The sequence below is a fragment of the Eudoraea algarum genome, assembly GCF_050589645.1.
Lineage (GTDB): Bacteria > Bacteroidota > Bacteroidia > Flavobacteriales > Flavobacteriaceae > JBNGOQ01.
Genome location: NZ_JBNGOQ010000005.1, coordinates 147,985 through 378,670, shown reverse-complemented (window position 1 = coordinate 378,670; position 230,686 = coordinate 147,985). Strand labels below are relative to the sequence as shown.

The following is a 230,686-nucleotide window of genomic DNA, read 5'->3' as shown; positions in this document are numbered from 1 at the left end:
CAGATTCCATCTTTTATGATACGGGCATCAATTTCCCTGACGACTTTGTGGGACTCCAGGGACCGGCAATAGCACTGGCCGTGCGTTTTGAGGCCGAATCCGATTTTACGCTTAACGCGGTCAGAAACGCCTATCGCACAGAAGCCCTTACGGAAGCCGTGATCCTCTTGGAGGTGTATCGAGGCGGTGCCACACCGGATCAGGGAGAACTGCTCCTAACACAGCCCATTACGCTATTGAGCACCGATGGGATTTTCTTGGAGGAAGAGCTCAATGCGCCACAAGATTTTAGTGCCGGCGAGTCCTTCTGGGTAGTACACAAATTCCCGGAAGGTATAGACTTCCCACAAGGGGTGGATGACAATGCAACAGCAAGGGCAGATACCTACTACTTCAGTAGTGACGGAGGTGCCAGCTATACGAATTTGACCGATTTTGTGTTCCTAACCAGGGCCTTAAGCGGTGAAGAACCTTATATTACCCTTGAACCTGCTGCCGGAACGGTGGCCCCGGGATCATCCGTGGATGTTCAGGTAACTTTTGACGGCGCTACCTTGCCCAATGGGACGTTCAATGCCGATATTCTTGTTAACAGCAACGATCCGGTTACACCTACCACAGCGGTAGCCACAACTTTTGAGGTTTCCGGACAAATTTCGGAAATCGCGGTTTCGGACGAATTGGTGCTCTTTAACAGCGTCTTCCTTGGCGCCCAAAGCCAACGCACCTTTACCATTACCAATAACGGTTTGGCACTGCTCAACATTTCCGATATCGCTTCGGATAATGGCGACTTTGTGGTAGAACCTACCTCTGGAGTGCTGGAAGCCGGCAAGTCGCTGGAAGTTAGCGTTACCTTTACCCCTTCTGCACTGGGCAGTATAAACGGTATCATTACCATTACCAGTGATGCGGACAATGCGGAGACCGTGGAGGTCATTGTTAACGGTGTGGGGACAGATCCTCCGGTTGCCGTTCTGGACCCACAGGAAGTATCGGCCACAACCGATGCGGGTACTACGGTAGAAGCGGAAATTACGCTCCGTAACGATGGCAACTCGCCACTCACCTTCTCTTTTCCAAATCTCGCCGTAGCTGCGGCCTTGGCGGATCCCAATGTAAAACTGAACAACACGGAGATCAAATCCTTTGAAGGCTTTAACAATCCCACCAAAGCGCTTAAAGATACCCGTATAGGATCGGTCGTAGAATACGGCCTGGGTACGGATAACGGATTTGGGTATTCTTGGATCGACAGTGACGAGCCTGGTGGTCCTGTAAACAATTTCTTTGATATCACTGCGATTGGTACCGATATTACTGCCGTCCTAGGTGCTGATGGTACGGCCAGTGGCCCCTTGGCCTTCCCATTTGAATACTATGGGGCCAGTTATGAGACCGTTTTCATTAACGCCAATGGTTTCTTGGCCATGCAGGCGCCTACCACCGCATTTACCTTTTTCAACGAGCAGATTCCTGTAGACGATGGGGTGAACAATGTGATTGCCGGTCTCTGGACCGATTTGGAGCCGCAAAACGGTGGTTCCGTGCATGTTGCAAGCTTCCTGGACGCCTTTGTGGTGCAGTGGACCAATGCTCCGGTATTCTCCTCAGCGGAAACCGGTACGGTCACCTTCCAGATCATCCTGTTCGATGACGGGACCATTGATGTGTACTATGCCGACGTAAGTTCGGCCTCCTTCTTGGACAGCGCTACCGTAGGTATTGAGAACGCCGATGGAAGTGACGGGGCACAGGTTGCCTTTAATACAGAATATGTGAAGGAAGGACTGGCGCTGCGCTTTATAAAACCTGCAGTGGCGCTAACGCCGTTCATTAGCAGTATAGACCCAGTATCGGGTGTTGTTGCGGCTGGAGGTTCCCGAACCTTATCGGTCACCTTGGATGCCACCAATTTAAATGATGGTACCTTCTTTGATGAACTTACGGTTTCAAGTAACGCTCCCGACAAGAGCACCAGCACAGCGCTGTTCGAGTTGACCGTAATCGGAACACCAGAAATACAAGCTACGCCGGATGCTCTTGATTTTGAACCTATTTTTGTAGGTCTTAGCAGTGAAGCTTCTTTCTCCTTGACCAACATAGGAACAAAAGCTTTGGAAATCAGTGGTATCTCTAATGGGAATGCCGACTTTACCGTAGATTTTGAAACACCGGTGACCTTGGAACCCGGGGAATCAACAGAGGCTTTTGTAGCCTTTGCGCCCTCTACCGTTGGCGCCATAGCGGATGCGATTACGATTACCAGCAACGACGGGGTTGGCAATGCATCCTTGGAGATTCCCTTGACAGGTGTAGGTGTTGACCCTCCAGTGATAGAAGTATCACCGGAGTCCATAGACCTTACCCTCACTAGGGGACAGTCTGCTACGGAGATCGTGACCCTTCAGAACACTGGAGGCTCTGCGCTAAATTATGCCGTTGCACCACCGTCCCTTGTACTTGAAGGAACTGCGACCCTATTGGCACAGCAGTACGAAAACGGGAGCTATGAAAGGATCAGGAGCAAACAGGCCGCCGATAACCGGGTAGGTCCCACTTTTGTCAACGCAAGTGGAGGCCCAGGTACCTTTGGGTACACCTGGAAAGACAACAACAGTGGAGGTCCTGCCTACGAGTTCATGGATATTAGTGCCACCGGACAGCAGGCCAATGTAGGGGCCGATGGCGACGAAACAGTTGCGCTACCCTTTGGGTTCAGCTTCTACGGGGAAGTTCAAAATACGGTGACCATCGCCGCAAACGGATTCCTCACCTTTGCACCATTGGTAGGTAATAACTTTACCAATCTGCCCATACCGAATGTAGCCAATCCCAATTTCTTTATTGCGCCCATGTGGTCCGATATTGAACCTCAGGATGGAACAGGGGTATTTTATCAGGGCACGGCAGATTACTTCATCGTGCAGTACGAAAATGTACCTGGCTTTGGATTCCCACCCTTTCTGCCCATCCCGGATCCGGTTACCTTCCAGGTAATCCTGTTCCCCGATGGTTCTTTTAAAATGCAGTACAAGAATGTGAATTCTACGCTTAGAACATCAAGTACCGTTGGTATTGAAGGGCCAGAAGGCCTATCCGGCCTACAGGTCATCTTTAACAATGAATATTTGACCGATGAACTGGCCGTTACCTTTACGCCGCCCATTAGCGGTACCTTGGAGCCGGGTGAATCGGTGGAAGTACCTATTGAGTTTGAAACGGACCAACTGGAAGCCGATGCTACCTATGTTGGGAATGTTTCCGTTAGCAGCAATGATCCAGTAAACCCTGTGACCAATATTCCAGTGACCCTGGAAGTGCTCAGGGGACCTGAAGTGGTTAGTCTAACCTTAATCAATCCTGATACGAACCAACCAATAGGACCTCTCAACGATGGTGATATCATAAATTTAGCGGATTTTGGAACGAACAAATTTAATGTCGTAGCCAACGTAGGTGAACTGCCGGTAGGCAGCGTCATATTCGATTATAACGGGACCGAAGGATTCCGCACGGAAAACGTCGCTCCCTTTGCCCTGGCTGGTGACAGCTCCGGTAATTTTAAAGGAATGGTATTCCCCGTTGGACCCAACACCGTTACGGCTACTCCGTTTAGCGGTAGGGGAGGCTCTGGAGAGTCCGGTTTGGGCATTACTGTGAACTTTGAAGTGGTCAACGAAGGTGGGGAGGAATTGATTTCCTTCTCCCTGGTCAATACCACGACCAACCAGGTTATCGGAAACCTTGCCGATGGTGACGTAATAGACCTAAATAACTATCCGGGAACGGGCTTAGGCATTGTTGCCGAAACAATTCTTGAAGGTATAAACAGTGTCGTTTTCGATTTTAACGGTAGCTCCCCTTTCCAAATCGAAAATACAGCTCCCTATGCCTTGTCCGGAGATTCTTCAGGAAATTTCAATGCAACGAATTTCGAAACGGGTATAAACACGGTGACGGCTTCTGCCTATACGTCCAAAAATGGGGGCGGTGTTAAAGCAGCATCCGTAACGATCAATTTTGAGGTAATTCCTGAGAATTTGGAGCTTGCCAATCGTTCTGGAAGAGTACATCCAAACCCTGTGGATGGAATTGCAAACTTTACACTGGAAGGGGCCGAACCGCAGGTACTTACCGCCACCTTGTACAATTTGTCAGGTCAGGTGGTATACCCATCGTTCGACTTTAACCTCAACGATCAAGGGAACGGATTTATGGATGTTACCGATCTTTCCCAAGGCATCTACGTCTTAAGGCTGACCGATAGTAACGGGAAAGTCATTTCACAAGTAAAAGTAGTCAAAAAGTAGTTTGGACTAATTTTAATTTGAGTAAGGCGAAAGGCGGCAAGTAAAACTTGCCGCCTTTTTTTCTACCTTTCGCCCACGAGGTCGGAAATTCTACCTTTTGCCCTTGACAACCGTAAAACCTCAGTTTTTTTGCAATAATCAGGCAATCCCCTTGATCAAATAGAACAAATGGAACACCGCTTATGAGCATATAGTGCCACTTATTACATTGGTTTTTTTATTCCATCCGTATTGGTTGAATTTTGTACCATAACAACCCCCAATAGTAATGGTCCATGGCGGATGACACTCCTCTTTTAAGACGGTCAAAGGAAGTATCCCCAAATCCTTCCCCTAAAGCTATACACCCAGCTATAGTATGTACAGACCCGGAAGGTCTGCAAAAAATGCTGGGCGAACTTAGCGCGCAGTACAAACAGGTAAACACGCTACGGACCCAGCTACCTGAAAGCATCGTCAGGGATTATCTGGCGGGGAACATCGCCTACTGGGAACAGCAATTATTGATTTCGATGGAAATCATAAATGGCATAAAGGAGGACCATCTAAGGTATATGGATGAACATGTACGCATTACGTATTATACCAATACAACTTTAAAACAACTTGAAACGGATGCCTGGACGTTGCTCGGCTATCTGGATATTGGAAATTCCCTTTCTGCCCTTCCCCTGCTCCTAAAAAAACCGTTCCTTCCCAAAAAAATAAGAAAAACGCTTTACCTGCGCCGGAAGCTAGTAGTCAATGATCAGCCCTGTACCTCTTCGGAAAACTTGCTGGCGGTCCTACAGGACCTGGCACTGAAACGGAAGTTCAGGAAATTATCGAAAATATGGGACCGCGAGTACAGTTTGGGCGATTCATATGCCCACCAATTCATTTTTGGTAGTTCTTATGCCCATAAATACACCTTCTTTAAAAACCTTCTTTTCAAGTTCATGGACCTGGTCACCCATATAGAAGCAGCCGAACAGCTCCGTGAGAAGATCCAGAAAATGGCCAATCTCCGGGTAAAGGCTTTCACAGAGGAGTGTTTTGTGGTGAGGACCAATAAAAAAATACCTGTACAAAAAATGCAGGACAGACAGCATCCCGATAGTACGGTCTATAACTTTTCAGATATCATGGACCATCTTGCCCATATCACAAGTGGGAAGACGGACTAGGCCGCTTCGTAGCGATGCAGTTTTTTAAAATTTCCAAGTGAAGCCCAACTTTAGTGGGACTCACAAGGGCGGAGCCGTTTTAAAAACCGGCCTATTCATGGTCATTGTTATACTATAAATGGAAACCTTCTTTATTGTACTGTTCATTTTGATCGGCATCAACGCCCTGTTATTGACCTTTAGCATCAATACAGGGAAAGTTGAAAGGACCGTGGAACATACGCCAGAAGTTGATTGTCCGAGCCAGGTTCAGGCCCCAAGAAATATCCGCACCGAACTATATAGGAGCAGCCACTCAAAGAAAAGCTGTAAAGAAACTGCGCTCGTGAGTTCGGAATGGTTTTACGCCCCAGGCCTGGACATACCATCAAAAAGCACTGTGAAATCTCCCATCTCCCATTTAGGAGATGATGGGGAATGAGCATAAGTTACATAGAAACGTTTTTTCCTTCAGGAATACTGCACTTCCAAAACCATTTTTTCTGGAAGTTTTGATCGGTATCCATGAAGAAAACCGATAAAATATATGTAGCCGGACATCACGGACGAGCTGGCTCTGCTATTCTCAAAGTGTTATGGGCCAAAGGGTACGTAAACATAGTAACCCGCTCCCACAGGGAATTGAATCTTAAGGACAGCCGTGCAACCGCGTCCTTTTTTAAAATGGAAAAACCCGATTACGTATTTCTGGCAGCAGAAAAGGTCGGTTCCAGACTCATGCATACAAAGCAAAGGGCCGATGTTCTTTACGAAAATCTAATGATTCAAAATAATGTAATTGGCCAAAGTCAGTACCATAAAGTAAAAAAGCTACTTTTTTTGGGCAGTCCCTGTGTCTATCCCAAAAGTGCGCCCTGGCCGGTAAAGGAGAAATCCCTGCTTACCGATGCGCTGGACTACACCCATGAACCCTATGCCTTGGCCAAGATAGCCGGTATAAAGATGTGTGAAGGCTATAACATCCAGTACGGTACCAATTTTATATCCGTTGTCCCTGCGCATTTTTATGGTCCCTCCGATGACTTCAATCTGGAAACGTCACATCCATTGCCAAAGCTAATTCGGAAGATATATTTGGGCAAAGCTTTGGAGAATGACGATTGGGAGGCCATTAGGACCGATTTGAACAAACGTCCCATAAAAGGAATTACTGGAAAGGCCAACAAGGGAGAGATTGCCCATATCATCGGAAGATTTGGTGTTCGCCGTATCGATAACAAAAAAGTGATGGTCGAGGTCGGGGGAAATGGCAAAACCCGGGGTGAATTTCTATGGAGTGGGGATATGGCGGATGCCTGTATCTTCTTAATGAAAAACGAGTACGTCAACGGAGCTATCAATGTTACCCCCAGCAGCGGTTCGCGATCCTATTTGGAAGCAGCTTCCAATAAAATGCGCAACACGCCGATCAATATCGGCACGGGAAAGGAAATCTCCATAGCGCAGCTTGCAAAGACCATAAAGGTCGTACTCCGTTTCAAAGGTATTCTTGCCTTTAATGACTGCCCATTGGACGGTGAGCTGCGCAGACTGGCTGATAATACCAAATTGAACAACCTGGGTTGGAAGCCCCGGGTAAGTCTAAAAGAGGGCATTGAACAGCTATACAGATGGTATATCCTAAAATCTTAATTCCGATGGCTTACCCAAAACCCCTACCCACAAAACAAAATGGAGCCTATGAAGATGGGGACACACTCCCTTTACGCCCTAGAAAAACCAACTAATTTGACCGGTATATGAAACAGGATAGATATAGGTACTACCTAAGAGATTTAAGGGACCTGATCAAGGAACGACAACAGGTATTGGAAAGCAGGACTGACCAGGATGTCTTCTCCAAAGGAATCGCCTGTGGGTATAACGAAGTTTTGCAGCTGTTTGAGAGTCAGGCACTGACCTATGAAATTGACCTGAAAGCCCTGGATTATGACGATTTTGGGTTTTCCCCGAAATAGAAGGGATAATTTGGGTTGGGCTTTATACCCTTAATAAACCCCTGTAGACAAACGATCAATACTTGAGTCTCCCTGACCTTACTAAAACGAACTGGCCAAGAGCACCTTGTACTGGTGTCAAAAACACCTTAAACCTTTGCTATGCCCTGGTATGTAATCTATACAAAGCCCAGAACCGAAATAAAAGTCGCAGAAGCCTTACGGATTTTGGGAATTGTAGTGTATTGTCCCCTGGTAACGGAAACACGACAATGGAGCGACAGAAAAAAGAAAGTGACCGTGCCCCTGTTCAAATCCTATGTATTTGTGCATTTGGAGCCTAAGGAACGTAAAAGGGTGTTTGAGGTTCCCGGGGTGCTCAACTACCTTTTTTGGTTGGGAGAACATGCCACGGTAAGTGATGAGGAAATAAAGGTAATCAAAGATTGGAACGAGAATAACGAAGTGGATCAAATAAGCGTGGAAGAATTTTCCCCCGGAGACAAAATCGTTATTTCCCATGGTGTATTCAAAAAACAACATGCACTTATTAGGCATGTCAACAAAAAACGCATGCGGCTGCTTTTACCTGGCTTGGGGTACGCCATTAGTATAAAGACCAGGGAAGTGATCAAGGAAAGGCGATAGCTGCTGGCCCCGGCCATATGGCTACAAAACGAATACGCGGTTAAACATGCAATAAGCATAAAACATGGTTCCAGAACTAAAGGCGTTTATTGTAGAAAAAGAGGGCATGGCCGGTGATGGCCTATCCCTGATGTTGAAAAAATACTTTCCGGAAATAGACCTATTGGGCCTTGCCAAAGATGCAAAGAAGGCCATGGCGCTTATATCTTCGCTAAAGCCCAATATCATCTTTTTGGACATTGAACTGAAAAATGGAAGCGGCTTTCAACTCATGGAAAAGCTCTGTAACAGCAGCTGTTACTTCATTGTAATGGCAGATGTGGAGAAGTACGCCCTAAAGGCGATATCCTATGGCGTAACGGATTACCTGTTAAAGCCCTTTAGTCTGGAAAATATGGTCCTTGCGCTGAACAAGGTAAAGGCCTTAATGCTGTCCGATGCAGAAGGCAGCAACAAAGATTCTGACGATAAGGAAGGTGATAGTGGTATCCTTGCACTACCCTCGGCGGACAGGGTAGATCTTGTGAAAAAGGAGGATATCGTTTATCTGAAGGCCGATGGTCGGTATACCCGGTTTTATTTGGTCTGTGGTACTACCAAAATAGCCTGCAGAAACCTCGGGGAATTCGAAAAGCATCTGGATCCCAAATTCTTCTTTAGGACCCACCATTCCTTTATCGTAAACATCGCCCACGTAAAGAACATCAACAAAACGGCGGGCAATTATTTGGAACTGAAGACCGGCAGCCCTATTCCCGTAGCCAAAAGAAAGCTCGATTCGCTGAACAAATTTTTGGGCATAAAATGAAACCGTCACAACACTGCTCGGAAACCCTCCCTAACACGACAGATGGCAGGAAGACCTTGCAATTTCCCGTCTATTGCCCCATACGCCCACTTATTACTTTGGTTTTTCTTTTTAATCCATTAATGATTAGCTTATCTACATTAAGAATACGCAAAGGTTGCGACCCTACGTAAAACGGTAGGGCTACAATCCTAAAACGGGTCGTGAAATGGTTCCCAAATAACAACTTAAAAATCAAAGCTCATGTTACTACAAAAAATGTACATCGTATTGTTAGTGGGGATATGGATAATATTGCCCATGAAGTGCAAGGCCTTGCCGGGTAAAGACCCAAAAAAACCTGGAGTTTCAGTTATGGTTAAAGAAGTACTTGACAAGGTGGGGGCACCGCTCCCTGCCGCTGAGGAATACATCTGCCACTAATGGGAACGAAGAGGTGCCTAAAACGGGCTACAAGCGCTATAAAAATCCCGATGGCCCACATATTAAATCATTTATATGCTATGGCTACCGAGTATTACATAGGTATTTGATTTCTTGATTTTTAGACTTTAATTAGGGGTTCTTAGCGCATAAGAGGTTGGATATGCCTGAGAACATTTACATTTGGGGTAAAGACCAGGTGGCTCTCACCTGGTCTTTTTTATGGCCATGACCACCTGTTACCCAGAAGGGCCACTTATTACCTGACTTTTGAGCTTTTCCGCTATACCACCTACTTTTAAAATCCCAGGCATAAAACACGGAAACAAGGCGTGCTTTGTCGGTTAGCTATACGTTATGGTCACCTTTATATTCATTTTTTCACTAGCCTACCTGATTGTGGTCATCCTTTTCCTCGGAGGCCACCTCCGATCTAAGGGAGGTACGGAAACATCCCGTTCTAAGAAAGAGGTATGAACACTAAAGACACGTCAGTGAAAACCAAGGACATTTTACTTTTTTTTGACCCCTTAAAAGCACATGGGACCTATGTAAAAAAGATGCTCGCCTCACAAGGTAGAGATCATAAGGCCATCCATACGATTCATGACATAGAGGACGTCTATAAACATATTCAATCGTTCAATGTCACCACCGTGGTATTGTTTATCTACAGCAGGGAAGGGCTTTATCGCTTATTGCCCTTCGTTAACATGGAGATCAATTGCATTCTTTGTACGGATGCCCGTGAAATAGGCTGGTTAAATTACTATCTGGAGGACATCAAAATAATAGATCTTGGACTGCCCAAACAAGAACTTTTTTCGCAAATAGAAACCGAAATATCGGGTTTTTAAGAGGTCGCGGAAAATGGCCATGACCATGTTCCAATATCCCTACATTAAAGATGTTGTCGCCCAGGAACAAATCATAACCTATGCGGCAGAACACCAAGCCTGGCAAGGGCTAAAAAGATACGCTATACGGTTTTAGTGGAAAGCGTCAAGCAAGTCAATACCTTAATAGAGGGTATGGCTGTCGACCAGTTATTACACCAAACGCCCATTTGTTACACCGCCTTTTCTTTCTAAGAAATTAATTCCGAGTTTTATCCACATCCCATTAAGCCGTAGCGGCTAATTTATTGGATTTATCAACTCTTCCTTCCCAAAAAAAAATTTATGCTCCCTCAATAAAAGAGTACGAATGCCCCCTCTTCCCTGGAATAATGGGTAGATGCAGACCTAAAACGTAAAGGATTTGTAGACAGGGCATAAAACCGGTTTAAAAATGAACATCCGCAAAGGTACAGTACCCGTATCGCCCGCGGAAGGAGTAAAATAAACTTTTTAACTAACTAAAAACTATGATTTATGACCACCACATTATGTAAAGGTTTTGTGCTGATGGGCGCTTTTTTTTGGGCCGCATTGATTCAGGCACAGCATATATCCGGGACCGTTTCCGATGAAACCGGGCCCTTGCCGGGAGCGAACGTACTGGTAAAAGGAACTACACAAGGTACTCAAACAGATTTTGACGGGAAGTATACCATCACTGCCGATTCCGATGCCATCCTGATCTTTAGCTATATAGGCTTCAGGACCCAGGAGGTTCCTGTGAATGGGCGTTCCACCATCAATATTATCATGGAGGAGGACGCCAACAAGCTCGATGAAGTAGTTGTTACGGGATATGGTACCCAATCCAAAAGGGATGTGACCGGGGCAGTAACCAGTGTAGACACAGAAGAGCTGTTGGCCATTCCGGCAACCACCTTTGCCCAGCAATTACAAGGCAGGGCCGCTGGTATCAGTATCGTAAACGATGCCAGGCCGGGCGGTGAGGCTACCGTACGAATCCGGGGTTTCGGTACGGTTGGAAATAACGACCCTTTATATATCATTGATGGGGTACCCTCCCAATCCCAGTCCAACCTCAATCCGAACGATATTGAATCGCTACAGATCCTAAAAGACGCCTCGGCCGCCTCAATATACGGATCTAGGGCCGCCAACGGCGTCATCATTATCACAACCAAAAAAGGAAAACTGGGTAAGCCCACTATTACGTATAACACTTTTTATGGTATACAATCGTCCGATAGGGATGTGGAAGCCCTCAACGCCAAAGAGTTGGGACAGTACCTGTATTTTGCCGATTTGTATGCGGGCAAGGTTCCCAGTCATGGACAATATACCTTTGGCCCCAACGGAGAGGTATCCATACCCGATTACGTCTTCCCAAGTGCGGGAATGGAAGGTGATCCCGGTGTGAATCCAAGCCTTTATGCCCTTGAAGAGGGCAACATCTATCCCATTACCCGCTCCGCAGATACGAACTGGTGGAAGGAAACTACCCGCTCCGCGCCCATTTTAAATCACAATATATCGGCATCCGGAGCTACACTACATGCCCGCTATGCATTTAGTCTGGGCTATTTTGCACAAGAGGCCATTACCCGATTTTATGGATACAATAGAATATCCATAAGGGCAAATACCGAATTCAAGGTTTTGAACGATCGACTCACTCTTGGGGAAAATTTTACGGTCTCTTTCGACAATCAAAAAGGTACCTTCAATAACGATCAGGAACAAAATACGGTTTCCGGGGCCTATAAGCACCATCCTCTATTGCCCGTTTACGACATTACAGGTCATTTTTCCGGAAGTAGAGGGTTAAACCTAGGAAATAACTTCAATCCCTACGCGGTCTTGAAACGAAACGAGGACGATAGAAGATACCGATTACGGGTTCTGGGCAATGTATTCACCTCCTATAAATTGTTGGATAATCTGGAAATCAAAAGCAGCTTTGGTGTCGATACCCGAGTACAGCGAGAACGCGATCTAGGCCGGCCACAGCCCGAATATGTGGAAGGAAATTTCATCAACAGTTCTACGGCACGTGAGGAATACGAATACCAATGGACCTGGACCAACACCCTGAACTTTTCAAAAACGTTCAACCAGGTACACAATTTTGATGCCTATGTTGGGGTAGAATCCATTCAGCAGTTTGAAGAGCGTTTTGGCGCCAGTAGACAACGATTTGCGCTTGAAACGGTCAATATATTGAGCTATCTTGATTTGGGGGACGCCACTACATCTACCAATTATGGTCGTGTAGAGCAGGATTATTCATTATGGTCACAGTTCGGTAAATTAAACTATGACTATGAGGGCAAGTATTTGGCACAGTTCATCCTCAGAAACGATGCCTCATCCCGATTTCAGCAGGCGTCCCGAAGTGCGATCTTTCCGGCATTTAGCCTTGGATGGCGTATCAGTGACGAGAAATTCATGGAACACCTTGGTTTTATCGACGATATGAAAATAAGGTATGGATGGGGACAAACGGGCAACCAACAAATTGGGGATTACAATGCCTTTACCACCTATAGATATGATATCCTTACCGGTGGTTATCCCATTGACGGTTCCACTTCGGCGCCTACCATCGGTTTCTCGCCCCAAGCCTTTGGGAATCCCAATGCGAAATGGGAGACGACTACCTCCAACAATATTGGTCTGGATGTGGCGCTGTTCGATAACCGGTTGACGCTTAACCTCGATGTATGGAACCGGGTAACCACAGATATGCTCTTTAGGGTACCGGTTACCTACACCGCCGGTCAGGCCAATGAGCCTTCTTTCAACGTAGGCGGGTTGACCAATAAGGGTTTTGACATTGGGCTGGGCTTTTCCGACCAAAAGGGGGATTTTAGTTACAGTATCAATGCTAACCTTTCTGCCTATACCAACCATGTGGACCAACTTGATGAGGATGAGAACACCCGTTTTTTTGGGCGTTCCACAAGAGTACCCGCCCTTACGGTGACCGAGGCCGGTTCCCCACTGTCCTCCTTTTATGGATTCAAAACCTTGGGTTTGTTCCAGACCCAGGCAGAAGCGGATGCCTGGCCAGAATACGGGGATTACAACGCTCCGGGTAAATTTAGGGTAGCGGACATTAACAACGACGGTGTGATCAATGATGATGACCGTACGATTATCGGAAACCCTCACCCTGATTTTACCTATGGTATAAATATTAACCTAAGCTACAAAGCTTTAAGTCTAAACGTCTTTGGCAATGGATCTCAGGGCAATGATATTTACAATTACGTACGCTACTTTGCTGATTTTAACACCTTCCAGGGCAACCGTTCCAAAAGGGCATTGTACGAGGCATGGCAGCCCACCAATCCCAGGGCGGACCCCAAAGATTGGGTAGCCGCTAATCCCAAGGCTACCGCCCCTATTATGGATGCCAATGATCAGGTGAGCAGCAGGCCCTCTTCCTATTTTATCGAGAATGGCAGTTATTTCAGGATAAAAAATGTACAGTTGACCTATGCTTTCCCGGAAAAACTGCTCGACCCCCTGGGCCTTTCTGCCGTGCAGGTCTATGTCCAAGGCCAGAACCTATACACTTTTACCAAATACACCGGCCTAAACCCGGAGATACAGACAGGAACCGAAAATGATGCTACCCTGGGATTTGACGGTGGCTTTATGCCGGTTTCCAGAACGTTTACATTAGGTCTTAACGTCACCTTAAATTGAATAAAAAACACCCGAATATCATGAAAAATACGATTTCTATATACATCACGACCATAATATGTGCATTCCATTTCATAGGTTGCAATGAGGAATTCCTGGACCGCCAACCGGAGGGTCAATTTAGCGAGAACGATGTGGCCACATCTGAAGGTGTAGAAGGCATACTGCTCGGTGCTTACAATTTGGTGAACGGCGGGGGGCTTACCGGTCAAACATGGCACAATGATGCCCAGAACTGGGTCTTTAACCTAGCCTCCGATGATGCCCTAAAAGGTACCGATGCCGGGGACCAGCCGGAGCAGTCCTTTATAGAGGCCTACGATTTTCAATCCTTTAACAGGCATATTAGGGATAAATGGAGAGGGCTCTACAAGGGGGTAGCGGCCACAAACAACGTTATAACTACCCTGGAAAGAGTAGAAGATATCAATGAAAACCGAAGGGCACAGATTGTGGCCGAAGCCCAGTTTTTAAGGGGATTCTTCCATTTTGAGGCGCGCAAAATGTGGCGAATGCCCACCTATATCAGTGATGCCGATTTTGAGCTAAATGACCTTCAAAGTACCAAGGTGCCCAATGATCGGGAAATCTGGCCTTTCATAGAAGCAGATTTCGAGGCCGCAGCCGCCGTACTGCCAGATACACAGAAGGAAGTAGGGCGCCCTACTAAATGGGCGGCCCTGGCCTTTTTAGCCAAGGCCAAAATGTATCAGGGATGGGATAGCAATGGTGCGGTAAATGTGGCCAAACTAACAGAGGCAAAAAAACTGTTGGACAATCTCGTAGGCTCGGGCATGTTCTCCCTGGTACCCAAATTTCAAGACAACTTCTTGGTGGCCACCCGTAATAATGCAGAATCCATATTTGAGGTTCAATATGCTATAAGCAGTGCCAGCGGCGATGCCTCCAATCGGGGAGTAGGCCTGGCACATCCCTATACCGATCCATGGGGCTGCTGCGGTTTTTACCAGGTTTCGCAAAATCTGGTCAATGCGTTTAAAACGGAAGCTGGCTTGCCCTTGTTGGATACCTATGACGAAGTGGATGTCACCGCCGAGGTGGATCCCAAAACCACTCATTCAACCTATATAGGACCCTTGGATCCAAGATTAGATCATTCCGTAGGCCGACCCGGGATACTTTACAAAGGGTTTAAGATCTACCAAACCGATTTTGTAAGGGACCTTTCCTATGCCGGACCCTTTTTTAGCATGAAACATGTGGCCGAACCCGAGGCATTTGGAGAAGGCGGCTGGGGCAACCTCTCCGCCAACAATTATAGAATCATGAGATACAGCATGATTTTACTTTGGCTAGCCGAGGTAGAGGTAGAAATCGGGAGTTTGGAAAGGGCCAGGGCACTGGTGAACATGATCCGCAAAAGGGCTGCCAATCCCGATGGTTTTGTTCCAAAGGCCGCACAGGGGGATGAAAGAAACGATTTCACCGTCGAGGAAGGCACACCGGCAGCAAATTATCGTATTTCCACCTATAATACACCATGGACCGATAAGGTTATGGCCAGGAAAGCGGTTCGCTTTGAGACCCGTTTGGAATTTAGCATGGAAGGGCATCGTTTTTTTGATCTTCAGCGCTGGCGTACCTCCGCTGAGGTCCTTAACGCGTATCTACAGAGTGAGTCCGTTCATCGCACTTACCTAAAGGGCAAGTCATTTGCCAAAGGCAAAAACGAATATTTCCCGATACCGGTAGAAGCTATTGACAGGTCAGCGGTCAATGGTCAACCCACGCTGACGCAAGATCCGGCGTATTGATCTAGAGCACATGCCCCTAAACATAGCGGGTAAAACCAAAAAGACCATGGCTTTGATACCCATGGTTTTTTTGTGTTTTTTTAGGCCGTTCTTTTTCGAATTTAAAATACCTTTAAGGTCATAAAAACAAATACCAAAATGCCATCCTTGGCGGTATGCCGTTGCATATAAACACGTTATTGACAATGAAAATCTTTTGCGCTTCCCTTTTAATTTGCATCCTTTTGACCTCCTGCACGGATAAGGAGGCTACCCTTTTCAAAAAACTGCCTTCAAGCCAGACCGGTATCACGTTCTCCAATACCATCGTGGAGACCGATAGCTTTAATATTTTGACCAACGAGTACATTTTCAATGGCGGAGGTGTGGCCATCGGCGATTTTAATAATGATACAAGACCCGATATTTTTTTTACCGGGAACCAAGTGCCCAACAAACTCTATCTGAACAAGGGCGATATGAGGTTTGAGGATGTTTCCATTCCTTCGGGAATCGGGGCTCCTGACAAATGGAGTACGGGAATGGCCGTGGTGGATATCAATGGGGATAGCTGGCTCGATATCTATGTATGTGCCGCCATGTTGCCCGGCAAGGCCCAAAGGGCCAATATGTTGTTCGTACATCAGGGTTTGGATGAAAAGGGAGTTCCAAAATTCAGGGAAATGGCCGACGAGTACGGTATAGCCGACACCAGAAACAGTATGGGGGCCACCTTTTTTGATTACGACAAGGACGGGTTCTTGGACTTGTATGTCCTGAACAACGAAATGCTACAGACCGTACCCACCAATTATCGTCCAAAGATCAATGATGGTACCGCTGTAAGCAACGATCGCTTGTACCATAACAATGGAGACGGCACTTTTACCGATGTTACCCTGGAAGCCGGAATCACCATGGAAGGTTATGGCCTGGGCATTGCAGTGGCCGATCTAAATTACGATGGGTGGCCTGATCTCCATATAAGCAACGATTATATTACCAATGATCTACTCTATATCAACAATCAGGACGGCACGTTTTCCAATAAGATCAAAAGCATGTTGAAACATCAAAGTAAGTTCTCCATGGGATCGGATATCTCTGATTATAACAACGATGGCTATTTGGACATTCTTACCTTGGACATGCTGGCCGAGACCAACTATCGGATGAAGACCACCATTGGCAATAATAACTACATCAATTATGTGTTCAATGAAAAGTGGGATTATGAATACCAACACGGCAGAAACATGCTCCACGTGGGCAATGGCCCAGGAGTGCCCTTTAGTGAAATAGGGCTCATGGCCGGAGTGGCCAGAACAGATTGGAGCTGGTCTCCCCTTTTTGTTGACATGGATAACGATGGCCTAAGGGACTTGCTCATTACCAACGGGTTTCCGCGCGATATTACCGATAAGGATTTCGGTGATTTCAGTTTAAGTGTCCACCGGTATTTAAGTCCGGAAAAGATCCTGGATTGCATCCCGGTCGTCAAAATTCCAAATTCGGCTTTTAAGAACAGGGGCAATGGGCTTTTTTCCGATACAAGCAAACACTGGGGGCTCAACATTCCCTCGTTCTCCAATGGAGCGGCATTTGCCGATTTGGACAATGATGGTGACCTGGATTATATAGTGAACAATATCAACGAAGAGGTCTTTGTTTTTGAAAGTACCCTGGCAGCTTCACAAAAGGATGAAGCCCGATTTCTACGCGTGCAATTGGAAGGACCGGAGTTCAACGCCATGGGGCTCGGTGCCAAATTGGTGGTGCGGTACGGGGAAGACCAGTTCCAATACCATGAGCACTACCTGACCCGGGGTTATATGTCCTCGGTCGGGACCTGGGTACATTTCGGTTTGGGAAGTCATGTGCAGGTAAGATCGTTGGAAGTCCTTTGGCCGGATGGGGCCTATCAAAAAATTACCGGTCTTAGCAGCAACGGAATGCTAAAGGTACACCATAAGGATGCGCAACAAGTGGATCGTTCGCTGCTGTCCTTTCCTCTGGTGACCAAAGCATTTAAACCCATTTTTGAGGAAGTGTCAAGGGAGTTGGGCATAGACTATGTACACAGCGAAAAGGATATCGTTGATTACAACGTACAGCGTATCCTGCCCCATAAACTTTCCCAAAACGGTCCGTGTATAGAAGTGGGCGATCTCAATGGGGATGGGTATGAAGACTTCCTTGTTGGAAGTTCTGCCTCGTATTCTCCCATGCTGTTTTTTCAACAGGCCAATGGTACCTTTGTTCAAAAACCTTTGTTTTCGGAAAAAGCGGATAAAGGATTTGAGGAAGAGGGCATAGCGCTTTTCGACCTGGAAAATGATGGTGACCTAGATCTGTATCTCCTTTCGGGCAGCAACGAATTTTCCTTGGACAGCGGTCTGTATACCGATCGGTTGCTGATCAATGATGGTGCGGGCAATTTTACTTCAAGCCCCGACAAGCTACCAAAGATCAGTGCCAGTGGTTCCGTGGTAAGAGCCCATGATTTTGACCAAGATGGTTTTACAGACCTTTTCGTGGGCGGTAGAACACCCATCGCGCAATATCCCATGGCAGAAAAAAGCTTCCTGCTTAAAAATAATAAGGGCATACTGGAAGATGTTACAGAACAAATGGCTCCTGATTTAAGGAGGGTGGGAATGGTAACCGATGCCCTCTGGGCCGACGTGGATGCCGATGGCAACTCCGATCTCGCCGTCGTTGGGGAATTCATGCCCATAACCTTTTTTAAAAACCAGGGAACCGCTTTCAAAAAACTACAGGAAACGGGTCTGGACAGTGTCCTGGGATGGTGGGAGAGCATCCGTGCTGCAGACTTTGATAAGGACGGAGATCTGGATTTTATAGCCGGAAATATGGGTGCCAACAATTTTTACCGGCCTTCCAAGGAAAGACCGGTTACCCTGTTGGCAAAAGACTTTGATGCCAATGGTAGTATAGACCCCGTGCTGTTTGCCTACTTTAAGAAAGACCGCGAAAATTACGAATCGTTTCCCGTGAGCTTCTGGGGCGACCTGTTTGGGCAAAGTCCGCTGTTTCGGTCAAAATTTAACTTCTACGACGAATATGCCAAGGTCACACAGCACGACCTTTTCACAAGGGAAGAACTCAAAGGGGTCAAAACCATGGTGGGTAACTACGATAGAAGCAGTTATATCGAGAATTTGGGAGATGGGAAATTCGGACCCACTGCCCTGCCCCTAGCCGCACAAATAGCCCCGATCAATGATCTATCGGTCACCGATTTTGATAACGATGGAAATCTGGATCTGCTGCTCATTGGCAATGATTATGGCAATGAGACCTTTATAGGCAGATATGATGCACTCAATGGGCTCGTGTTAAAGGGAAATGGTACCGGCGGATTTACCACGGTCGGGACAAGGGAAAGCGGTTTTATGGTTCCTGGAGATGCAAAGGCCATAACCGAAATTAAGAGTGCGCATGGCAGCTCTCTGTATCTTGTAACTCAAAATAGAGGTCGCATATTGGCCTTTAGAAAAGTGGAATAACGCAGCATATTTATTGATTTTCTACCACTTGTTATAGCTTAAGGCCCACTTATTACATCAGTCTTTTTTTCCTCCCCTTCAATTCCGAGCTTTGGCCCGGAAGAATATCTCCTAGTAGTGCTTTGCCCAACACAAGGGGAAAGCTGGGGAGAAACGAGACCTATGATCAGACCAATGCCCCGCATCGCAAAGACCAAAATTTTTACCTATACCACATTGCTTTGCGCAGCAGGCATACTGTTTTCCGAAATCGCATCTGCCCAAACAAAACTCAAAGCAACTTCCCTTTCGAAAAGGAGCCATGCCCAAGGTTTCTACATGGAGGTCCGGGGCGGCCTTTTGTTTTTTGACGATACCAAACTCCATGTGGATCGCCTGGAACAAGTCTTTGGCAAGGGAGCCCGTAGTGACTTCGATACCAAACCAGGCCGACTACTGGAAATGGCGGCAGGACATAGCCTTGGTCCCTGGTTTCGTTGGGAAATCAGTGGTGGCCACCTACGGAGTGCCCTGGAAGACTATAGGTTCCTGGTCGGTGGACGGGTCGTAAAACCCAAAGTGGATGGGACCATCGGAGGACTCTATGGGTTGGGCAATCTGTACTGCGATCTCTACCCTTCCCTGATCGGTATCAGGACGGACCAACTAGCATTCGTTCTCGGTGGTGGTATAGGTCTCATGGATACGGCCCTGGAAGCTCAACTGGACGGAGCCCGGGTAATCAAGGATTCTGATACCGTAGTTGCCTATCAGCTAACGGCTGGGGTGTCTTTTCGTACGGATCGGACCCTTGTCCTTTCTGCGATGTATCGGTGCCTCGCTGCCAGGAGCCCTAGCTTTAAAAGCGAAGATTCGCGTTTAGGAAGGGCACACGTGGCCTTTAAGAGCCACAACTTACTACTTGGAGTCAGGTTTACCTATTGAGCTGTTCTGGTATTCATCTTTTCATCCGACAGGCGACCGATTTTTTATTTGGTATACACTGCTCGTGTATAGGTCTATTCACTATTTTTATGCTCCTAGTGCATTCCATGGAACTTTTAAAAAAACACGCCGCCCTAGCCTTGCTATACTTTATGCTAATAGCGCTGTTTGGGTTACTGCTGCGCCTGTTTCAACTGGTGGATATCCCTGTGGTCTATAAATATATGGTGCATACCCATTCACATATTGCCTTGTTGGGCTGGGTATATACGGCCCTGACCACCCTGCTTTATAAATTGTATTTGGACCATGCCGGAATAGCGCGGAAGTATCGGAAACTCTTTTGGGGTACCCAGGTCACCATCATAGGTATGCTACTTAGTTTTCCGTTTACGGGATATGCGCTGTTTTCCATACTCTTTTCCACACTTTTTTTGATCGCGTCCTATGTCTTTGCCCGACTTTTTTTCAAGTACACCTCTATAGAACAGAAAGAGACACCTTCGTACCAATGTATTCGAATGGCCCTATGGTATATGGTATTGTCCAGCCTTGGTCCCTGGGCCTTGGGTGCCATAATGAATACCGCGGGTAGCAAATCTCCCCTATATCGAAATGCCATTTATTTTTACCTGCATTTTCAGTACAACGGCTGGTTTGTCATGGCCTTGTTGGGAATTTTCCTTAAGCTGATCGAGCAAAGGGGGATTGCCCCGCCCAAGAAATCCTTTGCCCAATTTTTCTGGCTTTTCAATGGTGGCATAGTGGCAACTTTTGGTATTTCCCTACTCTGGATGGAGCCCCATATGGGTATTTATCTTGTTTCGGCCTTAGGCGCATTGATGCAGTGCCTGGCTTTTGTAATCCTCATAAGAAGTATAGGTCCCTTCTGGAATAAATTATCCGGCATGGGCCCACCACTAGTTTTTTGGTCCTTAAAAATTTCGGCCTTGTTGTTTTTGGTCAAATTGGTTCTTCAATTTTTTGGTTCCCTACCCCCTATTGCGGCCCTGGTCATGTCCAATATCGATTTTGTCATCGGGTATTTACACTGGACTTTTTTAGGCGTGGTGAGCATAGCACTTTTTGGTTTTTTACGGTACTTTAGGTTGATTGGGCTTTCCAAAAAAGCACTGTTGTTCTACCTGATCGGCTTTGGTCTTACAGAAGGGCTTATTTTTTATAAAGGTATTGCCGTTTGGAAGCAATTGCCTTTGCTTACCGATTATTTCTGGTATCTGGCCCTTGCCAGCGGTGTGCTGTTGCTTGCCATTGGCATTATCCTGGGCCTTCAATTCAGTAAACGTGTTGGTTGACAAGTCTTCGGAGATTCAAAAATATATGGTTCCCGCTACCGACGGGAAAAACAGTAACTTTAAGGCCGCTTGACACGATATATTAACGGGACATCAAAAAACAGCCGCTACAGCGGATAAAACTTAAAACAAAAGATGAAAACAACCATCCCAAACTATATTTCCCTCTTCCTAGTGGTACTCCTAACAGCCTGGGGTACTAGGGCCCAGGAGGCTAACTTTAGCTGTCAAAATTTGGTATACGGACACCTTGGTCAACTACTTGGGGAATGGAGCGTACAGACCAAGGACAGAACCTCTCCTGGAAACTATGAAACCAACCAGGGCAAATCAAAAATAACGGACCTCATCAGTGGTTGTGGAATCAAAGAATCCTTTAGGGGAACATATAGGGGCAAAGATTATGCCCGGGAAGTACTAATCATTGGCAAGGACTCCACCGGTGTCCAAATGTCCATTTTGGACTCGGAGCACAATTCTTTTTCAATTTTGGATGGTGAGATCAGCGATGGTAAGGTAGTAGTTTACTGGTATCGCAATAAAGAGGTGAAAAGGCTGCAATCCAGATACCTACTAACCGTCCAGAGTGCCAAGCGATTCGAATTTTCGTCCTATTTGTCAACGGATTATGGGGAAAATTGGGCGCTTACCCACGAAAGAATTTATACCCGGATCGAATAAGTGTTGCTGGTAAGGTTGTGCTATATGGCAATCCTTTCCCTAGCTAAAACAACATGGTCTTCCTGTGGTATAAACTGGTCATATTTCTCTGCGCTAAACCCTTATGGATGGCATAGGTGCTTGGTAATCCATACCGCGCTTCTAGCTTTGATGCTTGATCCTTTCATACAATTTCACCAAGGACTGTAGCAGTTCCAAAGGGGTAGTCAAAATTTGGTAGTGGTTTTGCCCAAACATTTGCGGCAAATAATATTTGGCCTCGGCCTCTATGGCCAGGGCATACGAATTAATTTGCCGTTCGTTGAGCTCCCTTAAGGCCTGTTTTATGTCGTTGATGCCGTAGGCACCCTCATACCTGTCATAATCATTGGGCTTACCGTCCGAAATAAGGATGACCCATTTGTTCTTGGTATTTCTTGCGTCCAAGAGCGCACCGGAATGGCGCAATGCAGGACCAATACGGGTGTAACCGCTGGGTTCTACGGTTCCTATCTTAAACTTGGCCCTACTCCATTCCTCGTCAAAGCCTTTCATTGTGATATAGGTAGAATGGTTCCTGGTCTTGGAATAAAAGGCATTGATGGAAAAGTCTATATGGAACTCTTCCAATATTTCACCGAACAAAATGGAAACTTGTTTTTCGACATCTATGATTCGGTTGCCTGCGGCATAGGCATCACTGGAGAGACTAACATCCAACAGCAATAAAATGGAAAGGTCCTTTTCTTTCTTTCGTTTCGAAAGGTATATTTTTTCGAGAGGCGTATGGCCCGATTTAACGTCTACCAGCAGATCGGTAATGGCATCCAGATCAAACTCCTCCCCTTGTGTTTGTCTACGTTGTTGTCTGTATTTATTGTTCACTGTGGTGAGCATTTTGCGCAGGCCCAATAAGGTGGAGCGGTTTTTGGAAAGGGCCTTTTTGTAATAGTCCACATCTGTTTTTAAGATGGTTTTAGGGTAGACTTTGCAAAAATCTTCCCGGTACCTACGTTTCGCATAATCCCACTCATCATAGTACACAAAATAGCCGCTGTTATTCTTTTCCGCACTCTCGGCTATGGTAGTATTCTCCACAAAATCGGCCTGGTATACTGAATGTGCGGTATCATCCACTCTCACCGTATATTTCATGTTTAGATCTTCCAGGGCATTGGCATGGTCTTCCAATTCGTCTTCTCCGTCCATATTCCTAAAATTTCCCCCAAATTCATCCGCAGTTTCCACCTTTTCGAATTGATGTTGTAAAACCGCATCCTCGACCTGTTTTTCATCTACCTGAACCGAAATGATTTCTTCCACGGCATTGGCTTTTAATATGGTTTTGGGTTGATCCTTGTCAGCCTTTTTAACTTTTTCCGAAAAATCGTTTAAACGGCCCTTCTCGGGTACCTCGGCGGAATTGCACATCCATTTTCCGTATATAAATGAAAAATCGGAAAGTGCTCCGGTCTTGGTTTTTTCGGAATAGTGCCGAAGGAACTTTTGGTGGTATTTTTGCGTGATAGGAAATTCCTCGAACAAACGTTCCAATACCATTTGTGAACTGTCAAGAGCCCGTTCCCTGGATTCCTTGATGGGGTGTTCCAAGGCATCTTTCCAGTTCAGATCCAGATTCTTTTGAAGGGCTAGGTATAGGACGCGGAACAGGTAAAACGATACATTCTCTTCCAGAGTGGGGAAGGCAGAAAATTTTGTGGGCAGGAAAAAGTTGTCATTTTTATAACCTCCCTCCCTTTCAGCGGCATAGATAGTTATGGGCCTCCCCGTAATGGCGCGGGCCAAAATAGTTAAACGGGCGTTCATATCACTCAGTTTCGCTACATGCGCCAAATTCGCTTCCTTTCGTTTTTGGCGCCGTTTGAAATAGTGGGCAAACTTGGTAAAGATATACTCGTCCGGTTCAAATTCGAACATAACATTTCGTATTGCTAGATCATTAGGTCACACAGGTCATTAAGCGCGTTGATGACTTCCTCATCATCCGTAAGCGGTTCCACTACGGCTACATGTACGGCCAAACGCTTGGGCAGGCCGGTTCGGATCAATTTTGCGGCATCCACCAACAAACGGGTGGAAACGGTTTCTGCCAACCCCAATTCGGTCAGGTTCCTGATCTTATTGGCAATGTTTACCAATTTTTTCGCATCCGCGGAAAGTATTTCGGTTTCGTTTATGAGTATTTCCGTTTCGGCCTTGGCTTTCGGATAATTAAAGGTAACGGCTACAAAACGCTGTCTGGTGGAGGGTTTCAATTCTTTGAACCCGCGTTGATATCCGGGATTGAAGGAGGCCACCAACATAAAATCGCCATGCGCCTTTATGGTCTGTCCCAATTTATCGATAAATAGCTCGCGCCGGTGATCGGTAAGCGAATGAATGGCAACAATAATGTCCGGTCTTGCCTCGGCAATTTCATCCAGATACAAAATAGCACCGGTCTTGACTGCGATGGTGAGAGGACCGTCCAACCATACCGTTTCGGCTCCTTTGATGATATACCGCCCAATCAAGTCAGTGGATGATGTTTCCTCGTGACAGCTCACCGTAATCAGGGTTTTCCCCAATTTGTGGGCCATGAATTCAATAAACCTGGACTTTCCCGTACCGGTAGGTCCTTTTAACAAAAAGGGGATTTTATTTTGGTACGCATGTTCAAAAACGTCCATTTCCTTTCCGATAGGTCGGTAGTAGGGCTTTGGTTTTAAGGGTGGTATCGGTTCCCTTTCTTTTTTTTCTTCCAATGTCTTTAGCATTACATCCTATTTTTTAATTAGAACAAGTTTTAAAAAGCAATACCATAGGGTATGCCGGTTAGGCATGAGCAAGGCAGTTACCCTATGTATTGCGGTGTTCGCCTCCGCAATGTGTATTGCTTTCAAAACTTGTTTATCCGGTGTTATGGCCTACCAACCTCAAACTTGGTAAAATTCCATACCATAAATTTTGGTATAGGCCATTTGAATTTAAATGGTTCTGATTTCCATGGCCTCATCATTGGGGCGGCCATGTTTTATAAAGTCCGTTATATAGAGTAAGATGCCCAAGGTCAGTATGGTAGCACAAATAAGAAGTACTACGAAATGGATACTGATTTCATTTTGAACCTGCATAAATTCCATTTTGAATTTACGTTCCAGGTACACCTGGGCAACACCGGCGACACCAAAGGCCACCGTCATACCGATCATCCCGATATTGGAAAGCCAAAATGCCATTCGGCCACGCGTACTCTGATATAGTTTTCTACCCGTCATATTGGGCAGGCTATAGCTAATTATGGCCAGTACGATCATGGCATAAGCACCCCAAAACGCGAGGTGACCGTGCATGGCAGTGACCAAGGTACCATGGGTGTATAGATTGGTTTGGGGCAATGTATGGGCAAAACCCAGTAGCCCAGCTCCCAAAAAGGATACTATGGCAGCACCCAGGGTCCAGTACAAGGCCAGTTTGTTTGGGTGTCTTTTCTCCCCTTTACGGTACATGTTTACGGCGAACAACGCCATGGCCAAAAACGCCAAGGGTTCCAAAGCGGAGAAGATTCCTCCTACGATCAGCCAAATTTTATTTACGCCTATATAATAGTAATGGTGTCCGGTTCCCAAAACACCGGACAGGAACGTTAGGCCAACAATGACATACAGCCATTTTTCAATGACTTCCCGATCAACTCCGGTAAGTTTGATCAACAAGAAGGACAAAATACCCCCCATGATCAGTTCCCAGACGCCTTCTACCCATAAATGTACCACCCACCATCGAAAGAATGAGTCCATCACCTGACTGTCAAAGGGCAGCATACCGGGGAGGTACAATAATGCCGCGAACAACAGGCCCATGGACAACACCAAGGCGGTAGTGGTTCTTCGTTTTCCCTTGAACAAGGTGGCCAATATCAATCCTAAAAACAAGAGGACATTGACAACGACCAAATAGTCCAATTGCCGGGGTATTTCCAAAAACTTACGCCCCTCCCACCAGTTGAAGTGATATCCGATTACAGCGGCTACGCCTACCACCGCCAAAGAGATCAGCTGTACGTAGGCAAGTTTAACATTGACCAATTCCCGTTGGGCCTCTTCCGGGATAATGTAATATGCGGCGCCCATAAACCCGGTCAAAAGCCAAACAACCAATAAATTGGTATGTACCGCCCGTGCGGTGTTAAAAGGGATAAAGTCATGGAGCCCATCGAGTCCGATGCGGGCAAAACCCATGATGAAGCCATAGGTTAACTGTAAAACTAGTAGCAGCATGGCCAATGCAAAAAACCAGTACGCTACTTTTTGTGATTTGTATTTCATGGTGGTTTTATTTAGTTTCTTTTTTATCTTTTGCCAATGGGGATACTACGGTATCAAACCCGTTGAGATCTATATCATCTATCCAGTCAAAAAAGGCGATCAGGTCTGCGGCCTCTTCATCAGAGAAGCCATAGGCGACCATTTTTCTACCATTGGGCTCCCAGGGTACCGGAGTGGTTAAAACGGCTTTGATATAGCCCTTGCCCCGTCGGTCTATTACCTTCGTCAGTTCGGGCGCATAATAGGCACCTTCGCCCAATATGGTATGGCATCCCATACAGTTATTGGCTTCCCATAGATGTTTTCCCCGGACCACTTGTTCCGTAATGTTCTCGTAATTAGATTGATCTTGGCTCTTACTAAATGAAAAAATGGTAAGTCCGATAAAAATCAGAAAGGTCACCACCGTTCCCCCAAGAAAGAAAGCACGCGCTTGTTTTTTTGATAACATAATTTACGTTGGTTTAATTAAACATAAAAAGATCTTTTTATCCTTTAATTTGTAAAAATAAGTGCTTCCTTCCCTGGAAAAACATGACTTTTATCATGCCGCAGAAATTAAATCAATTTAAAAAACCTATGGTAGCCAAGGCCAATACCTAGAAGTTTTTGGGTGAAAGGTTCTTTGGGGAGAGAGAAAATGTATGCAAGGCAGCAACAGACCTGCATTTATAACGGATTGATGCTCAATTTACGGAAGGCACCATTTACCTTAAGGCCCCGTAAAACGTTCTGCGCGCGTGTCCATATATTTTTTAACAGGCTTCATTTGAAGGGTAGTGAATTGCTAGGACCTATCTTTTTCAAATGCCAAAGCCGTGTAGCACTGCCAAGTGCCGAGACCACTCGGGTTGGCCTCTGTATTATTAAAGGTCACCGGGCTTGTTGGACAATTGGTCTCATTGGGCAAGCCAGGCAGGCCCGAACAGGGGTGCACCGAGAAATGCAGGTGGGGAAGTCCTCCGGTATTCCCCGTATTCCCACTTAGGCCTATGAGGCTCCCCTGTTTTATGGAATCCCCTACCTGCACCAAAACACCATTATTTGTTAAATGGGAATACAATGCTACCGTGCCATCGCTATGTTGAATAGTAATCAGGTTGGTGCCATTGGGGTTTCCATCGGCAGTTCCATCATTGGCATGCACCACAACACCGGCTCTTGCCGCGAAAATCTCGGTCCCTATGTTCATCGTAAAGTCATATCCGTACTTCCAAAACCCACTATGTCCAAAGCCCGAATTGTTCCCTTGGTTGACAAAAAATGTTGACCCTATCGCATAGGGCAATACGTATTCCGAGCTAGACCATTCTGGAAAAGTGGTTCCGGTATCAAAAACCGGAACTTCCGTGGGTGGAGTACGTTCTATACAGCCTTGGACCACATTGCCATTGTTGTTATTGCCATTTTCCGTAGAATTCCCTCTAGAAGGTGGGATAACAATGCTGTTGGTCTCTGAAACGCTGGTACAGGCACACAACAGCACAAACGCAGTAAGAAGCAGGTATATGGATACGTCTTTTATGATCGGGACTTGTTTAAGCAATCTTGAAAATTTTTCACCTAATTCCATAGCTTATGTTGTATTCCCTGTCTTGCTGCCTGCTTTCACTTCTTTGCTTAGCCGACCAAGCATATGCCTCCAGGCTTTTGTTCTGTTTTCCATATCGGGCGGGGTAGTTTCAAATTCTTGTACCAAAGATAAGTTGGAAGTACTGGAATCAATTTCTTTAATGGTTATTTTCACCATGCTGTCCGGGGGAGGATTTTTGATTCCCTTGTATTTAAAACTGAAGCGCAACTTATATGGTCGCTCTATTTCCAGATAATCCCCCTCTATCAAGAAACATCCGCCATGGGACTTAAGCAGTTCTATTTGGTAACTTCCCCCTACCTTCACATTTGCGGTGACATGGCCTACTGATACGTGTTGTGGCCCAAACCATTTTGCCAGTAATTTGGGTTCGGTAATCCAGTTGAAGAGCTCGCGTACGCTACATTTAAAGACCCTATCTACATAGATATTGTTAACGGTAGTTCCCATACTAATTTTGATTTCCAATCTGTTCCTCCAATTTGTCAAAAGATTCGTTCCAAAAGTTGGAATAGTAGGAAATCCATTTAAGCGTTGGCCGCAACGCCTTCCTGTTCAAGGACAATATCCTGTACTTTCCCTTTTTTTCCTTAAGGACGATTTCCGCATTTTCAAGAATCCTTATGTGCTTACTTATGGCCTGAAAGGAAATAGGAAACTTCTCGGTGAGCTCCAACAAGGTAGAATCCTTTTCATATAAACATTCAATGATTTTTCTTCTATTACCATCGGCAAGGGCCGAAAATACTTTTTCCATAGGACCTGTTTAAGACAGCTTGAAGCCAGCGGCCACAAGATTTAATTGGGTGGCTAACGGTGCCGATAGCGGTTGACTTTCCCGCAAAGCGGTCCTGAATTCCTGGAACGCTTTTATATTATTTAATTCGGACATGGTTTCCGCATCCTTTGCCATATTGATATGGATAAAGGTATTTGGATTATCGTTATCCGTATAGGATGAATACTGCATTCCGTTGATGGGATGGGCCAACAAGGCGTCCATTACTTTTTGAATGTTTCTCTTATTTTCCTCAACATACTCGGGTCTAACGGTGTATTGCACTTTAACTGCTTTCATGATGCTTAACTTTTTGTTGATTTGAAACTTCCTTGTTTGTTTTCTATAAAGATATCATTTTTATTTACATTCAACTAAATGATTGAATGTTTTTGTATAGGTAAATGGAAAATGTGTAGCTTTGGAATTGATTTTCAATACCCCAGAATAATTGCTCTAAGGCCTTAAACAAACGTGAATAGAAAAAAAATGACATGAAAAATTCCCTATCCGTTTTATCGATTTTAGCTTTTTCGTTTTTCCTTACGGAATTAAGCGCACAACACTTTAATATTCACAACCCAATTGTCCTGCCCGATAAAAGTCAGCAATCGACCATTATCCAGCGCATTGGATATACGGATATCACCATAAGTTATCACAGTCCCGGGGCAAAGGGTAGGGAAATATGGGGGAAACTGGTCCCTTATGGTAAAGTGTGGCGTGCCGGAGCCAATGAGAATACCGTATTTACCATTACGGATGATGTACACATTGAGGGACAAAAACTGGAAGCGGGCAGTTATGGCCTCCATCTTCTGCCGGAGGAAAATCAGTGGACCTTTATTTTTTCCAAAAACCACACCTCATGGGGAAGCTATTTCTATTTAGAAAAAGAAGATGCTTTGCGCATTACGGTACCCGCGGTAAACACGGACGAGAAAAAGGAATGGATGAGTTTTGACTTTGACCATCGCGGACGGGACGGTGCTTCGGTTGTTCTTAGCTGGGGAAATAAGCGTGCCGAATTTAATCTAAGTCTTGATATTGATCAGATCGCTTTGGACAATATTCGAAAACAACTGCGCTCCGATGCGTATTGGGAGTGGTTCAGTTGGTGCCAGGCGGCCGACTATTGCGCGGAGTATAAAATCAATACCGAAGAAGCCCTGCAATGGATAGACCGGTCCATTGCACTCCGGGAGAATTTCTCCAATTGGGATGTAAAGGCAAAACTGTTAACTCAACAAGGCGACGAAAAAGGGGCCGAGGCGGCGATACAAAGAGCCGTAGAAGTAGGGGATGAAATTCATTTGGAACGCTATGGCCGTAGATTGCTCAAGCAGGAAGATTTTGATGGGGCAGAGTTCGTTTTTAGGCAGGCTTTAAAGAAAAACAACAGCTATTGGCGGGCACATTTTAACAGGGGCAATGCCCTCAAAGGCCTAGGGAAAAAGAAGGATGCCCTCAAAGCCTTTGAAACTGCAATCAAGTATGCCCCAGAAGACAGAAAGGCACAAATACAAAATAGCATAGCAACATTGTAGTTTGCTTGTTGATTTCAAAATTTACACCCACTTTGCCGATAATACTTTAGGGACATCGCAGATTTGTTATCTTAGAGGAACAACGGAAATGCGCTTTAGCCCTCCCTTGTGCTTTAAGCGCACAATTAATGGATACTAAGGAATGAATGAAAATAGCGAAACCACTGATCAATTGAAAATTGCTAAACTAGGCAAGAACGACCTGCAGAGGTTTATGGAACTGATCGGGCTGTTTGAGAAGGTATTTGAAATGAAGGACTTCTCCATGCCCAGTTCAAGTCATTTGCAGGAATTGCTGAATCGGTCAAACTTTTTGGTGTTTGTTGCCATATTCGATAACAAGGTTGTCGGCGGTTTAACGGCCTATGTTTTGGAACAGTATTATTTGGAAATGCCCCAGGCCTATATGTATGACCTGGCCGTGGCTACCAACATGCAGCGGCGCGGAATAGGTCGGAAATTGATTGCAGCCACAAATGCGTTTTGCAGGGAAAAAGGGTTTGAGGAAGTATTTGTTCAGGCAGATATGGCCGATGCGCATGCGCTGGATTTTTATCGTGCCATGAAACCGACCAAGGAACTACAAGCAGTACATTTTTCATATGTCCTTAACACTAAATAATCGTAAAACCAACCACTATGAATCCAATACTTAGAAATATCCTGGCCGTAATCCTGGGATGGCTGGGGGGCAGTGTAATCAATATGGGACTGGTAATGCTGGGTCATACCGTATTTCCCATAGAAGGTGTAGATCCCAATGATATGGACGCCTTGGCTACCGCGATGCCCAATTTAGCTTCACACCATTTTATATTTCCCTTTCTCGCCCATGCTTTGGGGACCCTGATCGGTGCCTTCCTGGCGGGTTGGATAGCGGTCAATCACAAAATGAAATTCGCGCTGGCCATTGGTGGTTTGTTCCTGCTGGGAGGCATATGGGTCAACTACATCTTGCCAGGACCCACCTGGTTCGCGGTACTAGACATCCTAGTTGCCTATATTCCGATGGCGTGGTTAGGTGGAAAAATAGCTGGGAAGCTATCAAAGAAGTAAATGAAGGGAATGAAGGGAAACAAAAAAAGCTGAACAAAAATTTGTCCAGCTTTTTTGGTCGGGGTGGCAGGATTCGAACCTGCGACCTCCTGCTCCCAAAGCAGGCGCGATAACCGGGCTACGCTACACCCCGAAATGGTGTAAATTTCAATTTGTCAATAACCAAATCCCGATCAAAGGACATGGCAGCGCCGTGGCGCGATAACCGTGCGGAGCTTGTTCGCCACAGCTTTTTCCAAAGCGAAGGAGAACTACAGCCCAAAATGGTGCAGATTTCAAGGAGAACTACACCTTAACTGATAAAAATTCGAAAAAAATAAAAAAAGAAAAAGCGGAGAGACCGGGACTCGAACCCGGGCGACACTTACGCGTCGACAGATTAGCAATCTGCTCCGTTACCACTCCGGCACCTCTCCTGTATTTTCAAAGACCTAACCCTATAACTATAGGTGAAAAAGCGGATGCAAATGTACTTCTTCATACATTAGAACGCAACTATTTTTATATTTTTTTACGTGAATTATGACCTGTTGCAAACCTTTTATTCCGGGTACTCCACACGCAAGTGATAGATATTGGTCAACTTTTGTTTCAGTATTTTTTTAATGATCTCAATTTCCTTAAAAGTAATGTTTGCGTTCAGAAATTGATTGGCCTGCATTTGCCCGGCAACAATCTTGTCCACAAACTCGCTGATCATCAAAAAGGTAGGGTTCTTAAGGCTTTTTGAGGCCGCTTCCACGGAATCGGCCATCATCAGGATTGCCGTCTCCTTGGAAAAGGGTACGGGCCCCGGATATCTAAAGTCGGCTTCGTCCACCCCTTCATGCCGCTCTTGCTGTCTTTTGTAAAAATAGAAGACCAGATTGGTCCCATGATGGGTGCGGATAAAATCGATCACCCGGTCTGGGAGTCTGTTTTTTCTAGCGATTTCAATACCCTCTATGACATGGTCTATGATGATTTTGGCGCTGTCCTTGGGCGATAGTTCATCATGGGGGTTTACACTGGTGACCTGATTTTCTGTAAAATAGGTGGGGCGGTTCATTTTACCAATGTCATGGTATAGTGCCCCCACCCTGACCAACATGGCGTTGGCTCCGATCTCGTTCGCCGCTGCTTCGGCAAGATTGGCCACCTGCAGGGAATGGTGAAAGGTTCCCGGCGCTTTATTGGAAAGCTCCTTTAACAACTTGGAATTTGTATCCGAGAGTTCCAAAAGCGAAACATCGGAGACCAAGCCAAATATCTTTTCATAGATGTATATCAGGGGCTGTGCAAACAAGGTGATCATTCCGTTCAAAAGGAAAAAGCCAAACACCAGCCACTGTATGTTCTCTAGATTGCCCTCGTGTATGATATGGAAAGCCAAATAGCCAATGATATATATCAGGGTAATCTGGCCCACCGAAATAAAGAGGTTGGCACGTTTGTAAAGTTCGGATATGGTGAGGATCGTCACAATTCCCGCGATGATCTGCAAAAAGATATATTCAAAGCTATTGGGTACCACAAAACCCAAAATCAAAACGGTAAGCACGTGGACAAAAAGCCCTAGTCGTGCGTCAAAAAATGTTTTGAGGATTAGGGGAAGAATACACAAGGGGACCACGAACACATAGCTTTCATTATATTTTACCACCAAGGTGGTCACAAAGACCATGAGGAGAATATTGAAAAATATAAAGGTGACCTTGGTGTTGTTCCGATAGATCTCCTTTCGGTATTTCTTAAGAAAGAGCAGGAGCATCATCAGTACCAGGGCTACGAGGATGGTGTAGCCGAACAAAATGAAATAGAAGTTGTTTGCGGCCCACAATTCCGACTCGTACTCTGCTTTAAGGGAGTTGAGTATTTTATGGTTCTCCGCTTCCACCACCTCTCCCTTGGCAATGATAAGTTGGCCCTCGTCTATATTCCCCCGGGTAAAGGAAATTTGGGAAAGCTCGTCCTCTTGTTCCTTCTGTGAGAGGTTCCTATCCAAGAACACATTGGGTCTTAGAATCTCCGCAAAAAGGTTCTCAAATGCGGACAATGAGCTCCCTTGACCTCGATTTCCCAATACATTCCGTATTATAGGGTTAATCTCTTCCAGGCTTAACAGCTCCGTTGAAGCTATTCGCCTGGCCTCGTTGTCCTGTAGGAGGTACACCCACTCCCTAGCCTGTTCCTTTTCATTCTTCCGCAACAGGCCTTTTTCATAAATTTCCTCTAAAATCTGCTTCCCTGCATTTTCCAATGATCGGCGCTGCCCCCGGCTGAACCTTTCCGTTGGAAAACGGTTCAAAAACTGCTGATCAAAGGCCTTGTACGCCTCCTCCACCACGGTATCGTTGTACACATAATAATCTGTTCTCTTATTTAAAATGGCTTGCCGTTCCTCCTCCAGCTCCGCAGCTGTTTTTTTTATGGAAAAGTCAAAGGGTGCGTTCAGATTATCGTACTGCCAGGGCTTCCCTTTCTGAAACTCATATTTAAACTGCCCGCCTCTTGGAAAGAAAAACACGATTAAGCAAATAGATACCAAATAGAGGAAGTATTTGTATATAAGGGATTGATTTTTATATAAGCCGTCCAAGAATTTGCGCATGCGGAAAGGTATCTATGCTCAAAAATAGAAAAATATAAATTCAAAAAGGGGCTTTTGCATGTATTCCCATCCGCATTGCACATTAATTTATTAATTTCGTAGCGCTAAATTTGAATGATATGAAGGATGTAGTAATTGTCTCCGTAGCGAGAACACCCATAGGAAGTTTTATGGGGACTTTATCAAGTATACCCGCACCCAAGTTAGGCGCCATAGCCATAAAGGGGGCCTTGGAAAAAATCAACCTAGGGCCAGAAATGGTAGAAGAGGTGCTTATGGGCAATGTGGTCCAGGCCGGAACGGGCCAGGCCCCGGCGCGTCAAGCGGCCATTTATGCAGGAATACCGGATTCGGTTCCTTGTACCACTATTAACAAGGTCTGTGCCTCCGGTATGAAATCGGTGATGCAGGCGGCACAATCCATAGCCTTGGGAGACACTTCCATCGTAGTTGCAGGGGGTATGGAGAACATGAGCCTAATTCCACATTACGTCCATATGCGAACAGGGCAAAAATTTGGCCCGGCCACTTTGATAGACGGCATGCAAAAAGATGGTTTGGTAGACGTTTACGATCAAAATGCCATGGGGGTATGTGCCGACGCCTGTGCTGTAGAGCACGATTTTAGTCGGGAAGACCAGGATGCTTTTGCGGTACAGTCCTATCAACGATCCGCCGATGCCTGGACCTCCGGGAAGTTTGCCCAAGAAGTAGTTCCCGTAGAGGTACCGCAACGACGGGGAGAGTCCCTTGTGGTTACCGAGGATGAGGAATTCAAAAATGTAAAACTTGAAAAAATCCCGGCACTACGCCCGGCCTTTACCAAAGAGGGTACGGTAACCGCTGCCAACGCCTCGACAATCAATGATGGTGCTGCGGCGCTGGTATTGATGAGTGCGGAAAAGGCCAAGGAATTGAACCTGGAACCCTTGGCCACCATTAAAAGTTATGCCGATGCAGCGCAAGAACCTAAATGGTTTACCACAGCGCCTGCAAAGGCCCTGCCCAAAGCCATAGCCAAAGCGGGGATTACGATCGGGGAGGTAGATTATTTTGAATTTAACGAAGCGTTTGCCGTTGTGGGTCTTGCCAATATGAAACTTTTGGGTCTTTCCGATACCAACGTGAATGTGAACGGTGGGGCTGTTTCACTTGGGCATCCTTTAGGGTGCTCTGGCGCAAGGATAATCATTACCTTACTGAGCGTCATGCAACAAAACAATGGAAAAACCGGAGCGGCGGCCATATGCAATGGTGGGGGCGGTGCATCTGCAATCGTTTTGGAAAGAAAACAATAAATACTCCGCAGTAAAGCAAACCTATGCAATACGGTATTTGCCACCTAAGTATTACTCCCGTAAGGGTAAGTGCCGATCATACAAGCGAAATGACCACCCAACTGTTGTACGGAGATCATTTTAAGGTGCTCGAACATCGGAAAGACTGGAGTAGAATACGCATTGCCTATGATCAGTACGAAGGGTGGGTAGATAACAAGCAATTTACCCTGGTGAGCGCTGAAGCCTATGGGGAGTTAGATATGGCAAGGCCTACAAAAATCGCTACAGATCTGGTTTCTTTCTGCAGTACGGGCAATAACGTGCTGATTCCTGTGGTATTGGGTTCTTCCCTGCAACACCTATCCTTGCTGGACCATACTTATGAGGGCAAAAGTGTAAGCGGTATCCAAGAAAAGGACAAGCTTATAGATACCGCACTGCTCTTTCTTAACGCGCCGTATTTATGGGGTGGTAAAACGCCCTTTGGCATAGATTGTTCCGGGCTTGCGCAGATGGTCTATAAAATCAATGGCCATACCTTGGCAAGAAATGCTGCCCAACAGGCCGGCCAGGGCGAAGCCTTGAGTTTCATTGAAGAAAGTGAGGCAGGGGATCTGGTCTTTTTTGACAATAGCGAGGGAATTATAGACCATGTGGGTCTTGTTATGAAGAACAACTATGTAATACACGCCCATGGAAAGGTGAGAATAGACCGCTTGGACCATACCGGAATTTTTAATACAGAGACCGGCAGGTACACACATAAGCTGCGGGTTATCAAAAAAATAATCTAAAAAAAAGGCCCTGAAATGAATTTCAGGGCCTTTTTAATGTGTTTAAAAGCTAATGTTATTCTCCCAAGAGCTTTTTAATTCGCATGAAATTATCGTTATCGCCCAGGGCACCGTAAATGTTTTTTAGTTGGGAAAGAATTCCCTGGTTGTCCGGGTTCAATTTTAGGGCGTCCTCCAATATTTGGGCTCCTTCAAGGAACAGATCGTCCTTTTTCTGCTTAAGCTCGTCGTATCGGGCAATATCGGCCCTTGAGTTTCCAAGGGTGTTCATTTCATCGATCAGGCCATTTCCTTCGTTCACATACGTGGTAGAAAGGTTCAATTGGGCGTTAATGTAGCCCGGATTGATTTCCAAGGCCTTTTTGTACGCTGCCCTAGCTTCTTCCAGATTTCCTTGCTCCATATTGATTACCCCAATATTATATTGTAGATCGGGATTGTCCGGTGCCATTTCTGTGGCCTTGGCCATAAGTTCCTTGAATTTTTCCTTATCACCCAGTTTGTAATGAAGATTGGCTTCGTTCAAAATTAGGTTTACATCATTGGGATCGTTGGCCCGTGCATCCACATAGGCTTCCAAAGCCTTGTCATCCTGGCCCAATTGGGTATATATCAAAGCCATGTTCTTCACAATTTCCGGGCTTTTGGATGGGGTTGTTTCATCTTTTGGGTCCTTGAGCGTACCTGCTTTGACCAAAAGGTCTCTCTGTGCCTTGTCCATTTCCTGAACCTCCCCGGTTTCTACGTTTACCCCGCTGTATCGTACGCCACTACCGTCGTACCCTATGTCCTTAAGTTCTTGATAATACGCCAGTGCTTCTTCGTAATGACCGCCGTTCACCGCACTACTTGCCGCATAGTATAGATAAAGGGTATCCTTGGGACTAAGTTTGTAGCCCAGGTACAATTTTTCCGCAGCTTCCTTGAATTTTTTCTCATTGTTATCGGCAACGGCTGCATTCACGAGATCAGCGGTCATTGCCGTAAGTTTCTGTTGGGCCTCAGCGGTATACTTTACCTTCCCTTTTTCTTCGATTGCAATGGTCTCCTTGTACGAAGATATAGCCACGTCAAAAGCTGTTAGATCACCGTTCTTGGCCAGGTCATAATAGGTGTTTCCCTTTACAAAATGGTACTGGGCCTTTAGTTTTGGATCGGCACTTTCAATCAACGAAGCGGCACCTTCCAGTGTGGTCTTGGCCGTAGCGACATCACCAGCCTTTAATGCCTTTTCCGCCGCTTTTATCTCTGTCTTTTGTGACATCCCTACCATGGAAAACGTCATGGCCGCAAGAATTAAAATTTTAGTTTTCATCTTAAATTTAAATTAGTGTATTAGTGTTTAATTATATTATTCCTTGGTTTCGCTAGCATCATTATCAATACCCGTGCCATCTTCTTCATTCACTTCCATATTAAGGATATCGGCTTCTTCCATGGCCTCATCATCCTTCATGACCTTGGCCACTGCCGCTATGGAGTCGTTTTCCTTGATATTAATGAGTTTTACGCCTTGAGTGGCCCTACCCATCACCCTAAGATCCTCTACACTCATTCGGATGGCAATACCGGATTTGTTAATGATCATTAGGTCATCGGAATCCGAGACATTCTTTATGGCTACCAGTCCTCCCGTTTTGTCGGTAATGGAAATGGTTTTCACGCCCTTACCTCCCCGGTTGGTAATTCTGTAATCCTCGATGCTGGATCGTTTTCCAAAACCGTTTTCCGAGACGACCAGGACTTCATCGTCAAAATTATGGACGGAAATCATACCGATTACCTCATCGGAATCACTGGCCAAGGTAATACCCCGCACACCGGAGGCATTTCTCCCCATGGGCCTGGTTTTGCTTTCTTCGAATCGTATCGCCTTTCCTGATTTGAGTCCCAGGAATATTTGACTGGTCCCTGTGGTAAGTTTGGCTTCGAGCAGCTCGTCCCCTTCGCGTATGCCGATGGCATTGATACCATTCTGTCTTGGCCTGGAATATTGTTCCAGGGAAGTCTTTTTCACCGTTCCCTTTTTCGTGGCCATGATCACATAGTGACTATTTACATAATCTTCGTCCTTTAGGTCCTGCGTACAGATAAAGGCCTTCACCTTATCGTCCTGTTCTATATTGATCAGGTTCTGAATGGCCCTGCCCTTGGAAGTTCTGCTTCCTTCGGGTATTTCATATACGCGCATCCAGAAACACTTCCCTTTTTGGGTAAAGAACAACATATACTGATGATTGGTGCCCACAAAAAGGTGCTCTAGGAAGTCCTCGGTCCTTGTGGAAGAGGCCTTTTGCCCTACACCTCCCCTATTCTGGGTTTTATACTCGGTCAACGGGGTACGTTTAATATATCCCGCATGCGAAATGGTGATGACCACTTGTTCATCGGGAATCATATCCTCAATGCTCAGGTCACCGCCGGCAAAATTGATTTCGGAACGTCTGGCATCCCCATATTTTTCCTTCACCTCCAAAAGCTCGTCCTTTATGATCTGCATTCTTCGGTCTTTCTTGTCCAATATGTCCTTTAAATCGGCAATGGTCTTAATAAGCTCATCGTACTCGGACCGTAATTTGTCCTGTTCCAGGCCAGTAAGCTGGCGTAGGCGCATTTCCACAATGGCCTTGGACTGTACTTCGGTGAGCTTAAAGCGTTCCATCAGGTTTTCCCTAGCCTCATCCGGACTGGAAGAAGCCCTGATAATGGCAATAACCTCATCAATGTTATCAGAGGCAATGATAAGGCCTTCCAAAATGTGCGCCCGGTCCTCGGCTTTCTTAAGTTCAAACTTCGTCCTCCGGACCACTACCTCGTGGCGGTGCTCAACAAAGTGATGGATCATTTCCTTGACGTTGAGCAATTGGGGCCTACCCTTGACCAGCGCAATATTGTTTACGCTGAACGAGGATTGTAGGGCCGTATACTTATATAAGGTGTTGAGAACAATATTCGGAATGGCATCGCGCTTTAGCATATACACGATCCGCATGCCCTTTCTATCCGATTCGTCCCGGATGGTGGAAATTCCATCGATCTTTTTGTCGTTGACCAGATCTGCGGTCTTCTTAATCATATCCGCCTTATTGACCTGATAGGGGATTTCGGTAACAATAATACATTCGCGGCCCTGCACCTCTTCAAAATTGGCCCTGGCACGCATCACCACACGTCCACGTCCGGTATGAAAGGCCTCCTTTACACCATCGTAGCCATAGATTACTCCTCCGGTCGGAAAGTCCGGCGCTTTTATATGGGTAATCAACTCATCGATCTCTATCTCACTATTATCTATATATGCTATGGTACCATCTACCACTTCCGACAAATTATGCGGGGGCATGTTGGTGGCCATACCAACGGCTATACCCGAAGCGCCGTTGACCAAAAGGTTGGGCACTCTGGTTGGTAGTACCGTGGGCTCCTCCAAGGAATCGTCAAAATTCAACTGATGGTCTACAGTGTCCTTATCGATATCCGACAACATTTCATCAGCGATTTTACGCATACGTGCTTCCGTATAACGCATCGCTGCAGGACTGTCCCCATCTATGGAACCAAAATTTCCCTGTCCGTCTACCAACATATAACGCAAACTCCATTCCTGGGCCATACGCACCATGGTGTCATACACCGAGGTATCCCCATGCGGGTGGTATTTTCCCAAAACTTCCCCAACAATACGGGCAGATTTCTTATGTGCACTGTTCGATCTAACCCCCAACTCGTGCATTCCATATAAAACTCTTCTGTGCACCGGCTTTAAGCCATCCCTGACATCGGGCAGGGCACGTGACACAATGACCGACATTGAATAGTCAATGTAGGCAGATTTCATCTCATCTTCAATGTTTATAGGAATCAATTTTTCTCCTTCCGCCATTCTAGAATCTTATAAATTTACTTGGTTAATAAAACATGCCAATATACGGAAAATCATAGCTTTCAAAGTAATATAAAAACACTTTATTAAAGAATTTATTAACACCTGTGGGGCCTATTCAGGTTGATAATTTGCTTGTTAATTTTTTTGTAAATAGGGGTTTTTTTCGTCATTTAGACCTAGTTTATCGAATATGGGTACGGTATTTGCCCTAGATTGGGATAGATTTACTAATTTTAAAGGCGAAAGGATATTTTATGGACGATAATTTTTCCCCCAGGGTAAAGGATGTAATAGCGTACAGCAAAGAGGAAGCGCTACGGTTGGGTCATGACTTTATTGGCACCGAACATCTAATGCTAGGATTATTGCGTGATGGAAACGGAAAGGCGATCAGTATCTTGGACGCGTTGGATGTGGATTTGGACCACCTGAGAAGAAAAGTGGAAATCCTGAGTCCGGCCAATCCCAACTCGGGCGTAACGCAGAAAGACAAGAAGAACTTGCATTTGACCCGCCAAGCGGAGCGTGCGCTGAAAACCACTTTTTTGGAAGCCAAATTATTTCAGAGTTCTTCGATAAATACCGCCCATCTGTTGTTGTGTATTTTGAGAAATGAAAACGACCCTACCACCAAATTACTGCACAAACTAAAGGTGGATTATGATGGGGTAAAGGAACAGTTCAAATCCATGATCACCAGTGATGATGACTATATAGATTCTCCAACCTCGGAATCTTTTCCGAGCGATTCCGACGAGCCTGCCGAAGGCAAGGAGGGTACTTTTGGTGCCACTTCGAGTCAGAAGGGGAGCAAAAAGTCGAAAACCCCTGTTTTGGACAATTTTGGCCGGGACCTTACCAAATTGTCAGAGGAAAATAAACTGGACCCTGTAGTGGGCCGGGAAAAGGAAATTGAGCGGGTCTCCCAAATTTTGAGTAGAAGAAAAAAGAACAACCCCTTGCTCATCGGCGAACCGGGCGTAGGTAAAAGTGCTATTGCCGAAGGGCTTGCGCTTAGAATTATTGACAAGAAAGTGTCGAGGATCCTGTATAACAAACGGGTGGTCACGCTCGATTTGGCCTCTCTGGTGGCCGGTACCAAATACCGCGGCCAGTTTGAGGAGCGTATGAAAGCGGTCATGAACGAACTGGAGAAGAATGACGACGTTATTCTTTTTATTGATGAGATCCACACCATTGTAGGCGCCGGTGGCGCCACAGGCAGCTTGGATGCCTCCAATATGTTCAAACCGGCCCTGGCCAGAGGTGAAATTCAATGTATCGGTGCCACTACCTTGGACGAATACAGACAATATATAGAAAAAGATGGTGCGCTTGAACGTCGTTTCCAAAAGGTGATGGTAGAACCCACCACCGTGGAGGAGACCATTGAAATCCTGATGAACATTAAGGGCAAGTACGAGGACCATCACAATGTGAACTACACGGACGAGGCCATCATTGCCTGCGTGAAGTTGACCAATAGATATATGACGGATCGTTTTCTTCCGGACAAGGCCATCGATGCGCTCGATGAGGCCGGTTCAAGGGTACATATCGTGAACATGGATGTTCCCAAGCAGATCTTAGAACTGGAAAAACAACTGGACGATGTGCGGGAGTTAAAGAATAACGTGGTAAAAAAACAACGTTATGAGGAAGCTGCCAAACTGCGGGACGATGAAAAAAGATTGGAGAAGGAACTGTCGGTAGCCCAGGAAAAATGGGAGGAAGACAGCAAACTACATAGGGAAACCGTTTCTGAGGACAATGTGGCAGATGTAGTTTCCATGATGAGCGGTATCCCGGTAAACCGAATTGCCCAGACCGAGAGCAACAAACTGGCCGAGTTGCCCGACCTAATCAAAGGAAACGTAATCGGGCAGGACGAGGCGGTCTACAAAGTGGCAAAAGCCATACAGCGAAATAGGGCCGGACTAAAAGATCCCAATAAACCTATTGGGTCCTTTATCTTTTTGGGCCAGACAGGTGTGGGTAAGACCCAACTTGCCAAGGTGTTGGCCAAAGAACTGTTCGACTCCGAAGATGCACTCATACGTATAGATATGAGCGAATACATGGAAAAATTTGCCATCTCGCGACTAGTGGGCGCACCTCCAGGATATGTAGGCTACGAAGAAGGGGGCCAGCTGACGGAAAAAGTTCGTAGAAAACCGTATTCTGTAATCTTGTTGGATGAGGTAGAAAAAGCGCATCCCGATGTCTTTAATATGCTCTTACAGGTTTTGGACGATGGGTTCCTTACCGACAGCCTGGGCAGAAAGATAGATTTCAGGAATACCATTATAATAATGACCTCCAATATCGGGGCACGGCAGCTCAAGGATTTTGGCCAAGGCGTTGGTTTTGGGACCGCCGCAAAGAAATCCCAGGCAGATACACATCAGAAGAGCGTTATAGAAAATGCCCTAAAAAAAGCGTTCGCGCCGGAATTCCTCAACAGGATAGATGATGTTATGGTCTTTAATCCACTGGAACGGGAGCATATACACAAGATTATCGATATAGAGCTCAACAAGCTGTTTGCCAGAATTAAGGATATAGGCTACGACCTTAACCTCTCTGAAAAGGCCAAAGACTATATTGCCGAAAAGGGTTTTGACAAACAATATGGTGCCCGACCGTTAAAACGAGCGATCCAAAAATATATAGAGGATGCCCTGGCCGAGGAGATCGTAAATTCCAAACTGGCGGAAGGCGATAGTATCTCCATGGACCTGGATGAAAAGAAAGACGAGCTAACGATCAAGATCAAGAAGGCAAAAAAGTCTTCAGAGGCCTAATTGCGTAAGAATTTGATGATAGGGGAGTCGATTTATTCGACTCCCTTTTTTTATGGCCTTGCCCCAAAGGGTAGGAAATAAAATACAGCCAAAACGGCCAATAAGCCGTATAAACGATATTTAGGCCTTTGGTCTAATATTTTTCACAATAGCTACGCATACGTCTACTTTCGTTGCAGACACTATAAATTACGGAAAATGAGAGTCGGACCGGCTAAGAAAACGATTATCGTTAGGGAATATCAATTGGAGATAGGTAAGGTTCAGGTATATGAGGACTACATGGTCTCTATCTTTGAGGAAGGTTCCACCCTAACTTTGGAAAGGGCGTATCAGATCATTGGAATATCCGAGATACATTTTCGGGACAGGGACTTTGGCTTTATCAGCCTACGCAAAAATTCACATGCAGTAGACCCTACGATCTACAGTTATTTAAGGGAACTGGAAAACCTTAAGGCCTTTGCCATCGTTTCCATCAAGGAAATGGATATGCACAACTTTAAGATCGAAAAATTGTTCTACAAAAAGCCTATGAAGTTCTTCATAGAGTATAACAATGCCCTGGTTTGGGTAAAAAGACGCGTCAAGGGAAAATAGCTTCCTTTAGGACGGTTCCTCATTTGGTTCCTCCACCGCTTCCGGCAGCTCAAAAAGATCTATATAGGCCTTGCCGATATGATGGCTTATGTCCGAGGCCGTAAGTGCCTGGTAACCCATTTGCTCTACAGCGATATCACCAGCCCTCCCATGCAGGTAGACACCAAAAATTGCCGCCCTGAGCGGGGGGTAACCCTGCGCTATCAAAGCCGTTATTATTCCAGTGAGCACGTCACCGCTGCCCGCAGTGGCCATCCCGGGATTTCCCGTAGTATTGATGTATCCCTTATCCCGATATACCGTAATGGTATGGCTCCCTTTGATTACCAAAATACAATCGTACTTGGCCGAAAACGCCTTTGCCTTTTTTAGTTTGTCAAAATCATCTTTCCATGTGCCCAGTAAGCGTTCCAATTCCTTGGGGTGTGGGGTAAGTACCGCTTGCTTACCTATTTTTTTCAGCAAATCGGGATATTTGGACAATAAGTTCAGCGCATCGGCATCCAAGACCAGCGGCTGCCTGTTCTGCTCCAAAAACCCCCGGAGGGCCTTTCCTGTATTTTTCGAGGTACCCCAGCCCATCCCCAGGCCTATGGCCGTAGGCGAAATGTCAAAATCCACTGAAGAAACCTCACGTTCTCCCGCCGCTGTAATGACCATGGCTTCGGGAAGGGCCGTTTGCAAGGGAATATAGCCGCAGGAAGGTACATGTGCGGTAACCAATCCGCTACCAGAAGTCAAACATGCTCTTGAAGCTAGGATGACCGCCCCAATTTTTCCATAACTGCCACCCATGATCAAGGCGTGCCCATACGTACCTTTATGGGAGAACTTTTCACGTGGAAGGTACCATGGCAATACCTGGTTCTTCCCCATAAGTTCGTATTCCGTTTCGGTCTCCATCAGATATTCGGGGTCCAGTCCAATATCCAACACTTCCCATTGATTACTGTAGCTCCCGGTTTGTGGCAGAAAGAAAATCAATTTTGGGGCTTGGAAACTCAGCACATAGTTGGATCGTACCGCCGCCTGCGGGTCTTTTGGCACCTTGTCCATGAATAGTCCCGAGGGTACATCGATCGAAAGAACAAAGGCCTGGGACTCATTTAAATGCTGCATTAAGTTAACTACCCAGGGGTCGGGAACCCTGTTGAGCCCGATGCCGAAAATGGCGTCCACAATAATGTCGTCCTTCCCAATTTCCGGGAACTCACAATCCGAATCCAAAAAGCTGGGCCAAATCTTTCGGTCTTTTAACCTGTCCAAATTGATCAGGAAATCCTTGGAACGCTTTTCGCTATAGTTCACCACGTTTACGGCAATATTGTAGCCGTGTTCCTGTAAATGTCTGGCAAGGGCAATGCCATCACCCCCATTGTTGCCAATTCCACAAAACAGGTGGATTTTTACCTGTGCGCCCTGCATTCTGTGGTGGATCCAGTTGAAAATCTGGACAGCGGCCCTTTCCATAAGGGCCTCACTCTCAATTTGCTGGTTCTCGATTGTGAATTTATCAGCTTCGTATATCTGTTTCGCAGAAAAAATCTTCATTCAATAAAAAAGTTTGGCAAATGTTGACGATTTAGTAAAAATTTGTAGAAACATTTGATTAGGGAACCAAAAATACTACTTTTGAATCTTTCTAAGAAGTATGCCTTATTTTAAGACGGACATAAAAAATTTCCTTTCTCCATCAAGCAATGGTCGTGCTACTACCGCTACCACCACTACCCCTTTGGGGTAAGCAACTATATATTCGTCCGTTCCACGCATTTTTCTATTTGAATCAACTAGTATCCTTTAATCAAACAACATGAAAGTTCTAAAATTTGGCGGTACCTCCGTGGCCAATGCAGAAAACATATCCCAGGTCAAAAACATTGTCTCCAATACAAAGGACGATAAAGTAATTGTAGTACTCTCTGCCTTGGGGGGAATTACCGATCTACTGCTCCAAGCAGCGGATTTGGCCTCCAAAGAGGACAATACCTATAAAAAAACCCTTGCCGAAATTGAAAACAGGCATCTTCTTACGATTAAGGAATTGATTCCCATTACCGCACAGAGCAAAGTACTGAGCAAGGTGAAAAGTGAGCTGAACGGCCTGGAAACCTTACTTGAAGGGGCATACTCCATTAGTGAGACCACTTTGAAGTTGTCGGATAAGATAGTGAGTTATGGGGAATTGTTGTCCTCCCATATCATAAGCGAATTTTTTATCGCGGAGAAAATGGACGCGGTCTATAAGGACAGTCGAGAGCTTATCAAAACCAACGAAACCTATGGTAGGGCCGTAGTGGATTTTGAGCTTACCCATGACCGTTGCAGGGATTTTATGGCAGAAGTATCCCAAAGAATAGTGGTAATGGCCGGGTTCATAGCTTCCTCCATTAAGGGAAACACCACTACCTTGGGCAGGGGTGGTTCGGACTACACCGCCGCCATCATGGCCGGGGTCCTCAATGCGGACCTACTCGAAATTTGGACCGATGTCAGTGGAATGTACACGGCCAATCCAAAAATAGTGAAGCAGGCCAAGGCCATTGAACACATTTCATACGAAGAAGCTATGGAACTTTCGCACTTTGGTGCCAAAGTGCTTTACCCACCTACAATACAACCCATATTGGCCAAGGGAATTTCCATAGTGATCAAGAACACCTTTAGGCCTCAGGATCCGGGTACCCTGATTACCAAAAATCAAAACAAGGAAGGAAAGACGGTTCGCGGTATAAGCCATGTGGAACATATTGTGCTTTTATCTTTGGAAGGTCCAGGGATGGTGGGGGTTCCGGGAATATCAAAACGGTTTTTTGAGGTGCTTTCCTTAGCGGATATCAGCGTGGTGCTGATTACACAAGCCTCTTCGGAGCACTCGATATGCGTGGGTATTTCGGCCGAGAACGCCAAAAAAGCGGCCTCCATAGTGAACGAAGCCTTTGAGTACGAGATTTCCCTTGGAAAAATAAAACCTGTCATCGTAGAAAAAGATTTGGCCATTATAGCCCTGGTGGGCGATAACATGAAAAGTCACCAAGGTCTTAGCGGAAAGATGTTCAGTACCTTGGGGAAAAACAATGTAAATATCAGGGCCATCGCGCAGGGCGCTTCCGAAAGGAACATTTCTGCCGTTATAACAAGGGAAGATGTAAAAAAGGCCCTGAACGCGCTTCACGAGGAGTTTTTTGAGGAAAATATAAAACAAATGAACCTCTTTGTAATGGGCGTGGGGAACGTGGGTTCCAAATTTCTGGCCCAAATACAAGGGCAGGAGAAATACCTAAGGGACCATCTAAAACTGAACATTAGGGTTATTGGAATATCAAATTCCCGTACCATGGTCTTTATGGAGAACGGTATCCCTTTACAGGATTGGGAAGAACTTCTCGGCGCAGGTGAAAAAGCGGATGCCTCAGCTTTCATAGAACGGGTAGGAAAACTGAATTTCAGAAACAGCATTTTTGTGGACAATACCGCCAGCGAGGTGGTTTCGGAGACCTATGCCACCTATCTTGAAAAGAGCATTTCGGTAGTTACCTGCAATAAGATTGCATGTGCCTCAGCATATAAAAATTACAGGCGGTTAAAGGACCTTGCCCGTGAATACAATGCCCCATTTTTATTCGAGACCAATGTAGGGGCCGGACTACCAATCATAGACACCCTGAAAAACCTGATTGCTTCCGGGGATAAGATATTGAACATACAGGCCGTGTTATCGGGGAGCCTAAATTTTGTGTTTAATAATTTCAATGATCAAACCAGCTTTCACGATATTGTGAAACAGGCGCAAGAGGAAGGCTATACCGAACCGGACCCCAAAATTGACCTCAGTGGAATAGACGTGATGCGGAAAATTTTGATTTTGGCGCGAGAGAGCGGATATCAACTCGATATTGACGACATTGAGAACAAGCCCTTTCTCCCGCAGGAAAGCTTGAACACCACTAACAATGATGCCTTTTTCGCCTCCTTGGAAAAACACGAGGCTTCCTTTCAAGACCTATACAAAAGGGCAGTGGAAGACGACGCCAAGCTTAAATATGTGGCCCAGTTCAAGGACGGAAAGGCCAGCGTTGGTTTGGAGCGTATTCCAAAAACGCATGACTTTTACAATTTGGAAGGCAGCGATAATATTGTGCTTTTCTATACGGAACGCTATCCCAACCAACCTATGATCATAAAAGGGGCCGGGGCGGGTGCAGAAGTCACTGCTTCCGGTATCTTTGCAGATATCATTAGAATCGGAAACTTTTGATCATGGAAGAAATACGAATTTTTAGTCCGGCTACCATCGCCAATATTTCATGTGGGTTCGATGTTCTGGGGCTTGCCTTGGACGGTGTTGGAGACGAAATGGTCGTTCGGAAAACATCCGAACCGGGCGTAAAGATCACCAAAATCACCGGGCAGGACCTACCCACGGACGCTCATTTAAACGTAGCGGGGGTAGCGGCCATGGCATTGCTCCAGGCCCATACATATCAGGGTGGTTTTGAAATGGAGATCCATAAGAAAATAAAGGCTGGAAGCGGTATTGGAAGCAGTGCGGCAAGTGCAGCAGGCGCCGTATGGGCCGTGAACAGACTATTGGGAATACCTTTTACAACCTTAGAGTTGGTGGCTTTCGCCATGGAAGGGGAACGTTTGGCAAGTGGTGTGGCCCATGCAGACAATGTAGCCCCCGCCCTTTTCGGGGGGTTTAGCCTAGTACGGAGTTACGACCCCTTGGATATTGTGAATATAAGTGCCCCGCCCGCCTTGGTGGCTACGGTTATCCATCCACAAATAGAGATAAAGACCTCGGATTCGAGAAAAATCCTGAAAACCAAAATATCCCTGGAAGACGGTATAAAGCAATGGGGCAATGTAGGCGGACTCGTTGCAGGTCTTTACACTCAGGATTATGGGCTTATTGGACGTTCCTTAGTGGACCATATTGTAGAACCCATTCGGTCCATACTCATCCCCGGTTTTGACGAGGTGAAATCCAAATCTCTGGACGCAGGTGCCCTTGGGTGTGGTATTTCGGGCTCGGGGCCTTCCATTTTTGGCCTCAGCAAGGGGATGGACACCGCCAAAGCAGTAGCGATATCCATGAAGGAAGTGTATCAAAAAATCGGAATTCCCTACGATATTCATATCTCCAAGATCAATTCCGATGGAATCAAGATATTGAACTAAATGAACTTTTACAGCTTAAACGGGCAAGCGCCCCAGGTTTCCTTTAAAGATGCGGTAATCAATGGTATAGCGCCCGATAGGGGCTTGTATTTTCCCGAAAAGATCGATCCGCTACCGGCTTCCTTCTTTGATGACATCGCCAGCCTTTCCAAACATGAAATAGCATTCCGGGCCATAAGGCAATTTGTAAGCTTGGATATCCCTGATGGGCCATTGCGGGAAATCATAAGCAAAGTGCTGGATTTTGATTTTCCCCTTGTGGAGCTTGGGGAAAATATGGCCACCTTGGAGCTTTTTCACGGCCCAACTATGGCCTTTAAAGACGTTGGCGCACGTTTTATGGCCCAATGTCTCGGTTATTTTTCCCAGGGAAAGAACAATGAGGTTACGGTACTGGTTGCCACCTCAGGGGATACAGGAGGAGCCGTTGCCAATGGCTTTTTGGGAGTCGAAGGGGTCCAAGTGGTCATTTTATATCCCAGCGGTAAGGTAAGCGATATCCAGGAGCGGCAGCTGACCACTTTGGGTAAAAACATTACGGCGATGGAGGTAACGGGTAGCTTTGATGATTGCCAGCATATGGTAAAAACTGCCTTTTTGGATAAGGACCTGCTTGCCCATATGCAATTGACCTCGGCCAACTCCATAAATGTGGCCCGCTGGCTGCCCCAGTTATTCTACTTCTTATTTGCTTACCGACAGGCACAAAAAAAGGAAATGGAAATCGTGTTTTCCGTTCCAAGCGGTAATTTTGGAAACATTTGTGCCGGTATGGTGGCAAAACGTCTGGGCATGCCCGCTAAACATTTTGTGGCCGCCACCAATCTGAATGATATTGTCCCCAATTACATGAAAAATGCACGTTACGAGCCAAAACCCTCCGTGGCTACTATATCGAACGCCATGGATGTGGGAGATCCCAGTAACTTTATTCGCATTAGGCACCTATATGGTAATCGTTTTGATGCACTTGCCCAGGATCTCTCCTCCTATTCCTTTACCGATACCGAGACCAAAGCGGCCATGAAGCATATTTACCGGGAATCCAAATACATTACAGACCCGCATGGGGCCGTAGGCTATTTAGGCCTTAAAAAATACCAGGCGGAGCACCCCAACACCTACGGGATATTTTTGGAAACGGCACATCCGGTAAAATTTTTGGACATCGTGGAGGACACCATTGATCAAAAGTTGCCCATCCCGCCACAAATCCAAAAGGTGATGGACGGAACAAAGAAGGCCCATGCCATAAGCTCCTACGACCAGCTAAAATCGTATTTGTTGAGTGGCTAGGTTCAATTTTAAACAGTAGTAGGCATACGTAAAAGATTTGAAAATCTTTGTTATGCTGTCGATAAATTAATCGATAAATTTGTCCATCAAATTAAAGAGGATGAAGAGCACTGCTTTGACAAAAACACACGAGGCTCTGGGAGCCAAAATGGTACCTTTTGCCGGATATCAAATGCCGGTTTCCTATGAGGGGGTTACGGTGGAACACGAAACGGTAAGACAGGGTGTGGGCGTTTTTGATGTATCCCATATGGGAGAGTTTCTGATAGAAGGCCCAAATGCCCTAGATCTGGTACAAAAGGTAAGCGCCAACGATGCCGCCAAGCTTACGGTAGGCAAGGCACAATACAGTTATTTGCCCAACGAAACAGGTGGTATTGTAGATGATCTAATTGTGTACCGGGTAAAAGAAGAGGTCTATCTTTTGGTGGTAAACGCTTCCAATATCGATAAGGATTGGCGCCACATTTCCAAGTATAACGAATCCATTGGGGCCACCATGCGAAACATTTCGGAGGACTATTCCCTGTTGGCCATTCAAGGCCCAAAAGCGGTGGAGGCCATGCAATCGCTTAGCTCGGTGGATTTGGCAACTATTAGTTTCTACAATTTTGTGGTGGCGGATTTTGCCGGAATTGCCCATGTCATTATTTCGGCAACGGGATATACCGGATCTGGCGGATTCGAGATTTATTGCAAAAACGGGGAGGTAAAGCAGGTTTGGGACAACGTACTGGAAGCAGGTGCAGACTACGGCATAAAACCCATTGGTTTAGCGGCTAGGGACACCTTACGATTGGAAATGGGCTATTGCCTTTATGGGAACGATATAGATGACCAAACCTCCCCATTTGAAGCGGGATTGGGGTGGACCACCAAATTTACCAAGGATTTTGTGAACAGCGAGGCATTGGCCAAAGCCAAGGAACATGGTGCAAAGCGAAAATTAATCGCCTTTGAACTGGATGAACGAGGTATCCCGAGACAAGGCTACGATATTGTGGACACCAACGGTGCCGTACTGGGAAGGGTCACTTCGGGTACGATGTCACCTTCACTGGGCAAAGGGATTGGACTGGGGTATGTTCCTTCCGTTTTTTCTTCGGTTGGAAGCAAGATCCACATTCAAATTAGAAAAAACGCGGTTCCGGCCACTGTGGTCAAACTCCCCTTTTACAAAGGTTAATGATCGACTTTCAGCGTATTTTGAATGAAATTTTGGGCGACCTTTCAACCGCAAAGGACAGGGGAACGGTTGCCTCCTATATTCCCGAGCTGGCCAAGATCGACATCAATAAATTTGGAATACACCTCATTGATGATGCAGGAAATGAATATAGTTCGGGTAACTCGGACGAAGCCTTTTCCATACAGAGTATCTCTAAGGTGCTTTCCTTGGGATACGCCTTTTCCATAGTAGGGGACGATCTATGGGAACGGGTAAATGTAGAACCTTCCGGAGATCCCTTTAACCATTTGTCCTTACTGGAAATGGAGAACGGCATTCCCAGAAACCCATTGATCAATGCCGGAGCCATAGTCATCGCTGATGTATTGGTCTCACGTTTAAAAAATCCCAAGGATGATTTTCTAACCTATATCAGGACCATCGCCAGTGACCCCAGCATAGCCTATGATCCCAGTGTGGCGCGATCAGAGAAGGAAACGGGCTTCCGCAACTACGCGGCGGCCAATCTTTTAAAGTCCTATGGAAATCTGGAGAACGATGTTGAACAGGTGCTCGATTTTTATTTTCATCAATGTGCCCTACACATGTCCTGCAGACAGCTGGCCAATGTATTTTACATGTTCATGAACCGCGGCAAATGCCTACATGACAACAAATATTTTAACCTCAACCATGTAAAAAGGATCAATGCCCTTATGCTTACCTGTGGTTTTTATGATGAAGCGGGAGAGTTTGCCTTTGAAGTGGGTCTTCCTGGTAAAAGCGGGGTCGGTGGAGGAATCGTGGCCGTATTGCCCAACGAATTTTCTGTGGCCACCTGGTCTCCAGGCCTTAACAAAAAGGGAAACTCCCAATTGGGTATGCTGGCTTTGGAACAGTTGACCACAAAAACCGGACGATCAATTTTTTAGCAATTGGAGAAAAGTAAAATCCTCATACTCGGTGCCAGTGGGTTTATTGGCAATGCCATCTACAGGGAGCTCTGTTCCTATTTTGACACCTTTGGTACTTACTGTTCCGCAGCTAACACCTACGATGGTAATCAACAGTTCTTTAGATATGACATGGAAGAGGACGATGTCTATCGCTTACTGGAAAAAGTACAGCCACATTTTATCATATCGGCCCTAAGAGGCAATTTTGGTGCTCAGATACAAGCGCATGGGCATATCCTGGAATACGTGTCCAAGCATGACTGTACCTTGTATTTTTTGTCCTCCGCCAATGTCTTCGATTCCTATAGCAAATTCCCTTCCTATGAATACGATAAAACGCTTTCGGAAAGTGTCTATGGCCGTTTAAAAATCAAAATAGAGAACATGCTTCTGCGTCTTCCCAAAAGAAAAACGGCTATTTTGAGAATACCAATGGTTTTTGGGAACACCTCGCCCAGGATAAAGGAAATTAAATCCTGTATCTGGAACAATGAGCCCGTGGAGGTATTTCCCAATCTAATTATGAATGTGACCAATGACGATAAACTTACCCAGCAAATCCACTACCTCATCAACCGCTCAAAAAGTGGTATCTACCATCTAGGAAGTCATGACCTGGTACACCACGAAGATTTTATCAAAGAAGTGGTGGACCGTATCGGGGATTTCAACCCTATCTATAAAAGGGTCTTTACCACCAATGACGAGCGCTACCTTGCCGTATTGCCCAAGGACAACAAACTGCCCAAAAACCTACAGACCGCTTATCAGGAGATCATTGATCACCATATCATGAGCTAGACCTAAAAAACAGTACTCCTGGCAAAGACATAATTTTATTACCTTTAATAAAATCAGATACGCTATGGAAAAATTATCACAAGCCGATATTGAAAAAAGATTGGAAAAACTGCAAGGCTGGCGGTATAACAATGGGGCTATTGAAAAGTCCTTTCGGTTCACCGACTTTAAAGAGGCCTTTGCCGTCATGACCCGTATTGCCTTTGAATGTGAGGCTCAAGGACACCATCCGGAGTGGAGTAACGTCTACAATTCCCTGTCCGTTCGTTTAAATACGCATGATGCGGGCGGAATCACCACTTACGATTTTGACCTGGCGCACACCATTGAAAAAATCGTGGGATAATGTGGGCCACATACCTTAGCTCCCCACTTGCGACCCTATCAAATTTTGCTAAATTTGTGGCAGTTTACCAATTTTAGATTAGATGGGAAGAGCTTTCGAATTCAGAAAAGCACGTAAAATGAAACGATGGGCGGCCATGTCCAAGGCCTTTACCCGTATTGGCAAGGACATTGTTATGGCGGTCAAGGAAGGTGGGGCGGATCCCGACGCAAACGCAAGACTACGGGCAGTCATCCAAAACGCCAAAGCGGTCAACATGCCCAAGGACAACATAGAAAGGGCCATAAAACGGGCCTCCGATAAGAGTCAGGGCGATTATAAGGAAGTGCTTTTTGAAGGGTATGCGCCGCACGGTATAGCCATACTGATCGAAACCGCAACCGACAACAACACCCGTACCGTGGCCAACATACGTAGCTATTTCAACAAATGCAACGGGAGCCTGGGTACCTCAGGTTCCGTGGAGTTCATGTTTGACCATACGTGCAATTTCCGCATCAATGCAGAGGGCATTGACCCCGAAGAACTGGAATTGGAGATGATCGATTACGGCGCCGAAGAGGTCTTTGTGGATGATGACGGTATCCTGATCTATGCCCCTTTCGAGAGTTTTGGATCATTACAAAAGGAACTGGAAGTCCGGGAAATTGAAATTTTATCCTCAGGTTTTGAACGTATTCCACAAGTAACCAAGGCCTTGAACGAAGAGCAAATCGCCGACGTGGAAAAACTGTTGGAAAAAATTGAGGAGGACGACGATGTACAGAACGTGTACCACACCATGCAGGAATGATTGCGCTAGATTGCGGCTGGGTCAAAATCCAGGTCCTTCCAGACATAGGGTTCCAGAATGGACAGGTTCTTCCTCTCTTTTTTACTACCAATAGTCGAAAAAATATGGTTTTTATCGGATTTGGAACGTCCTTTGTAGGGATTATGTTACAAATTTGTAACCCCTAGAATCCCCCGTTATGAAAAAGTTAATGCCCCTTTTTTCGTGTTTAGGGCTATTCCTACTCATCTCTTGTAGCTCTACTGATGGCGATGAAACACCCGTACCTGGCCCTGGTGAGCCTGGTGGTAATCCCATAGCGGATATTACCGGAAACTGGAGGGCTACCAGTGCTGTCTTTGATATTGCCTTTGCCGGAGGTCCAGAACAGATCGATGCCGTTGCGGAAGGTGGGGAAGTCCTTTTGAACATTCAGGCCAGTGGCGTTTTTACCTATACCGTGGTCATAGGGGAAAATCCTCCTGATATTATTACCGGAAGATTGGCCTTTGAAGGCACGACCGTACTCGTAACCTTTGATGCAAATCCAGGTGTTGAAGTGGTTTTCGACATCCAAAGCACTGCCACGACCTTATCTGTGGAAGGGCCCATTGTTTTTGATTTTGACGCGGATGGCACAGCGGAAAATGCGGATGCAGACCTAGACTTCGTAAAACTGTAACCCCTATCCTTTACCTTCCTTGTTACCTCCCATTACGGCATAAAAAAGAGACCCGGGGGAAAATAGGTCTCTTTGAATGTACCTTCAAGATATTGTTAACTACCTGGCAATGACCAATCTTTTCTCGAGGTTTGGTCCTTGGCCATTTACGGCAACCAGAAAATAGATTCCCGCTTTCAGCGTACTGACATTCAAGGCGTAATCTGCAGCGCGTTTGAAACTCTCCGCAGGGTATTTAGCAACCAGCATTCCATAGATGTCGTAGATCAAAAACTCCTGAATCCCGGCCTTTTCATCAATGGAAATCATGACTTCCACATTGGCAGGATTCGGATAGAGGGCCAGTGCGCTGGTCGAAATCTGATTTTGGTCCAGTACCACAAAGTTTAGGGCCAGGCTTGTTCCCTGAGTTCCTCCTAATCCACTTTCCGAATATGGCGTAGCTTCCAGACTATAATCGCCAGGTATAAAGGCCTGTCCTCCAAAGTCGCCCGAGCTATCCCCATAAAGTGCAAAGGGTGCTACGTTCTCTGTTCTCATAGCGGACATGGCACCGCCAAGTTCCAATTGGACGCTTCCCGTGCCTAAGGTGGCAAGAGCACGTATGTTAAGATTGGATGTGGGAAGAACTGAAAGGTCTACCTCAGCGCCATCGGTCAAGGTCATAATGTCTTGATCGGTATCCGCATCGACCAAGGCAAAACTTAGGATGGACAGATTTTCGTTGGTCAATTCAAAATTGACCGTTCGGGCGGTACCTATGTCGCCGCTTAGGCCCTTTCCAGAATAAGGTGTAGCTTTCAACATATAAGTACCTACTCCAAACTCCTGTCCTGAATAATTTCCGGATTTGTCACCAAATAGTGCGTAAGGAACTATGTTTTCCGTTCTTGCCGTACCCAGTGCACCTGTCAGCTCCAATCTTACGCTTTCCGTATCATTGGTCGCTTCCGCACGTATGCTCAAATTTGTCGTGGGCAGTGCGCCAATGTCAAATAGCCCTCCTTCGGTTATAAGTCCAATGTCCTCATTGGTATCCGCATTGATCAGGTAAAAGGCTGTCACGGTCAGTTCCACATCGCCGCTGAGATCCATTCCTACTATAATCGGGTCGTGGTCCGATGCACGATAGGGGTCCACGTTATACCAGGCCGCAATCTGTGCAGGGGATTGAAAATTGTCATTGTAGTCCAAGATTCTTGGTTCGTCGGCACTGATATGCCAACTGGTTGTTCCGGTGACCTGGGATTGCAAGCTGCCGTTCACAAAGGCATTGTCCAGGGAGCCCCACAGTCCTGAAAAAACAAAGCTATAGTCCTCCGGGCCTACAAGCTGGGTATAATCATCCTCGGTATCGGCGGTGTCATCCGGCCCCAATTTCATGGCAGTTATTGGGTCTTCCATTTGATATGCGTTAAAATCACCTAGCACAATAACATCGGTATCCGGGTTTCCGGTGGGGTTGGTAGCCAGCCAATCTACCAAGGCGAAGGCGGCACTGGTCCTAGTTTGGTTACAATTGCCCTGTCCATCGCCAATATCCGGATCCCCAAGGGCATCACAATCCGATCCCTTGGATTTTAAATGGGTCACGGCTACCGTAAGCCCTTCCCCGAAATCGGGATTGTCACTGTCCACAACCTCAAAGGTCTGGGCAAGTACAGGTCGGTTTTGTGTATCGATGAAACGGGCATCTACCGAACTATCAAGTATGGCAGGGGCACCCGATTCCTGCACTACGGCAGTTTTATAAATAATCCCTACTTTAATCTGGTCGGTACCGATAACACCGGCGTCCACAAACGCCCATGCATCGGCACCATCCACGGCATTTAAGCCATCAATAAGTGATTGTAAGGAGGCGGTAGCATTATTTTCCAATTCGATCAAACCTGTAATGTCCGCATCAATGGCCCGAATGGCTGCCAGTATTTTGTCTCGCTGTCTGTTGAACTCAAAGGCGGATTCGGCACCTCTTTCGTTTAAGGTGGTAAAAAAATTCAGCACATTGAAACTGGCTACTTTGATATTTCCTCCCACATCTTCAGGAACCTCCGTCCTTGGGTTGGTGCTAGAAAAATTGACCGTTCCAGTGGGTTGAATGCGGTACTGGTTAAACCCTTCTCCAAGTACTCCCGTAAGGCCGGGTTCCAAGGAATCGCCACCCCGAAGTGTGTTAAGGGCATCAAATCCAAGTGGAAATACCAAAGGCTCAGGGCCCGAACCGGTCTGGCCGTCATCCAATACAATCCGGTCCAAAAAGTTGGCGGCGGCTACGGCATTGGCATCGGTGCCCGGTGCCGCAATGGCTGTGGGCTGTGGTAGTCTGTCGTTTTGAGAGGTCAGGACTACTTCCCCAAAGCTCCCCAAATTAAAATGTTCGGTCACATAAAGTTTGTCCACAAAAGTCACGCGCATACCTTCATAGGCTTCAAGATCCGCTACTGCGTTTACAGGCAAATCAATCGTGGCCGCCGTAGGAAGGTCATTTCCACTACTAATTACCGATAGGGAACTCATGGCAATCTGGCTTTGGGCGCCAAAATCGGTAGGAGTTCCTGTAACCTGTACCTTGTCACCCACAGCAACATCTGGAAAAGCACCACAGTTATTGGACCCACAGAAAACAAAAATGCCCTCAGAGGTATTGGGGTCCCCATCGGCATCCACGTCCTCTTCCTGTACATAAAAGCCGTCTAACTGGCTGTCGTTTTGGAAATCGCCTACTACAATGGCTTCTATAATGACAGGTTCCGTAATGGCTACTGTGGTACCTGTTCCCTGCACTTGACTAATGAATACCGGCTCACCAATGATAAGCACTCCAGGCGATCCGATATCGTTCCCGCTATTGCCCCCCGCATTTTGAGCCGTATACGCGTCAAAAAGTGGTGTGGTGGCCCCATCCGTACTCAATGCCCAATTGGAGCCATCTGTATTGTCCGAAAATAAATCCGTTAAATATATGGATGCAAAGCCATCATCTGCGGGCCAAACGGTCCCATCATCGTCATAGGCAAGCTGTTCAACAACATTGTTTTGGGTTTGGTTGTCCCCGGTATAATCTTCGAAATTCTCCCAAATACCAATGGTATCACCACCATTGTTTAGGCCCATAGCGGACCAATTGCTTACGGCGATAAGGTTTACATTGCCCCAGGCCGACCCAAAATCGGCGGCGCCTACATCATCTGCATTGTACAGGATGGCTGAGGCCCCGGGGGCCAACGTGCCTCCTGCTATATTGGCACTGGGATGCGCCGTACCATTATTATCATCAATGACATAACCGGTAAGATCAATTTCCGAAGAACCGATATTGTAGATTTCCACCCATTCCCAATTGTCCTCGGCACTCGAGGGATTGTACATAACCTCGGTTATCACTAGGCCTTCCAAGGGTAGGCCGGGCGATCCGATATCGTTTCCACTGTTCCCACCCACCGCAGTAGCGGTATAGGCATCAAAAATTGGTGTCGTAGCGCCATCGGCACTCAATGCCCAATTTGTTCCAACTGTATTGTCAGCACTCAGATCCGATAGATAGATGGAACTCTGCCCATTATCGGAAGGCCATATCGTGCCGTCGTCATCATAGGCTACCTGCTCTATAACATTGAGCTGCGTTGCATGATCACCGCTATAACTGGAAAAATTATTCCAAATGCCTATAGTATCGCCACCATTGTTGAGGGCCATAGCTCCCCAGTTGGTAACAGGAATGAGGTTTACATTCCCCCAGGCTGCACGAAAATCCGAGGCACTGACATCGTCAGAATTGTATAGGATGGCCGAGGTGCCCGGTGGCAGTATTCCGCTAGCGATATTCGCGCTAGGGTGCGCAACACCATTGCCGTCATCTATGACATAACCGCTCAAATCAACAGGTTCTTCCCCGGCATTATAGATCTCTACCCATTCCCAATTGTCTTCCGCACTGGACGGATTGTACATAATCTCCGTAATGCGCAGTGTCACAATTACCGAGGACATCTCCTCTACCGTCACAATGGCCACGCAGGTAGCCATATTACCGCTGGTATCGGTTACGGTAAGGGTCACCTCGTTTTCACCAAGGTCGGCTATGGTAAAGGTATCGGTATCTATGGTCAAACTGGCGATTCCTACATTATCGGAAGACCCCCCATCCACATCGGCGGCGGTAATGGTAGCATTTCCCTCGCTGTCCAAGGATACGGTAATGTTCCTACAGACAGCGGTTGGCGGAACCATATCGTCCCCTCCTCCGCCATCGGTAGAGGGGTTTATTACGCCAAACGTATCGGTTCCCACCGTTGGGTCCGTATTAAAAATGGCAGGAGTAACATCGGTGCCGGAAGCATCGAACACCTGCCCATTGTCGGGATCGTTGATCACATAAAGCGGACCCACGCTGGCATCCCTGAAAATTAATCGGGGTTCATCACCACTAAAGGCCAGGTCGGTTCCCCCAAGGTCCGTTCCGTACAGGGTCGCTTCGTCGGCCACGGCATCCGGTACGCCAATAGCGTCCAAAACCGTTCCAAGGGATGAAAGGTCATCTGCCGTTCCATCATCATCACTGTCAATATCCGTCGTACCTGCCACACCGGTAAAGTTAGACACCAGGGCAACCGTAAATGAGGGGTTCTCCAAATCGGGAATGGAAACTACCAACAATCCGTTGCTATCAAAGGTGCCCGAAACCGAGGTGGCTCGGTCTACGAGGCCACTGGCACCATCGTTTTCAAAGCTCAATATCCACCCGGAAAACGAAGTCCCCGGCGTACCACTAAGTTCAAAATTCACGTTCGCCGGATCGGCACCGGTAGGGTTGGGTTCAAATTCACTGATCAAGGTCGACTGTGCCATCAGCGGACCGAAGCACATCAGAAAAAGGGAAATAACAAACAAGGGAGTAATTTTTTTCATATTGTGGGATGTTAAAGTGATATACGGTTTAAATTTTTAATTGTTAAAGTTTTTCTTACAAGATAATTAAAAAAGTGTTGCAAATCCATATGTATTGTAGGTCCGGGACCTACATTTAGGCTTAAGGCGATCCTGTCGTAATATTCATGGCCATATACCAGGGTGAAAGTACAGGAAAAGCTCCTTTTGTACCAGAGGTATCCGGTAATTTAATTATAGGTTAACCTTGAACTAATGTTTATCAAAGCGTACATGGTCGTATCCTCTCTTTTATGCCCAAACCATATGGTTTTTTATTTGTAAATTAAGGGGTCGCCAATCGACTAAACCTTAAACAGCTTATCATGCGCTATATCATTACCTCCTTTCTTTTCTTATTTTACATCGGAGTAGGCACTTCCCAGGAAATGCATCCGGAGAAGCTGAAAGAAATTATCACGGAAGTTTCGGATACACTTCAAACCAATGGAAACGCCATTCAATTTATGTACCAGGAGAGAATACTGATTTGTATCTATGATGAGAACGCCAATAGGATGCGGATCATCTCGCCTATCGTAGAACGTGAACAAGTGGAGGAAGAACAGCTGTTAAACGCTTTAGTGGCCAATTTCCATTCGGCCTTGGATGTAAAATATGCGCTGAGCGATGAAGTGATCTGGTCCGTATTTACCCACCCCTTGCGGGAGCTGTCGGAACATCAGTTAAGGGATGCCATACAGCAGGTCTTTGCAGCAGCGGCCACCTTTGGGACCACCTACTCCAGCACCAATTTGGTTTTCCCGGGAAATTCCAAGAAGAAAGAACCTGAGGAACCGGAAAAAATTATCAAAAAGACTTAAAAACTATAGTTGGGTACTTTCCCTTTGACCCCCTTGAAAAAGGTGTGGTATCCCTCAAAGTCGGCCTCCTGATCCTCCGTTGGGAAATGGGGTTCGGATATCTTGACCCGCTTGTTGCCGTAATCAAAGGCCACCATGACGATGGGTACCTCCGCGGCCTGGGCGATATAATAGAAACCTGTTTTCAAAGTACTCACTTTTTTACGAGTACCTTCGGGTGCCAAGGCCAAACGAAAGTATTTTCTTTCTTCAAAGATACGGGCAACGGCCTGTACGGTATCGCTACGCTTGCTACGGTCTATGGGAGCTCCGCCCATCCAGCGAAAATACCATCCGAAAGGGGGTTCGAACAGGCTTTTTTTTGCAATAAAATTGATTTCCAAATCGATTATCCGCCGTACTAGTACCCCTAATGGAAAGTCTACCCAACTGGTATGGGGCACCACAATAATGACACATTTGTCGAGCTTGGGAAAGGCCCCCACCAATTCCCATCCGAGAAGCTTATAAAAGATAAATTTGGCCAGAAATCGCATAGGGCGCAAGATAACCAACTTTTTTTACGGGAGGCTGTGCAAAATATAAAAATAGGTGACCTGGTATGGAAAGTCCTACACCTACCGGAATCAAATCTTTCTATAGATCGATTTCAACTTTTCGGGACCAATTTTGTCGCGCCAGCGTACCCCTAGGGCATTCTCCCACAAGGGTGCGAGGTCCAGTGCCACGGAGACCATAATATCCAGATCCGTTTCGGTTAGACCAGCACAGATACCCTTGGGAAGCTCAATGCCATGCTTTTCCCGCATGGTTTGAAAAAGGGCGACTCCTTTAGGGTAATACTCCTCCAAATGCTGAAAGACCAGGCAATTGCCAATACCATGCCTGACGCCCAAAAGGTAGGAAAGACCGTAACTCATGGCATGGGCCACGCCAACTTGCGAATAGGCAATACTCATTCCCCCATGCCAGGAGGCCATCATAAGTTTGTCCCTTGATTCTGCAGGACCCAAATCACCCAAATAGACTTCCTTGCAGAGCTCCAGAGCCTTTTCTCCATAACTTTGACTAAAGGCATTTAAATAAGTACCGTTCAGGGACTCGATGCAATGAATGAAGCAGTCCATTCCGGTATAGAACCACTGCTCCAGGGGTACGTCCTGAATGAGTTCTGGATCCAATACCACCTGATCAAAAGTGGTGTGATCTGAATTGATACCGAGTTTTTTTTCCGGGCCCAGTAAAACCGTGGTACGTGAAACCTCTGCACCTGTACCGCTTATAGTCGGGATTCCCACATGATACACGGCCGGAGTATCTACTAGATCCCATCCTTGGTAATCTGTGGCACTGCCCTCATTGGTCAGCAAAATGGAGACCGCTTTCGCCAAATCGAGCAGTGTTCCGCCTCCAATGCCTACTATACCTGAAGGGAGGTCCGAGAATTCTTCTTTGATCTTATTGACCAAAGCATCTACCTGATAGGTCTTGGGCTCCTCATTGGCCGAAACAAAAATAATCTGGTCATTGAAAATCAAGGGGATTCTTTCCGGGAGCCGTTTGCTCTCGAATACGTCATCGACCAGGAAAATAAAAGGGGCCTCGGAGTGCTTGCGTTTGGACATCAATATACCGCCCAGTTGATCGAAACTTCCGTTACCGAATACTACACGCGGAACCATCGGGAAGTTCATAAACTTCTTCAAACGCCTAGGAGGTACACTCTCTACTTTATAATACTGCCCTGTTTTCATTCTCGTAGTTCAAATACTTTAAAACTTCAGTGATCACACTCAAAGTGAGGTGATTATTGGTCTGTTCCACCACGGGGACCTCTTCATGCTGCCAAGTGGTGTGAAACGGAATATGGACCGCTTTCGCACCAATATTGATCAAGGGCAACACATCGGATTTTAAGGAGTTACCTATCATTAGAAATTCCTTGACATCGATTTCCAAATGATCCAAAAGGTGCTTATAATTTTCCTCCTTTTTATCACTTAATACCTCCACATGGTGAAAATACTTGGACAGACCCGATTTTTCCAACTTCCGTTCTTGATCCAAAAGGTCTCCCTTAGTTAAAACAATTAAACGGTAGCTATACCCTAATTTTTCCAAAACTTCCTCAACACCGTCCAAAAGTTCAACAGGGTGCGCTATCATTTTTTTACCAAGATTCAAGATATCCGTAATCGTTGCTTGGGAAACCTGATTATTTGAAATAGCTAGGGCAGATTCTACCATGGAAAGCATAAACCCTTTGATTCCATACCCGTAAAGTTCCAAGTTTTTCATTTCCATCTTGAAGAGTTCCTGATCGATCTGGTTCTTGGTTTCGTAGTTATCCAAAAGGTTGGCGAACTGCTCCTCTGCCTTTCTGAAATAGGTCTCATTGACCCAAAGCGTATCATCGGCATCGAACCCTATTACCTTAATATTACTAAAATCTACTTCCATACTTTTATGGCCCTTTCCAAATCTTCGGGCGTGTCTATTTCTATTCCGCTTACCTGTGTCTCTACCATTTTAATTTTCTTACCATACTCCAAATATCGAATGGCCTCGATTTTCTCTGTAGCCTCCAAATCCAACATGGGAAGACGCTGAAAATCCATCAGGGCGCGCTTTCTAAAGGCATAGATTCCCTTGTGCTTGTAGTATTTGGCCTGGGAGTCGGTAGCCCGGGGATATGGGATGGGGGAGCGCGAAAAATACAGGGCGAAATTTCTGTGGTCTACAATGACCTTTACGGTATTGGGGTTTTCTATTTCCTGTGGGTCCGTGATTCTTGTCATCAAAGAGGCGAGGTCAATTTCGGCTTCAGGATCCTGATGGAACACCTCCAGTACGCCGGCCAGGCTTTCCCTGTCCGTAAAGGGTTCATCCCCTTGAACGTTAACGATGATATCTACATCCATTTGGGTCACGGCCTCTGCTATCCGATCACTACCACACTCGTGTTCCTCTATGCTCATTATGGCTTTTCCTCCGGCAGCTTCAATGGTATCAAATATCAATTTGCTATCGGTCACTACATATACATTGTCAAACAGGCCTGTACCAACAGCTGCTTCATAGGTTCTGAGAATGACCGGTTTTCCGGCCAGATCCTGCAATAACTTCGCGGGAAACCTGGATGCGGCATAACGAGCAGGAATCATTGCTATAACCTTCATGGACTGCTAGGGATTATATTTATGTTTTTTTGGTCTAAGCTTCCGGTAAATTCTGAAAATAACGACTAAGATCACAATGACCAAGATGGCGGCAAGTGCAGGCGCAAAAATGGCCGCTGTGGATACCACCGCTGCTGTTCCCGTTTCCACGGTAGACACTAGAGGATTGGCCAATCCGCCAGTGGTGGCAGTGGATGCCACCCTCCCGGCAGCTCCGGCTCCTTTTATAGCCGTTGCCGTTCCGCCTCCCGCGATAATCGCCAAGGACCAGGTAACAAGGGGGTCCAAATTGGCTACGGTAGAGACCATGACCGCCGTACCGGCTATAGCGGCCAGGGGCACAGCAATACTGTCCAGAAGATTATCTACCCAAGGAATGAAATAGGCAAATATTTCCACCACAGTGGCTACGCCAAGTACGATCAAGGCTGCCAAGCTTCCTATCCATTCCCAGCTTTGGTTCAGCTCCCATACATCAAAATAAGCCGCTAGGCTCAGGGCGAATAAAGGTAGGAAAACCCTAAAACCAACAGAGGCTGCCAGCCCAATGCCCAAAAATATGCTTATCACGGTTTCAGACGTCATTACACTATCTTTAATACTAAATTAGGCTATTCCTGATCAAGAAAAAAATCGTTCTTAAACCCTATCAGGTAGAGTTGATTCTTGGCTCGTGTCACGGCAGTATACAGCCATCTTAAATATTCCTTGTCTACCCCGTTGGGCAAATACGGCTGCTCCACAAAGACAGTATGCCATTGCCCGCCCTGCGATTTATGGCAGGTAATCGCATAGGAGAATTTTACCTGAAGCGCATTGAAATAGGGGTTGTTCTTTACCGCCAGAAACTTCTTGTATTTGGATTTCTCCTGCTCATAATCCTTCATTACCTCCTGATATAATCGGTTTCCATCCTCATAGGACAAGGATGGTGTTTCTGCCTTTATGGTATCTAGCAGTAATACGGTCTCAAAGGGCCGTTGGTTGGGGTAATCCACCATTTTGACCTTTACCTTGGCGAATTTAAAGCTATAGAGTTCCTTGATAGCGAATATTTCAAGAACCTCAATAATGTCCCCATTGGCAATGAATCCAGCTTCCGAATTGGGTTTTAGCCAAAAATAGTTGTTCTTCACTACCATCATATAATCTCCTACAGACAACTCATTTTCCAGGTAAAGGATCCTACTTCTGATATTCTCATTATAGAGATTGGCCCTTTTGTTGGAACGTACAATGAAGGACGTCTCCTCCTTTCCATTCTGGCTGTAGGCTTGTTCAATAGCTTCCTGAATATCATGGCCGTCCACAAGCCGCACGATGTCGTGGTAAGGGCCTACCTGGAATTTGAATCCTTCAAAATACGCCCCCTGTATTTGTTCCCGGAGACTGGTGGCGTTAACGAGTATACCGGAATCCTCGGCCTGCCGCACTACTTCATCCAATTCCAGGCGTTCTACCTCCTTATTGTAGTTCAAGGCCAAGGTGCTCTCCTCAAGGGCCGGACTCAAATCCAATCGTACCGGGGGTAACTGCGCTGTATCGCCTATTAAGATCAGTTTACAATTATGGCCCGCATATACGTACATGAGCAGGTCGTCCAATAAGGAACCGTTCTCGAACAGTTTGGAATCTGCTGGGGTATCCGGTATCATCGAGGCCTCATCCACAATAAAAATGGTATTCCTGTGCTTGTTCGGTGCCAGTACAAAACGTACCCCTCCCCCGCGCTCCTTTTTGGGAAAATAAATCTTTCTGTGAATGGTAAAGGCCTGTGTACTGGAATAATTGGACATTACTTTGGCAGCCCTCCCCGTAGGGGCCATCAGGACCGCCTTCATCGTGGTCTTCCACAGGTTGGTTACCAGAGTACCGATAAGGGTTGTTTTTCCAGTTCCTGCAAATCCTTTTAGCAAAAATATTCCATCCTTTTTTTCCGAAAGCACAAAATCGGAAAGCTTTTGCAGCGCAACCTCTTGTTTCGCAGTAGGTTCATGTGGAAACTTGTCTTTCAAAATTTTATAAAAGGATGCGGCCGTCTGTAAGTCCATAGGAGCCCAAAGATAGTCATGATTTTTGGGTGGAAACCGTTTGGCGCAAAGAAACTTTCCAGGGACGTCCACGGCCTTTTTAGGTATGGAAATGAGCGCACTCAACTAGTAAAACAGGCTCAAACCCCCATTGCCACAGTAGTTTGCACAAAATGACGACAAAGATATCATCCACAAAATCCACGTATAAAATATTAGGCAGTTTCCAAAAAAATTGTAGATTTGTGATAACCACTAAATTTAATTAACACGTATAAAATGAAGACCATAATACAAATTGCACTTTGGATAGTATGTATTGGATTGGGATATCTAATCTACAAATCCGTGAACGCCCCTATTGAATTTAAAAAAATTAAACAAGAGCGGTATTCTAAGGTAATTGCAGTATTGAAGGACATTGGTAATTCCCAAGAGGCCTATAAGACCGTAAATGGAAAGTTTGCCAATGATTTTAAGAGTTTAGTAAGTTTTGTGGATACAGGTAGGTACACCATTACCCAGCAGCGGGATTCTTCTTTTATGGAGTTTGACGAAACGTATCAAATCGATTTATTGAAAGAGGTTACCCTCGTTGATACCTTGGGCTTTGTGTCTGTCAAGGATTCCCTATTCAAGAACGACGATCGTTACAAGAGCATGATGAACGTTCCCTATGCCCAAAATGGGGAAAAGTTTGAAATGAGTGCAGATATTATTGACAAGAGCGGTTACAAGGCCCCTGTTTTTGAAGCAAAGGTGAAGAAGAATATTGTTTTGTATGACCAACCTCAAGATCTCTTGGCAGCTGAAAATGCGCATGCAAGCGTGGAAGAAGTCAATGGAACTGAAATAAGGGTCGGTTCTTTGACCGATGTAAGTACCAATGGTAACTGGCCCCCTATATATGACAAAAAAGAAGACAGACAGTAGCTTAGAGGAGTCTACAAAAGATTATCATAAATTGTCCATTCAAGTCGGCTTGAATGGACTTTCTTTTTGTGTGCTCGATACCATAGGCAATACGATTTTGACCTCGGAAAATGTTGTATTTGGGGAGGAGCAAACACCTTACGACGTGCAAAAAAGTCTTACCGCACTTTTTGAAACACACGGGCTTGCCGAGATGTTCTTTTCAGAAGTCGTGGTCATACACAAGAACAATCTGTTCAGCTTGGTACCCAAAGCGCTTTTCGATGAAAAAGAATTGGCCAACTATCTAAAGTTCAATGCCAAAATCTTGGCAAACGACCATATCGCTTACGACGAGATTGAAAGCTATGACATGATGAACGTTTATGTGCCTTTCGTAAACATTAATAATTACATTTACGAGCTTTTTGGAGAATTTGAGTTCAGGCACAATGGCACTGTACTTGTGCAGGCCCTACTAAATTCCCACGGGAACAACAGTGAACAAGCGATCTGTTACGTGCATGTATCGGAACATCATATGGAAATTGTTGTTCTTTCCCAGAAAAGACTCCTTCTCTACAACAGTTTTGACTATAGCACCAAGGAAGATTTTATCTATTATCTGCTCTTTTCCCTAGAACAGTTAAAATTAGCTACAGAGACCGTAAAACTCCGACTCTTTGGTAATATTGACGAGGCGGACGAACGTTATTCCATTTGCGCCGAGTACATAAAAAACATTTCCATCTTTGTGCCCGCAACGACCTCCTATCACCGGGAAGAAACTGAGGAGGAACCCATAGACTTTGCGGTCCTAAATGCCCTCTAATGCGTATTATTTCAGGCAAATATAAAGGCAAGCGCATAAACGCCCCCAAAGGATTGCCCGTACGTCCCACAACAGACATGGCCAAAGAAGCCCTTTTTAATATTTTGAACAACGGCTATTACTTTGATGAAATTTCCGTTTTGGACCTCTTTTCAGGTACCGGCAACATCAGTTACGAATTTGCCTCGCGGGGAACCGAGGACATCGTTGCCGTGGATGCCAATGCGAAGTGCATCAAGTTTATTGAGCAAACATCGCAAGCCAACAGCTTCAATATAGCAACGGTTAAAAGTGATGTTTTTACCTATTTGCAGCGGGTACCGGTACAGGCCGACATCATTTTTGCGGATCCTCCATATGACATGTCCGTAGAAGATTTTGCAAAAATCCCGGAATTGATCTTCACAAACGGGCTGTTAAAGGAACATGGCGTTTTGATACTGGAACATTCCAAACACACAGCCCTATCCCAACTAAGGAACTTTTCGCACCAGCGAAAATATGGAGGAAGTATTTTTAGTTTCTTTACCGCTACCGATATATAAAAAGCAGGCCATAAGCCGGATTCTGTAAGGTCTGGGACCTCCTTATCATTTATCTGGGCCTTTGGTTGCCCAAAGGCTCTAACCGCCTACCCTTCAGCTTGGGCGTGCAACCCTTAAGCACTGATTTATTTGGCGTTGCACCGCATAGAGTTTACCTGATTTCACTACAGCATTACCTGTACTTGCTTTCTGTTGCACTGGTCCTTCCCCGTTTGCACGGGGAGACGGGAATTACCCGCTATGCTGCACTATGGTGTCCGGACTTTCCTCCCCAACGGTAACCGTTGGAGCGATAAGGTGACCTGCTACCACAAAGGTAATGCAATAGCCCCGGAATTGTTGATAAAAAAAGATTAAAACAGGTAGAATACGGGAGATAATATAGCTCGATTTCTATATTTGTATATTACAACGTTGGCATCATTAAACCCTTATAGTCATTGGAACCTTTTGTAGTATCGGCCCGGAAATACAGACCTCAGACCTTTAAGGATGTTGTGGGACAACAGGCCATTACCAATACCCTGCTCAATGCGATAGAAAATGACCATCTTGCCCAGGCATTGCTCTTTTGTGGGCCCCGTGGGGTAGGTAAGACCACATGCGCACGGATTTTGGCAAAAAAAATCAATGAGGAAGGTGGAGAATCCTCCAACGAAGATTTTGCATTCAACATCTTTGAACTCGATGCCGCTTCCAACAATTCTGTGGACGATATCCGTAGTCTTATCGATCAGGTGCGTATACCGCCACAGGTAGGCCGGTATAAGGTGTACATTATAGATGAGGTACATATGTTGTCCCAATCTGCCTTCAACGCCTTTCTGAAGACCCTGGAGGAACCTCCTAAACATGCCATTTTTATTCTGGCCACTACGGAAAAGCACAAAATTATCCCGACCATACTGTCTCGTTGCCAAATCTTTGATTTTAAAAGGATAACGGTGAAGGATACGGCCCAATATTTGAAATATATTGCCGAAAACCAGGGGGTTGAGGCTGATGACGATGCCCTTCATATCATTGCACAAAAGGCAGATGGTGCCATGAGGGACGCGCTTTCCATTTTTGACCGAGTGGTAAGCTTTTCGGGTAAAAAACTTAGTCGCAAGGCAGTAACGGAAAACCTGAACGTATTGGATTACGATACGTATTTTAAGGCTACTGATCTGATATTGGAGCACAATATCCCCTCCTTATTGCTCTTATTGAACCATACCTTGGCCCAAGGGTTCGACGGACATCACTTTATTTCGGGATTGGCGTCGCATTTCAGGGATCTTATGGTATGTCAACACCAGGATACCATTTCACTTTTGGAGGTAGGCGAAGAAGCCAAGAAAAACTATTTGGAACAGTCCAAGAAGGCATCTAATACCTTCTTGCTCAAAGCCATAGATATCGCAAATGACAGCGACCTAAAATATAAGACGAGCAAGAACCACAGGCTTTTGGTAGAACTTGCCTTGATGAAACTGGCATCCATCGATTTCGATGGGGAAAAAAAAAATCCTAAGCCGCTAACCACTTTTGATAAAGGCAAAGATGCCTTGGTTCCGGCTTCATTTTTTAAGACTGCCCCCCTTGTGAAAAACAAGGAAGTACCTATTGTGGATGCGGTTGCTCCACCTCAGGATGCCCCTCAAAAGCACATTGAACCCCTCCAGGAAACGGAGCCTCATGACCTCACAGTATCGCAAGACCAAGGGGAAACCCTTTCGGAAGCCATTACGGCCACACCGGTAAAACCCGTGGCAACCACACCACCTGTGGCGGAAAAAATTAAATTGGATATTCAGTCCAAAAGGGTCTCGGCACTTTCCATATCCAGTCTAAAGGCAAAGAAAAAACACGAACTCAGCAAAAAGGACGAGACCATAGACGAGGCCACCCTTCCAAAATCGTCCTTCACCGAAGCGGATATGCAGCGCCACTGGGCAGATTTTGTGCGTGAAATTGATCAAAAGGGGCAAAAAATATTAGCGTCCAACCTCAATACGGATGTCCCAAAACTGCAGAACGAGCATACGATTTGGATCGAATTGCCCAATGGCACGATGAAAAAGGAAATTGAAGGGGAACGTTATCACCTTTTAACCTATCTAAAACAGAAGCTCGACAATCATTTTATCAATTTAAAAATTACGGTGAACGAGGAAACCGCAAAGAAGTTTGCCTTTACCCCGGAAGAAAAGTATGAAAAGCTGAGGGAAAAGAATCCGGCCATAGACCTTCTTAGAAAGGAATTTGACCTAGACCTTTAATTTTCCCGCATACTTGATCCTAAGCGCGTAGAGTAGCATGACGCCCGAAACGATAAGCAATCCCAAAGCCTCTCTTCCACGCTCTATATTTACAATATCCCCTTGGCCAATGCGAACACCCTGGAAGTTTTCCGGCCATATGAAAAATGCCCCGAAAAGGTAGGCCACAACAAGGGAAGCGGCAATCCAATACCTTAATTTTCCCAGTAAAAACAGGACAGAGGCCAAAGCCGCCAATCCATATATGACATACCATAGCCATGCATCGGGATCATTATACTGTACGTAGGCGGCCCAAAGGAATACGCCGCTAAAAAAAATAGCTAGAATTTTAAAGAAAGTTTTCATCGGTTATTTGTTTAAAACATGATTTTCCAAAATAGTAAAAACCTCGGTAGCCTCTACCTTAGGCTGTGTTAGCAATGCTGGGTTATTGCTGATCAGTACGGGATAATCTTCCTCCCTTTCGGGCACTCGTCCATGAGATCCCCTGATAAGTGAGGCGTTGAGAGGGATGATGTCCATCACCGTTCTAAAACCCAATTTCTTTTTGGCCAACTTCAGCATCACTTTGGGCATCACCAGTTTGTCCTTGGGATCGGTGAACATTTCAACAGGATCATAGCCTGGCTTTTTATGGATATCCACCGTTCTTGCAAAATCAGGCGCTTTCTTATCCTCCAACCAGTAATAATAAGTAAACCAAGAGTTTGCATCTGCCACCACCAACAGGTCACCGCATCTGTCATGGCTTAGTTTGGCTTCGGCTATCCCCGCATCATCCAGAACCCGGTCCACTCCGGGAATCTTCTCCAATTGGGCCTTGAGCTGTGGTTTGATCGATTGGTCGTTCAGATAGATATGTGCTATTTGATGGTCGGCTACGGCAAATGCCTTGCTCGCGCCCATATCCAAGAGTTCCAATCCGCGTTCTTCCCGTATGGACAGGTATCCTTCAGATCTTAATATTCTATTGAGGTGTACAGGGTGGTCCACGTTCGTTATCCCATATTCGGAAAGCAGCACAATATGGGCCTGCTGTTGTTCGTAATGTGCTATTAATTGTTGCACCACCCCATCTATTTCCCTAAGGTCCTTGCCGATGCCATCAAAGGTATTGCCGTATCGCTGTAGATTGTAGTCCAAATGGGGAAGGTAGACCAGACTAAGGGTCGGATTGTGATACCTATCGGTCCGTATAGCCGCATCCGCAATCCACTTGCTGGACTTAATGGAGGTCTTTGGTCCCCAAAAATGGAACAAGGGAAAAGTACCCAATTCCTCTTGTAATTGATCCCTGAGCTGGGAAGGGTAGGAATAGACGTCCGGTATTTTTCTTCCATCGGCCAGGTAGTTGGGCCTGGGCGTTACGCTGTAGTCCACGGTAGAATACATATTGTACCACCAAAAAAGATTGGCACAGGTGAAATCCGCATCCTGTGCTTTTAGCTTGTCCCACAATTTATCGCTTTGGACCAATTTGTTGGACTGTCGCCAAAACTTTGTCTCGCATTCTTCCTTAAAATACCACCCATTTCCTACTATGCCGTGGGCAGAGGGCCATTTCCCTGTTAGGTAGGTAGCCTGTGCCGTGCAGGTAACAGCCGGCAGTACCGGGCTGATCGTGCATGCTTTTCCCTGGTTAAGAAAAGATGTTATGAACGGGGTATGTTCACCGATAAGTCGATGTGTAAGCCCCACCACATTAATCACCACGGTTTTCTTCATCTATACGCTAAAAGTGTATTTTTAAACCAATCCATTTCCCTGACTATGCTGTCCGAAAGATTGGTTTTCAAGGCTGCCGGGAGCACGTCCCAGGTATAGGTCTCAATTTCCAAGTGTTCCGAAACCTTATGGCTCTTTAGGTATTTCACCACTTTTATTATTTGATCTTGCGTAGCAAACAGCTTTTCGAATCGCTCTAGAAAAATAGGGACATGAAAATGTGCCCTCAATTCCGAAAAGTCCTTTTTATCCTTTAAAACCAGGGGCAGGTCGCCATAGGTCCTTACCGTATCCCCATTTTTTTCCGTTACCTGGTGCAGGTAGGTAGGTTCATTGAAAAGGGCCAATGCTTCCCATATTTGTTCGCTATCCGCTTCGTTAAAAATAATCTTTAATGCTGAACTCACCTGTATCTTCCCCACTTGGATGCCTGCATTCCCAAACTTCCGAAAACTGACCTCCGGTTCTTCATAGGCCAAGGAAAAATGGCAAATATCATAACATACATTGATATGGCGGTGTACAAGGTTCTCTACCACAGCTTCCCCGGCTTTCATGCTTTCCTTGGCTATGGGCAACAGATACTTTTCAAAAAAATGCACCACTTCATCACTATTTTCCAATAGACCGTCCGGTTCCGGTTCTATATCCAAATGCAGGTACCTTCCCGTATCCCTTTCTATTTGATGTAAGTGCGCAACAATTTTGGCCAGGTTGGCTGCCCCTTTTTTGAGAACTTCTTCCGTTTCGGTGGTATTTGCATGCCAATGTCTATAACTTATAGGAGAGGTAGAGATTCCCCCAGATAGCCCCTCAGGCACCAAAAGTGCCAGTTGGTCAAACAACCGCTGGGTGTATTGCACCCTTTCGTCCGTGGTCCAATCCGGTGCGTGAACCATATCCTTTACCGGTTCCTTGTGGAAATTACCATAGGGAAAGCCATTCATGGTGAAGACGTATAGCTGATTTTCCACCAACCAGGCCTTGAAATCCATCAAATTGTCGCCTTGTCCCAGTTCTTCGCTGGCCTTGTTGGACAAGCGCAGGCCGATGCCAAAAGGAGCACTGGGCGAAACTTTGCTTTTTACCTCTAAAACATATTGTTCTAAACTTTCAAAGGTCTGTCGCCAATCATCACCCGGGTGAATATTGGTACAATAGGTAAGGTGATACAAATTGTTTACTATCATTTTAGCCGTGCGCCCCAAGTTGGGCAAGATTGTTTTGCATATTCACCGCCTCCCTCATTTTGGGGAGGTCTATCTCATGGACATCGTGCTTTTCTCCAATGCCTGAAATCAGGGTAATGGTAAGTTGTCCGCCCAAGTGTTCCCTAAACTCCTCTATGCCCGCTAACAGCTTGTCTATTTCCTTAGTGCTCTTTAAAGGTAGTCTAAGGTCAAAGCCCACTTGCTCCAAGACCGTAATGGCCCGAAGCAGCACAGCTTTTTCAATTAACCCCATAAGGAACGCATAGGTCATGTCCAAGACCATACCTATGGCCACCGCTTCCCCATGTCGTATGCCGTAAGCGGTCATATCCTCTAACTTATGTGCCGCCCAATGTCCAAAATCAAGGGGCCTGGAAGATCCATTTTCAAAGGGGTCTCCCCCTTCTGCGATATGCTGCATATGAATTTGGGCACATCTATAAATCAGGTATTGCATACATTCCATATCCCTGTCCCGAAGCTTAGCGGCATTTTGTTCGATATAGTCAAAAAAGTTGCTGTCCTTTATCAGGGCAACCTTAACCGCTTCCGAGATACCGGCAATCCAATCCCGGCGTTCCAAGGTAGTCAAAAAACGAAGGTCGTTTATTATGGCATAAGGTGGGGCAAATGTCCCCAAAAAGTTTTTCTTTCCAAAGGTGTTAATTCCATTCTTTACCCCTACCGCCGCATCATTTTGCGATAGGACCGTTGTAGGAATACGGATCAGTTTTATGCCCCTATGTGCAATGGCAGCGGCATATCCGGCCATATCAATAACAGCACCACCCCCTATGACCACCACAAAGGAATGTCTGCAAATATGGTTATCATTTATAGCCTTCAGGACCCTATCTACATTCCCGTGATCGTTCTTGCTGGTCTCCCCTCCCGGAACAGTGAGCAGTGTTGTGAGTTCTAAGGTTTCACTATGTGTTTTGCAATAGCTACTTATATCGCCCAAAATACTTGGATGATGTTCCTCAACCCCATCATCCACAACAAAAACTACTTTTACCCTTGTCCCAGACCGGTATCCCATTACAATATCCTTGAACATGGCGTTCTTTACGGAAAACAAACTTTCAGTGAAATGTAGTTTATAGTTAAACGCTATTTTAAAGGACTGCTCTATAGGTGAAAATGGTTTCATGTCAAATGGGTTAGGTAACGGCAAACAGTTTAGAAAGTAACATGGACAACGGCAGCAACAAAACAATTAAACCGGCCAAAAGCAAATTGGAAAAACCTACCGCAATGGCCGCATCAAGTACTATTAAGGCCAGAACTCCCGATATTACCGCCTGTTTTATGTTTCCAGGAGAATTGTTTTGGTAAGCCCTCCATAACGGTCCATAGACCAAAATGGCAAAAAGGGTCAAAAAGGGAATAACTTCCAACATATTACTCGTATTCTGAAACGCTAACACCATAACTGCTAAAATCACGATGGCGTATAAAACACCGGCCAAAATAATGTGCCTCTTATTGTTTCCATGCACTTCTCCCCTACTTATAAGGGTTATTGCAGCAATGTAGACCAAGGGAATTCCAGCATATGACCAATGGATCAGGGTTCCAAAAATACCCATTCCCAGTAATAAGTTCAATCCCCTGCAGATGCCCATATTGATCGGCCCTAGAAGGGCGTACTTTTTAGAAAAAGAATCATAGAGCACTATGGCCAGTGCTAGTATAACGGCCAAAGTGCCACAAAGGACGTTTACCCAAAAGGCCAGCAATATCCCTGCTAAAAGTAGGGAAAGCCCATAAAAAGAGGCCGCTTTTACAGAAACAAGTCCACTGGGGATAGGCCTTTCAGGGCGTTCCTTTCGATCAATTTTCGCATCGAATACATCGTTCAACACGACCCCTGCAGCATATAGACAAACCGAAGAAGCTATCAAAAATACCAGTTTTAATGGAATGTCCGGGCCAATTGAAGAAAAATCGAAGCTTGAGCCATAGGCTCCTGCAATCGCCGAACCTGCCAAAATATCGGCCATTGCCGTTGGAAGATTGGCCGGACGGGCAAGTCTTAAATACCCCTTGAAAACCGCGTTCATTTACGTTATTTTATCGGGATCCACCACTTTGGGCTGCTGGCCTCTTAGTACACTATTATCGTTAAACAGTTTGGTCTGGTCTACCCCCTTGGGTTGCAACCAATCGGATTCCTTCATTTTGCCATTTTTGCCAAAAGCATCCAGGGCGTTTTGATAACATGTTTTTACCACATCGATCCTGGGAATGCCACTATTGATCATTAAATTGGCAGTTTTTGGAACGGCCAGGGGATCGCTCACTCCCCAATCTGCGGAACTGTCCACAATGATGTTATCGCTCCCGTATTTCTTGACCACGGCAACCATACGTTCATTGCCCATTTTGGTTTTTGGATATATCGTAAAGGCGGCTATAAAACCTCTATCGAGTACGTCTTTCACCGTTTCTTCATTGTTATGATCAATAATGACCATGGAAGGGTCCAGGCCGTGCTCCAAGCAGACTTCCATACTCCGAAGCGTTCCTGCTTTTTTATCCCTATGGGGGGTATGTACCTGGACTACCATATTGAGTTCCTTAGCCATTTCCAACTGAATCCTAAAGTATTTATCCTCTGCGGGGGTTTGATCGTCATAGCCAATTTCCCCAATGGCAACTACGTTTTCTTTATGCATATATAGGGGCAAGAGTTCAATGACCTGTTCCGCCAAGGCCTCATTATTGGCCTCTTTGGAATTTAGGCCAATGGTGCAATAATGCCGTATTCCGAACTGACTGGCCCTAAAGGGCTCCCAGCCTACCAGACTACTGTAATAATCCTGAAAAGAACCCACTTGGGTACGCGGTTGGCCCAACCAAAATGAAGGTTCAATAAGGGCAACTATTCCTGCTTGGGCCATGGCCTCATAATCATCCGTCGTTCGCGAGGTCATATGTACATGAGGGTCAATGAACATCATTTTGTTTTCCATACTCAATTCTTTAAAGTCTCCCAAGTTAGTTGTTTGTCCCGAATCCGTGTTACCAAATGGGGATATCTTTTGATCAATACTTTGGCTTCCGGTTTGTCCGAATCGCTACAGCAAAGTACTCCCGCCATGTTCTCCACAGGGTTATGGCTCTTCAATAAACGTTCCATGTCCTGCAAGAGTACCTCGTTCAAAAAAGCGCCGACCGGGCGCCAAAAATAAGGGTCAATATCCCTTGATGCGGCCCAGCGTTCGTGCGCATAGTCCGATATGATCCGGGCAAGTTCGCTATTGGCCCTTTTATCGATAGCAACAATGTCCTGCAAGTTCTGTTGCATAAAAGCCGCTTTTAGATACATCTGGTTCCATTCCTGATCATTAAAATATAGGGCAGGATAAGGGTTTTTTAAAGCGATGGCATTAAAAACGGTTGCGATGTTGGTTCTTAAGGCCTCCACCGCGGTGCTTTTATAGTTTTGGGCATTGGGTAGCAGGACCAGAAATTTGAGCAGTGCAATCAGTTCCTCGGTATCCGCCACTTGAATGATATTGGCCACCTTTGGGGCAAAAAATGCCTCATTATGCCCTAAGACCTCGGCCAAGAGGTAAATCCTGGCCACTTGCTGCATATTACCGCGTTGAACTTTTAGGTATTCCAGTAAATCGGAGTCGCTGTTGTCCAAAGCAAGTGCGGTACTCCGGTCTACCTTGGATGCTATTAAACTATAGGTTAGATACAACTCCCGAGCAGATTCTTCCTCAATGATCTTCTCGATCTTATCACGGAACCAAATTTTAGTGTCATTGTCCAGACCACTCTCTACAATTGTGGCCAACTGTGTACGTACATTTTCCAATCGCATGGCAGCACTTATAAACTTAGAAATTATTCTTGATTGTTCGGGAATCCTGCATTCTTATACAATCCACGATAAGGATATAAAAATAAAACTAATTCTTATTGAAATGCACAAAACTTCGACATATGTACCTAGAATTATCATAAAGTGCGAGCTCTGCATTATGACCTTAGTTACATTCTTTCTATTTTTGCCCAAAAACAGGGCAATGCTAGGCTTAAAACTACCCACAGACCCACGTTGGGTAAATATTGTGGAAAAGAATATTGAGGAAATCCTTACAGATCATGCCTACTGTGAGCAGAAAGCGGCAAGTACGGCCATTTCCTTGATTATTGGGTTTCCGGAAAAATCCGAACTGGTACAGGAAATGACGGCCTTGGCCCGAGAGGAAATGGCCCATTTCAAAATGGTCCATGACAGGATTATAGCCCGTGGCTGGACCTTGGGTAGGGAACGCAAGGATGCCTACGTGCTGCAACTCATGAAGTTCTTTCCCAAAGGTGGTAGCCGAAATACGCATTTGGTCCACAAACTGTTGTACGCAGCGCTAATCGAGGCGAGGAGTTGCGAACGTTTCAGATTGCTTTCAGAAAACATCCAAGATCAGGAACTGGCCACCTTCTATCGCGACCTCATGGTAAGTGAGGCCAATCATTATACCATGTTCCTGGCCTTTGCCAGAAAATATGGTAATCGCGAAGAGGTCGATAAAAAATGGCAAGAGCTTCTGGTGTATGAGGCTACAATCATGAAAGACCTGGGAAAAAAAGAGACCATACACGGGTAGTCCTACTATAACAGAGGGTGCCAGGTCTGGGATATTATTGGGTTTTGTTCAACCAGCCATCACCAAAGTGGTACAAGGTTTTGATCATGCCGTCCGATAGGCCTATTTTGGGCACATGGATCTTTTTTGCCCCACTCCATTTGGCGGCCGATAAATAGATCCGTGCTGCGGGAATGATAACATCTGCCCGATCGGGATTAAGGCCCAATTCCAACAGTCTGTCCTCGTAGCTCATACTTTCCAAAAATCGGTATTGTGCGTTTAACCAGATATAGGACAAGGGCTCCCCTTCCTTTCTCCCGGACATCTTGTGCAGTTTGTTGATGTTGCCTCCGGACCCAATTATGGATATTGGGGACAGATCAACGGTATGTTGGGCTATCCAATCTTCCAATTGTTCCCAAGTAGCATCGGCGACCATTTCGTTCAGAAGGCGCACCGTGCCTATCTTAAAGGATTTTGATACCCGTATTTTGCCCCTTGTGAAAACCGTAAATTCCGTACTTCCGCCGCCCACATCTATATACAAATAGGCCCGATCTCTTTCAATCAGTTCTTTCAAATCCGTTGAGGCAATAATAGTGGCCTCCTGTTTTCCATCTATAATGACGATCCGGATTCCGCTCTCCTGGTGGATTCTTTCAATAATCTCCGAGCCATTGGACGCCTCGCGCATAGCGGAGGTGGCACAGGCCATGTATTTTTCCACCCCGTGAACTTCCATTAATAGTTTAAATGCCTTCATGGTCTTCACCATGCGTTCCGTATGGTAATCCAATATTTTACCTTTTGTAAAGGCATCCTCTCCCAACCTAACGGGAATGCGGATCAGTGCACTTTTACGGAATTTCGGTTCCTGTTTGCCCTCTTCCAGCACATTCTGGATCAAAAGTCGGATGGCATTGGAACCGATATCTATAGCCGCAAATTTTCTGACCTTCAAAACAATACGGTTTAGGAATTTAACTTTTGTAGGTAGTAGTCATACGTGGCAAACTGGGACCTTACCTTAAATTTGTCGTTTTTTCGGTAAGCATTGTCCTGTTTTTCCGTAAAGACCCTGGCCTTTACATTATCGTTCCATGAGATCTCAAAGGTTTCGATCAACTCCTGTTTTATCTCCGGATCATAAATAGGACAGCCTACCTCCACCCGGTAGTCCAGGTTACGTGTCATCCAATCGGCAGATGAGATATATACTTTCGGGTCCTGATCGTTCCCAAAGATAAATACTCTGGGGTGCTCCAGAAACTTGTCCACCACGCTAATGGCCTCAATATTCTCGCTCATGTCCTCCACTCCCGGAATTAAGCAGCAAACGCCCCTGACGATCAATTGAACCTTAACCCCTGCCCTACTGGCCTCATACAATTTGTCTACCATTTTGTATGAGGTCAGGCTGTTCATTTTTATCCTAATAAAGGCCTCCTTGCCCACAATGGCATTGGCAATTTCGTTTTCCATCAATTTTTCGAATACATTGCTGGTATAGTGGGGAGAGACGATAAGATGTTTGTATTTTTTGATCTTATAGGTGGTTTCAAAGAAATCGAACACCTTGTTCAATTCCTTCAGGATTTTGTCATTTGCCGTAAACAAGGTGTAATCTGTGTAAATTTTGGCCGTGGATTCATTAAAATTGCCCGTGCTTACAAAACCATATCTCCTAAGTCCTTTATCTTCTTCCCGTTCGATCAGGCAAATTTTGCTGTGTACCTTAAGGCCCGGTACCCCAAAGATCAATCGGATTCCCTCTGCCTGTAGTTGCTCCGCATATTGAATGTTAGCCTGTTCATCAAAGCGGGCCTGCAACTCTATCTGCACCGTAACCTGTTTTCCATTCTTTGCGGCATTGATCAAGGAAGCCGCCACCTGCGAATTGTTGGCCAAGCGATATACGGTAATCTTGATACTTTTCACCTTGGGATCCAAGGCTGCTTCCCTCAAAAATTTTATGACATAGGAAAAGGTATGATAAGGGGTGTACTGCAAATAATCGCGCTGGGAAATCTGTTCCAAGACGCTGCCCTCCAAATTGAAGCCTTTGACGGGAAGTGCGGTGATCTTTTTATACATCAAATCTTCCCTGCCCAGACTGGGAAAGCCCATATAGTCCCTTCTATTGTGATAACGCCCGCCGGGAATAACGCTATCCGTATCCGCTATATGCATTTTCTCCTTGAGAAATTGAAGCGTATCCCTTGCTATGCTCTTGTCATAAACAAAGCGGACAGGGTTGCTGATCTTGCGGTGCTCCACACTGCTGGATATCTTTTCGATAAAACTTTTACTCAGATCGTTGTCCATATCGAGTTCGGCATCCCGGGTAATCTTGATCATATGGGCCGAGATGGACTTGTAATCGAACATATTGAAGATGCTATCCAGCGAGTACCGGATCAAATCGTCCAGTACGATGATGTGATTTTTGTCGCCTTCCTTGGGAAACACCACGAAACGGTCTATCCCCTTTGGAATCTCTATGAGGGCATAGCGCAATTCCTTTGACGGTTCCGGCGGGGAACCATCCTCCGTTTTCAATACTATTTTTACAGCCAGGTAGGCCGCGGTATCATTTAAGGTAGGAAAGCGCGTAAGGTCATTTAAAATAATCGTCATTAGGACAGGGCTCACCTTTTGCGCAAAATAATTCTTCGCAAATTCGGCCTGCTCCTCGGAGATTTCGGTTTCATTGATCATAAAAATATTCTGGGCCTCCAGTTCCCGTTCAATATCTCCTAGAACCTCCAAGCTTTCGGCCTGTTGCTTAATAACGATTTTGGTGATTTCTTCCAACAGATCTTTTGCCGTTTCCCCTCCCAACACGCGCTTGCCCGACTTCCCCGCGTCAACAATCCGCTTTACCGTGGCATAGCGCACCTTGAAAAACTCGTCCAAGTTATTGGAAAATATGCCGAGAAACCGAATGCGTTCTATGAGAGGGACCTTTTTGTCCGCACTTTCCTGCAATACCCTTTCATTAAAGCGCAACCAGCTAATTTCCCTATTAATGTATTGGTTTTTGACTTTCTTCATTATCTAAGTTGTTTTGGGAAAAGGGTATGTTTGGTGATGCCCTTATCTGCATCTTTCCAGTGGTCAATATTGAAATTTATCTGTACCAGGCCAGAGGTGGGAACATTGTCTATGGAGGTACTGCCATAGGTATTGGCCACATTGGTAAAGGCATAATTGTGCCCAAATAACATTACCGTATCCAGGGTGTCGTCCAAATTGGTCACGAAGGTAAAGACGCTCTCCCCTGAAAAATCGTACAGGAAATCGGTAAGCTGAAAGGAAGTAAAGGGGAAATCGAGTCCACGTAAAAAGATCATACAGGTGTGCAGTGCCCTGTTGGCAGGGCTGGAAAAAATGGCATCGGGAAGTACGCCCAGAGATTTAAATTCTGAAAGTACCAAATGGCCATCCCGAATTCCCCTTTCTTTCAGGGGCCTATCCTTGTCATTGACTTGATACTCCCAAGAGGACTTTCCGTGCCGTACTAAAATTAATCGCTTCATTATTGCTAGTTGATGGTCTGTGGGTTTCTGGTTTAAGAACCTACCATTTTTTATTGCTAATTGTTCATTGTTTACTGCTAACCGTCAATGGTCCACGTTTAAAGGTTCGAGATTCTTCGCTTCGCTGCGCTCATCTCTGAATGACAATGCACATTGATTTGTCATTCCGAGCCTGCGAGGAATCTCTGGTACCATTACCTACTGCTTACTGTCTACTGCCTACTGCCTACTGTTATAAGTTTCAGGTTCAAGGTTGGGCATTGTTTATTGATCATTGATTATTGCTAATTGTTCATTGATGCCTACGGTGCCAAACGTTCTATTTTCCAGTTGTAATCCGCTTGTAGGTTATACCGTATTCTGTCATGCAGCCTATTGGGTCTGCCCTGCCAGAACTCTAGGGAAACTGGTTTAACGATATATCCGCCCCAAAAGTTTGGTCTTTCTATTTCCTTGCCCTCATATTCCTTTTCCAGTTTTCGCAGGCCTTCTTCCAATTCCTCGCGAGATTGGATCACGGCACTTTGGTCGGACACGATAGCGCCCAATTTACTGCCTTCCGGCCTCGATTCAAAATACCCATCGGACAAATTAGCCGCTATTTTTTCGACCTTCCCTTTTATGATAATTTGCCGTTCCATATTGGGCCAAAAAAAAGAAAGGCATACATTGGGGTTCTTGGCTATGGCCTTCCCCTTTTCACTTTCGTAGTTGGTGTAAAAAATAAAGCCCTCAAAGGTGTATTTTTTTAGCAGGACTACCCTGTTTTTTGGAAAACCGTCCAAACCCATGGTGGAAAGCGTCATCGCATTGGGTTCATCCACGCCCTCGGAAGCTTCCACCTCATAGAACCATCGCTGAAAAAGCTCCATGGGATTATCGGAAATGGAATCCTCACTAAGCGCGCTTTTGGTATACGTTTTCCTATAGTTTCCTAGGTCCTTTTGCATTTTACATCAATTCAAAAACAAGATAAACAAAGTTGGGCAAAAGATGGCAAATTGCGCACATCAAAACTCGAACACTTTTCCATCATCCGACAGTTCCACCCTATCAAAAATTTCTTGGGCTTCCTCCTTAAAAAGGTAAATGGATTTGTAGCGTGTGGAATAATGGCCCAGAATCAATTGCCCCACCCCCGCCGCCTTGGCTATGGAAGCGGCCTCTTTGGCGGTGGAATGCTTTGTTTTTGTGGACAAATGGGCCTCCGAATCCAAAAAGGTAGATTCGTGATAGAGGACATCCACATTTTTAATCATTGGCACAATTTCGGGGGCATGGCCCGTGTCGCTGCAATAGGCATAGCTCTTTGGTTTTGGCGGGTCCAAGGTGAGCTCCGCGTTCGGTATCAGGGTACCGTCGTCCAATGTTATGTCGTCCCCATTTTTGATGCCATTATAGTTGTACTTGCCTATTCCATATCGTTGTACCTCGGCCAGGTTTAACTTACGAGGGCCCACTTTTTCGCGGAACAGGAAGCCATTGGTATATACCCTGTGCTTCAAAGGAATGGTAGTAACGGTAAGTTTGTCGTCCTCCAAGATGCGTTCTGGTTTTTTTGAGGTCATTTCGTGGAAGATCAAAGGATAATCGGTCCATGAGTCCCCTAACTTCAAAAGCAGGGTTATGGCCCCTTTGATACCCTTTGGGCCATAGATATGCAATTCCTTCTTCCTTCCCAATAACCTAAAAGTGGAAATAAGACCGGGCAGGCCAAAAAAATGGTCGCCGTGCAAATGGGAAATAAATATGTGGTCTATCTTGGAAAATTTTAGCTTGCTCTTGCGCAGTTGTACCTGTGTGCCCTCCCCGCAGTCTATCAAAAAAAGCTGTCCCTTCAGTTCAAGGATCTGTGCTGTGGGGTTCGTTAGGGTACGTGGTGTAGCGGCATAACAACCCAGGATGTGTAATTTCATATGTTGGTTCCTGGTTTAGGGTTAGAGGTTCAAGGTTTCTGGTTTAAGGTTTAAGAACGGGTCATTTTTTATTGCTTATTGTTCACTGCCCATGTTTAAAGGTTCGAGATTCTTCGCTTCGCTGCGCTACGCTCTGAATGACAATACGCATTGATTTGTCATTCCGAGCCTGCGAGGAATCTATGGCACCATTACCCAGCCCTGCTGCCTGTTGTTCACTGCCAACTGCCTACTGTTATAGGTTTCTGGTTTCAGATTCAAGCTTGGGCATTGTTTATTGTTCATTGCTTATTGTTCATTGTTAACTGCCGGATAAAATACATCGCGCCATACGCCTAGCGCCGAGCGCATTGCCAATTCATCGTTCATCACTCAACACATAAAACCCAACACTGCCAACTGCCCACTGCTAACTGTTTAAGGTTTGTGGCGTGTAGTCTCTGAGGTCCTCTGGGGTAAACTTGCCCTTAAAAGTAAACGCATATGGGGTCTCGCCGTGCGTATTGAGGTAACTTAGCCTAAGTTTCGCCTCGGCTACCGTGGGTATGGTTCCTTTTTTAATATACCAGAATGCCATGTGCATTTCCTGCATAGCACTAAACCACTCCTTTCTTCTTGTAAAAATGGCCACGTGGTCGGATTTGTACGTAAAATTGAACAAATCTTCCATAGAGGTCCAGACCGACATGTTGACGATGATAAAATCATCTTCGAAGGCTTGGATAGCGGTGGCATTGTTATTTTCATCCTGCAAGCGCCATACAAAGCCCTCACTTTGTTCGGCCAAGGCATTGATCCGGTCCAGGTTATTGACAAAATCGGCCATTACCGGACTGTCCATGGGTGCAAGCGCCCTTGCAATATTAATTTGAGCCAATTGATATTCCTCCATAAAGTTACAGATCCAGATCCCGTTCTATTTCTTCCATTTCTATAATGTCCTTAGCCTCCCGTACCGTGGGTACCACACAGACCTCATCGGGAACCTCGTCGAAAGACACCTTATTGGTGACTAATACAAACGATTTCCCTGAACCCCTATGGGTATTGGACAGTTCCAGGAACTCCAGTACATCCCCGGCAGTAAATCGGGAAAAGGAAAAAAGGTTTACAATAATATTGTCATTCTTTAATTTGGGATACGCCTTGTTCAGGTTTTCCAAGAATTGCCGTAATGAAATATCCTCTTGGAAAACTATGGTGGTAGTACCTTCTTTGTCAAAAATCATACGCCGTCTATTTTATTTTTGAAGCCAATAAGTATATCACAGCCATGCGAATGGCCACTCCGTTCTCAACCTGGTTCAGTATAATGGACTGGTCAGAATCTGCCACATCGCTGGTTATTTCCACGCCACGGTTAATGGGTCCGGGATGCATGATCACTATTTCCTTATCCAAGCTGTTAAGTACTTCCTTGTTGATACCATACTGCTGCGTATACTCACGCGTAGTGGGAAAATAGCTAATGTCCATCCTTTCGTTCTGTATGCGTAACATATTGGCCACATCGCACCAGTTCAAGGCCTTTCTCAGATCGGTCTCCACTCCAATGCCCAGGGATTCAATATGTTTGGGAATCAAGGTCCTAGGGCCGCACACCTTAACCTGTGCACCCTGCAGTTTTAGGGCAAAAATATTGGAGAGCGCCACCCTTGAGTGCAGAATGTCCCCTACGATTACCACATTTTTGCCACCCACATCGCCCAATTTCTCCCGGATCGAAAAAGAATCCAAAAGGGCCTGGGTGGGGTGTTCATGTGCACCATCGCCCGCGTTGATGATCGCCGCCTTTATATGTTCGGACAAAAAGATCCCTGCTCCGGGGTTGGGATGGCGCATGACCACCATATCTACCTTCATGGACAGGATGTTGTTCACCGTATCTATAAGGGTTTCCCCTTTTTTTACCGAAGATTGTGCCGCCGAAAAATTGATGACATCCGCGGACAGACGTTTCTCGGCCAACTCAAAGGAAAGCTTGGTTCGGGTGCTGTTCTCAAAGAAGATATTGGCAATGGTAATATCGCGTAGGGAGGGTACTTTCTTGATGGATCTATTGATGACCTCCTTAAAATGATCTGCCGTTTCAAAAATAAGCTGAATATCCTTTTTTGTAAGGTATTTGATTCCCAACAAGTGCTTTACACTTAATTCGCTCATTCTTGCTTATTTACTTACCAAATATATCAGATCCTGTCCATCATTTTCTTCCCACATCACTTTCACTTTCTCCTCATTGATTGCATCTACCTGCCTTCCTCGATAGTTGGGTTGTATGGGCAAATGTCTGCTAAAACGCCTATCGATCAAGGTCAACAATTCTATTTCCTTAGGTCTTCCGAAGGATTGGATGGCCGTGAGGGCCGCCCGGATGCTTCTTCCGGTGTACAGGACATCATCTATAAAGACCACTTTTTTATCATCTACCAAAAAATCGATCCGCGTCGTGTTGGCCTCCAGGGTCTTTTCTCCCCGACGAAAATCGTCCCTGTAAAAGGTAATGTCCAAAAATCCCAGATTTATTTCCTTTACGCCGTATTCCTCCTTTAGTATTTTGGTGAGTCTTTCGGCCAAAAAGATGCCACGGGGCTGTAGGCCCACAAGTACCGTATCCTTGAAATCCAAATGATTTTCCAAAAGTTGACAGGCCAAGCGGTGTAGTATAATGTGTATCTCTTTTGAGGAAAGCAGTACTTTTTGACTCATAGGTTAGGTGCCCAACACTTTTGCAGTACAAAAATAGGGATTTCTCCCCAAACTTCTTTGGACATATTGGACATCCGAAGCTGTAAAGGTTAAAAATTGGACCCAACGTTCTGTGGGGCCAACAAAAAAGCCCCGACCAGAGGCCAGGGCTTTTCCTTGTTTATTGCAGAAAGCTTACTTCTTCTTGGAATCGGCTTCCATTTTGTCCTTTAAGGCCTGCAATTTTTCATTGGCATCCCCCAATGTGGGTTTGGCCTCGTCAGCACTGGCTTTGGCTTTTTTGGCCGCTGCCCTTACATTACGTTGCTCTTCTTCCCTAAAGATTGCGGTATGGCTAGCCACTACACGCTTAAACTCCTTGTTGAATTCAATGATCTTAAATTCTGCTTCCTCACCTTTGCCCAATTTTTTGCCATCCTCTTTTTCCAAATGACGCTGTGGAACAAAAGCAGTGATATCATCATTAAAATCTATGGTTGCACCTTTATCTACAATCTCAGTGATAGCAGCTTTGTGCACGGTACCCAGGGCAAATTCTTTCTCGTACTTGTCCCATGGGTTCTCTGTGGTCTGCTTGTGGCCCAAGCTTAATTTGCGACCGTCAACATCGAGTTCCAATACCTCAACTTCCAAAGTATCGCCCACCGTCACAAATTCGGACGGGTGCTTCACTTTTTTGGTCCAGGAAAGGTCGGAGATATAGATCAATCCGTCTATTCCTTCCTCCAGTTCTACAAATACGCCAAAATTGGTGAAGTTCCTTACGATACCTTTGTGTCTGGAACCTACAGGGTATTTGGTAGTAATATCGGTCCAAGGATCCGGGGTCAATTGCTTGATGCCCAAGGACATTTTTCTGTCTTCACGATCCAAGGTGAGCACTACGGCTTCTACGGCATCGCCTACCTTAACAAAGTCCTGCGCGGAACGCAAGTGGGTAGACCAGGACATTTCCGAAACGTGGATCAATCCCTCAACGCCTTCGGCTACTTCAATAAATGCACCGTAATCGGCAATGACCACTACTTTGCCTTTCACCTTATCGCCTATCTTGATCTCTTCGCTCAAGGCATCCCAAGGATGTTTGGACAATTGTTTTAGACCCAATTGGATCCGTGATTTGTTGTCATCAAAATCCAGGATGACCACGTTCAATTTTTGATCCAATTCCACCACTTCGTTCGGGTGATTGATCCTGCTCCAGGACAGGTCGGTGATATGTACCAATCCGTCTACACCTCCAAGGTCGATAAACACCCCGTAAGAGGTAATATTTTTTACAACCCCTTCCAGTACTTGTCCCTTTTCGAGCTGACTGATGATCTCTTTCTTCTGTTCTTCGATATCCGCTTCGATCAAGGCTTTATGGGAAACAACAACGTTCTTAAACTCGTGGTTGATCTTTACCACTTTGAACTCCATAGTCTTCCCAACGTACTGATCGTAGTCGCGAATAGGTTTCACATCAATTTGGGAACCTGGCAAGAAGGCCTCGATGCCAAAAACATCAACGATCATTCCTCCCTTGGTCCTACATTTTACGAAACCGGTCACTACCTCTTCCTTGTCATGGGCGGCATTTACCCTATCCCAGGCCATAATGGTCCTGGCTTTTCTGTGGGACAATACCAATTGTCCGCTTTTATCTTCGCGTATGTCTATCAACACCTCTACCTTGTCACCAACCTTCAAGTCCGGATTGTAGCGGAACTCGTTCAAGGAAATGACACCTTCGGACTTCGCATTGATATCAATGATAGCTTCCCGATCGGTAAGGTACACCACGGTACCTTCTACAACCTCCTCATCGGCGGTATCCACGAAATTTTCTGCGACCAAGGTCTCGAACTCCTTTAGTTTGGAATCTTCAACGCGCTCAATTCCCTGCTCGTACTTTTCCCAATCAAAACTTTCCAAAAACTCTTTAGGGTCCTGTGCAGGGGCTTCTACTTTTGTTTCTTGTTTAGCTTCGGTAACTTCTTCTGCCGGAGCTGTTGTTTTTTCTTCAGCCATTTGCTGATTTAAATTTGTATCCCAAGGTGTTACAAGAGTTAAACAATTACCTTGGAAGGATTATGGTTTTCGTTTTATACCTCCCTTTTCCTCTTGAAATTTTGTCAAAAAGGAGTGCAAAAATACAATTAATAAATGGTTTTACAAACCTAATCCCCAGAAGCTTGGAACCGGACCTACTATTTTAGGGGATTTCTGTTAAAATCTTACTAGAATTTGTATCTTGACACCTAAATATTAACCATTTTAAAAAGAACAAGTATGAGTGTTAAAGCGAAGTACCAAGGCGTTTTGAGCCTTGGCGAACAATTAGGGATAAAAGATGGAAATGTCACCGAGGAAGGTGGTGTTCTGAAGATAAAAGGCGTGGCCAATACCCCTTACGAGAAGGACCTTATATGGGACAAAATTAAGGAGCTCGGGGGCGAAAACCCTTCGGATATCAAGGCCAACATTGGCGTATCGGATGATTCGGTGTATCACAGGCATGTGGTGAAAAGCGGGGAGTCCTTGAGTAAAATTGCGAAGCACTACTATGGCGATATGATGAAATACAAGGAGATTTTTGCCGCCAACACCAATATATTGAGCAATCCGGATGTAATCCATCCCGATCAGGTCTTGGTGATTCCCAATGCTTGATCATCTATAAAATAAAGGGGGCTGAACGGCCCCTTTTTTATTGCTTTTCGATAACCCGGAGAGCGTAACCGTGAATGCGCTCAAATTGTTCCTTTAGGCCCATATCGCTATTATCAAATTCAATGGCATCCTCAGCTTTCTTCAGTGGGGAAAATTCACGGTGGGAATCTATGTAGTCCCTATCCTGTACGTTTTTGAGGACATCGGCATAACTTAGTTTTTCTCCTTTGTCCAATAGTTCCTTATAACGTCTGGTAGCTCTGGCCTCTGGAGAGGCGGTCATAAATATTTTTAGTTCCGCCTCGGGAAAGACTACGGTCCCAATATCACGACCATCCATTACAATACCTTTCTCCTTCCCCATCCCCTTCTGCATATCCACCAGTTTTATCCTTACTTCCTTGATGGTTGCTACCTTGCTCACCTGTCTGGAAACGTCAAGGGTCCGAATCTCCCCTTCAACGTTTTCATCATTGAGGTACATCTCGGCAAAGCCCAGTTCAGTGTTGTAGACAAAATTCAGCTCGATCCCCGGCAGGGACTTCACCAAGGCATCCAAATGTTCCGTGTGCCCCCCTACATAGCCTTTTCGCATGGCATGGAGGGTCACAGCCCTGTACATAGCGCCTGTATCGACATAGATATATCCCAAGGCCCGCGCCAACTCTTTGGCAATGGTGCTCTTCCCTGTGGAAGAGTAGCCATCAATTGCTATGGTGATTTTTTGCATGCCCAAAAATAGGTAGAAATAGGGAGTTCCTGCACAGGCGATATCAAATTTTATCGGACCGTTGCGCTAGCAGCTTCCCTAAGGGTCAAAGTTTCTTTGCTTTTTTTACCTTCTGATCGGTAATGGCAATGTCTATCACCTCGCTCATATCGGTCACGTAATGAAAACTAAGTCCTTTGAGGTATTCCTCCTTGATCTCCAAAATGTCCCTTCTGTTTTCTTCAGAAAGAATGATTTCCTTGATCCTGGCCCTTTTTGCCGCTAGAATCTTTTCCTTGATGCCCCCAACAGGAAGTACCTTGCCCCGCAAGGTAATTTCTCCTGTCATGGCGAGGCTTTTCTTTACCTTTTTCTGGGTAAACAAGGAAACCAGGGAAGTGAGCATGGTGATACCTGCACTAGGCCCATCCTTGGGAGTAGCCCCTTCCGGTACATGTATATGCACATTGTAATTGTCAAAGACTTCCGGGGAAATTCCAAAACTCTCGGCATTGGATTTTATATACTCCATAGCAATTGTTGCGGACTCCCGCATCACCTTGCCCAAATTTCCCGTTATATTCAGGTTGCCCTTACCTTTGGATAGAATGGACTCTATAAATAGAATATCGCCCCCTACACTTGTCCAGGCCAAACCTGTTACCACCCCGGCCACATCGTTGTTCTCATATTTATCCCGTTCCATCCGGGCAGGTCCTAGTACCTTTTCCACGTCTTCATGGGTGACCTTAACGTTATAGGTTTCCCCAATGGCGATGGATTTAGCGGCAAAACGCACCATTTTGGCCACCTGTTTTTCCAAAGATCGTACTCCGGATTCCCGGGTATAACCCTCCACTATTTTTTCAAGTTGGGGTTTTCCAATTTTTAGGTCCTTGGGGGTCAGCCCATGTTCCTTTAGCTGTTTTGGCAACAGATGCCTTTTTGCAATTTCAACTTTCTCCTCAATAGTATAGCCGGTAACGTTTATAATTTCCATGCGGTCCCGTAATGCAGGCTGTATCGTGGAAAGGTTATTGGCCGTGGCAATGAACATAACCTTGGACAGGTCATAGCCCACTTCCAGGAAATTATCGTGAAAATCACTGTTCTGTTCCGGATCCAAAACCTCTAACATGGCAGAGGACGGATCGCCTTGATGGCTGCTCGACAGCTTATCTATCTCATCCAAAATGAATACCGGATTGGATTTGCCCGCTTTCTTAAGACTCTGTACAATTCTCCCTGGCATGGCACCGATATATGTTTTTCGATGTCCCCGGATTTCGGCCTCGTCCCGCATTCCTCCAAGGGACATGCGCACATATTCGCGCCCCAAGGACTCGGCAATGGATTTCCCCAGGGAAGTCTTACCTACACCCGGAGGCCCATAGAGGCATAAAATGGGAGATTTCATATCGTTGCGGAGCTTTAATACCGCCAAATATTCTATAATCCTTCTTTTTACGTCCTCTAAACCGTAATGGTCCCGGTCTAATATCCTTTGCGCCCTTTTAAGGTCGAATTTATCCTTGGAAAACTCGTTCCAGGGCAACTCCAAAAACAGATCCAGGTAATTCCTTTGAATGGAGTATTCCGCCACTTGCGGGTTCATCCGCTGCATTTTGGACAATTCCTTGTCAAAATGTTGGGCGATTTTCTCGTCCCATTTTTTCTTTTGGGCCTTTAGGCGCATCTCATCGATTTCCTCGTCATAGGTAGCCCCGCCCAGTTCCTCCTGGATGGTCTTCATTTGCTGATGTAGGAAATACTCGCGTTGCTGCTGGTCCATATCGCTCCTCACCTTGGACTGGATAACATTTTTCAATTCCAACTTCTGGAGTTCCACATTCATGTATTTTAATGTGGCCAGAGCCCTTTTCTGCAAGTCGGGAATCTCTAGCAATTCCTGTTTTTCCTTAACATCCAAGTTAAGGTTGGAGGAGACGAAGTTGATCAAAAAGGAGTTGCTCTGGATGTTTTTTATGGCAAAGGTGGCCTCACTGGGTATATTAGGGTTGTCCTTTATGATCTGCAGTGCAAGTTCTTTGATGGAGTCGATAACCGCTAAAAATTCCTCGTCCTCATGGCCGGGCCTTTGCTCTTCAGTTTCTTTTATGGTAGCGGTGATATACGGTTTCTCCGTAAGTACTTTGGTAATCTCAAAGCGCTTTTTTCCTTGAATGATTACCGTGGTATTGCCATCGGGCATTTTTAGCACCCTCAATATTCTGGCAACCGTGCCTAAGGTATTGATATCCTTGATTCCCGGATTCTCCGTTTCCTCATCCTTTTGGGACACTACCCCGATAACCTTGGACCCATTGTTGGCGTCCTTGATCAGGTTGATCGATTTATCGCGTCCGGCGGTAATCGGTATTACAACGCCCGGGAAAAGAACGGTATTGCGTAAAGGTAATATCGGAAGGGTTTCCGGAAGGCCTTCATTGTTCATTTCTTCCTCATCCTCCGGGGTCATCAGCGGAATTAATTCGGCATCCTCATCAATTCCTTGTAACGACATATTGTCAAAATTTGAAAATTTAGAATCTCCCATACTCGTATTTCGGTCATTCTGTCATTCGCGGACAGAAATCCAGTTTTTGTTTTAGTTTGTAATCCAGGAAAAAGCTGCAATAGCACGGGATTGGCCCGGCCGCAATTCCTTTTATATTCTTCTAGGACAATTGTTGTGCCAAGAAATCCAAAATTTCCTTAAAAAACTGTAACATTGAACAAATTGAGTCATCTCTAAGACAAACCATTCACTTTTTGAGCCACAAAATTGAACATACTGACGCGTTATTACAATTGTGTTTAGAAGGAAAACAAAGTGCACAGTTGGAAATTTATAACCGATACTACAAAGCCATGTACAATACAGCTTTGCGGATCGTGAAAAATAGTGCCGAAGCGGAGGATATCATGCAGGAATCGTTTTTGAATGCGTTTACGAAACTGCATACATTCAAAGCGGAGGTAACATTTGGATCTTGGTTAAAACGGATTGTAATAAACAACAGTATCTATCATTACAGAAAGCAACGTAAGAAGAACGAAGTTGCGCTAGATGATATAATGTACAAGGTCGAAGATAATGATGGAGTTGCTTCGGATCATGTGTTTACAGAACTGAAGGCTCAAAAGGTGCTGGAAACCATGAAACAATTAAAGGACAATTACAGAGTTTCTTTGACCTTACATTTAATCGAGGGCTATGATTACGAAGAAATAAGCAGCATAATGAATATAAGCTATGCAAATTGTAGGACTACGATTTCCAGAGCTAAGGAAAGTTTGAGAAAGAAAATAATAAATGTACAATGATGGAAAAAGGAAAATTGGATAGCTTGTTTAAAAACTTGCAGGGCACCTTTGACACGGAAGAACCGGCTCAGGGTCACCAACAACGGTTTTTGGAAAAACTGGAAGGCACCCATAAAGTGGTCAAAATGGACAGAAAACGAAGCTCCTGGTGGAAACCACTTTCCATCGCTGCCTCCGTTGCCATTTTGTTGGCCGTAGGTATTGGCCTGTTTGCCCCGAAACAATCGCTAGATGAACGGATGGCAAAAATAGCTCCGGAAGTTTCGAAAACGCAATTTTATTTTACCAGTCTTGTCGAGGAACAGGTAAAACTGCTGGAGAGTCAAAGTACACCGGAGACCCAAAAAATCATTGATGATACAATGATCCAATTAAAAAAACTGGAGGACAATTACACCACGTTGGAACAGGACCTTTTAAATGGAGGGAACAGCAAGCTTATCCTAAGTGCCATGATAACCAATTTCCAAACGAGAATAGATCTTTTGCAGGATGTTCTAAATCAAATCGATACAATAAAAACTTTAAAAAATTATAATGATGAAAATTATACTATATAAATATACAGCAGTGCTGTTTTTGATGCTGCCGACCTTCCTCTTGGCCAACAACGGAACGCCAAAGGGCAGGTATACCAAGGAGAAAACGATTAAAAAGGAATACGATGTAAACTCCGATGCCCTGTTAAAGGTCAGAAACAGTTATGGAAACCTCAACATCACCTCCTGGAACGAGAACCGCGTGCTCATAGAGGTGCATATCAAGACCAACGGTAACAACGAGGAGAAGGTGCAGCGGCGACTGGACGAGATTACCGTCGATTTTGAGGCCAATAGTGATCTGGTTTCTGCACGGACCATCTATAATAAAAACAAGAACGACTGGGGGTGGAACTGGGGCAAGAACAAAAATGTGAACATACAGATCAATTATACCATAAAAATCCCTATCAAGAACAGTGTTCACTTAAGTAACGACTATGGCAATATCTATTTGGACCGTGTTGATGGCCATGCTAAAATAAGCTGTGACTATGGAAGGCTGGAGATAGGCGAACTACACGGAAGAAACAATCAACTGAGTTTTGATTATACCTCAAGATCCACCATTGAATATATAAAAAGTGGTAAAATATCGGCAGATTATTCTGGTTTTACCGTGGAAAAAGCTGGTGATCTGATCATCAATGCGGATTACACCAATTCCACCATAGAGCAAATGGGCAACCTGCAGTACTCCAGCGATTACGGCAATCTGGAAGTTGGGGAAGCCAATAATGTGCAGGGCAATGGCGACTATATCAATGTAAAGCTAGGGACGATCCATGGCAACGTGGATATCAGTGCGGATTATGGCTCGCTCAAGATCGATGAAATGGCCGAGGATGCCGGGAACATAGAAATAAGAACGGATTATACCGGTATCAAAATCGGATATGACGCCCAGTATTATTTTGACTTTGAAATTACCGCCGAATATGCAGGGGTGAGCGGAAAGGACGAGTTTGAAATCAATATCAGCAAGGAAAAGTCCCATGAAAAATATTACAAGGGCTATTACGGACAGGCCAATAGCGGCAACCGAGTGTCTATCACCAGCGATTACGGCAGTATCTCATTTTATAAACTATAACATCTAAAAATCGATCAAATGAAAAAAATAACAATCTTAGTGCTAAGCGTACTATTGGCGACCACAGTAAGTGCCCAATGGGGCAAGAAAGTTAAAGGAAACGGGAACGTAGTAACCATAGAAAGGTCTACGGGCGACTACGATGCAATAGCCCTCTCTGGCTGGTTCGATGTAGACCTCGTCTCAGGAACTGAAGGTGAACTGACCATAAAAGGAGAGGAAAACCTGCTCGAATACATAAAGACGGAGGTAAAAAATGGCAAATTGATCATTAAGACCGAAAAAGGTGTAAACCTTAGACCTTCCTCCTGGGGCAGGGATGGTGGAATCTACATTACGGTACCCATAGAGCACGTAAGTTCAGTAACACTCTCGGGATCAGGGGACATTGTAGGGAAAACTACCATCAAAACGGACAATTTCAACACCAATATATCGGGTTCGGGAGATATTTCCCTTTCCGTTGAGGCTACCACTGTGGAAGCCACCATGTCCGGTTCAGGTGATATCAATTTAAGTGGCCGGACCAATGATCTGGAAGTACAGGTATCCGGTTCGGGCGATATCAAAGCGTATGAACTGGAGGCCGAAAACGTGACCGCCCAGGTATCAGGTTCTGCGGATATCAAGGTTACCGCCAATAAAATGCTAAAGGCCAGGGTATCCGGGTCCGGAGATATCAGTTATCGGGGAAATCCCGATAAGGTTGATACCAAAGCATCGGGATCCGGGGACATTTCCAAAGGATAATATAAAGAATTGTAATATCGAGCGCCGGCCTCTGGTACGGCGCTCTTATTTTTAAGATAACTTCTTTTTGAGATGTACCCGCGTCAATAAAAAGGCTCCCACGAGGAAAAACAGGCCCAAGAAGATGGTCGCATTTCGCATGCTTCCCGTAACCTGAGCAACAAAGCCGTACAAAAAGGTGCCAATGATAATCCCTATTTTCTCTGCCACATCGTAAAAGCTAAAAAAGGAGGTGGTATCCGTGGTGTCCGGAATAAACTTGGAGTAGGTAGACCGCGACAAGGCCTGTATACCGCCCATGACCACGCCCACACAGCCGGCCGCAATATAGAAGTCCATGGGGGTAATCAAAAAATAGGCGTAGATGCATATGAACACCCATAAGATATTGATAACGATCAAGGTTTTGATATTCCCAAAGGCCTTGGATGCCAATGCCGTCAGGGTAGCCCCCAAAATAGCGACCACCTGGATGACCAAAATACTGATAATCAGCCCAAACGTACGGCCGCTATCCGAGCCCCAATCGATCTCCTCCTCACCAAAATAGGTAGCGATCAGCATTACCGTCTGTACCGCCATACTGTACACAAAAAAAGCGACCAGATACCGTTTTAATTTGGTTTCCTCACCCAATTGATGCCATACTTTTTTTAACTCCCGAAAACCGTTCAGGACCACATGCTCCCTTCTACCCTCTCTTTTGTTTCCCTTGGGCAAGTGAAAGAAGGTGTACTGACTAAATAGTATCCACCAGATTCCGACCGTCACAAAGGAATATTTCATCGCTTTTATTTCAGCCGCTTCCCCCGCATCGCTCTCAATTCCGAACAAGGCCGGCTTCATGACCATGCCCAAGTTGAGCAACAATAAAAGGACACTTCCAATATAGCCCATGGAAAAACCCTTGGCACTGACCCCATCTTGCTGTTCCGGAAAGGCAATATCAGGAAGGTAGGAGTTGTTCACCGCAAAGCTCACCCAAAAACCTACCAGCCCAAAAAAATAACAGCCCAGACTAAAATAGATATGCTCAAGGGAAAACCAATAGAGGCCAATACAGGAGACGCCGCCCAGATAACAGAAGAATTTCATAAAAACCTTCTTATTGCCCATATAATCCGCTATACCGGATACCAAGGGGGTAACAATAGCGATAAACACAAAGGCCAGGGAAGTGACGTAGCTTATTAGGGGTGCACGTGCTATCTCACCGCCAAAAACCATCACTTTTTCAATTTCGGCCACCCTAAACAGGGCCCCGTAAAAAATGGGGAATATGGCCGAGGCGATCACCAGGCTATAGACCGAGTTGGCCCAGTCATAGAATGCCCAAGCGTTTAACAATTTTTTACTTCCCTTTATCGCTATTGCTCTTGCCATATGTCAAAAAAATTAAAGCCGTCCCCAGGGAACAGCTTTATATCTACAATTCGTGAAATACCATATTGCTTATTGAAAGGAGCTAACCCCATATTTTGCCGCTTCCTGCTTTGCCAAGGGGGCCCACTGGCTAAGATTTGCAATTCTTGTGTCGTTTGATGGGTGGGTGCTCAAAAACTCAGGTGGTGCCTGTCCGCCACTGTTTGCCTTCATTCGTTTCCAAAGTTCAGCGGCCTCATCCGGATTGTATCCGGCAATGGCCATAATCTGTAGCCCGATCCTATCGGCCTCGGTCTCATGACTTCGACTAAAAGGAAGCATCAATCCCACAGTGGAACCTACACCATAGGCCTGATTGAACGTATTCCGCTTTTCAGGGTCCTGAATGGCCACATTTCCGGCCACGGCGCCAAGTTGCTGTAGCATACCGGCACTCATTCTTTGTGCACCGTGATCTGCCAAGGCATGAGCTACTTCGTGGCCCATGACTACGGCCACACCTGTTTCTGTCTGGGTAATGGGAAGTATCCCGGTATAAAAGACGATTTTACCACCGGGCATACACCAAGCGTTCACAGTTTTATCATCTACCAAATTATACTCCCATTTATAATCTTTTAAGTAACCCGGATAACCGTTAGCAGACAACCAACGCTCTGCCGCTGAAGAAATCCGTTGGCCCACCTTGGTAATCATTTGGGCATCGGAAGTTCCCTTAATCACCTTATTCTCTCCAAGAAATTGATCGTACTGCGCAAAGGCCATAGGAAATATCTGGCTGTTCGGATAGAAGTTCAGGGTACTCTTTCCCGTAAATGGATTTGTTTTACATGCGGCTACGCCAAAAAAGACAACCAACATGATTAATAATCTCCTCATTGTAATGGTGTTTAGTAGGGGTAAAATACAAAAATTTACTTTCCAATAATATGCAGTTCTGTAAAATCTTTGCTTATTTCAATAGAATTGTTTCCATTTAATTTTACGTCCTTGAATGATATGGTTTCATTATCCAGCTCAATACAATCGATCTTAAAGGGCAAGCCGTGCAGTTGCAGTTTAAAGGTGCTGTAGGGCGTAATGTAGGTCCCGTTCTTGAACTGTTGTATGATCAGTTCATTTTCCTTGCCCTTTAGCTTAAAATTCCGCAGGCTGTACCGTCCTTTTTTATAATCGTAGCCATCCTGTCCGTCCTCATAGACCGTTGATTTCTCGGTCCCCTTTTTAAAATATACGTCCAACTGTAATGCCTTTATTTCTTTTTCCCCCACGTATTGCTGTACCGGATACTTGGGAATTATGGCGCCTTCTTTTATGAATATCGGAATCTTGTCCAAATCTGCCACTACCCATTTTTCCTTTCCGCCATTTACAATTTCCTCGGTCCAAAAATTATACCATTTTCCCTTGGGAATGTACATACGCCTCCCCTGGGCGTTAGGCTCCTGGATAGGGCAGACCAAAATCTGTTCCCCAAAAATAAACTCATCGGTCCTAAAATGCGTCTGGGTATCTTCCTGGTCATAATACACCAGGGACTGTAGCATGGGCTTATCCTCGGAAATATATTTCCAGAACATGGTATAGAGGTAGGGCAGTAATTGATAACGCAATTCGATAAATTTCCGGACAATATCGGTCACTTCGGTACCGAAGGACCAAGGTTCTTGATCCCCGTGATCCCCACTGGAATGGACCCTACAAAACGGATGAAAAATCCCCAATTGTATCCATCGGGCAAACAATTCGCCATTGGGCTGCTCCGCAAACCCTCCGATATCGGAACCCACGAACGACATGCCGCTCATGCACATACGTTGTACCTGAACATTGGCGATCCACAGATGTTCCCAAGTAGCTACATTATCTCCTGTCCAGGTAGAACTAAATCGCTGTGCACCGGCATAGGCGGCCCTGGTAATCACAAACGGACGCTTGGGATATACGTACTTTTTAACGCCATCATAGGTAGCACGGACCATCTGCATACCATATATGTTGTGTGCCTTCCTATGGCTACAGGGATGCCCATCGTAATCATGTCTCATATCCAGGGGCGCCGTCTTGGAGGGAACCTCCATTACGGCGGGTTCGTTCATATCGTTCCAAACGGCGTGAACGCCTATATCTGCCATCATTTCCTTGTACAGCCCGGCCCACCATTCCCGCACTTCGGGATTGGTAAAGTCGGGAAAATTACATTCGCCCGGCCAGACCTTACCGTGCATATAGGGCCCATCTGCGCGCTTACAGAAGTAATCCTTCTCCATAGCTTCCTGATACACCCAATAATCCTTGTCTACCTTAATGCCCGGATCGATCATCGCGACGGTTTTCATACCGTCCTTGTAGAGTTCATCGATCATACGTTTGGGGTCGGGAAATTTGTCCTTGTCCCAGGTAAAACAACGAAATCCGTCCATATAATCAATATCCAAATAGATGGCATCGCAGGGAATTTTGAGGTCCCTAAACGTTTTTGCAATCTCCTTGACCCTGCTCTCGGGATAATAACTCCACTTGGATTGGTGATACCCCAAGGCCCATAAAGGGGGTAATTCCGGGGTCCCGGTCAAATCGGTATAGGATGTTACTACTTGCGACATCTCTGGCCCGTAGAAAAAATAATAGTTCATTTCTCCCCCATCTGCCCAAAAACTTGTGGTATTTCGACGCTCATGGGCAAAATCAAAATAGCTTCTAAAGGTGTTGTCAAAGAAAACCCCATAGGCCTTACCGCTATGAAGGCCAATAAAAAAGGGAACAGCCTTGTACAAGGGGTCTTGATCTTTGCCATAGGCATACTGGTCCGTAACCCAGTTATTGACCCTTTTTCCCTTAAGGTTGGTATGTGTGGCCTTATCTCCCATTCCGTAAAAACTCTCGGCCGACTGGGTAATCTTGCTCATTTTCACCGTATTGCCCCCGTACTCGTAGTTTTCCTCCCAATGGAACCCCAATTCATCCTCATTAATGATATTTCCTTCCAGATCGGAAATCTGGATCCGCAGTGTTTTTTTGTCCACCAACACGCGAAGCTTACCCGTTTCTACTAGATATTCGGTCTTGGTCTCCTTAGTCTCCAAGTGGTTGTACCCTCTACTGGCCTCCTCGCTTATGGCATAGGAAAAATCTGGCTCAAATACGTTCTGCGTGGCATATCTAAATCGGACGACACTATCCCTTAAAACTGTTATTTGAAGGATGACCCCGTTCTGGGTCGTGAAATAAAGTTTATCGGTCTCCTGTTTAAAGTCTATGATGGTATCGGGATACAAATTTCCTTTGTATTCCAACTGTGTATTGGTAATCATTGCCCGTTTTTTTTAAAGTCTCACAAAAAAAAGACTTTAGCCCGTAAAAATGAAAAGATATTGTGACCAGTTATAAACTATAACGTTATAGTACGGTTATATTATTGCATAATAACAACGCCTAGTGGGGGAATGCTGATTTCAACGGATTTTTCATACCCGTGCCAGGGTGTCTTTGTTGTTTTGATATTGGTATTACGCATACCACTGCCGCCGTATTTGGTATCATCCGTATTAAAAACTTCCTTTAACTTTTTGGTTTTCGGCACACCTATCCGATACTGTTCTCGCGGCACCGGAGTAAAATTACAGGCTACTATTAAATCGTTTTCCGCATCGTGGCCCTTGCGGATATAGGTCAGTACGGAATTCTCGTGATCCCCATAATCTATCCACTGAAACCCTTCCGCACTGAACTGTTTTTCATACAATGCCGGAAAATCCTGGTACACCTTGTTCAGGTCCTTGACCAACTGTTGTATCCCGGAATGAAAATCGTACTTCAACAGATGCCAGTCCAGGCTATGCTGATAGTTCCATTCCGCCGTCTGGCCAAATTCGGCCCCCATAAAAATAAGATTGGTTCCCGGATGGGTATACATATAGCCAAATAACAGTCTAAGGTTGGCAAAGCGCTGCCATTCGTCTCCCGGCATTCGGTATAAAAGCGATTGTTTCCCGTAGACCACCTCATCATGGGAAAAAGGCAGCATAAAGTTCTCCGTAAACGCATAGGTCATGCTAAAGGTGAGGTCGTTCTGATGGTGCTTCCGATAGATGGGTTCTTTTTTAAAGTACTCCAGGGTATCGTGCATCCATCCCATCATCCATTTCATTCCAAAACCCAGTCCGCCTATGTTCACAGGTCTGGAAACCATGGAGAAGGAGGTAGACTCCTCCGCTATGGTCTGCACGCCCTTGAAACTTTTATAGACCTCTTCATTGAGCTCCTTAATAAAGGATATGGATTCCAGGTTCTCCCTGCCCCCGAACTCATTGGGTTCCCACTCCCCTTCTTCCCTGGAATAATCCAGGTATAACATGGAAGCTACGGCATCTACCCTTAGGGCATCGGCATGATATTGATCCAACCAGAACAAGGCATTGCTGATCAAGAAGGCCCGCACCTCGTTTCTTCCGTAGTTGAAGATAAGACTTTTCCAGTCTGGGTGATATCCCCTCCTTCGGTCTGGGTGCTCGTATAGATTGGAGCCGTCAAAAAACCCCAATCCGTGGGCATCTTCCGGAAAATGTGAAGGGACCCAATCGAGAATGACCCCAATATCGTTTTGATGCAGCTTATCGATCAATAGTTTAAAATCTTCGGGTTTTCCAAAGCGGGAGGTAGGAGCAAAATACCCCGTAAGCTGGTATCCCCAAGAGGGATCATAAGGATATTCCATAATGGGCATGAACTCCACATGGGTAAAATTCATTTCCTTTACGTAAGTGACCAAATCCTCAGCCAATTCCACATAGGACATAAATTTGTCCCCGCCATTTTTGCGCTTCCAGGACCCCAAATGCACCTCATAAACCGAATAGGGTCTGTCCAGGCCGTTTTTCTCCTCCCTATAGCCCATCCATTTTTTGTCCTTCCATTTATAGGGCGCATCCCAAACCACGGAGGCCGTATTGGGTGGATGTTCACAATAACGCGCAAAAGGGTCTGCTTTTTCTGTTTTTATGTCGTTATTATGTGAATGTATCTTGTATTTGTATTTAGTACCCTTGTCCACGCCAGGGATAAAGCCCTCCCAGATACCGCTCTCATCCCAGCGAACATTGAGTTTATGGTCGCCCTCTAGCCAATAGTTGAAATCGCCCACAACGGAAACCGATTTGGCCGTTGGGGCCCAAACGGCAAAATAGGTGCCTTTTTCGCCATTGACCTCTATAAGATGCGAGCCCAGCTTTTCATAAAGCCGAAAGTGCTTTCCGCCCTTGAACAGGTCAATATCAAAATCTGAGAATAAACTGTGCGGGATAACATTGCCCATAGTAATCGTTAGTTAGTTTCGTTAATAATGCTCATAATCCCTTCCAGGGGTATGATGGCCCACATGGGCCTGGAGTTCATTTCGTAGCCTAGTTCGTACACCGCTTTTTCCAGCATACAATATTCCAGAATAAAGATGCGCTCCTGGCTATACCCGATATTTAAATTATGTTCCTGTATCATCTCCACATAAGTGCCCAGGAATACACCGATAAAAAAACGGTAAAGGATTTCCCCGGCCTTAAAAAGATCTTCCTGGGAATACGGGTAGTTGTTGCCCTCACCAAAAATGGTAGCATAGATGGCGTAGTGAAACGACCTAAAAATACCCGCAACGTCCTTAAGGGGAGGTTGCTTCACCTTGCGATCCCGTATGGTACTCTCCGGTTCCCCCTCAAAGTCCAGCAGATAAAAATCCTCATCCTTGACCAGTATCTGCCCCAAATGATAATCGCCATGTACCCTAATGCGTTCCCCTTTTAATTTGGTCCAATCGAAGTTCACAAAGCGCTTTCGAATCTCGTTCTTGCGCTCCAAAAACTCATTGGCCAGGTCCAGGGTAAGTCCTTCCAAGCGATGCAAGTTGTTCTCTACCGTATTCAAACGGTTCTGAAATTGGTACAGCAATCTGTTCTTTAGCCAAACCTCGTAATCTCCATTAAAATGGGTGGGCGTAAAAGCCGTATCCTCAAATTCCGAGCCTAGGGCGATATGCATTTCCGCCGTCCTTCTGGCCAATACCTGAAGTTTCAAAAAAATGTTGAGTCCCGCCCAGTCAATAATCTCCGGGGGAACATCCTTGATGGACAGCCGTTGGAACATTTCGGTCTTAGGCAGGGCGTGCACATTAATGTGCTTATAGTCCAGGTTGCCGAAGATCTTCTGCAGTTCCTTTAACATATAATCCCAAGCATCGCCCTGATTGGGAACCAATTCTTGCATCAAGGCAATGGTAATATTCACGTTTTCCGAATCCGTGATGCTTAGGCTTCCCTGATAGGCGGGCGTATTTTTGTATCCCTTTCTCTCGGACAGAAATTGGCTCATTTCATAGTCCGGATTCCTGTCCGCGTAAATTCTACGGAAGAACTTGATGACCGAAGTGTCGTTGATGATGATGGAGGTATTGCTCTGCTCCAGGCCCATAAAGCGGGAGGAAACATAACTGGTATCTGCAAAATCCCTGCTCTTGTGGTAGCTTACACGGGTGGTATCATTGGGTTCCGCGTGTGCGATGCGTTCAAAAACCAGCTTTCGAAAGGCCTCTAGGTTAACCGCATCGATGATAAACCCCTCCTGGCCCTTGATGGACAGAGGTAAAATCCTGTCTTTCTTGGCAAAACTCTCGTCGGATACGAAAGCGATAGGCAAAAAATAGTGCTGATAAAAGGCCTCTTCATAATTCACTTCCAACAGCAGGCCATAATAGACCTCTCCCTTTTGTTGGATACGGAAATACTCTTGGAGTTCTATGTATTTGAGCTTACTCGCCTTGCCACCGTACCAACGTTGTTTTAGAATATAGGCTTCCAAAACATCGGAGAGAAAAACTTTGATAAAAGCCTTGTTTTCGAGCAGGTCCTCCCATGATACGTCAAAGGCGTAGGGGGGTCGTGCCAGGGAATCTTGCTTTTTCTTGGACATCCTTATTTTTTAATATGGAACAAATGAAGGGGTAAGGTGGGATGCAATTCGACAAAGTTCCACTCCTTATCCCAAATATACCCATTGTCGGTAATAAGGTCGTGAATATTTATGGATTGTCCATGATGTATTCCCAAATCTTCCATAGGAAGTTGTACAGAGCCCTGTTGGGCATAATGTGGATCCAGACTGATGATCATCAAGGTTTCATCGGTTCTGTCATCGTTCCATTTGTAAAAAGCGAGCAGCTGTTCGTTCTCCATATGGCAGAATCGGATGTTGTTGGTCTGTTGTAGGGACTGGTGGTTTTTCCGAGCCTCGTTTATTTTACCGATGACCCGCATGAGCTTATTCTCCCGAGTCCAATCCCAATGCCGTATCTCGTATTTCTCACAATCCAGATATTCTTCCTTGCCTGGCATGGCCTCGGTGACCATATATTCAAAAACGGGGCCGTAGATGCCAACATTTCCGCTTAATGTGGCCGCCAGGGCATACCGCAGGAGGTGCATGGCCTCATTGGCACCTTGCAGGTGGTAGGGGTTGATATCCGGGGTGTTAGGCCAAAAATTGGGCCGGTAGTACTCCCGCATTTGGGTCTGGGTCAGTTCTACCACATATTCGATGAGTTCATGTTTTCTCACCCGCCAGGTAAAATAGGTGTACGATTGGGAAAACCCCTGTTTGGCCAATTGTTGCATCACTTTGGGCCGGGAAAAGGCCTCGGCTAGGAAAAGCACATTGGGATGATCTTTTTTAACCTGTGCGATCAACCAGTTCCAAAAATAATAGGGTTTGGTGTGGGGATTATCCACACGGAATATTTGTATACCCAGTTTCACCCAGTGCAGGGTAACGTCCAGCAGTTCTTGCCAGAGCTCCTTATAGGCTTCGGTCTCAAAATAAAAATTGACGATATCCTGGTATTTTTTGGGCGGATTTTCCGCGTACTGCATGGTACCATCAGGACGTTTTCGGAACCATTCCGGATGGGAACTAATATAGGGATGGTCCGGGGCCGCCTGAAACGCAAGATCCATCGCTATTTCAATGCCCATATCCTTGGCTTTATCAATAAGGCCCTTAAAATCCTTTTCCGTTCCCAATTCCGGATGTATGGCCTTGTGCCCCCCCAGCCTGGAACCAATGCCCCAGGGAACACCGCTATCTCCTTCCTGGGCGTCTGTGGTGTTGTTCTTCCCCTTTCGGTTCACCTCCCCTATGGGATGTACCGGGGGAAAATAAAGTGTGTCAAAGCCCATATTGGCAATTCTGGGCAGCAGGCGCTCACAATCCTTAAACGTACCATGCGTTCCCGGCTTCGCTGCGGCCGACCTTGGAAAAAATTCGTACCAGGTACTGAAGTTGGCTTTTTTTCTATCTACATAGACCTGTAGGTCCGGACCTGTATTTGCCAGGAATCGCGCAGGATATTTTATGAACAATTCGTGCAATTGCTCTGAGGTGGCGGCGGTAACGGCCTGGTCATAGCTACGATCGTCCTGGAACCACTTTGCCAGGTTTTCCACATAGGTCTTTTCAGCGGCCTGGGCCTTTTTCGTAAGTTGTTTTAAGTACTGCACTCCATCGAGCAGTTCGCTCTTCACATGTTGTCCATCTTTGAGTTTGGCCTCAATACCGTGTTGCCAATTTAGCGCATAGTCTACCCAACCCCTTACTTTGTAGGTGTAGTATCCTTGTTTTTGTACAGGAAACAAAGCGGTATGCACATCATTTCCCAAATGTGACATGCGCACCTCGTTGTATTTTTTATCCGTCTCATGCTTAAACAGCACTTCGGCCTGGATTACATCATGTCCATCGGGGAGTACATCGGCGGTCACCGTAACGGATTCCCCAACGACCCGCTTTATAAAGAACGCCCCGGCATGCAGCTGTGGCGCGATGTTTTCTATTACAACACGTTGTTGTCTCAACATAATTTTTTGGTTTGATCCGGTTTTTGCTAAAAATAGGAAATTATGGGGAAACGCAAATTCGCAACGCTATAAATTTTACGGGGGCTAACGGAATTTTAGGTTCAAGGTTTAAAGTTCAAGGTCAGTAGTGGGCAGTTGACAGTTGCAGTGGGCAGTTCTCCGTATTGAGTGATGAACTATGGGTTGTGAGTTCAGGAGTTGATGAATTATGAATGATGGGTTCTCTTCGCTAATGGCTTTTGCTTCTTCACTTATCTATGTGGCCCTCTGAATTACAAGGTAGGTTGGCTTGTCATTCCGAGCCTGCGAGGAATCTCTGGTAGATGCAAAGCACATCTCTGGCGGATGCAAAGCACATCTCTGGCGGATGCAAAGCACATCTCTGGCAGATTCAAAACGCATCTCTGGCAGATTCAAAACACGTCTCTAGCGGATTTAAAATAAATCTTCGACGGATTTTGAAAAAATCTCTGGCTGATTTGGGATTACGAACGCTAAACTTAGCATGTAACACCATCAACCACCCACTGCCCACTGTTGTCGATACGATCTTTGGCTCAGTGCCGTATCAGAGATGAACGAATAGCAAACTACCCTTCCGTCCCCGACGCTCGCTTTGCTTCGGTCGGGGCCACCTTCCCTTAACAAAGGGAAGGAGCTGTTTGGAACCCCGAATGATGAATTTCGAATTATGAGTGCTGAACCTGGCAAGTATTTGTGCGCAACGCTATAACTCTTCACTTTTTAACCCGTCCCTCATAATTCATAACTGAACACTACCCACTGTTTCTGGTTTTTGGTATACGGTTGAGATTCTTCACTTCGCTAAGCTTAGCTCTGAATGACAATACACAATAATTTGTCATTCCGAGCCTGCGAGGAATCTCTATTTTCATTGAAAAACCAAAGCTTTGCTATTTTTTGGAACGCTTTTTGTAAAACGGATAGAGTAACCCTGAAAAAGGCCTTATAACCAAGGGGTGCATCAACAAACACAAATACAAGTTATTATGAAAAAAATCAGTTTTACCCTCGGTACTTTAATCGCCCTATTTTTTATTTCCTGTGAAGGCCCCGCCGGACCTCCCGGTTTTGACGGTCTGAACGGCCTGGATGGCCTGGATGGTGTAAATATTCTAGGGCAGGTCATTGAAATTGAAGGGGATTTTAGCCCTTCCAATGATTTTTCGATCTTTTTTGAGTTTCCACAAACCATAGAAGTCTTCGAGTCGGATGTTGTGCTGGTCTATATTCTCTTTGATCAAACGGAGGACAGTAACGGGGAGGCCGTAGATGTCTGGCGTTTGCTGCCCCAAACCCTTATCGTAGATCAAGGACTGCTGCAGTACAATTACGATCATACCTTTCTGGATGTGAATATTTTCTTGGAGGCCGATTTTGATCTGGCCAGTCTGCTTCCGGGGGATACGGACAATCAAATATTCCGCATCGCGGTGGTACCGGCAGATTTTGCCACCTCCAAACTGGACAAGTCCAACCTTAGTGCCGTGATGCAAAGCTTGAATGTTAGCGAAAGCGATATCAAGCGGGTACCTGTGAATTAATTTTTCCCCATATATATATAAAACGCCCTGTTTCTTTTTTTGAAATGGGGCGTTTGCTTTTTAGGGTACGTGACCGCAGTAAGCCGCTTCCCGACCGTAATTTCCTTGAATTTGCGCTTTTTGTAACCCCAGTATCAAAGATTGAAACATCCCTGCTAATCGGAACCTTATACGCTTGCTACTTTTATGTAAGCGCGAAGTACAACATATTTAAGACTTCCGTAGTAAAGAACAAATAACTTTTAAACCTAGTCCTATGAAAACGAAAACTAAAAAACCTCCAATTTTCTCCTTGTTGCTTTTTATATCCCTATTGTTCACTGCTGCCTGCAGTAGTGATGAGGAAGATTTTTCCTTGGAGGGGGACAATTTTTCAATTTCCGATATTGCTGGAAGTTGGATAGCCACAAGTGCCGTATTCGATATTGCCGGAACCGGACCATCGCAACGGATAGATGTTGTTGAAGAGGGTGGTACCGTAACATTGGTAATTCAGAATAATGGAAGATTTACACTTACCATTACCCAAGTTGGGCAAGCATCAGAGGTAACCACGGGAAGACTTGGGTTTGATGAAGATTTATTGGTAGTATCCTATGATGATGATCCAGACGAATTCGAGTTTTTTGGAAGTCAATTTTCTGGCAATAACCTCTCCATACAAGGGCCTGCCGAATTTGATTTTGATGGGGATGGGATAGATGATCCTGCCCGGGTCTCACTGGATTTGGTTCGAAATTGACCTAGTGAAACCCCATAAGATTGCTTGTCCGTGGTATTCCCCATGATACCGACTACATGCCGGTTTAGTTTTCATTAAGATCCTGATTCATCATAACCTCTGTTTCTCATTTGGGAACAGGGGTTTTTTATGTCCTTTTGCTACCTGATCCGATTATCTAGCCAATATTGACGTAAATTTGAAAGGACCGAAAGACAAGTGCGTCTAAAAAACAAAAACGATGATCAAAAAAGTAATTTTTGGCCTCTGTATTATCCTTGCGGGTTGCAAGGGTGTTTCCCAAGACAAGGAAGTGGCGGCTAAAACGGACGAACAACAGGAAGAGACCTATGCAGTGACCAAGACCGATGCGGAGTGGCGCAAAGAACTCACCGATATGCAATATTATATCCTGCGAAGGAAAGGAACGGAAAACGCCTTTACCAGTTCCTTGCTCAATAATAAGGAAAAGGGTACTTATGCTTGTGCAGGCTGTGGAACGGCCTTGTTCAAGAGCGATCATAAATTTGATTCGGGTACCGGTTGGCCCAGTTTTGACAGGGAAATAGAAGGTTCGGTTTCCTTTAGCACGGATTACAACATCGGTTATGCCCGTACGGAAGAACACTGTTCCACCTGCGGTGGTCACCTAGGGCACGTGTTCAATGACGGTCCGGCGGCCACTACCGGAAAAAGACATTGTATCAATGGGGCAGCCCTAAACTTTATACCTGAAAACGAATGAGCAAAACGTATCCCATAAATAAATCCGAGGACGACTGGAAAACGCAACTCTCCGAGGATGAGTATCGTGTGCTTCGCGAAAAAGGCACCGAATATCCCCACACAGGAAAATTCAACCTGCATTTTGAAAATGGGGATTACCACTGTAAGGCCTGCAATGCAAAGCTTTTTGAAAGCGAACATAAATTTGAGAGCGGTTGTGGTTGGCCCTCTTTTGATGAAGCCGTAGAGGGCGCCATAGAGTACATACGGGACACGTCGCACGGTATGATCCGTACAGAAACCGTGTGTGCCAATTGCGGGAGCCACCTAGGGCATGTCTTCAATGACGGACCCAGGGATACTACCGGACAGCGGTATTGTATCAATTCGGTCAGCATCGACTTTGACGCTTCGAAAGACTGATTCATTTATCTTTGAAGGTGCCAAACGGCATCGAAAACAAGGAAAATGGATTATACGACCAACTTTATCGAAAGTGCACTTTACGAGTTCCGGCGTTATAAAACGTTGGGCGACAAGACCTTTTTGCAACTGAGCGAAACGGATATCCATTGGACCTACAATGAGGCCGATAACAGCATTGCCCTGATCGTAAAGCACATGGTAGGGAACATGTTGAGCAGGTGGACCAACTTCAGGACCGAGGATGGTGAAAAATCCTGGCGAAACAGGGAAACGGAGTTCAAGGACCCCTACCCTACCAAGGCCAAGATGCAAAAGGCCTGGGAAGAGGGCTGGGCCTGCCTTTTCGCCGCACTCGAATCCATCAATGCCGATAACTTTGATACACCCATCCGAATTAGGGGCGAAGCGCATACCACCATGGAGGCCGTGAACCGGCAACTTGCGCACTACGCCAACCACGTGGGCCAAATTGTACTTATGGGCAAAATGATCAAGGGCAAGGATTGGATTTCCTTATCCATTCCCAAGGGCGGTTCGGAGGCCTTTAACCAACAAAAGTTTTCCCACTAGGGCAGCGCCCGATCTTCACATTTATTTTCATAAGCTCCCTATGGGCTTTCATTTTGGTTTCGTAACTTTGCCACTTCAATTTTGGATATAAAAAATTTAATATATGAGCAATTTCGATATTATTGTTTTAGGTAGTGGCCCAGGGGGATATGTAACCGCCATTAGGGCTTCGCAATTAGGATTTAAGACCGCAATTATAGAAAAGGAAAGTCTTGGCGGTGTTTGCTTAAATTGGGGGTGTATACCCACTAAAGCCTTATTGAAATCGGCTCAGGTGTTCGAGTATCTACAGCATGCGGGCGACTATGGATTGAAGGTAGAGGGTGCCGATAAGGATTTCGGTGCCGTGGTGCAACGAAGTCGCGGTGTGGCCGATGGCATGAGTAAGGGCGTTCAATTTCTGATGAAAAAGAACAAGATAGAGGTCCTGAACGGTTTTGGAAAACTGCGCCCTGGTAAAAAAGTAGCGGTAACCGATGCCGACGGCAAGGAAACCGAGTATTCCGCATCACATATCATCATTGCCACAGGAGCGCGAAGCAGGGAACTGCCCAGCCTACCTCAGGATGGAAAGAAGGTGATTGGATACCGCGAGGCGATGAGCCTTAAAGAACAGCCCAAGAAGATGATCGTAGTGGGGAGTGGTGCCATAGGTATTGAATTTGCCTATTTCTACAACGCCATGGGTACCGAGGTTACCGTGGTGGAGTTCTTGCCCAATATTGTGCCCGTGGAAGATGAGGAGGTATCCAAGCAATTGGCACGGAGCTTCAAGAAGGCCGGCGTCAAAATAAAAACCTCCGCCGAAGTTACCAAGGTAGACACCTCCGGAAATGGCGTAAAGGCCACCGTAAAGACCGAGAAGGGCGAGGAGGTCCTGGAGGCGGATATTGTACTATCTGCTGTGGGCATCAAGAGCAACATAGAGAACATAGGCCTGGAAGAGGTAGGGATTGCCGTGGACAGGGACAAGATTATTGTGAATGATTATTACCATACCAACATTCCAGGATATTATGCCATTGGTGATGTTACCCCTGGGCAAGCCCTGGCCCACGTGGCCTCGGCCGAAGGTATCCTTTGTGTGGAAAAAATTGCCGGGATGCATGTGGAACCCTTGGATTATGGCAATATTCCCGGATGTACCTATTGCATCCCCGAAGTGGCGTCCGTAGGGCTTACGGAAAAACAGGCGCGGGAAAAAGGATTCGATATTAAAGTGGGCAAGTTTCCCTTCTCCGCCAGCGGTAAAGCAAAAGCTTCCGGCAACTCGGATGGCTTTGTCAAGGTAATCTTTGATGCCAAGTACGGGGAATGGCTAGGGTGCCATATGATAGGTGTTGGGGTCACCGATATGATCGCCGAGGCGGTCGTAGCCAGAAAGTTGGAAACCACCGGACATGAAGTGCTCAAAGCGGTACATCCCCATCCTACGATGAGCGAAGCTGTTATGGAAGCTGTGGCGGATGCCTATGGCGAGGTTATACACCTGTAAACTCTACCTGAATCCTAGTGGGCAGTTGACGGTTGACAGTTGACAATAAGCAATTAACAATAAACAATGCCCAACTTTGAACCAGAAACAGTTGGCAGTTAGCAGTAAGCAGTGAACAATTAGCAATAAACAATGGGCAGTAATCAGTTGGCAGTGTTGGGTTTTATGTGTCGAGCGATGAATTATGAATGATGAATTGGCAATGTGCTCGGCCCTTGGCGTAAGGCGCGATGCACTTTATCCGGCAGTAGGCAGTGAACAATGAACAATAAACATTAAACAATGCCCAACCTTGAACCTTGAACCCTTAACAATGGTCAATTGCAGATACTGATGGGTGCTTTGAACCGAATTATGAATGATGAATTAGGTGAGATGAGTTCTCAATGGCAATTTTGAACTTGAGCTTGAACCTTGAACTTTAAACCTTGAACCTTGAACTTTAAACCTTGAACCTAAAAACATGTTGACCGTATTCCGTACCACCGCCATTCTTGAGGGCATTTCCTATCTGTTGCTTTTTGCCCTGGGCATGCCCTTAAAGTACTGGGGGGAAATTCCCGAACCCAATATCTATATCGGCTATGCGCATGGATTCCTTTTTATCGCCTTTGTGGCCCTGGCAGCAGTTTTTTGCTACGAACGCAAATGGGGTTTGAGACGTTTTACCATGCTGTTCATCGCCTCGCTTTTGCCCTTTGGTACTTTTTATGCGGACCAAAAATACTTGAGAAAACAGGGGTAATTGCCTTAGGGTAGCGTATACTCCCTAATTCTGTTCAAACTTGTAGATGGCTCCGTCAAAGCTACAGATATAAAGCTCATTAGCGGAATCGGTACCAAAGGAGGCAATACCCAAATTGGTGTCTTCCAGTAAGGTATTTGTAGGATTCGTATTTGTGGTAAGCGCCCATATCCGTCCAGAGGCAAAATCCCCATAGATATAGCGGCCCTGCAGTTCGGGTACCAGGCTTCCCCGGTAGACATATCCCCCAGTGACCGAAACATCGCCCTGATCCTGGTTGTATTCATGAACGGGAAGGGTAAGGCCATTGGTATCACATGAATTTGCAAGAAAACATTCAGTGCCCTCCATTGTATTCCATCCGTAATTATTGCCTTTTTCTATAATATTGATCTCTTCCAAGCGGTCCTGCCCTACATCACCGCTCCACAGGGAACCGGTCTGGGTGTCAAAACTCATTCTCCAAGGGTTGCGCAGGCCGTAGGCGAACAGTTCTCCCCTACTTCCACTATCGTTCACAAAAGGATTATCTGCCGGTATAGCGTAGTTGTTGCCATTTTCCGTCCGATCCACATCGATCCGTAGTATACCGCCCAGGAGATTGCCCCTGTTCTGCGCATTCCCTTGTGGATCGCCACCAGAACCTCCATCGCCCGAGGCAATATAGAGATAACCATCGGGACCAAAAGCCAGTTGTCCGCCATTGTGATTGGTAAAAGGCTGTGGGATTTCCAAAATAAGGGTCTCGCTGGACACATCGGCTTGGTCCGGGTCGGTATCCGATACCCGAAAACGGGAAATTACAGAGAGGCGTTCAGAAGGGTTATAGCACACAAAAAAGTATCCATTTGTAGCGTAATCGGGATGAAATGCCAGCCCCAGGAGGCCCTGTTCATCGGCCGTATCGGATACGGCATCCTCAATATCCAAAAAAACGGTGGAACTGGGCGTATTGGCTACATTGGGGAACACCTGGATGACCCCACGTTGTTCTACCACAAAAATACGGTCCGTACCATCTGCCGGACTCTGTAAATCCAAGGGTCTGCTAAAGCGCAGTTCCGGAAAGGCGTTCACCACGGAAAGACCACTGGGGTCAGGCGGATCAACCGGATCGGTGCGACCGGGATCGTCACTGGAATTGCAGGAAAAAATTAGGGCAAGGAAAAAAGGGTTAAGTTTCTTAACAAGCGTTTTCATCATCATAGCGGATTAATGGGTAATGTCTATGAACAAGAACGCGTATTTTGGGCTATAAAGTATGTGTAACCCCTTATTTTACAGATTATTCCAAAAAACTTTGAATCGCAAGATCGTAACTTTGCAGCCCAAAACCCAGCACTACGCCCTTGGCACCGGAAGAGATATGCGAGACGTGTCTAAAATCCTCGCGCTTAAAGGTGTTGGAAATATGGACCTCGATTACCGGCGTTTCAACAGCCTTTACGGCATCCCCTATACCTACGGAGGTATGTGTATAGGCAGCAGCATTCAATATGATGCCGTCAAAGGAAAACCCCACTTCCTGAATTTTGTCGATTAGCTCTCCTTCTATGTTGGATTGAAAGTAATGGAGCTCCACCGTATTGAATTTTTCCTGTAACTGCTTAAAATAGTTGTCAAAGGTGGTGTTTCCGTATACCTCAGGTTCCCTTTTCCCAAGCAGGTTAAGGTTGGGGCCGTTGATTATGATCAGCTTCATGCGCCAAAAATAGGAAATACTGCGGCATAAAAAAAGCGATGGAAAATCCATCGCCTTATATGCTGCAATATCTATTTTCTAATTAAAGGCGTATCGGAACCCAAGGCCAAACCTGGCCGCCTCAAAGGTATCCCCATTATCTCCTAAAAAGATCCAAGGCCTCCAGTCAAAGGAAAATGCCAAGGGCACATTGTTGATCTTAAAATCCAAGCCTACCACAGGTCGCAGAAAAACTTCGGTATCCCCATCAAAAAATGCGATGGAGGGTCCTGCACCTGCAAACCATGTTAGTCCGCCAGCATTGGGGAAGGAGCCATGATATTCGTACAAGAGTGTAAGAAAGGTGACGTTATCGCCAAAGGTTACTTCGCCCAAACCGGCATGCTCCTGAGCAAAAAAATGTTTTACGGAAGGTCCCACCAAGGTCTGACCATCGCCAAAATCAATGCCAAGGCCCAAGGCAGTGGTATAGTTGGACTGTGCGTTGGACTGAAATGTTGTAAATCCAATAAGAACGACTACTAACAATAAAAGCTTTTTCATTTGTGTAATTTTATGGTTATAGGTATTCGAGCAAGTTTATTTTGCCACTTGGGTATTTACGAAAAACTTGAAAAAAAAGTTGTTTTGGGCGCTTTGAAAAAGGGAATCGACCTAATAAAATACGTCAAAATTTAAAGCCCGAAGTTATGGTGAGCATACTATTGGGCCTGGGGGCCTTATCAAATTCGGTATTAAAACGCTTTACCTTGAAATCGCCTTGTGCCTGTATAAAAAAGTTTTTGTTTACATCATATCCTGCACCGGCAGCTGTACCAAAACCTGTGGGCCGCATCTCCCCAGTGCCTGCGGTACGGAAAAAATCCAGTGTAGGGCCACCCAGCACATATACTTTTTCAGAAAGATAATATTTGCCCATTAGCGGGAAATGATAGGTACCGCCTTCCAGTTCGCGAACGTAGATTCCCTGGAGCTGAACGCGAAATTTCTCGGATAGGCTATACTCCTGTAGCGCATCAAAAAGATATACTTTTTCAATGGCCTCCCCGAAAAAACCAAGATCGTCCGCAGTAGTGGTAAAGGGATTTGTTTCCCGTACCTGGGCATAACCGATAAGACTGTACAAACAAACTGACCAAAGGATAAAATGTCTTGCCATGCCGAGAGGAGTTAGTTAGTCATTCCTCCTTAAATTTAGTAGTATTTGGCGATATAGGACCGGCATTTGCTTCGCATTATGATAAATTTAACCCAAAACATTCTGCCCAAACCTTTCGCCTCCTTGGATATCTGACAATTTCAGTATTGAAAACTAATGAATACCTTTAGCCCATGAACTGGGAGCAAGCCGTAAGGGACTATCAACACTACTTGAAAATAGAACGTGGGTTATCGGACAATTCCATTAAGAACTACCTTTTTGACCTGTCCAAACTCACGGCTTTCCTAGAGGCGCAGGAACTATTAGAAAGCCCTATTTCTATCGGTAAGGAAACGGTGCAGCAGTTCATTTACCAGGTGGCAAAAACCGTTAATCCAAGGTCACAGGCCCGTATTATTTCTGGCCTCAAGAGTTTTTTTAACTATTTGGTCTTTGAGGATTACCGTACGGACAATCCCATGGACCTGGTAGAATCGCCCAAAATTGGCCGTAAGCTGCCGGACACCCTGTCCCAGAAAGAAATAGACCTTGTCATCGGGGCCATAGACCTGTCAAAACCCGAGGGCGAACGCAACAGGGCCATGTTGGAGACCCTTTATGGTTGCGGACTTCGGGTATCCGAATTGATCAATCTAAAAATCTCCGATCTCTTTTTTGAAGAGGATTTTATCAAGGTTACCGGCAAGGGCAACAAACAGCGCTTTGTTCCCATCAGCAAGGTAAATAAAAAGTACATCACTATTTATCGTACCCAAATTAGGGTGCACCAGACGGTGCAAAAGGGGTTTGAGGACATCCTGTTCCTGAACCGCAGGGGCAAGCAACTTACGCGCGCCATGGTCTTCACCATTATCAAGCAGTTGGCAGAAAAGGTGGGCCTGCAAAAGAACATAAGTCCGCACACCTTTAGGCATTCCTTTGCCACCCATTTGTTGGAAGGGGGCGCAGATCTGCGGGCCATTCAGCAAATGTTGGGCCATGAGAGCATTACTACCACCGAGGTCTATATGCACGTGGACCGAACACACCTGGCAGCCATCATGAATACTTACCACCCCCGAAGGGAGCATGGTGCCAGCAAGGCAGATTGACCCTTTTTTTCATCAAAACCTCTTCATTAAGCTAAAAGTGCATACAAATTTTATGCGTAGGCGAATTGTATACATTAGCGCAATCGATATAGTTGATTTTATTGGTCTTCGCGTACTTCTGGTGCTACAGAAAATAATATATTTATGACCTTAAAAAATTGACCAATGGAAAAAAACCTCGCAAGAAGCTGGTGGAAGGAAGGTATTGTTTACCAGATTTATCCTAGAAGTTTTCAGGACACTAATGGAGATGGAGTTGGTGATATCGGTGGTATTATTCAACGACTGGATTACATAAAGAGCCTGGGTGTGGATATCATTTGGCTGAACCCCATCTATAAGTCGCCCAATGATGACAACGGCTATGATATTAGCGATTATCGGAACATCATGGAGGAATTTGGCACCATGGAGGACTTTGACCTGCTGCTTTCGGAAATGAAGAATAGAGGGCTAAAAATGGTGATGGATCTTGTGGTGAACCACAGCAGTGACGAACACGAATGGTTCGAAGCTTCCAAAGCCTCGCGGGACAATCCCTATCGCGATTATTACCACTGGTGGCCAGCTGAGAAAGGAACACCGCCCAAACGTTGGAGCTTCTTTGATGTGGAGAGCAACGCCTGGAAGTATGATGAGACCACGGACGCCTACTATCTGCACTATTTCTCCGTAAAGCAACCCGATCTTAAATGGGAAAATCCCAAGGTGCGCCGGGAAATTTACGATATGATGGACTACTGGTTCCAGAAGGGTATAGATGGTTTCCGTATGGATGTTATTCCCTTTATTTCAAAGGACACCACCTTTCCTGAGCTTCCCGAGCAGTATAACGGAGAATTTATTCCCTACTACGCCAGCGGTCCCAAATTGCACGAATACCTTCGTGAAATGAACCAGGAAGTACTTAGCAAATACGATATTATGACCGTAGGGGAGGCCATTGGAGTTTCTACCGAGCAGGCGCTGGATTTTGTGGACGAAGAGCGAAAGGAACTGAACATGTTCTTTCATTTTGACCTGCTCTCGTTAGATCGCGCCTCGGGTGGAGGATTTTGGATGCGTGAAGATCAATGGAAACTTACGGAATTTAAGGAAATCCATTCTAGATGGGACGCGGCCTTTGCGGAAAAGGGATGGGGAAGTATGTTCCTGAACAATCATGATTTTCCAAGAAGCGTAAGCCGTTGGGGCAATGATTCCCAGGCCCATTGGTACAATTCCGCAACCATGTTACAGACTTTTTTGCTTACCATGCGGGGAACGCCCTATTTTTATTATGGCGAAGAAATTGGGATGACCAACATCCGCATGGATCGTATTGAGGACTACAGGGATATCAATACGCTCAACAGGTATGAGACCCTATCAAAAAATGGGGCCGACCTTGCGGTCTTTATGGAAAATGAAAAGGACGCCAGTCGGGATAATGCTAGAACACCCATGCAATGGGATACCACTGAAAATGCCGGATTTACCAGCGGGAAACCCTGGTTAAAGGTCAACGAGAACTATCAGGAAGGCATTAATGTAGAGGTACAACTAAGCGATAAAACTTCAGTGCTTAACTACTTTAGGAGCATGGTACAGCTCAGGAAAAATAAGCTGACCCTGGTCTACGGGGCCTATACACTCTTGCTGAAAGACAGTGAGGATATCTACGCCTATACCCGGACCCTTGGGGACGACCGCTGTTTGGTATTGCTGAGTTTTGCTACCCGTACGGTTTCGGTAAACCTGGAGGAGGTACATTTTGACAAGGCCAAATTATTGATTTCCAATGACGAGGACCATGCAGATCGCATCAAAAGCGACGCCCACTTTACGCTAAAGCCCTATCAGGCCATGGTTTATGAGCTTTTTTGACAAAGGATATCTTTAGTGGATAAAGCTAGTTCGGCGGGCAAAATCAAATAGATCCTCCCCTTTCTTTCCCCTCCTTAAACAAGGAGGGGAGCTTTGATACCGGCTCTTTTCCAAAATCAGTCAGGGATTTTTTCAAAATCCGCCAAAGATTTGCTTTAAATCTGCTAGAGATCTATTCTGAATCTGCCAGAGATGTATACACGATATGCCAAAGGTGAGGTCCGCATCTGCTAGAGATGTGCTCTGCATCTTTCAGTGATGTACTCTTCATCTGCTAGAGATGTGCTCTGCACCTGTCAAAGATGTGCTTTGCATCTGCTAGAGATTCTTCGCTTCCCGCCTGCCTGCCTCCGGCACGGCCAGGCCTCCGTACGAGACTTAGGAAGGCGGGCGCTCTGAATGACAATGTAGGTTGATTTGTCATTCCGAGCCTGCGAGGAATCTCAAACTTATCCCAAAGGACCTTAAACCATGAACTTGCTCTTGAACTTGAACTTTAAACCCCGAACCCTTACCTTTAACCGTCAACATACCCAAACAACAAGAGACAGATGAAAAAAGTTATTTTACACAGCATGGTTACCTTCCTGACGTTTGCCGGGGCATACGGGCAAAAAGGAGTTCAGGACGTCCTGAAAAACTTGGAGGCCAAGACAGAGGCCTACAGTGGCATTGCCCAGGATATCTGGGAACTTGCCGAGATGGGCTATTTGGAGGAAGAAAGCTCCAAATTGCTACAGCAAACCTTGGGCAGCGCAGGGTTTTCCATTAAAACAGGCGTTGCCGGTATCCCCACGGCCTTTGTGGCGGAATATGGCAGTGGTACACCTGTTATTGCGATCCTAGGGGAGTATGATGCACTTCCCGGTCTCTCACAACAGGCAGTGCCCGAAAAGAAAAGCGCGGACAAGGCGGCGGGGCACGCCTGCGGCCATCATTTGTTCGGCACGGCCTCTACGGCAGCGGCCATTGCCGTTAAGGATTGGCTGGTGGTCAACAAGGCCCAGGGAACGGTACGTTTTTATGGCTGTCCGGCCGAGGAGGGCGGTTCCGGTAAGGTGTATATGGTACGCGACGGACTTTTCAATGATGTTGATGTTGCCCTGCACTGGCATCCCGGCTCCCAAAATGCAGCCAGCGCAGGAGCGGCCCTAGCGAACAAGTCGGCCAAATTCCGCTTCCACGGCATTTCTGCCCATGCGGCCGGTGCGCCGGAAAAGGGACGTTCTGCCCTGGATGGCGTGGAGGCCATGAATGCCATGGTAAATCTAATGCGGGAACACATACCGGAAAGGGCCCGTATACATTACGTAATCACCAGCGGCGGCAAAGCGCCCAATGTGGTCCCGGATTTTGCGGAGGTGTACTACTATGCCCGGCATAACCGCAGGGACGTGGTCATCGATATTTTTGACCGTATGGTAAAGGCCGCCGAGGGTGCAGCCCTGGGAACCGGTACTACCATGGACTACGAAATGATCGGGGGTACGCATGAGCTGCTGCCCAACCTAACGCTCCAAAAATTGATGCACGACAACCTCAGCAAGGTGGGCGGGGTGGAATACAGTGCCGAAGAAAGGGAATTTGCCGATAAGATCGCGCGTAGCCTGGGCTACGAAAAGGCGGATGTAGATCGGGCAAGGACCGTACAACCGTACCGAACGGAGGCGAAGGCCTACGGCTCTACCGACGTGGGCGATGTGAGCTTCGCGGTACCTACCGTGGGCATGGGCACAGCGACCTGGGTACCTGGCACTCCGGCACACAGCTGGCAGGCCGTAGCGGCCGGTGGCACTACGATAGGAAAAAAAGGGATGATGGTAGCGGCCAAGGCACTAACGCTCACGGCTATTGACCTGTTTAAGGACAAGGATCTGGTAGCAAACGCCAAAGCCGAATTTTTAGAGCGAAGAGGGGAAGATTTTGTGTACATCCCCCTATTGGGAGACCGCTCCCCTGCCCTGGACTATCGCAAATAATTGACCTAATCAACATCGACCTAAAACGATATAAAAATTATTCTTTGCTTTCCACCCTTTCCTGCTGGGGCAGGGACTGGTAATCATGGGCAAGGGACCACATATCCTTATGGGGCCAATCAAAAAAATAGCAATTGCCTGTAACAAAAGTGAACACTGTCCTACTAATCGTATAGAAACTACTAACCGACCGTGAACAAAGAACTCGAACATCGTTTTGTAACCGAGCTGGAGAACAATCAAAATGTTGTTCACAAAGTTTGTAGCCTGTATACCAATGATAGGGATTCGCACAAAGACCTTTTTCAGGAAATTACCATACAACTCTGGAAAGCCTATCCCAAATTTAGGGGCGAGGCAAAATTTAGTACATGGATGTACCGGGTGGCCTTGAACACCGCGATTACCCTGTACCGGAAATCCAAGAAGAGAGTACCTACCCAAGATTATGACTCGGTAATCTATAAAATAAAATCCGATGAATACGACGAAACCCAGGAACAACAGCTTAGGCTCATCTACAAGGCGGTACGGCAGCTCGGAGATATTGACAAGGCCTTGGTCTTCCTGTATTTGGAAGATAAGGACTATAGCGAAATAGCGGATACCCTTGGTATTACCGAGGTGAATGCCAGGGTAAAAATGAATCGCGTAAAGAACAAATTAAGAACCATACTAAATCCTTAAGGATATGATGGACGAACTGGAATTACTCAAAAAAGACTGGCAAAAAAAGGACGACAAGCATCCTAAGTTGACCTTTGATGAGATCTATAAAATGATCTGGAAGAAATCTAGCTCCATTGTCAAATGGATTTTCTACATCAGTATCATAGAATTTGTCTTCTGGGCAGTGATCAATACGGTCTTCACTGACGCTGAATCCCTGAACACCATGAAGATGATGCATATTTATGAGATCAATATGGCCCTGACCATCATAAACTACGCCGTGCTGCTTTTCTTTATCTATAAGTTCTATAGCAACTACAAAAAAATATCGGTCACGGATTCCTCAAGAAAATTGATGAAGACCATCTTGGATGTCAAAAGAACGGTAACCCAGTATGTATGGTTTAATATTGGGATTTTTATCGTGTACCTGATCATTGGCCTGTACGGCAACCTAAAATATGGACCCAATAGTGAAAAAATCCTGGAAGCGGCATCCCAGGCCGGGAACGAGACAGTATTCTGGATATTGGTCTTCGGTGCCTTTCTGCTGGCGGCAACCTTGGTGTTGTTATTGATCTGGGGCTTCTATAAGCTGCTTTACGGACTTCTTCTCCGAAAACTTAGGGAAAACTATGGGGAGCTGAGGAAATTGGAGGTCTAGGTCCGCCATTTTCGCTGCTTGTTCTCTTCTTCATAGGCCAGTAGTTCTGCCTGTGGGATTACCTTCAAAAAGGAAGGATGCTGTTCAATGGCATATTCCAGTTTTTCCATAATGGACTCCACTGCTTCATTTTTATAATCGATATCCAGGGGCTCTTTGATGACCATAGACTGCAGAATGCCCTTTTTCTTGATCCGAAGTCCTTTTTTATCGAACGAGCGGCGGAAGCCGTCGATTACCACGGGCACTACTACCGGATTGTATTTCTTAATGATGTGCGCGGTTCCCTTGCGCAAAGGCTTCCAAGGTTTTGTGGTGCCTTGGGGAAAGGTAACCACCCATCCGTCCTTTAGGGCCGTTCCTATATTGGAGATATCGCTCATCTTTACCTGTCTGTTCACCTCCTTGCCATCGGCCCGCCAAGTACGTTCAATACTTATGGAACCGGCATAGGCCAATATCTTGGTCAACAAACTTTTCTTCATGGTCTCTGCCGCTGCCACATAGTACATATTCAATTTGGGGTTCCAGAGATAGCCCACATTTTTGATGCTGTCCTCCCTACCGCTAAGACTGGCATTGAACACATGGAACATGGCCACCACATCGGCAAAATAGGTCTGATGGTTGCTGACGAAAAGTACATTGGTATGGGGCAGACCGCGAATGACCTCGGAGCCCTCAATTTCCAGTTTGTTAAAACCCTTATAGCGCTGGTGGGTCATGAGGCCCATAATGCGGATCAACCATTTTTTGACAAAAAGGATATGTCCAAAAGGATTTCTTTTAAATAGCCCCATAGTGTTAGGTACGAACGTTAAAAATACAAAATATGAACTTATAGCACCCGTTTAAACAGTTCCTTGACCTCCATGAGCATCATAGCCGTGGCGCCCCACACGGTATAACCATTTAATTTAAAGGCAGGTACGGGAACTTTCCCTTGGCTATACGAAGTTGTTAATCTTTGGTTAATTAGGTTCCGATCGTCCATAAAATGGTCCAAAGACACCTCTACCAGTGCCTCTACCTCCGATTCTTGAAGGCGAAAGGGGCTCTCTTTTTGATACAATCCAAGATAAGGGTACACCTCAAAATTACTTGGCGGGATATAGATTTCGCTAAGGGGCCGTAACACTTGAACCTTCTTAAGATCCACGCCCACTTCCTCCTCCGTTTCCCGTAGGGCGGTCTCCAGAATATTGGCGTCCCCACGTTCTTCCTTTCCTCCCGGAAAACCGATCTGATTGGAATGTACGCCCGGGTATGTCTTTCTCAAGATCAACAACAAATGGGTATGGTAACGGTCATCGGGATAAAAAAGGGCCATGACCCCGGCTTTTTTTGGGGCTTGGCGTTCCACGTTCAGCGCCTTTAACTCTTTGATCCGGTCCAAGGGAGCCATTTTATGGTGGGAAGATTCTCCCGGTAGTGGTAGATTTTTTATTTTTGGAATCTGTTTGGAAAAATCTTGGAAGTCCATGAATCGGAAATGCATCGGTTTCTTTACCACAATACTACTAATTTTTTTAGCGGGATGTAATGACGCGCCCAAGAAAAAAGCCACATCCCCTTTACCGGAGGAAGTGGCCAAAAAAGACAGTGTTGTCATAGACAGTGTGGTTGAACCTGCACAATCCCCAGAGGATGAACCCTTTGTACTGACGGAGGACAATGCCATCGATTTCTTTTTTGAATACAACAAGACCCGCACAAAGAACAAGGTAAAGCTCACCACCAGTTTTGGAAGCTTCACGGTACAACTCTACGATAATGTACCCTACCATGCTTCCAATTTCGTCTACCTTGCGGATAAGGGGTATTTTGACAATACCTATTTCCATCGCGTGGTTAAAAATTTCATTATTCAGGGCGGAAATGCAGACAATAAGGAAACATCCAGAAAGCGAAAGGCCATAGGGCGGTACCTGCTCCCCCCCGATGGGAAAAAGGGCCATAGGCACCACCGTGGCACCATTTCCATGCCCAGCAGTGAAATAAACAATCCACATATGCTGGCCTCTCCCTATGAGTTTTTTATTGTGGTGACCAAACCGGGTTCTTACCATTTGGATGGGGAGTATACCCCTTTCGGAAGGGTCATAGCGGGAATGGACGTTGTGGACAAAATTAACGAGCAACCGGTAGATGACGGGGACTGGCCCTCACAGAACATTTATATTTTTAAGGCCGAGGCGTTGGATTAAAAGTTGGGCCGGTCGGTACCTGCAACTCATTTAGCGTTGCGATAGATATTGGGCAGGGCAATGCCAAACTTCACGGCCAACAACCGGATAACGATAACAATTAGGATACCGCTGATATCGGCATATGCGCTTATAAAGGGAATCTTTAGCAGTAAAAAATAACCAACGCCCCCCAAAATGCAGGCGGTTGCGTAGATCTCCCTTCGGAAAAGTACCGGAATCTCATTGCAGAGAATGTCACGGATGACCCCTCCAAAGCTGGCCGTCATGGTGCCCAGAGCTATGCACATAATAGGTTCCAATCCGGCATTGAGCCCCTTTTCTATCCCCACCAAGGTATAGAGTCCAATGCCAATGGTATCGAACAGGAAAAGCGAGGTGCGCAGGTATTTTAGTTTTCCCCTAAAGACAATGGCAAAAATTACTGTTCCGATGATGGTAAAGATATAGACCGACTCCCGCAACCAGACCACTGGGGTCTCCCCTATCAACAGATCCCTAAGGGTACCGCCACCTACCGCGGTCACGAAGGCCACGATAAGCACCCCAAAAACATCGAGCTTTTTGTCCATGGCCACCAGCACCCCGGAAATGGCAAAGGCAATGGTACCCAGAATATCAATGGTAAAGTAGAACATAGGCTATAGTTGTTGGGTGTAGAAGTTGTAGTCCTTTAAAATCGTATCCAAGTATTGCTTGTCGTAGAGTTCGGATTTGGTTTGTAATATATCCTCCACTTTGTTCCGAAGGGCCTTCATGGTCTTAAAATCGTTGCTCTTTTTGGCAATGTGATAGGTATCTTTGATTAAGCGCACGTCCTGATCGGTCAACAGGGTTACATTGGTAAACTGAGGTTCATAGCTATCCGTAACTTCTTCCAAAATGGTGTGCGACACCCTAACAGTATTTTTAGTGCTAATAACAACCGTTCCAGCGGCCGCATCGCCGAGTCGCTGCCTACGGTCAGAAAAAAGAATGGTCAAAAGACCTACAGCGCCCCAAAAGATCCATATATCCACTAATCGCAACATCCATCTTACCAAATAATTGGACCAATGCACAGGTGTTCCATCTACCCGGACTACCCTCATTTTCAGCAGCATTTTGCCTACCGTTCTACCGTTGAACAGGCTATGCATTAGAAGACTGTAGCCCATGGCCGGTAAAAAAATGAGGCCTACCAACCCCCTTTGGGTCCATCGATCTTCATAGACATATCCTATGGCATCACCGATAAGGCCCACCAAGATGGCATAGAGGTACAAAATAAAGGCGTCTATCAAAAAAGCGATAATCCTTTCACCAATACTCACAATTTTATAATTGAGGTTTACGTTTTGGGTTGTATTGATTTGAAGGTTGGACATATTAGTACTATTTTTATCTTTTAAGTAAACTACTCTATGCGCGAGGCGGCTTTTGTGAAGCAAAATAAGGAAAAATGGATTGCATTTGAAAAGGCAATCCACTTCAATTCCGACATAACGCCCGACGAACTTGCCAACGGCTACATACAACTCACCAATGATCTTGCCTATGCCCAGACGTACTACGCCGGAAGCAAAACATTGCTATACCTTAATTCACTGGCGTCACAGGCACATCAGAAGATTTACAGGAACAAGAGGGAAAGCCACAATAGGATTACGTCCTTTTGGATGTCCGAATTTCCCATTTTTTTTAAGCAGTATCACGGAACCCTTGGTATTGCATTTTTAATCTTTGCGGCAGCTTCGGCAATCGGAAGCCTTTCCGCTCTTAACGACGGTAGTTTTGTGAGGCTTATTCTAGGGGATGCCTATGTTAACGAGACGCTTAACAATATCGCGGAAGGAGACCCTACGGCCATTTACAAAGGTGGTAGTGAAATAGGATCCTTCCTTGGTATTACCATCAACAATATCAGGGTAGCTTTTTTAGCCTTTGCCTTTGGGGTCATGGCTAGTTTGGGTACAGCATATATTTTGTTCAGCAATGGGGTAATGTTGGGGGCCTTCATCACTTTTTTTTATACGAAGGGAGTATTTTTTGAGGCCAACAAGCAAATCTGGCTTCATGGTACTATAGAGATATCGGTCATTATCATAGCGGGCTGTGCCGGTCTCATCATGGGCAACAGTATTTTGTTTCCCAAAACGTATTCCCGAAGGGTTTCCTTCATGAGAGGTGCCAAGGACGGGCTAAAGGTCGTAGTGAGCACCATCCCCTTTTTTATTCTTGCGGGCTTTATAGAAGGCTTTATTACTCGTTACTCCAACATGCCCACCTGGCTGGCCTTTTCCATTATTGGCGCTTCTTTTTCACTTATTGTGTTTTATTACGTTATATATCCTATACAATTAAACCGAATCGATGCAAAACAACCTGACCAACAAATATATTGAACTAAAGATAGATAGGGATTTTGGAGATATCATCACTATCTATTTCGATTTCCTAAAACAAAACCTAAAAAAATTCACAAGTGTTTTTTTAAGCTACAACGGAATTTTTATAGCAGGCCTTCTTATCGTAAGTTATCTCCTAGTTTCCGGTTTTATCGGGATGATTACCTATGAGAACAATCGTGGACTCGTGGGAGAGGTCGCAGGCACCAGTGATTCCTATCTCATTTATCTCGGTGTTGGAGGTATCCTTTTTGCTGTAATTTTCATCCTTGTGGGGATATTGAACTTCAGCCTTGCAGGCTCTTATATGATCAAATATGAGGACACCAAGGGCAGCAGTTTTGATAGAAGGGAAGTCTGGGACCTTTTTAAACAACGATTGGGAAGCATTTTTGTATTTATTCTGTTGTTAATCTTTCTTTACCTCGCCTTTTTCGTCATAAGTTTGGTTTTGGCCTTTATCCCCATTCTTGGTATGATTGTGCAATACGTTGTGCAGTTCTTCATTACTGCATGGGTTGGCGTCTCTTTCTTTTCATTGCTTCAGGAAAACAAAGGGATAACCGATGCTTTTGGCGAAGGGTGGAACTTGGTTACCAATAACTTTTGGAAATCGGTAGGGGTCAATTTTATTTTGGGCCTTTTGAACGGTATTTTGCTTCTGGTGGTCCTGGTTATCCCAGGTATCCTTATTGGGTTTTATACCTTTCATGTGGTAGAAAGTGATGTGGACGTTGGTGCGTCCATTGTCCCGACCATAGTTTTTACATTGGGAACAAGCATATTTCTGATTATAATGGTCTATGCCCAGTGTCTTTCGCAATTTGTAAACGGCATCCTGTATTACGCCCTTCATGAAAAAACATATAATACAAATACCCGGACCAAAATAGAACAAATCGGAAACCAGCGCCAGTGACAAAGTTTTATCTCATATGTTTGAGTTTCCTGTGTGCTACCGCAGGCTTTCCCCAAACGGAAAAGGACTCGGTTAAATTGGCCAGGGACACCTCTTCCGTGCTGGAGATGCGTTCCATCAAGGAGGACCTCGGTCAGAAATACTCCGGGCCGGAGTTCAACTATGACGTAAAGGATGGGGAAGCACAGAACCTTCTGGAGCGTTTCCTCAAGTGGTTCTTTGATTTGTTGGCCGATACATTTGGCTTCAATGTAAATCCCGGGGTATTAAAAATTTTAGAATATATTATTTATGTACTCATGGGGGCCTTGGCCATTTATTTTTTGGTAAAGTTTCTTATTCGGGAAAATATGTCCTCGATCTTCACCAAAAAGTCGACCGCTATTATCGATATTGACCTTTCCTCGGAACATATAGAAAAAGTGGATCTGGACGCCATGATACGCGCCGCATTGGACCAAAGGGATTATCGACTGGCCGTTCGTTATCAATACCTCCGAGTACTAAAGGTGCTTTCCCAAAAAAGCCTCATCGATTGGCATTATGAAAAGACCAATTCGGACTATAAACGGGAAATTGAAGCACCTAGGATAAGATCTTTGTTTGAAGAAGTGTCCTATCTGTACGATTATATCTGGTACGGCGAGCAAAGCATAGATGAGGCCAAATACAAAAAGGCACAAACGCGGTTCGTAGCTTTAAGAAACCTTTTACCGGAATAAAATTGGATAGAAAAACCAAAATTGTAGTAGTGGTGCTGGCGCTAGTGTTGGTCGGAATCGTCGTCACTGAAATCGTGCGTCCCAAACCCTTGGATTGGAGGCCCTCCTATACGGCTACTGCTACAACCCCTTTTGGCTGTTATGTCCTTTTTAATGAACTTGGCCAGCTATTTCCTCAGGAACACATAGTTTCGGTCAACAATAGCGTCTACGAAACCTTAGCATATAGAGATTCCCAAAAACATTCCAGTTATATTTTCATCAACAACACTGTAGGCTTTGATCCAGAGGAAACCAGGGAACTTCTCGATTATGTCAGTGACGGAAACGAAATCTTTATTGCGGCTACTTCATTTGGCGCTGTCTTATCGGACACGCTTAAAATTGAAATGAAGTCATTCTATACGGTAAAGGAGGATACCGTTACCCTTGGACTCACCAATAAGGCCTTCTCCAAAGACCGGTTTTATTACACGCGCGGACTTTACAAAACACATTTTAGGAACGTGGATACCCTAAACACTATAATTTTGGGGCATCTTAGCTATAGCGAGGAGGGTAATTTCCTGGAGCAAGAATCCAATACCGTTGAAAAAAAGACCGAGGCTAATTTCATCAAGGTACGTTTTGGGAAAGGGTATTTTTATTTGAACGCTACACCCCAGGCCTACACCAATTACTACATGCTAGGTGCAAATAAAGATTATGTAGGACACACACTTTCTTATTTGGGCGATAAACCGGTCTATTGGGATAACTACGAGAAGTCTGGACGAATTGTTATCAATTCGCCCTTGCGCTTTGTACTGAATCAGGTTTCTCTAAAATGGGCCTATTACCTTTGCATAATGGGTGTCCTACTGTTCCTCATCTTCAAGGCCAAACGCCAACAGCGTATTATCCCTGTAATCACCCCCTTGCAAAACGCCTCGGTGGCTTTCGCCCGCACCGTAGGCAGTCTTTACTATCAACATAAGGACTACACGGATCTCATTGGCAAAAAAATAAACTTTTTTCTTGAATTTGTGCGCAGTCATTATTTTTTGGACAGCAATTCCTTAAACGAGCAAAACGCAAGGCAGTTGGCCGCAAAATCTGGAAAACCGCTGGCACAGACCAAGGCCTTGATAGAACTCATAGGCCATCTTAAAAACAAACGAAACCATTCCGAACAGGACCTCTTAGAACTCACAAAGCAAATAACCTTATTTAAGAAACAGTAGCATGGAAGAAAAAAAACAAGAACAGGAGCAAAAACCTTTGGCCTTTGAAAACCGAATTGACCTGACCAAACTCCAGGCTTCGGCAGACCATATCAAATCCGAATTGGGCAAGGTCATAATTGGACAACAAGCTATGATCGAACTACTGATTATTTCGATTTTGGCCAATGGGCATTCTTTGATAGAAGGTGTTCCCGGCGTAGCAAAGACCGTTACCGCCAAGCTCTTGGCAAAGACCATGAACGTTGTTTTCGGCCGGATTCAATTTACCCCGGACCTAATGCCAAGCGATATTTTGGGTACTTCCGTATTTAATGTCAAAACTTCGGAATTCGAATTCAAGAAGGGCCCTCTGTTTGCGAACATCATTCTAATAGATGAGATCAATCGGGCCCCTGCAAAGACCCAGGCCGCACTTTTCGAAGCTATGGCCGAAAGGCAGATTACCATAGATGGGGCCGAGTACCTCATGACTCCCCCGTTTTTGGTGTTTGCCACTCAAAATCCTGTGGAACAAGAAGGCACCTACCGCCTCCCGGAAGCTCAACTGGACCGTTTCCTTTTTAAAATTTCCGTAGGCTATCCATCCCTGGAGGAAGAAATACAGATCTTGGAAAGCAAACATAAACAGAAGCACATCGCGCCAGAAAGCATGGTTTCAACAGTACTGACCGCAGCAGAAATTTCGGAGTATCAGAATACTATTAGGGGCATCATCATAGAGGACAACCTGCTTAGATACATCGCCGCCATCGTAAACAACACCCGTACAAATGCCAACCTCTATTTAGGGGCGTCGCCCAGGGCATCCATAGCTATTATGGACGCTTCCAAAGCTCTGGCCGCTATACAAGGGCGTGATTTTGTTACCCCAGACGATGTTAAAAAAGTATGCAGCCCTGTCCTTTCACATCGGGTCATCCTAACCCCGGAACGGGAAATGGAGGGCTTTACACCGGAAAAGGTGATACAACAAATCGTGGACACTATAGAAATACCCAGATAACAAGTTTGGAATAGGAGAAAACAAAACACCCTATATGAGCAAGGTCTTTAGGAATATCTATCTAAAAAAACGGTTTTTTGTCGTTTGGACAGCCCTTGTCCTGGGGTTTCTGCTTTCCTACAATTTCCCCGATATTTTTGGAGCCATTAAGTTCCTTTTTTTCCTTTATGTATTGGCCCTGATCACCGATCTTATCTTAATTTTTGGTTCCAAGGGAGCTATCCATGGGGAGCGTTTATTACCGGACAAACTGTCTAACGGGGATGCCAATTCCATCAAAATCCGTGTCATTAACACCTACCTGTTTCCTGTACGAATAAAGGTTTTGGATGAAATTCCCCATCAGTTCCAAAAACGGGATTTTGAAATCAGGGCCAGCTTGGAAAAAGGAGACAGCCGTTTTTTTCATTATTCCCTAAGGCCGGTGGAACGCGGTATGTACTCCTTTGGTCAATTGAATATTTTTGCAGCTACGCCCTTGGGCCTATTGGCCAGGAGGTACACCTTTGACCGTTCACAAGAAGTCCCGGTATATCCTTCGTTTCTGCAATTGCGGAAATACAACCTTATGGCCTTTATCAATAGACTATTTGAGTATGGGTTGAAAAAAATCCGCCGTATTGGGCATACCATGGAATTTGAACAGATCAAGGAGTATATTCAGGGTGACGATATTAGAAATATTAATTGGAAGGCTACAGCGAAGAAAAACCAACTCATGGTCAACCAATATCAGGATGAAAAATCGCAACCCATCTATTCCATCATAGACAAGGGACGTGTGATGAAAATGCCCTTTGCTGAACTAAGCCTATTGGACTATGCTATAAACGCTACTCTGGTCATTAGTAATATCGCTTTGAAGAAACAGGACAAGGCCGGAATGTTCGCGTTTAGCCACAAGGTAGAAAACAGGGTGGTCGCACAACGGCGCAGTTCCCAAATGAACCTCATTTTGGAAACCCTTTACAACCTCGACACCAATTTTGAAGAAAGTGATTTCAGCCGATTGTATATCGACATCAAGAGAAACCTCAACCACAGGGGCCTTTTGTTGTTGTATACTAATTTTGAAACCCTAGATGCATTGCATCGACAACTGCCTTATTTGCAAGCCATTGCCAAACAACATCTTCTTGTAGTCCTCTTTTTTGAAAATACAGAGCTAGACGCGTTCGCCGCCAAAAAAGCGGAAACCACACATCAAATTTTTGAACAGACCATTGCGGAAAAGTTCATTTACGAAAAAAAACTTATTGTAAACGAGTTGCGTAAGCATGGCATTCAGACCGTCCTCACCAAACCAGAAAACCTCACCATAAATACAATCAACAAATATCTGGAAATAAAGGCGCGGGGGTTGCTTTAAGGTTTAAAGTTGGCAGTAGGCAGTGACAGTTGGCAGTTGGCAGTTCTTTGTGTTAGGTTTTAAATGTTGAGTGTTGAATTATGAATTGCGGTGCGCTCGGCGCTTAGCGTATGACGCGATGCATTTTATCTGGAAGTAAGCGGTTCTCAGTGTTGAATTATGGATTGCAATGCGTTCGGCGTTTGGCGCGTTGCATTATAGTGGACAGTTCCTGGCGTTAGGTGTTAAATACTGAGTGTTGAATTATGAATTATGAATTGCGGTGCGCTCGGCGCTTAGCGTATGGCGCGATGCATTTTATCGGGCAGTAGGCGGTTCTCAGTGTTGAATTATGAATTGCAATGCGTTCGGCGTTTGGCGCGTTGCATTATAGTGGACAGTTCATGGTGTTTGAGGTTCAAGGTTTCAGGTTTATAGTATCATTAACAAAAAAATAGGCAGTAATGATCATTAGAATATTCAGGGCAACGGTCCACAAGGAGTTGCATACCGAGTTTATGGAAAAATTCAGGGAAATATCCATCCCCCTGGTCAAAACACAGCAAGGTTTGGTGGCCCTGGAGATTGGGGAACCAACACAATGGCATCCCAACGAATTTGTAATGATCTCCACATGGGAAACAGAGCAACACATCCGCAACTTTGTGGGGGACCAGTGGAATGAGGCACATATTCCCTCAGGGATGGAAAAATATGTAGTGCAATGCTGGGTACGCCACTACAGGAATGTTCCCCTCTAAAGATCTATCCGCGTAATTTTTATATTCTGACCATAGTCCAAAGTGCAAGCGCATTGTTTCAATTACCTAAACAATATTATATTTGGCAAGGGCCCTGTTTTCCAGTACCCTATGTTGTAAAAACAGAAAATAATGGATTCCAAAAAACTAAAAAACCGGATCGGCTATTTCTTTATGGCCCTTTTTGCCATTTTTATTGGCCTTTATCCCTTGCGTTTTATAGGCCTCCCCTATGATCAGAGCCTGCTCGCCGCCAAATCTGCTGCCTTGCTGAGCAGTGAGCTATACCTTGCTGGTTTCTATACCCATATTTTTATGGGCGGACTGGCCCTATTGACCGGTTTTTCGCAGTTCTTTAAAAAGTTGCGTTCAACACGTCTTGGATTGCATAGGATTCTGGGAAAAGTATATGTGATTTCGGTATTTTTGAGCGGGTCGGCAGGCTTGGGTATTGCCTTTTTTGCTACAGGTGGTTTCATCCCGGCCTTGGGTTTTGGAGCGTTGGCCGTAGCATGGCTCTATACCACGACAAACGCTTTTATCACCATAAAACAACAACAAGTACATGCACACCAGCGTTGGATGATTCGTAGTTATGCACTTTGTTTTGCCGCAGTCACCCTACGCCTTTATCTGCCTTCCTTTATAGGCTTTTTGGGAATGGATTTTGTATCCGCGTACAAAATCATCGCCTGGCTGTGCTGGGTACCCAATATCCTTGTGGCAGAGTTTCTTATCATAAGAAAAATGCAGTTTGCCTAATCCAATTACACTGCTTTAAAATCTTTGTCCATCCAGGCCTCTTGATGCGGATAATTTGACTATATTGTGTACCCCTATTTAAGTACCCGTATAAATGAAGAACATCCTGCACTCCCTATCCTGGATCGATTCGGTCGCTGGTGCCGTATGGATACTGTTGACCCTAATAATGATTGGGGTACTGTACCAGATCTATCGGCGAAAAGGGTATACCAAAAAATCTTTTTACCTGGGCCTATTACTGTTGGTGCTGATATGGTCATATCCCTTATACACCAACTTCTTTGATGCTTTGGAAATAGGAATGGCCGGCAATATTTTCACTTTGCTGATGACCGTGCTCTATATGGTGCGGTTAAAAACGGTTTCAATTGGGCTATCCAAATTTATGATTCCCCAGGCCATATGGTTATCCGTAGCGTCTCTTTACGTGGGCTTGCTATTGCTGGACAAGTATTGATACGCAATCAATTGAATAAAAATATGCATACCATTTTAGGTTCGGGCGGGATCATCGCTAGTGAATTGGCCAAGGCACTTACCGAGTATACTCCCCATATCCGTTTGGTTAGCAGACACCCTGAAAGGGTAAACCCTAAGGATGAATTGCTTGCTGCCGATCTGTTAAACCCCCTGGAGGTAGACCATGCCGTAGCGGGTTCCAAGGTAGTCTATGTTACCATTGGCTTTCCTTATAGTGCCAAGATCTGGCAAAGAACCTGGCCTACATTCATGGGGCACGTAATCAAAGCATGCAAGGAGCATGGTTGTAAACTGGTTTTTTTTGATAATATCTATATGTACGATGATGGGCAATTGGATGGTATGACCGAAAATACGCTCATTAACCCTCCTAGTAAAAAAGGTAAGGTCCGTGCCCAACTTGTACATATGATTATGGGAGAGGTAAAAAATGCCAATCTTACCGCCCTAATCGCCCGTTGTGCCGACTATTATGGTCCGGGAATAACCCGGAACGGTATGTTGCGTGAAATGGTATTTAAAAATTTGGCCAAGGGTAAAAAAGCCAATTGGTTGGGATCGGCTCAACATAAACACTCCTTTACCTATACCCCAGATGCCGGAAAGGCGACTGCATTGTTGGGAAACACGGATGATGCGTATAACCAGGTATGGCATTTGCCCACGGCGACCGATCCGTATACCGGAAAGCAATGGATAGAGCATATTGCGCAAACCATGGGGGTAACGCCCAAAATTCAGGTCGCCCCGAAGTTTTTGGTACGACTTATGGGCGTATTTATCCCCATCATGAGAGAAATGGTAGAAATGTTGTACCAATACGATCGTGACTATGTATTTGATAGCAGTAAATTCGAAAAACGCTTTAATTTTACGCCCACCCCTTATACCAAAGGCATACAGGAGGTAGTACATTCCGACTATTCCCTTACCTCCAAAATTTAGGACGTATTATCATTTAAGCTTATTATCTTAGCAATCAAAAAGAGAGCTTTTTACCGTATTTTATGAGAACAGTAACACAACTCCTTATGTGCATCATCCTATTTTCGGCCCAGGCCCAGGAATCCACGGAAACCGATCTGCCCTACCAAAACATTCCCGAACATCCCGAAGACTACGGTCCTGGCAATGTGATTGCACGTATGATCGACGGACTTGGGTATCGCTATTATTGGGCTACCGAGGGCTTAACGGACAAGGATCTGCAATTTGCCCCTGCCGATGAAGCGCGAAACCTTATGGAAACACTGCAACACATTTATGGCCTATCCGAAACCATTGTCAACGCTCCAAAGGGTGTGGCCAACGAACGGCCGCAAGACTGGTCCGCACTTTCCTACGTGGAATTACGAACGCTAACCTTAAGCCGTTTAAAGCAAGCGAGTGAGCTGTGTCGTGGGAAAAGGGCGGAAGATATCGATAAGATGCAGGTTAGTTTTAAAAACGGTGAAAAGCAGTTCGATTTTCCCTATTGGAACATGCTTAACGGTCCGCTGGCCGATGCAATCTACCATACGGGACAGGTGGTTTCCTTTCGGCGTGCCTCCGGAAACCCCATGAACTCCAAGGTCAACGTTTTTACGGGCAAAACCAAGGAATGAAAATGGAAAAACATTTTGAACTGGATGATGAAACCTTTGAAGCGCAATTTGCAGACTGTAGCCTAAAGCCCTCTCTTTTTAGCCACAGCGCACATTTACGTTTGGCCTGGATACACATAAAAAAATACGGCCTGGACGCTGCTATAGACCATATGTGCGATCAAATAGCTAGGTATGCAGATTCCTTGGGTGCCCATGACAAATTCAACAAAACCGTAACGGTGGCCGCCACCAAGGCCGTCCATCATTTTATGCAACGATCGGACTCGGATAACTTTCAGGGTTTTATTCAGGAGTTTCCACGCTTGCAAGATGATTTTAAAGGCCTCATGGATGCCCATTACGACATTGATATATTTGCGTTGGAGGAGGCCAAACGTATGTTTTTGGAACCTGACCGCCTGCCTTTTGATTGATCTTAAAATCCGTCTTATGCCTTTGAAGTGGGCCCTTTATCTCCTATTTTGTTTAGGTCTTCTATCCTGTAGTACCAAAAAACAGCCGTCCCCTACCGAAATTGCCCAACAGTATTATCGGGCAATGAACCAGTCCGATTATGAGGGGGTTACCGAATTGTTTCTGGACAGTATCCGTATGATCGAAAACGGTTATGACATCGTTCTTTCCAAAGAGGATTACATAAACTGGTTGCAGTGGGATTCCGTATTTAAACCCACCTACAAAATTCTGAAGATTTCCGAGAAAAATGGTAAGGTTCAATTACACGTTTCCAAAAGCTGTAGACGTACCCTCTTTTTAAATGGGGAAGCAGTGGTCAACAATGAACTTATGACGTTAAGAGATCGGAAGATCGAACAAGTCGAGATTTTAAATTACGTGGTGTTCCACGACAGTTTGTGGGATGCAAATAGGTCCAAGCTACTCCGGTGGGTAGACGAAAACCGGCCCGAACTGAATGGTTTTTTGCACGACCAGAGCAAGACAGGAGGACTCAATTATTTAAAAGCCATAACGCTTTACGAAGCTCATGATGGTAAAAGCTTGAAATCTCCCTAAAAGCCCGTTCTTTTCGATCCTTGCATTTGGTCTTTTCCCAAAAATCTTAAAACTTTGATAATCGCACACTTGATCTCCCGCTTATGTGGTACCTTATAAGCACCAACCCAACTTTAGTACATAAAACAACTGTAATGAAGTCCAGACAGGTTCTCTTAGCGCTCCTATGCGGTTTCTTTTTCGGTACCCTGCATGCCCAGGGGCTTAACGCCTTGGCCAAGGATTTTTTAAATACCCTGAGCCCCGAACTACGCGAAAGGACCCTTTTTTCCTTGGACGACGAGGAACGCTATAATTTTCACTATACGCCCGTAAGGCGGAAAGGGCCAAGCTTCAACGACTTTAATGAGACCCAGAAGAAGGCGGCACTTAAACTCTTAAAAGCTTCCCTAAGCGCAGAGGGTTATCGCAAAAGCATGGAAATCATGGCCTTGGAAGGAGTCTTGCGCGTAATAGAACAGAACAATTATCGGGACGACCTCGATTATCACTTTTGCATCTTTCATGAGGTAGATTCGGATGCATTCTGGGGATGGCGTTTTGAGGGACATCACCTTTCCTTGAATTTTGTTATTTCGGAGGGGAAGTTGCTCGCCGGAACCCCGGCCTTCTTCGGAGCCAATCCGGCCAAGGTGGCCCATGGACCACAGCAAGGAAAAGAAGTGCTTGGGTCGGAGACCCACCTTGCCTTTGCCCTGGTCAATTCGTTCTCCAAAATACAGTTGAGCGAGGCCCGATTTTCCGAACAGGCCCCCCGTGAAATCCTTACCCGTACCAAAAGAAAAGTAACTGCCCTCGAGCCCAAGGGCATAGGTTATGTGGCCCTGACGGCTGCCCAAAAGAAAATCTTCCTCCAATTGTTGCATGTATATGTGGATAATTACGAAGCCACCTATGCCCAAAACCTATGGGGCAAAATTGAAAAAGGCGGACTGGACAGGCTCTATTTTGCCTGGGCCGGGGGACTACGGCCAGGAGTAGGGCACTATTACCGCATACAGGGCCCTAGCTTACTAATTGAATACGACAACACCCAAAACGGCGCCAATCATGTACATTCTGTAGTCCGCGACCTCACCAACGATTTTGGGGAGGACCTGTTGCGCAATCACCTGGAAAAACATCATAAGGATTAAGAGTCATAGTTGACTGTTAAAAGTTAATGGTATAAAATGCAAACCCTAATTTTAAAATGTCAACTCAGAATTTAGAAATCCTAACGTAAAGCATAACCTCAAACCAATCAGCTCTTAATCACCACTTATTCCAAAAAACCCTAGGGATAATTCAAGAAGGGGGGTTATTCAATATTCAGTTTTTCAGTGTGTATGGAAATTTCTTTTTTCTCCTTATCATATTCCATCAACAACACATATCCTATCTTGGCAGGTAATGGGAAAAAATTTGTTTTCCCTTCCTCGAGATAAATTTTGTCGGAAGACAATTCTCCTTCATCATGGATAATAGTCTTAAAGGCAAGTTTATTCTGCTCCCCTTTTAACCTTTCATAATCAATGAAGTTGGCGTAAAACCGATTATTCTCTTTATCAATTTGGGTATAGGCATAATCAAATCCTCCAAGAGCCTTTACCATATGGGCATTCATTTGAGGACTTCCGAAATCAAAAACGTTCGGTATGTTGGATTTGCCTTTTTCAAATATTTCAACATCAATTAAATCAAATTTATTATCAAATTTAAATACAATAGCATCGGTAATGGTAAGCTTGGTAAATCCGCCTGCGGTAGCTCCCCCACCTGCTGCCGCCAGGACGCCTAAAGCAATACCTGCCGCATCAGCCTTTTTTGAATACTGCTCCCCGATGGCATAGTACCCATCGTTGCCCATGCGTACGATTTCGTGGAAATAGATATATCCGTAATCTTTGGTTTTACTACCCTTTTTGATGGCGACCTTTTTGCTGATATGATCTTTCCAACTCAATTTATTCTCGTAGGACAAGGTTCCGTCCATATGGTATACTTCGGTATACAATCCCAAACTTTCCGCTTTGGCCAATTTGGCCTTGGGTTTGTAGTACTGTCCCAGAAAAACAATCTGATCTTCCTTAGTTATAAAGGCATTGGTAATGAGCCGAGGGTCTAGTTCATCATAATCTCTAGTGAAGAGGAGGTTGCCCGTATCAATTTCCAAGACTATAGTTCTTAGTGACATCTTTGCAGAACTTGCATAACGCTGTGATTTTTCCAACAACACCACTACTTTTTCATTAATTGCTATGGTGCTTATGTCCAAGGTTTCCTGCGAAGTTTTATCGGAATGGAATTCCCATTTTTTTCCACCATTCGTGGGAAAATATTGCATAGCATATCCTGATTTTTTACCTGTCAATAGACGTTTCAGTAAAAATCCTTTATTGTCTACAGGAAGTAATAGATTTAACGGTCGTGCCTTGGATTGGGAAGCAAGTCGCCTAAACTCGCCAGGGCTCACCGGCAATTGGATTGGAGTTAGGTTGTTGGCCTGTTTGTCAAAACTTACGATTTCAATTTTTTTGTCCAGCTTGCTGAACAGGGCAAAGGTAAGTTGATCGCCGTTAAAACCCTTTCCGATCAAGACCGTCCTTTTTTTACTTATCATGGATTTTGTAGCCACATCATTTAGATTCTTATCCAAAATTTGTATCGCATATTCCCGTTCCTTGTTTTCAAGTTTATCCACCTCGTAAAAGAAATAATAACCGTCCACATCATTTTCGCCATCAGATATAGCACCGGAATTCTTAACATTGAATTTGGTAATATTGGCAATAGTGCGGTTTTGCGCATATACATTAATATTTGATACAAGTAATAGTAGTGTTAAAAGAGTAATGTTCTTCATTGTTATTATTGATTTAATGATTCAAAAAAGTCCTTAGCGTCCAAAAATTCAATATGATCCCCGGCTATTGCACCATACCTGTGGCAAAAATAATAACCAATTTTTCGAATGTGTTTCAACTCCAGTTTATGAACAAATGAACGAATACGATTTAAATGTATCTCCTCCGAAAATGGACTGCTTTGAGGTACATACTTTCCCATTTTATGACGCTTTTTGGCTAAATACATTTTTTTTAGGGTTACCGCAGTTTTCACTACCCCTTCCCGATGCTCCTGCTGGTCTTGTATCATTATGAGTGATTCATACAAAGCAAGGTCCAGTTGGTTAAAATCCAATAAGGTATGCAGCTGCTGTTTTTTGGCCAGTTGCTTAAGTTGGGGAAGGTAGTTTGTGGTATTTTGGCTCTCCTCTATTTGGTGCTCCATATGCAGTTTCTCCAATCGATAAGGGATTTCAGGATGGGTCTTTAGAGAATCCTTGTCAAAGGCATAATCATTGCTACTTTCGCTAATATTAAAGAGGGTTTCTTCTTCTTCAATCCAATTCAGACGAAAAGGAAAGGATTCAAAATTTAGGATACTGTCTATCTTGGAAGCTTTGATAAAGCGAATTTGCTCCAGTTTGCCCAATTTTGTCAAGGCGGATAAGGCGGCATGCGGATTGTATCCAGTATTCTTCAACAAAATTAGCCCTAAGGAATCAGCCTGAGCTTCTGCATGCCTACTGTGGGACATCAATTCGTAGGTGAGATCTTTCACCAGGGCACGACCATCCCTTATGGTGTTGTAACGCTGTTTTTTTATGGCTTTGGACTTTTCTCGAATGGCCTTCGAATTTATGGTATCTATATATCTCTCTGCTTTTTTGTTCACATGGTTCAAGAGAAGATGGGCCATCTCGTGACTTAAAATAAAGGCGAGTTCATCATCATTTTCCAAATAGGTAAACATCCCCATATTTATAGCAAAAGATCCATCGCCATAACAGGCGGCATTAGGTATCGAAGATCGATGGAAAAAGAAATAATGATTATCAGTATCTATTTGAGGATTACCTTTGTAAATCCTTTGTAATAACGGTTTTAAATTTTCTGTGAGGGATGCTCCAAAAATAAAAACGCTGTCCTGAATATTCTGGATGAATTTTTCCGTTTTCTCCCGATATATCTTTCGCTTTTCCGAAATGTTGTCTCCATCCAAAGTAGCAAGACGATGTTGTTCTATAGATTTGAGGTAGTTTTCTATATGTTTCCTGTTCTCTGGAAGGTAGTTTAGTTGAGGGTCCTGAGCCTGTAGCTTCAGACATACAAACAAGAAAAATAAAATGGTGGGGGAAAGTCTCAATTTGTCTTTGGTCATTTCTAAGCCAACGAAAAAACGGCTCTAATTGGTTTGGTAGTTATTCGGTAAAGAAATTGCTACAACAAAAATATACTTTATATTAAATTAGAGGTTGTTTTTATTCTAAATTCCCATACCAGTCTGCACAATTTATCCTATTGGCACCTTTGAAGGTCAATCTAAGTTCTGTACGCATTTACCCTGGAAAAGCATCATAAGGATTAATTTCCGGATTTGCCAAAATTCCTAAAACCTTCTATTTCCTGATTGTCCCGGAAATTTGTACCTTAAAGTACTATGGTACCGAAAACCACAAGCGTGTTCAAGGTTAAGGCATTTATGGTAGCACCTATCTGGATCTTTCTTTTTGTAGGCCTCCTATTGGGCTGCTCGTCCAAAACGGACGACGAAACCGGCAATATGTCCAAGGAACAGGTGGGACTTATCGGATACGGTTCCCTAATGTCACAGCCAAGTATGGAACGGACCCTGGGAAGGCCCTATGACGGCGCTATCAGAAAAATACATCTGCGGGGGTATCAACGGCTCTGGAATATTAAGGTACCCAATACGGGCGAGGGGGCGTATACCTGTATGACGGAAACAGGGACCATAATACCCGAGTCGCTTATTTTCTTGAACATTCAACCTAAAGAGGAGCAATCCATGAACTGTTGTCTCTACATATTGGAAGAGGCCGATCTTGTAGCCTTTGATGCGCGGGAAATTGGATATCAACGAATTGAGGTCTCCCGGGACATCGTGGAAACCGATATTCCGGATCTGCCCATCTATGCCTATAAGGCGCTTCCTGCCTTTACTGCCGAAGCTGAGGAAAACAACCCCGGGAAGAACGCGGTATTGCTGCAATATCTGGAGATTCTTGACAATGCCTTTGACGTATTAGGTGCTACCTTTGAACAAGAATTCCAAGCGTCTACCTTGCCCTTGGACCCCGATTTGGTCCTGGACTGTACCTTAGATCCCTAGATGGCCTGTACTACAGGTATGCGACCGTTGCAATTTCCAAAAAGGTCCAATAGCCCTATTTAAAGGTCTTAACTTTTAACTTTTGATTTTGACCTAGCTTCGCCCTACCCTGCGTATATACCCAAAGGCAGAACAATGAAAACAGGGAAAATAGCAGTGGTCGTTGGGCACAACAGCAAAAAGCAGGGGGCCCAGGCCATAACACCCATCGATCGATCGGAATTTGACTTTAATTCAGAATTGGCAAGCCGCATGCTGGACAGCGCGGAGAACTACGAGGTGGAACTCAAAGTCTTTACCAGGAGATATCAAGGTTCGTATACCAAAGAGATTCAAAAGGTCTATGGGGAAGTTAACACCTGGGGAGCCGAGTTTTCCATGGAACTGCATTTCAACTCGGCCTATTTCACGGCCGCGGGAAGCGAAGTTTTCAGTAGCGGTACTCCCGGGTCCCTACGGTTTGCCAACCTGGCACAACTAGAGCTTGTGACACTGTTCAAGAGGGCCGGAAAAACAGACCGGGGTGTAAAAGTGCGAAAAAAAGGGGCAAGAGGGTATCTTTCCCTCGTATCCGGCAGGGCTCCCGCCATTTTGGTAGAGCCTTTTTTTGGCTCTAACCGCTCCGATGTACTCAAGATGCACCGTATGGGGCTGCAGCCTCTGGCCGAGGCCTATTTGAGGGCCATGGAGGCCGTGGTACAGCAAACCTTAGATCTACCCCCTCCACCTCCGGATTCCTAAAAGAGCGGAATCATTTCCATTTAAACAGCAACCATACATCTTTTCGTACAAACGGTACATGAATCCGTGATAGCCGCACATTGCACCCATGGAAATGCTCCTTTCGATTTTATATCACACAATAAATTCCTATCTTGTTGTGCCTTAGTGCGGTATACGCACAATTATCCCCTCTGCGTTATCCGTTCGTGTCCCCCTTGGCCATTTGTGATACACTAACTCAATCATCTATGAGGGCCGTTGTCTTGTTGATTATAATGTTCATAAGCATTGACCTGTACACTCAGGACAAACTTCCTATTATTGATATGCATCTACACGCCCTTCCCGCCGCCCAAAACGGGCCGCCCCCTAACGCCATCTGCGCCCCACCGCTAGAGATGCCGATACATGACCCGTCAAGGCCCTGGGCTTCCGCTTTTATGGAGTTACTACAAAATCCAACATGTGAAACGGCCATATGGGGGCCGGCGAGCGACCAAGAAGTGATGGATCAAACCCTAAAACTGTTGGAAAAGCACAATATCTATGCTATGACCAGTGGTTCCCTGCTTGATGCCTATATTGAAAAGGGGGGTGAACGGATCATTCCCGGTCTGGGATTTAGTTTTTTTCATAAGGGGATGACAGCGGAAAAAGTACAGATGCTCCTGGCTTCAGGTAAGTTCAAGGTCTTTGGAGAGGTTGCCATTCAATACAACGGCGTATCACCCAGTGATTCGCTTTTCGCCCCATATGCCAAAATTGCAGAGGCTTTGGACATCCCCATGGGAATACATGTAGGCACGGGACCCCCTGGGGCGCCTTACCTTCCCGGCGTTGAAAATTATCGGGCAAAATTACACAGTCCCCTAGTAGTGGAAGAATTGCTAATGCGACATCCCAAATTACGGATTTACCTCATGCATGCCGGATATCCAATGATCGATGATCTTTTGGCCGTATTATGGGCGCATCCTCAAGTATATGTGGATGTGGGGGTCATTTGCTACGCAATTCCAAGAAAGGCCTTTCACAACTATTTAAAGCGTATTGTTGAGGCCGGTTACGGAAAACGCGTATTGTTTGGTTCCGATCAAATGAATTGGCCGGGAACTATTGAAGTGGGGCTAGAAGCAATCGAGACCGCTCCTTTTCTTAGCCCTAAACAGAAGCGGGATATATTGTACAACAATGCGGCTCGCTTTTTACGCTTAAGCGAGGAAACCATTGCAAAACATCATACTAACTAATTACTAAATCAAATACATTCTAAATGAAAAACAACAAAAATACTAGCAGAAGATATTTTTTTAAGAACACTGCCCTGGCAACGGCCGGATTGGTAACCGTTCCCATGCTCAACTTCGCTCACCAAGTACCAGCTGCACCCGCGGAGAGCATCTATTTGATAGGGCCCCAAGAAGGCTATTCCCCACAGATCGGAACCCTCTTATCTACCATGACCATGATGCGCCAATGGGTCATTCAATCGGTAAAGGACCTCACTATGGAACAATTGGATTTTCAAATTGATGATCAGTCCAACTCCATTGGGGCCATGCTATTGCACCTGGCAGCCACGGAACGCTATTATCAACTCAACACCTTTGACGAAATGACCTGGGGAACATGGAACGATGAAATAAAACAGGAATGGGATGTCCCGATGGGCCTGGGCGAAGAAGGCCGAAAGCAGATCAAAGGGAACACAATAGACTATTACCTCACCAAAATGAAGGAGGTACGGGAGGTGACCAAAAAGGAGTTTGCCAAAAGGGACGATTCCTGGATTATGATATCGGAACCCTTCTTCGAAAACGAACCCACCAACAACTACTGCAAATGGTTTCATGTGTGCGAGCATGAATCGAACCACAGGGGGCAGATCAAATTCATCAAAAAACGCCTAAAGGTCTAATTATGAAACAGCTGTTGTATATCGTATTTTTACTGATGTTATGCCCTCCTGGAGCAGCACAGGAATCTTTTAGCACCACGCGAACCCAGGAAGAGATAAACAAGGAAATTGCACGAAATTTTTTCCTGGACCTCTGGTTCAGCAACAATACCGGCAACTACAAAAAATACGTAGCGGACACCTATGTTGTTCACGATATCGGGGACCGAAAAGGAGTTACCGAACAGGCAGTAGAGCAGAAGAACATAGCGGATTTCTTTTGGAACAATGGGGAGATGGACTGTAAGTTCGATTACCAAGTGGCCGAAGGTGACCTTGTAGCTACCCGATGGACGATTTCTTACAGGCCCAATACCTTATTCGGAAAATTCTTTTTAGCAAGCGATGAACCCTTCAGTATTATCAATGTATTCCGAATCAAAGATGGAAAGATCGTAGAGTTCTGGAACCATCGCCACGATATAGACACCCCGCAGACCATGAAATTTGTTTTTAAGGGACTTTTATGGGGTCTTCTCATTGCCTTGATACCTACTTTCTTTGTCTTTAGGTTGCGCAGAAAACTAAAAGCCCTTAGGCGCTAATTACAGTCCTGTACCTAAATTCAAAGCTTGAATATCATTTTTCGTCCCAAAATTTGTGCCTATCGACATAGAGCTCTCCCATCCTGCATTTTAACAAAGGACCCGCCGGAAGATACTTCCACGTTCCCATAACTTTTCTTACCTTGTTGGCCGAATCTAAATCAATCAATAGACAGATATGAAACTTGTTTTTTCCGTATTGTTCTCCTGCTTCTTACTCGTAAGTCTCCAAGCCCAGGGCCCACAAAACTGGGAAGGAAAATTTGAACCCATAGATCGTATGATCGAACCGCCAAGCCCTTACCGATCCGCTAGTGGGGCACCGGGTAAAGCTTATTGGCAGCAACGCGCCGATTATGTTATTAAAGCGGAACTGGATGAAAAGAACAACATGATCAGCGGGGAAGAGACCATTACCTACCACAATAACGCCCCGGAAGACCTTAGTTACCTATGGGTACAATTGGATCAAAACGTGAACCGTAAGGAAAATGAGGACTTTGGTGAAGTCATGGGCACGGTTAGGGATTCCATGACCACCAGGCATATGCAATTCCTTACCCGGGCCATTGATTTTCCCGCGGGCTATACCATAAAATATGTAAAGGATGCCAACGGAAAATCCATGAATTCGTTGGTAAACAACACCATGATGAAAATACGTCTGGACCAACCCTTGAAATCGGGTACCTCCATCAGCTTCTCCATTGCCTGGTCCTATCCCATTACCGATCGCAGCCTATACCTTCTCTCCAGGGAAGGTTATGAATACTTCCCTGAGGACGACAATACGGTCTATCTCATTGCCCATTGGTTTCCAAGGATGGCCGTATACAACGATACGGAGGGTTGGCAAAATCAACAATTCCAGAAACTGGGCGAATTTGCATTGGAATTTGGTGACTATGACGTGGAGATCAAAGTACCTGCCGATCATCTCATCGCGGCTACCGGAGAGCTACAGAATACCGATGCCGTGCTAACTGCCGAACAGCGCAAGCGTTTGGACCAAGCCCGCAAATCCTTTGACGCCCCTGTGATGATCGTTACCCCAGAAGAGGCCGAGGCCAACGAAAAGACCAAGGCCAACCGAACCAAAACCTGGAAATACAAGGCCACCAATGTGCGCGACTTTGCCTTTGCCTCTTCCCGTAAATTTATTTGGGATGCACAGGCCGTACAGTTCTCGGACCATATCACAATGGCCATGTCCTTCTATCCCAAGGAGGGCCTTCCTGTTTGGAGTGAGGAATCTACAAAAGCTGTGGTACACGCCTTGGAGGTCTATTCCGATGCTACCTTTGAATACCCTTACCCCGCGGCTATTTCAGTAAACACCTCCAACATTGGCATAGAATTCCCTATGATCAGTTTCAATGGGGGCCGACCCAAAAATGGAAAAATTAGCGAACTGGCCAAGGCTGGGATGATCAGCACCATAATCCATGAAGTAGGTCACAATTGGTTTCCCATGATCGTAAGCTCTGATGAACGAAAGTGGATGTGGATGGACGAGGGCCTTAACACCTTCATACACCAACGTACCCTGGAAGAGCGGTATCCACAGTTTAACCATACCACCCCTAAAACCATTGTGCCCTATATGAGCGGTGACAAGAGCATTATGCGCCCTATTATGGTTACCTCGGACAATGAACTGTTACAACAGATCGGGGCCAATTTCTATCAAAAGCCTACGGTAGGCCTGCAAATTTTGCGGAATTCGGTCATTGGACGCGAACTTTTTGATGAGGCCTTTAGGGAATATGCCAACCGCTGGAAATACAAACACCCCAATCCGGCCGATCTCTTCAGGACCTTGGAAGATGCCACAGCGGCCGACCTCGATTGGTTCTTTCGAGGTTGGTTCTTCACCACGGATCAAACCGATATGGAACTTACCAATGTAAAGTGGTTCAAGGTATTGGAAAAGGATATCAACTTGGAAGGAGAAACCCAAAAGGTGAACCTTAAGATCGGAGGAGAAAGCGCCGGTGAGCAAGCAAAGGACTTCACCAGCGGACCGGAGGATATAACCATGATTTCCACCCCGGATGCCAACTACGGCCAATTTCTGTCCCGATTGGACGAAACAGAGCTTAGGAAACAACTGGCAGACAAGAATATCTATGAGCTCACCATCAAGAATGTAGGCGGACTGGTTATGCCCGTTACCGTGGAATGGGAGTACACGGACGGCACCAAGGAAGTTGATCGCCTGCCGGCCGATATCTGGCGTTTAAACGAACACCTGATCAAAAAGACCTTTATCAAGGAAAAGGAGGTAAAGCAAGTACATTTGGATCCGAATTTCGAATTTGCCGATATCGATATGGAAAACAACAGCTTTCCCAAGAAGGAAGAGCCGTCGGAGTTTGATAAATTAAAACAATAACGCTAAGTAATAGGGAATCTTTGGTCCATAACGGTATTGCATTGAAAGCAATCTGTCCGATAGGTTATTTTTGAATGATGGGCACACAGCTAAAAGATCAATTGGGGAGAAAACTTATACTGACCCGATCCCCTACCCGTATCATATCCCTTGTCCCCTCCCAAACGGAATTATTGGTGGCCCTGGGATTGGAAGAGGCCATTGTTGGACTTACCAAATTCTGCGTGCACCCAGCGCATCTGATCCAACAAAAAAAAGTGGTGGGCGGTACCAAAAACATCTCTTATAAAAAAATAGGGGCGTTGCAGCCCCATATTGTTCTCTGCAATAAGGAAGAAAATACAAAGGAAATAGTGGCGGAACTGGAAAAAGAGTATCCAGTATACGTTTCGGATGTAGCCACGGTGGAAGACTCCCTGGAAATGATAGCCCATTTCGGTCAACTTTTTGGCTGCGCCGAACGGGCCGCGGCCCTAATCACCAAAATAAATGGGCAGGTCGCGGAATTTAAGGAATTCGTAAAGGGCAAACCCAAGCTTCGGGTGCTCTATCTTATCTGGAAAAACCCATGGATGACCATTGGGAAGGACACTTTTATACATTCCTTATTGACCCTCAACGGTTTTACCAATGCCTTCGCCAACCAAACACGATATCCGGAAATTGATGAACAAACGTTCCAAAGCGTCCCTGCGGATGTCATTTTTTTATCATCGGAACCGTATCCGTTTAGGGAAAAACACAGGGCGGAGGCACGACAGCTACGACCACAGGCCAAAATATGTCTGGTGGATGGCGAATATTTTTCCTGGCACGGTTCACGGCTCGCGGATGCTTTTAGCTACTTTAAGGAATTACATGCCGAATTGGCGAACTCCTGATTCCCAGCCTATTTGTTGCGAAAGGGATTTAGTGATTTACAAAAAGAAAAGTTAAGTTTTACCAAACGTTCGGTAATTAATAATAATCGATTATCTTTGCCCCATGCGACCACAGAAAGTACAAGATCCGGAAATGCTGCAGGGACTAATGTCCGTTTTACGCGCCAAGGGCTATGATGGTGCCAGTTTAATGGAACTGGCCGAGGCTGCGGGCCTTAAAAAGGCAAGCCTGTACCATCGCTTTCCTGGCGGCAAAAAGGAAATGGCCAGTGCGGTCCTAGCCTATGTGGAGGATTGGGTGACCCAACATATTTATGGCGTCCTCGTGAACGAGGCCGAAACTCCAAAAAAACGTTTGGCGCTAGCGTTGGACAATACGCGCCAGCTCTACCAAAAGGGCGAGGCCATCTGCATTTTTAGGGCCATGAGCATGGATACGGGGATGGCACTATTTGGGGAACAGATTGCTCAGGGCCTACAACAGTGGGTAGATGCTTTTACCAAATTGGGTACGGATCTGAAACGTTCAAAATCGGAAGCCAAGGCATTGGCCATTCAAAGCCTAATTGATGTGCAGGGGAGTTTGGTAGTGGCCAAGGGCATGGGCACCACGGACATTTTTGAGGACGCTTTAAAAAAAATTCGAGCACGTTATGTAAGTTGATATTTTTTTGTTCGACAAATTTACCGAACGTTCGGTAATAAATGTTATTCAACACCACGAATTGATTAAAATCTAAAAACAAACAAGATGAAAACAGTAATGAAATTTTCCTTAGTATCCCTATTAGTGGCAGGAACTTACCTCGGTTTGGTTTCCGGCACCGTACAACCCTTGGATGGGGACCCCGTCAAAGAGCTCTTAAGCTCGAAAGAGAAAAGCACCTACCCTACCCTTCACAAGACCCTGGAAGTCAATGGTCTGGAAATTTTTTATCGCGAAGCCGGTAACCCTAGCGCACCTACCCTAGTATTGTTACACGGCTACCCTACTTCCTCTCACATGTTCAGAAACCTGATCCGTGACCTGTCATCGGACTATCATCTGATCGCCCCCGATTATCCGGGTTATGGACGCAGTGAGCAGCCCCCTATGGCAGAATTTGACTATACCTTCGACAATTTTGCCGACATCGTAGATGGGTTATTGGAACAATTGAACATTGATCGTTACAGTCTTTATGTCATGGACTATGGTGCTCCCGTGGGCTATCGCATCTTTGCCGAACATCCCGAGCGGGTAAGCTCCTTCATTGTACAGAACGGAAATGCCTATGAACAAGGCCTGGCCGATTTCTGGGATGCCCTGCGCGCCAATTGGGCGAACAATACGCGAGAGACCCAAAAAGCACTTGAAGGTTTTCACCAACTTGGCGGTTTAAAATGGCAATACCTACACGGTGTACAGGATTCCACCAAGGTAAGTCCGGACAACTGGCATGTGGACCTGCAACATTTGAGCAGACCCGAAAACAACGAGATCCAATTGGCCATGTTCTATGACTACCGAACCAATGTGCCTTTATATCCTGGATGGCAAAAACTCTTTAGGGAATACCAGCCCCCTATGTTGGTTGTCTGGGGCCAGAACGATTATATTTTTCCTCCCGTAGGCGCACATCCCTATAAAAAGGATCTGAAAAATTTGGAATTCCATTTGTTGGATACGGGGCACTTTGCCCTAGAAGAAAAAGGCGATGAAATTGCCGACTTTATTTTAAACTTCTTGAAAAAGAACGATATCAGGTAAACAACACTTGGTGTAGTGCAAAAGGGAGTTGGGGGCATTTAGGATTGTTCCCCGATTCCCTTTATTAATGAAAAATTGTGGAAAACGTATTTCATAAAGGGAAAGGGGCGGTTCTAAAAATAATCGCTGAGGACAAAGGGGCACGACACCCGGCTCATAGGTAGCAATCCGAAATTTTCCCATGGGCCGACAATTTCCTTGAATAACGGCATACTAACCGTCCGATCAAAACTTCTGATTCCCGTATCGTAGCCTCGCAATACACAGCCATTTAACGCAAATTTTATTAAATCCATAAAAAAGTGAAAAAAAATTAACTTTTTCACTAAATTGTATCCAATTAACTGGCAATACTAAAAAAGGCCCAACTAAACATTACTATATGTCAACATCCGCTTCTACTGCCGTTGGCGCAAAAGGGTTTGCCAAAACCTTGCGCAAGGACAAATGGTGGTTGTATCCGGGTATGGTACTTTTTGGGCTTACCGCCTTTCTTGTATATGGCTTTTGGTCTGCCTGGCAGGCCGATTTTTATTGGTACAGTGCCGGACAAGAAGGCTTCGGGGGGTATCTGGCCCCATTTTATTCTCCCCTCCTATTTATCAAGGAAGGTGTAGCCGGCGCTGCACCTATGGAACATTCCCTGTTTGGCGCATGGCCCGATTGGTGGCCTAGTTGGATTCCCCCATCCCCCTCGCTACTTATCCTAGCGATTCCTGGGATATTTAGATTCACCTGTTATTACTACAGAAAAGCATATTATAGAGCGTTTACGGGAACTCCCCCTGCTTGCGCCGTAGGGGCCCTGCCCCGCAAGGGAAAATCAGGATATAAAGGGGAAACGGGACTCATGCTCGTGCAAAACCTACATCGATACGCCATGTACTTTGCCATGTTCTATATCCTGGTCTTCTTTTATGACGCCTATTTATCTTTTTTTAGAGGTGGGGAGTTTGGGCTCGGAGTAGGCAGCATTCTGTTATTGGGGAATCCCATTTTCCTCGCCGCTTATTCCTTTGGTTGCCATTCCATACGACATCTTTTAAGCGGCAGTAGGGACTGTTACTCCTGTGGCGCTAGAGGAAATATAGCCCACAAAAATGGAAAAATTGTCGGCTGGCTCAACCAACGTCATGAGCTATTTGCTTGGCTCAGCTTAATTTGGATAATGATTGCCGATTTCTACGTCCGCATGGTTTCCATGGGATACATCACGGACCTCAACACCTGGGGGTAAGTAAAAAAAACGAAGATGTTAGATATATCTGAAATAAAGACCATTGAGCACGATGTACTTATCGTTGGTGCCGGGGGAGCTGGACTCAGTGCTGCCATTGAGGCTTCGGCCCAAGGGATGAGCACCGGGATTGTAATGAAATCTTTGTTAGGCAAGGCACATACCGTAATGGCCGAAGGTGGTATGGCCGCTGCCCTGGCCAATGTGGATGAGCGCGACCATTGGAAAATTCATTTTCGGGACACGATGCGAGGGGGGAAATTTCTGAATGTATGGCGTATGGTGGAACTCCACGCAAAGCTCGCTCCAGAACGTGTACGTCTCTTAGAGGAATGGGGAGCTGTTTTTGATCGGACCAAGAACGGTTTGATTAACCAAAGGAATTTTGGCGGACACCGTTACCCAAGATTGGCGCATGTAGGAGATCGAACGGGCCTGGAAATGATACGTACATTACAAGATCACGGCATCCATCAGGGAATTGAGACCTATATGGAATGCACCGCTCTGGACCTGCTTAAAAATGAACATGGAGAAGCATGCGGAATTGTCTGTATGTGGCGTGAAACGGGTACCTTTACAATATTCAAGGCCAAATCGATCATATTTGCTACCGGCGGGGGAGGAAAAGCATGGGATGTAACCTCAAATTCGTGGGAATATACCGGTGATGGGTATGCCATGGCTTATGAAGCCGGTGCAGAACTTATGGATTTGGAATTCAATCAGTTCCATCCTACCGGAATGGTATGGCCACTATCGGTGAAGGGCATTTTGGTCACCGAAAGCGTTCGCGGCGAAGGTGGAATCCTTCTGAACAATGAGGGGACTCGGTTTATGTTTAATTACATCCCTGAACGATTTCGCTCCGAAACCGCCGACACCCAGGAAGAAGCTGCCCGTTGGCTCGCTGGCGACCCCAATGCCAGACGCCCTCCGGAATTGCTCACCAGGGATGTGGTTGCACGGGCAATCAACGAAGAAGTTAAGGCGGGAAGAGGTTCAACACATGGGGGAGCCTACCTCAACATAGCCACCCAACGGTCGGCCGAGGACATTAAGAGGAAATTACCCTCCATGTACCATCAATTTAAAGTTTTAGCGGAACTGGATATTACCAAGGAACCCATGGAAGTGGGTCCTACCTGCCATTATTTTATGGGAGGTATACGGGTGGATGCCGATACAACCATGAGTTCCGTTCCCGGATTGTTTGCCTGTGGGGAATGCGCTGCCGGAATGCACGGGGCCAATCGCCTGGGTGGTAATTCCTTGTCCGATCTTCTTGTTTTTGGATATTTATCGGGTAAAAATGCTGCAACTTATGCTAAAAAAGTAACTACACATTCCGTATTGGACAAGGAGCAAATACGTAAAATAATTCGGAATGCCACCGCCATTTTAAACCGTGATTCGGGAGCCAATCCTTATCTATTACATGAAGAATTGGAACAGAACATGCAGACCAATGTAGGCATTATAAGGACAGAGGCCGAGCTCCAACTGGGAATCGATCGATTGGAAGAAATTAAGGAGGCCTATACCACGGTGAAGGCAAAAGGTACAAGCCAATTTAACCCTGGTTGGCATGAGGCTTTGGGCTTGCGCAACCTTTTGATTACCGCAGAAGCCGTTGCACGGGCCGCGCTAGAAAGGGAAGAAAGCCGGGGTGCGCATACGCGGGCAGATTTCCCGGGAGAACAGGCAGCATGGCTTCATTATAATATTGTGATTACCAAGGGAGATGATGGAAATATGCAGCTTACCAAAGTAGAGCGACCAGCACCGGATGCCGAGCTGGAGCGCATAGCGCAATCGTCTATCGAAGCTCTTGAAGCGGAAATTGCAGGCGAACAGGAAGCTGCGAAGACCTAATTTTTAAAGCGAACGACGACCATACAAAAAAAGGATAACCCATTAAATAAAACGAAGTACAACTTCTAATTCGAAAAAACATGGCGACACGTAAATTTCAAATCTACAGGGGAGACAGGGACGGTGGAGCTTTGGTGAATTTTGAAACTGAGGTAAAGGAGGGCATGGTGGTTTTGGATGTAATTCATAAAATTCAGGCGGAGCAGGCCAACGATCTGGGCGTTCGTTGGAACTGCAAAGCGGGAAAATGCGGATCCTGTAGTATGGAAATCAATGGAAAGCCAAAATTGTCCTGTATGACCAGAATGAACGAATACGGGCCAGACGAAACGATTACCATTACACCCCTAAAAACCTTTCCCGTAATCAAAGATCTGGTAACCGATGTGTCTTGGAATTATACCCAGAATAAAAGAATAAAACCGGTTAAACTACATCCCGATGCCAAGACCGAAAAGGGATATGTGATGTATCAGAAAGATGTGGATCGCGTTCAGGAATTTCGAAAGTGCATCGAATGCTATTTGTGCCAAAATGTTTGTCATATTCTTCGCGATCACGATAAAAAAGAAGAATTTGTCGGTCCTCGATTTATGATTCGGGCGGCTAGTCTCGAAATGCACCCCTTGGATACCGAAGACCGAATCCCAGAACTAAAAAACGATTTCGGGTCGGGCATGTGCAATATTACACGTTGTTGTACCGATGTATGTCCGGAGCATATTAACCTCACCGATAATGGTATTATACCACTCAAGGAACGTGTTATAGATAGGTATTACGATCCAGTTACCATCATAGCCCGCAAAGTGTTTGGTAAAAAGAAAAAGAAACTGCCCCCTATCAAGTAAAATCTACCGGGGAACCCAAATTAGTTTTGTACATATAGCACAGTTTAAAACCTAGACGTCCAAATAAGGCTGTACGCCACCTCGGTCCTTGGCCGGTTGGAGTTTAAACTCCTGAATTCCCCTTACACAGGCATTCCATCTCAACACAGCATCCTCATTTCCCTGAGGTCGGATCTTTTCCGCTTCTTCGTAAAAACGCATAGCATTTTGATAGTGTTCATAGGCAATATACTTAACCCTAGGCGTGTCTCGATTAAGGGCCGCTTTACCTAAGCGCTCTTCAATAATACCATGATAATATTGTTGTTCATATTCACTGCTCAGCTGGGAGCATAACTCCTGTGCCTCAGCAGGGGAAGAACGTTTCTCTGCACCAAATTGATCCGTAATCGCTAAAATCAGGATCAAAAGTGCAAGTTGATGATCGGGTTCAACTTTTAGAATATCCCTGCAAATACTTTCGGCCTGAATGGGTTCATTGAGCAACCTATAGTGCTTTGCTCTGGTTACGGCCTTGGGAATGGAATCTTTGGAAAGCGGCTTAAGTTGTAACATAGAAAAAAAAATTAATCCTGGATTAGATGCATCTGAACTTTGAATATACGAATTTATTGGAAAATAGTATATAATGGAAATCCTATTGTGATGTGATATTAGGGCGGGGCATGGGTGGAACTTTCTTCTTTCCATGGCCTTTTAAACCAGTCGTCACAACCAACTATGCACGTGATTGTCTAAACTTTAAGGGAGTTAGGGCCATTCGTTTCTTAAAAACCCGGTTGAAGGCAGCCTCTGAACTATAGCCCACGGCATGGGCAATCTCACCAACGGATTGACTCCCAAGGATCAAAAGTTCCCTGGCGCGTAGCATACGCCAATGGGTAATGTAGTTCAAAGGGGTATCGCCTAACAGGTCCTTAAATCGTTTGCTAAAACCGGTGCGTGACATCCCGGCAATACGGGCCAGGGAAAGCAACTGCCAATTCGCTTCGGGCGCGTTGTGTATTTCCCTAAGGGCTTTCCCAATTCTACGGTCCTGTAAGGCGGCCACAAAACCACTTTTTGCGCCTCGGTTAAAATAGGCCCTTAAGGTATGTACAAAGAGGACTTCTCCCAGTTTGTTGCTTATGAGCTGACTCCCCTCCCATTTCTTTTCTGCTTCCTCGATAACAAGATCCGCTATGCCCTGCAACCAGGAAAGTTCCTTTTTCTCGTCCTGTGAAATATGGATAAATTCAGGAAGTTCCTTGAGCAATGGATGATCCACTGTTCGGTCAAAATCAAAATGTCCACATACCAGGGTGGTTGCGGCAGCTTGCCCTTGGAACAAGGGCTTTCCGTTCATAATGGCCCTCACCACCTTGGGTCCATTTTCCCGTTTACTGGTTTCTTGATCGGCCAACCAATGTTCCCCTCCCATAGGGAAGACCAGAACATCCCCTGCTTCCAGCGGAAAGGTCTCACCACCTATTCGCGCCAAACAACTCCCTTGGGTTACCAGATGAAATTGGGCAAAAGGACCTTTAGGAATGTCCATGCCCCAGGGCGGTGAAAAATCCGATTTAAAATAGACCACACTGGACAGTCTAATTTTTTCCAAAATGTCGCTCAGTATATCCATGATATTTTGTACGATTGAGCAAATATAATGTATTTTTTATCATTAATAGAACAAAAAACTAGCATAGCTTTGATGCCATATCTAATTCCTTAAAAACTTAAAACATGAAAAAAAAGATTAAGTTGCTATCCGTGGCCCTAGGGGTAACGGGTATAATCTCAGCACAAAGTGTCAATACGGACGAAAACAAATTGGCCAATAAAGGCTATGATGTGGTCAACTATTTTACTACTCATACCGCCGCTAGGGGCAGTGCTGAATTTTCAGCAAAGCACCAGGGGGCGACTTACTATTTTGTAAATGCGGAAAACCAAAAGTCCTTTCAGCAAAATCCGACAGCCTATTTACCTCAATTTGGTGGCTACTGTGCCTTTGCTGTAGCAAAAATGAATCAAAAAGTACCTGTAGATCCCGAAACCTTTCGAATAGATGATGGCAAGTTGTACCTCTTTTACAACGACTTCTGGGAGGGGAAACCATTCAATACCCTGGTACCCTGGTTGGGCAATGAGGCCGAAATGGAAAAATTGGCCCTTTCCCATTGGAAGGCCTTGAAGGACAATTAGTTTCTTAAGCGGCCCGGAAGAAAAGCAATACGTTTCCGGGCCGTTTTAAATCCCCCTATGCCCCGCCAAAGTACCAGGCCATCAAAAGGACTTCATCCCTTTATGCTTGCCAACAGATGCCTACAACAGTACTTTTATCCCAAAAGTTTATTTATTCGGGACCCCAGGTTGGTCCGAACACTTCTAAAAAAGTGGGAAAGCCATAGTTAGAACACTTCCCCAATACTACATATAGGTACGACATGATCTGCCGAAACTGCCGTTTACACAGAAAAACGGGATGAATACCAACGACGAACTGCATATTACACATATCACACACTCCCCATCCGCATCTATTGTAATTTCGTTATCTTTAAAGGTGTTGACCTGTAGTGCGCTACTGTTTTCTTCCCCCACCTAAACTATAGGAGCCCGTTGTGTTACGTTTTGACTCAATATAGCATCAATAGGCCCTTATTGTCACTCAGGATTGCCAGCACCCGCTATTGACTCTTTTACAGCATAATCAAAAACTAATGAAAGCATAAACAACCGTAATACAACCTAAAATTTGAACAGATGAAAACAAAAATGAACCTAGCGCTGCTTGGAGTAGCGCTAGTAGCCCTTGTTTATTTTTTAATCCCGTCATCCGCCGAAAATCGGCCGGATAAATCGCAACAGGCTTCCTTTAATTTTATTAAATGCACCGTTGCCAAATACCTTTTGACCGAGGTGGACACAACACAACAAATTTCGCCCCTATTCGAGAATTTGGGCGACTTGCATTTTCCCATTACCACTTCAGAGGAACGGGCACAGATTTTTTTCGATCAAGGTCTAAGGCTCACCTATGCCTTTAATCATGCGGAGGCACACCGTTCGTTCATGGAGGCCTCCCGTTTAGATCCCAAGGCGGCAATGACCTATTGGGGGCAGGCCTACGCATTGGGGCCCAATATCAACGATCCCCAGCCCGATGAGGCGCGAAAGAAAAAATACAACGAGGCGTTGGCTAAGGCAAAAGGCCTCGCCGGAACAGCCACACCCAAGGAGCAAGCGTTGATCAAGGCACTGGAATCCAGGTATAGCGAAAATCTGGAAACGGACGTAGCCGAACTCAATATAGCTTATATGAAGGCCATGGAAAAGGTGGTGACTGCATATCCGGAAGATGACAACGTACAGACATTTTACGCGGCATCGGTAATGAACACCGTACCCTGGAACTATTGGGATGATAAAGGCAATCCGTCACCAAATATCGCAGAGGCGAAGGCCGCACTGGAAAAGGCCATTGCCCTTAATCCAAATAATCCGGGAGCGCACCACTACTATATCCATATGGTAGAACTCCCCAAGCCCGATCTTGCGGTTCCAAGTGCCGATAAATTGGCGGGACTAATGCCCGCTGCCGGTCATATTGTGCACATGCCCTCGCATATCTATATTCGGGTGGGTCGGTATCTGGACGCGGTTAAAACCAATCAGGCCGCTATCCTGGCAGATGAGGACTATATTTCACAATGCTATTCACAGGGCTTATATCCCCTGGGGTATTATCCACACAACATCCATTTCCTATGGTCGGCCGCTAGCCTCTTGGGCGATAGCGATGTGGCCATTGATGCCGCCAAGAAAACCGCGGAAAAGGTACCCACCGGGGAATTGGCTACGCTGCATTTCCTACAAGATTTTGCGTCTACCCCCATGTTAGCCTATACCCGCTTTGGTAAATGGAATGAAATTCTCACCATACCTGCGCCCAATCCGGAAATAAAACATTTGCGATTAATCCGTCATTACGCACGAGGTATGGCATTTATAAGAAAAAACAACGCCAAGGAGGCCCGGGAAGAACTAGAGGCCCTTGCAGCGCTCAAAAAAGATCCCGATCTGGAAAATCTGGTAGCAACCGCAAATAACAATTCCGCCGCTGTTGCCGGAATTGCATACGAAGTAGTGGCCGGCGAGTTGGCCGCCCTTAACGGAGATCTCCCCAAGGCCATGGAACACCTAAAAAAAGCGGTGGTCCTTGAAGACGGGCTCACCTATACCGAACCTGCGGCTTGGCATATCCCCACACGGCAGAACCTAGGCGCAGTTTTGATGCAGGCCGAAAAATATTCGGAAGCAGAGTCCATTTATAAAGAGGACCTGAAGGTGCTGCGACAAAATGGATGGTCGCTTCTGGGTCTTTATCAAAGCTTACAGGCACAGGATAAAAATGAAGAAGCACAGCGTATTAAGGAGGAATTTGATGCGGCTTGGCAACATGCGGATATTGAGATTGCCAAATCCGTGCTGTAGTGTCAAGTGCTGTTAGACAGGGAACGCTTAAGCACATCACATGGGGTTTATGAACAATACGACCATTTCCAAGGAACTGATTTTCTTTGTTTCACTGATTGCTATTGTGGCCGTCCATAAAATGGTGATTACCGAAAAACAACCTCCCATTTATCAACCCGCTGATCTAAATCCGGAATTGGTAGATGGGAGCATGCAGCAATTGAAGGAAAACCATCGGGTGTCCAATTTTAGCTTAATCAATCAGCTTGGTGAACGGATTACCCATCAAGATTACGAGGGCAAAATCTACGTAACCGATTTCTTTTTCACCAGATGCCCGAGCATATGTCCCATTATGACTTCCAATATGGCAAAACTACAGGAAAGGTTCATGGATGTAGAAGCAGTAAGGTTGTTATCGATCTCGGTGACCCCGGAAATGGACAGTGTACCGGTACTGCAAAACTATGCGGAAAGGCATGGAGCCGTAGCTTCTAAATGGAATATTGCCACCGGGGACAAAAAGCATATATACACCTTGGCCAGGAAGAGCTATTTTGCGGTCATGGAGGAAGGTGATGGCGCCTTGCAAGATTTTATCCACACGCCCAATTTTGTGCTTGTAGACAGCGAAAAACAGATTAGAGGTATCTATGATGGTACCAAGGAGGTGGAAATCCGTCGCTTGATAAAGGATATTGAACTCTTGCTGGATTAATCTCAAAAAAGGAATGGGAGCAGACAGTCTCTTATCCCTTATAGGTTTTGGACCTCTGCCTTTGCGGTTTCAAATTCTGTCAGCATATCCGCGATGATTTGGGCTGCCGGTTTAATATCGTGGATCAAGGCCGCCACCTGTCCGATCTCCAGTTCCCCTTCTTCCAAATCGCCCTCGAACATGCCGCGTTTGGCGCGCGCGCGCCCTAAAAGGTCTTTTAGTTCGTCCACCGTAGCGCCGCTGGCGTAGGCCTGTTGGACATCTTGATAGAATTTATTTTTCAACAGACGAACCGGGGCCAGTTCTTTCAGTGTCAAATGGGTGGCACCCTCCCCTGCCTGTACCACCATATCCTTGAACAAGGGGTGTGAGGAAGCCTCATGGCTGGCCACAAAACGGCTGCCTACCTGTACGCCGTCAGCGCCCAGTACCATTGCGGCCAACATGGCTCGTCCTGTAGCTATACCGCCCGCCGCAATCAGTGGAATACGTATTTTCTCCCGTACTGCTGGAATTAGGGTAAGGGTGGTAGTCTCATCCCGTCCGTTGTGCCCGCCGGCCTCAAATCCTTCGGCCACAACCGCGTCCACACCGGCTTCCTGGGCTTTTAAGGCAAACTTTACACTACTTACCACATGCACCACGATAATTCCCCGTTCTTTGAGAAAAGAAGTCCACACCTTGGGATTACCGGCCGAAGTAAAAACAATCTTCACCTCCTCTTCCACAAGGATATCCATGATTTCCTCAAGATCGGGATACAGCATAGGCACATTTACCCCAAAGGGTTTGTTGGTGGCCTGTTTGCATTTTTGTAGATGTTCCCGAAGAACATCGGGATACATAGATCCGGAACCGATAATGCCCAATCCGCCTGCCTTGGAAACCGCTGCGGCCAAACGCCAGCCACTGGCCCAAATCATCCCTGCTTGCACAATGGGGTACGCTATGTCAAAAAGCTCCGTAATCTTATTTTGCATGGTATACTTTCTATATGCTGATGGGTTAGATGTTTTGATTATTTAACTGATGGCCTATGGCGTTCCCCTTTCATGAAATTACTCCAGAACCGATTAACTCGTCATTTATGTACCAAGCCACGAACTGGCCTTCTGTGATGGCCGACTGTTTTTCTTCAAAATCAACATAAAGCCCACAATCAATCTGATGTAATGTGGCTTTCTGCAGGGGTTGCCTGTAACGGATTCTGGCCATGACCTCCATGGACTCATCTATATGCAACTCCAGGTCTGGACGTACCCAATGCAGCTCGTCATTGGTAACAAACAGGGTGCGCCGGTAGAGACCAGGATGTGATTTTCCTTGACCGGTGTAGATAATGTTTTCCTTTACGTCTGTCTCGATGACAAATAGCGGTTCCTTGGTGCCTCCTACATCCAACCCCTTGCGTTGGCCCTTGGTAAAATAATGTGCCCCTTGATGTTCGCCCACCACCTTGCCGTGATGTTTTTGATACACGGGCTTCTCCGCATAGAAGGCCAGTTCTTTGGCCTTGGTACCGAATTTCGGTACCGCAAGCTGATAGTGTTCGGCATCAATGGGTACTTCAACGATGACACCCTTTTTAGGCTTCAATTGTTGTTGAAGAAAATCGGGCAAACGTACCTTTCCTATAAAACACAACCCTTGGGAGTCCTTCTTATCCGCAGTGATCAAATTGTTCTCTGAAGCAAGTTGGCGGACCTGGGGCTTGGTAAGCTCCCCGATCGGAAACAAGGTTTTAGCCAACTGCTCTTGTGAAAGTTGGCACAAAAAATAAGACTGGTCCTTATTCCCATCCACACCGGCCATAAGTCGATACGTTTCGGTACCATCGGCATGCTGCAGTATTTCTTTTCTACAATAGTGTCCCGTTGCTACATAATCTGCTCCCAACTGCAGGGCAATCTTTAGGAAAACATCGAATTTTATTTCCCGATTGCAAAGCACATCCGGATTGGGTGTACGGCCCTTTTTGTATTCGCTGAACATATAGTCCACGATACGTTCCTTATAGGCCTCGCTCAAATCGACCGTTTGAAAGGGAATCCCCAATTTTTCGGCCACGATCAGGGCATCATTGCTGTCCTCGATCCAGGGGCATTCATCTGAAATGATTACGGAATCGTCATGCCAGTTTTTCATAAACAGGGCAATGACCTCATAGCCTTGTTGCTTCAGCAAGTATGCGGCCACACTAGAATCCACTCCCCCCGAAAGTCCGACCACTACCTTTTTCATTATACTATCTTTTTAAGGGGCAAAAATACAAAATATTTAGGGTTGCGCATAGGCTTCATTTTGACCTATATAAAGTTGATCTGCTCTTACTCAAGAACGAATTTATAGGAAGGGCTAGGGCTCACCCTAGAGGATTCCAAGTAGCTGCGTTTGCAATCCTGATCCTTTCACGATACCAAATACAATAAGTCCCACCCCTTGGATTCAAAAATTCGATCTTATAGGTTTTTCAGTTTGTTAAACTTTTATTAAAAATACTTAAACAAAAGCAACCTTGTTTAATATTGTGGTCTATAAGTTAAACAATTTTATAAAAGACACTTATTTAAACTAATCAAACCTGATAGTTTTGTCATGCCCATATTGAACGGAGCTTAAAAGTGTTTAATTATAACATATGTATGTGAAACAATTCAATTAATCTTAACTGTAAAATGTACTACTATGAAATTTTTCTCTAAAATCTTTACCCTTTCGGCCCTGGTCCTGGCCTTTTCCTTTATTATCTCCTGTTCCGATGATGACGATGGCAATGAAATGGAACCTATGGCGGATTCCAATATTGTTGATCTTGCCCTTGCTACCGATGATCTCAGTAGCCTAGTGGCAGCACTTCAGCGAGCCGATCTGGTAAGCGCCCTTCAGGCCGATGGTCCCTTCACCGTATTTGCTCCAACCAACGATGCTTTTACGGCCTTTTTAGCGGCCAACAACTTTGCAAGTTTAGAGGATGTACCTGTAGACCTTCTTACCGATGTACTCCTTAATCATGTGGTATCAGGTGAAAATCTTTCTACTGGCCTTAGCACGGGATATATCTCTTCCCTATCCACAGCAGGTGTGGGCGGCAATAACCTAAGTCTCTTCATAGATACCTCCAGTGGCGTGTCAATCAATGGTGTGGCAACGGTGACCACCCCAGATGTAGAGGCTTCCAATGGCGTTGTTCATATAGTAAACGGGGTCATCGGCCTTCCTAATATCGTGGACCATGCCGTGGCCAATGGTGACTTAAGTGAACTCGTTGGCGCACTCACCGCCGGTGGCAACACCACCTTTACGGACCTTCTTTCGGACGCGGGCACCGACTTCACTGTTTTCGCTCCTGTTAATGCAGCCTTTACCGCATTTACCAATCCGAATGGCAATGACATCAACAACGTCTTGTCCAATCACGTAATCGCAGGTACGGCAGCTTTTGCCGCCTCTTTGTCCAACTCCTATGCCTCCACGGCTGGAACCAATGCCGATGGGGATAACCTAAGTCTCTATATCAATGCGGACAGCGGGGTTACCCTTAATGGAATCAGTACGGTAGCTGCGGCAGACATTGTCGCCACCAATGGCGTTATCCACGCTGTGGATGCCGTAATAGATATTCCTACCGTCGTAAGCTTTGCGGTGGCCGATCCCAACTTCTCCACCTTGGTAAGCGCCTTGACCGAGTTGACCCCAGCCACTGATTTTGCCGGAATCCTTTCCAGAACAGAAGGAGGAAACATGGACGATATAAATCCTGATTTTACAGTCTTTGCGCCTACCAACGACGCCTTTGCGGCCTTGGCAGCTATTCCGGACGAACCGGTATTGACCCAAATATTGTTGCACCACGTTATTGGCGGGGCCAACGTACGTTCTGGTGACCTTACCGACGGTATTTCTCCGGCCACCCTGGAAGGGGATGCCATCACCATCAACCTTCCTGGGACAGGTGATAACATCGCAGACGTTACTGATGGTGCCGGGAATACAGGCATCGGCATAACCGCTGTGGATGTACAAGCGGCCAACGGTGTAATCCACGTATTAAATACGGTACTCCTGCCCGATACGACAAACTAGTAGCTGCTGGGAACTTTTAAATCAAAATTGGAAAAAGAAAATTAGGTTTGCCTAAATGCTACGAAAGACTCCCTTTAATTTAAGGGGGTCTTTTTTTTGTTTGTGGGTCCCATGGTTCTAAATCCTGTCCAGTTTCTGGGCGTCCACTTGTTAAACTTCCTTTAAAAAAAGTCTCCCCTTAGGGATGTGAGCGAATCATGGTATCTCCTCCCAAATAGATGGCAGGTGATGAATTCAGTACTTTCATCGATGAAATACATCGCTTTGTCGATAATAAAGTCGGCTTTGGGAAATGCCCCGGCCTCAAAATCCGCGCAATATTTGTTTCGATTTTCCATTTTTAGTATAGAGAATATTAATTTAAAATGAAAATCATGAAAAAGTTCCTCAAATTAAAAAATGTGTTAACCCTACTATGCATTAGCGTTTTGGTGCTGTCGTGCAGCGATGACGACGATGGCGATGTGGCCAGGCCCGAAGAGAATGTTGTTGAATTGGCATCGGCCGATGCCAATTTAAGCAGTCTTGTGGCAGCGCTCCAAGCAGCAGATGGTGATTTGCCTAGTGTACTACAAGGCGACGGGCCCTTTACCGTCCTCGCCCCGACAAACGCCGCCTTTGATGCTTACTTGGATGGCCGACAGTTGGGCGATATCCCAACGGACGAATTGGCACAAGTGCTTTTAAATCATGTTATCAGCGATGAAATCACATCCAGAGAACTTATCAATGCCGTTTCGGGCTATGCCTCATCCAATGCGGATGGACCCACTGCCGGCACAAAACTAAGTCTCTATTTCAATACCGACTCCGGGCTTACCTTTAACGGGCAGGCCGATGTAACCCAGGGTGGGGCCGATATTATAGCCTCCAACGGTACTATCCATGTGGTAGACGCCGTAATCACACTCCCTACCATTGTTACCTTTGCCACTGCCGACAGCCAGTTGGACACGCTGGAAAGCGTGCTTACCACGGATATCATAAACACCTTGGGCACGGCCAACGGAACCGCTCCAGCACCTTTTACGGTGTTCGGTCCTACCAATGAGGCCTTTGCACAGTTAAGCGAGGCACCCACGGGAGATGCTTTGGTGTCTGTATTGCTACACCACGTTATCGCAGGTAACAATATAGTATCCTCCGACCTTAGCGATGGCCTGGAGTCTCCTGTCACCCTGGAAGGGGACATCCTGATCTTTTCGGAAGATGGTAATTCCTTTAGTATTACAGATGGAAGTGGAAACGAGGGCATAGACATCTCCTTTGTGAACATACAGGCAACCAACGGGGTAATACATATCATTGATGGTGTGCTAATCCCGGATTCCGGAAATTGATTCTGGGTCTTTAGGGTGAAATACCCATTGGGCGTTTCCGAAATACCGTGCGCTTTATTAAAATGATACAGTACACCTTATTGGAAACAAGCCATCTTAAACGGATTCTTAAAAACTCCCTTGTCATTCAAGGGAGTTTTTTTGTTCGAAAAAATGTATACATCACAAAGGAAACCGTTAACATACAAAAATGAGGCCTTGACAACTATTCTTTTTTTTTGGCTCCTCAATGCCCCATCTTTGGAGTCCCAAATCTTACCAACTGAACCTACTTAATGCCAAGGCCCCACCGAAAAGGATGGGGCTTTTTTATTTTTAGGTACTTACGTGTTTGAGGGTATGCGCTATCCTTGGAACCTTATCGTCCAATCCTGGATATACCGGGAAGACCTTGGGAAAGGGGCCTATCGTTTCCCCACTTTTTTCTGTGTTTCGGCCTGCTCCATCATTTCGCGCATCTTTTTCTGGAACTTGTTTTCCTTTTTGGGCTTCTTTTTGTTCTCCTGAATCTGCGCATGTATCTTGTCCTCGTCCAGAATAAACTTCTTGATCGTCAGCATGATAAAAATGGTAATCAAGTTAGATACAAAATAGTACAAACTCAGTCCACTGGCGTAGTTGTTAAAGAAGAACAGCATCAGCAAGGGAGATAGGTACATGATAAATTTCATGTTGGGCATCCCGGGCTGGGTCGGCATGTTCTGCCCTGTGGTCATGGTCATATAAAAGAAAATGGCCACAGATGCCAAAATCGGGAACAAACTCACATGGTCTCCATAGAAGGGAATGGCAAAGGGTAAATTAAAGATGGTATCGTAGGAAGAAAGGTCTTCTGCCCATAAAAATGATTTTTGTCGCAATGCAAATGAGGTTGGAAAGAACATAAAGAGTGCATAGAAGATCGGTAGCTGCAATAGGGCCGGTATACAACCACTCATGGGACTCACCCCGGCCTTATTGTACAATTTCATGGTCTCTTGCTGCTTTTTCATGGCATTGTCCTTGTATTTCTCCCCCAGTTCCGTAATCTCCGGTTTCAACACCTTCATCTTCGCCTGGGACAGATAAGACTTATACGTTACGGGTGACATGGCCAAACGCACCAAAATGGTCATCACCACAATAGCGATACCAAAGGGCAAAAAGGAACTTAGGAAGCTATAGAATGGGGTAAACACATAGCGGTTGATCCAACCAAAAATGCCCCATCCGTAAGGAATGGAATCTGCAAGGGCGTATTCCTTATACTGTGACAGGACTTTGATATCGGTAGGGCCATAATACCAGTTCATATTGTACGAAAGTTCCCCGCCTTCAACGTTCAGCGGTACCGATGAGCTGTATTCCTTGGTAAATTTTTCGGCCTTGTCCTCTTCTTCCACTAAATTCTTTGAGTTGAGCTGCCCTGTTTTAAAAGGGGTCTTGGTGGCCAGGATGGAACTGAAAAAATGTTGCCGGTACGATAACCACTCTATGTTCTCCTCGGTCTCCTCATCATCACTGGTTTCCGAAAGTTTGCTTATTTTTCCGTCTTCATGCCGATACGTTAAGCGGGTATATCTATTTTCATACTGTACGCTCTTATTGTGTCGTATGCCCTTTAATTTCCAATCCAATGTAACGGGTGCGCTGCTATTGATAATCCGGTCCAAACCTTGGGACCTAAGGGTGAAATCTACCAAATAATCATCGGGCTTCATCTCGTACCTAAATTCCAAAAATTGGGTGGGCGATACTTTCGCCTTCATGGAAAGGACCTGATTGTTCCCATTTTGTGTCAGTTCGGGCTCAAAAAATAACTGTTCCGTATGGAGGACCCTATTGTCCGAGGTAGAAAAATTCAAGGCAAAGGACGCATTGCCGTCCTTCACAAGATACACCGGTACAGAATCATAGGTAACAAAGTTCTTCATTTTAGCCTCCACTATCTGTCCGCCCTTATTGCTGATCTTCAACTGGACCAGTTCATTCTCCAATAAGGTCACAGCATCGGAAGCCGCGGTATATCCAAAGGCCCCAATAGTATTTTTATAGTTGGCTATCTCGGTGGAATCCTGAATGTTTAGATCTGGCTGCTGCTGTACCGGACGTTCTTGCTCAACTTCCTGCACCTGGGCATCGGCTTCCACCTGCTCCTGCTCGGCCTTTTTGGCCTCAATCTCCTCAGGAGTAGGCTGATTTTGATAAAACATAAAAAGGAGTATCCCAAAAATCAACACAAAGCCGATTATAGAATTTATATCTAATTTCTTTTCTTCCATCTGGGTAAGCTAATTTCAATAATGCTCAGTAGTTCAGTTTTTTCAAGTACGCAAATATATGTCCAAATGTACACTTTATGCCAAACTGGCATTAGTTTGTTGTTTTTTGTATTGTAGAACGGCTTTTACAAAGCCCACAAAAAGCGGATGGGGATTCGCTACGGTACTTTTGTACTCTGGATGGTATTGTACGCCCACAAACCAAGGATGTGATGGTATTTCCACAATTTCAACCAATCCGGTTTCGGTATTGATACCCGAGGCAACCAGACCGGCTTCTTCCAATTGGTCCCTATAGTCATTGTTGAACTCATAGCGGTGACGGTGTCTTTCCGAGATATCCTTTTCCCCACGGTACACACCTTGTACCAGGCTATCCTTTACCAATTCACAATCCCAGGCGCCCAGGCGCATGGTACCGCCCTTATTCGTAATGGTCTTTTGGGCCTCCATTAAACTGATTACCGGGTCAGGAGTGTTTTCGTCCATTTCCGTGGAATTGGCATTTTTGAGTCCCAATACGTTTCGTGCGTATTCAATGACCGCCATTTGCATGCCCAGACAAATGCCCAAAAAAGGAATACCCTGTTCCCTGGCATATTGTACGGCCTTGATCTTTCCTTCAATACCGCGCTCCCCAAAACCAGGTGCTACCAGCACGCCATCCAGGCCCTGCATTTTTTTATGGAAGTTAGCTATGGTGATATGTTCGGAATGAATGGATCGAACATTTACCTTTACCTCGTTCATGGCCCCGGCATGGATAAAGGACTCCAATATGGACTTGTAGGAATCCTGCAGTTCCACGTATTTGCCAATAAGGCCAATAGTGACCTCATGCCCAGGATGCTTGTGCCGATTTAAAAACTCGTTCCATTGTTCAAGATCCGGTTGGGAAGAGTCCGAAAGCGCTAATTTTTGCAGCGCAACCTTATCAAGACCTTCCTCGAGCATCATAATGGGCACATCATATATTGTAGAGGCATCAATGGACTGTATAACCGCTTCTTGTTTTACATTGCAGAAGAGTGCCAATTTCTTTTTAATATCATCCGATATCTCATGTTCGGTCCTACAGACCAGAATATCGGCCTTGATACCACTCTCCATCAAGGTCTTTACCGAATGTTGTGTAGGCTTGGTCTTTAGCTCACCGGCCGCAGATAAAAAGGGTACCAAAGTAAGATGTATAACAATACCATTGTTATCTCCCAGTTCCCACAGCAATTGTCGTACAGCTTCAATATAGGGTAAGGATTCTATATCGCCCACAGTACCCCCTATTTCAGTGATCACAATATCATAATCCCCGCTATTGCCCAAGATCTGTATCCGCTCCTTTATTTCGTTGGTAATATGTGGGACTACTTGGACCGTCTTCCCCAAAAACTCGCCCCGGCGTTCTTTTTCAATAACGCTCTGATAGATTCGTCCCGTGGTCACGTTGTTGGCCTGGGAAGTCCGCACGTTGAGGAAACGTTCATAGTGCCCAAGATCCAAATCGGTTTCCGCACCATCGTCCGTAACGTAGCACTCTCCGTGCTCATAAGGGTTTAGGGTGCCCGGATCAACATTGATATAAGGGTCTAGCTTCTGAATGGTGGTCTTATAACCACGGGCCTGTAGTAGTTTGGCCAAGGATGCTGCGATAATGCCTTTTCCCAAGGAAGAGGTAACGCCTCCCGTAACGAAAATGTACTTTGTCTGCGACATGATGGGGTTCTTTGTTACGGGGTGTAAAGATACAAATTGTTGTAATAAATCACCCGGAATCTTCTGGAAATTGTTTTTGTATATCCCGGATCAGATACTCCAATCCGTTCACTTTGATCTCCAGCATCAACCGTAGGTACTGTCCCAACTTGCCCTGTGGAAACCCTTTTTGTTGGAACCAATTCAGATAAGGCCCGGGCAGATCCACGAGATAGCTTCCCTTAAACTTTCCAAAGGGCATCTTGTAGTGGGCCACTTCTTTAAGTATTTTCCTATCGCTTTTTAACATAATGGGGTAATCTTTTTTGGTCCTTTGCCCGTAAATAGAAAATAGTACCAACAATTAACGAAATTACTTTTTTCATCCCACTTAACGCGTAGCACACCCCATGAAAACCCTTCGCTATTTACTTCCTATTGCCTTTATTTTTTATTCTAGTTTAGTTCTTTTTTCCTGCAGCACCAGCGATCAGGACTTTTTGGACATTGTCAACGAACAGGGCGGATCCCAGAATGGGGATTCGGACACCGATGACAACGGCACCGGAAATGACGATGGTACCAATAGCGAGGATGACGGAAATGATAGCGGTAACGACGGTACGGACTCAGGAAACGATAACGGCGGCAATACCGGTAATGATGACGGAGGCGATACAGGAAATGATGATGGGGGAAACAACGGGAACGATGGCACGGATACTGGAAATGATGATGGAACGGACACAGGGAACGATGGTTCGGATACCGATCCCATGCCCATCGGCGGTACCTGGCGTCTTGAAAATGCGTCCATTGCAGATGGTACCGCTTTTACTACCTTTCAAGATCAAGACCTTACCGTTAGCTTCACCCTAACGTCTACCGATGAGGACACCGAAGTGGTATTTTCCGAAAACCCCAATGAAGTTACGGGTTCGGGGAATTATACCTCTGTACTCACCTTCACCGTGTTAGGCAATACCGTAACTGAGGAATTCAGTTCGGAAAGTCCCTTTTCCACAGGCAGTTGGGAACTCGTTGGGAATGAACTGCAAATAACATCGGGGACGGATGCCGATGGTACGTACGAGGTCATGGAATTGGGAGATAACGTCCTGGTCTTGAAAACAACAATCAACAGGCCTATTACCACCGGCGAAATAGAGCTCGATGCCACGGGAGAGCTGGTCCTGAGCTTTATTCGGTAATCTACCCCCCTTTTTTCCGGGTTTCCCTGCGCAGGAGAAAATGCATACCTTTAGTTTGCATTTTCTTAAGCAGCACAACATGAAACGAAGAACATTTATAGGTACATCGGCCGCTGCCTCACTGGGACTGTTGGCTTCCAAAACCAACGCCATGGCCGGAGTGGAAAAAAACACCTTCCCTCAAAGGCTACCCTTAAAAAATAATATTGCACACAGCGTATGTTATTGGCCATTCAACAGCATTCCTTTGGAGGAATTCCTAAAGACGCTGAACGAACTGGGCATAGAGGCTATAGACCTTATTGGTCCCGAAGAATGGCCCCTATTGCGCAAGTACAATATTCACTGTTCCATGTGCAACGGGGCAGAAATAAGTCTGACCGAAGGCTGGAACGACCCGCAATACCATAAGACCCTAATAAAGAACTATTCCGAAATAATTCCGAAAGTTGCCGCTGCGGGTTATACCAACCTCATCTGTTTTAGCGGTAACCGTAGGGGTATGGACGATGCCGTAGGCCTACAGCATTGTGTGGATGGTTTAAAACAAATACTTCCCCTGGCCGAGGAACACGGGGTCGTGATCCAAATGGAACTCTTTAACCAAATAGACCATCCGGACTATATGTGCGATCGATCGGACTGGGGCATAGCCCTCTGTGAACAATTGGGTTCGGAAAACTTTAAACTGCTCTACGACATTTACCATATGCAGATACAGGAAGGGGACATTATCCGAAGCATCCAGGACAACCATGCCTATTTTGGACACTATCATACGGCGGGCGTACCCGGACGGCATGAAATTGGCGAACATCAGGAGCTTTATTACCCGGCGATTGTAAGGGCCATTGTGGCTACCGGGTTTAAAGGGTATCTGGCCCAAGAGTTCATTGCTACCAAGGCGGATAAAATCGAGGCCTTGCGGGAAGCTTTTTTAATCTGTGATGTATAAACGGTTTGGGCATTAGCCCTTGAGCTTTTTGAGGAATTCTTCTTTCCTTCGAACGGCCACTTCAATATGGGTACCGTCGGCCATAAGTGCATAGCCCCCTTTGCCCTTTAAGTATTTTTCTACATAGGCCAAGTTGATAAAATGGGATTTATGGACCCGGAAGAAATGATCGGTCCCCAACAGTTCCTCAAAATATTTTAAGGTTTTTGTAGCGGTTATCCTTTTGTGCTCCCTATGAAAGATATTGGTATAGTTCCCATCTGACTGGCAACGTATGATATCATTTACCGCCCAAAGGGTCAGTCCGTCCAGTGTGGGGACCACAATTTTTTTTAATTGGTTCACCTTGTGTTCAAAATTGTGAAAAAGTGTCTCGATCTTTTTTTCGGTATCCTTTTGTCCCGTTTTCTCCATAATACGAGAAATCGTATCCGCGAACTCCTCAGAACCTATGGGCTTTAAGAGATAATCCAAGGCGGAATACCGAAAAGCTTCCACGGCATAGGTGTCATAGGCCGTAGTAAACACCACCTCAAAATCCGTATTGGGGAGGCTTCGCAAGAGATCGAATCCTGTTTCCCCATTGAGCTGTACGTCCAAAAAAACAACGTCGGGACTTTGGGAGGCAATGAGTGTCCTAGCTTCCGATACCGACCCGCAACTGCCCAATAGCCTTAGTTTTCCCTCGTACGTATTGAGCAAATGGGTTATACGATCAATACAATGCTGTTCGTCATCTACTATAATAGCCTGTAACATAGCGCTGATATTAAAACCTTAACTCCAAGGGCAGTTTAAGCTCAACCCTTAGTCCTTGCTTTTTATCAAACATGGCAATACTGCCCTTAGCCTTCTTTAGTCGGCCCAAGATATCCAATCGGTTCTCGGTAATCTTTACCCCCATCGATGTGTGGGCCGAGGAGCCATTCCTGGAGGCATCGCGCCCTATGCCATCGTCATCCACGGTGCAGACCACCATATCCCCTTCTTTCTTCACGGAAATGGCAATATGCCCCTTCTCGTCCTTATGCGCAATGCCATGCCATATACTGTTTTCTATAAAAGGTTGCAGCAGCATAGGCGGTACCAGCGTATTTTCCATATCAATGTCCTTGTCTACCGTAACCGTATGTGATAACTTGTTCTTTAGGCGCAGTGCCTCTATTTGAATGTACAATTGCGTCAGTTCCAGGTCTTCCTCCAGATTGATCCGTTTCTTTTCGGAGTTTTCCAAGATGGCCCGGGTAAGCCTGGAGAATTTTAGCAGGTATTCGTTCGCCGTGGCCAAATCATTTTTAGACATATAGTCACTTATGGAATTGAGGGCATTGAAAATAAAGTGGGGGTTCATCTGGGAACGCAACGCCTTTAATTCGGTCTCTGCGACCCTGGTATGGAACTCGGCCAGTTTTTTTTGCTCTAGGGCATCCCTGCGTCTTTTGTACAAAAGGTACCCAAGCACCGCAGCGATCAGTAAGGCTATTCCCCCAATAATAACGCCATTTTTAATCAGTCGCTGTTGTCCAATGGCCGCTTGGGCTTCGGCTTCCTGTTTTTCCAATTGAAATTGCATTTCCTTGCGGGTAAGTTCTGCCTTCTTCTCCTCACTTAAAACGCTATCCCGAAATTGTACGTGGTTTTTATAGGCAACGAGCGCCTCCTTGGAATTTCCCAATTGTTCATAGGAGGTGCTAAGCACCTGCCAAGCATCTGCCTGCCATTCCACGGCGGCAATTTCTTCGGAGATTTGTAGCGCGTGCTTGGCCCGCTCCAGGGCTACCTCGTAGTTTTCAAGTAGAATGTTCACTTTCCCAATACTGTTCAGGGCAGAGGCCTCAATATATTTGTTCTGGATGGTTCCTGCCAGGGTGGCGGCCTCTTCATAATACAACAAGGCGGTTTTGTACTCTTTTTTGTCTTTGTAGGCAATACCGAGATTATTGATTATGGCGGCTATGAAATAGTTGTTCCCTTCCGCTCTCGCTATGGACAGCGCTTCCTTTAAAAAGGAAATTCCCTTGTCATACTGATCCATATCGTTATAGATAAGGCCAATATTGGACAGCGCCCTTACCTGATCCGGTAGCTGATCTAATTCCTTGGCGGTAGCGAGATAGGAATAGTAATTCTCCAAAGCCTTTTCATTTTGTTTCATATCCGCATGGATATTGCCCAGATTACCATAAAGGCTTGCTTCAAGAATTTTCTCCCCACCTTCCTGGGCTATCCTTAAACCCTGTTGAAAGGCCTCCATGGCATTTAGGTTATCGGCCATTACATAGTACAGGTTTCCCTTTTGGCGCAGGGCACTGGCCCTACCCCTGGGCCAATTTAGATCCGCGGAAATGTCCAAGGCCTCCTCCACATAGACAAAGGCGTCCTCCGGCTTGGTGTGGGTCATGTTCCAGGCAGTATTTACCAAAAGGCTTACGCGAACGGTATCCTTAGTGGTGTGTGTTTCCAACTCTTTCAAAAGGGAATCCAATACGGCTTCCTGAGAAAAGGCCATGAGACCGCCCCATAGAAAAATAAAAAAAAGCCGGATTCTTTTGGTTTGGTATGGCATAAGGATATGGTTGAATATCAAATTTAATGGTTTTTACTGCTCATTGACCATTCCAAAGGGTGAAATACAAAAATTAATCCCCCTACCCAGCACCTGCATTGGTTACGTTTTAAACGCTTAAGTACCATAGGGCGACAGCAAACCATAAAAACACTACGTTCAATAACTATCCATGGTATGGGTCACCGATTAGGTTTACCTTTCAATAGGTAAAGAGGAATTCCTTATATAAACCGTCATAAAAAATGAAAACACTACGAAAACGGCTATGGCTTATTGCGCTCTTTGCTTTTTGTGCGATACAGGCCCAGCAAAAAAAAACAGAGGACAAAAAGGTAATCAAGGAGGTGGACGAGGTCAATAAGACCACGGAAGAGGTAAATCAAACCGCAAAGAACACGGACAACGCCATTAAAAGCACGGTAGAAAATTCGAAGGAAACCATCAAAACCATTGGTTCCTTATTTGGATCGGGCAAAAACAAAGGCAAAACTGCCGGAAAGTCAAAAGGAAGTATCACCATAGCCGTTTCACAGGTAAGTTATGATAACGTACATCTGAATCGTCTTTATAGCCATCTTTCGAACGCCAAAGGGGTAAAAAAACCAACTAAAAGTTTCGGGGAGAGCCAAGCGTCCATCAACCTCATCTATAAAGAAAGTGCCGATGCCCTTTGGCAAGGGGTGCCCAAACAGCTGCGAAGTGCTTTTAAAATGCTGCGTATGGATGACAAAAGTATGGCCCTGGAACTTGCAGATTTAACGCTTGAAGAGTAACTTTAGAAGAACTATTCCCTTTAGGGACAAAAACCATTAACTATGATCCATCCACGGGTAAAGACCTATGCGATGCTCCCTTTGCTGTTGCTTTTAAGTATCCCGGTTTACCAGCAAGTTGAAACAGGGCCCATTGACTTGAGCGATGTGCTTGTGTATAAAGCGCCCGCTACGGCCTTTAAGGATATTGAACTACAAAGTCACAAGGGCCTTCCAAGGTTTGGGACCCTCAACCAATATCGTCCGGTACCCACCTCTGCCGGCAAGCCCCAGCAAGCATTCAAAAAAGCGGTGAGGCCATCTCCTGAAATCAGGGAAAAACTAAAACGTTTAAGGGCGGGGTATATCAACTATCTGGGCCTCGTTAAAATGAAACATATGAAGCCGCTCTACGATGATATGAACCGGACACAGATCAGTGCCCCGGTGTATCAAAACACCCAGGAAAAAGATGCCCGTTCCTATCTGGCCCAGACCCAGCTAAGAAAACTTGCGAATACAATTTGTACCCAGGAGGTCTACGATGCGGCCTATGGCGGCACTAACCAATTTGAACAACAAAGAAACTATGCCAATTTTGTCGCCAAGCATTTTGATGGGCTACAGCAATGGAGCAAGGATTTTATGCCCAATGATGCGCTGGAGGCATATCATGTAAGTGTGCTAAATGTCTTACGGGGATATGATTTTGACAAAAAGGGGTATTGGATCAATCTCAACGCCGCCTTGTACGACCCCCATGCCCGGGGAAGTCGGATGTCGTTCTTTAGTGAGTTGGTCCCGCAAGCGTCCTTTGAGGAGGCCTTGCTCAATATGATGTCAGGGTCCGGTAAACGCCATAAGTCCATTACCGTATTGTTACCCATGAACGCTTCGGATGCAGAAGTGCTTTCTACTTCCGGCCAAGGACGTGTTTTTGTAGTGGTCAAGATCCGAACCTTCCTCCAAAAAGTTGAGTTTGCTGGCAACAACCCCATTTTCTCCTTCGGATATCATTATAAGAGTCCAGTGTTGGAAGTGTACAAGGACGAAGCGCTCACACAAAAAATAGGGGATATCTCCCTGGAACGGCCTATCCTAAAGGAGTAACAAAATAAGGAACAAGATAAAATGACTTCTATGAAAAAAGAGTTTGGGATGTTATTTGGCTTTTGGGCAGTTATCATTTTAGGACCAACTGCCGGGCACGGCCAGACGGACGCTATTGAAACTCTTCAGGACCGCAGCTATAAAGCGGTTAAAACCTATGAGCCACCATCCGATAAGTTCATCGCTATTAAAATGCAAACCCATCAAGGCTTGCTGCGGTTTGGGGAGATCGACAATTATTTTACCCTGCCCGACGGTAGTTATGTAAATCACAAATCACAAACCGCCTTCCAAAAAGCGGACAAGAAGAATTGGGAAATTAGTATGGGGAAACAGGCCTTTTACGAACTCTTGCGGTTCAAGTATATGTCCGATATCTATAAGGACATGGACAGGGCCTTGTTCACGAAATACGCGGGTAGCATGTACGAGAAAGATAAAAATTCCTGGCTGGCCCAGACCAATCTCCTAAAACTGGCCAACGTGGTGACCCATGTTAAGGACATGCCCCGTTTTTTCTGTAACCCCAAGCTAAATGCTTGTGGTTACGATCCCAGTGGCATAAAATATTTCCATCGGAATGTGGGCAATGTGAGCAACTGGGGCGGAAAGAACGCCAGTGAATTTAAGCAGTTGGGGGCCTTTACCACCTACGTAAACGAGTATTATAGTGAATTGCAAAAGTGGAAGGACCATTTCTTTGTCAACGACTCCGAAGAGGGTTACCTGGTAGTTCGTGTGAACTTGAATGCATATGATTTTGAACATAAGGGCTATTGGCTTCGATTAAATGCGTTCATTAACAACGGGAAACTATTTCGCTACATGGGCTTGCAGCCGTCCAATTCCAAGGAAAGGAAATTGGTAGACGCCAGAGGGGTGCAAATCCTGTATCCCATGTCGCCGGAAAAAGCGGAAGTGTTTTCAGAGAACACCCGAATCCTCTATTTGGTATTTAAAATAAAGGTTACCATAAAGGGAATGGGGTACAATTACGAACATTTAGATGCCTCATATACCTTGTTAAGTCCCACCATAGCCCTTTACAAGGATGATAGTTTAACGGATAAAACCGGAGAACTGTCCATAGAAACTATGACGACCAAATAAGCAGAAATCATGCAAACGATGCCAAAACACACCACTGCCCTAATTCCCATGCTTTGTCTGTTACTAGCATGGCACACTCCTACCCTGATCGCGCAGTCGGCCGACAACAATACGATTACGTTCAAAGCTCCTTCGGAAAAATATGTCGACATTGTCCTACAGTCGCACGATGGACTGATACGGCTGGGTGATATTTATTATCATAGAGGGGTAACCCTGCCTACCAATCCACAGGCCTTTAACGCGCTGGTGAACATGAAATATATCACGGAGCTCTACGTGGATATGGACCAAACCAAAATAACCAAAAGAGTGTACAATGGAACCACCGACAAAAAATCAGAAAATTCCAACAAGGCCCAAGATCACTTATTGCGTCTGGCCAGTCTGCTCTGTACCGAAACTGAGCTCAACAAATACTTTTGCCCAGAGAACGCAAAAAAACCCTGTACCTTTATCGATACCTATGGGCGACGCAAGCCTATCGGTTTCTGGGGTGGTGACAGAGGGAATGAATTTGCGCAACTGCGTAGCTACAAAGCCTTTGTAAAAGATCATCTTTCGGAACTGCAGGACTGGAGCAAGACCTTTTTTGAAAATGATGAACTTATCGCCTATGTGGTGAGCATGTCCTCGGTAGCGGATACCTATGACTTTCAAAAAAAGGGCTATTGGATCAGCGGGGCCATGGCGGGTAGTTCCCAGGTAATTGATTATCTCAGCTTTGTTCCTTATGACGAAAACCAGCGTAACCTTAACCAGCGCAAACTGCTGCTGTCTATTGAGCCGGCCAAGGCCAAAGAACTCAAACTTCAGAAGCGGTCACCGATTTTTATCGTGGCCAAGGCAAAGATTTATCCCGATGAAAAAACACCAAGGTCAGGAGCCAGAGTGCCCTTTGCCTTTGAATTGGAAAATCCGGTGCTGGAAATCTACAAGGACATTCAATTGACCCAAAAGATCGGGGAGATTTCCGTGGACAACCTTATTACCAAGTATTAAGACCACCATATTTTGAACTAAACGATTATTTAAACCCTTTGCCATGTTTCCAAAAACGTACCGTTTCATTTTTAGCTTGATGCTGCTCTTCATTTCGACCTATTTTCTTGGAGCCCAGTCCAACGACGAAACAATAGATATGAGCGATGTCTATACGATAGCATCGCCATCACCAAAATTCAAATCCATCCAACTTCAATCGCATAAGGGCCTACCCAGATTCGGGGCCCAGAACATGTATTACAGCAAAAACCGAGATGGGGTGTTCAAGGGTGCAAACAGAGCGAAAAACAAGCTTGTAAAGCAGGGCTACACAAATTATTACAAGCTATTGGAAATGAAACAGTTACATACCTATTTCGATGACATCGACCGGGAGTACCTTACATTGATAACCAGGGAAAACAGCGGCAACAGAAAGGATCTAAATTCTTCCATCTCACAGAAAATACTATTGCCCTTAGCTTATGGAATTGGGTCAAGCGAGCAGATTCGCACCTATTTTTGTGACCCCAAGGATCCCAATTGCCGATTCAAGGGAAATTGGGGAGGTTCCAGGGACGATTTTGAAATGCAGGAAAAGTATGCCGCCTACGTCAAAGAAAACCTGGATGACCTAAGGACCTGGAGCAAAACGCTTTTTCAGGGCGATAGGCAGACCGCATATCTGGTGCATAAATATGAATTCAGTCCCTATGGTAGACCTGTAATATCCTATGATTTTGATCAAAACGGGTTTTGGATCGATGTATTCCCAAGCAATAGAAACCCACATAGCAAAGGGTTCCAGTTTTTAAGGGACGAAACTTTTTTCTTTGAGTTCTTGCCCGAAACTCCATACGGCAATGCACATCTGAACAGCATGACGGATACCAATAGTTATTGGCCCAAAATGCTCTTAAAAATGGATGCTTCGGATGCGGAGGCCCTGGTGAATAGAAAACCCAAAAGCATATATGCGGCCATTAAGGTTACCATTGTATTAAAAGGGGTGGAGGAGCCCCAAGTGAGTATACCCTATATCAAATATACCTTTCATCTGGCCGATCCACTTATTGAGTTCTATGAAGATGTGGAGCTTACCCAAAAATTTGGACAGATTTCCCTGGAAAACCCGATATATCAGAAGTAGGTTTGGACTACCCTATCAGGAGCCCTTATTCGCGTAAAGCGTTCCGTATTTTTTTATTCCAGGCCAACTGCTGTGCCCGGTTTCGGGAGAAATTGGTCTCTTTGTCATAACGATGCTGAAAGGCATTGAGTTCCTTGATAATATCCCTGTAAATGGCCCGTATTTCCGCTTTTATATTCTCCGAAAAGCGGGTCGCTGCCACAATTCTTCTCATCTTACGCGCCTGTAGCTCGGCAATGTCAAAATGGAGCTGCTCGTGACTAAGGGTGAGCTCATCGCAAAGGTCCGGTTTATACCACGATTTATGGGGATAGAAAAAAGTGTGCACCTCAAAATCGAGTTCGATCTCACCATTTCTCGAAAGGGAGGAAAACCGATAGGTAAGACCGCTGGCCGTAGTAGCTGCCGCCCTATCCCCATTCGGGGGATTACCCTTAAAATCGGTCCAGGCCAATCGCTTGTCTGCGCTCCAGGGTATGGTATCAAATTCCTGGGCAAGACCTGGAAAAAGGGTAAAAAGAAGGACAAAGGTGCCGATATACTTTAACGCTCCCAATGAAAATCAATTTGTAGGGTTATCGAGGGGTTGATACTTTGGAAAACGGGGCAGGTATTCGCCGTGTGTTCCAATATTTTTCTGTGCTTATCCGATACTCCGCCCGGTAAGTATAGGGCAACTTCAATTTTGGAAATTCTACGCGGATCCGAGGCCATATGTTTGGTCACCTCGGCAGTAGTATCCCGTAAATCCACTTCATGGTCCCTTGCCTTGATTCCCATAACCGTGAGCATACAACTGGCCAGAGCCGTGGCCACAGTATCTGTAGGGGAAAAGGCCTCACCCAAACCCTGGTTGTCCAAAGGTGCGTCCGTAATAAATTCATTGCCCGATCGTATATGGACACATTGGGTGCGCAAGGCTCCTAAATAAGTGACTTTAGAGGTCATTTGTTACGGTTTTACTTCCTTGATCCACATGGTATCGTACTGCATAATGTAGGAGGCCGTATTGAAATATCCCGAACTGATGTCCTTGTTATAATCGAACTTGTTCCCTGTATATTCAATTTCCCCGATCAGTTGGGACGCCTCAAAAAGGTTGTTCTTGTAGGCCAGTTTCAACAAAAGGTCGTAGGTAAGATCAAATCCCCTTATGGCATATCGGTCCGGAATGGATCCAAACCGTTGTCTGTATTGCTTTACAAAAGCATCGTTCCCAACCTCCTTATATACCGAGGGATAGCAAAAATTCAGATTGGAAAGGTGGGAGCTCGAAATGACGTCGTTCTCAAAGGCTTTGTTTTTGTTTGTGGTAAACATTTTAATTTTTATGTCCTCGGTAATGGATGAATTCAAAATGGAACTAACGCTCGATACGATTTTAAAATTATCCGTTTCCACAAATACCCAGTTCTCATGCTCTTCGGACAGCATTGCGCTAAACACTTCGATATCTACCGATAAGTTTTCCTTCAAGGTCACCGTCTTGGCCAAGGGGAACCTTTCCACGATCAATGCCTCTACAGGTTTGTTGATCGAATCGGCAATAATAATAATGTTCTGCTCTTCCCGTATGCCCTCTGCATAATTTAGGATCCTTTCCCGTAAAATGTCATCCGAGGGAATGGAAAAGAAGACATTGCCCAAGCTAATATCGCTGTTGGAAGCGATAGGGGCTATGACCGGTACTTGATGATTGGCCGCCTGTACAGCAACTTCCTTGAGCGAATTGGGGTCCAAAGGCCCTATGATGGCACTAAACCCGTTGAGGTTTTCCCGGAGAAGGATTTCCTTGGTCCTGTTCAGATTTAACTCATTATCAAACGTTTTGACATCGACGGAAATCCCCAGCTTGGCTATGGAATCCAACGCGACAAGTGCCCCGGAATACAAGCCCAGGCTGTATTTGATATCATTTCTTCTTTCCAGATTCTTCTTGGTGTTTTCGGTATCATTGAGATTCAGTCGATCCAAACGAAAAGGCAGTAAAAACAACAATCTGGGTCGATTGCTCGTATTGATGCTGTCCAGCAAATTGATCTTGTCCAAGATCAAGGCATTCTTCACCTCAAACTCCCCTTCCTTATCCCTTGGTAATTTTAAGACCATCCCAGCCTTTAACCCCTCGGTCAGATCCGGATTTAGCGCTACAAGCTCGGTATAGGTAATATTGAGGTTTTGGGTTAGTCGAAATACATTTTGTCCGGGTTTTACCTCATAAAAGATAAAATTATCGGTATTAACTTCCCCACTGTCATCCTTTTTCTTGGGTAGACGAATGACCATACCTTCCTTGAGTCCGCCAAGTTCAATGATCTCGGGGTTCAATTTAACGATCTCCTGCGAGTCAATGCCGTATTCCCTTCCCAAACTGTACAAGGTTTGCTTGGGCGGCACGGTATAGGATTCGTAGAGCGACACTTCCTGTTCTTCAATGCTGCTTCCGGCCAGTATGGGCAAACGCAGCTGTTGCCCTTCGGCAAGGTAATTCGTTGTTTTGGGCAGTTCCGGGTTCAACACCAACAGGCTGTCTATGGTAATACCGTACTTATGGGCAATGCTCCAGCGTGTCTCCTTTGGCTTTACCGTGTATTGTTCAAAATTCAGGGAATCTATCTGGGTCTCCTCTTGGCGTACCCTGCGGTATTTTGGAATTTTTAACCGCATCCCTTTTTTCAGCTGTGCGGCGTACAGTTCCCTATTATATCGTTTTATATCGTCTTCGGTTATCCGATACCGTTTAGAAATGCTGTACAGGGTCTCTTTTCGCCTTACCCTATGGGAGGTATACCCTATGGGTTCCTCCTGTACCGGAGCTTCTTCCGCAGCCTTAGGGGCGGAAATGGTATCCTGAACTCCAGTAGCCTGGCCCCCGAGTGGAATTACCAGCACGGTATTCGGCCGCAAGGGTTCTCCTTGTTTTAGCTCCTTGTTGTATGTAAGAATGTTATAGGGGGTAACCCGGTATTGCTTGGCAATACTCTCCAGTGTTTCCCCTTCCTTTACCGCATGGGTCTTGAATTGCTGAGCCGCTATGGTAAGGCTCCACAACAGGAGCACTATAGCGGTCAAAACAGATTTAGGCATCATTTTCATTTTTATTCCCATTCTATGGTCGCCGGCGGTTTGGAACTAATGTCGTATACTACTCTATTAACGCCTTTAACCTTATTTATTATCTCATTCGAAGTTTTTTGTAAAAACTCATAGGGCAAATTCACCCAGTCTGCGGTCATTCCGTCCGTACTTTCCACAGCCCTTAAAGCTACGCATTTTTCATAAGTACGCTCATCACCCATAACGCCTACACTATGTACGGGCAGGAGCATGGCCCCGGCCTGCCAGACCTTGTCGTAAAGCCCCCATTCCTTTAATCCATTGATAAAAATCGCATCCACATCCTGTAAAATGCTGACCTTATCGGCCGTGATATCACCTAGAATGCGAATGGCCAAACCAGGGCCTGGAAAAGGGTGCCTTCCTAAAATAGAACCATTGATGCCCATACTGGCACCCACTCTACGCACCTCATCCTTAAACAACATTTTTAACGGTTCTACAACGTTCAACTTCATAAAATCGGGCAACCCGCCCACATTGTGATGGCTCTTTATGGTTGCCGACGGTCCGCCTGTGGCAGAAACCGATTCAATCACATCCGGATAAATCGTACCCTGGGCCAACCATTTGGCATCTTCCACCAAATGCGCTTCATCGTCAAAAACCTCAATGAACACCTTGCCGATGATCTTTCTCTTTTTCTCCGGATCGGCCTCTCCGGCCAACTTATCCAAAAAACGTGCCGAAGCATCCACACCCTTTACATTAAGGCCCATATGTTGGTACTGGTCCAGCACATCATGGAACTCGTTTTTTCGTAACAATCCGTTGTTCACGAAGATGCAGTGCAGGTGTTTTCCTATGGCCTTGTGGAGCAGCACCGCCGCTACGGAAGAGTCTACCCCGCCCGATAATCCCAGGATTACCTTATCATTACCTATTTTTTCCCTTAGTTGGGCCACGGTGGTCTCCACAAAGGCATCCGGGGTCCAGGTCTGGGCCACCCCTGCAATAGTAACGAGAAAATTTTCCAACAATTGTTTCCCATCCGTGGTATGGTACACCTCCGGATGAAATTGTATCCCATAGGTATCCTCCCCTTCAAATTTAAAGGCCGCGTATTCCACATCCGTAGTGCTGGCCAAACGAACGGTATGATCTGGCAACTCCTTGATGGTGTCGGAATGGCTCATCCATACTTGGCTACCTTTGGAAATGCTTTTAAAGAAAGCTTCCCCGTCCTTGATATCAGAAAGACGGGCTCGTCCGTATTCCCGTGTGGCCGAGGCGGCCACATGGCCTCCATTGAAGTGAGCCAAGTACTGCGCACCATAACAGACTCCCAATAGTGGCTTCTTTACCCTTATTTGGGACAAATCTACGTGAAGGGCATCATCACCTCGAACGGAAAAAGGCGAACCGGAAAGGATAACGGCCTTGTACTCTGAAAGATCCTCAGGCAGATGGTTATACGGTTTAATTTCACAGAAAATATTCAGTTCCCTAACCCTTCGGGCGATGAGTTGTGTGTACTGGGAACCAAAATCTAAAATAAGGACGTTGTTTTGCATGCGCAAAAATACTAAATCGGATGAGTTGCAAAAGTTTCTTTTGGGTATATTTATAAGCAGTATTCAAAAAGTTATCAAGATGAAGAACTTCCTTGTTATTTTCCTTACACTTATCGGCTGCACCCTCCACGCCCAGGAAGAGGGCTGGACCATTTCTACCGGAAAGGTAGACCGGTATACGGGAATTGTAACCGCTAATGGAAGAATAGGCATTCTTCCCGAGGACAAACCCTTCGAGACCCGATCGGTCATTCTCAACAATGTGTACGACAAGGAGTCACCTTTGGGGGTAAGCAAAATTTTGTTGGGCATGAACTTCGCCAATCTCGAGATGGCCATTGACGGAGAGCGGATCACCGAGGACAATAGTAGCGATTTTCACCAGGTTTTGGACATGAAAACGGCTGCTTTCACCACCTCTTTTACTTTTAGGGACAAGGCCAAGGTTTCTTATACTATTTATGCACTTAGGAATGTTCAATATACTGGTTATGTGGATATTAAAGTTATTCCTACAAAATTATTAAAACTCCAAGTTACGGGCAAGATCAACACGCCGGAGGAATATCAGGACCCGGTAAGTACCTTTCGTGTGCTCAGGGATCTGGAGACCACCATGCCCATCCTGCAAACCGTGGCGAAAAGTAGATTGGGAAGACATACCGTGGGTACGTCGGCCACCTTTATTTGGCACGCCATCAATTCTACCCGCGAGCATCAAAGGCCGCATTTAACCCATGAAAAAGTGTCCGACTATGACAACCGACTGTCTTTTGAAAAGGAATTGAAGAAGGATGAAATATATGAATTTGCCTGGACAGGTGCCGAGTGCACCACGCAGGATTTTGAGGATCCCCAGACCGAATCCGAACGCTTTGTCATCTTTAATTTGCTAACGCCGAGGGAGGATTTGTTGGACCAGCACAAAAAGTTATGGGCCGATCTTTGGCAAGGTGATATTGTTATTGAGGGGAACATACAGGATCAGCTGGATGTGCGCCTAGGACTCTACCATCTATACGCCTTTTCCAGGGGCGATTCCGATCTGAGTATTGCCCCCATGGGATTGTCCTCCCAAAATTACAACGGCCATATCTTTTGGGACACTGAACTTTGGATGTTCCCTCCTCTCCTCCTACTCAATCAGGACATTGCACGCTCTTTGGTCAACTACCGATCGGACCGCCTGGGAAAAGCAAAGGAAAAAGCAATCAATTTTGGGTATAAAGGCGCTATGTTTCCCTGGGAAAGCGATGATACCGGGGAAGAATCCACCCCCGCCTGGGCCCTTACGGGAACTTTTGAACACCACATAACGGCCGATGTGGCCATTGCCTTCTGGAACTACTATCGGGTGACCAAGAACAAGGCTTGGCTGATAGCGCGTGGATACCCGCTAATGAAAGAGGTGGCAGACTATTGGGTAAGTAGATCCGTAAAGAACCAAGATGATAGCTATAGCATCAAAAATGTAGTAGGCGCCAATGAATTTGCACCCAACGTGGACGATAATGCGTTCACCAATGGTTCTGCCATTACCGCACTGGAATTTGCCATTGAGGCCGCCCAAACCGTTGGGGAAACCCCGGATCCCACCTGGCAGGAGGTGGCCTCCAAGATCAAGATCCATAAATTCCCCGATGGCACCACCAAGGAACACAGTACCTATGAGGGCGATATCATCAAACAAGCCGATGTAAACCTGCTCTCCTACCCGCTTCATGTGATTGCCGATGAGGAAACGATCATTAAAGATCTGAAGTACTACGAGCCCAAATTGTCTCCGGAAGGTCCGGCCATGGGGCAATCCGTTTTTGCAGTGCTCTATGCGCGTTTGGGTGATGCCAAGGAAGGCTATCGCCTGTTCAAACGCAGTTATGAACCCAATAAGCGTCCGCCCTTCGGCGCCCTTTCGGAAACCGCTACGGGCGAATACCCATATTTTGCCACAGGTGCAGGGGGCATGTTGCAGGTGGTGCTTTTTGGTTTTGGCGGTTTGGACATCACGGATCAGGGCATCGTTCAGCAAAATCCCATACTCCCTAAAGAATGGGAATCTTTGACCATAAAGGGTGTGGGGCCGGAAAACAAAACCTATTGGGTAACGCATTAGGTCGAATATACGTCCCTGCGATTCAACAAGTTGGTGATAAATCCTTATTTTAGGGGATAAACCAGCCTGTTATGAAATCTACACACCCAAGCTTCTTGCTCCTAGGTCTTTTGTTTTCCCTGAACCTTACCGCGCAACAACAAAATTTGGACAGCCTACGCGCCGTTTACAACACTTTGGGGGAGGATACCCTAAAGGTGGAAATCCTAGGCGACCTGTTCAATGCTACCATAAACAGGGATATGCAAACGGCCCAGGCCTATGCCAAGGAGCGACTCCAACTGGCCAAAAAGTTGAACTACCGCAAAGGAACGGCTGATGCCCATGACGACGTGGGGAACTACTTCAAATATACGGGCAAGGTAGATTCTGCCCGCTTTCATTTTAGAAAAGCCCTTGACATTTACAAGGAATACGACAATCTTAAGGGCGAGGTAATGATTACCTATGCCCTTGCCACCCTGGAACTGGGGGAAGGCAATCATGAGAAGGCCCTGGAACTCTCTGATCAAAATCTGGCCAAACGTGAGCAGATGGGTGATTCCCTCGGTCTCGGTATCGAATATAACTTTAGGGCCGGTATTTTTGAACAAAAGGGCAGTTTTAAAATTGCTTATGACAACATCCTAAAGGCCCTGGCCATATACGATAAAATTGATGAACCCCTCCGCAAGGCAGACGCGCTCAATGGTCTTGGTTCCCTGGAAGCTAGTTTCTTAAATTTTGAAAAGGCCAATGAATATGGCCTGGAAGCCCTGAAGATTTATCGCGAGCAAGACGACACCTTATATGAGGCGGTATCCTGTAATGTGGTGGGCCAAAGCTATATGAGCCTGAACGATTTTGCAAATGCTGAAAAATACCTTCTGGAGGCCATAGCCCTGTCCAAGCAATTGAACATTAAGTTGTTGGAAGGGGGCGCTACCCGGAATCTGGGGCGCAACTATGTGAAACAAAAACGCTACGTGGAGGGCATCGAAGCTTTGGAGCAAGCGGTGACCATCCATCGGCAAACACCTCGTCCTATAGCGCTGGTCCGTTCCTTATACTTCCTGGCATCGGCGTATAATGAAACCGGGCAGCGCCAAAAAGCCTTGGATGTGCTGAACGAATCGGAAATCCTGGCCAAATCCTCAAAATTCGCTGCCATGTTGGGAGATATTTACGGGGAACGATCCAAAGCCCTGGAAGCACAATCGGATTATAAAACCGCCTTGGCCGATGTTCGGGAATTCAAACGCCTCAATGACAGTATTTTTAACTCGGACAAGACCAAACAGATCGAGGAACTGCGTACCATCTATGAGACGGAAAAAAAAGAACAGCAGATCGTGCTCCAAAAGAATGAAATAGACCTTCTGGAACAAAAGGCCGAAATAAGCAACCTACAGCGCATTTTGATGGGGGCAGCCCTGGTGCTTTCACTATTGGGGTTTTATGCCCTACGCCAAAAAATGAAGCGAAATAGATTGGAGCGCGAAAAAGTGGACGCTGAATTGGCCTTTAAAAAGAAGGAACTCACCACGCATGCACTACACCTTGCCAAAAAAAACGAAGTGCTCGAAAGTGTAAAACAAAAGGCCAAGGAACTTAAACTGGCAGAAAACCAGCCCGGGTACCAGCAGTTGATACAGACCATCAATTTTGATCAACAGGACGATAGGAATTGGGAAAACTTTACCCAATATTTTGAACAGGTGCACAAAGACTTTGCATCCAACGTAAAATCCAAATACCCGGAAGTGACCAAAAACGAGCTCCGCTTTATGGCACTTATGAAAATGAACATGTCGTCCAAAGAGATTGCGGCCATCCTCAACATTTCCACCGACGGTATCAAAAAAGCGAGGCAACGGCTTCGAAAAAAAATGGACCTTAGCCCAGAAGATTCGCTCGAAAACACGGTTTTGACGATTTAATCCCTAGCTGATGACCTCTCAAACATCCCCTCTTAAAATTCCCAATTTTAATAGAACTAACCGAACTGCCATGAAACGCCCTGCCCTTTTTCTCCTTACCACCCTACTCCTGGGCAACGTTGAATCCATCATTGGCCAAAATCAAAAAAAGATTGATAGTGTGCTCCAAATCATAGGGACAACGGAAACCGATACCCTTAAGGCAGAAAACTATCTGACCTTGACAGATTTAACGCTGTTCAATGATCCCACTAAAGCCAGCGAGTATATTGAAAAGGCTTCCTTTTATTATACCAGAGCCAAAAACTTGAGGGGTCTTGCCAACGTCTTTGCAAAAAAAGCCAATTACTTTTACTCGCAAAGCAGCTATGACTCCGCACGATTCTATCTCAGGAAATCGGTAAACACCTCCTTAGAGATCAAGGATTCGTTACGAGCTGCGGTAATTAGGCATAACCTAGGTATTCTAGCCTTAAATGACGGTAGACAGGAAGAAGCTTCAGATATCATGGACATTAATATTCCTGTGTTTATCAAGTACGGGGATTCGGTGCATTTGGCCAATGCCTACCTTATGAAAGGTAAAATTGCCCTCTTAAGGGGGTTTTTCAATATCGCCTTGGAAGAAACCTATAATGCCCTACGGATACACGAACTGGTTGATGATACTTTTAGGAGAGCTGAAGATTTGCTGCAGATAGGGGTCATTTACCAAGACCTCAAAGAGCATGGGAAAGCCATAACGGTTTTTGAGCAGAGCCATGCCTTGTATGAGGAAATTGCGTACGATAAGTTCAGCGCACAGGTCCTAAATTACCTAGGTGTATCCAATATCCATAATAATGCCCTTGAAGCTGCCGGTGAAAATTTTAAAGAGGCCCTGGAACTATCCAAAAAATTGGACTATAAAGCCAATATCGCCAGAACACTCGTTAATTTAGGGGACTTGGAATATCATAAAGGAAACTTTCCCGAGGCGATCGACTTCTACCGGCAAGGTGCCGATTTATGGAAATCCGTCTCCTCATCCTATAACGAAGCAGATGTTCTTCTCTATATAGGTAAGGCCCATTTTGCCAACAAGGAATACACCATCTCGATCAACTATTTTGACCGCTGTATTGCAATTGGTGATTCAATAAATTCCAAACGAACGCTTAAGGACGCCTATTTGCTACGTTCACTAGCCAAGGAAAAGTTGACAAATTATAAGGAAGCACTTCACAGCCTACGCTTGGGCAAGACCCTTAGCGATACTATTTACAGTACGGAACGTACCCGCGCCACGGAGGAGTTGATTACCATCTATGAAACGGAAAAAAAAGAACAGCAGATCGTCCTACAAAAGAATGAAATAGACCTTCTGGAGCAAAAGGCCGAAATAAGCGACCTACAACGTATTTTGATGGGAGCTGCGCTGATCCTGTCATTGTTGGGGTTTTACGCCTTGCGCCAAAAAATGAAGCGAAACAAACTGGAGCGTGAAAAAGTAGACGCCGAACTCGCTTTTAAAAAGAAGGAACTCACCACGCACGCATTGCACCTAGCCAAAAAGAACGAAGTATTGGAAAGTGTAAAACAGAAGGCCAAAGAGTTAAAATTGGTGGAGAAGCAATCAGGGTACCAACAACTGATACAGACCATCAATTTTGATCAACAGGACGATAGGAACTGGGAAAACTTTACCCAATATTTTGAACAGGTGCACAAAGACTTTGCATCCAACGTAAAATCCAAATACCCGGAAGTGACCAAAAACGAGCTCCGCTTCATGGCCTTGATGAAAATGAACATGTCCTCCAAAGAGATTGCCGCCATCCTCAACATCTCTACGGATGGTATCAAAAAAGCGAGGCAACGGCTTCGAAAAAAAATGGCCCTTAGCCCGGAAGATTCGCTTGAAAATGCCGTTTTATCGATTTAACCCTTAGCTGACAATCCTTAGAAAACCCCATGCCTATTGACCTTAAAAGGTGTACCCCCTTTGTACCCCCTCCAAATTTTTATGTCCATCCATCAGCTTCTATGTTTGTGCTGTCATTAGTTTGACAATAACCGTTTTGTAGTGTCTTGCGCCGGCCTGGGCTGCAGACCATCCGGGTGCAGGTCACACAAAACGTAGATGAACTACAAAACTAGAATAGCATGAAAACACAAAGCACGTTTTTCAGAAAATGGGGTATGCTGCCCCTGATTATCCTAAGTATTATGTCCTGCAGCAAAGATGAGGCAGGAGGCGAAGGACCAGATCCCGGCCCGGACCCCACAGAGGCGACCACTTTTGCCGAGGTTATAGCCCTGGGCGGGGATTTTGAAGACTTTCCACAGAGCGAAACCGTGGAAGTACAAAGTGAGGACCCACCAGCGAACGAAGATTACGAGCGTGAAGAAGAAGGTGAAACCATACAGGAACGTTTTGTCTGCACCAAAAGAAGGGTAAGCGTTACTGATGGTAACGGAAAATTTCCTTTGTTCAATCCCAATTCGGGTATCATCTATCCAGGCAATATGCTTCAGGGGAAAACCTTGGATGATGCCACGCCCGAAGCCATACCGCTAAAACGCGCAGGCGGTACTATCTCCTATAATATCATTGATGGTAATTTACAATCCAGCTTTTCGGTGGACGAGGTCAAAACGAGTTCCATTCGCGATGCCCAGAACAATATTATTTTTGGATCTATCACAGATGGGGATTACAGTGTACCTGCCAACTTTTCCCTTAGCGTTAAGGAAGTACAGTCCAAAGAGGAACTGGCACTAAAGTTAGGCGTCAAGTTTAAGACTTTCGCCGCTAAGATTTCGGGTAACTTTTCGGTGAACACGAGTCGTGAGGTAAATACCGTCCTTGTAAAATTAACGCAACAATTTTATACCATGGATTTTGACGTACCTACCAGTCCCGATGGTTTTTTTGACGAAAGTGTAACCCCGGACCAGCTCAAGACCTACATTCAGCCAGATAATCCGGCCGCTTTCATTTCTTCGGTCACCTATGGAAGGACCTTCTATATGCTCTTTGAATCCACTTCTTCGGCCACTGAAATGAAGACCAAGTTAAACGCGGGCTATAAGACCATTGGGGCCAGTGCGGAGGGCTCGGTGGAATTCAACACCTTTAGCAGCCTAAAAAATCTGAGCCTGCAAGTAATTGCCTATGGAGGGGATGCCGCGGAGACCTTGGACGCCGTGGGCAATTTTACCGATAACAACAGCATAGGAACCTTTCTGTCCAACATTGGCAAGACCAGTGACATCCGTACCGGTCTTCCGCTATCCTATGTGGTCAACAGCGTGGAGCGACCTTCACGGATTGTCGGTGCCAAACTGGCCACGGAATACGATGTGGTGGAGTGTGAGCTCAAGGGTATTCTGCCACCCGGTATCTACAAGGACCTTGTGGATCTATTTGAAGATGGTATAGGTGCCATGGGCCGATTAAGGGGCAGCGATGTGCTAATCTTCAACAAGGCGGGCGACAAATATGCCTGGTTCAACGGAAATACCCCGGGTATTTTAAGCGATGGAGATCGGCGGATCTTTAGCATCTCGGACGCCACAGCTCCTTTGGGCGCCCTGGAATTGGAAAACGTGGGGGCAGTCGTGAAGTTTGCCGATAATCTGGCAGATAGACTGTATGTCATCAGTGGTGACGGGTTTAAACTGCAAATAGTCCGCTTTACCAATTATACCCAAAACACACTGCCTTCCGGACCCATTGGTACTCCCGGCGGTGTCCAATTGGTAAACCAAATTTTTGGGGATAGCGGTAACTTCATTATAGGAACCGACGGCTTTGAGGCAGCAGTAATCGTAGGCGTCACAAGCATGGCCTATTTTGCGAAACCGGGCGATAGGTATCAAATCTACAATAGTAGTGGCGCAGGTTCGTGGAGCGATCCCGTGGCATCGGACAAGTGGTTCCAGAACCAAACCAATGACGGGGGCACCCAATTTGATAAGGTGGGCGCGGCAACCAACTTTGCCCTGGGCGGAAGCAGTGGGCGTTTCCTCTTCGTAAACGGGGACGGAAACCAAATCCAGGAGTGGTTTTCAGAAGCAACGGAAAATGATAGATTTAATGGCCCGTGGGTTATTAATTGAAGTGTGTGAGTTAGTTTAAAAAAGGAAAGCCCTGACCTAGCAGTCAGGGCTTTTCATAATCAAAAAACCAACCTAAACACATGAATTTATGACACTAAACTTTCTTTTTCAAAAATCTTGCTTTAAAATAGTGTCTTCATTCTGATGGCACTCAAAATGCAAACTCAAGTCCTATTTTCATAGCAATCTTTGTATAGGTAACAACCCAAACACAAAATACCCTACCCCATTTTAATTTTTTTTATCTTTATTGGGAAAGACCAGTCTTGTCATGATCAAGGAATATTTTGATGAAGTAAGGGAAGAACTAGAACATGGGGCCACAAAAAAAGGGCACCCTTTTCGTTATTTTACCCTGGGAACCGTGGGTCTTGATCGTTTGGCCCGACTACGTACCGTAGTACTTCGAAAGATTACCGAGAACCTTGTATTGACCTTTTATACCGATAAGCGATCAAAAAAAGTCACCCATATCAAGGAAAATAACAAAGTGAGCTTACTTTTTTATCATCCCGAGAAATTATTACAGCTTAAAATAGAGGGTATTGCCTCACTTAATCTGGATGATGCCTCCAAAAAAAGGATATGGGACCGTATGGAGGCCTCATCAAAAAAAGGATATACCACTGTCGCAGCACCTGGAAGCGAAATCGAAGGTCCTGAAGCCATAGAATACCTGGAGGATCGGGATTACTTTGGAATGATCACGGTACATCCCTTTAAAATAGAATATTTGAAACTGGAGCATCCTTCCCATCTTCGCGTGCGCTTCTCAAAACAACACGATCTTTGGGTCGGCGAATTCCTGGTACCCTAAAAAGCGTCTTTCTTTTATTCCATGGTCTTAAGAATCACCCGGATATCGTCTTCGGTGGTATCGGGATTGATAAAGCAGAATCTGGCCACGGTTTCAAAGGCATCTTTCCTCTTCCATTTGGTGGGGGTAACCAGGGCTATTCCCTCCTTGTGATTTTTATAGGTCCAATTCGTATAATCCATGGGTGACCATCCCTTTCTCCTGAACAGTACACAGGACAAGCTGGGTGGACGCACCAATTCCAAATCCGGATGTGACGTGATCAGCGAACCTGCCAAGTTGGCCAAGGCTATTCCACACTCCACCGCCTCTTTATATTGATCGGTACCATGAGCCGCCAATGAAAACCACAAAGGCAATCCCCTTACCCTGCGGGTCAATTGTATTTGATATTCCGCCGGATTAAAACCATGGGCCCCTTCGTCCTTAAAAATATCCAAGTACGATCCCTTTTGGGAATGGGCCTCCTTGGCCAAGTCTGGATTCCTGTAGATTATGGCACCGCAGTCATAGGGCGAGAACATCCATTTATGTGGGTCAATGGTAATACTGTCGGCCTGTTCAATACCATTAAAGATATGTCGTACGGAATCTGCGACCAGGGCGCCTCCCCCATAGGCGGCGTCCACATGGAACCATAGGTTTTCCTCTTTACAAACCCTTGCGATGCCTTCCAGGTCATCTACAATGCCCGCGTTGGTGGTACCGCCAGTTGCCACCACGGCAAATAGCCTTTTACGTTTTTCAGGAGCCAAAGTCAATATGGTCTTTTGAAGGTGATCGGCCGTCATGAGGTCCTCGGTTTCCACAAGCACCACATCTACGTCGATTACTTTGGCCATGGCCTTAATGGACGAGTGGGCGGCGGCAGAGGTAACAATAATCCCCTTTTCCCCCTTGTTCCTATCCTCCCTTCGCCAATATTCACGGGCAGTAACCATGGCGGATAAATTGGCAGCCGTACCGCCACTGGTAAATACGCCAAAAGCGCCTTGGGGCATGCCTGTTATGGAAACCAGCCAGGACATGGCCTCATTCTCACAAAAGATACCCCCGGCTCCCTCCATCCAGTAAGCCCCATGGATACTCGAGGCCGAGGTAACCAGGTCGAACATGATCGCGGACCGCGTGGGTGCTGCGGGCACAAAGGCCAAATGTCTTGGATGATCAATGGGAACCGTAGCTTTGGCCAATACGTCCTTGAACAGGTGAAAGGCTTTTTCGCCTCCTATTCCGTCCGGGGTAATGGTATCCCCTACCAATTTCTTCAGTTCTTCCGATGTTTTTGGTTTTCCCAGTTCGGGCGAAGTGGTGGTGATTCGGCCAATGACATATTTCATGACATCCAGGGTCATTTCCACCACTTCAATATCTATATTGTGCATTTGGGATTTTTAGCAAAAATACTTCCGAAAATGGAAACGGAGCACAAAAGGGATCAATATTTTAAAATCAAAAAATCCATTTGTAAAGGAGCCAAGGTCTTTAGCAAGTACGGTATAAGTTCTTCGCCCATTTCGAGGTACAGCTCGGAAAAATTTAGGTTCCGTTCTTGAAGGGATTGATTGGGAAAAAGGGCGTTCTGCATCTCCGTCATACGCACCACCTGATCTTTGAGTTTCCTTTTTTGTGCCTGCAGGAGCCTTTTTTCCAAGCGGTCCAACCCCTTTAGTTGTTTAACCTCTTGGGCCTTTACTGCACCGTAAAAGGATTTATCTGTTTGATCTGCCAATTGAAACAAGGCCTGGAACTGCTCCTTTAAATGTTTTCGCTCTGGCGTAAAATCGATATTGATATTGGAAATCTCCCGGATCCTTTTATTGATAAAGCTGCTTTGCTTCAAAAAAAGATCGGCGACCTGTAGCTCCAATTTTTCTATTTTTTTCCGCTGTTTTTCGGTTATTACCAAGGCCGAATTCCGAAGTAGCAATACAGGAAATGGCACCTCCATGGCTTCGAAGGATGTTTTGAGCTCCAACCAATAGGCCAGTTCTCCCCCACCACCTATATAGCATAGATTGGGAAGGATTACCTCTTGGTACAAAGGTCTACTCACCACATTGGGCGAAAAACGTTCGGGGTGTGCTTCCAATTCGGCCAGCAGTTCTTCACGGCTAAACTCAATGGACGTGCTGTTTACTTGAAATTTGCCCTCCTGCTCCACAATGCGTTCCCGAAGACCTTGGTTTAAATAGAAATAATTGATCTCCCTGGGGTTGACCTGAATGGTGTAATTTTCGGGCAAGGCCTCCAGCCGGTCCATGGTTTGGGTAACCGCTTTAAAAGCCGTATTTTCCAATAGATCCTTCTTGATATAAGGAACCATGAGTTTTTTTAGACCAGCATCGTCCCCATCGATGATAACCAATCCGTACGCACCAAAAAGTACATTGGCCAGGTAACGTGTGGCATCGGTAAGTCGGTCGTGCTTTAAATAGGCGTCGGAGAACAGTTGCTTTAAATCATCGGCATGCTTGCCGGCCCCCAATTCTTGGGAAAATGCCTCGTAGAGGAGGTCCAGTCCGTCCGTCGGCAAATGCCCCACCGCACCTGAAGCTTCCTTGGTCCACTGCAATTTCTTCCCTTTGAAATTAAAAAAATTGATTTCCTCAAAATCGTGATCCTCTGTAGCCATCCAATAAACTGGGACAAAATCGTACTCCGGATACGCCTTTTTTAATTCCCGGGTAAGGTTAATGGTGGAGATAATCTTGTATAAAAAATACAATGGTCCGGTAAACAGGTTCAACTGATGCCCCGTAACTACGGTAAAACTGTTGGCGTTCCCTAAGCGTTGGATGTTCTGCTCCGTACCTTTGGACTTGCTTATCCCTTGGTATTGCTCCTGCAGGGTTTGGCTCAGTAAGATTCGATGTTTTTCTGGATAGTGGGCCTGCTTTTCTTCAATCTGTGCCTTAAAGTTTTTGAGGGTTGGAAATCGGTGATAAAAACCGCGTAGGTCCTCTTTTTCTTCCAGATAATCACATATCAATTTTGAAAAATAACCGGTCTGCTTAAAGGGAATGCCGTCTATATCCATATAAAAACCAAAAATATGCGTAAATATAGAATTCTATCCGCTTCCAGTTCCTAAAAATACGTTAAGAAGTTTTTCCCAAGAAAACCGATCAAGGGAGAAAACAAAACCACCGTACTACCACGGCTTGCCGTCGGATTCTAAGGTTCCAAGCGGCAGATTTCATCAATTATTGTTAGCTTTGGGGCATTACAAACGAAACAAACCTTTATGAAGTACTCCTTACTCGCATGCACCCTTTTGTTTTTTACCATTTCCATCGCCCAGGAGCTTAAAAGTCCCTCCGAATTTTTGGGTTATGAACTGGGTACCCAATTTACCCGTCATCACGAGGTGGTGGATTATTACCAGTACCTGGCAGAAACTGCATCCAATAGGGTACAGTTGGTGGAATACGGCAAAACCAATGAAAGGCGTCCTTTGCTTTTGGCCTATGTCAGTGCTGCCGCGAACATGCAAAATTTGGAAAACATACGTGAAGCCCATCTTAAAAGTACGCAAGGGCAAAGTGGTGCGGACAAAGCCATTGTATGGCTTAGCTACAATGTGCACGGGAATGAAAGTGTGAGCATGGAGGCCTCCATGCAGACCATTTATGCACTTTTGACGGAAAAGAGTGCCTATCTGGACAATACTGTGGTCATTATTGATCCCTGTATCAATCCCGATGGAAGGGATCGTTATGCCAACTGGTACAACCAATATAAGAACACTCCCTTTAATACGGACCCCAATAGCAAAGAGCATCATGAGGGTTGGTGGAACGGGCGATCTAACCATTATATGTTCGACCTTAACCGCGATTGGGCCTGGCTGACCCAAGTGGAAAGTAGACATCGATTAAAAAAATACAACCAGTGGTTACCGCACGTTCATGCCGATTTTCATGAACAAGGAATCAACAACCCCTATTTCTTTGCTCCCGCAGCGGAACCTTACCATGAGGTCATAACCGACTTTCAACGGGATTTTCAGGTGACCATAGGAAAAAATCACGCCAAATACTTTGATGCCCAGGGCTGGTTTTATTTTACCAAGGAAGTCTTTGACCTGTTCTATCCCAGCTATGGGGATACCTACCCTACCTATAACGGGGCCATTGGGATGACTTATGAACAAGGGGGAGGCGGAAGGGCCGGACTGGGGGTCATTACCCGTATCGGGGATACGTTGACCCTTAAAGATCGTATTGCTCACCACCTTACCACAGGACTGTCCACCGTGGAAATTGCTGCAAAGAACGCAGCAAAATTAAACGAAGAATTTCTCAAGTTTCATACCAGCAAGAACTACAAGTACAAGAGTTATGTCCTTAAGGGCGATGCCGATAGGTTAAAAGCCCTTTCCGAATTGCTGGACCAGCATGAAATACAATACGGCACGGCCAACAACGGTACCATAAAGGGCTTCAATTATGCCACTGGGAGAAATGGAAGCATGCGGGTTTCGGACCAAAGCATGGTGGTCTCCACGGATCAGACCAAGGGCACCTTGGTTAAGGTATTGTTTGAACCCGACGCCAAACTTAGCGATTCCCTTACCTATGATATTACGGCTTGGTCCCTGCCCTATGCCTACGGCTTGGAGGCCGTTGCCTCTGAAACGAGGCTCCCATCCAATCCAATGACCCCCTGGAAGGTGCATACGTCAGGTGATACGGGCGAGGCGGATGCCTATGCCTTTCTCACGGATTGGAGCAGCATGAACGATGCTCGGTTTTTGGCAGACCTGCTTCAAAGGGGTATCCGGGTCCGCTATGCACAAAAGCCGTTTACCCTGGACGGGAGAAGTTATGAGCGCGGCAGCTTGATCATCACTAAGGCCGATAACAAGGGGAACGCCAACTTCCTGGCCGACCTGGGAGCGTGTGCGGAGCGACATTCCAAATCCTTGACGGCCACCACGACCGGATTTGTGGAGCAGGGCAAGGATTTTGGTTCTTCCTATGTGGAAATGGTACCCAAGATAAAAGTAGCCGTGCTCGCTGGGAATCCTACCTCCACCTATCGTTTTGGGGAAATATGGCACTTTTTTGAAAAACAGCTGCACTACCCACTTACGGTGGTGGACAGTGATTATATGAATCAGGTAGATTTTTCCAACTACCAAATCCTTATTCTCCCTGGTGGCTGGTACGGAAACTTTTTTGATAAGGACAAACTGGCAGAACTTAAGAAATGGGTAGCAAATGGCGGCAAACTCATTGCTATGGGCGGTGCCATAAAAGGTATCGATGGTGAAGATGGCTTTGGAATAACACTGAGGGAAATGGGAAAAGACAGCACTGAGACCGCCATATATCCCTATGATGAAGGGCAGCGGGAACGCATTAAAAGTGCCATTACCGGTGCGGTCTTTAAGGCCAAAGTAGACAATACGCACCCCCTGGCCTATGGTTATCCCAACACCTATTTCACCTTAAAATTGGGAAATGACGCCTTTGAATATTTGGATGGAGGTACCGTGGCCTATATAGAAAATGATACCGTACCCATATCGGGCTTTGCGGGAAGCAAAGCCCAGAAACAAATTGGAGAGAGCCTGATTTTTGGCGTAGAGCAGCACGGACAAGGACAGGTCGTCTATATGGTAGACAATCCGCTGTTTCGAGGTTTTTGGGAAAACGGCAAGCTCTTTTTCGCCAATGCAATCTTTATGGTGGACTAAAATTTGTTCACTCCCTATGTAACTAGAACAAAACATTTCCCATACAATGAAACCGAGCAAATTATCCAGTCTTTCCCTGGGGGAACTCAAAAAAAAGGAAAAGTCCCTAAAGATGGCTATCGGTCTTTTGGCAGGGGCCGTATTGATCATGTACGGGGCCCAGATTTATAACTATGTTGAAACCAAAGAGGTCAACACCTTAATGTTGTTGCCTTTGGTCTTTACTTTTTTGGTAATTGCCAACTATGTGAATCTGAAAAAGATTACTGCAGAAATTAAATCCAGGGAGGACGTATCATAAAGAAGAAGGACCTTGTTTGGCCATTGGGAATCCGAGAAAGTACAGCGATGCTATTCTTGTAGATGCCCTGACAAATCCAAATATAAAACAAGTAGCCCCCCAATAATTGCAAGGGCACTGACTATCTTTGCATTTTTACGGTGCTAGCATTAAAATGAAGGAACAACAATCGGTACGGATCAACAAATATCTCAGCGAGGTGGGGTACTGCTCACGTAGGGCTGCAGATAAACTCATTGATGAAGGCCGTGTGACCCTGAATGGCAAGGTACCCGAAATGGGCACCAAAATTGTGGCAGGGGATGAAGTACGCGTAGACGGTAAGTTGATTTCGGAACCCGGGAATACCCAGGTCTATATTGCCTTTAACAAACCCGTGGGCATTGTTTGCACTACCGATACCAAGGTAGAAAAGGACAATATTATAGATTATATCAACTATCCAAAACGCATCTTTCCGATTGGCCGATTGGACAAACCCAGTGAGGGCCTTATCTTCTTGACAAATGACGGGGATATCGTGAACAAGATCCTACGTGCCCGGAACCATCACGAAAAGGAATACCTTGTTTCCGTTAACAAACCCCTTACCACTACCTTCATTCATAAGATGGGCAACGGTGTGCCCATTCTGGATACCGTGACCCGTAAATGCGATGTGGAACAATTAGACCGGTATCGCTTTAAAATTGTATTGACCCAAGGCCTCAATCGGCAAATTAGAAGAATGTGTGAGCACCTGGGGTACCGGGTCACTAAATTAAAACGGGTACGGATCATGAATGTAAGATTGGATATTCCGTTAGGTCAGTGGCGATACCTTACAGAAGCTGAACTAAAGGAGATCCACCGATTGGTATCGGCTTCCTCCAAGACGCACGAAGACTAAAAAAGTTGCCTACAAGGCGCCCAGGTGCCGAACGCACAATTTCGGGAATATCGGATTAATCCATCCCATGTTGTAAGGCCTGTCCCTTTTTTACGATATTCCTAATAGGTCTTTCCAAAAACGGAAGAGATCTTAGATAGAAACAGTATACATAGTATCTTAAAAATCACTACCTTAGAATGTGGAATTAGCCCCCCTCACGATGGGGTTCAAAATAAATAGATAAACCATGGGACAGAATTTCATACCATCTGTAAAAAAAACATTTACCGCACTAGTGACCTTATCGCTAGTCATAGGTTTTATGGGAAAGCTGCAAGCAGCTGCTCCTTTTCAGGATACCTCTCAACAAATTTCTGATTTTAATGTATACAAGGGCAAGGTCATCGACGCTGTTACGAAAAAACCGCTAGTCTTTGCCTCCTTGGCCATTGCGGGCACCAATATTACAACCGTTACCAATACGGAAGGTGGGTTTCAGCTAAAAGTACCCAAGGATATTTCCGAAGGCAGTGTTAGCATTTCCTTTTTGGGTTATAAGACCATAACCTTGCCCTTGTCCCAGCTAAGCGAGGACAAAAACCGTATTGCCTTAGAGGTATCCATTACCGAGCTCAGCGAGGTTGATGTGGCCATCCCCAAGGATGCGGGCGTTTTGGTAAGGGAAACCCTGGCCAAAAAGGGGGAGAACTATTTTAATGACCCGACACTGATGACGGCCTTCTATAGGGAGACCATTAAGAAGCGGAGAAAAAATGTTTCTCTTTCCGAAGCCGTGGTCAATATTTATAAGACGCCCTACACTTCGGATCGTAAAGATGCGGTAAAACTGTACAAGGCCAGAAAAAGTACGGATTACAGCAAGTTGGATACCGTAGCCTTAAAATTGCAGGGAGGTCCGTTCAATGCCCTGTTCGTGGACATCATGAAATATCCCGAATACATCTTTACACCGGAGACCATTAAACAGTACAATTTTAGCTTTGACCGGTCCACTCGAATAAACGACAGACTCATTTACGTGGTCAACTTTAGGCAAAGAGATGACATTAAAAGCCCCTTATATATGGGAAAGCTTTTCATTGATTCCCAAAACAAGACACTCACCAGCGCCATTTATTCCTTGAACATTACCGACAGGGAAAGGGCCAGTAGAATGTTCGTAAGGCGAAAGCCCAGGAACGCTACGGTATATCCGACGGAGGTGGCCTATCGGGTAGACTACAGGGAAAAGGACGGCAGATGGTATTACAGCTATAGCAATGTCCTGCTTCAGTTTAAGGTGAATTGGGATGATAAGTTGTTCAATTCGGTGTACAGTATGGCCGCGGAGATGGCCGTTACCGATTGGAAGAAAAACCTAAAGGACGAGCTGCCCAGATCCCGTGATCGTATTAAGTCGTCCATCATTTTGAGCGACGAGGCCCTAGGCTTTTCCGATCCCGATTTTTGGGGCGAATACAATATCATTGAGCCCGAAAAATCCATTGAGTCGGCCATTAAAAAGATCCAGCGCCAGTTAAGACGGGCCAACCGGGGAGGCGCTTCGACCCCCTAGGGTATGGAGACAAGACGAATAAGGAGAAATCGGTGGTTATTTAGGGCTGCCGATTTTTTTATTTTCCATAGCGAACCTCAGAAAAAGGGCAAACAGAAATGGAACTGCATTTATGAACAATTGTTTATAACTATAGTTTATATTATGTTGATTTTAAATCCATTATAAAATTTGGAATTTTCAAAAAATGGAATACATTTGATTTAAGGTTCTGGGGGATAAGTCAGCAATGACCTGGAATTCCAGAGCCGGTATAAAGTTGACGTTCTTTATATTGTTGTTTGACCGCTTTGGGAGTAGTAATGTAGCAATACATGAGTACAAAAAAAGCTGGTGGACGGACGAACGGAAGGCTTAGGCCGGAAGCGAGAAAGTTTATGTTTTTCGGACATAGTGCAGGACTTCGGTATGTACTAAAGAAAAAAAACAGAGGACAACGAGAAGAAACACGGAGTAGTTACTTGGTTTAACAATTAGGGATGAAAAATGTTTTAAACGTTAAAATAGGGAACCGGACGCAATCAATGGTTGCAGTTTTGTGGAATAGCGGAGCAATCCTATAGGAAGCAGGACACTAAGTTTGGGGAACTATTTTTAAAAAGCCATATCGATGTACTCGTACAATGATATGGCTTTTGTCTTTTTGGTGTTTTTTAATTCCCTTTTCCCCCTCCCCTTCAAAAGCGAATTCCTTTCCAAGTTTCCCCGTCCAGCACGCCCTTTGGCCGGTATAAAATTGTATATTTGCTCCGCTTTAATAAATTCTTAGAACCCTATGCCAAAAATAGTATATACGCAGACCGACGAAGCTCCCGCGTTGGCCACACAATCCTTTTTGCCCATTGTTAGGTCTTTTACCAAAACATCAGGGATTACCATAGAAACCAAGGACATCTCACTCGCAGGAAGGATTATCTCCGTTTTTCCCGATTTTTTGCAAGAAGACCAGCGAATTACGGACGATTTGGCTGCTTTGGGAACCTTGGCCAAGGCACCGGAAGCAAATATCATTAAGTTGCCCAATATTAGTGCTTCCATACCCCAACTCAAAGAAGCCATCTCAGAATTACAGGAAAAAGGCTATGCCCTACCCGATTATCCGGATGAACCTGGCAACGATACCGAAAAGGAAATAAAGTCCAGATACGACAAAATAAAAGGAAGTGCCGTAAACCCGGTTTTGCGGGAAGGAAATTCTGATCGAAGGGCACCTAAACCCATAAAAAACTACGCCAAGAAGAATCCCCATTCCATGGGCGCTTGGCGCTCAGACTCCAAGACCCATGTTGCAACCATGGATCACGGGGATTTTAAGTCCAACGAAACATCCATGACCACAACCGATGCCACCTCCATTCGTATCGAATTGACAAAAGAGGATGGCGGCACACAAGTGTTAAAGGAAAGTATTGCGCTGCAGGCCGGGGAAATCATCGATGCCACTGTGATGAGCAAAAAGGCCTTGTTGGCCTTTTTGAAAGAGCAAGTAGCAGATGCCAGGGAACAAGGAGTATTGTTTTCATTGCACATGAAGGCTACCATGATGAAGGTCTCCGATCCCATTATTTTTGGACACGCCATGGAAACCTTTTTCTCGGAGGTATTCGAAAAACACCATGCCACCTTCCAGGCCATCGGGGTGAGTGCCAACGACGGTCTTGAAAATTTACTGAACAAAATACAGGATCTCCCCCAGGGGAAAAGGACGGAAATAGAAGAGGATATTGCACTCGCAATCACAAACGGACCGGACCTTGCCATGGTAAATTCGGACAAGGGCATCACCAATTTACACGTGCCCAGTGATATCATTATTGATGCCTCCATGCCCGCCATGATCAGAAATTCGGGACAAATGTGGAATGCGGATGGAAAGGCCCAGGATACCAAGGCAGTAATTCCGGATAGCAGCTATGCAGGCATCTACGAAGCCACCATAAACTTCTGTAAGGAACAGGGCGCATTTGATCCCAGGACCATGGGCACCGTGCCCAACGTAGGCCTTATGGCACAGAAGGCAGAGGAATATGGGTCACATGACAAGACCTTTGAAATAGCGGCCAAGGGAACCGTAAAGGTTATCGATGTGGCTTCGGGCCAGTCGCTTATGGATCATTCTGTGGAAACCGGGGATATTTGGAGAATGTGCCAGGTGAAGGATGCCCCCATACAGGATTGGGTAAAACTGGCCGTTTCCAGGGCAAGGGCCTCAAATACGCCAGCGGTGTTTTGGCTGGATAGCAACAGGGCGCATGATGCGGAATTGATTAAAAAGGTAAACACTTACCTCCCACAACACGATACCTCGGGTTTGGATATCAGAATTCTTTCACCCTTGGAAGCGACCAATTTTACGCTTAAGAGAATCAAAGAAGGTAAGGATACCATTTCGGTATCGGGCAATGTGCTCAGGGATTATCTAACCGACCTCTTTCCTATACTGGAAGTGGGTACCAGCGCCAAAATGTTATCCATTGTCCCTTTGATGAACGGCGGTGGCCTTTTTGAAACCGGTGCCGGCGGCTCTGCGCCCAAACACGTGGAACAATTTTTGGAAGAGGGACACCTTCGATGGGATTCCTTGGGCGAATTCATGGCTTTGGGGGTTTCCTTGGAGTTCTACGGTGAAAAGAACAATAACAGCAAGGCTCTGGTCCTGGCCAATGCCTTGGACGATGCTACGGAAAAATTCTTGGATAACGACAAATCGCCTTCTAGAAAGGTCATGGAACTGGATACCCGTGGAAGTCATTTCTATCTGGCCCTTTACTGGGCCCAGGCCCTGGCTGCACAGGACAAGGAACCGGAATTGAAAGCTACCTTTAGCAGAATAGCCCAAGAAATGACGGAAAAGGAATCCAAAATTGTTGCAGAGCTGATCAGTGCCCAAGGGAAGGCTCAGGATATCGGGGGCTATTATAAACCCGATGCGGCAATGAGATCCAGCGCCATGCGTCCCAGTGAAACGCTCAATGCCATTCTCGAAACACTGTAGCGCGCACAGATCGTAAGGAATACAGCAGCTCAACACCAACGGTTGAACTGCTGTTTTTTTTTGAAATATGGTGGGTATTTTTGGGTCCATGTCCTTTGGCCTTGAGCACGCTATTTTTTTATTGGAACATGGCAACAAAAATGCGCCCTTATCTGGTTAGGTGGGAAACAAATAAACAAATGGCCCTTTTGAAACCTCGTGCTTTCTCTCTATTTTTAGAAAAAATTGCTTGAATGCGCGGACCATATGATTTAGTACTGCTAGCTTTTCTTTTTTTTTCGTTAAACCTCTTTTCCCAGCAACGTTATACTTTGAGCGGCACTATTACGGAAGCCGCTAGCAATGAGACTTTGATTGGTGTTAGCATACTGGTCCCAGAACTTCGCACAGGGGTAACCACTAACGAATACGGGTTTTATTCGCTTACCCTGCCTAAGGGCGAGTACACCGTTCAGGTGAGCTATATCGGTTTTCAGGATCAAAGCTTAAAAGTTTCCCTTAACCAAGACCAGCGAATCAATTTCGGCATGGTAGAAGAGGCCGAACTGTTGGAGGAAGTAGTCCTTACGGAAGATGTGGAGAAGGTAAACATTAAGACCCCACAAATGAGCGTAGTGACCTTGGCCACACCGACCATAAAAAAAATTCCCGTGGTTTTGGGCGAGGCCGATGTTATAAAATCCCTTTTATTGCTTCCGGGGGTCACCAGTGCAGGCGAAGGCGCTTCAGGTTTTAACGTCCGCGGTGGGGCGGCCGATCAGAATCTTATTCTGCTGGATGAGGCCACAATTTTTAACTCTTCCCATCTTTTTGGTTTCTTTTCCGTGTTCAATCCCGATGCTATAAAGGATGTAAAGTTGTTCAAAGGAGGCATACCCGCCAGATATGGCGGTAGGGTTTCTTCAGTGTTGGAAATTTTTCAAAAAGAAGGCAATAGCAAGGAACTTAAGTTCAACGGCGGCATAGGTGCTGTGGCCAGCAGGCTGCTGGCAGAAGGTCCCATAGTCAAGGACAAGTCGGCTTTCCTGATTGGAGGAAGGGCCTCTTACGCCCACTTGTTCTTACCCCTGTTCGATGTGGACAACCGAGCGTATTTCTTTGATCTGAACACCAAACTCAATTACAAGATAAACGAACGAAACAACATTTATCTGTCGGGATATTTTGGTCGCGATCTCTTTAGTATCAACGATAGCTTTGTGAACACCTATGGTAATGCCGTGCTAAATTTCAGATGGAACCATCTTTTCTCGGACAAACTGTTCTCCAATCTTTCGCTGATTTATTCGGACTATTCCTATGGCTTGGAATTGGACTTTGTAGGCTTTGAATGGGATTCGGGCATCCTTAACCTGAACGCCAAATACGATCTAAAGCACTACATCAATGATAAACTACAGATCAATTACGGTCTTAACAATATTTACTACGATTTCAACCCTGGAAAAATTGTGCCCAGCAGCGAGGATTCCGGCATCGTGGAAGATCAGTTAACGAAAAAATTTGCCAATGAAACTGCCATATACGTGGATGTGCAACACGATATTACAGAACGGCTCAGCCTAGGGTACGGTTTGCGATTAAGTCATTTTGTACGTTTGGGACAGGACGAGTTCTTTGTTTATGAAAATGACAATCCTGTTCTTTTTGATCCCTTTCAACTGATCTACACCGAGGCAGAACCCATTGATACCATAAATCCGGGAAGAGGTTCCAACCTGGCCAACTTTACCAATCTGGAACCCCGGGTGACCCTGGCCTATAGTTTTGGGCAAAATGCGTCCATAAAAGCAAGTTACACCCGCTTGGCGCAATACCTGCATTTGCTCTCCAATACCAGTTCCCCCACCCCGCTCGATGTGTGGACCCCAAGCGGTCCCTTTGTAGAACCCCAATTGCTCGATCAGTACGCCCTGGGGTTCTTTAAGAACATAAAACAGGGCACATATGCCCTGGAAACTGAGGTTTTCTATAAGGACATCCAAAACCGCATCGATTATATAGACGGTGCCAACCTCATCGCCAATGATGCCATTGAACAGGTAATACTCAATGGAGAGGCCAGGGCATATGGCTTGGAGCTTCTGCTGCGCAAAAATGAGGGAAGGCTTCGAGGGTGGCTGGCCTATACCTTGTCCAAATCGGAACAACGTACCCCGGGAAGGCCTCCGTTCGAGGACACCGGTAGATCTGATATGGAAACAGGGATCAACCTAGGCGAATGGTACCATACGCCCTATGACAAAACGCATGACATTTCGATCTATGCCAGTTATGAATTGAACAAAAAATGGAGTTTTGACTCCAACTTCATCTTCCAGACAGGGCAACCGACCAATTTTCCGGTAGGGCAGTTCGAATTTCAAGGCCTTACCGTGCCCTTTTTTGGGCAGCGGAATGTGGAACGTTTGCCCGATTACCACAGAATAGATATTTCTGCTACCCTGGTACCAAAAAAGAACAAAGGCAGAAAATGGCAGTCCGAATGGGTTTTTAGCGTATATAATGTATACAATAGAAGGAACGCCGCCTCGATCAGTTTTAGACAAAATCAGGATACCGGGGTGAACGAGGCCATCCGTACCTCTATTTTTGGGATCGTACCGGCCGTTACCTATAATTTTAAATTTTAAGGTCATGAAAAGAATAATCGCACTGCTTATTTTAACATCCATGCTTCTGGCCTGTGAAGATGTTATTGATGTGGAGGTCCCCACCGAAGCGCCCCGTTTGTCCGTTGACGCCCTTATTCGGGTAGACGAAAGTGAACCTACCATGAATCTGGTATTCAAGGCCACTTTGACCAACTCTTTCTTTGAACCCATTTCTCCGGCACAACTGGAACAGATCTCGTTGATCAATTTAGACCTCCCTACAGCCAACAATCAAAACATACGCTTTCCCGTGGAAACCGTGCCCGGCTCCGGCATTTACGAAGTCGTAAGTTCGGTTGATTTTTTGCTGGAAGGAGAACTCTTGTTGCAGATACGTCATGATGGTCAGTCCTACCTGGCTACAACACGTTATGTACCCACCGTGCCCATAGATAATCTGGTGCAGGGAACCGAAACACTTTTTGATGATGAGGACACCGAAGTGGAAATCACCTTTACCGATGACGCCGACCGAGAGGATTTTTACGTTTTTGATTTTGGTTTTGGGGAATTTCTTGTCACCGAAGACGAGTTTTTCCAAGGACAGGAATTTCAGTTTTCGTACTTCTATGACAAAAACCTGCGTGTAGGCCAGGAAGTCAATATTAGTATCCTGGGGGCCGATCAGTTGTTCTTCAACTATATGGACAAATTGATCGAGCAGGGTGGTGTTGATATGGGGCCTTTTGCCACTCCCGCCGCTACGGTACGGGGAAATATTTTTAATGTTACCGACCTTGACAATGTGGATGTCTTTGATAATGTGGGGAATCCCAACAATTTTGCCCTGGGGTACTTTGCCGTGGTCCAGGAATTTAAACAATCCCTTGTTATAGAATAGCTTTTGCCCTAGCCAAAAAAGGTCTGGAGGGCCAGAATAATTAGAAGCCCTGTAATCCCCTGAAAAAATGTGGCCATGGTAAAGCTTTTGAGTGCCGTTTTCACGTTCATACCGGAAAATTGGGATACCACCCAGAAATAACTATCATTGATATGGGATACCGTCATGGCACCGGCACCAACGGCCAGGACCGTGCTTACCCTTCCCATACTACTATCCAGTCCAAGGGAGGACAGTAGCGGCGCCATAATGGCCGCCGTGGTAACGATGGCCACCGTAGAGGACCCCTGTGCCGTTTTAAGTAGGGCTGCTATGGCAAAGGAAATTAAAATGCCTCCCTGCAGCATACCGGAATCAAGGTCTATGAAACTTGCAATATCCATGACCCGTAACACGTTCCCAAAGGCTCCGCCGGCCCCAGTGATCAAAATAATGATGCCCGCATCCTTTAGGGCCGTGACCACCCATTCATACTTTTCTTTCAGGGATACTTTCCAACTGATATTAAAGGCTAGAATTACCCCGATAAGCAAGGCGATGGTGGGGTTTCCCAAAAAATCCAATAGCCCAAAAATCAAGCCTTTCCCCAGGGGATAAGTGGGGTAGTTAACGATTGATTTTAGGGCAATGAGGAGTATCGGCATGGCCAAGGGCAAAAAAGCGGATACGGCGCCCACCTCAATCTCGGGTACCCCAACCTCTTCTGTCTTGACTGGAGCTGTCTCCTGTTCGCCATCCTTCTTTTTGGTCCGGGCACCTATGAACCGGGCCCATAAATACCCTACCAAGGACACCGGAATGGCAACGGCAAGTCCCCATAACATTACCAAGGCCAAATCAGCTTCCAAAACAGCTGCAGCTGCAAGCGGTCCAGGGGTTGGTGGTACAAAAACGTGGGCAGCATATAATCCCGTGGCAAGCGAGACGGCCAAGAAAATTAGGGATAATCCTGTTTTTTTTGCCAGCGCTTTGTTCAAGGAGGACAAGATGATAAAACCCGAATCGCAAAATACGGGTATGGATATTACAAAGCCTGTCGCGTTCATGCCCAAGGGTGCTCGCTTTATCCCAATTGCCCTTAGGATGACATCCGCAATTATCCGGGTACTCCCTGTCCTTTCCAAAAAGATTCCGATGACCGTTCCAAAAGCTATGATCAAGCCGATGCTCGAGAGGGTTTTCCCAAAACCATCGGTTATGGTCTTGGTTACCGTATTGGGTTCCAGACCCAGTAGTACACCAGCTACCAATGCCGCCACGACTAAGGAAAAAACAGGATGCACCTTAAATTTTACAGTAGCCACTATGATCAACAGTACTACTAGAATTAAAACCAAGAAAATGTTCATATAGTCAATCTGGTTGGTGTTATTACGTATTGATCCGTACCCTAGTGCTCGCTAGTGGCGTTTCCGTCGTGTCCCCTATCAATCCTATTTCTGTTTATCCCTGTAGGAATTCCCTAAATATATACCATTATTCCTATTTTTGGCATATGTGAATAAGATTTCTATTGCAATGAAGACAAACAAAGCGCTGTTATTGAAGGGCATTAAATATATTGCCTATACTACCGCCCTGATGTTCACGGCACCTGTTGTAATCTATCAGGCCTTTAAGAACCCGGACCACCCCTGGTACATCCCTGTGCTGATCGTGGGAATTATTTTGGCTATTGGAGCCGTGTCCCTCGGGTTTTATAGCATCAAAACACTTTTGGACGCCATTTTTGGAACTAAAAAATAAGGCGCTCCAGATCCGCTTCCCAAGTATAGACCAAAATCGCCCGCACATCTGTTGTCCGCATCAATACAAGATGCTATCTTTGCACACTTATTGACGCAATAGAAGGTATGATCAAAATTACATTGCCCGATGGATCGGTCAGGGAGTATGCCCAAGGCAGTACGCCCATGGATGTGGCCAAAAGCATAAGCGAGGGTTTGGCGCGAAATGTTATTTCGGCCAAATTCAACGATACCGTGGTAGAAACAGTAACACCACTCACAGTTGACGGTGATTTAACGCTCTATACCTGGAAGGATGCCGAAGGAAAAAAGGCATTTTGGCATTCCACTTCCCACATTGTGGCCCAAACACTTGAAGAGTTATATCCTGGAATTAAATTAACCATTGGTCCTGCCATTGAAAATGGGTTCTACTATGATGTGGATTTTGGGGAGCATACCATATCGGAGAAGGACTTTCCGGAAATAGAAAAACGGGCATTGGAAATTGCCCGTGGCAAGCACGATTATAAAATGCGCGCGGTCTCCAAGGCCGATGCGCTAGCCCTCTATACCTCTCAAGGGAACGAATACAAAGTAGAACTGATCGAAAATTTGGAAGATGGTACCATTAGTTTTTGCGACCACGACACCTTTACCGATCTATGTCGAGGGGGACATATCCCCAATACAGGCATTGTTAAGGCCATCAAAATTCTAAGTGTGGCCGGTGCCTATTGGCGGGGCGATGAAAACAAACCTCAACTTACCAGGGTCTACGGCATTTCCTTCCCCAAGCAAAAGGAGCTTACGGAATATTTGGAACTGCTCGAAGAGGCCAAGAAAAGAGATCATAGGAAATTGGGCAAGGAACTGGGACTGTTCACCTTTTCCCAAAAAGTGGGCCAGGGCCTACCCCTATGGTTGCCCAAGGGGGCAGCATTAAGGGAACGTTTGGAACAGTTCTTAAAGAAGGCCCAGAAAAAAGCGGGCTATGAAATGGTGGCGACCCCGCATATTGGCCAAAAGGAACTCTACATCACTTCTGGCCATTATGAAAAGTATGGGGAAGACAGCTTTCAGCCAATAAAAACGCCCAAGCAGGACGAGGAATTTTTATTGAAACCTATGAACTGTCCGCATCACATTGAAATCTTTAACAGCCGACCCTATAGTTATCGGGAACTTCCCAAACGCTACGCAGAATTTGGTACGGTATACCGCTATGAACAAAGCGGCGAACTGCACGGACTGACCAGGGTGCGAGGGTTTACCCAGGATGATGCCCATATTTTCTGTACCCCGGAACAGGTGAATGAAGAGTTTAAAAACGTTATAGATCTTTCCCTTTATGTGTTGGGCTCCCTGGGCTTTGATAATTTTACCGCCCAAGTATCGGTAAGGGATTTGGACCATCCTGAAAAGTACCTTGGATCCCCCGAAAACTGGGAAAAGGCAGAACAGGCCATCATTGATGCCGCCGAGGAGAAAGAACTCAATTTTAAGATAGAAAGTGGGGAAGCCGCTTTCTACGGCCCAAAGCTCGATTTCATGGTCAAGGATGCCTTAGGGAGAGAGTGGCAATTGGGCACTATACAAGTAGATTATAATTTACCGGAACGTTTTGATCTTACCTATAAGGGAAGCGATAACGAGTTACATAGGCCCATTATGATACACCGAGCCCCTTTTGGTAGTATGGAGCGCTTTATAGCTCTCTTACTGGAGCATACCGGAGGAAATTTTCCCTTATGGCTCATTCCGGAGCAGGCTATTGTATTGCCGGTCAGCGAGAAACATGAAAAATATGCTGAAAAAGTTTTAAATTCACTGGAAAATGACGAAATTCGCGCCCTCGTAGATAAAAGAAACGAGACGGTAGGAAAGAAAATACGGGAAGCGGAAATGAACAAGATTCCATTTATGCTCATCGTAGGGGAACAGGAAGAAAAGCAAGGGACCGTAGCCGTTAGAAAACACGGTGGAGAAGATTTGGGATCCCTTGCGGTAAAAGATTTCGCCCACTTGGTAGCTAATGAAATAAATAGTACCTTAAAGTCGTTTTAAAAAATTTACGTTTAATTAAAAAAATTTAAGCCATAGCAATAAGAAGAAGATTTAGGCCCCAACCTAGAAGGGAAAATAAAAATCCCCACAACATCAACGAGAAAATTACGGCTCCCAAGGTTAGATTGGTAGGCGATAATATAGAGGTGGGTGTTTATTCCTTGCAGGATGCAGTTGCAAAATCTGAAGAATTGGGACTTGACCTGGTTGAAATCTCACCCAAGGCAGATCCTCCGGTTTGTAAAATTATTGACTATAAAAAGTTCCTTTACGAACAGAAGAAAAGGGAAAAGGCCATGAAGGCCAAAGCCACCAAAGTGGTCGTAAAGGAAATTAGGTTTGGTCCCCAAACGGATGACCACGACTATGAGTTTAAAAAGAAGCATGCGGAAAAGTTCCTAAAGGACGGGGCGAAGTTAAAGGCCTATGTTTTTTTCAAAGGACGTTCCATAGTGTACAAGGACCAAGGTGAAATCCTGTTGTTACGTCTGGCCCAGGAGTTGGAAGATTATGGAAAGGTGGAACAGATGCCCAAATTGGAGGGAAAACGAATGACCATGTTCATAGCTCCCAAAACAAAAAAGTAAGTAAGCGAGATAAATCATAAACTAGGAAGAAGATGCCTAAGATGAAAACAAAATCCAGTGCCAAAAAGCGTTTTAAGCTTACGGGTACTGGTAAAATCAAAAGAAAGCACGCTTTTAAGAGTCACATTCTTACGAAGAAGTCTAAAAAGCGTAAGCTTAAGTTAACGCACGCTACACTGGTACACCAGTCCGACGTTAACAGTATTAAGGAGCAATTACGTTTAAAATAATTGTTCTTTTCGGTAAATCATTAACCCTGGAGTTGGGCCCTTACAAGTATTCGTTGGTTCGAATCGCCTGCTACAAAAATTAGAAATTATGCCAAGATCAGTAAATTCAGTCGCTTCAAGAGCTCGAAGAAAAAAAGTGATGAAGCAAGCAAAAGGTTACTTTGGAAGACGTAAAAATGTCTGGACAGTAGCCAAAAATGCGGTAGAGAAAGCAATGACATATGCCTACCGCGACCGTAGAAACAAAAAAAGAAATTTTCGTGCCCTATGGATCACCCGTATTAATGCTGGTGCCCGATTGCACGGAATGTCCTATTCCCAGTTTATGGGCAAGGTAAAGGCCAATGGTATTGAGCTAAACCGTAAGGTTTTGGCAGATTTGGCCATGAACCACCCGGAGGCATTTAAGGCCATCGTTGAAAAAGTAAAATAACTAATGGAAATATCTCGCTTAAAAGCCCGCTCTTTGGAGCGGGCTTTTTTTATGCCTTTTTGAGCGCATAGATATCCAGGCTGCTCGCTTTTCCCTTAAGTGCCAGGTTTCCGATATGCCTCTCCGTATAAGTTGATGACAATTCCAGATTTTCCAACAAATCTTTCGAAATCAATAGTTTTTCTCCGAGGACATTGCATTGGTCTTGTATCCTGGAACTTGTATTGATGACGTCTCCATGGTAGGCCAGTTCCTTTTTAACACTGCCCACTTCCACCACGATCAACCTCCCCCCGTGCAGGCCGGCCTTAAATTCCGGGACATGGCCATAGGTCCTTTCATAGTGCAGCGCCCGTTTGCGCAAGCGTTTTTGAAAAGCGAAAAAGAGGGCAACACAGTTGTTCCGTTTTACGGCATTTTTAAAGCTCCAGCTTAGAACTGCTTCGTCCCCTACGTATTGATATACCTCGGCGCTATGGGCATCCAACACCAGATTGAGGTCTAAAAAACACTCCTGTATGAACTTGCTATAAGCCAAATGGCCCAGCTTTTCGGCAATAGTGGTAGAGGATTTAAGATCCAGGAACATAAAGACCCGTTCTTCCTCTGCCGGTTTTCGGTATTTGCCGATCAGCAGTTTTAGGAAAGACTCCCTACCAAACCGCTCCTTAGCAATCTTGAGAAAGGAGAACACCAGGGAACTGACCACAAAATAGACTACCGTGATCCAAAACACCTTACTGGTACGCCACCAACCGCGCTCGTTGGGCAGGTCCAGATCCATTTCCTCTTCCACAACGAAGCTCATCAGGCTCATGGACACTATCAGCAAAATCAAATAAATCTGCGTCCTCAGGAGAATGGAAAGGCCCAAATTGAGTCGTTTCAAAAGAAATTTATCGAAAAGGAATTCAATCAACCCATAAAAGAAGCCGATAAGGACACCCAGCAAAACACCAAAGCCCATCCATTGCGTAAAGGGTACGTCCATGGTGGCATCTACTACGATTCCCGCCTCGGTATCCAGGGCATAATACCTTATGAAAATGAAGAAAGTAAATGCCAAGGACCAATATACTATGGCCGTGAGCAGTAACTCAAAAAATTGTTTTACCCTGGGTCTCAAATCAAAAGGGGGCCTGTTTTATGTTCGTTATCATCACATTTTATTTTTAAACGCCAAAGCAGCTGAGTACCAATTTCCGTCCCGAAGCATTGTCCCTATGCTCACAGAGGTAAATTCCCTGCCAGGTGCCCAGGTTTAATTTACCCTGACTAATGGGTATCTGTACCGACGCTCCCATGAGGGACGATTTTATATGGGCGGGCATATCGTCCGGTCCCTCAAAGGTATGCACATAGTAGGGCGCATTTTCCGGTACCATGACGTTCATATGGCTCTCAAAATCGGTCCGTACGGTGGGATCTGCATTTTCGTTGATGGTAAGACTTGCCGAAGTATGTTTAATAAAAACATGCAACAGTCCGGTACTAATCTGCCCTATTTCGGGCAATGCTTCGTAGATGGCCGAGGAGATCAGATGAAATCCCCTGGGATAGCTTGGCAATCGCATCTCCTTCTGAAATGACTTCATGAATGGTACAGTTATCGGATTCCCTGTACTAAAATAATATAAACTTTACCCATATATCCAAAATATTACAACTTATGGGATAACTTTGCCCACTTAAAGAACGTAAATGGATCTATCCAACATAAAAATGGTGGTGTCCGATATGGACGGTACCCTCTTGAATTCCAGACATGAAGTCAGCGACCGTTTCTTTTCGCTCTTCCGGGCATTACAGGAAAAGGACATTCTTTTTGTTGCAGCAAGCGGCCGGCAATACGGAAGCATGGCGGCAAAACTTGATGCTATCAAGGACGATATCATTATTATTGCGGAGAACGGCGCTTATGTTAAACGGCGTAATGAAGTGCTTTTGACTACCCCCATGGACATGAAGGACGTAGATACTATTTTGAAAATTACCAAGGACACCAAGGGGGCACATGCTGCCATTTGTACCCAGGACAGGGCCTATGTGAACGGTAGTTCAAAGGATTTTATAAACCTATTAAAAGAGTATTACTCCAATTTTGATGTAATTCAGGACAGGGGAAGTATTAGCGGGGAGGTGCTCAAAATTGCCATATATCATTTTGAAAGTTCCGAGCAATACGTATATCCGGCGGTAAGGCATTTGGATGGTTCACTAAAAATAAAGGTCTCGGGCCCCAATTGGGTGGATGTATCCCACAACCACGCCCACAAGGGATTTGCCTTGGGCAAGGTAATGCACGCCTACAACCTTAGCGCGGACCAAGTGATGGTTTTTGGGGACTATAACAACGATCTGGAAATGATGCAGCTCTCCGACTATAGTTTTGCCATGGCCAACGCACATTCCAATATTCTAAAGGCAGCAAAATACCGGACCAGCAGTAATGACAACCACGGTGTGGAACGCATTTTGGAAAAGCTGTTGACCGCTAAAATCGGCTAGGTTTTTTGCTTCTTCTTCTGGGCGGCCGGAAACAGCACATTGTTCAGAATAAGTCGATAGCCTGGTGAGGTGGGATGTAGTTCCAATTCCGTTTTGGGATCCCCTACCCTATGCTGGTAGTCTTCCGGGTCATGGCCTCCGTAGAAGGTGAAGAAACCCTTCCCCTTTATCCCATGGATATACCGGGCCTCCCCGTTGATCTTGTTCTCTCCCAATACCATGACCGTGGGTTTTATCTCGTTCCGCGTAAAGGAAGTCGTCTGGCCCATAAATCCTTTGACCAGGGAAGTGTGGTTCTGGCAGAGCATGGTGGGCACGGGATCCCATTTGGCCGAAAAATCCATCAAAGAAAAATAATCGGATTCTTTGGGAACGTTACGCCTTTTGTTGGTCATGTCTATAGATGAAAACTCATATCGGGCCGGATTCCGTTCCAGGACAAAATTGGTGAAGGCAAAGGTTTTGTCGTAATCCAACCTACTCTGGTAATTGGGATCCGAAGGGTCTCCATCGAACATGGGTTCGCAGATATCCACCCCATCTGCGGCCAGGGCAATATCGTAACTGTCCGTAGCGGAGCACATGGCAAACATGAACCCGCCCCCGATGACGTAGTTTCGTATTTTCAGGGCCACCGCCCTTTTTTCTTCCGAAACCTTGCTATACCCTAATTTTTGGGCGAGTTCCTCTGCACTGCGTTTCCCTTCAATATACCATGGTGCCGCCCTATAGGCGCCATAGAACTTACCGTATTGTCCGGTAAAATCCTCATGGTGCAAATGCAGCCAATCGTACAGGGCCAATTTATTGTCCAATACCTCCTCGTCATATATCGTGACATACGGTATTTCCGCATAGGTAAGCACCATCGTCACCGCATCGTCCCAAGGTTGGTTCCCCTTGGGAGAATATACCGCAATCTTTGGTGGCTTTTCCAGCACTACCGCTTCCTGGTTCTGGGAGGGGCTGCTAATAGACTCCAAGATGGCCTGGGTCTGGGCATCGGATAAAATTTCAAAGGAAACCCCCCGGATTTGGCATTCCCTCCGAATGCTCTCCCCATTAGGCAAAAGAAACGAGCCACCCCTATAGTTCAACAACCATTGTACCTTTTGTTGCTTGGTAAGCACCCAGTAGGTGATGCCATAGGCCTTTAAATGGTTCTTTTGGCCCTCTGCATCCATAGGAATCAGAATGGTGGAGGCAAAAACATGTAAAGAGAAGAAAAAGAAAAAGAAGGAAAAGAGTAGCCTACCCATAGAAAAAAATGTTGTTGACCCTACAAAGTTACCTGAAAAATCATAACCCTGGATGGGACCAAGATCTTGAATGCAAGTTATACTATTTCAACTGGTCAAAGCTGTTAAAAAATGATAAAAACAGTTAAGAAACTGCAAGATAAGGTATCGCAAAGGTTCATTTTGCCCTTAGGTGATCGGAGGTAAGGTTTTGGTCGACTTAAATGATTCTCTTTAATTCTAACTGTTTTAATGTGTCCCTTTGGCCGTTCGTCCTGCGACATAGAGTTTTTGATAGCCCATTTAATGGACGGCGAAACACCTACACTTCCCACTTATTCATATATAGTCCCGCTGGTAACATTCCATTTTTTATTCGCCTCTTATTTGGCGATCTTGGCAACTTTCCTTGCTAAGGGAAACAAATAAAACAATCTGGAACCTTAGGTACTTGCGATGAAACCGAAGCAATCCAACCAAGGTTTCGGGGAAACGAAAATACCATTCCCACATATCATTTTCACTCTGAATTATTAATTCCTGATCCAACAGGTCTAAAACTTTATGAAGTATGAAAAAACAGACATTTTCCGGGGACGTGGGGCCTAACCCCCCGAGATTTAATGCAAAAGGGAGATTACTTTTTCTTTTGTTTTTGGCTATGCAACCCTGTCTCCACGCCCATGCGTTCTACAAGGACAGTAAACCTGAAAACCGAAGCATTGAAACGGTTCTGAACATGGCAGGAAGCCCTTGTACGAGTATTGTTCCCTTTAATCTGCCAGGTGTCTACACGGACCCATATATTGAGCGAGGAAAAAAGGGATACGAGGTGCCCTTGGACCTATTTCTCCAACAATTGAGCCTTTCCGGAACCATAACGGATACCAAGGGAAACCCTATCCCCTTTGTGAACGTATTGATCAAGGGTACGACCATTGGTACGGCTTCGGACGAGGAAGGCCGGTATTCCATAAAGGTGAGAACGGATAATGTTGTTCTAATATTCAATAGTTTGGGGTATGCAGAACAGGAAATAAGCACCAGGGGCAAAACCACCATCGATGTGGTGCTCCTAGAAGAGGTGGATCGGCTGGAGGAAGTGATCGTCACAGCAGGTTACAACACTATTGAACGAAGGCATTTGGCCTCGTCCATTGAGGTGATGGAACTGGAAAAAATAGAATCACAGCCACTGGTGAAGCTCGAAGAGGCTTTTTCCGGAACCATGTCCGGGATTACACTGTTACAGGGCAGTAATCTGCCCGGGGATTCCCCGGGGACCATCTCGATCAGGGGCCTGAGTACACTCCAAAATGCTTCCCCTTTGGTTGTAATTGATGGTATAGAACAATCTTTAAGTGATATTGACCCGAATCAGGTGGAAAGTATCACAGTGCTCAAAGATGCTGCGTCTGCTTCCATGTATGGCTCTAGGGGCGCAAACGGTGTTATCCTTATTACCACCAATCGGGGAACCACGGGAGAATTCAAGGTGAATGTACATTCATGGCTTTCCGTCCAGTCCCCTTTGGATATGCCAGATTTCGTAAATGCTGTGGATTATATGCAGTTGAACAATGAGGCCCGGGGGTTTCAAGACCAGCCGCTGCTGTTCACGCAGGAAGATATTGACCGAGCCCGTAGCGGAGACCTGCCCAACGTAAACTGGTTAGACATTATAATGCAACAAAAGGCCCATTTCTACAACACCTCTGCAAGTATATCCGGTGGCGGGGGTGTGGGAACCTTTAATCTGATGTTGGGATACCTTCAACAATCCGGTTTAAATCCATACGAAGGCAGTCAAAGATACAATGCCCGCTTTAATACCAACGTGAACATCGGTGATCGTTTTGTCCTGATGGCCGACTTCTACGCCCACAGGTTGCAAACCGATCGTTTGCTGGCCAATGACGACGGGCATGGTCTTTACCAAAGGGCCTGGAGTATGAACCCTTCACAACAGGTCTTCTACGAGGATGACCTTCCAGACCATTATATTTTGTACGGGGACAGAAATCCACTGGCCCGCATGGAAAAAGGTGGAGAGCGGAACTTTTTAAGCGACCGGAGTACCATTAACCTAAGGCCCCGTTTTCATATTACCCACAACCTACACTTGGCGGGCAATGTTTCCTATATGATCAACAAATCTGCCCAAAAACATAAGCGAAGTACCTTCAAGTTCTTTGACGGGGAAGGTAAACCGGTAACCACTTGGGGCAATGCTGTGGGTGCCTCACAAGGGGTAAGTGAAAGCCAAATTACTGCTAGGGCCCTTGTCAATTATGAAAAAGACGTTAGGAAGGATTTCGATAAGATTTATCTAGTGGCGGGAACTGAGCTTATGAACTTCAATTTTTCGGACTTTAGGGAAATTACAAAAGCTTCCTTCTTTTCCAAACTAAACTATTCCTTTAAAGACCGCTATCTGTTGGAAGCTACGGTAAGGCAGGATGGGAGCAGCAAATTTGCACCGGGCTATAAATGGGGGTTCTTTCCCTCTGCCTCCATGGGGTGGAACGTCCATAATGAAGGGTTCATGAAGGACCTGGCAGAGACGGGAGGCATTACCAACTTCAAGATACGCGCCTCGTACGGAAGAATCGGAAACGAGAACGTACCCCCTTATCTTTGGCAGGAACGGGTGAACTTTTGGGGGTGGACACTGAGGGTTCCCAATGAGGCCTTTAGCTGGGAAACGCAGACTCAACAAAATGTTGGTTTTGATCTGACCGCGCTCCAAAATAAACTGAACCTTACTTTCGACACCTACACCAAGAAATCCGAGGATCTTATATACTCCAACTTCCCGGTACCTCCGCTTACAGGTTCTTATGCACTTACCTCGGCCGTCAATATTGGTGAGGTCGAAAACCGGGGCTGGGAAGTCTCTGCTAGTTGGTCCGATAGATTAGGTGACTTTTCATACAGGGTACAGGGCACCCTTTTCGATAACCAAAACAAGGTATTGAAAGCAGGACACAAGGTGTCCGATACCTTGATATTTAAGGATAATAATGACAAAATATGGTATAGAGGCATTGGCGTGGACAACTATTACGGATATCAAAGCGATGGCTACTTTCAAAACCAGGCCGAAATAGACGGTGCTTCCGCGGTACTTCCCAATACCATTCCTGGAGATATCAGATATGTAGATCGAAACAAGGACGGCATCATCAGCGACAAGGACAAGGTGAACTTGGGCGATCCCTTTCCCCACATGAACTATTCCATCAACCTTACCATGAACTATAGAAACTGGGATTTTGGTCTCTTGGGACAAGGGGTTGGTAGGCGCTTGGGTAGGTTGAATGGTTTAGAGGGTTTTCCTGTACTTGTAGATGGAAATACAAATAGCTTGGGAACTCCCAGACAATATTATATGGACAACCGCTGGACCCCGAACAATCCAAACAGTAGGTTTCCCAGGGTATGGACAGGGACAAGCCCTAACGCCGCACTAAGTGATGTTTGGCTTGGGGATGCTTCCTTTTTCAGGATAAAATCCATTCAGCTGGGCTATACCGTTCCGGCCACCAATAAAAAAATCAGAAATATACGGGTGTACTTCAACGCTCGGGACGTGTTCACCTTTACCAATTGGGAAGGACTGGAACCAGAAAGGGATGGTGGGAATGGAGGTTATCCCAGAATGGCTTCTTTTACACTAGGAGCCAAATTGGACATCTATTAATTTAAACTATGTAATAAAATGAAAAAGTACAGCTATATCTTTTTTTTGACTTGCGCAATGCTCGGATGTGAACCCTATTTGGACAAAACGGATCCCACCGCCACATCCTTCGATGAATTTTATAATACCGAGGAAGATTTGCGCCGTGTCGCTTACAGTAGCTATTTGGATGTTTTTACCACCAGGCATGTTACCCAGCTCCTTTTTTATATGCAGGATGGAAAGTCGGACAATGCCTATAGTCGGGTAGAAGGCCAATATCATCAGCGCATCGCCAATGGGAATTTTAGCAGTGTCTCCCCCGATTTTTTATACTATTACGAAACCCATTTGAAACATTTGGGCCGTCTAAATACCTTTATCGCCAACGTGGATGTCCCGTATGTGGAAAACGAGGAAGTAAGACAGCGTTACAAGGGTATTTTGGAAGGGCTTCGAATATGGCATTATTTCGTGCTGACCTTCAGATGGGCCAACGTACCCTTTCATACGGAACCAGCGGATTTGGAAACGGCTCTGGTAGCGGCGACCCCCAAAGAAGAAATTTTGGAATACCTCTTTACGGAAGGACTTGCCATTGCCAATCGCCTACCCAAAAAGGAATACGAAAGACCGGATAGGTACATGTTCAATCAGTATTCCCTGAAGGCACTGATCATGCGGTATGCCCTGTACCATGAAAAGTATGAGTTGGCGGCATCCCTGGCAAAGGAAATAATGGATTCGGGATATTACGCCCTACACCCCAATTATGGGGCCCTATTTCAATATGAAGCCTGTTGTTCCGGCAATAAAGAGTTCATTATGCATCATGACGGGGATAGCCGTAGGTTGGTTGCTTCCTACTCCTTTGAAGACCTGGGGCCGCATTATCGTACTGGCAGGGGACAATCATATGTCGTTCCGCTGAAATCCCTGGTCGATTCCTATTGGACCTTACAAGGGGAAACAATAGGCGAAAGCTCCATGCATACAAAAAGAGCATATGAACTGAATCCGTCCTTAAATCGAGATCCCCGATACCGGGCAAGTATTTTTGGCCATGGAGATACGTTCGCTTCGGATACCATTCCAATCAATATTTACAATGAAGACGGTCCTATGTACCATAAGGCCGAGAGAGGTAGTCCTTCTGGATATTGGTTTAAAAAATTTGTGGATGAGGCCGATGCCTTTAGGGACAATGGCCGTATGGATTTTGGCCTTTTGCGATATGCCGAAGTCTTGCTGACTTATGCCGAGGCAAAGATTATGCAGGGTCAGGTAGATGCTCTGGCCAAGGATTGCATCAACCAAGTAAGGCGCAGGGCCGGTTTGGATATGGAGCTCGCAGATGTTACCCAAGGGCGTTATACGGCTTACAATCAGCAACAATGGATCGACTTGATTCGAAATGAGCGAAGAATCGAATTTGCCGGAGAGGGCTTGCGTTATGACGACCTTATAAGGTGGCGCGTAGCGGAAACGGCCTTAAATCAGCCTGCTTTGGGGCATACCAGGGAGGTTAACGGGACTCTGGAATCCATAAAAATAGAGGACAGGTCCTTCAAACCGCATAACTACTTGTGGCCATTTCATGAAAACAGCTTGAAAGTCAACCCAGGATTGAAACAAAACCCAGGGTATTGAAACTGCTGCAGGACGAATAGAGGCGAAAACACCAGTGGTAGGCAAAAAGGACTCCATGGCTCGTTAAAATTATCGGGGCCTAGGCAATCAAAATCAACAAAATCTTAGTACCATTAAGGCATTAAAATATTTTGTGGGTTGTTTAGGTGGTTTCAGAGGGGTGGTCTTGGACAGAGACTGCTCCTCTTTACGATTATAACGAATTTTTCATTTGTAACGAAAGCCGGGGAAAAAGTATGGGTTATTGTGATTCTTTTGGAACAAAAGTCATCCTAAAACGGTACGTCATTGGCATCATCGGGATCTAGATCATCGTTCATGGCACTTCCAAATGCCTCATCGGTATTGGGAAGGTTTTTGGTTATGAACGGATTTTCTTCATCGGCATTCATCTTCGATTGAAACTCAAATGGAGAATCAAAGTCATCTAAATTATCAAATTTACCGAGTTGTCCAACGAACTTTAACCTAATATTATCTAAACCACCGTTCCTATGCTTGGCCACAATGAACTCTGCCTGACCCTGCGTCGGGGTACGTTCCTCATCGTCCCATTCATCTATTTTGTAGTATTCGGGCCTATAAATAAAGGAAACGATATCGGCATCCTGCTCAATGGCACCCGATTCACGAAGATCCGAAAGAATGGGCCGTTTACTGCCCCCACGGGTCTCTACCGCCCTGGATAGCTGTGACAAAGCGATGACAGGAACGTTCAATTCTTTGGCCAGTGCCTTTAAATTCCTCGAAATAGTAGAAATTTCCTGTTCCCTGTTCCCCCCTTTCTGACTGCTGCCCGCCGTCATCAACTGCAAATAGTCGATAATGATCAACTTAATATCGTGCTGGGAGGCCAGGCGCCTAGCCTTGGCCCTAAGGTCAAAAATGGACAAAGACGGGGTATCATCTATGAACAAGGGGGCCTTTTCCAAGGTCTTTACCTTAACATTCAGTTGCTCCCATTCGTGTTTTTCCAAGCGTCCGGTACGCAATTTTTCTGAAGACAGCCCCGTTTCGGAGGAGATGAGTCGTGTAATCAACTGCACGGAGGACATTTCCAACGAAAAGAAAGCTACAGGTATGCTCGAATTTACTGCCATATTTCGCGCCATGGACAGCGTAAGGGCAGTTTTACCCATACCCGGCCTTGCGGCAATAATGACCAAATCACTAGGTTGCCAGCCCGAGGTTAATTTGTCTACCTTATCAAAACCAGAGGGAATTCCGCTCAATCCTTCCTTATTGGCAATTTCCTCGATTCGTTTCTTGGCCTGGATCACCAAATTTTGGGCCGTCTCCGCGGAGCGCTTTAAATTTCCTTGGGTAACATCGTACAGCTTGGCCTCGGCATTGTCCAATAGATCAAATACATCGGTACCGTCATCATAGGCGTCTTCGATAATTTCGTTGGAAATTTTGATCAGGCTCCGCTGAATATATTTTTGAAGGATGATACGCGCATGAAACTCAATATGGGCCGAAGAAGCCACTTTTTGAGTGAGTTTTACTAGGTAAAAATCGCCCCCTACCGCCTCTAGGCGCCCATTTTGCTTTAACTGGGATGAAACGGTTAATAAATCCACTGGTTCCGAGGTTTCGAAGAGCGTAAAGATCGCTTCGTAAATAAATCGATGCGCATCCTTATAAAAAGCATCTGGATGTAGGATATCTATTACTTCATCCACGCCTTTTTTGTCAATCATCATTGCCCCCAACACAACTTCCTCTAAATCAACGGCTTGAGGTGGTATTTTCCCTCTTTCCAAATTGATTATGGCGGCTTTGTCAATTTTACGACCAACAACAGGGCTCGGTTTTTCCATGGCTGCTAAAGTATACAATTAACCTTAAGTTAACATAAATGGGGGGTGCTGCGATATCCACAGACAATGAACAATTCTTCTGTTCATAAGTTACGAAATTGTGTTGATAACCAAAAAAATCCCGAAAATGAATCCCCGGGATTTTTTTGAACTTGCTAAAAATGCCGATTAACCGTTGAAGACACCCATATTGGCATATTTATCCATGCGTGTATCTACCAATTCTTTTGGTGATAACTTTTTTAAATCTTCGTAATGGGCGGCAATTTTATTTTTTACGATCTCAAAAGTTTTCTCTCGATTGCTATGGGCGCCTCCTAAAGGTTCCCTCACAATTTCATCGATCAACTTTAATTTTTTCATGTCGGTCGCCGTAAGTTTTAAGGCCTCCGCTGCCTGTTCCTTGTATTCCCAACTCCGCCAAAGGATGGAAGAACAGGATTCGGGCGATATTACGGAATACCAGGTATTCTCCAACATGAGGACCCGGTCTCCCACACCGATGCCCAAAGCACCACCAGAGGCGCCTTCACCAATGATTACTACAATGATGGGGACTTTTAAACGTGTCATTTCCAAAATGTTTCTGGCAATGGCCTCCCCTTGTCCGCGCTCCTCGGCCTCAATGCCGGGATAGGCCCCCGGAGTATCTATAAAACAGACCACGGGCAGATTGAATTTTTCGGCAGATCGCATCAGCCGTAGCGCCTTGCGGTACCCCTCAGGATTGGCCATACCAAAATTACGGTACTGCCTTGTCTTGGTGTTATAGCCCTTTTGTTGACCAATGAACATATAACTTTGGTCGCCTATCTTGCCCAGGCCGCCAATCATGGCCTTATCGTCCTTTACGTTTCTGTCGCCATGGAGCTCTAAGAAGGTGTCGCCGCAAATGGCCTTGATATAGTCCAACGTATAGGGCCTGTTCGGGTGTCGCGAAAGTTGTACCCGCTGCCAAGCGGTAAGGTTCTTATAGATATCCTTCCGGGCCTCCGCTAATTTTTTTTCTATCTGCTTGCAGGTTTCGGTAACATCCACATCACTCTCCTCCCCGATGACCAAGCACTTGTCCAATTGCTCTTCGAGTTCTTTAATGGGTAGTTCAAAATCCAAATATTCCACGAATCTTAGGTTTAGTTTGTATCAGCAGACAAATATAAAACTTTAAGGGAGAACCCTAGGCCGTACCTCTTTTTTTTAACTTACCCCTACGCTTCAAAAGGCCATTGGCTATCACAGTGGCAAGTATAATCAGCGCTCCAACATAAAACAAGGGGTTCATTTTTTCGCTGTCCCCAAAAATGAGGAAGGCCAAAACAATACCATAGATCGGCTCCAAATTTATCGTAAGCATTACCGTATAGGGGCTAATATGTTCCATAATACGCACCGAGGCTATAAAAGCGTAGGCGGTGCATACCGAGGCCAATATAAAGAGGTACAAAAGATCGTTCATGGATAGCAAAAAGAAATTAGCGTCGAAACTTCCTTGGAACCCAAGATATACGGTAAGGAAAATACAACCGCTCAGAAGCTCGTAAAATGAAATTACGGAAGGTCGTTCCTTGAGGATCAACTTGCCGTTGATCAACGAAAAAATGGCGGCCAGCATGGCCGAGGTCAACGCCAACAGGATGCCCTCCACATAGGTCGTTTCCACTTTGAATATGATATAGAGCCCTGTCAGTACCATAACCCCAAAAACAAGCTCGTACCAAAGGAGTTTTCGACGGTACCAAATAGGTTCCAGCACCGCGGTAAAGAGTGCTCCGGTAGACATAGTGGCCAGGGCCACGGATACATTGGATACCTTAATGGCCCTAAAAAAAGTAAGCCAGTGCAAGGCGATGATGATCCCTGCAAAAACAAGGGTAAATAGGGTTTTTCGGGAAAGCCTTAAACCATACTTTTTAAGGCTGATGAACAAGAAAATAAAACAAGAGGCCAGCAGCATCCGGTACCAGACCAAGGGAAGTGCCTCAATACTGATCAATTTTCCCAGCACGGCCGTAAAGCCCCAGATAAATACAATAAAGTGAAGGTGCAGGTAGTTTTTGAACCTAACGTTTGGCATGTTGCAACAAATAAAGCCCTAAAATACCAAAGGCAAGGTTTGGAATAATTATCGCCAACAAGGGCGGAAATCCCGATTGCTGTGCCAAGGTACCAAAGACCTTGTCAAAAAAGATATAAATAAAGGCCACTCCGATGCCAAAGGCTAAATTAATGCCCATACCGCCCCTTCGTTTTACGGAGGACACCGCCACCGCAATAATGGTAAGGATAAATGCGGTCAAGGGCAACGCCCAGCGTTTGTATTTGACCAGTACATAGGTGTTAACATTGGATGCGCCCTTTTTTCGTTGCGTATCTATAAATTTATTCAACTCAAACAGGTTCTTGGTCTCCGCTATATAGGAGACAGGGGTTAAATCGTCTATTTTGAAGGTAAAAATAGTGTCCAATCGGCGTTTGGTCTCCACGATTTCTCCATCTTCGCCCACACTGCGCTTTACATAGGAGCTTAACCTGTAGATACTGTCCTTGGGTATCCATCTAATATTGGCGGCCGAAATCTTGTAGTCCAACTTGTTTTCTTGTGTAAAATGCTCGAAGGTGAAGTTATAGCCAATCTTCCGAGCGGGGTCAAAGCTACTGACATAGATATAGTCCCGATCGTTCAATTGGTTAAATATATTGCTGGTCACCCGATCTTGCTTCCCCTTTTTTAAATATTTGAACTTAAATTCATTAAATCCCTTGCTCGCATTGGGTACGATGAACATCCCCATAAAGAAGAGAATTACCGCAATAATGGAAGCACCTATAAGATAGGGGCGCAAAAACCTACCATAGGAAACCCCAGAACTCAAAATGGCCACAATCTCCGTATTGTTGGCCAATTTGGAGGTGAAGAAAATTACGGAAAGAAACAGAAAAATGGGGAACAGCAGACTTCCTATATATATGGTGAAATTCATGTAATACACCAAAATTTCGTTCAAGGGTGCATCGTTGTCGATCATTTTACCGATTTGTTCGGCCAAATTGGCCATGATGCCTATGGGAATGAACAACAGCAGCATGACGCTAAAAGTCAGCAAATATCGCCTTAAGATGTATTTATCAAGAATCGTGAGGCTCATCGTCTTTTATCCATTTGCTTTACCATGACATTTTTCCAGTTCAGGAAATCCCCTGCTAAAATATGCTTTCTGGCCTCACGAACCAACCAAAGATAGAAACCCAGATTGTGGATGGTGGCAATTTGTTTCCCCAAGTATTCATTGGCCGCGAACAAATGTCGTAAATAGGCCTTTGAATATTCAAGATCAACGAAGGTAATGCCCATTTCATCCAAGGGGGAAAAATCATCCTCCCACTTCTTGTTCTTTATGTTGATGGTGCCATGGGCAGTAAACAGCATGCCATTCCTGGCATTCCTGGTGGGCATCACACAATCGAACATATCGATACCAAGGGCTATGTTTTCCAGAATATTTATCGGCGTGCCAACACCCATTAGGTACCTGGGCTTATCCTCGGGAAGAATATCACAGACCACCTCGGTCATTGCATACATTTCCTCAGCAGGTTCCCCGACCGACAGACCGCCAATAGCATTCCCTTCTGCACCCGCATTGGCAATATACTCGGCCGATTGCATCCTTAGGTCCTTATAGGTGGAGCCTTGTACAATAGGAAAAAAGGCCTGTGCATAATCATAGGCATAGGGCACCTTGTCCAAATGGGCGATACAACGGTCTAACCACCTATGGGTCATGTGCATGGAACGCTTAGCATAGTTGTAATCGCAGGGATAAGGAGTGCATTCATCAAAGGCCATGATGATATCCGCACCGATGGTCCGTTGTAGTTCCATTACGTTTTCCGGGGTGAAAACATGATAGGATCCATCAATATGGGATTTAAACTTCACCCCTTCTTCTTTGATTTTTCGGTTGGCCGATAAGGAGTATACCTGGTATCCTCCACTATCCGTGAGGATGTTCCTATCCCATCCCATAAACTTATGAAGCCCTCCTGCTTGCTCCAAAATAGGGGTCTTGGGCCTCAAGTACAGGTGATAGGTATTTCCTAGAATAATATCCGGATCAATATCTTCCTTCAGTTCTCGCTGGTGGACTCCCTTCACGGAAGCCACAGTACCCACTGGCATAAAAATCGGAGTGCTTATGCTGCCATGATCCGTGGTAATTTGTCCGGCCCTTGCCTTACTTTGAGGGTCGGTATGTGCTAAAGTAAATTTCATCCCTGATTCAATCCGCAAATATAGACAACTAAGTTGTGTAAAAACGCTAACAAAAAAATAAAGTTCCCCGATCCGCTTCGTTGATAAAATAGTATATTTCGCCTTGTATAGCCCAAAGTTTGCAGTTACTTTTGGCATTTATATCACGAAACCACAAAATAATGTCAAAACTACAAGACTTGGTTGTGCAGACCCGTAGGGATATTCTACGCATGGTCCACAAGGTTAATTCAGGTCATCCTGGAGGATCCCTGGGCTGTACCGAATTTTTCATCGCCCTCTACCATGAGATTATGGACCTTAAAGAAGGCTTTGATATGGACGGACGGGACGAGGACATTTTCTTTTTGTCCAACGGGCATATCTCCCCCATTTTTTACAGTACCTTGGCGAGACGCGGTTATTTTCCGGTGGAGGAATTGAATACCTTCCGCTTGATAAATTCGCGACTACAGGGGCATCCGGCCACCCATGAAGGTCTCCCGGGAATACGCATTGCCTCAGGGTCTTTGGGCCAGGGCATGTCGGTAGCCCTTGGTGCCGCACAGGCCAAAAAACTGAATGGGGACGATCATCTGATTTACAGCCTGCACGGTGACGGGGAACTGCAAGAGGGCCAGAACTGGGAAGCCATTATGTATGCCGCAGGAAACAAAGTGGACAATATTATCGCCACGGTAGATCTCAACGGACAGCAAATAGATGGTGCCACGGATACCGTTTTGCCCATGGGCGATGTAAAGGCCAAATTTGAGGCCTTTGGCTGGGACGTGCTGGAAATAACCAAGGGCAACGATCTAGATGCCATCCTTGTAGGTATGGCCGATGCAAAGAGCAGGACGGGTAAAGGAAAGCCGGTCTGTGTTTTGTTGCATACCGTGATGGGCCATGGGGTAGATTTTATGATGTACACCCATGCTTGGCACGGGAAGGCGCCCAATGATGAACAATTGGCGGATGCGTTGTCGCAAAATCCGGAAACTATAGGGGACTATTAATAAGACATTACATGAAAAAGTACATAGATTCAGGTAAAAACGATACAAGAAGCGGCTTTGGCGCCGGACTGGCAGAATTGGGCAGGTCCCATCCCAACGTGGTAGCGCTCTGTGCTGATTTGATCGGCTCTCTGAAAATGGAGAAGTTCATAGAGGAAAACCCTGAACGCTTCTTTCAGGTGGGCATCGCCGAGGCCAATATGATGGGCCTTGCAGCCGGACTCACCATTGGAGGGAAAATACCTTTTACAGGTACCTTTGCCAACTTCTCCACCGGTAGGGTGTACGATCAGATCAGGCAATCCATAGCGTATTCGGGTAAAAATGTGAAAATATGTGCTTCACATGCCGGGGTAACCCTTGGCGAAGATGGGGCCACGCACCAAATCTTGGAAGATATTGGTCTTATGAAAATGCTCCCGGGCATGACGGTCATAAATCCCTGCGATTTTAACCAGACCAAGGCCGCCACAATAGCCATTGCCGATCACCTAGGGCCCGTATACTTAAGGTTTGGAAGGCCCAAGGTAGCCAACTTTACCCCCACCGATCAAAAATTTGAAATCGGCAAAGCGCTTATGCTCAATGAAGGTACGGATGTTACCATAGCAGCTACCGGACATTTGGTCTGGGAAGCGCTCATTGCAGCCGAAAACCTTGAAAACCAAGGAATCTCTGCGGAAGTAATCAATATTCACACCATAAAACCGCTTGACGAGGAAGCTTTGTTAAAATCCGTTAAAAAAACGGGTTGTATTGTAAGTGCAGAGGAGCATAATTACCTAGGCGGTTTGGGCGAGAGTATTGCCAGAACCCTTGCTACCCAGCATCCTACACCCCAAGAATTTGTGGCCACCCAGGATACTTTTGGGGAAAGCGGCACTCCAGAGCAGCTTATGGAGAAATACGGATTGAACAATAAAGCCATAGAGACGGCCGTTTTAAGTGTGTTAAAAAGAAAATAGAATGGCACCAATTTTGGTGCTACATTTTATTTAAAAACAGAACACACTGCATTATGAAAAAAACACTTCTTACGGTGGCATGCGTTTTAATAAGCGTAACCACATTCGCTCAGAGCAAATCGGGATACGGTATTAAGGCCGGTCTTAACTACAACCAGAACGGAGATCTTAGTTTTAGACAGGTACAGAACGCAGGCGAGGATATCATTGCCGGTTCGGATGGCAAAGTGGGCTTCCATGCAGGCTTTTTTGCTAAATTGGATTTCCCGAAGGTTTATGTAAAGCCCGAACTGGTCTATACCCGTACAAAGAGTAGTTACGACGTGGACGGTGCTACCAACGACTATGACATTTCCAAAATAGACCTTCCCGTACTGTTGGGATATAAGCTCATTGGTCCTTTGAGCGTTTTTGCCGGACCCGCTTTCCAATACACGTTGAAAAACGATCTGGACGGACTCAATGTGGACGATGTACAGAACGATTTTACCGTGGGACTCAATGTGGGCCTCGATGTGAGTTTGGGCAACGTTGGCCTGGATGTACGCTACGAACGTGGTTTTTCAGAAAACGAGGCCAATTTTATCGGCAACAATATTACCGACATAGAGGGACGTGTAGATTCCAGGCCCTCGCAGATTATTTTTGGTCTGTCCGTGAAATTATAAAATATTATTGTAGCGCTTTGATGTCGCATCGAGCGCAGTCGAGATGTCTTTTTTGGGAATGAATTACCACCTTGAAGAGTTCTCGACTGCGCTCGAACTGACATTCGTAGATTCTATATAAGGTATTTCCCTAAGGACGTTCGTGAAGATGTACTAGCTATCACTGTCCAGATAATCCGGGGTACCGTCCCCGTCCGTATCCGGAAAAGTAATATTTCCCTGGTCATCGATAATTATTTCCTCTCTTGTGGGCGTGCCATCACCATCATCATCAGAATCCAGGAAGTTAACAAAAAGCAGTTGTTCCTCTTCTTCGTCCGTATTGTCATTGTAGAGATAACCGTCCCCATCCAAATCTTCCATAATTGAAGGGATACCGTCCCGGTCATGATCCGTGGCATTGATCGTAAAGAGATCAATGGTAAAGATCAAGGGGCTGTATTGGGGGATACTGGGTTGAAATGCATTGAAAAAACCAAGTCCGGAAGGCAGGAACATAATGCCCACACCATAATCCTCTACCGTAAAGGTGCCATCCCCATTGTCAATGACCTGTCCGCCCGCCTTAAAATTGGGAATGGCTTCGCTAAAACCCCGTGCCCCTTGGGCAGGAGCCTGCAGTCTCGCCAAATCAAACCAAACAGCGGTAGTAGTGGAACCGTCAAAAACCTCTCCATCGAGCAAGCTACCCTGGAACCTCACAAAGGAAGAATCGGCCACTGTTGGACTCATACCACTACCTTCACGCGCTTCTAGATAATAAAAGGTGTGGGGAATGTCTTCCTCCCCGGCGCTCAACAAAAAATGGTCCGAGGACCGAAGTACGGTACTGGACGATACCTGATCGATCAAAGGAGTTTTACCTGCATTGACCCCGGCTATGGTGTCCAGTTTAATCTTAAAATCAAAACCGGCAGGAGGTGAGGCAAATTCTTCGTAATTGTAAAAATGGGTCCTTAAGTAGTCAAGAATCTCGGCATCGTCTTCAACGGTTACCTCACTTAGCAATCGGGGGGGAATAACCTCCACCCCATCGTCATCGTTTTTACAAGATACGAGCACGATGCCCATGGATAGTAAGAATAGAAATCTGGTAAGCTTCATGCAATTTCTTTTAAAAGCCGCAAGATACAATTTTCCCCTATTTTTGTAGAAGACGTTAACAAAGATTTTCAATAGTACATGCGTATCGATAAATATTTGTGGAGTACCCGTTATTTTAAGACCCGGAATATGGGGACGGAAGCCTGTAAAAAAGGACAGGTCCAAATAAACGGACAGGTGGTAAAACCCTCCAGGGAGGTCTACCCGATGGACAAAATAAAAGTTCGTAAGAACCAGATCAACTATGAACTTACCGTTTTGGACATCCCGGAAAGCCGAGTCGGGGCCAAGTTGGTGGATATCTACAGAAAGGACACCACCCCTGCGGAGGCCTTTGAGCACAATGAACTCCTGGCCTACTCCAAAGCGTATTACCGCAAAAAGGGTACGGGAAGGCCTACCAAAAAAGACCGTAGGGATATCGATGATTATACCGATGAAGAAACTGGATAAGGCTTACTGGGAAAATAAATACCGTAGCGATCAACTGGGTTGGGATATGGGCCAGGTCTCCCCGCCCCTAAAGGCGTATATTGATCAGCTAAGTGACAAAACGGTGAAGATCCTCATCCCCGGCGCCGGGAACGGCTATGAAGCGCGGTATCTGTTTCGACAGGGGTTTACAAGCGTTTATGTAGTGGATATTGCAAAACAACCTTTGACACGTATTGAAGTTGAGGAACCTGATTTCCCGACTTCCCACCTTATCGAAGCCGATTTTTTTGAATGGGGGGCCTCGGGTTTCGACCTTATCCTGGAGCAGACCTTTTTCTGTGCGCTACAACCATCGCAGAGAAGGGCTTATGTGGATAAAATGAAGCGATCATTGCGTCCGGGAGGTACCTTGGTCGGTTTGTTCTTCGATTTCCCGCTCACGGAAAACGGCCCGCCCTTTGGGGGAAACGAAGCGGAATACCGTAGCTTGTTCGCCACGGATTTCCACATCCGTACCTTGGAAAGGGCCCATAATTCCATAAAACCCAGGCAGGGTACGGAACTCTTTTTTATCTTTGAACGTAAATCCTTGACCTAATGTCGCATAAAATACTGTCCCACCAAGAAATACAGCATAAGATAAGGCGAATTGCCTACCAAATCTACGAAGCCAATGCGGATGAGAAAGAAATCGTAATTGCGGGCGTGGATGGTGGCGGACTTCAATTTGCAAAAAAAATAGGCGCAGTTTTGAAAAAAATTACGAATGCGTCCATAGTGTTGTGCAAGGTAAGCATGGATAAAAAGAATCCCCTAAAAAGTGGGGTAAGCACTTCCATTCCCGAAAAGGACTACGCACACAAATCGGTGGTCCTGATAGATGATGTGCTCAATTCTGGCAGTACACTGATCTATGGGGTGCACCATTTTCTGAAGACTCCTTTAAAACAATTAAAAACTGCCGTTTTAGTGAACAGAAACCACAAAAAGTATCCCGTAAAGGCCGATTACAAAGGGATTTCATTGTCTACCTCCTTGCAGGAGCACGTAAAGGTGGAGTTTAAACCAAAA

The 230,686-nt window shown here is 45.6% G+C and carries 199 protein-coding genes, 2 tRNA genes and 1 other RNA gene (2 of these 202 running past the window's edge); 119 read left to right on the top strand and 83 right to left on the bottom strand.

Features of this window, described 5'->3' with window-relative positions; all coding sequences use genetic code 11:
- The 15 genes from ACRD67_RS19995 to ACRD67_RS19925 form a co-directional block, all read left to right on the top strand.
- Positions 1-4,313: the 3' portion of an Ig-like domain-containing protein gene (locus ACRD67_RS19995; protein WP_430969064.1), read on the top strand. The gene continues 2,734 nt to the left of window position 1, outside the view; 4,313 of the gene's 7,047 nt are visible here — the last part of the coding sequence; the start codon falls outside the window, past its left edge; it ends in the stop codon at positions 4,311-4,313.
- Positions 4,314-4,699: 386 nt separating this feature from the next.
- Positions 4,700-5,479, top strand: coding sequence for a hypothetical protein (locus ACRD67_RS19990; RefSeq protein WP_430969063.1), 780 nt, complete (start codon positions 4,700-4,702; stop codon positions 5,477-5,479).
- 118 nt (positions 5,480-5,597) lie between these two features.
- Complete coding sequence (locus tag ACRD67_RS19985) at positions 5,598-5,900, top strand: hypothetical protein (protein ID WP_430969062.1); 303 nt, start codon at positions 5,598-5,600, stop codon at positions 5,898-5,900.
- An 83-nt stretch (positions 5,901-5,983) separates the two neighbouring features.
- Complete coding sequence (locus ACRD67_RS19980) at positions 5,984-7,111, top strand: NAD-dependent epimerase/dehydratase family protein (RefSeq protein WP_430969061.1); 1,128 nt, start codon at positions 5,984-5,986, stop codon at positions 7,109-7,111.
- Between the two features lie 107 nt (positions 7,112-7,218).
- Positions 7,219-7,437: a hypothetical protein gene (locus ACRD67_RS19975; protein WP_430969060.1), complete on the top strand. Its 219-nt coding sequence runs from the start codon at positions 7,219-7,221 to the stop codon at positions 7,435-7,437.
- A gap of 141 nt (positions 7,438-7,578) precedes the next feature.
- Positions 7,579-8,064, top strand: coding sequence for a UpxY family transcription antiterminator (locus ACRD67_RS19970; protein ID WP_430969059.1), 486 nt, complete (start codon positions 7,579-7,581; stop codon positions 8,062-8,064).
- A gap of 64 nt (positions 8,065-8,128) precedes the next feature.
- Entirely contained in the window at positions 8,129-8,872 is a 744-nt protein-coding gene (locus ACRD67_RS19965; protein WP_430969058.1) for a LytR/AlgR family response regulator transcription factor, read from the top strand.
- Positions 8,873-9,115: 243 nt separating this feature from the next.
- On the top strand, positions 9,116-9,295 hold the full coding sequence (locus tag ACRD67_RS19960) for a hypothetical protein (protein WP_430969057.1): 180 nt from the start codon (positions 9,116-9,118) through the stop codon (positions 9,293-9,295).
- A 473-nt stretch (positions 9,296-9,768) separates the two neighbouring features.
- Complete coding sequence (locus tag ACRD67_RS19955; RefSeq protein WP_430969056.1) at positions 9,769-10,152, top strand: hypothetical protein; 384 nt, start codon at positions 9,769-9,771, stop codon at positions 10,150-10,152.
- A gap of 516 nt (positions 10,153-10,668) precedes the next feature.
- Complete coding sequence (locus tag ACRD67_RS19950) at positions 10,669-13,866, top strand: SusC/RagA family TonB-linked outer membrane protein (RefSeq protein ID WP_430969055.1); 3,198 nt, start codon at positions 10,669-10,671, stop codon at positions 13,864-13,866.
- A gap of 20 nt (positions 13,867-13,886) precedes the next feature.
- Entirely contained in the window at positions 13,887-15,641 is a 1,755-nt protein-coding gene (locus ACRD67_RS19945) for a RagB/SusD family nutrient uptake outer membrane protein (RefSeq protein WP_430969054.1), read from the top strand.
- Between the two features lie 185 nt (positions 15,642-15,826).
- Positions 15,827-19,150 (top strand): VCBS repeat-containing protein, encoded by a 3,324-nt coding sequence (locus tag ACRD67_RS19940; protein ID WP_430969053.1) that lies wholly within the window; start codon positions 15,827-15,829, stop codon positions 19,148-19,150.
- Between the two features lie 162 nt (positions 19,151-19,312).
- Positions 19,313-20,074 carry an outer membrane protein gene (locus ACRD67_RS19935; RefSeq protein ID WP_430969052.1) on the top strand — a complete coding sequence of 254 codons (762 nt, stop codon included), beginning with the start codon at positions 19,313-19,315 and terminating at the stop codon, positions 20,072-20,074.
- A gap of 107 nt (positions 20,075-20,181) precedes the next feature.
- Complete coding sequence (locus ACRD67_RS19930) at positions 20,182-21,390, top strand: hypothetical protein (protein ID WP_430969051.1); 1,209 nt, start codon at positions 20,182-20,184, stop codon at positions 21,388-21,390.
- A gap of 135 nt (positions 21,391-21,525) precedes the next feature.
- Positions 21,526-22,071 carry a hypothetical protein gene (locus ACRD67_RS19925; protein WP_430969050.1) on the top strand — a complete coding sequence of 182 codons (546 nt, stop codon included), beginning with the start codon at positions 21,526-21,528 and terminating at the stop codon, positions 22,069-22,071.
- Between the two features lie 141 nt (positions 22,072-22,212).
- Here the strand turns inward: ACRD67_RS19925 and ACRD67_RS19920 are convergent, their stop codons facing one another.
- The 8 genes from ACRD67_RS19920 to ACRD67_RS19885 all read right to left on the bottom strand — a co-directional run bounded on the left by ACRD67_RS19920 (position 22,213) and on the right by ACRD67_RS19885 (position 29,050).
- Complete coding sequence (locus ACRD67_RS19920) at positions 22,213-23,988, bottom strand: nitric oxide reductase activation protein NorD (protein WP_430969049.1); 1,776 nt, start codon at positions 23,986-23,988, stop codon at positions 22,213-22,215.
- Positions 23,989-24,002: 14 nt separating this feature from the next.
- Positions 24,003-24,827, bottom strand: coding sequence for a CbbQ/NirQ/NorQ/GpvN family protein (locus tag ACRD67_RS19915; RefSeq protein WP_430969048.1), 825 nt, complete (start codon positions 24,825-24,827; stop codon positions 24,003-24,005).
- A gap of 210 nt (positions 24,828-25,037) precedes the next feature.
- Complete coding sequence (locus tag ACRD67_RS19910) at positions 25,038-26,378, bottom strand: cbb3-type cytochrome c oxidase subunit I (RefSeq protein ID WP_430969047.1); 1,341 nt, start codon at positions 26,376-26,378, stop codon at positions 25,038-25,040.
- 7 nt (positions 26,379-26,385) lie between these two features.
- Complete coding sequence (locus ACRD67_RS19905) at positions 26,386-26,829, bottom strand: c-type cytochrome (protein ID WP_430969046.1); 444 nt, start codon at positions 26,827-26,829, stop codon at positions 26,386-26,388.
- Positions 26,830-27,165: 336 nt separating this feature from the next.
- Positions 27,166-27,924: a M23 family metallopeptidase gene (locus ACRD67_RS19900; protein ID WP_430969045.1), complete on the bottom strand. Its 759-nt coding sequence runs from the start codon at positions 27,922-27,924 to the stop codon at positions 27,166-27,168.
- 30 nt (positions 27,925-27,954) lie between these two features.
- On the bottom strand, positions 27,955-28,422 hold the full coding sequence (locus tag ACRD67_RS19895; protein WP_430969044.1) for an SRPBCC family protein: 468 nt from the start codon (positions 28,420-28,422) through the stop codon (positions 27,955-27,957).
- Between the two features lies 1 nt (position 28,423).
- Complete coding sequence (locus ACRD67_RS19890; RefSeq protein WP_430969043.1) at positions 28,424-28,729, bottom strand: ArsR/SmtB family transcription factor; 306 nt, start codon at positions 28,727-28,729, stop codon at positions 28,424-28,426.
- Positions 28,730-28,738: 9 nt separating this feature from the next.
- Positions 28,739-29,050: a hypothetical protein gene (locus tag ACRD67_RS19885; RefSeq protein WP_430969042.1), complete on the bottom strand. Its 312-nt coding sequence runs from the start codon at positions 29,048-29,050 to the stop codon at positions 28,739-28,741.
- A gap of 194 nt (positions 29,051-29,244) precedes the next feature.
- On the opposite strand from ACRD67_RS19885, the gene ACRD67_RS19880 reads away from it, so the two are divergent.
- The 3 genes from ACRD67_RS19880 to ACRD67_RS19870 all read left to right on the top strand — a co-directional run bounded on the left by ACRD67_RS19880 (position 29,245) and on the right by ACRD67_RS19870 (position 31,353).
- Complete coding sequence (locus ACRD67_RS19880; protein ID WP_430969041.1) at positions 29,245-30,297, top strand: DUF2911 domain-containing protein; 1,053 nt, start codon at positions 29,245-29,247, stop codon at positions 30,295-30,297.
- A 142-nt stretch (positions 30,298-30,439) separates the two neighbouring features.
- Positions 30,440-30,919 (top strand): GNAT family N-acetyltransferase, encoded by a 480-nt coding sequence (locus tag ACRD67_RS19875; protein ID WP_430969040.1) that lies wholly within the window; start codon positions 30,440-30,442, stop codon positions 30,917-30,919.
- 17 nt (positions 30,920-30,936) lie between these two features.
- On the top strand, positions 30,937-31,353 hold the full coding sequence (locus tag ACRD67_RS19870; protein ID WP_430969039.1) for a hypothetical protein: 417 nt from the start codon (positions 30,937-30,939) through the stop codon (positions 31,351-31,353).
- 55 nt (positions 31,354-31,408) lie between these two features.
- Here the strand turns inward: ACRD67_RS19870 and ACRD67_RS19865 are convergent.
- From ACRD67_RS19865 to ACRD67_RS19855, 3 genes are all read right to left on the bottom strand, one after another.
- Positions 31,409-31,486: transfer RNA gene (locus tag ACRD67_RS19865), tRNA-Pro, on the bottom strand.
- Positions 31,487-31,685: 199 nt separating this feature from the next.
- A tRNA-Ser gene (locus ACRD67_RS19860) sits at positions 31,686-31,769 on the bottom strand.
- 125 nt (positions 31,770-31,894) lie between these two features.
- Complete coding sequence (locus ACRD67_RS19855) at positions 31,895-33,943, bottom strand: HD family phosphohydrolase (protein ID WP_430969038.1); 2,049 nt, start codon at positions 33,941-33,943, stop codon at positions 31,895-31,897.
- 119 nt (positions 33,944-34,062) lie between these two features.
- Between ACRD67_RS19855 and ACRD67_RS19850 the strand changes: the two genes are divergently transcribed.
- Entirely contained in the window at positions 34,063-35,241 is a 1,179-nt protein-coding gene (locus ACRD67_RS19850) for an acetyl-CoA C-acyltransferase (RefSeq protein ID WP_430969037.1), read from the top strand.
- Positions 35,242-35,264: 23 nt separating this feature from the next.
- Positions 35,265-36,017, top strand: a complete 753-nt coding sequence (locus ACRD67_RS19845) for a C40 family peptidase (RefSeq protein ID WP_430969036.1) — start codon at positions 35,265-35,267, stop codon at positions 36,015-36,017.
- A gap of 55 nt (positions 36,018-36,072) precedes the next feature.
- Here ACRD67_RS19845 and ACRD67_RS19840 read toward each other — a convergent pair whose 3' ends face one another.
- Entirely contained in the window at positions 36,073-37,332 is a 1,260-nt protein-coding gene (locus tag ACRD67_RS19840; RefSeq protein WP_430969035.1) for a tetratricopeptide repeat protein, read from the bottom strand.
- A 36-nt stretch (positions 37,333-37,368) separates the two neighbouring features.
- Entirely contained in the window at positions 37,369-39,900 is a 2,532-nt protein-coding gene (gyrA, locus tag ACRD67_RS19835) for a DNA gyrase subunit A (protein WP_430969034.1), read from the bottom strand.
- Between the two features lie 257 nt (positions 39,901-40,157).
- Between gyrA and ACRD67_RS19830 the strand changes: the two genes are divergently transcribed.
- Positions 40,158-42,707: an ATP-dependent Clp protease ATP-binding subunit gene (locus tag ACRD67_RS19830; protein WP_430969033.1), complete on the top strand. Its 2,550-nt coding sequence runs from the start codon at positions 40,158-40,160 to the stop codon at positions 42,705-42,707.
- 198 nt (positions 42,708-42,905) lie between these two features.
- Complete coding sequence (locus ACRD67_RS19825; RefSeq protein ID WP_430969032.1) at positions 42,906-43,307, top strand: STAS/SEC14 domain-containing protein; 402 nt, start codon at positions 42,906-42,908, stop codon at positions 43,305-43,307.
- A gap of 6 nt (positions 43,308-43,313) precedes the next feature.
- Here ACRD67_RS19825 and ACRD67_RS19820 read toward each other — a convergent pair whose 3' ends face one another.
- A complete protein-coding gene (locus ACRD67_RS19820) occupies positions 43,314-44,858 on the bottom strand; it encodes an NAD(P)H-hydrate dehydratase (RefSeq protein WP_430969031.1) in 1,545 nt (514 codons plus the stop codon).
- Between the two features lie 262 nt (positions 44,859-45,120).
- Between ACRD67_RS19820 and thrA the strand changes: the two genes are divergently transcribed.
- The 9 genes from thrA (at position 45,121) to ACRD67_RS19775 (ending at position 54,512) form a co-directional block, all read left to right on the top strand.
- On the top strand, positions 45,121-47,565 hold the full coding sequence (thrA, locus tag ACRD67_RS19815; RefSeq protein WP_430969030.1) for a bifunctional aspartate kinase/homoserine dehydrogenase I: 2,445 nt from the start codon (positions 45,121-45,123) through the stop codon (positions 47,563-47,565).
- Between the two features lie 2 nt (positions 47,566-47,567).
- Entirely contained in the window at positions 47,568-48,491 is a 924-nt protein-coding gene (locus ACRD67_RS19810; protein ID WP_430969029.1) for a homoserine kinase, read from the top strand.
- A complete protein-coding gene (thrC, locus tag ACRD67_RS19805; RefSeq protein ID WP_430969028.1) occupies positions 48,492-49,787 on the top strand; it encodes a threonine synthase in 1,296 nt (431 codons plus the stop codon).
- A gap of 100 nt (positions 49,788-49,887) precedes the next feature.
- Positions 49,888-50,973, top strand: a complete 1,086-nt coding sequence (gene gcvT / locus ACRD67_RS19800) for a glycine cleavage system aminomethyltransferase GcvT (RefSeq protein ID WP_430969027.1) — start codon at positions 49,888-49,890, stop codon at positions 50,971-50,973.
- Positions 50,973-51,887, top strand: coding sequence for a glutaminase (locus ACRD67_RS19795; RefSeq protein WP_430969026.1), 915 nt, complete (start codon positions 50,973-50,975; stop codon positions 51,885-51,887). Before gcvT ends, ACRD67_RS19795 begins: the two co-directional genes overlap by 1 nt.
- Positions 51,888-51,890: 3 nt before the next feature.
- Positions 51,891-52,712 (top strand): sugar nucleotide-binding protein, encoded by an 822-nt coding sequence (locus ACRD67_RS19790; RefSeq protein WP_430969025.1) that lies wholly within the window; start codon positions 51,891-51,893, stop codon positions 52,710-52,712.
- A gap of 64 nt (positions 52,713-52,776) precedes the next feature.
- Positions 52,777-53,058 carry a 4a-hydroxytetrahydrobiopterin dehydratase gene (locus ACRD67_RS19785; protein WP_430969024.1) on the top strand — a complete coding sequence of 94 codons (282 nt, stop codon included), beginning with the start codon at positions 52,777-52,779 and terminating at the stop codon, positions 53,056-53,058.
- Between the two features lie 82 nt (positions 53,059-53,140).
- Positions 53,141-53,851 carry a YebC/PmpR family DNA-binding transcriptional regulator gene (locus ACRD67_RS19780; RefSeq protein ID WP_430969023.1) on the top strand — a complete coding sequence of 237 codons (711 nt, stop codon included), beginning with the start codon at positions 53,141-53,143 and terminating at the stop codon, positions 53,849-53,851.
- A gap of 178 nt (positions 53,852-54,029) precedes the next feature.
- Positions 54,030-54,512 (top strand): hypothetical protein, encoded by a 483-nt coding sequence (locus tag ACRD67_RS19775; protein WP_430969022.1) that lies wholly within the window; start codon positions 54,030-54,032, stop codon positions 54,510-54,512.
- 99 nt (positions 54,513-54,611) lie between these two features.
- On the opposite strand, the gene ACRD67_RS19770 is transcribed toward ACRD67_RS19775, so the two are convergent.
- The gene (locus ACRD67_RS19770) at positions 54,612-59,423 is read right to left on the bottom strand and encodes an ExeM/NucH family extracellular endonuclease (protein WP_430969021.1); all 4,812 of its coding nucleotides are present in this window, start codon (positions 59,421-59,423) and stop codon (positions 54,612-54,614) included.
- Between the two features lie 344 nt (positions 59,424-59,767).
- On the opposite strand from ACRD67_RS19770, the gene ACRD67_RS19765 reads away from it, so the two are divergent.
- The gene (locus ACRD67_RS19765; RefSeq protein ID WP_430969020.1) at positions 59,768-60,265 is read left to right on the top strand and encodes a hypothetical protein; all 498 of its coding nucleotides are present in this window, start codon (positions 59,768-59,770) and stop codon (positions 60,263-60,265) included.
- On the opposite strand, the gene ACRD67_RS19760 is transcribed toward ACRD67_RS19765, so the two are convergent.
- From ACRD67_RS19760 to ACRD67_RS19735, 6 genes are all read right to left on the bottom strand, one after another.
- Complete coding sequence (locus tag ACRD67_RS19760) at positions 60,262-60,801, bottom strand: 1-acyl-sn-glycerol-3-phosphate acyltransferase (RefSeq protein ID WP_430969019.1); 540 nt, start codon at positions 60,799-60,801, stop codon at positions 60,262-60,264. The genes ACRD67_RS19765 and ACRD67_RS19760 overlap by 4 nt on opposite strands.
- A 90-nt stretch (positions 60,802-60,891) precedes the next feature.
- Positions 60,892-62,019: an iron-containing alcohol dehydrogenase family protein gene (locus ACRD67_RS19755; protein ID WP_430969018.1), complete on the bottom strand. Its 1,128-nt coding sequence runs from the start codon at positions 62,017-62,019 to the stop codon at positions 60,892-60,894.
- A complete protein-coding gene (locus ACRD67_RS19750; protein WP_430969017.1) occupies positions 61,997-62,725 on the bottom strand; it encodes an HAD family hydrolase in 729 nt (242 codons plus the stop codon). Before ACRD67_RS19750 ends, ACRD67_RS19755 begins: the two co-directional genes overlap by 23 nt.
- A complete protein-coding gene (kdsB, locus tag ACRD67_RS19745; protein WP_430969016.1) occupies positions 62,716-63,444 on the bottom strand; it encodes a 3-deoxy-manno-octulosonate cytidylyltransferase in 729 nt (242 codons plus the stop codon). Before kdsB ends, ACRD67_RS19750 begins: the two co-directional genes overlap by 10 nt.
- 6 nt (positions 63,445-63,450) lie before the next feature.
- Positions 63,451-64,029, bottom strand: a complete 579-nt coding sequence (locus tag ACRD67_RS19740; protein WP_430969015.1) for a DUF4126 domain-containing protein — start codon at positions 64,027-64,029, stop codon at positions 63,451-63,453.
- A 26-nt stretch (positions 64,030-64,055) separates the two neighbouring features.
- Positions 64,056-65,495, bottom strand: coding sequence for an ATP-dependent DNA helicase (locus ACRD67_RS19735; RefSeq protein WP_430969014.1), 1,440 nt, complete (start codon positions 65,493-65,495; stop codon positions 64,056-64,058).
- A gap of 258 nt (positions 65,496-65,753) precedes the next feature.
- Here ACRD67_RS19735 and ACRD67_RS19730 point away from each other — a divergent pair, with 258 nt between their 5' ends.
- From ACRD67_RS19730 to ACRD67_RS19720, 3 genes are read left to right on the top strand one after another with little or no spacing between them, the layout of a single operon-like run.
- The gene (locus tag ACRD67_RS19730; RefSeq protein ID WP_430969013.1) at positions 65,754-66,407 is read left to right on the top strand and encodes a hypothetical protein; all 654 of its coding nucleotides are present in this window, start codon (positions 65,754-65,756) and stop codon (positions 66,405-66,407) included.
- The gene (locus ACRD67_RS19725) at positions 66,382-67,218 is read left to right on the top strand and encodes a DUF3822 family protein (RefSeq protein WP_430969012.1); all 837 of its coding nucleotides are present in this window, start codon (positions 66,382-66,384) and stop codon (positions 67,216-67,218) included. The genes ACRD67_RS19730 and ACRD67_RS19725 overlap by 26 nt, the downstream gene beginning before the upstream one ends.
- Positions 67,218-67,763, top strand: a complete 546-nt coding sequence (locus ACRD67_RS19720; RefSeq protein WP_430969011.1) for an RsmD family RNA methyltransferase — start codon at positions 67,218-67,220, stop codon at positions 67,761-67,763. Before ACRD67_RS19725 ends, ACRD67_RS19720 begins: the two co-directional genes overlap by 1 nt.
- On the opposite strand, the gene rnpB is transcribed toward ACRD67_RS19720, so the two are convergent.
- Positions 67,760-68,072: RNase P RNA component class A (gene rnpB, locus ACRD67_RS19715), an RNA gene on the bottom strand. The two genes, ACRD67_RS19720 and rnpB, sit on opposite strands and share 4 nt — an antisense overlap.
- 131 nt (positions 68,073-68,203) lie before the next feature.
- Here rnpB and ACRD67_RS19710 point away from each other — a divergent pair.
- Positions 68,204-70,027: a DNA polymerase III subunit gamma/tau gene (locus ACRD67_RS19710; protein WP_430969010.1), complete on the top strand. Its 1,824-nt coding sequence runs from the start codon at positions 68,204-68,206 to the stop codon at positions 70,025-70,027.
- Here ACRD67_RS19710 and ACRD67_RS19705 read toward each other — a convergent pair.
- Genes ACRD67_RS19705 through ACRD67_RS19675 form a run of 7 tightly spaced genes read right to left on the bottom strand, consistent with a single transcriptional unit; the run spans position 70,016 to position 76,804 of the window.
- Positions 70,016-70,375, bottom strand: a complete 360-nt coding sequence (locus tag ACRD67_RS19705) for a transmembrane 220 family protein (protein ID WP_430969009.1) — start codon at positions 70,373-70,375, stop codon at positions 70,016-70,018. The genes ACRD67_RS19710 and ACRD67_RS19705 overlap by 12 nt on opposite strands.
- Positions 70,376-70,378: 3 nt before the next feature.
- The gene (locus ACRD67_RS19700) at positions 70,379-71,755 is read right to left on the bottom strand and encodes an alkaline phosphatase family protein (RefSeq protein ID WP_430969008.1); all 1,377 of its coding nucleotides are present in this window, start codon (positions 71,753-71,755) and stop codon (positions 70,379-70,381) included.
- Positions 71,752-72,945 (bottom strand): metabolite traffic protein EboE, encoded by a 1,194-nt coding sequence (gene eboE / locus ACRD67_RS19695; protein ID WP_430969007.1) that lies wholly within the window; start codon positions 72,943-72,945, stop codon positions 71,752-71,754. The genes ACRD67_RS19700 and eboE overlap by 4 nt, the downstream gene beginning before the upstream one ends.
- A gap of 1 nt (position 72,946) precedes the next feature.
- On the bottom strand, positions 72,947-74,119 hold the full coding sequence (locus ACRD67_RS19690; protein ID WP_430969006.1) for a 3-dehydroquinate synthase: 1,173 nt from the start codon (positions 74,117-74,119) through the stop codon (positions 72,947-72,949).
- A gap of 10 nt (positions 74,120-74,129) precedes the next feature.
- Positions 74,130-75,032: a UbiA-like protein EboC gene (gene eboC / locus ACRD67_RS19685; protein ID WP_430969005.1), complete on the bottom strand. Its 903-nt coding sequence runs from the start codon at positions 75,030-75,032 to the stop codon at positions 74,130-74,132.
- Positions 75,033-75,944, bottom strand: a complete 912-nt coding sequence (locus tag ACRD67_RS19680; protein ID WP_430969004.1) for a TatD family hydrolase — start codon at positions 75,942-75,944, stop codon at positions 75,033-75,035.
- 2 nt (positions 75,945-75,946) lie between these two features.
- Positions 75,947-76,804, bottom strand: a complete 858-nt coding sequence (locus tag ACRD67_RS19675; RefSeq protein ID WP_430969003.1) for an EboA domain-containing protein — start codon at positions 76,802-76,804, stop codon at positions 75,947-75,949.
- A 205-nt stretch (positions 76,805-77,009) separates the two neighbouring features.
- On the opposite strand from ACRD67_RS19675, the gene ACRD67_RS19670 reads away from it, so the two are divergent.
- Positions 77,010-77,591, top strand: a complete 582-nt coding sequence (locus tag ACRD67_RS19670; protein WP_430969002.1) for a MiaE family protein — start codon at positions 77,010-77,012, stop codon at positions 77,589-77,591.
- 34 nt (positions 77,592-77,625) lie between these two features.
- On the opposite strand, the gene ACRD67_RS19665 is transcribed toward ACRD67_RS19670, so the two are convergent.
- The 10 genes from ACRD67_RS19665 to rpsA all read right to left on the bottom strand — a co-directional run bounded on the left by ACRD67_RS19665 (position 77,626) and on the right by rpsA (position 87,750).
- A complete protein-coding gene (locus ACRD67_RS19665; protein WP_430969001.1) occupies positions 77,626-78,534 on the bottom strand; it encodes a Ppx/GppA phosphatase family protein in 909 nt (302 codons plus the stop codon).
- A gap of 11 nt (positions 78,535-78,545) precedes the next feature.
- Positions 78,546-80,627, bottom strand: a complete 2,082-nt coding sequence (ppk1, locus tag ACRD67_RS19660; protein ID WP_430969000.1) for a polyphosphate kinase 1 — start codon at positions 80,625-80,627, stop codon at positions 78,546-78,548.
- Complete coding sequence (locus tag ACRD67_RS19655) at positions 80,627-81,112, bottom strand: SixA phosphatase family protein (RefSeq protein ID WP_430968999.1); 486 nt, start codon at positions 81,110-81,112, stop codon at positions 80,627-80,629. The genes ppk1 and ACRD67_RS19655 overlap by 1 nt, the downstream gene beginning before the upstream one ends.
- 302 nt (positions 81,113-81,414) lie before the next feature.
- Positions 81,415-82,062: a pyridoxamine 5'-phosphate oxidase gene (pdxH, locus tag ACRD67_RS19650; protein ID WP_430968998.1), complete on the bottom strand. Its 648-nt coding sequence runs from the start codon at positions 82,060-82,062 to the stop codon at positions 81,415-81,417.
- Between the two features lie 60 nt (positions 82,063-82,122).
- On the bottom strand, positions 82,123-83,028 hold the full coding sequence (locus ACRD67_RS19645; RefSeq protein WP_430968997.1) for a ribonuclease Z: 906 nt from the start codon (positions 83,026-83,028) through the stop codon (positions 82,123-82,125).
- A gap of 409 nt (positions 83,029-83,437) precedes the next feature.
- Positions 83,438-83,920 carry a DUF3291 domain-containing protein gene (locus tag ACRD67_RS19640; RefSeq protein WP_430968996.1) on the bottom strand — a complete coding sequence of 161 codons (483 nt, stop codon included), beginning with the start codon at positions 83,918-83,920 and terminating at the stop codon, positions 83,438-83,440.
- 4 nt (positions 83,921-83,924) lie between these two features.
- Complete coding sequence (locus ACRD67_RS19635; RefSeq protein ID WP_430968995.1) at positions 83,925-84,257, bottom strand: ribonuclease Z; 333 nt, start codon at positions 84,255-84,257, stop codon at positions 83,925-83,927.
- Positions 84,258-84,264: 7 nt separating this feature from the next.
- Positions 84,265-85,191, bottom strand: coding sequence for an aspartate carbamoyltransferase catalytic subunit (locus ACRD67_RS19630; protein WP_430968994.1), 927 nt, complete (start codon positions 85,189-85,191; stop codon positions 84,265-84,267).
- A gap of 6 nt (positions 85,192-85,197) precedes the next feature.
- The gene (gene pyrR, locus ACRD67_RS19625; RefSeq protein WP_430968993.1) at positions 85,198-85,737 is read right to left on the bottom strand and encodes a bifunctional pyr operon transcriptional regulator/uracil phosphoribosyltransferase PyrR; all 540 of its coding nucleotides are present in this window, start codon (positions 85,735-85,737) and stop codon (positions 85,198-85,200) included.
- 174 nt (positions 85,738-85,911) lie between these two features.
- On the bottom strand, positions 85,912-87,750 hold the full coding sequence (rpsA, locus tag ACRD67_RS19620) for a 30S ribosomal protein S1 (RefSeq protein ID WP_430968992.1): 1,839 nt from the start codon (positions 87,748-87,750) through the stop codon (positions 85,912-85,914).
- Between the two features lie 261 nt (positions 87,751-88,011).
- On the opposite strand from rpsA, the gene ACRD67_RS19615 reads away from it, so the two are divergent.
- Positions 88,012-88,392 carry a LysM peptidoglycan-binding domain-containing protein gene (locus ACRD67_RS19615; RefSeq protein ID WP_430968991.1) on the top strand — a complete coding sequence of 127 codons (381 nt, stop codon included), beginning with the start codon at positions 88,012-88,014 and terminating at the stop codon, positions 88,390-88,392.
- A gap of 37 nt (positions 88,393-88,429) precedes the next feature.
- Here ACRD67_RS19615 and cmk read toward each other — a convergent pair whose 3' ends face one another.
- Together cmk and lon are read right to left on the bottom strand one after the other, a co-directional pair.
- On the bottom strand, positions 88,430-89,122 hold the full coding sequence (cmk, locus tag ACRD67_RS19610; protein ID WP_430968990.1) for a (d)CMP kinase: 693 nt from the start codon (positions 89,120-89,122) through the stop codon (positions 88,430-88,432).
- An 85-nt stretch (positions 89,123-89,207) separates the two neighbouring features.
- The gene (lon, locus tag ACRD67_RS19605) at positions 89,208-91,658 is read right to left on the bottom strand and encodes an endopeptidase La (protein WP_430968989.1); all 2,451 of its coding nucleotides are present in this window, start codon (positions 91,656-91,658) and stop codon (positions 89,208-89,210) included.
- Between the two features lie 215 nt (positions 91,659-91,873).
- On the opposite strand from lon, the gene ACRD67_RS19600 reads away from it, so the two are divergent.
- Genes ACRD67_RS19600 through ACRD67_RS19585 form a run of 4 tightly spaced genes read left to right on the top strand, consistent with a single transcriptional unit; the run spans position 91,874 to position 94,810 of the window.
- Positions 91,874-92,428 carry an RNA polymerase sigma factor gene (locus ACRD67_RS19600; protein ID WP_430968988.1) on the top strand — a complete coding sequence of 185 codons (555 nt, stop codon included), beginning with the start codon at positions 91,874-91,876 and terminating at the stop codon, positions 92,426-92,428.
- Positions 92,425-92,988 carry a hypothetical protein gene (locus ACRD67_RS19595; protein WP_430968987.1) on the top strand — a complete coding sequence of 188 codons (564 nt, stop codon included), beginning with the start codon at positions 92,425-92,427 and terminating at the stop codon, positions 92,986-92,988. Before ACRD67_RS19600 ends, ACRD67_RS19595 begins: the two co-directional genes overlap by 4 nt.
- Entirely contained in the window at positions 92,969-94,060 is a 1,092-nt protein-coding gene (locus ACRD67_RS19590) for a DUF4097 family beta strand repeat-containing protein (RefSeq protein ID WP_430969171.1), read from the top strand. The genes ACRD67_RS19595 and ACRD67_RS19590 overlap by 20 nt, the downstream gene beginning before the upstream one ends.
- Before the next feature lie 18 nt (positions 94,061-94,078).
- Positions 94,079-94,810 carry a head GIN domain-containing protein gene (locus ACRD67_RS19585; protein ID WP_430968986.1) on the top strand — a complete coding sequence of 244 codons (732 nt, stop codon included), beginning with the start codon at positions 94,079-94,081 and terminating at the stop codon, positions 94,808-94,810.
- A 51-nt stretch (positions 94,811-94,861) separates the two neighbouring features.
- Here ACRD67_RS19585 and ACRD67_RS19580 read toward each other — a convergent pair whose 3' ends face one another.
- The 6 genes from ACRD67_RS19580 to ACRD67_RS19555 all read right to left on the bottom strand — a co-directional run bounded on the left by ACRD67_RS19580 (position 94,862) and on the right by ACRD67_RS19555 (position 105,090).
- The gene (locus ACRD67_RS19580) at positions 94,862-96,193 is read right to left on the bottom strand and encodes an MFS transporter (protein WP_430968985.1); all 1,332 of its coding nucleotides are present in this window, start codon (positions 96,191-96,193) and stop codon (positions 94,862-94,864) included.
- Positions 96,194-96,262: 69 nt separating this feature from the next.
- The gene (locus ACRD67_RS19575; RefSeq protein WP_430968984.1) at positions 96,263-97,072 is read right to left on the bottom strand and encodes a M48 family metallopeptidase; all 810 of its coding nucleotides are present in this window, start codon (positions 97,070-97,072) and stop codon (positions 96,263-96,265) included.
- 35 nt (positions 97,073-97,107) lie between these two features.
- Entirely contained in the window at positions 97,108-99,507 is a 2,400-nt protein-coding gene (locus ACRD67_RS19570; protein ID WP_430968983.1) for a glycoside hydrolase family 31 protein, read from the bottom strand.
- Positions 99,508-99,608: 101 nt separating this feature from the next.
- Positions 99,609-101,507, bottom strand: a complete 1,899-nt coding sequence (gene glgB, locus ACRD67_RS19565; RefSeq protein WP_430968982.1) for a 1,4-alpha-glucan branching protein GlgB — start codon at positions 101,505-101,507, stop codon at positions 99,609-99,611.
- Positions 101,508-101,515: 8 nt separating this feature from the next.
- Positions 101,516-103,150 carry a maltokinase N-terminal cap-like domain-containing protein gene (locus ACRD67_RS19560; RefSeq protein ID WP_430968981.1) on the bottom strand — a complete coding sequence of 545 codons (1,635 nt, stop codon included), beginning with the start codon at positions 103,148-103,150 and terminating at the stop codon, positions 101,516-101,518.
- Between the two features lie 2 nt (positions 103,151-103,152).
- Positions 103,153-105,090 (bottom strand): alpha-1,4-glucan--maltose-1-phosphate maltosyltransferase, encoded by a 1,938-nt coding sequence (locus tag ACRD67_RS19555; RefSeq protein ID WP_430968980.1) that lies wholly within the window; start codon positions 105,088-105,090, stop codon positions 103,153-103,155.
- A gap of 1,010 nt (positions 105,091-106,100) precedes the next feature.
- On the opposite strand from ACRD67_RS19555, the gene ACRD67_RS19550 reads away from it, so the two are divergent.
- From ACRD67_RS19550 to ACRD67_RS19520, 7 genes are all read left to right on the top strand, one after another.
- Positions 106,101-106,655 carry a collagen-like protein gene (locus ACRD67_RS19550; RefSeq protein WP_430968979.1) on the top strand — a complete coding sequence of 185 codons (555 nt, stop codon included), beginning with the start codon at positions 106,101-106,103 and terminating at the stop codon, positions 106,653-106,655.
- A gap of 256 nt (positions 106,656-106,911) precedes the next feature.
- Positions 106,912-107,397, top strand: a complete 486-nt coding sequence (locus ACRD67_RS19545) for a hypothetical protein (protein WP_430968978.1) — start codon at positions 106,912-106,914, stop codon at positions 107,395-107,397.
- Positions 107,398-107,617: 220 nt separating this feature from the next.
- The gene (msrB, locus tag ACRD67_RS19540) at positions 107,618-108,121 is read left to right on the top strand and encodes a peptide-methionine (R)-S-oxide reductase MsrB (protein WP_430968977.1); all 504 of its coding nucleotides are present in this window, start codon (positions 107,618-107,620) and stop codon (positions 108,119-108,121) included.
- Positions 108,118-108,525, top strand: a complete 408-nt coding sequence (gene msrB, locus ACRD67_RS19535) for a peptide-methionine (R)-S-oxide reductase MsrB (RefSeq protein WP_430968976.1) — start codon at positions 108,118-108,120, stop codon at positions 108,523-108,525. The genes msrB (ACRD67_RS19540) and msrB (ACRD67_RS19535) overlap by 4 nt, the downstream gene beginning before the upstream one ends.
- Positions 108,526-108,570: 45 nt before the next feature.
- Positions 108,571-109,098: a DUF1572 family protein gene (locus tag ACRD67_RS19530; RefSeq protein WP_430968975.1), complete on the top strand. Its 528-nt coding sequence runs from the start codon at positions 108,571-108,573 to the stop codon at positions 109,096-109,098.
- 103 nt (positions 109,099-109,201) lie between these two features.
- Complete coding sequence (gene lpdA, locus ACRD67_RS19525) at positions 109,202-110,593, top strand: dihydrolipoyl dehydrogenase (protein ID WP_430968974.1); 1,392 nt, start codon at positions 109,202-109,204, stop codon at positions 110,591-110,593.
- Between the two features lie 463 nt (positions 110,594-111,056).
- Positions 111,057-111,338 carry a DUF3817 domain-containing protein gene (locus tag ACRD67_RS19520; RefSeq protein ID WP_430968973.1) on the top strand — a complete coding sequence of 94 codons (282 nt, stop codon included), beginning with the start codon at positions 111,057-111,059 and terminating at the stop codon, positions 111,336-111,338.
- A 24-nt stretch (positions 111,339-111,362) separates the two neighbouring features.
- On the opposite strand, the gene ACRD67_RS19515 is transcribed toward ACRD67_RS19520, so the two are convergent.
- The 4 genes from ACRD67_RS19515 to ACRD67_RS19500 form a co-directional block, all read right to left on the bottom strand.
- Positions 111,363-112,541 carry a PQQ-dependent sugar dehydrogenase gene (locus ACRD67_RS19515; RefSeq protein ID WP_430968972.1) on the bottom strand — a complete coding sequence of 393 codons (1,179 nt, stop codon included), beginning with the start codon at positions 112,539-112,541 and terminating at the stop codon, positions 111,363-111,365.
- Positions 112,542-112,623: 82 nt separating this feature from the next.
- Positions 112,624-113,040, bottom strand: coding sequence for a type II 3-dehydroquinate dehydratase (gene aroQ / locus ACRD67_RS19510; protein WP_430968971.1), 417 nt, complete (start codon positions 113,038-113,040; stop codon positions 112,624-112,626).
- A gap of 78 nt (positions 113,041-113,118) precedes the next feature.
- Positions 113,119-113,583, bottom strand: coding sequence for a hypothetical protein (locus ACRD67_RS19505; protein WP_430968970.1), 465 nt, complete (start codon positions 113,581-113,583; stop codon positions 113,119-113,121).
- A gap of 124 nt (positions 113,584-113,707) precedes the next feature.
- Complete coding sequence (locus tag ACRD67_RS19500) at positions 113,708-114,199, bottom strand: hypothetical protein (protein WP_430968969.1); 492 nt, start codon at positions 114,197-114,199, stop codon at positions 113,708-113,710.
- A gap of 173 nt (positions 114,200-114,372) precedes the next feature.
- Here ACRD67_RS19500 and xerD point away from each other — a divergent pair, with 173 nt between their 5' ends.
- From xerD to ACRD67_RS19475, 5 genes are all read left to right on the top strand, one after another.
- Positions 114,373-115,293 (top strand): site-specific tyrosine recombinase XerD, encoded by a 921-nt coding sequence (gene xerD / locus ACRD67_RS19495; protein ID WP_430968968.1) that lies wholly within the window; start codon positions 114,373-114,375, stop codon positions 115,291-115,293.
- Positions 115,294-115,458: 165 nt separating this feature from the next.
- A complete protein-coding gene (locus ACRD67_RS19490; RefSeq protein WP_430968967.1) occupies positions 115,459-117,159 on the top strand; it encodes a glycoside hydrolase family 13 protein in 1,701 nt (566 codons plus the stop codon).
- Positions 117,160-117,710: 551 nt separating this feature from the next.
- A complete protein-coding gene (locus ACRD67_RS19485; protein ID WP_430968966.1) occupies positions 117,711-119,138 on the top strand; it encodes an amidohydrolase in 1,428 nt (475 codons plus the stop codon).
- Positions 119,139-119,330: 192 nt separating this feature from the next.
- Complete coding sequence (locus ACRD67_RS19480) at positions 119,331-119,825, top strand: RNA polymerase sigma factor (RefSeq protein WP_430968965.1); 495 nt, start codon at positions 119,331-119,333, stop codon at positions 119,823-119,825.
- 4 nt (positions 119,826-119,829) lie between these two features.
- On the top strand, positions 119,830-120,474 hold the full coding sequence (locus ACRD67_RS19475) for a DUF8845 family protein (protein WP_430968964.1): 645 nt from the start codon (positions 119,830-119,832) through the stop codon (positions 120,472-120,474).
- Here ACRD67_RS19475 and ACRD67_RS19470 read toward each other — a convergent pair.
- Complete coding sequence (locus ACRD67_RS19470) at positions 120,471-121,274, bottom strand: lysophospholipid acyltransferase family protein (protein ID WP_430968963.1); 804 nt, start codon at positions 121,272-121,274, stop codon at positions 120,471-120,473. The two genes, ACRD67_RS19475 and ACRD67_RS19470, sit on opposite strands and share 4 nt — an antisense overlap.
- 38 nt (positions 121,275-121,312) lie before the next feature.
- A complete protein-coding gene (locus tag ACRD67_RS19465) occupies positions 121,313-121,957 on the bottom strand; it encodes an NUDIX hydrolase (protein ID WP_430968962.1) in 645 nt (214 codons plus the stop codon).
- Here ACRD67_RS19465 and ACRD67_RS19460 point away from each other — a divergent pair.
- Positions 121,956-122,681: a peptidylprolyl isomerase gene (locus ACRD67_RS19460; RefSeq protein ID WP_430968961.1), complete on the top strand. Its 726-nt coding sequence runs from the start codon at positions 121,956-121,958 to the stop codon at positions 122,679-122,681. The two genes, ACRD67_RS19465 and ACRD67_RS19460, sit on opposite strands and share 2 nt — an antisense overlap.
- A gap of 26 nt (positions 122,682-122,707) precedes the next feature.
- On the opposite strand, the gene ACRD67_RS19455 is transcribed toward ACRD67_RS19460, so the two are convergent.
- Both ACRD67_RS19455 and ACRD67_RS19450 read right to left on the bottom strand, forming a co-directional pair.
- Positions 122,708-123,319: a trimeric intracellular cation channel family protein gene (locus ACRD67_RS19455; protein ID WP_430968960.1), complete on the bottom strand. Its 612-nt coding sequence runs from the start codon at positions 123,317-123,319 to the stop codon at positions 122,708-122,710.
- 3 nt (positions 123,320-123,322) lie between these two features.
- A complete protein-coding gene (locus ACRD67_RS19450; protein WP_430968959.1) occupies positions 123,323-124,048 on the bottom strand; it encodes an RDD family protein in 726 nt (241 codons plus the stop codon).
- A gap of 36 nt (positions 124,049-124,084) precedes the next feature.
- On the opposite strand from ACRD67_RS19450, the gene ACRD67_RS19445 reads away from it, so the two are divergent.
- From ACRD67_RS19445 to ACRD67_RS19380, 14 genes are all read left to right on the top strand, one after another.
- A complete protein-coding gene (locus tag ACRD67_RS19445) occupies positions 124,085-125,065 on the top strand; it encodes a stage II sporulation protein M (protein ID WP_430968958.1) in 981 nt (326 codons plus the stop codon).
- Complete coding sequence (locus ACRD67_RS19440; RefSeq protein ID WP_430968957.1) at positions 125,034-125,987, top strand: hypothetical protein; 954 nt, start codon at positions 125,034-125,036, stop codon at positions 125,985-125,987. Before ACRD67_RS19445 ends, ACRD67_RS19440 begins: the two co-directional genes overlap by 32 nt.
- A gap of 20 nt (positions 125,988-126,007) precedes the next feature.
- Positions 126,008-126,709, top strand: a complete 702-nt coding sequence (locus tag ACRD67_RS19435; RefSeq protein WP_430968956.1) for a DUF4129 domain-containing protein — start codon at positions 126,008-126,010, stop codon at positions 126,707-126,709.
- A gap of 2 nt (positions 126,710-126,711) precedes the next feature.
- Positions 126,712-127,932 carry a DUF4350 domain-containing protein gene (locus ACRD67_RS19430; RefSeq protein ID WP_430968955.1) on the top strand — a complete coding sequence of 407 codons (1,221 nt, stop codon included), beginning with the start codon at positions 126,712-126,714 and terminating at the stop codon, positions 127,930-127,932.
- A gap of 1 nt (position 127,933) precedes the next feature.
- Positions 127,934-128,938 carry an AAA family ATPase gene (locus tag ACRD67_RS19425; protein WP_430968954.1) on the top strand — a complete coding sequence of 335 codons (1,005 nt, stop codon included), beginning with the start codon at positions 127,934-127,936 and terminating at the stop codon, positions 128,936-128,938.
- A gap of 34 nt (positions 128,939-128,972) precedes the next feature.
- Positions 128,973-130,307, top strand: coding sequence for a DUF58 domain-containing protein (locus tag ACRD67_RS19420; RefSeq protein ID WP_430968953.1), 1,335 nt, complete (start codon positions 128,973-128,975; stop codon positions 130,305-130,307).
- A gap of 443 nt (positions 130,308-130,750) precedes the next feature.
- Positions 130,751-131,047, top strand: coding sequence for an antibiotic biosynthesis monooxygenase family protein (locus tag ACRD67_RS19415; protein ID WP_430968952.1), 297 nt, complete (start codon positions 130,751-130,753; stop codon positions 131,045-131,047).
- Positions 131,048-131,179: 132 nt separating this feature from the next.
- Positions 131,180-131,809 (top strand): DUF2306 domain-containing protein, encoded by a 630-nt coding sequence (locus tag ACRD67_RS19410; RefSeq protein WP_430968951.1) that lies wholly within the window; start codon positions 131,180-131,182, stop codon positions 131,807-131,809.
- A 94-nt stretch (positions 131,810-131,903) separates the two neighbouring features.
- Positions 131,904-132,269, top strand: a complete 366-nt coding sequence (locus tag ACRD67_RS19405; protein WP_430968950.1) for a tryptophan-rich sensory protein — start codon at positions 131,904-131,906, stop codon at positions 132,267-132,269.
- Between the two features lie 23 nt (positions 132,270-132,292).
- Positions 132,293-133,237: an NAD-dependent epimerase/dehydratase family protein gene (locus ACRD67_RS19400; RefSeq protein WP_430968949.1), complete on the top strand. Its 945-nt coding sequence runs from the start codon at positions 132,293-132,295 to the stop codon at positions 133,235-133,237.
- A 62-nt stretch (positions 133,238-133,299) separates the two neighbouring features.
- The gene (locus ACRD67_RS19395; RefSeq protein WP_430968948.1) at positions 133,300-133,896 is read left to right on the top strand and encodes a DinB family protein; all 597 of its coding nucleotides are present in this window, start codon (positions 133,300-133,302) and stop codon (positions 133,894-133,896) included.
- A complete protein-coding gene (locus ACRD67_RS19390) occupies positions 133,893-134,312 on the top strand; it encodes a hypothetical protein (RefSeq protein WP_430968947.1) in 420 nt (139 codons plus the stop codon). The genes ACRD67_RS19395 and ACRD67_RS19390 overlap by 4 nt, the downstream gene beginning before the upstream one ends.
- A 16-nt stretch (positions 134,313-134,328) precedes the next feature.
- On the top strand, positions 134,329-134,913 hold the full coding sequence (locus ACRD67_RS19385) for a hypothetical protein (protein WP_430968946.1): 585 nt from the start codon (positions 134,329-134,331) through the stop codon (positions 134,911-134,913).
- A gap of 134 nt (positions 134,914-135,047) precedes the next feature.
- Complete coding sequence (locus ACRD67_RS19380; RefSeq protein ID WP_430968945.1) at positions 135,048-136,049, top strand: DUF3500 domain-containing protein; 1,002 nt, start codon at positions 135,048-135,050, stop codon at positions 136,047-136,049.
- Positions 136,050-136,213: 164 nt separating this feature from the next.
- Here the strand turns inward: ACRD67_RS19380 and ACRD67_RS19375 are convergent, their stop codons facing one another.
- On the bottom strand, positions 136,214-137,758 hold the full coding sequence (locus ACRD67_RS19375) for a DUF6770 family protein (RefSeq protein WP_430968944.1): 1,545 nt from the start codon (positions 137,756-137,758) through the stop codon (positions 136,214-136,216).
- Positions 137,759-137,763: 5 nt separating this feature from the next.
- Positions 137,764-139,119 carry a M48 family metalloprotease gene (locus tag ACRD67_RS19370; RefSeq protein ID WP_430968943.1) on the bottom strand — a complete coding sequence of 452 codons (1,356 nt, stop codon included), beginning with the start codon at positions 139,117-139,119 and terminating at the stop codon, positions 137,764-137,766.
- A gap of 300 nt (positions 139,120-139,419) precedes the next feature.
- Between ACRD67_RS19370 and ACRD67_RS19365 the strand changes: the two genes are divergently transcribed.
- The 12 genes from ACRD67_RS19365 (at position 139,420) to ACRD67_RS19310 (ending at position 152,305) form a co-directional block, all read left to right on the top strand.
- Positions 139,420-140,091: a gamma-glutamylcyclotransferase family protein gene (locus ACRD67_RS19365; RefSeq protein WP_430968942.1), complete on the top strand. Its 672-nt coding sequence runs from the start codon at positions 139,420-139,422 to the stop codon at positions 140,089-140,091.
- A 135-nt stretch (positions 140,092-140,226) separates the two neighbouring features.
- On the top strand, positions 140,227-140,832 hold the full coding sequence (locus tag ACRD67_RS19360; RefSeq protein WP_430968941.1) for an N-acetylmuramoyl-L-alanine amidase: 606 nt from the start codon (positions 140,227-140,229) through the stop codon (positions 140,830-140,832).
- A 230-nt stretch (positions 140,833-141,062) separates the two neighbouring features.
- Positions 141,063-142,064 carry an amidohydrolase family protein gene (locus tag ACRD67_RS19355; RefSeq protein WP_430968940.1) on the top strand — a complete coding sequence of 334 codons (1,002 nt, stop codon included), beginning with the start codon at positions 141,063-141,065 and terminating at the stop codon, positions 142,062-142,064.
- 23 nt (positions 142,065-142,087) lie between these two features.
- Positions 142,088-142,732, top strand: a complete 645-nt coding sequence (locus ACRD67_RS19350; protein WP_430968939.1) for a DinB family protein — start codon at positions 142,088-142,090, stop codon at positions 142,730-142,732.
- A 2-nt stretch (positions 142,733-142,734) separates the two neighbouring features.
- The gene (locus ACRD67_RS19345) at positions 142,735-143,316 is read left to right on the top strand and encodes an ester cyclase (protein ID WP_430968938.1); all 582 of its coding nucleotides are present in this window, start codon (positions 142,735-142,737) and stop codon (positions 143,314-143,316) included.
- Between the two features lie 178 nt (positions 143,317-143,494).
- On the top strand, positions 143,495-145,711 hold the full coding sequence (locus tag ACRD67_RS19340; protein ID WP_430968937.1) for a M1 family metallopeptidase: 2,217 nt from the start codon (positions 143,495-143,497) through the stop codon (positions 145,709-145,711).
- Positions 145,712-145,785: 74 nt separating this feature from the next.
- Positions 145,786-146,592 carry an ABC transporter substrate-binding protein gene (locus ACRD67_RS19335; RefSeq protein WP_430968936.1) on the top strand — a complete coding sequence of 269 codons (807 nt, stop codon included), beginning with the start codon at positions 145,786-145,788 and terminating at the stop codon, positions 146,590-146,592.
- A 103-nt stretch (positions 146,593-146,695) separates the two neighbouring features.
- Complete coding sequence (locus tag ACRD67_RS19330) at positions 146,696-147,256, top strand: TetR/AcrR family transcriptional regulator (RefSeq protein ID WP_430968935.1); 561 nt, start codon at positions 146,696-146,698, stop codon at positions 147,254-147,256.
- Positions 147,257-147,343: 87 nt separating this feature from the next.
- Positions 147,344-148,342 (top strand): alpha/beta fold hydrolase, encoded by a 999-nt coding sequence (locus ACRD67_RS19325; protein WP_430968934.1) that lies wholly within the window; start codon positions 147,344-147,346, stop codon positions 148,340-148,342.
- A 382-nt stretch (positions 148,343-148,724) separates the two neighbouring features.
- Positions 148,725-149,579, top strand: a complete 855-nt coding sequence (locus ACRD67_RS19320; RefSeq protein WP_430968933.1) for a hypothetical protein — start codon at positions 148,725-148,727, stop codon at positions 149,577-149,579.
- A 15-nt stretch (positions 149,580-149,594) separates the two neighbouring features.
- Positions 149,595-151,454, top strand: a complete 1,860-nt coding sequence (locus ACRD67_RS19315; protein WP_430968932.1) for a fumarate reductase/succinate dehydrogenase flavoprotein subunit — start codon at positions 149,595-149,597, stop codon at positions 151,452-151,454.
- A gap of 80 nt (positions 151,455-151,534) precedes the next feature.
- On the top strand, positions 151,535-152,305 hold the full coding sequence (locus tag ACRD67_RS19310; protein WP_430968931.1) for a succinate dehydrogenase/fumarate reductase iron-sulfur subunit: 771 nt from the start codon (positions 151,535-151,537) through the stop codon (positions 152,303-152,305).
- Positions 152,306-152,356: 51 nt separating this feature from the next.
- Here the strand turns inward: ACRD67_RS19310 and ACRD67_RS19305 are convergent, their stop codons facing one another.
- Together ACRD67_RS19305 and ACRD67_RS19300 are read right to left on the bottom strand one after the other, a co-directional pair.
- A complete protein-coding gene (locus tag ACRD67_RS19305) occupies positions 152,357-152,860 on the bottom strand; it encodes a hypothetical protein (RefSeq protein ID WP_430968930.1) in 504 nt (167 codons plus the stop codon).
- Positions 152,861-153,023: 163 nt separating this feature from the next.
- Positions 153,024-153,926, bottom strand: coding sequence for an AraC family transcriptional regulator (locus ACRD67_RS19300; protein WP_430968929.1), 903 nt, complete (start codon positions 153,924-153,926; stop codon positions 153,024-153,026).
- A gap of 104 nt (positions 153,927-154,030) precedes the next feature.
- Here ACRD67_RS19300 and ACRD67_RS19295 point away from each other — a divergent pair, with 104 nt between their 5' ends.
- From ACRD67_RS19295 to ACRD67_RS19285, 3 genes are all read left to right on the top strand, one after another.
- A complete protein-coding gene (locus ACRD67_RS19295; RefSeq protein WP_430968928.1) occupies positions 154,031-154,492 on the top strand; it encodes a YHS domain-containing (seleno)protein in 462 nt (153 codons plus the stop codon).
- 561 nt (positions 154,493-155,053) lie between these two features.
- On the top strand, positions 155,054-156,784 hold the full coding sequence (locus ACRD67_RS19290) for a tetratricopeptide repeat protein (RefSeq protein ID WP_430968927.1): 1,731 nt from the start codon (positions 155,054-155,056) through the stop codon (positions 156,782-156,784).
- A 40-nt stretch (positions 156,785-156,824) separates the two neighbouring features.
- Entirely contained in the window at positions 156,825-157,484 is a 660-nt protein-coding gene (locus ACRD67_RS19285; RefSeq protein ID WP_430968926.1) for an SCO family protein, read from the top strand.
- A 38-nt stretch (positions 157,485-157,522) separates the two neighbouring features.
- Here the strand turns inward: ACRD67_RS19285 and ACRD67_RS19280 are convergent, their stop codons facing one another.
- On the bottom strand, positions 157,523-158,464 hold the full coding sequence (locus tag ACRD67_RS19280; RefSeq protein ID WP_430968925.1) for an NAD(P)H-dependent flavin oxidoreductase: 942 nt from the start codon (positions 158,462-158,464) through the stop codon (positions 157,523-157,525).
- Between the two features lie 70 nt (positions 158,465-158,534).
- On the bottom strand, positions 158,535-159,725 hold the full coding sequence (mnmA, locus tag ACRD67_RS19275; RefSeq protein WP_430968924.1) for a tRNA 2-thiouridine(34) synthase MnmA: 1,191 nt from the start codon (positions 159,723-159,725) through the stop codon (positions 158,535-158,537).
- 444 nt (positions 159,726-160,169) lie between these two features.
- On the opposite strand from mnmA, the gene ACRD67_RS19270 reads away from it, so the two are divergent.
- Positions 160,170-161,567: a fasciclin domain-containing protein gene (locus ACRD67_RS19270; protein WP_430968923.1), complete on the top strand. Its 1,398-nt coding sequence runs from the start codon at positions 160,170-160,172 to the stop codon at positions 161,565-161,567.
- 161 nt (positions 161,568-161,728) lie between these two features.
- On the opposite strand, the gene ACRD67_RS19265 is transcribed toward ACRD67_RS19270, so the two are convergent.
- Entirely contained in the window at positions 161,729-161,905 is a 177-nt protein-coding gene (locus ACRD67_RS19265) for a hypothetical protein (protein WP_430968922.1), read from the bottom strand.
- A 36-nt stretch (positions 161,906-161,941) separates the two neighbouring features.
- Between ACRD67_RS19265 and ACRD67_RS19260 the strand changes: the two genes are divergently transcribed.
- Positions 161,942-162,907, top strand: a complete 966-nt coding sequence (locus ACRD67_RS19260) for a fasciclin domain-containing protein (RefSeq protein WP_430968921.1) — start codon at positions 161,942-161,944, stop codon at positions 162,905-162,907.
- A gap of 404 nt (positions 162,908-163,311) precedes the next feature.
- On the opposite strand, the gene yidC is transcribed toward ACRD67_RS19260, so the two are convergent.
- The 3 genes from yidC to ACRD67_RS19245 all read right to left on the bottom strand — a co-directional run bounded on the left by yidC (position 163,312) and on the right by ACRD67_RS19245 (position 167,170).
- On the bottom strand, positions 163,312-165,168 hold the full coding sequence (gene yidC / locus ACRD67_RS19255; RefSeq protein ID WP_430968920.1) for a membrane protein insertase YidC: 1,857 nt from the start codon (positions 165,166-165,168) through the stop codon (positions 163,312-163,314).
- A gap of 75 nt (positions 165,169-165,243) precedes the next feature.
- Positions 165,244-166,881 carry a CTP synthase gene (gene pyrG / locus ACRD67_RS19250; RefSeq protein ID WP_430968919.1) on the bottom strand — a complete coding sequence of 546 codons (1,638 nt, stop codon included), beginning with the start codon at positions 166,879-166,881 and terminating at the stop codon, positions 165,244-165,246.
- Between the two features lie 49 nt (positions 166,882-166,930).
- Positions 166,931-167,170: a DUF3820 family protein gene (locus ACRD67_RS19245; protein ID WP_430968918.1), complete on the bottom strand. Its 240-nt coding sequence runs from the start codon at positions 167,168-167,170 to the stop codon at positions 166,931-166,933.
- A gap of 100 nt (positions 167,171-167,270) precedes the next feature.
- On the opposite strand from ACRD67_RS19245, the gene ACRD67_RS19240 reads away from it, so the two are divergent.
- Complete coding sequence (locus ACRD67_RS19240; RefSeq protein ID WP_430968917.1) at positions 167,271-168,071, top strand: hypothetical protein; 801 nt, start codon at positions 167,271-167,273, stop codon at positions 168,069-168,071.
- A gap of 79 nt (positions 168,072-168,150) precedes the next feature.
- Positions 168,151-169,026 (top strand): hydroxypyruvate isomerase family protein, encoded by an 876-nt coding sequence (locus ACRD67_RS19235; RefSeq protein WP_430968916.1) that lies wholly within the window; start codon positions 168,151-168,153, stop codon positions 169,024-169,026.
- Positions 169,027-169,038: 12 nt separating this feature from the next.
- Here the strand turns inward: ACRD67_RS19235 and ACRD67_RS19230 are convergent, their stop codons facing one another.
- Entirely contained in the window at positions 169,039-169,785 is a 747-nt protein-coding gene (locus ACRD67_RS19230) for a LytR/AlgR family response regulator transcription factor (protein ID WP_430968915.1), read from the bottom strand.
- Positions 169,786-169,795: 10 nt separating this feature from the next.
- A complete protein-coding gene (locus ACRD67_RS19225; RefSeq protein ID WP_430968914.1) occupies positions 169,796-171,592 on the bottom strand; it encodes a tetratricopeptide repeat-containing sensor histidine kinase in 1,797 nt (598 codons plus the stop codon).
- Positions 171,593-171,837: 245 nt separating this feature from the next.
- Here ACRD67_RS19225 and ACRD67_RS19220 point away from each other — a divergent pair, with 245 nt between their 5' ends.
- Genes ACRD67_RS19220 through ACRD67_RS19200 form a run of 5 tightly spaced genes read left to right on the top strand, consistent with a single transcriptional unit; the run spans position 171,838 to position 176,701 of the window.
- Entirely contained in the window at positions 171,838-172,368 is a 531-nt protein-coding gene (locus ACRD67_RS19220) for a hypothetical protein (RefSeq protein WP_430968913.1), read from the top strand.
- Between the two features lie 42 nt (positions 172,369-172,410).
- Complete coding sequence (locus ACRD67_RS19215; RefSeq protein WP_430968912.1) at positions 172,411-173,457, top strand: hypothetical protein; 1,047 nt, start codon at positions 172,411-172,413, stop codon at positions 173,455-173,457.
- Between the two features lie 30 nt (positions 173,458-173,487).
- Complete coding sequence (locus ACRD67_RS19210) at positions 173,488-174,567, top strand: hypothetical protein (protein WP_430968910.1); 1,080 nt, start codon at positions 173,488-173,490, stop codon at positions 174,565-174,567.
- Between the two features lie 18 nt (positions 174,568-174,585).
- Entirely contained in the window at positions 174,586-175,569 is a 984-nt protein-coding gene (locus tag ACRD67_RS19205) for a hypothetical protein (RefSeq protein WP_430968909.1), read from the top strand.
- Between the two features lie 43 nt (positions 175,570-175,612).
- Positions 175,613-176,701, top strand: a complete 1,089-nt coding sequence (locus ACRD67_RS19200; protein ID WP_430968908.1) for a hypothetical protein — start codon at positions 175,613-175,615, stop codon at positions 176,699-176,701.
- A 25-nt stretch (positions 176,702-176,726) separates the two neighbouring features.
- Here ACRD67_RS19200 and ACRD67_RS19195 read toward each other — a convergent pair whose 3' ends face one another.
- The 4 genes from ACRD67_RS19195 to guaA are packed head-to-tail and all read right to left on the bottom strand — an operon-like array spanning position 176,727 to position 181,332.
- Positions 176,727-177,257 (bottom strand): DUF922 domain-containing protein, encoded by a 531-nt coding sequence (locus ACRD67_RS19195; protein ID WP_430968907.1) that lies wholly within the window; start codon positions 177,255-177,257, stop codon positions 176,727-176,729.
- Entirely contained in the window at positions 177,245-177,649 is a 405-nt protein-coding gene (locus ACRD67_RS19190; protein ID WP_430968905.1) for an OsmC family protein, read from the bottom strand. Before ACRD67_RS19190 ends, ACRD67_RS19195 begins: the two co-directional genes overlap by 13 nt.
- 3 nt (positions 177,650-177,652) lie before the next feature.
- Positions 177,653-179,788, bottom strand: coding sequence for a LysM peptidoglycan-binding domain-containing protein (locus ACRD67_RS19185; RefSeq protein WP_430968903.1), 2,136 nt, complete (start codon positions 179,786-179,788; stop codon positions 177,653-177,655).
- Between the two features lie 11 nt (positions 179,789-179,799).
- Positions 179,800-181,332, bottom strand: coding sequence for a glutamine-hydrolyzing GMP synthase (guaA, locus tag ACRD67_RS19180; protein ID WP_430968901.1), 1,533 nt, complete (start codon positions 181,330-181,332; stop codon positions 179,800-179,802).
- A gap of 79 nt (positions 181,333-181,411) precedes the next feature.
- On the opposite strand from guaA, the gene ACRD67_RS19175 reads away from it, so the two are divergent.
- From ACRD67_RS19175 to ACRD67_RS19155, 5 genes are all read left to right on the top strand, one after another.
- Complete coding sequence (locus ACRD67_RS19175; protein WP_430968899.1) at positions 181,412-183,445, top strand: kojibiose hydrolase; 2,034 nt, start codon at positions 181,412-181,414, stop codon at positions 183,443-183,445.
- 71 nt (positions 183,446-183,516) lie between these two features.
- The gene (locus ACRD67_RS19170) at positions 183,517-185,364 is read left to right on the top strand and encodes a tetratricopeptide repeat protein (RefSeq protein ID WP_430968897.1); all 1,848 of its coding nucleotides are present in this window, start codon (positions 183,517-183,519) and stop codon (positions 185,362-185,364) included.
- A 70-nt stretch (positions 185,365-185,434) separates the two neighbouring features.
- Positions 185,435-187,288, top strand: a complete 1,854-nt coding sequence (locus ACRD67_RS19165) for a tetratricopeptide repeat protein (RefSeq protein ID WP_430968896.1) — start codon at positions 185,435-185,437, stop codon at positions 187,286-187,288.
- Between the two features lie 221 nt (positions 187,289-187,509).
- A complete protein-coding gene (locus ACRD67_RS19160; RefSeq protein ID WP_430968895.1) occupies positions 187,510-189,468 on the top strand; it encodes a thiol-activated cytolysin family protein in 1,959 nt (652 codons plus the stop codon).
- A gap of 271 nt (positions 189,469-189,739) precedes the next feature.
- Complete coding sequence (locus ACRD67_RS19155; protein WP_430968894.1) at positions 189,740-190,285, top strand: pyridoxamine 5'-phosphate oxidase family protein; 546 nt, start codon at positions 189,740-189,742, stop codon at positions 190,283-190,285.
- Positions 190,286-190,299: 14 nt separating this feature from the next.
- On the opposite strand, the gene ACRD67_RS19150 is transcribed toward ACRD67_RS19155, so the two are convergent.
- Positions 190,300-191,670 (bottom strand): pyridoxal phosphate-dependent decarboxylase family protein, encoded by a 1,371-nt coding sequence (locus tag ACRD67_RS19150; protein ID WP_430968892.1) that lies wholly within the window; start codon positions 191,668-191,670, stop codon positions 190,300-190,302.
- Positions 191,671-191,723: 53 nt separating this feature from the next.
- A complete protein-coding gene (gene bshC / locus ACRD67_RS19145; RefSeq protein ID WP_430968890.1) occupies positions 191,724-193,325 on the bottom strand; it encodes a bacillithiol biosynthesis cysteine-adding enzyme BshC in 1,602 nt (533 codons plus the stop codon).
- 207 nt (positions 193,326-193,532) lie between these two features.
- Between bshC and ACRD67_RS19140 the strand changes: the two genes are divergently transcribed.
- The 7 genes from ACRD67_RS19140 to ACRD67_RS19110 all read left to right on the top strand — a co-directional run bounded on the left by ACRD67_RS19140 (position 193,533) and on the right by ACRD67_RS19110 (position 205,227).
- Positions 193,533-195,989 (top strand): M14 family zinc carboxypeptidase, encoded by a 2,457-nt coding sequence (locus tag ACRD67_RS19140; protein ID WP_430968888.1) that lies wholly within the window; start codon positions 193,533-193,535, stop codon positions 195,987-195,989.
- 46 nt (positions 195,990-196,035) lie between these two features.
- Complete coding sequence (locus ACRD67_RS19135) at positions 196,036-196,290, top strand: hypothetical protein (RefSeq protein WP_430968887.1); 255 nt, start codon at positions 196,036-196,038, stop codon at positions 196,288-196,290.
- A gap of 154 nt (positions 196,291-196,444) precedes the next feature.
- The gene (gene rluF / locus ACRD67_RS19130) at positions 196,445-197,179 is read left to right on the top strand and encodes a 23S rRNA pseudouridine(2604) synthase RluF (protein WP_430968885.1); all 735 of its coding nucleotides are present in this window, start codon (positions 196,445-196,447) and stop codon (positions 197,177-197,179) included.
- Between the two features lie 229 nt (positions 197,180-197,408).
- On the top strand, positions 197,409-198,737 hold the full coding sequence (locus ACRD67_RS19125) for a carboxypeptidase-like regulatory domain-containing protein (RefSeq protein ID WP_430968883.1): 1,329 nt from the start codon (positions 197,409-197,411) through the stop codon (positions 198,735-198,737).
- 775 nt (positions 198,738-199,512) lie between these two features.
- Positions 199,513-201,732 carry an NADP-dependent isocitrate dehydrogenase gene (locus ACRD67_RS19120; RefSeq protein ID WP_430968881.1) on the top strand — a complete coding sequence of 740 codons (2,220 nt, stop codon included), beginning with the start codon at positions 199,513-199,515 and terminating at the stop codon, positions 201,730-201,732.
- Positions 201,733-201,965: 233 nt separating this feature from the next.
- The gene (locus ACRD67_RS19115; RefSeq protein WP_430968879.1) at positions 201,966-204,365 is read left to right on the top strand and encodes a TonB-dependent receptor; all 2,400 of its coding nucleotides are present in this window, start codon (positions 201,966-201,968) and stop codon (positions 204,363-204,365) included.
- 4 nt (positions 204,366-204,369) lie between these two features.
- Positions 204,370-205,227 (top strand): DUF4249 family protein, encoded by an 858-nt coding sequence (locus tag ACRD67_RS19110; RefSeq protein ID WP_430968877.1) that lies wholly within the window; start codon positions 204,370-204,372, stop codon positions 205,225-205,227.
- 8 nt (positions 205,228-205,235) lie between these two features.
- Here ACRD67_RS19110 and ACRD67_RS19105 read toward each other — a convergent pair whose 3' ends face one another.
- Positions 205,236-206,576: a GntP family permease gene (locus ACRD67_RS19105; protein WP_430968875.1), complete on the bottom strand. Its 1,341-nt coding sequence runs from the start codon at positions 206,574-206,576 to the stop codon at positions 205,236-205,238.
- Positions 206,577-206,745: 169 nt separating this feature from the next.
- Here ACRD67_RS19105 and ACRD67_RS19100 point away from each other — a divergent pair, with 169 nt between their 5' ends.
- The 5 genes from ACRD67_RS19100 to rplT all read left to right on the top strand — a co-directional run bounded on the left by ACRD67_RS19100 (position 206,746) and on the right by rplT (position 210,271).
- Complete coding sequence (locus ACRD67_RS19100; protein WP_430968873.1) at positions 206,746-206,973, top strand: DUF6095 family protein; 228 nt, start codon at positions 206,746-206,748, stop codon at positions 206,971-206,973.
- Between the two features lie 107 nt (positions 206,974-207,080).
- A complete protein-coding gene (gene thrS / locus ACRD67_RS19095) occupies positions 207,081-209,021 on the top strand; it encodes a threonine--tRNA ligase (protein ID WP_430968872.1) in 1,941 nt (646 codons plus the stop codon).
- Positions 209,022-209,053: 32 nt separating this feature from the next.
- Entirely contained in the window at positions 209,054-209,608 is a 555-nt protein-coding gene (gene infC / locus ACRD67_RS19090) for a translation initiation factor IF-3 (RefSeq protein ID WP_430969170.1), read from the top strand.
- A gap of 32 nt (positions 209,609-209,640) precedes the next feature.
- The gene (rpmI, locus tag ACRD67_RS19085; RefSeq protein WP_430968871.1) at positions 209,641-209,838 is read left to right on the top strand and encodes a 50S ribosomal protein L35; all 198 of its coding nucleotides are present in this window, start codon (positions 209,641-209,643) and stop codon (positions 209,836-209,838) included.
- An 88-nt stretch (positions 209,839-209,926) separates the two neighbouring features.
- Complete coding sequence (rplT, locus tag ACRD67_RS19080; protein ID WP_430968869.1) at positions 209,927-210,271, top strand: 50S ribosomal protein L20; 345 nt, start codon at positions 209,927-209,929, stop codon at positions 210,269-210,271.
- A gap of 49 nt (positions 210,272-210,320) precedes the next feature.
- Here the strand turns inward: rplT and ACRD67_RS19075 are convergent, their stop codons facing one another.
- Both ACRD67_RS19075 and ACRD67_RS19070 read right to left on the bottom strand, forming a co-directional pair.
- Entirely contained in the window at positions 210,321-211,397 is a 1,077-nt protein-coding gene (locus ACRD67_RS19075) for an adenylate/guanylate cyclase domain-containing protein (RefSeq protein ID WP_430968867.1), read from the bottom strand.
- A gap of 46 nt (positions 211,398-211,443) precedes the next feature.
- Positions 211,444-211,866, bottom strand: coding sequence for a secondary thiamine-phosphate synthase enzyme YjbQ (locus ACRD67_RS19070; RefSeq protein ID WP_430968866.1), 423 nt, complete (start codon positions 211,864-211,866; stop codon positions 211,444-211,446).
- A 106-nt stretch (positions 211,867-211,972) separates the two neighbouring features.
- Here ACRD67_RS19070 and ACRD67_RS19065 point away from each other — a divergent pair, with 106 nt between their 5' ends.
- On the top strand, positions 211,973-212,779 hold the full coding sequence (locus tag ACRD67_RS19065) for an HAD family hydrolase (protein WP_430968864.1): 807 nt from the start codon (positions 211,973-211,975) through the stop codon (positions 212,777-212,779).
- On the opposite strand, the gene ACRD67_RS19060 is transcribed toward ACRD67_RS19065, so the two are convergent.
- Positions 212,776-214,038: an asparagine synthetase B gene (locus ACRD67_RS19060; RefSeq protein WP_430968863.1), complete on the bottom strand. Its 1,263-nt coding sequence runs from the start codon at positions 214,036-214,038 to the stop codon at positions 212,776-212,778. The two genes, ACRD67_RS19065 and ACRD67_RS19060, sit on opposite strands and share 4 nt — an antisense overlap.
- A 550-nt stretch (positions 214,039-214,588) precedes the next feature.
- On the opposite strand from ACRD67_RS19060, the gene ACRD67_RS19055 reads away from it, so the two are divergent.
- Together ACRD67_RS19055 and ACRD67_RS19050 are read left to right on the top strand one after the other, a co-directional pair.
- The gene (locus ACRD67_RS19055; protein WP_430968861.1) at positions 214,589-217,720 is read left to right on the top strand and encodes a SusC/RagA family TonB-linked outer membrane protein; all 3,132 of its coding nucleotides are present in this window, start codon (positions 214,589-214,591) and stop codon (positions 217,718-217,720) included.
- An 18-nt stretch (positions 217,721-217,738) separates the two neighbouring features.
- Positions 217,739-219,349, top strand: a complete 1,611-nt coding sequence (locus ACRD67_RS19050; RefSeq protein WP_430968860.1) for a RagB/SusD family nutrient uptake outer membrane protein — start codon at positions 217,739-217,741, stop codon at positions 219,347-219,349.
- A 272-nt stretch (positions 219,350-219,621) separates the two neighbouring features.
- Here the strand turns inward: ACRD67_RS19050 and dnaB are convergent, their stop codons facing one another.
- The 5 genes from dnaB to tgt all read right to left on the bottom strand — a co-directional run bounded on the left by dnaB (position 219,622) and on the right by tgt (position 225,445).
- Complete coding sequence (gene dnaB, locus ACRD67_RS19045) at positions 219,622-221,172, bottom strand: replicative DNA helicase (RefSeq protein ID WP_430968859.1); 1,551 nt, start codon at positions 221,170-221,172, stop codon at positions 219,622-219,624.
- A gap of 168 nt (positions 221,173-221,340) precedes the next feature.
- Positions 221,341-222,294 (bottom strand): acetyl-CoA carboxylase carboxyltransferase subunit alpha, encoded by a 954-nt coding sequence (locus ACRD67_RS19040; protein WP_430968858.1) that lies wholly within the window; start codon positions 222,292-222,294, stop codon positions 221,341-221,343.
- Positions 222,295-222,349: 55 nt separating this feature from the next.
- Positions 222,350-223,246: a DMT family transporter gene (locus tag ACRD67_RS19035; RefSeq protein WP_430968857.1), complete on the bottom strand. Its 897-nt coding sequence runs from the start codon at positions 223,244-223,246 to the stop codon at positions 222,350-222,352.
- Entirely contained in the window at positions 223,233-224,318 is a 1,086-nt protein-coding gene (locus ACRD67_RS19030) for an LptF/LptG family permease (protein ID WP_430968856.1), read from the bottom strand. Before ACRD67_RS19030 ends, ACRD67_RS19035 begins: the two co-directional genes overlap by 14 nt.
- Positions 224,315-225,445, bottom strand: coding sequence for a tRNA guanosine(34) transglycosylase Tgt (tgt, locus tag ACRD67_RS19025; protein ID WP_430968854.1), 1,131 nt, complete (start codon positions 225,443-225,445; stop codon positions 224,315-224,317). The genes ACRD67_RS19030 and tgt overlap by 4 nt, the downstream gene beginning before the upstream one ends.
- Positions 225,446-225,606: 161 nt before the next feature.
- Here tgt and ACRD67_RS19020 point away from each other — a divergent pair, with 161 nt between their 5' ends.
- The 3 genes from ACRD67_RS19020 to ACRD67_RS19010 are packed head-to-tail and all read left to right on the top strand — an operon-like array spanning position 225,607 to position 228,076.
- On the top strand, positions 225,607-226,443 hold the full coding sequence (locus tag ACRD67_RS19020) for a transketolase (RefSeq protein ID WP_430968852.1): 837 nt from the start codon (positions 225,607-225,609) through the stop codon (positions 226,441-226,443).
- Between the two features lie 11 nt (positions 226,444-226,454).
- Positions 226,455-227,408 (top strand): transketolase family protein, encoded by a 954-nt coding sequence (locus ACRD67_RS19015; RefSeq protein ID WP_430968850.1) that lies wholly within the window; start codon positions 226,455-226,457, stop codon positions 227,406-227,408.
- A 53-nt stretch (positions 227,409-227,461) separates the two neighbouring features.
- Entirely contained in the window at positions 227,462-228,076 is a 615-nt protein-coding gene (locus ACRD67_RS19010; protein ID WP_430968849.1) for an outer membrane beta-barrel protein, read from the top strand.
- A gap of 153 nt (positions 228,077-228,229) precedes the next feature.
- Here the strand turns inward: ACRD67_RS19010 and ACRD67_RS19005 are convergent, their stop codons facing one another.
- Positions 228,230-229,180, bottom strand: a complete 951-nt coding sequence (locus ACRD67_RS19005) for an FKBP-type peptidyl-prolyl cis-trans isomerase (RefSeq protein WP_430968847.1) — start codon at positions 229,178-229,180, stop codon at positions 228,230-228,232.
- Positions 229,181-229,258: 78 nt separating this feature from the next.
- On the opposite strand from ACRD67_RS19005, the gene ACRD67_RS19000 reads away from it, so the two are divergent.
- The 3 genes in view from ACRD67_RS19000 to ACRD67_RS18990 are tightly spaced (each overlapping or abutting the next) and all read left to right on the top strand, a layout consistent with a single transcriptional unit that may run on beyond the window.
- Positions 229,259-229,633, top strand: coding sequence for an RNA-binding S4 domain-containing protein (locus tag ACRD67_RS19000; RefSeq protein ID WP_430968845.1), 375 nt, complete (start codon positions 229,259-229,261; stop codon positions 229,631-229,633).
- Positions 229,617-230,213 (top strand): methyltransferase domain-containing protein, encoded by a 597-nt coding sequence (locus ACRD67_RS18995; protein ID WP_430968843.1) that lies wholly within the window; start codon positions 229,617-229,619, stop codon positions 230,211-230,213. The genes ACRD67_RS19000 and ACRD67_RS18995 overlap by 17 nt, the downstream gene beginning before the upstream one ends.
- Positions 230,213-230,686, top strand: the 5' portion of a protein-coding gene (locus ACRD67_RS18990) for a phosphoribosyltransferase family protein (protein WP_430968841.1). 24 nt of this gene lie beyond the right edge of the window; only the first 474 of its 498 coding nucleotides appear in the window; the start codon lies at positions 230,213-230,215; the stop codon falls past the right edge of the window. Before ACRD67_RS18995 ends, ACRD67_RS18990 begins: the two co-directional genes overlap by 1 nt.

Excerpts from the sequence above, each read along its gene's own strand:
- xerD (WP_430968968.1), top strand. The coding sequence starts at position 114,373 with ATGAACTGGGAGCAAGCCGTAAGGGACTATCAACACTACTTGAAAATA.
- ACRD67_RS19890 (WP_430969043.1), bottom strand. The coding sequence starts at position 28,729 with ATGGAAAAAGTATTTTCGGCCCTTGCCGATGGTAATAGAAGAAAAATC.
- ACRD67_RS19475 (WP_430968964.1), top strand. The coding sequence starts at position 119,830 with ATGATGGACGAACTGGAATTACTCAAAAAAGACTGGCAAAAAAAGGAC.
- ACRD67_RS19200 (WP_430968908.1), top strand. The coding sequence starts at position 175,613 with ATGTTTCCAAAAACGTACCGTTTCATTTTTAGCTTGATGCTGCTCTTC.
- pdxH (WP_430968998.1), bottom strand. The coding sequence starts at position 82,062 with ATGCAAAAGGACCTAGGAAACTATAGGAAAACGTATACCAAAAGCGCG.
- ACRD67_RS19000 (WP_430968845.1), top strand. The coding sequence starts at position 229,259 with ATGCGTATCGATAAATATTTGTGGAGTACCCGTTATTTTAAGACCCGG.
- ACRD67_RS19205 (WP_430968909.1), top strand. The coding sequence starts at position 174,586 with ATGCCAAAACACACCACTGCCCTAATTCCCATGCTTTGTCTGTTACTA.
- ACRD67_RS19740 (WP_430969015.1), bottom strand. The coding sequence starts at position 64,029 with ATGACGTCTGAAACCGTGATAAGCATATTTTTGGGCATTGGGCTGGCA.
- ACRD67_RS19230 (WP_430968915.1), bottom strand. The coding sequence starts at position 169,785 with ATGTTACAGGCTATTATAGTAGATGACGAACAGCATTGTATTGATCGT.
- ACRD67_RS19370 (WP_430968943.1), bottom strand. The coding sequence starts at position 139,119 with ATGACCAAAGACAAATTGAGACTTTCCCCCACCATTTTATTTTTCTTG.
- ACRD67_RS19305 (WP_430968930.1), bottom strand. The coding sequence starts at position 152,860 with ATGTTACAACTTAAGCCGCTTTCCAAAGATTCCATTCCCAAGGCCGTA.
- ACRD67_RS19585 (WP_430968986.1), top strand. The coding sequence starts at position 94,079 with ATGAAAAAAATAACAATCTTAGTGCTAAGCGTACTATTGGCGACCACA.
- ACRD67_RS19505 (WP_430968970.1), bottom strand. The coding sequence starts at position 113,583 with ATGAAAAAGCTTTTATTGTTAGTAGTCGTTCTTATTGGATTTACAACA.
- eboC (WP_430969005.1), bottom strand. The coding sequence starts at position 75,032 with ATGAACGCGGTTTTCAAGGGGTATTTAAGACTTGCCCGTCCGGCCAAT.
- ACRD67_RS19930 (WP_430969051.1), top strand. The coding sequence starts at position 20,182 with ATGGAACTTTTAAAAAAACACGCCGCCCTAGCCTTGCTATACTTTATG.
- ACRD67_RS19730 (WP_430969013.1), top strand. The coding sequence starts at position 65,754 with ATGAAGACCATAATACAAATTGCACTTTGGATAGTATGTATTGGATTG.
- ACRD67_RS19395 (WP_430968948.1), top strand. The coding sequence starts at position 133,300 with ATGAGAACAGTAACACAACTCCTTATGTGCATCATCCTATTTTCGGCC.
- ACRD67_RS19725 (WP_430969012.1), top strand. The coding sequence starts at position 66,382 with ATGACAAAAAAGAAGACAGACAGTAGCTTAGAGGAGTCTACAAAAGAT.
- ACRD67_RS19985 (WP_430969062.1), top strand. The coding sequence starts at position 5,598 with ATGGAAACCTTCTTTATTGTACTGTTCATTTTGATCGGCATCAACGCC.
- ACRD67_RS19340 (WP_430968937.1), top strand. The coding sequence starts at position 143,495 with ATGAAACTTGTTTTTTCCGTATTGTTCTCCTGCTTCTTACTCGTAAGT.
- ACRD67_RS19210 (WP_430968910.1), top strand. The coding sequence starts at position 173,488 with ATGAAAAAAGAGTTTGGGATGTTATTTGGCTTTTGGGCAGTTATCATT.
- mnmA (WP_430968924.1), bottom strand. The coding sequence starts at position 159,725 with ATGAAAAAGGTAGTGGTCGGACTTTCGGGGGGAGTGGATTCTAGTGTG.
- ACRD67_RS19975 (WP_430969060.1), top strand. The coding sequence starts at position 7,219 with ATGAAACAGGATAGATATAGGTACTACCTAAGAGATTTAAGGGACCTG.
- ACRD67_RS19935 (WP_430969052.1), top strand. The coding sequence starts at position 19,313 with ATGATCAGACCAATGCCCCGCATCGCAAAGACCAAAATTTTTACCTAT.
- ACRD67_RS19950 (WP_430969055.1), top strand. The coding sequence starts at position 10,669 with ATGACCACCACATTATGTAAAGGTTTTGTGCTGATGGGCGCTTTTTTT.
- bshC (WP_430968890.1), bottom strand. The coding sequence starts at position 193,325 with ATGGATATAGACGGCATTCCCTTTAAGCAGACCGGTTATTTTTCAAAA.
- ACRD67_RS19735 (WP_430969014.1), bottom strand. The coding sequence starts at position 65,495 with ATGGACTTACAGACGGCCGCATCCTTTTATAAAATTTTGAAAGACAAG.
- ACRD67_RS19265 (WP_430968922.1), bottom strand. The coding sequence starts at position 161,905 with ATGGAAAATCGAAACAAATATTGCGCGGATTTTGAGGCCGGGGCATTT.
- ACRD67_RS19010 (WP_430968849.1), top strand. The coding sequence starts at position 227,462 with ATGAAAAAAACACTTCTTACGGTGGCATGCGTTTTAATAAGCGTAACC.
- ACRD67_RS19135 (WP_430968887.1), top strand. The coding sequence starts at position 196,036 with ATGAAACCGAGCAAATTATCCAGTCTTTCCCTGGGGGAACTCAAAAAA.
- ACRD67_RS19760 (WP_430969019.1), bottom strand. The coding sequence starts at position 60,801 with ATGCGATTTCTGGCCAAATTTATCTTTTATAAGCTTCTCGGATGGGAA.
- ACRD67_RS19785 (WP_430969024.1), top strand. The coding sequence starts at position 52,777 with ATGGAAAAATTATCACAAGCCGATATTGAAAAAAGATTGGAAAAACTG.
- ACRD67_RS19840 (WP_430969035.1), bottom strand. The coding sequence starts at position 37,332 with ATGAAAACTAAAATTTTAATTCTTGCGGCCATGACGTTTTCCATGGTA.
- ACRD67_RS19870 (WP_430969039.1), top strand. The coding sequence starts at position 30,937 with ATGAATCCAATACTTAGAAATATCCTGGCCGTAATCCTGGGATGGCTG.
- ACRD67_RS19980 (WP_430969061.1), top strand. The coding sequence starts at position 5,984 with ATGAAGAAAACCGATAAAATATATGTAGCCGGACATCACGGACGAGCT.
- ACRD67_RS19220 (WP_430968913.1), top strand. The coding sequence starts at position 171,838 with ATGAAAACACTACGAAAACGGCTATGGCTTATTGCGCTCTTTGCTTTT.
- rplT (WP_430968869.1), top strand. The coding sequence starts at position 209,927 with ATGCCAAGATCAGTAAATTCAGTCGCTTCAAGAGCTCGAAGAAAAAAA.
- ACRD67_RS19645 (WP_430968997.1), bottom strand. The coding sequence starts at position 83,028 with ATGAAATTACACATCCTGGGTTGTTATGCCGCTACACCACGTACCCTA.
- ACRD67_RS19345 (WP_430968938.1), top strand. The coding sequence starts at position 142,735 with ATGAAACAGCTGTTGTATATCGTATTTTTACTGATGTTATGCCCTCCT.
- ACRD67_RS19050 (WP_430968860.1), top strand. The coding sequence starts at position 217,739 with ATGAAAAAGTACAGCTATATCTTTTTTTTGACTTGCGCAATGCTCGGA.
- ACRD67_RS19575 (WP_430968984.1), bottom strand. The coding sequence starts at position 97,072 with ATGAGGAGATTATTAATCATGTTGGTTGTCTTTTTTGGCGTAGCCGCA.
- ACRD67_RS19895 (WP_430969044.1), bottom strand. The coding sequence starts at position 28,422 with ATGGGAACTACCGTTAACAATATCTATGTAGATAGGGTCTTTAAATGT.
- ACRD67_RS19850 (WP_430969037.1), top strand. The coding sequence starts at position 34,063 with ATGAAGGATGTAGTAATTGTCTCCGTAGCGAGAACACCCATAGGAAGT.
- ACRD67_RS19015 (WP_430968850.1), top strand. The coding sequence starts at position 226,455 with ATGAAAAAGTACATAGATTCAGGTAAAAACGATACAAGAAGCGGCTTT.
- ACRD67_RS19310 (WP_430968931.1), top strand. The coding sequence starts at position 151,535 with ATGGCGACACGTAAATTTCAAATCTACAGGGGAGACAGGGACGGTGGA.
- ACRD67_RS19260 (WP_430968921.1), top strand. The coding sequence starts at position 161,942 with ATGAAAAAGTTCCTCAAATTAAAAAATGTGTTAACCCTACTATGCATT.
- ACRD67_RS19780 (WP_430969023.1), top strand. The coding sequence starts at position 53,141 with ATGGGAAGAGCTTTCGAATTCAGAAAAGCACGTAAAATGAAACGATGG.
- ACRD67_RS19500 (WP_430968969.1), bottom strand. The coding sequence starts at position 114,199 with ATGGCAAGACATTTTATCCTTTGGTCAGTTTGTTTGTACAGTCTTATC.
- ACRD67_RS19325 (WP_430968934.1), top strand. The coding sequence starts at position 147,344 with ATGAAAACAGTAATGAAATTTTCCTTAGTATCCCTATTAGTGGCAGGA.
- ACRD67_RS19520 (WP_430968973.1), top strand. The coding sequence starts at position 111,057 with ATGTTGACCGTATTCCGTACCACCGCCATTCTTGAGGGCATTTCCTAT.
- ACRD67_RS19470 (WP_430968963.1), bottom strand. The coding sequence starts at position 121,274 with ATGGGGCTATTTAAAAGAAATCCTTTTGGACATATCCTTTTTGTCAAA.
- ACRD67_RS19400 (WP_430968949.1), top strand. The coding sequence starts at position 132,293 with ATGCATACCATTTTAGGTTCGGGCGGGATCATCGCTAGTGAATTGGCC.
- ACRD67_RS19350 (WP_430968939.1), top strand. The coding sequence starts at position 142,088 with ATGAAAAACAACAAAAATACTAGCAGAAGATATTTTTTTAAGAACACT.
- aroQ (WP_430968971.1), bottom strand. The coding sequence starts at position 113,040 with ATGAAGCTGATCATAATCAACGGCCCCAACCTTAACCTGCTTGGGAAA.
- ACRD67_RS19100 (WP_430968873.1), top strand. The coding sequence starts at position 206,746 with ATGAAGACAAACAAAGCGCTGTTATTGAAGGGCATTAAATATATTGCC.
- ACRD67_RS19690 (WP_430969006.1), bottom strand. The coding sequence starts at position 74,119 with ATGAAACCATTTTCACCTATAGAGCAGTCCTTTAAAATAGCGTTTAAC.
- ACRD67_RS19270 (WP_430968923.1), top strand. The coding sequence starts at position 160,170 with ATGAAATTTTTCTCTAAAATCTTTACCCTTTCGGCCCTGGTCCTGGCC.
- ACRD67_RS19765 (WP_430969020.1), top strand. The coding sequence starts at position 59,768 with ATGCGCTATATCATTACCTCCTTTCTTTTCTTATTTTACATCGGAGTA.
- ACRD67_RS19315 (WP_430968932.1), top strand. The coding sequence starts at position 149,595 with ATGTTAGATATATCTGAAATAAAGACCATTGAGCACGATGTACTTATC.
- ACRD67_RS19190 (WP_430968905.1), bottom strand. The coding sequence starts at position 177,649 with ATGACCTCTAAAGTCACTTATTTAGGAGCCTTGCGCACCCAATGTGTC.
- ACRD67_RS19160 (WP_430968895.1), top strand. The coding sequence starts at position 187,510 with ATGAAAACACAAAGCACGTTTTTCAGAAAATGGGGTATGCTGCCCCTG.
- ACRD67_RS19700 (WP_430969008.1), bottom strand. The coding sequence starts at position 71,755 with ATGAAGAAAACCGTGGTGATTAATGTGGTGGGGCTTACACATCGACTT.
- ACRD67_RS19290 (WP_430968927.1), top strand. The coding sequence starts at position 155,054 with ATGAAAACAAAAATGAACCTAGCGCTGCTTGGAGTAGCGCTAGTAGCC.
- ACRD67_RS19820 (WP_430969031.1), bottom strand. The coding sequence starts at position 44,858 with ATGAAGATTTTTTCTGCGAAACAGATATACGAAGCTGATAAATTCACA.
- ACRD67_RS19460 (WP_430968961.1), top strand. The coding sequence starts at position 121,956 with ATGAATCGGAAATGCATCGGTTTCTTTACCACAATACTACTAATTTTT.
- ACRD67_RS19970 (WP_430969059.1), top strand. The coding sequence starts at position 7,579 with ATGCCCTGGTATGTAATCTATACAAAGCCCAGAACCGAAATAAAAGTC.
- ACRD67_RS19120 (WP_430968881.1), top strand. The coding sequence starts at position 199,513 with ATGCCAAAAATAGTATATACGCAGACCGACGAAGCTCCCGCGTTGGCC.
- ACRD67_RS19380 (WP_430968945.1), top strand. The coding sequence starts at position 135,048 with ATGAAGTCCAGACAGGTTCTCTTAGCGCTCCTATGCGGTTTCTTTTTC.
- ACRD67_RS19655 (WP_430968999.1), bottom strand. The coding sequence starts at position 81,112 with ATGAAGCGATTAATTTTAGTACGGCACGGAAAGTCCTCTTGGGAGTAT.
- ACRD67_RS19235 (WP_430968916.1), top strand. The coding sequence starts at position 168,151 with ATGAAACGAAGAACATTTATAGGTACATCGGCCGCTGCCTCACTGGGA.
- ACRD67_RS19105 (WP_430968875.1), bottom strand. The coding sequence starts at position 206,576 with ATGAACATTTTCTTGGTTTTAATTCTAGTAGTACTGTTGATCATAGTG.
- ACRD67_RS19945 (WP_430969054.1), top strand. The coding sequence starts at position 13,887 with ATGAAAAATACGATTTCTATATACATCACGACCATAATATGTGCATTC.
- cmk (WP_430968990.1), bottom strand. The coding sequence starts at position 89,122 with ATGCAAAAAATCACCATAGCAATTGATGGCTACTCTTCCACAGGGAAG.
- ACRD67_RS19545 (WP_430968978.1), top strand. The coding sequence starts at position 106,912 with ATGAAAACGAAAACTAAAAAACCTCCAATTTTCTCCTTGTTGCTTTTT.
- ACRD67_RS19165 (WP_430968896.1), top strand. The coding sequence starts at position 185,435 with ATGAAACGCCCTGCCCTTTTTCTCCTTACCACCCTACTCCTGGGCAAC.
- ACRD67_RS19880 (WP_430969041.1), top strand. The coding sequence starts at position 29,245 with ATGAAAAATTCCCTATCCGTTTTATCGATTTTAGCTTTTTCGTTTTTC.
- ACRD67_RS19285 (WP_430968926.1), top strand. The coding sequence starts at position 156,825 with ATGGGGTTTATGAACAATACGACCATTTCCAAGGAACTGATTTTCTTT.
- ACRD67_RS19215 (WP_430968912.1), top strand. The coding sequence starts at position 172,411 with ATGATCCATCCACGGGTAAAGACCTATGCGATGCTCCCTTTGCTGTTG.
- ACRD67_RS19580 (WP_430968985.1), bottom strand. The coding sequence starts at position 96,193 with ATGGCAAGAGCAATAGCGATAAAGGGAAGTAAAAAATTGTTAAACGCT.
- ACRD67_RS19555 (WP_430968980.1), bottom strand. The coding sequence starts at position 105,090 with ATGTTGAGACAACAACGTGTTGTAATAGAAAACATCGCGCCACAGCTG.
- ACRD67_RS19320 (WP_430968933.1), top strand. The coding sequence starts at position 148,725 with ATGTCAACATCCGCTTCTACTGCCGTTGGCGCAAAAGGGTTTGCCAAA.
- ACRD67_RS19825 (WP_430969032.1), top strand. The coding sequence starts at position 42,906 with ATGAGAGTCGGACCGGCTAAGAAAACGATTATCGTTAGGGAATATCAA.
- ACRD67_RS19455 (WP_430968960.1), bottom strand. The coding sequence starts at position 123,319 with ATGTTCTACTTTACCATTGATATTCTGGGTACCATTGCCTTTGCCATT.
- ACRD67_RS19185 (WP_430968903.1), bottom strand. The coding sequence starts at position 179,788 with ATGCCTAAATCTGTTTTGACCGCTATAGTGCTCCTGTTGTGGAGCCTT.
- ACRD67_RS19630 (WP_430968994.1), bottom strand. The coding sequence starts at position 85,191 with ATGAGCGAATTAAGTGTAAAGCACTTGTTGGGAATCAAATACCTTACA.
- ACRD67_RS19615 (WP_430968991.1), top strand. The coding sequence starts at position 88,012 with ATGAGTGTTAAAGCGAAGTACCAAGGCGTTTTGAGCCTTGGCGAACAA.
- ACRD67_RS19245 (WP_430968918.1), bottom strand. The coding sequence starts at position 167,170 with ATGTTAAAAAGCGATAGGAAAATACTTAAAGAAGTGGCCCACTACAAG.
- ACRD67_RS19035 (WP_430968857.1), bottom strand. The coding sequence starts at position 223,246 with ATGCCAAACGTTAGGTTCAAAAACTACCTGCACCTTCACTTTATTGTA.
- dnaB (WP_430968859.1), bottom strand. The coding sequence starts at position 221,172 with ATGGAAAAACCGAGCCCTGTTGTTGGTCGTAAAATTGACAAAGCCGCC.
- ACRD67_RS19330 (WP_430968935.1), top strand. The coding sequence starts at position 146,696 with ATGCGACCACAGAAAGTACAAGATCCGGAAATGCTGCAGGGACTAATG.
- ACRD67_RS19225 (WP_430968914.1), bottom strand. The coding sequence starts at position 171,592 with ATGCCATACCAAACCAAAAGAATCCGGCTTTTTTTTATTTTTCTATGG.
- ACRD67_RS18995 (WP_430968843.1), top strand. The coding sequence starts at position 229,617 with ATGAAGAAACTGGATAAGGCTTACTGGGAAAATAAATACCGTAGCGAT.
- ACRD67_RS19750 (WP_430969017.1), bottom strand. The coding sequence starts at position 62,725 with ATGGAAGTAGATTTTAGTAATATTAAGGTAATAGGGTTCGATGCCGAT.
- ACRD67_RS19125 (WP_430968883.1), top strand. The coding sequence starts at position 197,409 with ATGGGACAGAATTTCATACCATCTGTAAAAAAAACATTTACCGCACTA.
- msrB (WP_430968976.1), top strand. The coding sequence starts at position 108,118 with ATGAGCAAAACGTATCCCATAAATAAATCCGAGGACGACTGGAAAACG.
- kdsB (WP_430969016.1), bottom strand. The coding sequence starts at position 63,444 with ATGAAGGTTATAGCAATGATTCCTGCTCGTTATGCCGCATCCAGGTTT.
- ACRD67_RS19490 (WP_430968967.1), top strand. The coding sequence starts at position 115,459 with ATGGAAAAAAACCTCGCAAGAAGCTGGTGGAAGGAAGGTATTGTTTAC.
- ACRD67_RS19115 (WP_430968879.1), top strand. The coding sequence starts at position 201,966 with ATGCGCGGACCATATGATTTAGTACTGCTAGCTTTTCTTTTTTTTTCG.
- gyrA (WP_430969034.1), bottom strand. The coding sequence starts at position 39,900 with ATGGCGGAAGGAGAAAAATTGATTCCTATAAACATTGAAGATGAGATG.
- thrA (WP_430969030.1), top strand. The coding sequence starts at position 45,121 with ATGAAAGTTCTAAAATTTGGCGGTACCTCCGTGGCCAATGCAGAAAAC.
- ACRD67_RS19570 (WP_430968983.1), bottom strand. The coding sequence starts at position 99,507 with ATGATTACCAATACACAGTTGGAATACAAAGGAAATTTGTATCCCGAT.
- ppk1 (WP_430969000.1), bottom strand. The coding sequence starts at position 80,627 with ATGAAGAAAGTCAAAAACCAATACATTAATAGGGAAATTAGCTGGTTG.
- ACRD67_RS19415 (WP_430968952.1), top strand. The coding sequence starts at position 130,751 with ATGATCATTAGAATATTCAGGGCAACGGTCCACAAGGAGTTGCATACC.
- ACRD67_RS19385 (WP_430968946.1), top strand. The coding sequence starts at position 134,329 with ATGCCTTTGAAGTGGGCCCTTTATCTCCTATTTTGTTTAGGTCTTCTA.
- ACRD67_RS19405 (WP_430968950.1), top strand. The coding sequence starts at position 131,904 with ATGAAGAACATCCTGCACTCCCTATCCTGGATCGATTCGGTCGCTGGT.
- ACRD67_RS19905 (WP_430969046.1), bottom strand. The coding sequence starts at position 26,829 with ATGTTATCAAAAAAACAAGCGCGTGCTTTCTTTCTTGGGGGAACGGTG.
- ACRD67_RS19960 (WP_430969057.1), top strand. The coding sequence starts at position 9,116 with ATGTTACTACAAAAAATGTACATCGTATTGTTAGTGGGGATATGGATA.
- ACRD67_RS19465 (WP_430968962.1), bottom strand. The coding sequence starts at position 121,957 with ATGGACTTCCAAGATTTTTCCAAACAGATTCCAAAAATAAAAAATCTA.
- ACRD67_RS19280 (WP_430968925.1), bottom strand. The coding sequence starts at position 158,464 with ATGCAAAATAAGATTACGGAGCTTTTTGACATAGCGTACCCCATTGTG.
- thrC (WP_430969028.1), top strand. The coding sequence starts at position 48,492 with ATGAACTTTTACAGCTTAAACGGGCAAGCGCCCCAGGTTTCCTTTAAA.
- eboE (WP_430969007.1), bottom strand. The coding sequence starts at position 72,945 with ATGATAGTAAACAATTTGTATCACCTTACCTATTGTACCAATATTCAC.
- ACRD67_RS19990 (WP_430969063.1), top strand. The coding sequence starts at position 4,700 with ATGCTGGGCGAACTTAGCGCGCAGTACAAACAGGTAAACACGCTACGG.
- ACRD67_RS19845 (WP_430969036.1), top strand. The coding sequence starts at position 35,265 with ATGCAATACGGTATTTGCCACCTAAGTATTACTCCCGTAAGGGTAAGT.
- ACRD67_RS19140 (WP_430968888.1), top strand. The coding sequence starts at position 193,533 with ATGAAGTACTCCTTACTCGCATGCACCCTTTTGTTTTTTACCATTTCC.
- thrS (WP_430968872.1), top strand. The coding sequence starts at position 207,081 with ATGATCAAAATTACATTGCCCGATGGATCGGTCAGGGAGTATGCCCAA.
- ACRD67_RS19705 (WP_430969009.1), bottom strand. The coding sequence starts at position 70,375 with ATGAAAACTTTCTTTAAAATTCTAGCTATTTTTTTTAGCGGCGTATTC.
- ACRD67_RS19590 (WP_430969171.1), top strand. The coding sequence starts at position 92,969 with ATGAAAATTATACTATATAAATATACAGCAGTGCTGTTTTTGATGCTG.
- ACRD67_RS19795 (WP_430969026.1), top strand. The coding sequence starts at position 50,973 with ATGATCGACTTTCAGCGTATTTTGAATGAAATTTTGGGCGACCTTTCA.
- ACRD67_RS19775 (WP_430969022.1), top strand. The coding sequence starts at position 54,030 with ATGAAAAAGTTAATGCCCCTTTTTTCGTGTTTAGGGCTATTCCTACTC.
- ACRD67_RS19640 (WP_430968996.1), bottom strand. The coding sequence starts at position 83,920 with ATGGAGGAATATCAATTGGCTCAAATTAATATTGCAAGGGCGCTTGCA.
- ACRD67_RS19295 (WP_430968928.1), top strand. The coding sequence starts at position 154,031 with ATGAAAAAAAAGATTAAGTTGCTATCCGTGGCCCTAGGGGTAACGGGT.
- ACRD67_RS19170 (WP_430968897.1), top strand. The coding sequence starts at position 183,517 with ATGAAATCTACACACCCAAGCTTCTTGCTCCTAGGTCTTTTGTTTTCC.
- ACRD67_RS19425 (WP_430968954.1), top strand. The coding sequence starts at position 127,934 with ATGGAAGAAAAAAAACAAGAACAGGAGCAAAAACCTTTGGCCTTTGAA.
- glgB (WP_430968982.1), bottom strand. The coding sequence starts at position 101,507 with ATGGGCAATGTTATCCCGCACAGTTTATTCTCAGATTTTGATATTGAC.
- ACRD67_RS19450 (WP_430968959.1), bottom strand. The coding sequence starts at position 124,048 with ATGTCCAACCTTCAAATCAATACAACCCAAAACGTAAACCTCAATTAT.
- ACRD67_RS19410 (WP_430968951.1), top strand. The coding sequence starts at position 131,180 with ATGGATTCCAAAAAACTAAAAAACCGGATCGGCTATTTCTTTATGGCC.
- ACRD67_RS19965 (WP_430969058.1), top strand. The coding sequence starts at position 8,129 with ATGGTTCCAGAACTAAAGGCGTTTATTGTAGAAAAAGAGGGCATGGCC.
- ACRD67_RS19155 (WP_430968894.1), top strand. The coding sequence starts at position 189,740 with ATGATCAAGGAATATTTTGATGAAGTAAGGGAAGAACTAGAACATGGG.
- ACRD67_RS19110 (WP_430968877.1), top strand. The coding sequence starts at position 204,370 with ATGAAAAGAATAATCGCACTGCTTATTTTAACATCCATGCTTCTGGCC.
- ACRD67_RS19810 (WP_430969029.1), top strand. The coding sequence starts at position 47,568 with ATGGAAGAAATACGAATTTTTAGTCCGGCTACCATCGCCAATATTTCA.
- ACRD67_RS19550 (WP_430968979.1), top strand. The coding sequence starts at position 106,101 with ATGAAAAAAATCAGTTTTACCCTCGGTACTTTAATCGCCCTATTTTTT.
- ACRD67_RS19940 (WP_430969053.1), top strand. The coding sequence starts at position 15,827 with ATGAAAATCTTTTGCGCTTCCCTTTTAATTTGCATCCTTTTGACCTCC.
- rpmI (WP_430968871.1), top strand. The coding sequence starts at position 209,641 with ATGCCTAAGATGAAAACAAAATCCAGTGCCAAAAAGCGTTTTAAGCTT.
- ACRD67_RS19680 (WP_430969004.1), bottom strand. The coding sequence starts at position 75,944 with ATGGAAAACAAAATGATGTTCATTGACCCTCATGTACATATGACCTCG.
- ACRD67_RS19955 (WP_430969056.1), top strand. The coding sequence starts at position 9,769 with ATGAACACTAAAGACACGTCAGTGAAAACCAAGGACATTTTACTTTTT.
- ACRD67_RS19485 (WP_430968966.1), top strand. The coding sequence starts at position 117,711 with ATGAAAAAAGTTATTTTACACAGCATGGTTACCTTCCTGACGTTTGCC.
- ACRD67_RS19065 (WP_430968864.1), top strand. The coding sequence starts at position 211,973 with ATGGATCTATCCAACATAAAAATGGTGGTGTCCGATATGGACGGTACC.
- ACRD67_RS19830 (WP_430969033.1), top strand. The coding sequence starts at position 40,158 with ATGGACGATAATTTTTCCCCCAGGGTAAAGGATGTAATAGCGTACAGC.
- ACRD67_RS19920 (WP_430969049.1), bottom strand. The coding sequence starts at position 23,988 with ATGTTCGAATTTGAACCGGACGAGTATATCTTTACCAAGTTTGCCCAC.
- ACRD67_RS19440 (WP_430968957.1), top strand. The coding sequence starts at position 125,034 with ATGCAAAACAACCTGACCAACAAATATATTGAACTAAAGATAGATAGG.
- ACRD67_RS19150 (WP_430968892.1), bottom strand. The coding sequence starts at position 191,670 with ATGCACAATATAGATATTGAAGTGGTGGAAATGACCCTGGATGTCATG.
- ACRD67_RS19420 (WP_430968953.1), top strand. The coding sequence starts at position 128,973 with ATGAGCAAGGTCTTTAGGAATATCTATCTAAAAAAACGGTTTTTTGTC.
- ACRD67_RS19020 (WP_430968852.1), top strand. The coding sequence starts at position 225,607 with ATGTCAAAACTACAAGACTTGGTTGTGCAGACCCGTAGGGATATTCTA.
- pyrR (WP_430968993.1), bottom strand. The coding sequence starts at position 85,737 with ATGAGTCAAAAAGTACTGCTTTCCTCAAAAGAGATACACATTATACTA.
- ACRD67_RS19915 (WP_430969048.1), bottom strand. The coding sequence starts at position 24,827 with ATGCTAAAGACATTGGAAGAAAAAAAAGAAAGGGAACCGATACCACCC.
- ACRD67_RS19855 (WP_430969038.1), bottom strand. The coding sequence starts at position 33,943 with ATGCGCAAATTCTTGGACGGCTTATATAAAAATCAATCCCTTATATAC.
- ACRD67_RS19885 (WP_430969042.1), bottom strand. The coding sequence starts at position 29,050 with ATGAAAGCAGTTAAAGTGCAATACACCGTTAGACCCGAGTATGTTGAG.
- ACRD67_RS19925 (WP_430969050.1), top strand. The coding sequence starts at position 21,526 with ATGAAAACAACCATCCCAAACTATATTTCCCTCTTCCTAGTGGTACTC.
- ACRD67_RS19720 (WP_430969011.1), top strand. The coding sequence starts at position 67,218 with ATGCGTATTATTTCAGGCAAATATAAAGGCAAGCGCATAAACGCCCCC.
- ACRD67_RS19635 (WP_430968995.1), bottom strand. The coding sequence starts at position 84,257 with ATGATTTTTGACAAAGAAGGTACTACCACCATAGTTTTCCAAGAGGAT.
- gcvT (WP_430969027.1), top strand. The coding sequence starts at position 49,888 with ATGAAGAGCACTGCTTTGACAAAAACACACGAGGCTCTGGGAGCCAAA.
- ACRD67_RS19560 (WP_430968981.1), bottom strand. The coding sequence starts at position 103,150 with ATGTCCAAGAAAAAGCAAGATTCCCTGGCACGACCCCCCTACGCCTTT.
- ACRD67_RS19910 (WP_430969047.1), bottom strand. The coding sequence starts at position 26,378 with ATGAAATACAAATCACAAAAAGTAGCGTACTGGTTTTTTGCATTGGCC.
- rluF (WP_430968885.1), top strand. The coding sequence starts at position 196,445 with ATGAAGGAACAACAATCGGTACGGATCAACAAATATCTCAGCGAGGTG.
- lon (WP_430968989.1), bottom strand. The coding sequence starts at position 91,658 with ATGGGAGATTCTAAATTTTCAAATTTTGACAATATGTCGTTACAAGGA.
- ACRD67_RS19675 (WP_430969003.1), bottom strand. The coding sequence starts at position 76,804 with ATGCGATTGGAAAATGTACGTACACAGTTGGCCACAATTGTAGAGAGT.
- ACRD67_RS19530 (WP_430968975.1), top strand. The coding sequence starts at position 108,571 with ATGGATTATACGACCAACTTTATCGAAAGTGCACTTTACGAGTTCCGG.
- pyrG (WP_430968919.1), bottom strand. The coding sequence starts at position 166,881 with ATGTCGCAGACAAAGTACATTTTCGTTACGGGAGGCGTTACCTCTTCC.
- ACRD67_RS19360 (WP_430968941.1), top strand. The coding sequence starts at position 140,227 with ATGAAAACAGGGAAAATAGCAGTGGTCGTTGGGCACAACAGCAAAAAG.
- ACRD67_RS19595 (WP_430968987.1), top strand. The coding sequence starts at position 92,425 with ATGATGGAAAAAGGAAAATTGGATAGCTTGTTTAAAAACTTGCAGGGC.
- ACRD67_RS19005 (WP_430968847.1), bottom strand. The coding sequence starts at position 229,180 with ATGAAGCTTACCAGATTTCTATTCTTACTATCCATGGGCATCGTGCTC.
- msrB (WP_430968977.1), top strand. The coding sequence starts at position 107,618 with ATGATCAAAAAAGTAATTTTTGGCCTCTGTATTATCCTTGCGGGTTGC.
- ACRD67_RS19335 (WP_430968936.1), top strand. The coding sequence starts at position 145,786 with ATGATGGGCACACAGCTAAAAGATCAATTGGGGAGAAAACTTATACTG.
- ACRD67_RS19445 (WP_430968958.1), top strand. The coding sequence starts at position 124,085 with ATGCGCGAGGCGGCTTTTGTGAAGCAAAATAAGGAAAAATGGATTGCA.
- guaA (WP_430968901.1), bottom strand. The coding sequence starts at position 181,332 with ATGCAAAACAACGTCCTTATTTTAGATTTTGGTTCCCAGTACACACAA.
- ACRD67_RS19070 (WP_430968866.1), bottom strand. The coding sequence starts at position 211,866 with ATGAAGTCATTTCAGAAGGAGATGCGATTGCCAAGCTATCCCAGGGGA.
- ACRD67_RS19240 (WP_430968917.1), top strand. The coding sequence starts at position 167,271 with ATGAAAACCCTTCGCTATTTACTTCCTATTGCCTTTATTTTTTATTCT.
- rpsA (WP_430968992.1), bottom strand. The coding sequence starts at position 87,750 with ATGGCTGAAGAAAAAACAACAGCTCCGGCAGAAGAAGTTACCGAAGCT.
- ACRD67_RS19175 (WP_430968899.1), top strand. The coding sequence starts at position 181,412 with ATGAAGAACTTCCTTGTTATTTTCCTTACACTTATCGGCTGCACCCTC.
- ACRD67_RS19515 (WP_430968972.1), bottom strand. The coding sequence starts at position 112,541 with ATGATGAAAACGCTTGTTAAGAAACTTAACCCTTTTTTCCTTGCCCTA.
- ACRD67_RS19670 (WP_430969002.1), top strand. The coding sequence starts at position 77,010 with ATGCTAGGCTTAAAACTACCCACAGACCCACGTTGGGTAAATATTGTG.
- ACRD67_RS19060 (WP_430968863.1), bottom strand. The coding sequence starts at position 214,038 with ATGGGTAGGCTACTCTTTTCCTTCTTTTTCTTTTTCTTCTCTTTACAT.
- tgt (WP_430968854.1), bottom strand. The coding sequence starts at position 225,445 with ATGAAATTTACTTTAGCACATACCGACCCTCAAAGTAAGGCAAGGGCC.
- ACRD67_RS19390 (WP_430968947.1), top strand. The coding sequence starts at position 133,893 with ATGAAAATGGAAAAACATTTTGAACTGGATGATGAAACCTTTGAAGCG.
- ACRD67_RS19770 (WP_430969021.1), bottom strand. The coding sequence starts at position 59,423 with ATGAAAAAAATTACTCCCTTGTTTGTTATTTCCCTTTTTCTGATGTGC.
- ACRD67_RS19300 (WP_430968929.1), bottom strand. The coding sequence starts at position 153,926 with ATGGATATACTGAGCGACATTTTGGAAAAAATTAGACTGTCCAGTGTG.
- ACRD67_RS19875 (WP_430969040.1), top strand. The coding sequence starts at position 30,440 with ATGAATGAAAATAGCGAAACCACTGATCAATTGAAAATTGCTAAACTA.
- lpdA (WP_430968974.1), top strand. The coding sequence starts at position 109,202 with ATGAGCAATTTCGATATTATTGTTTTAGGTAGTGGCCCAGGGGGATAT.
- yidC (WP_430968920.1), bottom strand. The coding sequence starts at position 165,168 with ATGGAAGAAAAGAAATTAGATATAAATTCTATAATCGGCTTTGTGTTG.
- ACRD67_RS19030 (WP_430968856.1), bottom strand. The coding sequence starts at position 224,318 with ATGAGCCTCACGATTCTTGATAAATACATCTTAAGGCGATATTTGCTG.
- ACRD67_RS19755 (WP_430969018.1), bottom strand. The coding sequence starts at position 62,019 with ATGAAAACAGGGCAGTATTATAAAGTAGAGAGTGTACCTCCTAGGCGT.
- ACRD67_RS19355 (WP_430968940.1), top strand. The coding sequence starts at position 141,063 with ATGAGGGCCGTTGTCTTGTTGATTATAATGTTCATAAGCATTGACCTG.
- ACRD67_RS19055 (WP_430968861.1), top strand. The coding sequence starts at position 214,589 with ATGAAAAAACAGACATTTTCCGGGGACGTGGGGCCTAACCCCCCGAGA.
- ACRD67_RS19375 (WP_430968944.1), bottom strand. The coding sequence starts at position 137,758 with ATGAAGAACATTACTCTTTTAACACTACTATTACTTGTATCAAATATT.